173 protein-coding genes, 2 tRNA genes and 1 pseudogene (1 of these 176 running past the window's edge) are annotated in these 211,983 nt (G+C 58.2%); 74 read left to right on the forward strand and 102 right to left on the reverse strand.

The window, feature by feature from the left end:
- From fliR to fliF, 13 genes are all read right to left on the reverse strand, one after another.
- Positions 1-456 carry the 5' portion of a flagellar biosynthetic protein FliR gene (gene fliR, locus ABD720_RS03640; protein ID WP_344761861.1) on the reverse strand. It extends 321 nt beyond the left edge of the window, so only the first 456 of its 777 coding nucleotides appear in the window; its start codon is at positions 454-456; its stop codon lies off the left edge, out of view.
- 25 nt (positions 457-481) lie between these two features.
- Complete coding sequence (gene fliQ, locus ABD720_RS03645) at positions 482-751, reverse strand: flagellar biosynthesis protein FliQ (protein ID WP_344761862.1); 270 nt, start codon at positions 749-751, stop codon at positions 482-484.
- Positions 752-760: 9 nt separating this feature from the next.
- Positions 761-1,558: a flagellar type III secretion system pore protein FliP gene (gene fliP, locus ABD720_RS03650; protein WP_344761863.1), complete on the reverse strand. Its 798-nt coding sequence runs from the start codon at positions 1,556-1,558 to the stop codon at positions 761-763.
- On the reverse strand, positions 1,548-2,189 hold the full coding sequence (fliO, locus tag ABD720_RS03655) for a flagellar biosynthetic protein FliO (RefSeq protein ID WP_344761865.1): 642 nt from the start codon (positions 2,187-2,189) through the stop codon (positions 1,548-1,550). The genes fliP and fliO overlap by 11 nt, the downstream gene beginning before the upstream one ends.
- Positions 2,186-2,599 carry a flagellar motor switch protein FliN gene (gene fliN, locus ABD720_RS03660; RefSeq protein WP_344761866.1) on the reverse strand — a complete coding sequence of 138 codons (414 nt, stop codon included), beginning with the start codon at positions 2,597-2,599 and terminating at the stop codon, positions 2,186-2,188. Before fliN ends, fliO begins: the two co-directional genes overlap by 4 nt.
- Positions 2,592-3,593 (reverse strand): flagellar motor switch protein FliM, encoded by a 1,002-nt coding sequence (gene fliM / locus ABD720_RS03665; protein WP_344761867.1) that lies wholly within the window; start codon positions 3,591-3,593, stop codon positions 2,592-2,594. The genes fliN and fliM overlap by 8 nt, the downstream gene beginning before the upstream one ends.
- 6 nt (positions 3,594-3,599) lie before the next feature.
- On the reverse strand, positions 3,600-4,109 hold the full coding sequence (gene fliL, locus ABD720_RS03670) for a flagellar basal body-associated protein FliL (RefSeq protein ID WP_344761868.1): 510 nt from the start codon (positions 4,107-4,109) through the stop codon (positions 3,600-3,602).
- 213 nt (positions 4,110-4,322) lie between these two features.
- Positions 4,323-5,510: a flagellar hook-length control protein FliK gene (locus ABD720_RS03675; protein ID WP_344761869.1), complete on the reverse strand. Its 1,188-nt coding sequence runs from the start codon at positions 5,508-5,510 to the stop codon at positions 4,323-4,325.
- Positions 5,511-5,530: 20 nt separating this feature from the next.
- Positions 5,531-5,971 (reverse strand): flagellar export protein FliJ, encoded by a 441-nt coding sequence (gene fliJ / locus ABD720_RS03680; protein ID WP_344761870.1) that lies wholly within the window; start codon positions 5,969-5,971, stop codon positions 5,531-5,533.
- A gap of 29 nt (positions 5,972-6,000) precedes the next feature.
- Positions 6,001-7,407, reverse strand: coding sequence for a flagellar protein export ATPase FliI (gene fliI, locus ABD720_RS03685; protein WP_344761871.1), 1,407 nt, complete (start codon positions 7,405-7,407; stop codon positions 6,001-6,003).
- Entirely contained in the window at positions 7,404-8,060 is a 657-nt protein-coding gene (locus tag ABD720_RS03690; protein WP_344761872.1) for a flagellar assembly protein FliH, read from the reverse strand. The genes fliI and ABD720_RS03690 overlap by 4 nt, the downstream gene beginning before the upstream one ends.
- Entirely contained in the window at positions 8,053-9,048 is a 996-nt protein-coding gene (gene fliG, locus ABD720_RS03695; protein WP_344761873.1) for a flagellar motor switch protein FliG, read from the reverse strand. The genes ABD720_RS03690 and fliG overlap by 8 nt, the downstream gene beginning before the upstream one ends.
- Positions 9,041-10,708 (reverse strand): flagellar basal-body MS-ring/collar protein FliF, encoded by a 1,668-nt coding sequence (gene fliF / locus ABD720_RS03700; RefSeq protein ID WP_344761874.1) that lies wholly within the window; start codon positions 10,706-10,708, stop codon positions 9,041-9,043. The genes fliG and fliF overlap by 8 nt, the downstream gene beginning before the upstream one ends.
- A gap of 250 nt (positions 10,709-10,958) precedes the next feature.
- On the opposite strand from fliF, the gene fliE reads away from it, so the two are divergent.
- From fliE to ABD720_RS03735, 7 genes are all read left to right on the forward strand, one after another.
- On the forward strand, positions 10,959-11,303 hold the full coding sequence (gene fliE, locus ABD720_RS03705; protein WP_344761876.1) for a flagellar hook-basal body complex protein FliE: 345 nt from the start codon (positions 10,959-10,961) through the stop codon (positions 11,301-11,303).
- Between the two features lie 513 nt (positions 11,304-11,816).
- Positions 11,817-12,887 (forward strand): porin, encoded by a 1,071-nt coding sequence (locus ABD720_RS03710; protein WP_344761877.1) that lies wholly within the window; start codon positions 11,817-11,819, stop codon positions 12,885-12,887.
- Between the two features lie 256 nt (positions 12,888-13,143).
- The gene (locus ABD720_RS03715) at positions 13,144-13,422 is read left to right on the forward strand and encodes a DnaJ domain-containing protein (protein ID WP_344761878.1); all 279 of its coding nucleotides are present in this window, start codon (positions 13,144-13,146) and stop codon (positions 13,420-13,422) included.
- Positions 13,419-13,949 (forward strand): hypothetical protein, encoded by a 531-nt coding sequence (locus ABD720_RS03720; protein ID WP_344761879.1) that lies wholly within the window; start codon positions 13,419-13,421, stop codon positions 13,947-13,949. The genes ABD720_RS03715 and ABD720_RS03720 overlap by 4 nt, the downstream gene beginning before the upstream one ends.
- 100 nt (positions 13,950-14,049) lie before the next feature.
- On the forward strand, positions 14,050-14,760 hold the full coding sequence (locus ABD720_RS03725; protein WP_344761880.1) for a hypothetical protein: 711 nt from the start codon (positions 14,050-14,052) through the stop codon (positions 14,758-14,760).
- Positions 14,761-14,764: 4 nt separating this feature from the next.
- Positions 14,765-15,994 (forward strand): hypothetical protein, encoded by a 1,230-nt coding sequence (locus ABD720_RS03730; protein WP_344761881.1) that lies wholly within the window; start codon positions 14,765-14,767, stop codon positions 15,992-15,994.
- Positions 15,995-16,146: 152 nt separating this feature from the next.
- On the forward strand, positions 16,147-16,647 hold the full coding sequence (locus tag ABD720_RS03735; RefSeq protein ID WP_344761882.1) for a hypothetical protein: 501 nt from the start codon (positions 16,147-16,149) through the stop codon (positions 16,645-16,647).
- 62 nt (positions 16,648-16,709) lie between these two features.
- On the opposite strand, the gene ABD720_RS03740 is transcribed toward ABD720_RS03735, so the two are convergent.
- The 5 genes from ABD720_RS03740 to ABD720_RS03760 form a co-directional block, all read right to left on the reverse strand.
- Positions 16,710-18,269, reverse strand: coding sequence for a methyltransferase regulatory domain-containing protein (locus tag ABD720_RS03740; protein WP_344761883.1), 1,560 nt, complete (start codon positions 18,267-18,269; stop codon positions 16,710-16,712).
- A gap of 85 nt (positions 18,270-18,354) precedes the next feature.
- Complete coding sequence (locus ABD720_RS03745; RefSeq protein WP_344761884.1) at positions 18,355-20,640, reverse strand: ATP-dependent DNA helicase; 2,286 nt, start codon at positions 20,638-20,640, stop codon at positions 18,355-18,357.
- Between the two features lie 19 nt (positions 20,641-20,659).
- Complete coding sequence (locus ABD720_RS03750) at positions 20,660-21,169, reverse strand: hypothetical protein (RefSeq protein WP_344761885.1); 510 nt, start codon at positions 21,167-21,169, stop codon at positions 20,660-20,662.
- 462 nt (positions 21,170-21,631) lie between these two features.
- On the reverse strand, positions 21,632-22,057 hold the full coding sequence (locus tag ABD720_RS03755) for an OsmC family protein (protein WP_344761886.1): 426 nt from the start codon (positions 22,055-22,057) through the stop codon (positions 21,632-21,634).
- 83 nt (positions 22,058-22,140) lie between these two features.
- Complete coding sequence (locus ABD720_RS03760) at positions 22,141-24,792, reverse strand: bifunctional acetate--CoA ligase family protein/GNAT family N-acetyltransferase (protein WP_344761887.1); 2,652 nt, start codon at positions 24,790-24,792, stop codon at positions 22,141-22,143.
- A 132-nt stretch (positions 24,793-24,924) separates the two neighbouring features.
- Here ABD720_RS03760 and ABD720_RS03765 point away from each other — a divergent pair, with 132 nt between their 5' ends.
- Positions 24,925-25,548 (forward strand): class I SAM-dependent rRNA methyltransferase, encoded by a 624-nt coding sequence (locus ABD720_RS03765; protein ID WP_344761888.1) that lies wholly within the window; start codon positions 24,925-24,927, stop codon positions 25,546-25,548.
- 18 nt (positions 25,549-25,566) lie between these two features.
- Here ABD720_RS03765 and ABD720_RS03770 read toward each other — a convergent pair whose 3' ends face one another.
- Together ABD720_RS03770 and ABD720_RS03775 are read right to left on the reverse strand one after the other, a co-directional pair.
- Entirely contained in the window at positions 25,567-25,932 is a 366-nt protein-coding gene (locus tag ABD720_RS03770) for a hypothetical protein (protein ID WP_344761889.1), read from the reverse strand.
- 678 nt (positions 25,933-26,610) lie between these two features.
- On the reverse strand, positions 26,611-27,576 hold the full coding sequence (locus tag ABD720_RS03775; protein ID WP_344761890.1) for a sulfurtransferase: 966 nt from the start codon (positions 27,574-27,576) through the stop codon (positions 26,611-26,613).
- Between the two features lie 115 nt (positions 27,577-27,691).
- On the opposite strand from ABD720_RS03775, the gene ABD720_RS03780 reads away from it, so the two are divergent.
- Together ABD720_RS03780 and ABD720_RS03785 are read left to right on the forward strand one after the other, a co-directional pair.
- The gene (locus ABD720_RS03780) at positions 27,692-28,084 is read left to right on the forward strand and encodes a hypothetical protein (RefSeq protein WP_344761891.1); all 393 of its coding nucleotides are present in this window, start codon (positions 27,692-27,694) and stop codon (positions 28,082-28,084) included.
- Between the two features lie 24 nt (positions 28,085-28,108).
- The gene (locus tag ABD720_RS03785; protein ID WP_344761892.1) at positions 28,109-28,741 is read left to right on the forward strand and encodes a CDP-alcohol phosphatidyltransferase family protein; all 633 of its coding nucleotides are present in this window, start codon (positions 28,109-28,111) and stop codon (positions 28,739-28,741) included.
- A 150-nt stretch (positions 28,742-28,891) separates the two neighbouring features.
- Here ABD720_RS03785 and ABD720_RS03790 read toward each other — a convergent pair whose 3' ends face one another.
- The 8 genes from ABD720_RS03790 to ABD720_RS03825 form a co-directional block, all read right to left on the reverse strand.
- The gene (locus ABD720_RS03790) at positions 28,892-29,659 is read right to left on the reverse strand and encodes a flagellar brake protein (protein WP_344761893.1); all 768 of its coding nucleotides are present in this window, start codon (positions 29,657-29,659) and stop codon (positions 28,892-28,894) included.
- A gap of 69 nt (positions 29,660-29,728) precedes the next feature.
- Positions 29,729-30,016 (reverse strand): EscU/YscU/HrcU family type III secretion system export apparatus switch protein, encoded by a 288-nt coding sequence (locus ABD720_RS03795; protein WP_344761895.1) that lies wholly within the window; start codon positions 30,014-30,016, stop codon positions 29,729-29,731.
- Positions 30,013-31,002 (reverse strand): flagellar hook-length control protein FliK, encoded by a 990-nt coding sequence (gene fliK, locus ABD720_RS03800; RefSeq protein ID WP_344761897.1) that lies wholly within the window; start codon positions 31,000-31,002, stop codon positions 30,013-30,015. Before fliK ends, ABD720_RS03795 begins: the two co-directional genes overlap by 4 nt.
- 26 nt (positions 31,003-31,028) lie before the next feature.
- Entirely contained in the window at positions 31,029-31,352 is a 324-nt protein-coding gene (locus ABD720_RS03805; protein ID WP_344761898.1) for a flagellar protein FliT, read from the reverse strand.
- The gene (gene fliS, locus ABD720_RS03810; protein ID WP_344761899.1) at positions 31,349-31,825 is read right to left on the reverse strand and encodes a flagellar export chaperone FliS; all 477 of its coding nucleotides are present in this window, start codon (positions 31,823-31,825) and stop codon (positions 31,349-31,351) included. The genes ABD720_RS03805 and fliS overlap by 4 nt, the downstream gene beginning before the upstream one ends.
- A gap of 12 nt (positions 31,826-31,837) precedes the next feature.
- Positions 31,838-34,186, reverse strand: coding sequence for a flagellar filament capping protein FliD (fliD, locus tag ABD720_RS03815; protein ID WP_344761900.1), 2,349 nt, complete (start codon positions 34,184-34,186; stop codon positions 31,838-31,840).
- A 21-nt stretch (positions 34,187-34,207) separates the two neighbouring features.
- Positions 34,208-34,591 (reverse strand): flagellar protein FlaG, encoded by a 384-nt coding sequence (locus tag ABD720_RS03820; protein ID WP_344761901.1) that lies wholly within the window; start codon positions 34,589-34,591, stop codon positions 34,208-34,210.
- 100 nt (positions 34,592-34,691) lie between these two features.
- Complete coding sequence (locus tag ABD720_RS03825) at positions 34,692-36,134, reverse strand: flagellin N-terminal helical domain-containing protein (RefSeq protein WP_344761902.1); 1,443 nt, start codon at positions 36,132-36,134, stop codon at positions 34,692-34,694.
- 510 nt (positions 36,135-36,644) lie between these two features.
- Between ABD720_RS03825 and ABD720_RS03830 the strand changes: the two genes are divergently transcribed.
- Together ABD720_RS03830 and ABD720_RS03835 are read left to right on the forward strand one after the other, a co-directional pair.
- The gene (locus tag ABD720_RS03830; protein ID WP_344761903.1) at positions 36,645-38,723 is read left to right on the forward strand and encodes an O-linked N-acetylglucosamine transferase family protein; all 2,079 of its coding nucleotides are present in this window, start codon (positions 36,645-36,647) and stop codon (positions 38,721-38,723) included.
- A gap of 66 nt (positions 38,724-38,789) precedes the next feature.
- The gene (locus tag ABD720_RS03835) at positions 38,790-39,488 is read left to right on the forward strand and encodes a WbqC family protein (protein WP_344761904.1); all 699 of its coding nucleotides are present in this window, start codon (positions 38,790-38,792) and stop codon (positions 39,486-39,488) included.
- 484 nt (positions 39,489-39,972) lie between these two features.
- Here the strand turns inward: ABD720_RS03835 and ABD720_RS03840 are convergent, their stop codons facing one another.
- The 4 genes from ABD720_RS03840 to ABD720_RS03855 form a co-directional block, all read right to left on the reverse strand.
- Positions 39,973-40,695, reverse strand: a complete 723-nt coding sequence (locus ABD720_RS03840) for a class I SAM-dependent methyltransferase (protein WP_344761905.1) — start codon at positions 40,693-40,695, stop codon at positions 39,973-39,975.
- Between the two features lie 38 nt (positions 40,696-40,733).
- Positions 40,734-41,513, reverse strand: a complete 780-nt coding sequence (locus tag ABD720_RS03845; RefSeq protein ID WP_344761906.1) for a phytanoyl-CoA dioxygenase family protein — start codon at positions 41,511-41,513, stop codon at positions 40,734-40,736.
- A 39-nt stretch (positions 41,514-41,552) separates the two neighbouring features.
- On the reverse strand, positions 41,553-41,984 hold the full coding sequence (locus ABD720_RS03850; RefSeq protein ID WP_344761908.1) for a GNAT family N-acetyltransferase: 432 nt from the start codon (positions 41,982-41,984) through the stop codon (positions 41,553-41,555).
- 131 nt (positions 41,985-42,115) lie between these two features.
- A complete protein-coding gene (locus tag ABD720_RS03855; RefSeq protein ID WP_425547905.1) occupies positions 42,116-43,234 on the reverse strand; it encodes a DegT/DnrJ/EryC1/StrS family aminotransferase in 1,119 nt (372 codons plus the stop codon).
- Between the two features lie 290 nt (positions 43,235-43,524).
- On the opposite strand from ABD720_RS03855, the gene ABD720_RS03860 reads away from it, so the two are divergent.
- Together ABD720_RS03860 and ABD720_RS03865 are read left to right on the forward strand one after the other, a co-directional pair.
- Positions 43,525-44,283 (forward strand): 2-keto-4-pentenoate hydratase, encoded by a 759-nt coding sequence (locus ABD720_RS03860; RefSeq protein WP_344761911.1) that lies wholly within the window; start codon positions 43,525-43,527, stop codon positions 44,281-44,283.
- The gene (locus ABD720_RS03865; RefSeq protein WP_344761912.1) at positions 44,276-46,768 is read left to right on the forward strand and encodes a DEAD/DEAH box helicase; all 2,493 of its coding nucleotides are present in this window, start codon (positions 44,276-44,278) and stop codon (positions 46,766-46,768) included. Before ABD720_RS03860 ends, ABD720_RS03865 begins: the two co-directional genes overlap by 8 nt.
- A gap of 51 nt (positions 46,769-46,819) precedes the next feature.
- On the opposite strand, the gene ABD720_RS03870 is transcribed toward ABD720_RS03865, so the two are convergent.
- From ABD720_RS03870 to ABD720_RS03890, 5 genes are all read right to left on the reverse strand, one after another.
- Complete coding sequence (locus tag ABD720_RS03870; RefSeq protein WP_425547918.1) at positions 46,820-48,484, reverse strand: GGDEF domain-containing protein; 1,665 nt, start codon at positions 48,482-48,484, stop codon at positions 46,820-46,822.
- A 161-nt stretch (positions 48,485-48,645) separates the two neighbouring features.
- Positions 48,646-49,293, reverse strand: a complete 648-nt coding sequence (locus tag ABD720_RS03875; RefSeq protein ID WP_344761914.1) for a response regulator — start codon at positions 49,291-49,293, stop codon at positions 48,646-48,648.
- A complete protein-coding gene (locus tag ABD720_RS03880; RefSeq protein ID WP_344761915.1) occupies positions 49,290-50,732 on the reverse strand; it encodes a PAS domain-containing sensor histidine kinase in 1,443 nt (480 codons plus the stop codon). The genes ABD720_RS03875 and ABD720_RS03880 overlap by 4 nt, the downstream gene beginning before the upstream one ends.
- Before the next feature lie 59 nt (positions 50,733-50,791).
- On the reverse strand, positions 50,792-53,188 hold the full coding sequence (locus tag ABD720_RS03885; RefSeq protein WP_344761916.1) for a putative bifunctional diguanylate cyclase/phosphodiesterase: 2,397 nt from the start codon (positions 53,186-53,188) through the stop codon (positions 50,792-50,794).
- Positions 53,189-53,197: 9 nt separating this feature from the next.
- Positions 53,198-53,827, reverse strand: a complete 630-nt coding sequence (locus ABD720_RS03890; RefSeq protein ID WP_344761917.1) for a methylamine utilization protein — start codon at positions 53,825-53,827, stop codon at positions 53,198-53,200.
- Positions 53,828-54,394: 567 nt separating this feature from the next.
- On the opposite strand from ABD720_RS03890, the gene ABD720_RS03895 reads away from it, so the two are divergent.
- A tRNA-Arg gene (locus ABD720_RS03895) sits at positions 54,395-54,471 on the forward strand.
- A 254-nt stretch (positions 54,472-54,725) separates the two neighbouring features.
- Here ABD720_RS03895 and ABD720_RS03900 read toward each other — a convergent pair.
- Positions 54,726-55,820 carry a type II toxin-antitoxin system HipA family toxin gene (locus tag ABD720_RS03900; RefSeq protein ID WP_344761918.1) on the reverse strand — a complete coding sequence of 365 codons (1,095 nt, stop codon included), beginning with the start codon at positions 55,818-55,820 and terminating at the stop codon, positions 54,726-54,728.
- A 683-nt stretch (positions 55,821-56,503) separates the two neighbouring features.
- On the opposite strand from ABD720_RS03900, the gene ABD720_RS03905 reads away from it, so the two are divergent.
- From ABD720_RS03905 to ABD720_RS03945, 9 genes are all read left to right on the forward strand, one after another.
- Positions 56,504-57,982, forward strand: a complete 1,479-nt coding sequence (locus ABD720_RS03905) for an FAD-binding oxidoreductase (RefSeq protein ID WP_344761919.1) — start codon at positions 56,504-56,506, stop codon at positions 57,980-57,982.
- A gap of 9 nt (positions 57,983-57,991) precedes the next feature.
- Entirely contained in the window at positions 57,992-58,276 is a 285-nt protein-coding gene (locus ABD720_RS03910; RefSeq protein ID WP_344761920.1) for a hypothetical protein, read from the forward strand.
- On the forward strand, positions 58,269-59,807 hold the full coding sequence (xylB, locus tag ABD720_RS03915; protein ID WP_344761921.1) for a xylulokinase: 1,539 nt from the start codon (positions 58,269-58,271) through the stop codon (positions 59,805-59,807). The genes ABD720_RS03910 and xylB overlap by 8 nt, the downstream gene beginning before the upstream one ends.
- A gap of 5 nt (positions 59,808-59,812) precedes the next feature.
- Positions 59,813-60,925 carry an ABC transporter ATP-binding protein gene (locus ABD720_RS03920; protein ID WP_344761922.1) on the forward strand — a complete coding sequence of 371 codons (1,113 nt, stop codon included), beginning with the start codon at positions 59,813-59,815 and terminating at the stop codon, positions 60,923-60,925.
- A gap of 49 nt (positions 60,926-60,974) precedes the next feature.
- The gene (locus ABD720_RS03925; RefSeq protein ID WP_344761924.1) at positions 60,975-62,324 is read left to right on the forward strand and encodes an ABC transporter substrate-binding protein; all 1,350 of its coding nucleotides are present in this window, start codon (positions 60,975-60,977) and stop codon (positions 62,322-62,324) included.
- Between the two features lie 343 nt (positions 62,325-62,667).
- Complete coding sequence (locus ABD720_RS03930; RefSeq protein WP_344762318.1) at positions 62,668-63,300, forward strand: carbohydrate ABC transporter permease; 633 nt, start codon at positions 62,668-62,670, stop codon at positions 63,298-63,300.
- On the forward strand, positions 63,297-64,133 hold the full coding sequence (locus ABD720_RS03935; RefSeq protein ID WP_344761926.1) for a carbohydrate ABC transporter permease: 837 nt from the start codon (positions 63,297-63,299) through the stop codon (positions 64,131-64,133). The genes ABD720_RS03930 and ABD720_RS03935 overlap by 4 nt, the downstream gene beginning before the upstream one ends.
- Positions 64,134-64,136: 3 nt before the next feature.
- Positions 64,137-64,907, forward strand: a complete 771-nt coding sequence (locus tag ABD720_RS03940) for an SDR family NAD(P)-dependent oxidoreductase (protein ID WP_344761927.1) — start codon at positions 64,137-64,139, stop codon at positions 64,905-64,907.
- Between the two features lie 11 nt (positions 64,908-64,918).
- Positions 64,919-66,028 (forward strand): glycerol dehydrogenase, encoded by a 1,110-nt coding sequence (locus ABD720_RS03945; RefSeq protein WP_344761928.1) that lies wholly within the window; start codon positions 64,919-64,921, stop codon positions 66,026-66,028.
- A gap of 14 nt (positions 66,029-66,042) precedes the next feature.
- On the opposite strand, the gene ABD720_RS03950 is transcribed toward ABD720_RS03945, so the two are convergent.
- The 3 genes and pseudogenes from ABD720_RS03950 to ABD720_RS03960 all read right to left on the reverse strand — a co-directional run bounded on the left by ABD720_RS03950 (position 66,043) and on the right by ABD720_RS03960 (position 68,570).
- Positions 66,043-67,110, reverse strand: a complete 1,068-nt coding sequence (locus ABD720_RS03950; protein ID WP_344761929.1) for a LacI family DNA-binding transcriptional regulator — start codon at positions 67,108-67,110, stop codon at positions 66,043-66,045.
- A gap of 543 nt (positions 67,111-67,653) precedes the next feature.
- Positions 67,654-67,916: pseudogene (locus tag ABD720_RS03955) on the reverse strand (IS3 family transposase); the annotation flags it as partial.
- Between the two features lie 411 nt (positions 67,917-68,327).
- On the reverse strand, positions 68,328-68,570 hold the full coding sequence (locus ABD720_RS03960) for a hypothetical protein (protein ID WP_344761930.1): 243 nt from the start codon (positions 68,568-68,570) through the stop codon (positions 68,328-68,330).
- Positions 68,571-69,317: 747 nt separating this feature from the next.
- Between ABD720_RS03960 and ABD720_RS03965 the strand changes: the two genes are divergently transcribed.
- Entirely contained in the window at positions 69,318-70,073 is a 756-nt protein-coding gene (locus ABD720_RS03965; protein ID WP_344761931.1) for a hypothetical protein, read from the forward strand.
- Positions 70,074-70,467: 394 nt separating this feature from the next.
- On the opposite strand, the gene ABD720_RS03970 is transcribed toward ABD720_RS03965, so the two are convergent.
- The 5 genes from ABD720_RS03970 to ABD720_RS03990 all read right to left on the reverse strand — a co-directional run bounded on the left by ABD720_RS03970 (position 70,468) and on the right by ABD720_RS03990 (position 75,502).
- Complete coding sequence (locus ABD720_RS03970; protein WP_344761932.1) at positions 70,468-71,220, reverse strand: enoyl-CoA hydratase/isomerase family protein; 753 nt, start codon at positions 71,218-71,220, stop codon at positions 70,468-70,470.
- Between the two features lie 67 nt (positions 71,221-71,287).
- Positions 71,288-72,604 (reverse strand): TRAP transporter large permease, encoded by a 1,317-nt coding sequence (locus ABD720_RS03975; RefSeq protein WP_344761933.1) that lies wholly within the window; start codon positions 72,602-72,604, stop codon positions 71,288-71,290.
- On the reverse strand, positions 72,592-73,173 hold the full coding sequence (locus ABD720_RS03980; protein WP_344761934.1) for a TRAP transporter small permease: 582 nt from the start codon (positions 73,171-73,173) through the stop codon (positions 72,592-72,594). The genes ABD720_RS03975 and ABD720_RS03980 overlap by 13 nt, the downstream gene beginning before the upstream one ends.
- A 67-nt stretch (positions 73,174-73,240) precedes the next feature.
- Complete coding sequence (gene dctP, locus ABD720_RS03985) at positions 73,241-74,227, reverse strand: TRAP transporter substrate-binding protein DctP (protein WP_344761935.1); 987 nt, start codon at positions 74,225-74,227, stop codon at positions 73,241-73,243.
- A gap of 75 nt (positions 74,228-74,302) precedes the next feature.
- Entirely contained in the window at positions 74,303-75,502 is a 1,200-nt protein-coding gene (locus tag ABD720_RS03990; RefSeq protein ID WP_344761936.1) for a CaiB/BaiF CoA transferase family protein, read from the reverse strand.
- A 164-nt stretch (positions 75,503-75,666) separates the two neighbouring features.
- On the opposite strand from ABD720_RS03990, the gene ABD720_RS03995 reads away from it, so the two are divergent.
- From ABD720_RS03995 to ABD720_RS04005, 3 genes are all read left to right on the forward strand, one after another.
- Positions 75,667-76,746 carry a LysR substrate-binding domain-containing protein gene (locus ABD720_RS03995; protein ID WP_344761937.1) on the forward strand — a complete coding sequence of 360 codons (1,080 nt, stop codon included), beginning with the start codon at positions 75,667-75,669 and terminating at the stop codon, positions 76,744-76,746.
- 492 nt (positions 76,747-77,238) lie between these two features.
- On the forward strand, positions 77,239-78,336 hold the full coding sequence (locus tag ABD720_RS04000; RefSeq protein WP_344761938.1) for an alpha/beta fold hydrolase: 1,098 nt from the start codon (positions 77,239-77,241) through the stop codon (positions 78,334-78,336).
- A 398-nt stretch (positions 78,337-78,734) separates the two neighbouring features.
- Positions 78,735-79,784: an alpha/beta hydrolase gene (locus ABD720_RS04005; RefSeq protein ID WP_344761940.1), complete on the forward strand. Its 1,050-nt coding sequence runs from the start codon at positions 78,735-78,737 to the stop codon at positions 79,782-79,784.
- A 749-nt stretch (positions 79,785-80,533) separates the two neighbouring features.
- Here the strand turns inward: ABD720_RS04005 and ABD720_RS04010 are convergent.
- The 9 genes from ABD720_RS04010 to ABD720_RS04050 form a co-directional block, all read right to left on the reverse strand.
- Positions 80,534-81,292 carry a GntR family transcriptional regulator gene (locus tag ABD720_RS04010; RefSeq protein WP_344761941.1) on the reverse strand — a complete coding sequence of 253 codons (759 nt, stop codon included), beginning with the start codon at positions 81,290-81,292 and terminating at the stop codon, positions 80,534-80,536.
- Positions 81,261-82,787: an AMP-binding protein gene (locus ABD720_RS04015; protein ID WP_344761942.1), complete on the reverse strand. Its 1,527-nt coding sequence runs from the start codon at positions 82,785-82,787 to the stop codon at positions 81,261-81,263. The genes ABD720_RS04010 and ABD720_RS04015 overlap by 32 nt, the downstream gene beginning before the upstream one ends.
- A gap of 75 nt (positions 82,788-82,862) precedes the next feature.
- Positions 82,863-84,098 carry a thiolase family protein gene (locus ABD720_RS04020; RefSeq protein WP_344762319.1) on the reverse strand — a complete coding sequence of 412 codons (1,236 nt, stop codon included), beginning with the start codon at positions 84,096-84,098 and terminating at the stop codon, positions 82,863-82,865.
- Positions 84,094-84,807, reverse strand: a complete 714-nt coding sequence (locus ABD720_RS04025; protein ID WP_344761943.1) for an ABC transporter ATP-binding protein — start codon at positions 84,805-84,807, stop codon at positions 84,094-84,096. The genes ABD720_RS04020 and ABD720_RS04025 overlap by 5 nt, the downstream gene beginning before the upstream one ends.
- Complete coding sequence (locus ABD720_RS04030; protein WP_344761944.1) at positions 84,804-85,559, reverse strand: ABC transporter ATP-binding protein; 756 nt, start codon at positions 85,557-85,559, stop codon at positions 84,804-84,806. The genes ABD720_RS04025 and ABD720_RS04030 overlap by 4 nt, the downstream gene beginning before the upstream one ends.
- Positions 85,556-86,518 (reverse strand): branched-chain amino acid ABC transporter permease, encoded by a 963-nt coding sequence (locus ABD720_RS04035; protein WP_344761945.1) that lies wholly within the window; start codon positions 86,516-86,518, stop codon positions 85,556-85,558. Before ABD720_RS04035 ends, ABD720_RS04030 begins: the two co-directional genes overlap by 4 nt.
- A complete protein-coding gene (locus ABD720_RS04040; RefSeq protein ID WP_344761946.1) occupies positions 86,515-87,372 on the reverse strand; it encodes a branched-chain amino acid ABC transporter permease in 858 nt (285 codons plus the stop codon). Before ABD720_RS04040 ends, ABD720_RS04035 begins: the two co-directional genes overlap by 4 nt.
- A gap of 187 nt (positions 87,373-87,559) precedes the next feature.
- Positions 87,560-88,756 (reverse strand): ABC transporter substrate-binding protein, encoded by a 1,197-nt coding sequence (locus ABD720_RS04045; RefSeq protein WP_344761947.1) that lies wholly within the window; start codon positions 88,754-88,756, stop codon positions 87,560-87,562.
- A gap of 459 nt (positions 88,757-89,215) precedes the next feature.
- On the reverse strand, positions 89,216-90,397 hold the full coding sequence (locus tag ABD720_RS04050; protein WP_344761948.1) for an acyltransferase family protein: 1,182 nt from the start codon (positions 90,395-90,397) through the stop codon (positions 89,216-89,218).
- A 190-nt stretch (positions 90,398-90,587) separates the two neighbouring features.
- On the opposite strand from ABD720_RS04050, the gene ABD720_RS04055 reads away from it, so the two are divergent.
- Both ABD720_RS04055 and ABD720_RS04060 read left to right on the forward strand, forming a co-directional pair.
- Positions 90,588-91,424 (forward strand): alpha/beta fold hydrolase, encoded by an 837-nt coding sequence (locus tag ABD720_RS04055; RefSeq protein ID WP_344761949.1) that lies wholly within the window; start codon positions 90,588-90,590, stop codon positions 91,422-91,424.
- Positions 91,425-91,797: 373 nt separating this feature from the next.
- Positions 91,798-91,962 (forward strand): hypothetical protein, encoded by a 165-nt coding sequence (locus tag ABD720_RS04060; protein ID WP_344761950.1) that lies wholly within the window; start codon positions 91,798-91,800, stop codon positions 91,960-91,962.
- Positions 91,963-92,239: 277 nt separating this feature from the next.
- On the opposite strand, the gene ABD720_RS04065 is transcribed toward ABD720_RS04060, so the two are convergent.
- Positions 92,240-92,464: a transposase gene (locus tag ABD720_RS04065; RefSeq protein ID WP_344761952.1), complete on the reverse strand. Its 225-nt coding sequence runs from the start codon at positions 92,462-92,464 to the stop codon at positions 92,240-92,242.
- Between the two features lie 126 nt (positions 92,465-92,590).
- Between ABD720_RS04065 and ABD720_RS04070 the strand changes: the two genes are divergently transcribed.
- Positions 92,591-93,754: a flavin monoamine oxidase family protein gene (locus ABD720_RS04070; RefSeq protein ID WP_344761953.1), complete on the forward strand. Its 1,164-nt coding sequence runs from the start codon at positions 92,591-92,593 to the stop codon at positions 93,752-93,754.
- A 412-nt stretch (positions 93,755-94,166) separates the two neighbouring features.
- Here the strand turns inward: ABD720_RS04070 and ABD720_RS04075 are convergent, their stop codons facing one another.
- From ABD720_RS04075 to pdxR, 5 genes are all read right to left on the reverse strand, one after another.
- Positions 94,167-94,805 carry an NAD(P)H-dependent oxidoreductase gene (locus ABD720_RS04075; protein ID WP_344761954.1) on the reverse strand — a complete coding sequence of 213 codons (639 nt, stop codon included), beginning with the start codon at positions 94,803-94,805 and terminating at the stop codon, positions 94,167-94,169.
- A gap of 216 nt (positions 94,806-95,021) precedes the next feature.
- Positions 95,022-95,906: an ABC transporter permease subunit gene (locus tag ABD720_RS04080; RefSeq protein WP_344761955.1), complete on the reverse strand. Its 885-nt coding sequence runs from the start codon at positions 95,904-95,906 to the stop codon at positions 95,022-95,024.
- On the reverse strand, positions 95,903-96,694 hold the full coding sequence (locus ABD720_RS04085) for a taurine ABC transporter ATP-binding protein (protein WP_344761956.1): 792 nt from the start codon (positions 96,692-96,694) through the stop codon (positions 95,903-95,905). The genes ABD720_RS04080 and ABD720_RS04085 overlap by 4 nt, the downstream gene beginning before the upstream one ends.
- A 91-nt stretch (positions 96,695-96,785) precedes the next feature.
- The gene (gene tauA / locus ABD720_RS04090; protein WP_344761957.1) at positions 96,786-97,820 is read right to left on the reverse strand and encodes a taurine ABC transporter substrate-binding protein; all 1,035 of its coding nucleotides are present in this window, start codon (positions 97,818-97,820) and stop codon (positions 96,786-96,788) included.
- 222 nt (positions 97,821-98,042) lie between these two features.
- Complete coding sequence (gene pdxR / locus ABD720_RS04095) at positions 98,043-99,569, reverse strand: MocR-like pyridoxine biosynthesis transcription factor PdxR (RefSeq protein WP_344761958.1); 1,527 nt, start codon at positions 99,567-99,569, stop codon at positions 98,043-98,045.
- A gap of 165 nt (positions 99,570-99,734) precedes the next feature.
- Between pdxR and aptA the strand changes: the two genes are divergently transcribed.
- The 4 genes from aptA to ABD720_RS04115 all read left to right on the forward strand — a co-directional run bounded on the left by aptA (position 99,735) and on the right by ABD720_RS04115 (position 103,879).
- A complete protein-coding gene (aptA, locus tag ABD720_RS04100) occupies positions 99,735-101,033 on the forward strand; it encodes an omega-aminotransferase AptA (protein ID WP_344761959.1) in 1,299 nt (432 codons plus the stop codon).
- Positions 101,030-101,782 (forward strand): SDR family NAD(P)-dependent oxidoreductase, encoded by a 753-nt coding sequence (locus tag ABD720_RS04105; protein ID WP_344761960.1) that lies wholly within the window; start codon positions 101,030-101,032, stop codon positions 101,780-101,782. Before aptA ends, ABD720_RS04105 begins: the two co-directional genes overlap by 4 nt.
- 9 nt (positions 101,783-101,791) lie before the next feature.
- Positions 101,792-102,520: a sulfite exporter TauE/SafE family protein gene (locus ABD720_RS04110; protein WP_344761961.1), complete on the forward strand. Its 729-nt coding sequence runs from the start codon at positions 101,792-101,794 to the stop codon at positions 102,518-102,520.
- 306 nt (positions 102,521-102,826) lie between these two features.
- Entirely contained in the window at positions 102,827-103,879 is a 1,053-nt protein-coding gene (locus ABD720_RS04115) for an aldo/keto reductase (RefSeq protein WP_344761962.1), read from the forward strand.
- Positions 103,880-103,921: 42 nt separating this feature from the next.
- On the opposite strand, the gene ABD720_RS04120 is transcribed toward ABD720_RS04115, so the two are convergent.
- The 3 genes from ABD720_RS04120 to ABD720_RS04130 all read right to left on the reverse strand — a co-directional run bounded on the left by ABD720_RS04120 (position 103,922) and on the right by ABD720_RS04130 (position 107,277).
- Positions 103,922-104,146 (reverse strand): hypothetical protein, encoded by a 225-nt coding sequence (locus tag ABD720_RS04120; protein WP_344761963.1) that lies wholly within the window; start codon positions 104,144-104,146, stop codon positions 103,922-103,924.
- Positions 104,147-104,238: 92 nt separating this feature from the next.
- On the reverse strand, positions 104,239-105,618 hold the full coding sequence (locus ABD720_RS04125; protein WP_344761964.1) for a chloride channel protein: 1,380 nt from the start codon (positions 105,616-105,618) through the stop codon (positions 104,239-104,241).
- Between the two features lie 396 nt (positions 105,619-106,014).
- A complete protein-coding gene (locus tag ABD720_RS04130; RefSeq protein ID WP_425547919.1) occupies positions 106,015-107,277 on the reverse strand; it encodes a sigma-54 interaction domain-containing protein in 1,263 nt (420 codons plus the stop codon).
- A 405-nt stretch (positions 107,278-107,682) separates the two neighbouring features.
- Between ABD720_RS04130 and ABD720_RS04135 the strand changes: the two genes are divergently transcribed.
- Positions 107,683-107,877, forward strand: a complete 195-nt coding sequence (locus ABD720_RS04135; RefSeq protein ID WP_344761965.1) for a YgaP family membrane protein — start codon at positions 107,683-107,685, stop codon at positions 107,875-107,877.
- Positions 107,878-107,904: 27 nt separating this feature from the next.
- Here ABD720_RS04135 and ABD720_RS04140 read toward each other — a convergent pair whose 3' ends face one another.
- Genes ABD720_RS04140 through ABD720_RS04150 form a run of 3 tightly spaced genes read right to left on the reverse strand, consistent with a single transcriptional unit; the run spans position 107,905 to position 111,292 of the window.
- Positions 107,905-108,702 carry a sulfite exporter TauE/SafE family protein gene (locus ABD720_RS04140; protein ID WP_344761966.1) on the reverse strand — a complete coding sequence of 266 codons (798 nt, stop codon included), beginning with the start codon at positions 108,700-108,702 and terminating at the stop codon, positions 107,905-107,907.
- 1 nt (position 108,703) lies between these two features.
- On the reverse strand, positions 108,704-110,374 hold the full coding sequence (locus ABD720_RS04145; RefSeq protein WP_344761967.1) for a bifunctional protein tyrosine phosphatase family protein/NAD(P)/FAD-dependent oxidoreductase: 1,671 nt from the start codon (positions 110,372-110,374) through the stop codon (positions 108,704-108,706).
- Positions 110,375-110,401: 27 nt separating this feature from the next.
- On the reverse strand, positions 110,402-111,292 hold the full coding sequence (locus ABD720_RS04150; RefSeq protein ID WP_344761968.1) for an MBL fold metallo-hydrolase: 891 nt from the start codon (positions 111,290-111,292) through the stop codon (positions 110,402-110,404).
- Between the two features lie 426 nt (positions 111,293-111,718).
- Between ABD720_RS04150 and cydP the strand changes: the two genes are divergently transcribed.
- From cydP to ABD720_RS04190, 8 genes are all read left to right on the forward strand, one after another.
- Positions 111,719-111,895, forward strand: a complete 177-nt coding sequence (gene cydP, locus ABD720_RS04155; RefSeq protein ID WP_344761969.1) for a cytochrome oxidase putative small subunit CydP — start codon at positions 111,719-111,721, stop codon at positions 111,893-111,895.
- Positions 111,892-113,463 (forward strand): cytochrome ubiquinol oxidase subunit I, encoded by a 1,572-nt coding sequence (locus tag ABD720_RS04160; RefSeq protein WP_344761970.1) that lies wholly within the window; start codon positions 111,892-111,894, stop codon positions 113,461-113,463. Before cydP ends, ABD720_RS04160 begins: the two co-directional genes overlap by 4 nt.
- A 12-nt stretch (positions 113,464-113,475) precedes the next feature.
- Complete coding sequence (gene cydB / locus ABD720_RS04165; RefSeq protein ID WP_344761971.1) at positions 113,476-114,612, forward strand: cytochrome d ubiquinol oxidase subunit II; 1,137 nt, start codon at positions 113,476-113,478, stop codon at positions 114,610-114,612.
- Between the two features lie 25 nt (positions 114,613-114,637).
- The gene (cydX, locus tag ABD720_RS04170; protein WP_344761972.1) at positions 114,638-114,760 is read left to right on the forward strand and encodes a cytochrome bd-I oxidase subunit CydX; all 123 of its coding nucleotides are present in this window, start codon (positions 114,638-114,640) and stop codon (positions 114,758-114,760) included.
- The gene (locus ABD720_RS04175; RefSeq protein ID WP_344761973.1) at positions 114,757-115,062 is read left to right on the forward strand and encodes a cyd operon YbgE family protein; all 306 of its coding nucleotides are present in this window, start codon (positions 114,757-114,759) and stop codon (positions 115,060-115,062) included. Before cydX ends, ABD720_RS04175 begins: the two co-directional genes overlap by 4 nt.
- A 663-nt stretch (positions 115,063-115,725) precedes the next feature.
- A complete protein-coding gene (locus ABD720_RS04180; RefSeq protein ID WP_344761974.1) occupies positions 115,726-118,158 on the forward strand; it encodes an ATP-binding protein in 2,433 nt (810 codons plus the stop codon).
- The gene (locus ABD720_RS04185) at positions 118,148-118,612 is read left to right on the forward strand and encodes a response regulator (protein ID WP_344761975.1); all 465 of its coding nucleotides are present in this window, start codon (positions 118,148-118,150) and stop codon (positions 118,610-118,612) included. Before ABD720_RS04180 ends, ABD720_RS04185 begins: the two co-directional genes overlap by 11 nt.
- On the forward strand, positions 118,612-121,458 hold the full coding sequence (locus ABD720_RS04190; protein ID WP_344761976.1) for a response regulator: 2,847 nt from the start codon (positions 118,612-118,614) through the stop codon (positions 121,456-121,458). The genes ABD720_RS04185 and ABD720_RS04190 overlap by 1 nt, the downstream gene beginning before the upstream one ends.
- A 124-nt stretch (positions 121,459-121,582) precedes the next feature.
- Here the strand turns inward: ABD720_RS04190 and katG are convergent, their stop codons facing one another.
- The gene (gene katG, locus ABD720_RS04195; RefSeq protein WP_344761977.1) at positions 121,583-123,757 is read right to left on the reverse strand and encodes a catalase/peroxidase HPI; all 2,175 of its coding nucleotides are present in this window, start codon (positions 123,755-123,757) and stop codon (positions 121,583-121,585) included.
- Between the two features lie 253 nt (positions 123,758-124,010).
- Positions 124,011-124,391 carry a DoxX family protein gene (locus ABD720_RS04200; protein WP_344761978.1) on the reverse strand — a complete coding sequence of 127 codons (381 nt, stop codon included), beginning with the start codon at positions 124,389-124,391 and terminating at the stop codon, positions 124,011-124,013.
- A 506-nt stretch (positions 124,392-124,897) separates the two neighbouring features.
- On the opposite strand from ABD720_RS04200, the gene ABD720_RS04205 reads away from it, so the two are divergent.
- The gene (locus ABD720_RS04205; protein ID WP_344761979.1) at positions 124,898-126,478 is read left to right on the forward strand and encodes an isocitrate lyase; all 1,581 of its coding nucleotides are present in this window, start codon (positions 124,898-124,900) and stop codon (positions 126,476-126,478) included.
- A gap of 94 nt (positions 126,479-126,572) precedes the next feature.
- On the opposite strand, the gene ABD720_RS04210 is transcribed toward ABD720_RS04205, so the two are convergent.
- The 5 genes from ABD720_RS04210 to ABD720_RS04230 are packed head-to-tail and all read right to left on the reverse strand — an operon-like array spanning position 126,573 to position 131,730.
- A complete protein-coding gene (locus ABD720_RS04210) occupies positions 126,573-127,376 on the reverse strand; it encodes an alpha/beta fold hydrolase (protein ID WP_344761980.1) in 804 nt (267 codons plus the stop codon).
- Entirely contained in the window at positions 127,373-128,104 is a 732-nt protein-coding gene (locus ABD720_RS04215; protein ID WP_344761981.1) for a DUF2894 domain-containing protein, read from the reverse strand. Before ABD720_RS04215 ends, ABD720_RS04210 begins: the two co-directional genes overlap by 4 nt.
- Positions 128,101-128,760: an OmpA family protein gene (locus ABD720_RS04220; RefSeq protein ID WP_344761982.1), complete on the reverse strand. Its 660-nt coding sequence runs from the start codon at positions 128,758-128,760 to the stop codon at positions 128,101-128,103. The genes ABD720_RS04215 and ABD720_RS04220 overlap by 4 nt, the downstream gene beginning before the upstream one ends.
- Entirely contained in the window at positions 128,760-130,931 is a 2,172-nt protein-coding gene (locus ABD720_RS04225; RefSeq protein WP_344761983.1) for a DUF802 domain-containing protein, read from the reverse strand. The genes ABD720_RS04220 and ABD720_RS04225 overlap by 1 nt, the downstream gene beginning before the upstream one ends.
- Entirely contained in the window at positions 130,924-131,730 is an 807-nt protein-coding gene (locus ABD720_RS04230; RefSeq protein WP_344761984.1) for a DUF3348 domain-containing protein, read from the reverse strand. Before ABD720_RS04230 ends, ABD720_RS04225 begins: the two co-directional genes overlap by 8 nt.
- Positions 131,731-132,551: 821 nt before the next feature.
- Between ABD720_RS04230 and ABD720_RS04235 the strand changes: the two genes are divergently transcribed.
- The 3 genes from ABD720_RS04235 to ABD720_RS04245 all read left to right on the forward strand — a co-directional run bounded on the left by ABD720_RS04235 (position 132,552) and on the right by ABD720_RS04245 (position 136,500).
- Positions 132,552-134,591 (forward strand): diguanylate cyclase domain-containing protein, encoded by a 2,040-nt coding sequence (locus tag ABD720_RS04235; protein WP_344761985.1) that lies wholly within the window; start codon positions 132,552-132,554, stop codon positions 134,589-134,591.
- Positions 134,592-134,778: 187 nt separating this feature from the next.
- Entirely contained in the window at positions 134,779-135,951 is a 1,173-nt protein-coding gene (gene ampC, locus ABD720_RS04240) for a class C beta-lactamase (RefSeq protein WP_344761986.1), read from the forward strand.
- Between the two features lie 81 nt (positions 135,952-136,032).
- Positions 136,033-136,500: a DUF1499 domain-containing protein gene (locus ABD720_RS04245; RefSeq protein ID WP_344761987.1), complete on the forward strand. Its 468-nt coding sequence runs from the start codon at positions 136,033-136,035 to the stop codon at positions 136,498-136,500.
- Positions 136,501-136,604: 104 nt separating this feature from the next.
- Here ABD720_RS04245 and ABD720_RS04250 read toward each other — a convergent pair whose 3' ends face one another.
- The 5 genes from ABD720_RS04250 to ABD720_RS04270 all read right to left on the reverse strand — a co-directional run bounded on the left by ABD720_RS04250 (position 136,605) and on the right by ABD720_RS04270 (position 145,167).
- Entirely contained in the window at positions 136,605-137,792 is a 1,188-nt protein-coding gene (locus tag ABD720_RS04250; RefSeq protein WP_344761988.1) for an acetate/propionate family kinase, read from the reverse strand.
- 13 nt (positions 137,793-137,805) lie between these two features.
- Positions 137,806-139,215, reverse strand: coding sequence for a bifunctional enoyl-CoA hydratase/phosphate acetyltransferase (locus ABD720_RS04255; RefSeq protein WP_344761989.1), 1,410 nt, complete (start codon positions 139,213-139,215; stop codon positions 137,806-137,808).
- 63 nt (positions 139,216-139,278) lie between these two features.
- Positions 139,279-141,222 (reverse strand): PHA/PHB synthase family protein, encoded by a 1,944-nt coding sequence (locus ABD720_RS04260; RefSeq protein ID WP_344761990.1) that lies wholly within the window; start codon positions 141,220-141,222, stop codon positions 139,279-139,281.
- A 31-nt stretch (positions 141,223-141,253) separates the two neighbouring features.
- On the reverse strand, positions 141,254-142,093 hold the full coding sequence (gene fabI, locus ABD720_RS04265) for an enoyl-ACP reductase FabI (RefSeq protein ID WP_344761991.1): 840 nt from the start codon (positions 142,091-142,093) through the stop codon (positions 141,254-141,256).
- Between the two features lie 413 nt (positions 142,094-142,506).
- On the reverse strand, positions 142,507-145,167 hold the full coding sequence (locus tag ABD720_RS04270) for a M1 family metallopeptidase (protein WP_344761992.1): 2,661 nt from the start codon (positions 145,165-145,167) through the stop codon (positions 142,507-142,509).
- A 325-nt stretch (positions 145,168-145,492) separates the two neighbouring features.
- Here ABD720_RS04270 and ABD720_RS04275 point away from each other — a divergent pair, with 325 nt between their 5' ends.
- The 3 genes from ABD720_RS04275 to ABD720_RS04285 all read left to right on the forward strand — a co-directional run bounded on the left by ABD720_RS04275 (position 145,493) and on the right by ABD720_RS04285 (position 147,481).
- A complete protein-coding gene (locus ABD720_RS04275) occupies positions 145,493-146,317 on the forward strand; it encodes a ParB N-terminal domain-containing protein (RefSeq protein WP_344761993.1) in 825 nt (274 codons plus the stop codon).
- Positions 146,318-146,334: 17 nt separating this feature from the next.
- Positions 146,335-146,556, forward strand: a complete 222-nt coding sequence (locus ABD720_RS04280; RefSeq protein WP_344761994.1) for a hypothetical protein — start codon at positions 146,335-146,337, stop codon at positions 146,554-146,556.
- A gap of 226 nt (positions 146,557-146,782) precedes the next feature.
- Complete coding sequence (locus tag ABD720_RS04285; protein WP_344761995.1) at positions 146,783-147,481, forward strand: hypothetical protein; 699 nt, start codon at positions 146,783-146,785, stop codon at positions 147,479-147,481.
- 178 nt (positions 147,482-147,659) lie between these two features.
- Here the strand turns inward: ABD720_RS04285 and ABD720_RS04290 are convergent, their stop codons facing one another.
- A complete protein-coding gene (locus ABD720_RS04290; protein ID WP_344761996.1) occupies positions 147,660-147,944 on the reverse strand; it encodes a hypothetical protein in 285 nt (94 codons plus the stop codon).
- Between the two features lie 546 nt (positions 147,945-148,490).
- Here ABD720_RS04290 and ABD720_RS04295 point away from each other — a divergent pair.
- Positions 148,491-152,354: a DUF3427 domain-containing protein gene (locus ABD720_RS04295; RefSeq protein WP_344761997.1), complete on the forward strand. Its 3,864-nt coding sequence runs from the start codon at positions 148,491-148,493 to the stop codon at positions 152,352-152,354.
- A 194-nt stretch (positions 152,355-152,548) separates the two neighbouring features.
- On the opposite strand, the gene recD is transcribed toward ABD720_RS04295, so the two are convergent.
- Genes recD through recC form a run of 3 tightly spaced genes read right to left on the reverse strand, consistent with a single transcriptional unit; the run spans position 152,549 to position 161,402 of the window.
- On the reverse strand, positions 152,549-154,414 hold the full coding sequence (gene recD, locus ABD720_RS04300) for an exodeoxyribonuclease V subunit alpha (RefSeq protein WP_344761998.1): 1,866 nt from the start codon (positions 154,412-154,414) through the stop codon (positions 152,549-152,551).
- Positions 154,411-158,079 carry an exodeoxyribonuclease V subunit beta gene (gene recB, locus ABD720_RS04305; protein ID WP_344761999.1) on the reverse strand — a complete coding sequence of 1,223 codons (3,669 nt, stop codon included), beginning with the start codon at positions 158,077-158,079 and terminating at the stop codon, positions 154,411-154,413. Before recB ends, recD begins: the two co-directional genes overlap by 4 nt.
- Entirely contained in the window at positions 158,076-161,402 is a 3,327-nt protein-coding gene (gene recC, locus ABD720_RS04310; RefSeq protein WP_344762000.1) for an exodeoxyribonuclease V subunit gamma, read from the reverse strand. Before recC ends, recB begins: the two co-directional genes overlap by 4 nt.
- Positions 161,403-161,821: 419 nt before the next feature.
- On the opposite strand from recC, the gene ABD720_RS04315 reads away from it, so the two are divergent.
- Positions 161,822-163,108 carry an O-acetylhomoserine aminocarboxypropyltransferase/cysteine synthase family protein gene (locus ABD720_RS04315; RefSeq protein WP_344762001.1) on the forward strand — a complete coding sequence of 429 codons (1,287 nt, stop codon included), beginning with the start codon at positions 161,822-161,824 and terminating at the stop codon, positions 163,106-163,108.
- A 408-nt stretch (positions 163,109-163,516) separates the two neighbouring features.
- Here the strand turns inward: ABD720_RS04315 and ABD720_RS04320 are convergent, their stop codons facing one another.
- From ABD720_RS04320 to ABD720_RS04330, 3 genes are all read right to left on the reverse strand, one after another.
- Positions 163,517-163,714 carry a hypothetical protein gene (locus ABD720_RS04320; protein WP_344762002.1) on the reverse strand — a complete coding sequence of 66 codons (198 nt, stop codon included), beginning with the start codon at positions 163,712-163,714 and terminating at the stop codon, positions 163,517-163,519.
- Between the two features lie 627 nt (positions 163,715-164,341).
- On the reverse strand, positions 164,342-166,564 hold the full coding sequence (locus ABD720_RS04325) for a malate synthase G (RefSeq protein WP_344762003.1): 2,223 nt from the start codon (positions 166,562-166,564) through the stop codon (positions 164,342-164,344).
- A gap of 101 nt (positions 166,565-166,665) precedes the next feature.
- Positions 166,666-167,352: a haloacid dehalogenase type II gene (locus tag ABD720_RS04330; RefSeq protein WP_344762004.1), complete on the reverse strand. Its 687-nt coding sequence runs from the start codon at positions 167,350-167,352 to the stop codon at positions 166,666-166,668.
- 322 nt (positions 167,353-167,674) lie between these two features.
- Between ABD720_RS04330 and ABD720_RS04335 the strand changes: the two genes are divergently transcribed.
- Both ABD720_RS04335 and ABD720_RS04340 read left to right on the forward strand, forming a co-directional pair.
- Positions 167,675-168,532 carry a hypothetical protein gene (locus ABD720_RS04335; RefSeq protein WP_344762005.1) on the forward strand — a complete coding sequence of 286 codons (858 nt, stop codon included), beginning with the start codon at positions 167,675-167,677 and terminating at the stop codon, positions 168,530-168,532.
- Positions 168,533-168,675: 143 nt separating this feature from the next.
- A tRNA-Leu gene (locus ABD720_RS04340) sits at positions 168,676-168,761 on the forward strand.
- 123 nt (positions 168,762-168,884) lie between these two features.
- Here ABD720_RS04340 and ABD720_RS04345 read toward each other — a convergent pair.
- From ABD720_RS04345 to ABD720_RS04370, 6 genes are all read right to left on the reverse strand, one after another.
- Positions 168,885-169,343 carry a hemerythrin domain-containing protein gene (locus ABD720_RS04345; RefSeq protein WP_344762006.1) on the reverse strand — a complete coding sequence of 153 codons (459 nt, stop codon included), beginning with the start codon at positions 169,341-169,343 and terminating at the stop codon, positions 168,885-168,887.
- Between the two features lie 105 nt (positions 169,344-169,448).
- Positions 169,449-169,931: a DUF2062 domain-containing protein gene (locus ABD720_RS04350; RefSeq protein ID WP_344762007.1), complete on the reverse strand. Its 483-nt coding sequence runs from the start codon at positions 169,929-169,931 to the stop codon at positions 169,449-169,451.
- A gap of 327 nt (positions 169,932-170,258) precedes the next feature.
- Positions 170,259-170,618, reverse strand: a complete 360-nt coding sequence (locus tag ABD720_RS04355) for an HPF/RaiA family ribosome-associated protein (protein WP_344762008.1) — start codon at positions 170,616-170,618, stop codon at positions 170,259-170,261.
- Positions 170,619-170,773: 155 nt separating this feature from the next.
- Positions 170,774-175,888, reverse strand: a complete 5,115-nt coding sequence (locus ABD720_RS04360; RefSeq protein WP_344762009.1) for a diguanylate cyclase — start codon at positions 175,886-175,888, stop codon at positions 170,774-170,776.
- Positions 175,889-176,132: 244 nt separating this feature from the next.
- The gene (locus ABD720_RS04365) at positions 176,133-176,759 is read right to left on the reverse strand and encodes a class I SAM-dependent methyltransferase (protein ID WP_344762010.1); all 627 of its coding nucleotides are present in this window, start codon (positions 176,757-176,759) and stop codon (positions 176,133-176,135) included.
- 644 nt (positions 176,760-177,403) lie between these two features.
- On the reverse strand, positions 177,404-177,577 hold the full coding sequence (locus tag ABD720_RS04370; RefSeq protein ID WP_344762011.1) for a hypothetical protein: 174 nt from the start codon (positions 177,575-177,577) through the stop codon (positions 177,404-177,406).
- A 354-nt stretch (positions 177,578-177,931) separates the two neighbouring features.
- Between ABD720_RS04370 and ABD720_RS04375 the strand changes: the two genes are divergently transcribed.
- The 8 genes from ABD720_RS04375 (at position 177,932) to ABD720_RS04410 (ending at position 183,385) form a co-directional block, all read left to right on the forward strand.
- Complete coding sequence (locus ABD720_RS04375; RefSeq protein WP_344762012.1) at positions 177,932-178,180, forward strand: hypothetical protein; 249 nt, start codon at positions 177,932-177,934, stop codon at positions 178,178-178,180.
- Between the two features lie 72 nt (positions 178,181-178,252).
- A complete protein-coding gene (locus tag ABD720_RS04380) occupies positions 178,253-178,672 on the forward strand; it encodes a hypothetical protein (protein WP_344762013.1) in 420 nt (139 codons plus the stop codon).
- A 124-nt stretch (positions 178,673-178,796) separates the two neighbouring features.
- Positions 178,797-179,165, forward strand: coding sequence for a hypothetical protein (locus tag ABD720_RS04385; protein WP_344762014.1), 369 nt, complete (start codon positions 178,797-178,799; stop codon positions 179,163-179,165).
- Positions 179,162-180,574: a TolC family protein gene (locus tag ABD720_RS04390; RefSeq protein WP_344762015.1), complete on the forward strand. Its 1,413-nt coding sequence runs from the start codon at positions 179,162-179,164 to the stop codon at positions 180,572-180,574. Before ABD720_RS04385 ends, ABD720_RS04390 begins: the two co-directional genes overlap by 4 nt.
- Positions 180,575-180,587: 13 nt before the next feature.
- Entirely contained in the window at positions 180,588-181,985 is a 1,398-nt protein-coding gene (locus ABD720_RS04395) for a multicopper oxidase family protein (protein WP_344762016.1), read from the forward strand.
- 65 nt (positions 181,986-182,050) lie between these two features.
- The gene (locus ABD720_RS04400; protein WP_344762017.1) at positions 182,051-182,560 is read left to right on the forward strand and encodes a cupredoxin domain-containing protein; all 510 of its coding nucleotides are present in this window, start codon (positions 182,051-182,053) and stop codon (positions 182,558-182,560) included.
- Positions 182,561-182,563: 3 nt separating this feature from the next.
- Positions 182,564-183,013, forward strand: a complete 450-nt coding sequence (locus ABD720_RS04405) for a DUF411 domain-containing protein (RefSeq protein WP_344762018.1) — start codon at positions 182,564-182,566, stop codon at positions 183,011-183,013.
- A gap of 42 nt (positions 183,014-183,055) precedes the next feature.
- The gene (locus ABD720_RS04410) at positions 183,056-183,385 is read left to right on the forward strand and encodes a copper-binding protein (protein WP_344762019.1); all 330 of its coding nucleotides are present in this window, start codon (positions 183,056-183,058) and stop codon (positions 183,383-183,385) included.
- A 30-nt stretch (positions 183,386-183,415) separates the two neighbouring features.
- On the opposite strand, the gene ABD720_RS04415 is transcribed toward ABD720_RS04410, so the two are convergent.
- Both ABD720_RS04415 and ABD720_RS04420 read right to left on the reverse strand, forming a co-directional pair.
- Positions 183,416-184,150 (reverse strand): DNA/RNA non-specific endonuclease, encoded by a 735-nt coding sequence (locus ABD720_RS04415; RefSeq protein WP_425547906.1) that lies wholly within the window; start codon positions 184,148-184,150, stop codon positions 183,416-183,418.
- A 372-nt stretch (positions 184,151-184,522) separates the two neighbouring features.
- The gene (locus ABD720_RS04420) at positions 184,523-186,178 is read right to left on the reverse strand and encodes a SulP family inorganic anion transporter (protein ID WP_344762020.1); all 1,656 of its coding nucleotides are present in this window, start codon (positions 186,176-186,178) and stop codon (positions 184,523-184,525) included.
- A 755-nt stretch (positions 186,179-186,933) separates the two neighbouring features.
- On the opposite strand from ABD720_RS04420, the gene ABD720_RS04425 reads away from it, so the two are divergent.
- The 3 genes from ABD720_RS04425 to ABD720_RS04435 all read left to right on the forward strand — a co-directional run bounded on the left by ABD720_RS04425 (position 186,934) and on the right by ABD720_RS04435 (position 190,450).
- Positions 186,934-188,691, forward strand: a complete 1,758-nt coding sequence (locus ABD720_RS04425; RefSeq protein WP_344762021.1) for a methyl-accepting chemotaxis protein — start codon at positions 186,934-186,936, stop codon at positions 188,689-188,691.
- Positions 188,692-188,947: 256 nt separating this feature from the next.
- Positions 188,948-189,535 (forward strand): histidine phosphatase family protein, encoded by a 588-nt coding sequence (locus ABD720_RS04430; protein WP_344762022.1) that lies wholly within the window; start codon positions 188,948-188,950, stop codon positions 189,533-189,535.
- Positions 189,536-189,655: 120 nt separating this feature from the next.
- Complete coding sequence (locus ABD720_RS04435) at positions 189,656-190,450, forward strand: SDR family NAD(P)-dependent oxidoreductase (RefSeq protein ID WP_344762023.1); 795 nt, start codon at positions 189,656-189,658, stop codon at positions 190,448-190,450.
- Positions 190,451-190,479: 29 nt separating this feature from the next.
- Here the strand turns inward: ABD720_RS04435 and ABD720_RS04440 are convergent, their stop codons facing one another.
- Positions 190,480-190,869, reverse strand: coding sequence for a nucleotide pyrophosphohydrolase (locus tag ABD720_RS04440; protein WP_344762024.1), 390 nt, complete (start codon positions 190,867-190,869; stop codon positions 190,480-190,482).
- A 1,247-nt stretch (positions 190,870-192,116) separates the two neighbouring features.
- Between ABD720_RS04440 and ABD720_RS04445 the strand changes: the two genes are divergently transcribed.
- From ABD720_RS04445 to ABD720_RS04455, 3 genes are all read left to right on the forward strand, one after another.
- Positions 192,117-192,764, forward strand: coding sequence for a DUF1345 domain-containing protein (locus ABD720_RS04445; protein ID WP_344762025.1), 648 nt, complete (start codon positions 192,117-192,119; stop codon positions 192,762-192,764).
- A 74-nt stretch (positions 192,765-192,838) separates the two neighbouring features.
- Positions 192,839-193,915, forward strand: a complete 1,077-nt coding sequence (locus tag ABD720_RS04450; protein WP_344762026.1) for an AI-2E family transporter — start codon at positions 192,839-192,841, stop codon at positions 193,913-193,915.
- Positions 193,902-194,234 (forward strand): thioredoxin family protein, encoded by a 333-nt coding sequence (locus ABD720_RS04455; protein ID WP_344762027.1) that lies wholly within the window; start codon positions 193,902-193,904, stop codon positions 194,232-194,234. The genes ABD720_RS04450 and ABD720_RS04455 overlap by 14 nt, the downstream gene beginning before the upstream one ends.
- A 212-nt stretch (positions 194,235-194,446) precedes the next feature.
- Here the strand turns inward: ABD720_RS04455 and ABD720_RS04460 are convergent, their stop codons facing one another.
- From ABD720_RS04460 to bioA, 4 genes are all read right to left on the reverse strand, one after another.
- Complete coding sequence (locus ABD720_RS04460; protein ID WP_344762028.1) at positions 194,447-196,138, reverse strand: cation:proton antiporter domain-containing protein; 1,692 nt, start codon at positions 196,136-196,138, stop codon at positions 194,447-194,449.
- A 135-nt stretch (positions 196,139-196,273) separates the two neighbouring features.
- Positions 196,274-197,014, reverse strand: coding sequence for a dethiobiotin synthase (bioD, locus tag ABD720_RS04465; protein WP_344762029.1), 741 nt, complete (start codon positions 197,012-197,014; stop codon positions 196,274-196,276).
- Positions 197,011-198,192 carry an 8-amino-7-oxononanoate synthase gene (gene bioF / locus ABD720_RS04470; protein WP_344762030.1) on the reverse strand — a complete coding sequence of 394 codons (1,182 nt, stop codon included), beginning with the start codon at positions 198,190-198,192 and terminating at the stop codon, positions 197,011-197,013. The genes bioD and bioF overlap by 4 nt, the downstream gene beginning before the upstream one ends.
- Positions 198,189-199,526: an adenosylmethionine--8-amino-7-oxononanoate transaminase gene (gene bioA, locus ABD720_RS04475; protein ID WP_344762031.1), complete on the reverse strand. Its 1,338-nt coding sequence runs from the start codon at positions 199,524-199,526 to the stop codon at positions 198,189-198,191. Before bioA ends, bioF begins: the two co-directional genes overlap by 4 nt.
- Positions 199,527-199,810: 284 nt before the next feature.
- On the opposite strand from bioA, the gene ABD720_RS04480 reads away from it, so the two are divergent.
- Positions 199,811-202,588 carry a bifunctional diguanylate cyclase/phosphodiesterase gene (locus ABD720_RS04480; RefSeq protein WP_344762032.1) on the forward strand — a complete coding sequence of 926 codons (2,778 nt, stop codon included), beginning with the start codon at positions 199,811-199,813 and terminating at the stop codon, positions 202,586-202,588.
- Between the two features lie 14 nt (positions 202,589-202,602).
- Here the strand turns inward: ABD720_RS04480 and ABD720_RS04485 are convergent, their stop codons facing one another.
- Both ABD720_RS04485 and ABD720_RS04490 read right to left on the reverse strand, forming a co-directional pair.
- Positions 202,603-203,793: an HPP family protein gene (locus tag ABD720_RS04485; protein WP_344762033.1), complete on the reverse strand. Its 1,191-nt coding sequence runs from the start codon at positions 203,791-203,793 to the stop codon at positions 202,603-202,605.
- A gap of 22 nt (positions 203,794-203,815) precedes the next feature.
- Entirely contained in the window at positions 203,816-204,064 is a 249-nt protein-coding gene (locus ABD720_RS04490) for a hypothetical protein (protein WP_344762034.1), read from the reverse strand.
- A 45-nt stretch (positions 204,065-204,109) separates the two neighbouring features.
- Between ABD720_RS04490 and ABD720_RS04495 the strand changes: the two genes are divergently transcribed.
- Complete coding sequence (locus ABD720_RS04495; RefSeq protein WP_344762035.1) at positions 204,110-204,826, forward strand: glutathione S-transferase; 717 nt, start codon at positions 204,110-204,112, stop codon at positions 204,824-204,826.
- 85 nt (positions 204,827-204,911) lie between these two features.
- Here the strand turns inward: ABD720_RS04495 and ABD720_RS04500 are convergent, their stop codons facing one another.
- Positions 204,912-205,595 (reverse strand): FxDxF family PEP-CTERM protein, encoded by a 684-nt coding sequence (locus ABD720_RS04500; RefSeq protein WP_344762037.1) that lies wholly within the window; start codon positions 205,593-205,595, stop codon positions 204,912-204,914.
- 253 nt (positions 205,596-205,848) lie between these two features.
- Between ABD720_RS04500 and ABD720_RS04505 the strand changes: the two genes are divergently transcribed.
- Genes ABD720_RS04505 through ABD720_RS04515 form a run of 3 tightly spaced genes read left to right on the forward strand, consistent with a single transcriptional unit; the run spans position 205,849 to position 211,606 of the window.
- On the forward strand, positions 205,849-207,273 hold the full coding sequence (locus ABD720_RS04505) for a Wadjet anti-phage system protein JetA family protein (protein ID WP_344762038.1): 1,425 nt from the start codon (positions 205,849-205,851) through the stop codon (positions 207,271-207,273).
- Positions 207,270-207,980 (forward strand): DUF4194 domain-containing protein, encoded by a 711-nt coding sequence (locus ABD720_RS04510; protein ID WP_344762039.1) that lies wholly within the window; start codon positions 207,270-207,272, stop codon positions 207,978-207,980. Before ABD720_RS04505 ends, ABD720_RS04510 begins: the two co-directional genes overlap by 4 nt.
- Positions 207,977-211,606 (forward strand): ATP-binding protein, encoded by a 3,630-nt coding sequence (locus ABD720_RS04515; protein ID WP_344762040.1) that lies wholly within the window; start codon positions 207,977-207,979, stop codon positions 211,604-211,606. The genes ABD720_RS04510 and ABD720_RS04515 overlap by 4 nt, the downstream gene beginning before the upstream one ends.
- Positions 211,607-211,983 lie beyond the last annotated feature (377 nt).

The following is a 211,983-nucleotide window of genomic DNA, read 5'->3' on the forward strand; positions in this document are numbered from 1 at the left end:
GACCAGCGTGGCTAACAGTGCGAGATGGACATTGGCGGCCAGGTATACCAACAGCGTTATCAGCGAGAGAAGCTGGCTGATCGCCGTCGAGCGGCCCTGAGACTGCGGGTTGAAGAAGGTCGCAAAACCCAGTCCCATGGTCATGCTGGCAATTTCGCCGGCCAGCTCCACCGCCGAAAAAATGACGCGCATCGAGAATCCCATCGCGATCCCGATAATCAGTTGCTGTACCAGGATCAGCAAGCCCTGCATCGACATCGGCTCCAGCCCGGTCGGCGTTTGCACGGCCGGAGCGATGATGGTTGCCAGCAGGATGCCGAGCGCCACCTTGACACGACGCGGTACGGTGACGTTGCCGAAGACGGGCGCGACCGCGATCAATCCGAGAATGCGCGTTAGTGGCCACAGAAAGCTGGTGATCAGCGCGTTGAGTTCGTTCGATGAGAAGTTGAGCATGCAGTCTGGGGAAGGGCGGCTGCCATCAGCCGATCATCCCCGGAATCCCGGTGAATATCTGGCGCATGTAATCGAGCATGATCGACAGCATCCACGGACCGGCGACGACCAGCGTGACGAAGACCCCGACCAGTTTTGGAATGAACGACAGCGTTTGCTCATTGATCTGGGTCGCGGCCTGGAAAATACTGACGATCAGGCCGATGACCAGCGCGACCATGAGTAGCGGAGCGGCCACCATCAGCATGACTTCCATTGCCTGGCGGCCCATCGACATGACACTTTCGGGGGTCATTGAGCGCTCCTAATAAAAGCTCTGGGCCAGCGACCCGATCAGCAGCTGCCAGCCATCGACCAGCACGAACAGCATCAGCTTGAACGGGAGCGCCACGATCGACGGTGACACCATCATCATCCCCATCGACATCAGCACGCTGGCGACCACCATGTCGATGATCAGGAACGGGATGAAGATCGCAAAGCTGATCTGGAACGCGGTCTTGAGTTCACTGGTGATGAAGGCCGGGACCAGTACGCGTAGCGGCACATCATCCGGTCCCTGCAGGGCCGCGTTGTTCGACAATTTGACGTACAAAGCGAGATCGGTTTGCCGGGTCTGCTTCATCATGAAAACCTTCAGCGGCGCGATACCTTTGTCGATGGCCTGCGACATGTTGATTTTGTTTTCCTGCAGCGGCAGATAGGCATCGGCATAAATTTTATCGAATACCGGACCCATCACGAACAGCGTCAAAAACAGTGCCAGTCCGACCATGACCTGGTTCGGCGGCGATGACTGGGTACCGAGTGCTTGTCGTAGCAGCGACAGCACGATGATGATGCGAGTAAAACTGGTCATCATCAGCAAGGCCGCCGGCAGAAACGACAGGGCAGTCAGCAGCAGCAGCGTTTGCAGGCTTAGCGTGTAGTTCTGGCCACCACCGGCTGTCGGCGTACTGGTCAGTGCGGGCAGGCCGGCTTGCTGGGCATAGCCGGACAGCGGCAGGAGCAGTAGCGTCACCAATCCCAGCAAGGCCAGCAGCACCGGGAGGGGCAAGGCGCTGCCATGCCATGGCAGGCAGCGCGACAACTTAAGGCGCATTGTCCGGTCCTGGTCTGGCGTGGTTGATGGGTGCATTGTTGGCGGCAAGGTTTGTGGCGCTGCGTTTCTCGATGGTCTGCTTGAGCCAGTCGGAGAAATTCTTTGCCAGCGGTGCGATGGGTGACAATTCGACACCAGCCTGTCTGGGCATCGTCGATAGCGCACTGATGGTGGTGGGCGTGATACCCACCACAATCCACTGGTCGGCAACTTCCACTACCAGGATGCGCTCGCGGTTGCCCACGCTGATGCCGCCAACGATCTTGAGCGCGCCACCGACAGTCTGTTTGCCTGCGCCCATTTTTTTCATGAACCAGGTGATGCCGATCAGCAGACCCAGGACCAGCAGTAAACCGACCATCACTTGGAGCATGCTGCCGGGCGAGGCCGACGGGATGGATGGTGATGCGGGCGTTGATAGTGCAGTCAGCGGCTTGGACGCGGGTGTTGCCATGGTCGATGCTGGCGGGGTGTCAGTCGGCGTCGTGACTGGTGCCGATGTCGGATCTGCCGCCACTGACGGTGTGATGGCAGACTGCGCCTCCGGTGAACCTGGCGGCGCAGTCTGCGCGAAGCTCGCTGGCACTGCCAGCATCAGCAGTGCCGATAACAACCCTGCCGCCGATCTCATCGATTGAGCTTCTTGATGCGCTCGGCCGGAGAAATGATGTCGGTCAGCCGGATCCCGAACTTATCGTTCACGACCACGACTTCGCCTTGCGCGATCAGGCAGCCATTGACCAGTACATCCATCGGTTCGCCAGCCAATCCGTCCAGTTCGACGACCGATCCCTGCGCCAGTTGCAGCAGGTTCTTGATCGCGATCTTGGTGCGCCCCAGTTCCACGGTCAGCTGTACCGGAATATCGAGAATGAAGTCGATATCATTGTGGGTCGTCCCCTTGGTGCTGCCGGAAAAATCCTTGAACACGGTGGCGGTGGCGGCCTGCGCCTGCAGTGCTGCTTTTTCGGCCTGCTCCTGCTCGGCAATTGCTGCGCCCCAGTCGTCTTCGGCAGCCTGCTGTTCGTCGTTGTCAGCCATTTTCTCCCCCTTGCGGTACATCGTTTGAACTCTGGGCCAGCAACTTCTCGACCCGTAATGCGTACTGTCCGTTGAGCTTGCCGTATGAGCATTCCATCACTGGTACGCCGTCGACCTTGGCCAGCACGATATCCGGCACGCTCAATGGAATGATGTCGCCGGCTTTCATGTTCAGGATATCCCCGAAGTTGCTGCGGGCGACACCAAAATCGGCAACTATCTCGACCTCGGCAGTCTGAATCTGTTGCGTCATCAGCCGAATCCAGCGCTTGTCGATTTCGAGCGTCTCGCCCTGCAGGCTGCTGGTCAGGATGTCGCGGATCGGTTCGATCGTCGAATACGGAATGCAGAAGTGCATTTCGCCACTGACAGGGCCCAGTTCGATGGTGAACGTGGTGCAGATCACGACTTCATTGGGGGTGGCGATATTGGCAAACTGGGTATTCATCTCGGAGCGGATGTACTCGAACTCGACCGGATACACCGGCTCCCACGATTTAGCGTAATTTTCAAACACGATAGCCAGGATGCGCTGGATGATGCGTTGCTCGGTCTGCGTAAAATCGCGACCCTCGACACGGGTATGAAACCGGCCGTCGCCGCCAAACAGGTTATCGACGATCAGAAATACCAGATTCGGATCGAACACCATCAGCAGGGTGCCGCGCAAGGGCTTCATGTGCACCAGGTTCAGGTTCGTCGGTACCACCAGATTGCGGATAAATTCGCTGTACTTGGAGACCCGTACCGGACCGATCGATACCTCGGCGCTGCGCCGCAGGAAGTTGAACAGGCCGATCCGCAACAGTCGGGCAAAGCGTTCGTTGATGATCTCCAGCGTCGGCATCCGCCCGCGCACGATGCGCTCCTGCGTCGCCAGATTGTAGGGGCGCACACCGGACGTGTCTTCCGGTGCAAGTGCATCCTCCTGATCGCCGTTGACGCCTTTGAGCAGCGCGTCGACTTCTTCTTGCGAGAGGAAATTATCAGCCATGGCGGATTACTGGATCACGAACGAAGTAAAAAACACGTCATTGACTTCCTGTGGCTTGCCACCGGTCGAGAACGGCATGCTGATCTGGGCGACAATTTCCTTTGCGAGCAGTTTCTTGCCCTCTGCGGTATTGATCTCCGACGCTTTTTTAGCGGAAAGCAGCAACAGGACACGGCTGCGTACCTGCGGCATGTAGACCTTGATTTCTTCGACCTGCTTCGCATCCGCCACTTGCACGGTCATGGCGATTTGCAGGTACTGGTCGCCACCTTCCTGCTGCAGGTTGACGGTGAACGGGTCCATCGTGAAAAACACGGGTGCCTTGGCGGCTTCGTGCTTGACCTCTTTGGCGCCGTGCTCGTCCTTTTTACCCATCAGGAAAAATGCCGCTCCGCCACCCGCAATCAGCAATACGATCACCGCGATGATGATCAACTTCATTTTTGATTTTTTTTTGCCGGTCGGGGCGCCATCGGCCGCTTCCGCCTTTGGTGCTGATTTAGGTGCTGTTGCCATCTCGTGTCCTTGTGACCTGTGCTGCGTTCTCAGTAGCCATTATTGAAAAAAAAAGCGACAGCGGATGCGTGGAGAAGAGCGCGAAACCCGGCTCAGATCGGCGCATGTGGCGATCTCTTTTTGTCGTCGACATGGTACGCGAGAACGGCATGATTGGCGATGATGGCCTGCACGCATTTGTATCCCGCGCTCTGGAAATAGTACTGCAGCGGATCAGGCAAAAGTATCGACGATGCCATTGCCGCTGCTGCTGATGCGACGCGTTGGCAGGCTGGCCGATGTGTCGCTGCCTGACGCACCGGCGCCATTACGGCGTGATCCCGAGTCATTGCGCTGCGATCCGCGCGCCTGCTCCGGGTTACCGGAGCTGACGCTGGCCTGGCCGAGCGAAATGCCGGCATCACCGAGCATTTCCCGTAATTTGGGCAGCGCCGCTTCAAGCGCCTGCCGGACTTCCGGCTGGGCCGAAAAAAAGCTCGCGTCGGCCTGGCCATTCGAGACGTTGAGCACCACCTGCAGCGGTCCCAGGTCGGGCGGATTCAGGGTCAGTGACGCAGATTGCTCGGCACCCGCCACCATCCAGACCATGCGTTGTCCGAGGGTTTGATCCCAGCCGTTGCCGCCGACGGGTGGCTGCAGTGCATTACCGGGATGGGGCGTACCCGGGGCGACTGCCATGGCGACCATGTTTTGCTGTGCCTGCGGCAGAATGCTGCCGGCTGCGGGCAGGTCGGCCAATAGTGTGAGCGTCGGTGCCGGCACCAGTTTTGCATCGCCCTGTTCGGTCCCGGATTTTTGTAACGCGGCACCGAATTCGCCAGTCCCTTTGGCGACGAGGTCCTTGATAGCGGTGTCGTTCAACGCCACTTCCGGTGTGGCTCTGAGGTCGGTGCGGCTGGCGATGTCGCGCGGGCCGGTTGTCGGCGCAGCGGGTGCGATGTCCGGTTTGCGCACATCGGTTGGTCCGGCGTTGGCTACCATCGCCATGATCGCCGCCGAGGCATTCAGGGCCGCCTCGGTACTACTGATGGCGATCGTGGCAACGCCATCGACAGTCTTGTCAGCAGGCGTGCTCTTGTCCTTGGTTTCGACGGTGCTGGCGGTCGTGCCGGTGCCGGACTTCGTGTCATCAATCGGCGCTAGAGTGGCCGACGCAGCCGCGTCGCTGCGCTGGTCCGCTTCTTTCGGCGCAGGCGATGTTTTGGCGGCGGCCTGCTTCGGCGGCTCGGCTGCCTTTGCCGGTGGTTTTGCGGCACTACTTTGTGCGGTGTGCTGGTTCATCTGGCGCGACAGCATTTGCGTGAACTGCTGGTCTGCACCGTTATTACTGTCGGGTGAGCGTGCCTTGGCAGGTGTAGTGCCAAGTGGGCTGAGCGCATTCGGGATCGACGTGTTTTGCATGCTGGTTCCTGGTTTATCCGCTAGCGTTTGTAGAGTATGGCGCGGGCGGCATGTTCATCCATGGCTTTCTGATCGCGCTTTGCTTCTTTTGCTTGTTCGGCTTTCAAGGCCCGGCTGGCCAGCGTGCCGTAGGACATGCGCTTGCGTTCGTTTTCCTGCCATGCACTGCGGGCTTCTTCGATGCGTCGTTTGGCATCGAGAAGTACCAGTTCCTGACTGGCGATTGCACCATCGAGTTTGTCGATGAACAGCTGGAAGTTGCGATAGCCGGACGGGCTTAGTCCCACCGACAGGCTGTGCTGGAATCGCGTCGCGTAGTCGTCGCGGTATTGCATCAGCAGCGTCAGTTTTTGCTGCACTTCCTCGCAGGCACGGATCGCCAGGCCAAGGCGTTTGGCCGCCTCGTCGGTGTCCTTGACGGCGAGTTCTATCAGTGTGTCGATTGCAGAGGAAATGGCCATGGTTAATTATCGGTGAGCGTGCAGTCGATTCATCCGCCGAACAGGCCGGAAAGTTGGGTCATGCTTTCGGTTATGCTGGCGCGTTCATGGATGCCCTGCTGCAAAAAATCTTCGATGCGGGTGTTGAGGACGATCGCTTCGTCCAGCACCGGGTCCGAGCCTGCGCTGTAGGCGCCGACGCTGATCAGGTCACGGTTGCGCTGATAGCGCGAGTACAGTTGCTTGAGGCGGCGCGTGAGTTTCTGATGTTCGGGCGTGGTGATGCTGTGCATCGCCCGGCTGATCGATTGTTCGATATCGATGGCCGGATAGTGGCCGGCTTCCGCCAGTTGCCGGTTCAGCACGATGTGGCCATCCAGGATGGCGCGCGCGGCATCGGCGATCGGATCCTGCTGATCGTCGCCCTCGGTCAGTACGGTATAAAACGCGGTAATCGAGCCGCCACCTTCGCGGCCATTGCCGGCCCGTTCGACCAGCGCCGGCAGTTTGGCGAACACCGATGGCGGATAGCCTTTGGTGGCTGGCGGTTCGCCGATGGCCAGAGCGATTTCCCGCTGGGCCATTGCATAGCGCGTCAGCGAGTCCATGATCATCAGCACATGCTTGCCCTGATCCCGAAAATGCTCGGCAATCGCCGTGGTGTAGGCCGCACCCTGCAAGCGCATCAGTGGCGGCGTATCGGCTGGCGCGGCGACCACGACGGAGCGTGCCAGTCCCTCCGGACCCAGGATCTGCTCGATGAATTCCTTGACCTCGCGGCCCCGTTCGCCGATCAGGCCGACCACGATCACGTCGGCCGTAGTGTAGCGCGCCATCATGCCGAGCAAGACGCTTTTACCCACGCCCGACCCGGCAAACAACCCCATGCGCTGGCCACGGCCCACGGTGAGCATGCTGTTGATCGCGCGCACCCCGACATCGAGGATATCGACGATCGGTGCGCGCGTCAGCGGATTGGCGGCGCGCACGTTCAGTGGGGCAGCGTGGCTGGCATCGAGTGGTCCGAGGTTGTCGAGCGGGCGACCAGCACCATCGAGAACCCGGCCCAGCAGCTCGTCGCCGACCGGCAAATGGCGGCCCCGGTCGCTCGGGCGGCGGCGCGGATGGTTGAGCGAGCCCGGGCGCGGCAACGACTGCACGACCTCGACCGGAAATACCCGCGTGCCCGGCACCACCCCTTCGACATCGCTTTGCGGCATGAGGAACAGGCGGTCATCTTCAAAGCCAACTACCTCGGCTTCGATGCGCGCGCCGTTGGGCAAGGGCACCGTGCAGGCGCTGCCGACGGCGAGGCGCAGACCGACCGCTTCCATGACCAGGCCGGCGACGCGCGTGACGCGTCCCGAGACCTGCATCGGTTCGGCAATCTGAACCAGTTCGCCGCAGTCGCGCAGATACGCTTGCCAGCGCTGGCACCGTGTCTGCGCTGTGTTCATTCGGTGAGCCAGCCTTCGGTGTGACCGAGCGCTTCGGCCATGCGTTGCCAGCGTGTTTCCATGGTGGCGTCGATCTGGTTGGTGGCGGTCTCGATACGGCAGCCGCCGCGCTGCAGGTGTGGGTCCTCGGTGACGCGCCAGCCGGCTTTGTCGAGTTCGTCGTGCATCTGTTCTTTGACCAGCAGGGCATCGGCCGGATGCAGCAACAGGATCGCCGGCTGCTGTAATGTCGGCAAATACCGGATCGCCTCGGCGACGATCGGCAGTACCAGGGACGGTTGTACCACCAGGCCGGTTTTCATCATCGTTCTGGCCAGGTCGAGCGCCAGTTGCAACACATCGGTCGCAATCAGTTCATCGGCACGGGCGGCTTCGCTGCCAAGTGCCACGGCAATCTGTCGCAGGTGATCCATTTCGGCGCTGCCTTCGGCACGTCCTTGTTGCAGGCCTTCTGCGCGTCCTTCGGCCAAGCCATCGGCATAGCCTTTCGCATGTGCTGCTTCGCGGATGGCGGCCTGTTCTTCGATGGTGACACGGGGAATCGGCGGCGGCGCTGCTGGTGGTTTTGCGCTGGGACGGTTGTCACCAAACGAATCCATTTCCCAGCGCTGGTAAGCGGATTGCCGCTCCTTCGGGATGATGGCGTCAGACATACGCGTCGTCGCCTTTCGCCCCTAGCTGGATCTGGCCTTCATCGGAGAGGCGCCGTACCACCTGCAGGATTTCTTTTTGCTGGGCTTCGACTTCCGATAGACGCACCGGCCCTTTTGATTCGAGGTCTTCACGCATCATTTCGGCGGCGCGGCTGGACATGTTCTTGAAGATTTTTTCACGCAGGTCCACGTTGGCGCCTTTGAGCGCAACGATGAGCGACTCGGACTGTACTTCACGCAGGATGACCTGAATGCCACGGTCGTCGATGTCCATGATGTTATCGAAGACGAACATCTCGTCCATGATCTTTTGCGCCATGTCGCTGTCGTAGTTCTTCAGATTAGCGATCACCGATTGTTCGTTTTCGCCGGACAGGAAGTTGAGGATCTCGGCGGCTGCGCGGATGCCGCCCATCGGCTTTTTCTTCAGGCTTTCATTGCCGGTCAACAGCTTGGTCAGGACTTCGTTCAATTCTCTCAGCGCGGCTGGTTGCACACCGTCGAGAGTGGCAATGCGCAGCACCACGTCATTGCGCAGGCGTTCTGTAAAGTGGTCGAGCACTTCACAGGCGTGATAGCGCTCGAGGTGCACCAGGATGGTGGCGATGATTTGCGGATGCTCGTTGCGAATCAGTTCGGCGACCGATTGCGAGTCCATCCATTTCAGACCTTCGATTCCGCTCGCGTCGCGTGCACCGAGAATGCGGTTGAGCAGCGAGGAGGCCTTGTCGTCACCCAGTGCCTTGGTTAGCACGGTGCGAATGTATTCATCCGAATCGAGTCCGAGTGACGAGCTTGATTCGGTCTCTGACCGAAAACTTTTCAGGACCGCATCGAGGTCGTCATTGCTGACCGCTTTCATGCTCGACATCGCTGCACCGAGTTTTTGCACTTCGCGCGGGCTGAGGAATTTCATCACCTCAGCGGCTTCATCTTCGCCCAGTGCGAGCATCAGGATCGCGCCTTTTTGTACACCGTCGTCACTCATTGCCGTTCACCCAGTTCTTGACTACGTTGGCGACCACTTTCGGATCGTCTTTTGCCATCTGTTTCGCCATATCGAGATTCTGTTGGTAACTTGCTTCTGCGGGTTGCGCGGGCTGCTGTGCCTGGTTCATTTGCATTGCGCCGGTATCGTCCATCTCGTCGTTCGCACTATCGTCGTCATCAACGACGGCCTTGATTTTCGGCGCAGGTGGCGCATTGAATTTTTTCAGCATCGGCCGCAGCACACCGAAGAACAGGTATAGGAGAGCGATGCCGCCAACCAGGTATTTGCCGAGTTCCTTGGCGAGCTGGATGGATTCCGGCTTTTTCCATATCGGTTCTTCAGGGAAGACTTCTTTCGTGACTCCGGCGAAGACGCTATTGACCACATTGAGTGTATCGCCGCGATCCTTGTTGAAACCCATTGCTTCTTTCACCAGGTCGCTGATTTGCGTGCGCTCTGCCTCGCTTAGTGGCGTCGAAGTGACTTTACCAGCCTTGTCGGTGACCTGCTTGTAATTCACGACGACCGCCACGGAAATCCGCTTGACACCACCCATTGGTTGCTGAACGTAGCGGACCGTCTTGTCGACTTCAAAATTCGTGGTGGTTTCTTTTTGCGTTGGGTTGGCAGCCGTCCCCGGGGCTGGCGTGGCTCCGGCCGCTGGAGCCGTGATCGGTGCCGTCGCAGGCGCTGCCGGCTGGTTCGACAACGCGCCAGGGACACCACCATTGCTGGCGGCACTGCCTTGCGATTCGCTGCTTTGCTGGCTGCGCATCGTCGATTGGTTGGGCGGGCTGTTTGGCTTGTAAGTTTCGGCGGCCTGCTCGCTGTTCGAAAAGTCAATGTCAGCGGTCGCTTCGGCGCGCACGTTATTCGGCCCGACGATCGGTGTAATGATCGATTCGATACGTCGCACAATGTTTTGCTGAACTTCCTGCACATACTTCAGCTGGGACGGATCGAGACCGTTGGCTTTGGCTGGTTTGTTCGCATCCGACAGCAGGTTGCCGTTCTGGTCGACCACGCTGATGTTGCCAGGCGGCAGTTCCGGCACGCTGCTGGCCACCAGATGAATGATTGCACTGACTTGCTGTTCATTGAGCGTGCGACCCGGATGCAGGTTGAGCATCACGGATGCGGTAGGTTTTTGCTGGTCGCGAACGAATACCGATGCCTTCGGCAGGGCCAGGTGAATCCGTGCAGATTCGACCGCGGCGATGGACTGGATCGAACGTGCCAGCTCACCTTCCAGCGCGCGCTGAAAATTGACTTGTTCCAGAAATTGCGACACGCCCAGCTTTTGGTTTTCCATCAATTCAAAGCCGACATTGCCGCCTTTTGGCAGTCCCATCGCCGCGATGCGCAGGCGCGCATCGTGGACCTGGCCGGCTGGTACCAAAATTGCGCCACCGCCTTCGGCAAATTTGTAAGGCACGTTCATCTGCTGCAATTGCGTGACGATGGCGCCGCCATCACGGTCCGAATAATTCGAAAACAAGACCCGGTAGTCAGGTTGCTGACTCCACATCCAGACACCCGCCATCACCGCGATCACGATCGCCGCACCAAGCATCAGCAGCAGATTGCGACCGCCCTGGGATTCCGCAAAACTGATTAGCGGATTGGGCGTGATGGTGCCGTCGGCGGCTACAGCCATGATGAAACTCCCCGGGTACTGGCAATGGTGGATACGTGATTCATGATTTCCTTAGCGCAATTATTGCTCTGGTCACGATTGTCGTCTAGCTGCACAGATTCAATCCACCAAACAGACCCACCTTTTCCTAGTTGCTCCTGAACATGATTGTGGCATCGACTGCTACTGTGGGATGGTCAAAAAGCCGTATGGTCGTCAGCGACTCGTTCTGAGCACCCGCACGGAAAAGAAATGCCAATAAGGAATTTGCATGAAAACATCGATGATTGATACCGGCAGGATCGAAGCCATGATCAGCCAGTTAAAGGCTGCAGCCACACGTCCGCAGGGTGGCGTGAATGCGGTTGCTGCTGATCCGGTCAGTACCGGCAAGGTTGGCTTTGCCGATGCGCTCAAGGCGTCGCTGGACGGTGTCAACGCGTCACAAAAGGCGTCACAGGAGTTGGGTTCGCGATTTGCGCTTGGCGACGACAAGGTCAGTTTGTCGGATGTCATGATTTCATCGCAGAAGGCGAACATCGGCTTTCAAGCGACGGTGCAGGTAAGAAACAAGCTGGTGTCTGCGTATCAGGACATCATGAACATGCAAATATAGAAACGCCAACGAGCCACATTGCGAGCAGGTCAATTGTCCATAGTTACCGTATTTGCCATCTAGCGTCATACACGCAACCTTCCGCATTTACATGCGCGTCCCGTATTCCCTTGTCCCTGCAATGTTGGCAGGGAGATCTCTATTTTTACCCGAGTTACCTGGCCATTTTTCTCTCTGGATAGATTGTGGTTTTAATGTGACGCATCGTCGGCAACTTGTTGGTGTAAATCCGATAAATCATTGACGTTGCCAAATTGATCAGACAACAATGGCTACACGTCAGCAGGGGTGAAGCGGTACTCCCAAGACGCATTTTCAGTCCGGCACTGCGCGAATCCAAAAACAGAAAGACAGACTATTCAAAAAACTGTTGACGCGTTGGCATCAAGCATTTGCATCGTTTGTCTGTTGGGTGGTTTAACAAATGAATCCTGTCCGGATAGTTATTGAGAAGATAGTTATTGAGGCAAGGTTCGATCCTGATTCACTACTTCTATTTTTGAAGGAAATTCAATGAAACAATCAACACTATTATTTTTACTCCTGGGTTCCGCAGCAGGTACTGCGGCCGCACAAACTAATGTCACCATGTATGGAATCGCCGACGTTGGCGTCGTGGCCGAGCGTGGTGGTGCAGCCGGATCTGTGTCCAAATTAACCAGCGGCGTTGCATCAGGCTCACGGCTTGGCTTTCGCGGTACCGAAGATCTCGGTAGTGGGTTGGCCGCCAACTTCTTGCTGGAAACCGGCATCGCTATCGATACTGGCGGATTCAACCAGGGAAATACCGCATTTGGCCGTCAGGCATTCGTCGGTTTGTCGGGTGGATTTGGCGCAGTGACAATGGGCCGCCAATACACGCCGCAGTACGTGACGTTGGTGCTGGCTGATCCGTTCGGTACTGGAATGGCTGGCGACGCCGCCAACCTGATGCCCAATACGGGCGATGCCGCCAGCCGGATGAACAATGCAATCAAGTATGTCTCGCCAAATCTTTCAGGCTTTACCGGCGAACTGGCGTATGGATTCGGTGAAGTCGCCGGTGACACGAAAGCCGCGCGGCAGTATGGTGCGGCCCTCGGATACGCTAACGGACCGATCGCAGTACGACTCGGTTATCACAACCGGAATAACGATACCGCTACTGTAACGGGCACCTCGACTGCAAAAGACACTTTGCTGGCGATGACCTACGATTTCAACGTTGCGAAACTGCATCTCGGTTATGGTGTCAACAAAGGCACCAACAGCTCACCGCTGCGTAATACCGCCAATCCATACGGCAGTGCGGTTGCCCCAACGGCATCAACTGATAGCCGTGACATGCTGGTCGGCGTGACCGTGCCCTTCGGCGTGCATACGCTGCTTGGTTCGTATATCCGCAAGAATGATCGGACCGCATTGAACCAGGATGCCAACCAGTGGGCACTTGGTTACCGCTATGCGTTCTCCAAGCGCACCGAGCTGTACGCGGCTTACGCCCGTATTTCCAATGACAATGGTGCAGGCTACACAGTCGGCAGCGCCATCGAAGCCGGATCAGGTGACAAGGCGTTCAATTTGGGCGTTCGCCACACATTTTGAGTCGATAACATTCAGCACCCTCAAAGCGCCGCAAGGCGCTTTTTTATTGGGTAAGCAACTTGCCGGACTACTGTTGGCAAGCATCGCTGAATTGCCGATATTTGCCTTGGGCTCCCAGTGCTGTGCGTCGGGCGTAATCGACGTGGGCGGCGGCGTGGTGTATCCTTGCTAGAGCAATTGTCGCGCCACATCGCGATAAACACGTTTCGCCTCAGACCATTTCGCTGGTCTCCATGCTCCAGAGAAATCCTCACCCATGAAAAATTATTACGCCGTGCTCGGTCTGGACAGCGATGCATCGAGCGCCGCCATCAAGAATGCCTATCGCAAGAAGGCGTCGGAGTTTCATCCTGACAGAAACACGGCAGCCGATGCTGCTGACAAGTTTCGCGACGTACAGGAAGCCTACGATCTGCTGGCAGACGACGCCAAGCGCAGTGCTTACGACGAAAGCCGCCACCGCAGCCTGCTGGAGAACCCTCTGGAAGCCGCGGAAGAAATTTGGAAAACCTACATGAACAAAGTGCTGCAATGAGCCTCTCCTACTATTTCGAAGACCTGTCCAAGGCATACAAAGCCGAGCTCGAAGACCTGCAGAGCGATTCCGAGGGCAATGACGTCCTGACCAAACGGCTCAAGGACAAACGGGCCCAGTTCAAATCATTAATGCCGATGATCGAGATTGCACCTGAAATGGTGGCGGTGGCTTTTCACGGTGACATCACTTTTGTGAATCTGCAGGCGATGTACTTGTTATCGACCACCGACCCGGATGACTTCCCGGAGTGGAGCGAACTGATCGATGCAGTGCAGTTCTCCGCGACTACCCAAAAACTGGCTGACGATGTCTTGCTGGAACCCGGTGGCGAGCGCTTCCTGATCACGACGATCTGCCTCGAATACCTGCACGGAAAAGCCGGCAGTGGCAATCAGCGTGCGGCGTCGGATGACGAAGAACACGATGAAGGCGAAAACGGTCGCGACGATGATGACGACGAAGTTGATCTGGACGAAGCCGGTTCGGCATGGATGTCCGAGCAAGGTTTCGATCGCCGGGAATAAACCGTTGCCGTCCCTCGTCGCAATGGTCGCTGGTATGCGGATCGTCTGATTCACATAGCCGCTGGCCCCTGAATATCATTGTTTTTAAATTAGAGCCTCAATGTCCAATGCCCTCGTAGTAAAAGCCGCCAGCCTGATCCGGGCTGGCGACATCGCCGGCGCCGAATTTGCGCTGGTATCGATTGCCGAATCCGAAGGCGATCTTGCCCTCGTCGCCGTGCTGGAAGATATGCCGCCGAAGGACTTGCTGGCGGTGATTCGCGAGTTCGATGCCTCCCATGAATCAGTCGTCAATCTGCTGGTGACGCCGGAGCAGTTTGCCCGTGCGCTGGTGATGGAGCGCCTGTATGGCGACCATACCCACACCCATTTGCGTGGCATGGTCAACGCCGTGCTGTTCCGCGAAGACGCTGACACCGAAGAATTTCTGGATGCGATCGGCGAGCTCGATGGCGGTTGCGAAGCGCTGGTGGATTATTTGTCCGATCGTGATGAAATGGTGATTCACTTTGCCAACTACGGCACCTTCAATCATCTGCACACCGAAGAGAGCGACGAGATTGAAAAATCCGAAGCCACCGATCATGACTGGAAGCAGTTGACCTGGCTGCTCAAGCATGATCATCCGGACATGTTCGAGCAGGTCTTGCCGCAACTGAAAATCCGTCTCAAGCAACGCCTGCAAGCCGAAGCCGATCTGGAACAGATGGAACTCGATCCGACCGCGCCGCCACCACGCCGGGAGATGCCGACAGCGCCGCCAGCCTCCGGCAAACCTTCGTCCGGTCCGGCCGAAGAATCTGCGCTGTAAGCCGATGACAGCGATCAAGCAAGCTGTCGCGCTGGTCGACAAGCGTCCTTTTTTTGAAAAGGCACTCAGCCATGGTGTTCGCAAGGGCACCATCGACATGGCCCGCTGCAACGCCATGATCACGGATGGCGCAAAAGGAACGGTGCAGGTTGCTGCGCATTTTGGCACCAGCAGTCTGCAGAGTGAACTCGACAATGCGCGTACCCGGATCGTCAATCTGGTAAGCCTCTATCTCGAAGACAGTAGCGGTGGCGATCTTGACAAGGCCGCTCAATCTTTGCAGGACAACACTTTTTTATTCCATTCCCGCAGTGGTAACGAGATGCTCAAAAAGCTGTTTGCGATGCAGGCCATGGCAGACGGCGTTGGCATGGACAGTCAATCGCTGCTGGAATTTCAACAGTACCGCACCCTGAAAAATCCGTACTCGCTGGCGGCTTATCGCCGTGAATTCAAGCTGCGGCAAGACGCCATCGCGTTGATCGCTGCCGCGCACTGGTTTTGCGACGACCTGCATATTTCCCGTGCCACAGTCGATCCGGTCGCGGTGGACGCGGTTATTCGCAGTGCGATCCTGATGCGTCATGCGGGTACTAAAAAGGTGTTGGGTCGCGCTGAATTCGAACGCGTGATCGACGCGATCAGGTCACGTCCACCGGCCGATGGCAAGCTGAAGATCGCCAAGGCCATCCTTGATGACGTGCCGGAACCGCATCACGCGATTGCCGAAAAAATCCGGCGCGACATCATCAGGATGGATGGCCCGGTCATGCTGAGTCCGACACTAGCCTTGCATGATGTCCTGAACCGGCTCAAGGATCGCTATCACCTGGAGGATGTTTTCCTGGAAGACCTCGACAGCTTTGCTGCCTTCGCTTCCAAGGAGTGGACCTCGTTGACCAAGGGCAAGGACGATCCGTTTTCACAGAAGACACTGTTCATGTGCCTGGCGACTGCGGCCAAACCGAAGATCGCGATTACCCAGGCCGAGGCGCGCACGATGATCCGGCAGGTGCGCAAAAACGGACTCGACAGCGCCGCCGTGATTGACTTCATACACGCAACGGCACCGCATGAAATGCAGGAAAGCTTGCTGATGTACTGGGATGAGTTTCTACCGGAAGCCGAAGAGTGCATTCTCGATGATGCCGATATCAGCCTGCAACGCGCAATGATGTTCCTGGCCGATAACCTGAATGTGAAGGCCAAGGCCAAGGCAAAGTCGGCGACATGACGTAATTTTTTTGCGGTTGGAATCGTGTCCGGCGATAATACGGGTACACGGATTGCGCTATACCGATTACGGAACACATAGTCGCCTTGCGACCATGACTGTAACTGGCATGGCCTCATATTTATTACTCCACATTTTTGGAAATACGCACTTTGACTACGACAAGAAGCAAGCGCTGGAACGGTAAGATCGATACGCTGACCACGGATTTTCTCAATGATGTGATGGCCCAGATGGCAGCCTACGGTGATCGGGTGCAGTTTGCACTCAGCACGCCAGGTGCACGGCCAAATTATCAGGTCCTCAACAGCTCCGACAAGAAAATGGCCTTCGACAGCAATCATCATTTGCTGCACCCGAAAGACGATGAATTCGAAGGCAGCAATGCCACTGTCGTCTATTCGCTCGAAAAAATTCAGGCTGCCAGTGCGAATGTTGGCAAAACCAGTAACGTCAAGCGCACGGTTCGCAATACTGCAGCCACGATCAAGGCCACCGATCTGGTTGACGCCGCCAAGTATGCCTACTTCAAGGAAAATCGCCAGAAATTGCCAGCGGCAATTGGCGAGTATTCTGATGAAATCACGACACTGATGCGCGACGGGTTGTCGGCTGCCGATGCGTTCGACGAAGTGGTCAAACGACACTTCTGACCTGTCGGGCAGGGCTGACCAAGTCTTGCCCGACATACGACCTGGCACGAAGGGCTATCAGGTCACAGTATGCCGAGTTGACGCCACAGCGGGAGTTTAGCCTTTAGCGTAGCAGTTACATGACGCGTGATCTCGGCCATATTTTGTTTCTCGGACTCTATTGGTACACCGTTGACGCGTAATCGGCGACCACGATCGTCAAGGATTTTTTGTACTTCCAAGGCGATGGTGCCGACGTCTTGGCCGTTGGGTGGCGATGGCTTCCGGAGTATTCCGTACACCAATAATTCCACTGGATTTAGCGCAATGCCGCTCCCGACGGCTGGTGACGCCAGAGCTCCGTATTGATCGCTGTAGTGCAACTCATGCGCGATAGCAAGGTTCAGTCGCGCCGTCGCCGACACGTTGCGCGGACGGTCCGTGCACACCGTGGTCTGGTTTGCTGTCGTCAACATCATCGCCAGCTTGGCGATTTCGATCAGGGATTCTTTTTCCAGCGATGGCAAGGTGGCCAGTTCCGCGAGCGTGCGAGGACATATTGCCAGCGCCTCAATGGCAGGGAGAATAATGTCCTGGTGCACATTGAAGGTCATCGTGCCCGCGTTGAGGCCATTCAATTGCACTCCTTGTTTCGGCACCACAAGCGCCAGCGTGATTTTTTTCAGCAACGCTTTTTGTCTGGTGATTCCCATTTTTCTTGCGCCACGCACGAACACGTCCTTTCTGAAACGGGTGTTGAGCAAAAAGTCTTTTACTGTCTCGCGCAAGGGAGAGTTCGGAACCGCATTGATGAGAGCGAGTTTCTGTTCGTTAAAATACAAATCCGGATACGCTTGGCACAGATCGGCAGAGCCCACATAATCCATTTTCGCGGAGCCTAAATCGCGCACCAGATCCATGTGGTAAAGCGGCGCTGCATTCTGGTTCAGATATTCGTGCACCAGATAAGTCGGGTTATACCGATTCAGCACGCCCAGAAGATCTTTCAGGGCCGGCGTCGTACTGAAAAAACCGGCCTGTTCAATGTCGAATTGTTGAATGAAGGCGGCGGCGTGCTGTAGCTGGATCGTGCTTTGTGCCGGATGCAGATTCGCATGTGCGACCAACAGGCGTGACAGCGGCATTGCTGCATTCCAGCCCGGCAAGGCGTTGTAGCTGACATAGACAATTCCGCCGGGCTTCAGGTATTGGCGGATAAAACTGACGATATGCTGCTGATTGTCTGCACTGATCCAGCTGTACACGCCATGGAGGGTAATGAAATCGCACTGCGGAATATCGGCTACCTTGCCGCTGGCCAGGTCCGCAAAACTGCTGTCCAGCAAAGTCAGGTTGTCCAGTTTGGCAGCATCTGCCAGCGCACATCCAGCGGCGATGTGCGAGGGCATGAAATCGACGCCATAAAACTGGCCAAGAGGATTGCCGGCCGCGAGGATATTCAAGGTCAATGCGTGGCCGCACCCCAGTTCAAAATACGTAAATGGCTTATCGGTCGCCACGGGCTCGTAGCCATTGATGATGGCAACGCAATTGAGGAAGTCCGGTGCCTGTTCGCCAAAAAATTCGGTGGTGTAAGGGACGTCTGCGACATAGCCTTCTGACCATTCCATGGATGCATCCATTCACAGTGATTTGCTGTTGACGGGAAAGCGGCGTGCCAGATTTGCATCCGGCACGCCGATAAGTGGTCCGTCGAAGGTAATTAGTTCACTTTGGCAATAAAATTTCGGGTGTCCACCAGCGCGGCAACAAGGCCTGTACCGTGCTACGGCCAAAGCGGTCATCGATCAGGATCACCACGCCACGATCCGACTCGGTACGAATGACACGACCGGCGGCCTGCACGACTTTCTGCAATCCGGGAAACAGATAGGTGTAGTCATAGCCGCTACCAAAGCGCGCTTCCATCCGGCGCATGATGTGCTCGTTGACCGGATTCATCTGCGGTAGCCCGAGCGTGGCAATGAAGGCACCGATCAAGCGATCGCCCGGCAAGTCGATGCCTTCGGCGAACGAGCCACCGAGTACCGCAAACCCGATGCCGCGTCCGCCGGGTGCAAAGCGCGCCAGGAACGCATCGCGATCGGCTTCCTCCATCCTGCGTGACTGCGCCCACATCGGAATATCCGGATGCCGCGCAGCGAACAGCGTGGTGACTTTTTGCAGGTAGTCAAAGCTGCTGAAAAACGTCAGGTAGTTGCCGGGTTGTTGCCGGTACTGTTCGGCCATCAGCGCGACGATCGGGGCAATCGATGCATCGCGATGCTGGAAGCGCGTCGAGATCGTGTTCACCAGCCGCACCGATAGCTGGTCGGCCGTGAACGGCGACGCGACGTCGATCCAGGCCGTGGATGCGGGCAATCCCAGCGTATCGCTATAAAAATGCCACGGACTGAGCGTCGCAGAAAACAGTGTGGTCGAGCGACTTGCCGCAAACCGGGGCGCAAGGAAGGGCGCCGGAATCACATTGCGAATGCACAGCACGGTGTCGCCGGCCGCCTGCCGGGTGATATCGAACAGCGAGTTGGCATCGAACGACTCGGCCATCCGCATTACGTGCAGCGCATCGAAATAAAAGCGCTGCAGGTCGACATCGACCCGGGTCGGATTCTCGCTGAAAAAGTCGCCGAGACTGGTGATGGCCAGCTGCAGCGCCGTCATGAATTTCTCCGGTAACGCAGCCAGTACCTGATAGTCCAGTGCATTTTCTTTCACCAGTGCGGTCCAGCTGCGGCCGACCTTGTCCAGACTCTTGCGCAGTGGCGCCGGTGCCATCAGGCGCATGGCATTGAAACTGCGCTGGCCGAGCTGTGCCGAATACATCTTGCGGCCACGTTCGATCAGGTTGTGCGCTTCATCGACCAGCACTGCCACCTGCCACTGGTTGGCCATGGCCATGCTGTAGAGCATCGCGCTGCTGTCGAAATAATAGTTGTAGTCGCCGATGACCAGGTCGCTCCAGCGCACCAGATCCTGCGCCAGATAATACGGACAGACGTCATGCGCCAGCGCCACGCTACGCAGCGACTGGTGGCCTGTCATGCCGCTGTCATTGTGTATTGCCGCGGCCCGCGCCTGTGGCAGCCGGTCATAAAAGCCACGGGCCAGCGGGCACGAATCGCCATGGCAGGCCTTGTCGGGATGCTCACAGGCCTTGTCGCGCGCCACCAGTTCCAGCACCCGCAATGGCAGCACTGGTGCGTGCTGTTTCAGCAGCGCCACGGCCCCGAGCGCGAGGCTGCGTCCCGAGGTTTTTGCCGCCAGAAAATACAGCTTGTCGAGTCGCTGCGATGGCGCCGCCTTCAACAACGGAAACAGCGTGCCGATGGTCTTGCCGATGCCGGTCGGCGCCTGGGCCAGCAGGCAGCGCCCGCTGGTGACGCCCTGATAGACGGCTTGCGCCAGTTCGCGCTGCCCTGCACGAAAGGCAGGATGCGGAAAGTCCAGCGTAGTCCAGGCGGCGTCGCGGGCCGAGCGGTAGGCCAGTTCTTGCGTGGCCCACGCCAGGAAGCGCTCGCATTGAAGTTTGAAAAACTGCTTGAGTGTCGCCGCATCGGTCACTTCGGTCAGCACGGTTTCCTGCTGGCTGCCAATATCGAAATACACCAGCGCCAGCGTGAGCGCATCGAGTCCGCGCTCCTGGCACAGCAACCAGCCGTAGATCCTGACCTGCGCCCAGTGCAGATGACGATGGTTTTCGGGCATGCGCGTCAGGTCACCGCGAAAGGTCTTGATCTCCTCCAGTCGATTGAGCGATGGATCGTAACCATCGGCACGACCGCGCACCAGCAGCGGGCCATGATCGCCGCTCAAGCTGATTTCGGATTGGTAGTCTGCCGACCTGCGCGACGCCACCAGCGTATGACCGGCGATGCCTTCCTGTGCGGTTGGCGATGGCGTGAAACGCAGGTCGAGGTCGCCCTGCTTGGCCGTGAATTCGCACAGGGCACGCACCGCCACGGTATAGCGCGGTGCAACGGCTGGCTGATCCATCAGGCAGGGCTCAACCGAGTCACTGGTTCGGTTTGCGGAAGTCGTTCTCGATCCACGTACTGGCGGTGGCGCGCGTGAGCTTGAAATTCGGCGCTACCCGCACCTGCGCGAGTTGCTCGCCATCGCCATCACGGGCCGTGAGCATTGCATACGGATCATCTTCATCAGGCACGATATCGAGTGTGACCTCGAACTCCGCCGTGTCGGTGCTGACCATGACGCTCTTGTGCAGTTGCGCATGCAGTTGCTGCTCGTGGCGGCGCAATACTTCGGAGGCGGTCTTGACCAGCGTATTGAAGGCATTCACGTCGAGCGGCTTCGGGTCCTTCTTGTTGCGGCCCATGGTCCACGGCCCGATCAGCGCCGGTTCGGCCTCGCCATCCTTGATCATGGCCACCGCCCAGCCCTCGTCATCATCGTTCTTGATGACGCGTGCGGTCCAGCCTACGCTGCGCCACAGGCGCGGTTCATTGATGTCGGCATCAGGATCGATGTCGGGCAGGTCTTGCAGGTCGGGAGTGTCGGACATTGCGGTGGGTGTGATGAGTGGGATCGCGCTTCGGATCAAACCGGGATTTTACCTTGTGCGCGTGTGGTGCTGTCAGGCGTTGTGGCGATGGTGGTTCGGTTTTGGTTTGATTGCGCGGTAGCTTTGTGCGATAGATGCTGGTTGGGGATTTGGCAGATGGCACTGCAGGAGTGGCGCAGCCAATCTGGCGCCGCTTCCGCACAGTCACGTAGGCCGAATCCTGAAGTTGTTTGGTTCGCCGGACAGGCAGATGGTGCTTGAGTATCCTTGCAATCGTGGAGTTTCATTCCATGATTTGCAAGGTTAAATAGGCTTGAAGTTATCCTGTATCGGGCTTTGCAAGGAGATGGCAAAGCGTTTGCCTTGCCCAGGGCTACACCGTCAATTTGTTACACCCATTGCGCACCTCGGCCGTACTCGGCCGGGTGCCTGGTAGTGTGCCCATTCAAGCCGCGCTGTGCCTCACGCTTCCAGTCGCGCATCCATCGTGATCGCCGCCTTCAGCAGCTTCGACACCGGGCAACCCGCCTTCGCCTTCTCCGCAATCGCAGCAAACTTCGCCGGGTCCGCGCCCGGTATCTTCACGACCACGGTCAAATGGCTGGCGGTGATCTCGAAGCCATCGCCTACCTTGTCCAGCGTCACTGCCGCCTTCGTATCGATCCGTTCCGGCACCATGCCGGCGTCACCCAGCATCAGCGACAAGGCCATCGAAAAACAGCCTGCATGCGCCGCACCGATCAACTCCTCGGGATTGGTGCCCTTGCCCCCTTCAAAGCGTGCATTGAATCCGTACGGTGCTTCCTTGAGCACACCGCTTTCGGTCGAAATGGTACCGCCGCCATCCTTGATACCGCCTTGCCAGACTGCCGATGCGTTCTTGATCATGGTGACTCCTCGTCAATGAGTGAAGACCCAGTATGCGTTGTCAATCCGGCAAGGTCTGTGTGGATGCGCACAGACCGGGTCATTCAGCGTGGTTGCAGGTCCAGCCGCAGCGACATGATGCGTTCCTCGGGCACCGGCAGCGCGATGAAGCCGAGCTTTTGGGTCAGCGTCAGCAAGCCCTTGTTGTCGGACATGGTTTCGCCGACGATGAACTGGGTGCCACGACTGCGGCAATAATCGATCAGGCGTTGCATTAGCAGTCGGCCGAGCCCGCGGCCTTTCATGTCGGAGCGCACGATGATGGCGAATTCGGCTTCCTGGTTGTCGGCGTCGGCAATCCCGCGTGCCACGCCGAGGGTTTCGCGCTCGCCGTCGGGCCGTACGCGCGTGGCGATAAAAGCCATTTCCCGGTCGTAATCGATCTGGGTCAGGCGGGCGACTTGCGGCTCCTGTAATTGACGGATGCTGGAAAAGGTCCGGTAGCGCACGTCGTTCTGGTTCAACTGGTTAAAAAAGACCAAATGCGCCGCGCCATCCTCGGGCTTGATTGGCCGGATTGTCAGCGCCTCGCCGTGCCAGTCGATGACTTGCTCCAGCGCCTGCGGATACGGCCGTATTGCCTGCCGTGATTTGCCGGTTGGCAGCGCGACCCGCATCCGCGCATCAAGGGCGATGACGCCTTGACCGTCGGCCAGCAGCGGATTGATGTCGAGTTCGACCAGCTCCGGCAAATCCTCAACCAGGTTGGAAATCTGGATCAGCGTGTGATTGATGGCAGCCAGGTCGGCGGCAGGCCGATTGCGGTAACCGGCCAGCAGGCGCGACACCCGCGTGCGTGCAATCATGTCGGCGGCCAGCACCGAATTGAGCGGTGGCAGGCCGACTGCATGGTCATCCAGTACTTCGACGGCAACCCCGCCCTGACCGAACAGGATCACCGGGCCGAACACCGGATCGGTACTGACACCAACGATGAGTTCATGGGCCTGCGGCCGACGCGCCATCGCCTGTACCGCAAAGCCCTGCAGTTCGGCCTCCGGTTGCAGCTCGTTGAGGCGCTTGTGCATTGCGCTTGCAGCATGTCGCACGGCCTCGGCATCGTCCAAGTCGAGCGCGACGCCACCGACATCCGACTTGTGCCAGATTTGCGGCGACAGGATCTTGATCGCCACCGGAAAACCGATGTCCGCGGCGCAGCGCACGGCGTCGTCGACACTGGCAGCGGTCATGGTGGCGACGACCGGGATGCCATACGCAGCCAACACTGTCTTGGTCTCCGGCTCCGACAGCAGCGTGCGTCCATCCGCCAGCGCGGCGCGCACCAGCGCCTGCGCGCGCAGGCGTTCGGTCGTGCCATGGTCCGGCAAGGCGGGCGGCACCTGCATCAGCAATTGCTGGTTATGCCGGAAATCAATGATCTGCATGAAGCCGCGCACGGCTTCTTCGGGCGTGTCAAAGGTGGCAATACCCGCCGCCGAAAAGAGCTGACGCGCTTCGGCCACCGCTGCCCCACCGAGCCAACAGGCCAGCACATTGCGCGAGGATTGCTGCAACAGCGGTACCAGTGCCTGCGCAATCTCGGTGCTGGAGACAAGGGCACTCGGGGCATGGATGAACAGGATCGCGTCCGACTCCGGATCGGCGAGCAGGCTGGCGAGAGCAGCGCGATACCGTTCGACTGGTGCGTCGCCGCCGATGTCGACCGGGTTGTCCTGCGACCAGGTCGGTTGCAACACCGTTGCCAGTTGTGTGATGGTGGCGGGTGCCAGCGTAGCCAGTTTGCCGTGCAGGGTGACCAGCGCGTCGGTGGCCATCACGCCGGGTCCGCCGCCGTTAGTCAGAATGGCCAAGCGTTCGCCGTGCATCGGTTTTGCCCGCGCCAGGGTCTCGACCGCGCCGAACAGGGCCTCGGTCGAATACACCCGCAACATACCCGCGCGGCGGATCGCCGCGTCATAGACACTGTCGGTGCCTGCCAGTGCGCCGGTGTGCGACGCCGCCGCACGCGCGCTCTCGGCAGCGCGGCCGGCCTTGATGACCAGCACCGGTTTTCCGCGTGCCGCACTGCGCGCGGCCGACATAAATTTGCGCGCCAGCCGTACATCCTCAAGGAACAGCAGAATGCCGTGCGTTGCCGAATCGCCCGCCAGATAATCCAGCAGATCGCCAAAGTCGATATCAGCGCTGTCACCCAGCGACAGGAACTTCGAAAAGCCAATGCCGCGCGTGCTCGCCCAGTCCAGCACGCCATTCATCAGCGCGCCGGATTGCGAAACAAAGGCCAGCTTGCCAGGCAGTGCCTGGCCATGCGAGAAGCTGGCATTGAGGCCGATGCCCGGCACCAGCACACCGCCACTGGTCGCGCCAAGGATGCGCAACAAAAAAGGCTTGGCGGCGTTCAGCATGGCCTCGCGCTGCTTGCCCATGCCAGGCGTCATCACGATGGCCGCCTTGCAACCGCGTTCACCGAGCGCAGTGATGAGTCCCGGTACGGTGTGGGGCGGCGTGCAGATGATCGCGAGGTCGGGCGTGACCGGCAGCCTCGCGACGCTGTGCCAGACCTCCAGGTCGAGCAGGCTGCGGTACTTCGGATTAACCGGCAGGATCTTGCCGGCAAAGCCACCGGCGATCAGGTTGTGCAGGACCGCCGCGCCGATGCTGCCCGGCCGGCTCGATGCACCGATCAGAGCGACGGATTTCGGTTTGAACAGCAGCGGCAGGTTACGGATGCTCATGGGGACTTTCTCGACAAATAGCGGAACGGAGGACGGAATTGCGCAATGATTGCATGGATGTCGCTGCAAAACCTTATTACACTGCGCAGGTTCGTAGTCATCGTATTGCGCAATCTTTTCCGGAACTCCGTCATGCTCATCATCACCATCAAACAAGGCAAGGAAAAAAGCCTGCTCGAACGCCAGCCGTGGATCTATGCATCCGCCGTCGAACGCGTCGATGGCCGCCCGCAAGAAAAAATGACCGCCGGCATTACCGCGCTGGTGCATGCCTCCAACGGCCAGTTTCTGGCCCGCGCTGCCTACAATTCCAAATCACAAATTCGCGCCCGTGTCTGGAGCTTCGAGCCGGACGAGCCAGTCGATCATGCCCTCATCAAGCGGCGGGTAAAAGCGGCCGTCGCCAAACGCAGCGGCGCCAAAACGACGCCGGTCCAACTGGTGGTCGGTGAAGAAGACGGCCTGTCAGGTCTGGTGGCGGAATGGTACGGCGGCGTTAAGGGCTACCTGGTCTGCGAATTCCAGGCCGCCGGCGTGGATGCCTGGAAAGTCGCCATCGTCCAGTCGCTGATCGCCGAAACCGGCTGCAAGAATGTCTATGAACGTGCCGATGCGCTTTTGCGCAAGGGCGAGGGATTGCGGGTGCTGTCCGGCGTGCTGGCCGGCGAAGAGCCGCCGGATGCAATCGAAATGACCGAAAAAGGCGTGCGGTATTCGCTCAACATCAAGACCGGACGGAAGAACAAGTTCGCTTGAGAAAGCGACACTGATGGATTACGACTTGGCTGAGGTATCGATATCGGTCAGCGATTCCTGCCCGCGCTGGGTGATGGCATAGGTGCCGTCGTCGGCACGGGTGATGTGGCCTTTCTTGCCGAGGAACAGCGCGACATCGGCGGCCAGATTTGCCAGTGAGTCGGTCGAGACGGCGCGTAAACCTTCTATGCACTGACGCAGGAACAGGGTTTGCTGGCCTTTTTCGGTCAGCGCCAGGTGGCCATCTTTTGCATGGCTGATGAATTTCAGGCCATTGAGTTTTTTGGAATTGCGGGCGATGCAGGCGCTGGGCCGGTCACCGCGGGATGATTTGCCGATCTGGGTCAGGGCATCGTATTCATCGGTGGTCAAGCGGTCGTCCATGGTAATTCCTGTAAAAGTGGTGCGGATGATTGAAGTGCGCACATGGTACGCGCCGCATCGGATCGCAGCAAGGATGCGCGTGCGGTCGCGGCTTCACTGGAACCGACCGCAGTCGTCAACGCCATTCGCCTGTCCGATGGGCAGCACACGGTCCGCGGGTACTTTCGTGCCCTGGGTTCTGTGGCGATTGCATCAAGGTTCAGAGCCATCAGGCCGCGAAGCCAGGTATGTCAAGGTGGGTTCTGCGCTGCAAATTTCAGCATGCAAAGCACCTGGCGGTAGGTTGGGGCTGCAAAGCCCAACATGCGTCGCCATCGCAATACGCTGACAGGGCTTCGCGATCCACGCGACGGTGCTGAGTGATTTGCGGTGGTTGGCAAGAGCAGGCGGTGTGTGGATGTCATCGATCGAAACACCGGTGTGCCGATCGTGACGCATGTTGGGCTTCGCAGCCCAACCTACGAGATGAGATGGTTTTGAAGAGTTAAGTTTCAGTAGTCATGGTGCTGTTTTGGCTGGCGCAGTTCGTCTAACTGCGCCACTTTCGGGTTCAACTGCGCTAATCACCAAATGAATTTCAAGCCATTTCATTTTTTGGAATTACGGGCGATGCAGGCTCGGGACAGTCACGACGGGATGATTTGCCGACCCGGGGCAGCGCATCGTCGTCATCGGTGGTCAAGCGGTCGTATGCGCTGATTCGTGCAGAAGTGCTGCGGATCGTGGAGGTGTCCGTACGGTGCTTTCGGCACTGGATTGCAGCATCGACACGCGCGGATTAACGGGGTCGCTGCTCCATTCGAACCAGCCACCGTCATACACGCTGATACGCGGCCAGCCCATCGCCCGTGCATAAAAAAATGCCAGTGAGGCGCGCCAGCCGGTACCGCAATAAAACGCGGTTTGCCGTGTCGGGACGATGCCGTTCTCCGACCAGAATGCGCTGATGGCGGCGGGGCTTTTCATGCGACCGTCAGGGTGCTGAAAATCGCTCATGCTGTTGATGTCGCCAGAGACACCCGCCCGCCCCCAGCAGGCGCCGGGAATCTCGCCACAGACAGGGATGTAGCTGTAACCGGAGGTTGCACCGATGAATTCGGCATGGCTGCGGATACTGGCCAGCGTGCCGTCGGCCTGTGTCATCAAGGCCTTTGCCTGATACGTATCGATCAGATAATCGGGATGTGCCGGAAAGGGGCTGCCGAACGTGGCCACCGGCACGTGTCGCCGCGATGGGCCTGCAGTTAGCGGCAGGCCGGCCGTGCGCCAGGATGCCAGGTTGCCATCGAGCAGGCGTACATCTTTTACGCCGGCATACAGCAACAAATGCCCGACCCGTGCAGCAGCGGTCATGGTGCGGCTGTAAAGAATCACGCTGGAGGTACTACAGAGGCCATGCTCCAGCAGCACGTGCAGCAACTGCGCATCGGGTACCTTGTTCCACAGCGGCGCTTGCTCCAGGCGGGTGATATCCAGCCATGTCGCGCCAGGAATATGTGCCTGCCGGAATAGCGATTCATCACCCGAACCCACTTCGATGAGCTGCCATTGCGGCGCTGGCGCATCCGCCACCGAGCGACCGGCCAGCAACCCGGCCAGCCAGGGCAGGGCAATCTGCGGACAGGGACGAAGGGTGGCGTTCATGGTGGCGCGCATTGTCTCAGAAAGTCGCGCAGGCTTATCGTTTTCGCTATGTCCGATACCGAACAGACTGGTTTGTGGTAGCCGGCTACCTTGGATTTTTAAGGGGAATCTCATCATGCCAAATATCAATCCATTGATCGCTGCCATTGCACTGGCGGCCAGTTTTGCCGGCGCCGCACACGCCGCCGATACCGTCGCTGCAACCAACGTCGAAGCGCGCTACCAGCGTGAACGGGCAGTGTGCCTGAGCGGTAAATCGAACCAGAGCCAGGCGATTTGCCTGCAGGAAGCCGGTGCCGCCCGCGACGACGCGCGCCGACACCAGCTTGGAGACGGTAAAGTGTCGTACGAGCAGAATGCGATGGTCCGTTGTAACGCGTTGAACGCTGATGACAAGCGCGATTGCGAAAGCCGCATCCGGGGCGAGGGCGCTCTGAGTGGCAGCGTGCGCGACGGCGGCCTGATCCGCGAAACCACGACCATCGTACCGGCCGATCCGGCCAAATAATTTCACTGTAGTCAAGGAGTCGCAATGACCGAACCGCAATCGAAGCGCAAGCACTTTTCCATGCTGCGCGAATTCCATCTGGCTGATTTTTTTACCCTGGGGAATGCAGCTTGCGGCGTGGCTGCGGTGTTGCTGGCGATGTCGTTCATGGCCAGTCAGTCGCTGGTGCATTTTTACTGGGCAGCGGCGATGGCGCCGGCGGCGTTCATTTTCGATGTGCTGGATGGCCGGATCGCGCGCTCGCGTCAGCAGCACTCCGCGCTGGGCCGTGAGCTCGATTCACTGGCCGACGTCATTTCATTCGGACTGGCACCGGCCACGCTGGCCTTCGCTGCCGGGATGCGTGGCGGGCTCGATGCGCTCGTGCTGATTTACTTCGTATGTTGCGGGGTGAGCCGCTTGGCGCGCTACAACGTCACCGCGGAGGCGCTTTCCGAGGGGGCCGACAAGGTGCGCTACTTCGAGGGCACGCCGATCCCGACCAGCGTGTTGATCACGGCGGTGCTGACATGGATTGCGTGGCAGGGCCGCATCGGTGCCGAGCTGATGGGCGGCGTGTGGAATGCCGGGGCCTGGGCGTTGCATCCGCTGGCGCTGTTGTTCGTGCTGTCTGGCACGCTGATGATCAGCAAGACGGTGCGGATTCCGAAGCTTTGAGCTGGACGCTTCCGATTCAGCTTGGCGAAAGCGATTGGCGTGGGTACGCGGCACGTCGCCAGATTTTGTGACCCGTTTTATGTTGACCGCCGCAAGCGGATTGCGTACCCGACGCTCAATGATTGATTGCTACTGCCGTACAAGCTAGCCTTATCTGATTCCGTTTGATCTGGCATTCTGCTCGCGCTCAAGCCGGGTGATGTAACGCTGAATGACCGCCAGCATCGACTTCGGCAGGTCCATGAACAGGCAACCCAGCCGGCGGCTCACGTTGCCGTTGGCCAGTGTGACATCGACCGAATTGCGGATTTCCAGCGCAGTCGTGACGACGGTGCTGCCAGGCAGGTAAATCTGGCAGGCCTGATAGATGCGGCCGATGGTGTTGTCGAGCAGGTGCTGGTCGTCAATGATCGTGATTCCGCCACCGCTGACGTTGTGTAACGACAGCGCAACGGGCACCACGATGTCGCCGTCAAGAATCTGGATTGTGCAACGGAGCGGCGTCGACAGCGGTGTCGCTACCCGATAAAACTCGCGACGCTGCAAGCGAATCAGGCTGGGTGGTAGCAGTATGCGCAGCGCAGGTAGCCCGTTGAATTCGCATTCGTCGACTTTAGTGGCAAAGAACAGGATGCGGATCCGTTCCAGCACGGTCTCGAAAGAGATGTTTTCGCTACGTAGCAACCGCGCGTTCAGGTTCGTATCTTCCGGTACATCAAGGATGACTTCGCCAGTGCCTTCGTCAACATGCAGCACCATGGTCACGCAGGCTTCGCCAGTCCCTTCCATCAGCATGCGGATCGGCTGTTTCTGGTCGCACAGGGAGCGCATGAGCGCAGCAATTTCGCGGCGCGAACTGACCTTGAATGGGCTGAGGTCGAGGTTCTCGATGTCGTTTTCTTCGGGATGGTTTTGCATCGGTGGTCTTGAATTGATGAGCAATTGAGTAGTAACAAAGAGACGCCTAAGGCGTCACGGTCGCTGCAATCATACCCTGTCACCAGCCAATTTTGCCGCTTCAATGTGATAAAGCCACGCCAGCAGTTCGGCAATCGCGCGGTACAGCGCCGGTGGAATCTGGCCATCCAGATCGACCTGCATCAGCAACGCCACCAGTTCTTTGGATTCGTGTACGAACACGCCATGTTCTTTCGCCCGCGCGATAATCTCGGCGGCGATCAAACCGCGCCCCTTGGCGACGATCTTTGGCGCGGCATCCCCACTCTGGTAAGCCAGCGCGACGGCATTTTGCAGAGGCGTGTCGGGCTTGCTCATGCGACGTCATCCTCCGGTCTGACGTTCAGCACATCGAGCTTCGCGCCCGCTGCATCGATCGCATCGGCCAGACGGGTGCCATGTTCGCGCAGGGTCTCGGCGCTGGCGGGGTCGGCGGTACGTACCTGCATCTGCACATGGTCGCCGACCAGCGTGATGGTGGCCGAGATTTTTCCCAGCGTTGGCAAGTCAAAGCGCACCACGCTTTGCCAGCTGCGTTCGGGCTCTTCCCGTTCGGCGGATTGCTGTTGTGGCTGTTCACTGACTTCCCATTCCATCTGCTGGCCCGGCCAGACTTCGCCCTGCCATTGCAGGCGCGGCTGGTCGATCGTATTGAGCTGCAGATTGACAATGCGTGCCGTGTCGGGATTGAGCGCTGCGTCGGGCCGGAGGGCGACGTCGGTGCTGGTCACTGCCGTGGTGTCGGGGATGCGCGCATTGATATTTTGCGGTTCGCGCAGCAGGTCGGCCAGCGGCCGCTGACCGTTGGCCCATTGCTGAACGTGGGATTCGTAAAAAAGTCCGCTGTGGCCCAGCGCAGTTTGTAACGCCGTGGCGAGCTGCGCCGGCGGCGCTGCGCCGGAATTGACCAGGGGTGTTTTTCCCAGCAAGGTGGTGGCGGTGGAATTGTGCAGAATGCTGTCGATCAGTCGCGCGGTGGGGCTGAACGTGGCGGGTGCGGCAGCTGACTCACCGTCGAGTAAAAACGTGGCACGTGGTTCGGTGCCGACCAGCGTCATCTGCAACTGGTCGCCCACTTTGCTGCCGCTCGGCAGGTTGGTGCGCACCGCCGTGTCGGCCAGTTTCACGATGAACGAGCCATCATCCAGTAACGATGCCACAGTGCCTTGCAGCCGCTGACCGATGGTCAGCTGGGTTAGCCGTGCATTGGCTTCTTCCCGCGCATCGCCGATTGGCGCTGTCGGCAACAACCTGTCGATCTGCGCGATCGGGCGTTGTCCCTGAATATCAACCGGTGCAACCATCGTTGGTCAGCTTTCAAGTCAGCCTGTCAGCTGCCGTAAGCCTGTGACAGTTTGCGCTCGGTCCCGGCACTGTTCATCAGGATAGCCAGTTCGGCCATCCACGGTTCGGTGATGTCACGGATCAGGCGGTCGTGGGCCAGGATTTTCTGGATGATCTGGACTTTGCGGAGTCGGGTTTCGCCCGTCAGCGCAGCCGGTTGTTCACCGGATTTGAGCGAGCTGACGTGGCCAGCCACGCGTGATTCCAGCACGACCAGTTCTTCCCAGTCGCGCTTCCGGGCAGCGGCCAGCATCTGGTCGGTGATGACTGCGACGGTTTCATACACATCGAGGACTTCCTGGCTATTCATGCGCTGTACGCTTTCATCATGGGTGTGGCATTCGGCATGGCAGCTGCAGGGATTTCCGCGACGGCTGCCGGCGTCAAGTCGGCTTGCTGACCGATCGCGTCCCATGCCGTCTTCAAGTCCATCAGCAGCGTGTGGACTTCCTGCAGAATCTCGGGCTGGTTGTTCAGGTTGGCGATCAGCAGGCGATTGCTCATGTAGGTGTAGAGCGCATCGAGGCTGACGGCGATCTGGCCGCCGACTTTTTTATCGAGACTGGCGCGCAGGCCATTGTCGATGATCGAGATGGCTTTGGAGATCGACTTGCCCTTGGCTTCGATTTGTCCTGCCTGCATCTGCTGCTGCGCCATGGACACGGCAACCATCGCGCCGTCGAACAGCATCACGATCAGTTTGTGCGGCGAGGCGGCGATGACGCCGGTTTCGATGCTGACGGTGGCGTAGGCACTGGCACCTTTTCTGGTGGTTCCGAACATGCGATTTCTCCGTTAAGAATTCTTGGCAATGCTGGCCAGTTGCTGGGTCAGGTAGCTGCTGGTGGTATTCATTTTGCTGATGATGCTGTCGAGCGCGGTGTACTGGGCGCGATAGCGTTTTTCGTTTTGTGCAATGGTTGCGCTGAGATCGACCTTGCTCTTGGCAAGCGATTTCAGCGATGCGTTGATACCGTCGGTACGCGAGGTCATCGGGCCATTTGCGCCGAGCAATCCGGTAAGCAGCTTGTTGAGCTGGAACGCATAACCCTGCGAATAATTGATCGTGCCACGTGCGCCGAGCGTCGCGCCATCGGCGACCAGCGTCAGGCCTTCCGAGCCATCACCTGTGGCACCCGTGAGGAGCTGGCCCACGCCGACTGCCGACGCACCGTTGATGGTGCCAATCACATCCAGCCCGGCGGTGGCGGTCGGTGCCGTGCCGCCAAACAGCGCGGCAAGGGCCGTGCCGCTAGCGATGGTCACACTTGATTTTGCGCCATAGGTGTTCGACAGGATCGACAGCACACCGGCATTTTGCGTCACCTTGAGCGCAAGTCCGGGTGTCGAAAATTCCGTCGCACCGTTGATCTTGCCTTGCAATTCCGCCGCGATCGAGGCGAAGCTGTAATTGCCTGCTGCCAGCGTGATGCTTTTGGTAACGCCGTCGAGCTGCACGTCCAATGTGTCATTCACGCCGCTGGTGATGGCGGTGTCGTACGCTGCAGTGACCGTTGGATTGGCACCGAGGATATTCGTTTTGCCGTTGCCGCCCGTGACGCTGGCGGCCGAGTTCGAGGCAGAGCCGGTCTTGTTCGAGGTAATCGTCAGTACACCGGCGTTGTTGGTCACCGTTGCCGATGACCCTGCTGTCGAGAAGGCACTTGCAGCGTTGATCTGCGTCTGGATTTCGGTTGCCAGGCTGTCGGCGCTGGCATAGGTTTGCTGGGTCAGCGAAATACTGGTGCTAACGCCATCCAGCAAGACCGTCAGGCTGTCGTTCGTACCATCGACCGTCAAGCCTGCTGCTGCCGAGCCGGTGGTTTTGGCGCCGCCTGCGCCGGTGATTCCCGACGCACCGACCGCACTGCCCTGACGCGCCAGCTGGCTGATCGTGACGGGATAGGCACCCGGTTTGGTATTGGCGGTCGCGCCGGTGAATGTGACCTGGCTGTCGGTACTTTTTCCGACGGCGGCAAACAATCCTGCGATATCCGAAAAATTGCTATCGATGGCGGTCTGCAGCTTGGTGCTGTCGAGCGCCAGTGAACCGTTTTTTTGCAGCGAGACGCCGATTTCCGATAGCACCGAGTAGGCGCTGTTGCCGCCACTGACCGGGGCATTGAGGACATCACGGATCTGGTTCTGGACCGAACGGATCGATGAATCGCCATTCAGGACGGCAGCCGACTTGGTAGCAGCGTCATACGACGACACATTGGTCAGCGTTTGCGTGATCTGGTTATACGCGGTGACGAACTGCGTCACCGAATTGGCAATCGCCGCGGTATCGCGCGCCACGGTAACGCTGGTACTGACACCGGCGGCGGTCTTGCCGCGTAAATTCAGCGTGACGCCGGGCAGCACATCGGTGACGGTATTTGATGGCTTGGACACTGCGATGCCATCAATCTTGAATTCGGCGTTGGCAGCGGTCTGGTTTTCGGTCAAGGCCTGAACACCGGCCGGGTCTTGCCCGAGCAATGCTGACAAGCCTGCATCACCCGCGACAGAAATCTTGATGCTGTTGCTCACGCCCGTGCTGGCTTGGGTCAGCACCATCCGGTACGGCGTAGTGCCGCCATCGTTGAGGATGGTGGCGGTGACACCAATCTTGGCTGCATTGATCGCATCACGGATCCCGGCAAGCGTGTTGTTCGCAGGGTCGATGGTGACGGTCTTGACACCGGAGGCGTTGCTGGTGAAGCTCGCGCCTGCATATTGCCCATTGGTCGCGCTGCCACCGCTGATCGTACCGAAATCGAAGCTCAGGGTGCCGCTGCCAATGGCGGTGTTACTGGTGGTCTGGCCCGGAGCGACCAGTTTTTGCGCCTGCGCCAGACTGGTGACCTGCAGCGCATACGTTCCCGGCACCGCAATCGAACTACCGCTTGCAGTGGCGATGGTCGCATCTGCCGCACTGACGCTGGCGCCCTGAAATTTGCTGATGTCGGACAGTCCGCTGACAGCGGTCTGGAAGGAAGAAAGGGCGCTCTTGACGCTGCCGATGGCCGACAATTTTGCCTGGAAGCTGGTTTGCCGCTTGGTCAATACCGCCAGTGGCTGACTATCAATAGCAATCAGTTGGGTGACGATCGAGTTGACGTCAAGATTGGACCCGATCCCTGGTGATGAAATAGCCATGATGTCTGCCCTCGTCGGGAGTTATGCCTTGTCTTTGATGAGCAAGCCTTGCAGCTTGCCGATATCTTTTGAAATCTCGATCGCTTGCACGGTCGGGATCTGTCGAATTACTTTGCCGCTGGTCGTGTCGAGAATCTTTACCAAGGTCTGACCGGTCTCTTTGTCCTGGCTGAATTCGATGCCATTCAGCGTCTGCTTCAGGTAACTGTTGACCACGGCGATCGACTGTTTTACGTCGCTGTCGCTGGGTGCTGCGGTTTTTTCTGCCTTGCTTGCTGTCAGCTTAACCCCATTGTCGGCCACCAGAGACGGCGAAATGGCTGGCGGTTGTGGTGCTGCCGTACGGATCTGCTCGGCACTGACTGGCGCCGCGGGGCGCGCGCTGGATACTCCGGAAATGTCCATTCGATCTCACCTTGTCAGTTGGAAGACGGAAAGCGGTTCCCCGGTTTCCGTCCTGAAAAGCGATCCCGAAAGACCGCTGTTTTTACTCTGCCGGTGCGAATTAACGCAACAGCGAGAGTACACCGTTCGGCAGCGAATTCGCCTGAGCCAGAATCGCCGTACCAGCCTGTTGCAGAATCTGGCCACGGGTCAGTTTGGCAGTTTCCGAAGCGAAGTCGGTGTCCTGAATCCGGCTACGCGATGCACTCAGGTTTTCCGACGTGGTTTGCAGGCTGGTAACGACGGATGCAAACCGGTTTTGTACAGCACCGAGTGAAGCGCGGGAGCTGTTGATTGTTGCCAGTGCGCCATCGATGGCAGACAGGGCGTTGGTGGCGCCGGTTGCGGTTGACAGGTCGATCGATGCGATGCTGCTGATGGTCGATGTGCTTGAAGCAGTGACTGCACCAGCCGCCAGACCAGCATACGCTACGTTACCACCACTGATATTGATACCCACGCTGCTCGTCGAATCCAGTTTGACTGTGCCTTTTGTCGTTGCTCCGCCTGTCAATCCGGAGTTGGCAGCCGTAAAGCCGGCACCAAGTGCGATATCCCGGCCATCTGCTGCCGACAAGGTAACTTTGCCGGTCACTGCATCCGCCGTTGCACTAACACCTGACTGGCTCGATACCAGGTTAATTGCCGCTGCCGTGTTTGCGCCTTGGCCAGTTACTGTTCCGCCAGCTGCGATTGCTCCGACCTGTACGCCGTTGACCGTCAGAGTTGCACCAGATGTTGCTGTAAAAGCAGTCGCCGCGGTACCAGTAATCGATGTTGGCTGAGCCGTAGCGGTCACGCCAGACTGGGACGATACGGCATTAATAGCTGCAGCGATGGAAAACGCGCTACTGGCAGATTGGCCAGGCGCTGCACCGGTGCTCGATGCGCCTACCTGAAAGCCGTTCAATGTCAGATCGCCAGCGGCAAGCGCTGTGGTCGTTGCTGCGCCAGTGGTAGTGGTCGAGGTTGATGTACCGCTGCCACCCAATGCTGAAGTGCGTGCGCTGCTGATCGATGAAATGGTGACCTGGTCGTTGGCAGTACCGTTGGCGCCGATCTGGAAACTTTGCGCATTGAACGAGCCATCGAGCAGTTTGTTGCCGTTGAAGGAAGAGTTTTGTGCAACACGGTCGATTTCAGCAGCGAGCGATTTGGCTTCGTTGTTGATCGAAGCGCGGTCCGATGCCGAGTTCGAACCATTGGCTGATTGCACAGCCAGCTCACGAATACGCTGCAGGTTGTTACCGATCTGCGCCAGGTCGCCCTCAGCCGTTTGGGCCAGGGAGATACCGTCATTTGCATTGCGGCCAGCCTGATCCGAACCATTGATTTGCGACGTCAGACGCTCTGTAATTGCCAGGCCTGCGGCATCGTCTTTTGCGGAGTTGATCCGCAGACCGGACGACAAACGCTGCAAGGAAGTGGCCAGGCCGGTTTGTGAGGTTGTCAGGTTGCGCTGAGCGTTGAGGGAAGCAAGGTTGGTATTGATGAATGAGGCCATGATGTAGCTCCTAGTAAGTGGGTTCCGATGACTGATGGCTTTTGACAGCCTGGTCAACTTTGGTCTTCCTCGCTATGTGAGCGCTGCAGACCGCTGTTGTAATCTTTATCGGTAGGTCATCCAAAAAGTTTAGCTGGGGCAACGATGTTTTTTCTTATTGCCCGTGCGTGCCTTTGATTTCCTGTTTTCCCCTTCGGCCAGATTTGATAAAACTTTAGCGCAATTTTTACGTGTTCTATAGACATTTAATTTCAAGATTAACCAATAAAAACAATCACTTGAAAAATTTCTCAGCGATTTCGGATTAATTTTCAAAAATTAGTCTCTTTTTTTAGTGACGCCAGTTTATGCGATGCAAATCCTCCTCAAATCGACGCTGAACGGGGTTTCTGTGGCTCTCTTCCTCCTTTTGGCTGGAGCATTGCGGCAATATCTTCCTGTAAAGTTCATCGCATAGTTAGCTGTTACGGTCATTGCGGCAAGTCGCAGCACAGCCAAAGGTAAAGTTACATGAGTAAATCGAAAATTCAGCGCAATGCATCTTGTCCGTGTGGAAGCGGGAAAAAATACAAGCAGTGCTGTGCGCTGTTAACAGATACCGCCAGTGCCGCGTCAAGCGGGCCTTCGACAACCTTGACTGCCCAATTCGCGCTAGCGCTGCAGGCGTTCAACGACGGTCAACTCGATGCGTCGGCATCGCTGTGTCATCAGATTCTTGATGTAGACCCTGCGCATGCCGATGCGTTGCACTTAAGCGGCTTGATTAACTTTAGCCGTGGTGATCTGGCCTCGTGCGTGTCGTTGATCCGTGCTGCGATTGTTCAGCATCCGTCCGAACCGCGCTATTTCTATAATCTTGGCATCGCGCTACTTAAAATGGGCGAGCGTATCGATGCGGTGGCGCAGTTCCGTACTGTTATCCGGCTTGATCCTCTGCATGCGGATGCCCATGGCAATCTGGCCGTCGCCTTGCACGAGCTAGGCGATCTAGCGCCGGCGATAGAGAGCCATCTCAACGCGATCGCCTTGAAGCCCGGCGATGCCGTCGCGCTCACCAACTATGGCGCGACATTGAACGTGGATGGTCAGTTCCAGGAAGCAATCAAGGTTTTGGTACAGGCGCTGGCAATTGATCCCGATCATGTGGAAGCGTTCAATAACCTGGGCCTGGCATCCCAGCGCACCGGGTACGAAGCCCAGGCCGAGCTCTTTTTCCGGCGTGCGATCGAACTCGCCCCGGATAACGCAACGGCGCACTTCAATCTTGCCGATTCGATGCAAAAGCAGTCACGGCTGGAAGAGATTATTAGTAGTTGCCGTGCTGGCCTGGCGCTGCGGCCGAATAACGACGTCGCGCATAGCAATCTTCTGCTTTATCTTCAGTATTCCACGCTACACACGCCTGAGCAGGTATTCGCCGAGCATTTGCAGTTCGCGCGGCAGTTTGAAGAGCCATTAATGCGAGATTGGGCCGATCACCCGAATTCTCGCGATCCCGAACGGCGCTTAAAGATCGGGTATGTTTCTGCCGATTTTCGTAACCATGCTGTCGCCTACTTTATTGAGGCTATCCTGCAGAATCATGATCCGGAACAGGTTGATGTTTTCTGTTATCACAATCATCCGGAGCAGGATGTTGTGACTGAACGGTTCATGTCCATCGTTCCGCACTGGATTCCTTGTTTCGACATGAGCGACGAACAACTCGCAGCCAAAATACGCGCCGACGGTATCGATATTTTGGTTGACCTTTCTGGTCATACTAGTGGTAACAGACTCCTCACTTTTGCGCGTAAGCCTGCACCGATACAGATTACATGGATTGGATGTCCCAGTACCACTGGTTTGACCGCAATGAATTATCGCTTTACAGATAACGAAATGGATCCAATCGGAACTACTGAGATCTATCATTCCGAGAAACTTTGGCGCTTGCCTGTCTCAGCTCAATTTTCCCCAGCTGAGAATAGAGCTCCAATTAACGAGTTGCCGGCATTATCATCTAGCGATTTTGTGTTTGCTTGTTTGAATAACATTATCAAAATTACTCCTCATGCAATACGGCTGTGGGCAATGATTTTACAGTCTGTGCCTCACGCAAAGCTTATGCTGGGAAATTCTGATAATTCACAAATACAAGAGCGTTTGAAAATCGCATTTGAAAATGAGGGGATCAATAAAGAAAGATTGATTTTTTTGCCGAGGTTGTCTTTGTCGGATTATTTGCAAATCCATCAAGAGATTGATTTGGCTCTTGATACTTTTCCTTATAATGGTGGTACAACGACGCTCCATTCTCTATCGATGGGTGTGCCTGTCGTCACGTTGGCTGGAGTCATGCCAGTATCCCGGTGTGGATTAACTATTCTAAATAATATCGGATTGACTGATTTTATTGCAAATTCATCTGATGAATATATAAAGAAAGCGCAATATTTCTCACGTAATTTAATTGAGTTAGATTCAATTCGGCAATCTTTAAAAAAGACTTATGCTCCATCGAGCGAAACTAGATCTGATTTGTTAACCCGTTCGGTAGAGGCGGCTTATCGATCTATGTGGAAAAATTGGTGTATTGAAATTAAATAAAGGGTTCTATGACTATAATTTCAGTAAATATTAATTGTTGATTATTTGAAAAATTTGAGGTTGTCGATGAAATTAGCGATCATGCAGCCATATTTTTTGCCATATATTGGATATTTTCAATTGATAGCTTCCGTAGATCAGTTGATTCTTTATGATAATATAAAATATACAAAAAAAGGGTGGATTAACAGAAATCGAATCTTATCAAATGGTGTCGATGCAATATTCACTCTTCCGCTAGAAAAAAACTCCGACTTCTTACAAATCAGAGAGCGAAATCTAAGCGGGGATTTTAATCCAGATAAAATTTTAAATAAATTAAAATATTCATACGGAAAGGCGCCATTTTTCAATAGTGCTTTTCCATTGATTGAGCGTATCATAGAATACGAAAATTTTAATTTATTTAATTTCATATTTAATTCAATAAATATAATATGCCAGTATCTCAATATAAGCACTGAGCTAAAAATATCTTCAAGTATTGAAATAAATCATGATTTAAAAGGTCGGGATAAGGTGTTGGCTTTATGTGTCGAGTCGAAGTCTGATTTTTATGTAAATGCAATTGGAGGGGTGGATCTTTATTCAAAAAAAGATTTTTTGACTCAAGGTATTGATTTGAAATTTATTAAATCCAAGAATTTTGAATACCCCCAATTTGATGAGAAATTTATATCATCGCTATCGATAGTCGATGTTCTAATGTTTAATTCAGTTGATGTTATTAAAAAACACATTGACTATGGCTACGAATTGATATGATAAGTTTTGTAACGAGAGATTGGTAAATTTATTTTTAAAAAGTACCAATCTTTTACTATTAAGAATTGAAGGTTTTTATAATATTGTGCAAGATAATTAACGTTTATTATGAGCGGAAATACAATGTTGACCTGCCCGTATTCGACATGCAAACGGTGGCCTCGGAAAGGGCATGAGTTTTCATATGACCATAAGACAATCATCACCAGACCAGCCACGATGATAAAATAATTTGGCTGATTTTGATCTCTTATTGAGCCGCTCGATCAAGAAATCTCACAGGCGAATTGCGTCGCCTATTGACTATTATCCCAGGTCATCTCGTTTGTGGTGGCAACTTGCACTGGGCAAATGGCATAGCTGGATACCATGAACCAATGGCAAGGTTCATTGGTAGCGGGCGACTAGTTGTATTGCAAGATCCCCTTCTCCTACCTGTATTTATAAAAAAACATGCTTCAATAATCTGTCTAAATTTTAAAAACTATAAGGTGCAGATAGAATAAATACTTGAGCAAAAGCTTGGATAAATTTTACCTAGCTCATAAATGCCGTCTAAATATTTTTCATCGATAATATTGGCATGTAAAGCTTTATCCATTTGGAAATTAGCCAATCCCTTGAAAAGTAAACCGCCTCTGTGCAAGGTTTTTAAGTTTGCAGTTCTTATGTCAAAATTTAGTGTGTCAAATGAATATGTTCTACGATGGCCGTGCGCCCATTCAGATTTTGTGATTGAGTTCCTTGTCTCGATTAAGCCCATGAAAACGGCAATCTGACGAGATGGTGCATCTGCATTCGGCACTACTATAAACAAGCGTCCATTTTCTGATAGCAAGTGTTTGATTTTACTGAGGGCTAGCACTGCATCATCTAAATGCTCCAAGGTATTAATTAAAAATACAGAATTAAATTTCCTGGCTGTACTAAAATCTTCTATCGTCGAATTTATAAATTTAATATTTTTTCTTGTGCGTGATTGAGTCACAGCCATCGCGTCAGAAGATGCCTCTATAACAGTGAGATCAGAAAAATATTTCTCTAACTCTACTGTTGAGTCGCCTTTATAGCATCCGATTTCTAAAGCAGGGCCCTCCGCAAAAAAAGGTTTGAGCTCCACCATCATATACTTTCTTACTATTCCATCAAAGTCGTAGTTGTATTTTTTATTTTTTAAAGACGTCGCTTCTTTATTAAAATTCCGCATTCTTTACAGCCTTTCCTGATCAGCAAGTTGCTTTAAAACTACCCTTGATTGGAATGATATAAGCGATGTTCTGAAGTTTGATACCATTCTTTTAATGAAATAGGTACACGTGCGTTATAGCCTAAAACTTGTCTTGTAAGATCTGATAAATTTCGCCCATATTCTTCACCAAGTAATCTTGCATAATCCATTTGTGGTTTGATAAATGCCGGGCTAAAACTTAATGTAAGTGCTACTCTATTTTTATCGGTTATGTTAATTCCTCCTTTGTGCCATAAGTAAGAATTAAACAAAACTACGGTTCCAGCTTTTCCTAATAGTGAAACATGATTCTTGTTAAAAATTATTTCATCCGGACGTTCAGGCAGCAAATGTGACCCCAATAATACTTGGGTTGCTCCATTGTCTTTTTTGAAATCATCGAGCATGACAATTATATTCAATCTAAAATGATAATCTGGGATGAATGTTTTCGTATCTCGATGGATATTATGAACATAGTTCAATTTTTTTGGTTCGCCCTTTAGTGGATTGCATGCATGCAATATATATGGCTTCTGATTGAAATAAGTATCTATGTACTTATGTAAGATATGTTGAGCGATAAACCTGTCAATGCTGTCATTCGCACCGACAGAATGGTGTCCAGTGCCATCACCTGCGACATTGATGCCTGCCGAAATTTGATATTGTTCGCAAACATTTACCCACGATAGGCAGTCCCTATTAAGTTCTGCTACAAAGTCACTTGTTAGTAAATTTGGAATAATAAAAAAACCATCTTTATCTATTCTCTCTTTGAATATATTAATATCCATAAAAAGCCTATTGTAGTTAATTTTAGTTAATTTCTTTAATTAGCCCAATTTAAGTCGCATAATAAGGTGGGTATTATCTTCTTTTTCTTTTTCAAAATTAAATTTTTTATAAAAATTGATTGCTTTAAAATTAGTTTTTTTTACCTGTAAAATTATCAACTTTGACTCCTGAATATTTTTATGTTGAATGCAATTATTCATTAAGTGAAAAGAAATACCTTTACCTTGCCATTCTGGTAAAACACTCATATTTGTAATAAATGCGTACTCTAATTTATTGCAGTAAATCGCAAGAAGGCCGACTAATTGCTCGGAATTCCACGCTTCAATGCACAAAGCAAAATTTTTTATTTTGAATGAATATAATTCAATGTTCGTTTTACGCGTCAGTTCATGCAAGAAGTTTTTATCACAGGCTTCGAGATGTTTTTGTATATCTGATGCAGAGGACGTGTTTGTTAAAAAGTCCATTTTTGTAAAAATATTTTTTTATAATAATTTATTTTTATTAATATTAAAAGGAGGCCACACGAAATTAATTTAAAAAATCCTTGATTTTCGCAATTATGCTTGCGGTATCAGCTGAAATATATTTTGTGAATTTACTTATCAAAAAAGTTTATGCAATTAATGATTCTCAGAATGTCGTTACTACTTAGATTTGGCGAAATCGGCAAACAAAGTACTTTGCACGAAGCCTCGGTGGCCACCGGCAAATTCACCGGATTCGCCGATGCAAAGCCACGATACATCGGAAAATCCGAAATCAGCGGATAAAAGTACCGTCGCGCAAAAATATTGTTATCGCGCAGACGCTGGTAAAGCCCGTCGCGGCTCAGTGCATAGTCTGCTTCGACCATGATCGGAAAATACGCGTGGTTCGAGGTCGTTTCACCCGCGTCGCCGACCGGGCGTATTCCTCTGATTGCTGGCAATAATTGCCGGTAAAGCTGGTCGATTTCTGCCCGCCGGGCCAACGCGGCATCGATCCCTTTTAATTGCAGCAAGCCGAATGCAGCATTGATTTCGCTCATCTTGCCGTTGATGCCGGGAGCGACCACCGTGGTTTCATCGACAAACCCGAAATTTTTCAGATGATCAATACGGACCTTCGTTTTTGCGTCGGGACAAATGATCGCGCCGCCCTCGAAGGTGTTGAATACCTTGGTCGCATGAAAACTCAGCACCGACAAGTCGCCATGCGTGAGCACGCTGCCACAATGGCATTTGACGCCGAAGGCATGCGCGGCGTCGTAAATGACTTTGAGGTTGTAATTGTCGGCAATGCGCTGAATGGCATCGACATCACAAGGGTGTCCATAACAGTGGACCGGCATGATGGCAGTGGTCTGGGGCGTGATCGCGGCTTCGATTTTTGCCGGATCAAGGTTCAGGGTCTGCGGATGAATATCGACAAAGACCGGTTTGATGCCATTCCACAGCAGCGAGTGGGCAGTGGCGACAAACGAATAGGGGGTGGTGATGACTTCCCCGGTAATGCGTAATGCCTGCAGCGCCGTGATCAGGCCAATGGTGCCATTGGCAAACAGCGCCAGGTGTTCCACGCCGAGATAACTGCACAAGGCGGCTTCGAGTTGCTGATGAAAGGGGCCGCCATTGGTGAGGATTTTGCTGTCCCAGATTTTTTCGAGATAAGGGATGAATTCATCGAGTGGCGGCAGTTGTGGCTCGGTGACATAGATGGGTTTCGATATACTCACGGGCGACTTTCGTTGTTTTGTTTGCGGGTTCATTCAGCCCTGATGTTCGGGAGCCGCACAAACTGTCCGGATAGATGGCAAGTCGCCCGGGTCGCGCCGCAGCGCATTTCCGTTGGCAAGGGTTGTTTCCGGGAATTATTTTAGATCAGGATTGATTTTAGGTGATGCCAAATAATTTCAAACCACAGAAAAGTCGGCATTCAATACGCCATTTCTGCGCATGAATGTCCCATGACACGGCCGCGCCCATGCAATCGTTCGAATCAGCTTTCCTCAACAAGTACAACTCTATGCCCGTGCAACCCGACCGCATCATTTCCGCCGCAACCCAGCTTTTCACCCGTCGCCGCAGCCGTGAGCAAGGCCCTGTCTTGCAGGACGCCTGCCGCCCCACCGACATCGCCTCTGCACTCGCCATTCAGGCTGCCGTCACCCGACTGCTGGGCGCCGAAATCGGCGGCTGGAAATGCGCAACGCCCGCTGCCGGCCAAGTCGTACTGGCGCCGATTTACCAGACATCGATCCACGCCACTAATCCCTGTCCGCTGCTGGTGCGCGGGAGCATGGCGCAAGTAGAACCGGAGCTGGCCTTTGTCCTCGGCTGCGACCTGCCGCCACGCGAGCAACCCTACACGCCTGCCGACATCGATGCCGCTATCGTGCGGACCCATCTGTCGCTGGAATTGCTGGATAGCCGCTATCTAGACCATCGCGCTGTCAGCTTCCTCGACAATCTGGCCGACGGCCTGGTCAATCAGGGACTGTTCCTTGGGCCGCAGATCGACCCTGCCGGCGAGTGCGGCACGCTGGCGCTGCAGATCGGTAGCACCAACGAAACGCTGGCCGGCCATCATCCCGCCGGCAGCCCGCGTCTGCCGCTGTACTGGCTGGCCGAGTACCTGCGCAGCCAGGGCCAGGGCTTGCGCGCGGGGCAGGTCGTGATCACGGGTTCGTACGCCGGCTGCATTCCATTGCCGATCGGGCAGGACGTCGCGATTCGCTACGGCGAACTGGGTACGTTGACCGTGTGCTTCCAGTCCGATGCCTGATCCACGCGCCGTCGCCGGCACCTTTCACCCGCGCCTGACTCTACAAACCCTGACCCGCGGCGACGGCTTGCTCGGCATGCGCCCGACCGGGCTGTTCGGTCCGCGCGGCGGCAGCGTGACGGTGGCGCAGATCGATTGGACGTATGCAACCGACGCCGGTTTGCGCTGGCAGATAGCAGCACCAACCGCCTTGCTCAACCGGCGTCCGGCATCGATGGCACCCGTGCTGGACGAGACCGGCCAGCAGGTGCCACTGGTGCGCGATCTGGGTGCCGAAGCCGATGCACTCGACCGGATCTGGGAACTGGGGTTGCATCCGCTGCCGGCGAAGGCATTGCAATGGCGTAGCGCCAGCGTCTTGCCCGCTGGCCAGCCGCTCTGGAGTTTGCTGCAGGAAGATTTCTTCGGCGACTTCTGGGCCGAGCAGTTGCCCGGCTTGCAGCAGCAGGGCTGGCGGGTGGTGGTCAAGCCCGGTTTTGCGCATGAAAGCATGCCGGTCGATGCCTGGCATCTGGTGATCAATCCGGCCACTGGCGAGGTGCTCGGCAAGGAAGTCGCAGCGCCATTGCGACGGCGCGCCAATGGCGTCGTCGCGCTCGGCGGGCCGGCGCGCGAAGGGTCGTGGCTACTGTCATTGGGTGTCGAGATCGATGGCCAGTTGCTGGACCTGGTGCCGATGCTGGCGCATCTGCTGCAGCGCGATAAGCGCTGGCTCAATGCCGAACAGATTGCCGAAATCGATGACGCTGCGATGATCCTGTTGCGTGCCCCCGGCGGCAAACGGATCGAGGCACCGGCCGCGCCATTGAAATCCATCATCTCCGGCATGCTGGATTTGCTGACCGATCCGCACCGCAAGGAAGGACCGTTGTCGCTGTCGTCGTGGGATGCCGGTCGGCTGGAAGCATTACGGGCCAGTTTGCTGGCGTCCCAGGCCGAGCGTGCTGGCGAGTCCGGTGGCTGGCAGTTGCAGGGGGCGGTCGGGTTGCAGCAACTGGCGCAGCGCTTGCAGACAACCGGCGGTGTGCAACCAGTCGCGCCACCGGCAGGACTCGGAGTGACGCTGCGGCCGTATCAATTACACGGCGTCGCGTGGCTGCAGTATCTGCGTGAACACGATCTGGCCGGCATCCTCGCCGACGACATGGGTCTCGGTAAAACTGCGCAGGCGCTGGCGCATCTGATGATCGAAAAGCAGGCCGGCCGGCTCGATTGCCCGGCGCTGGTGGTGTTGCCGACGTCGCTGCTATTCAACTGGCAGGCCGAGGCGCGTCGCATGGCGCCGGACTTGCGGGTGCTGACGTTGCAGGGACCGCAACGCGAGATCGATTTCAAGCGGATGGCCGACCACGATATCGTGCTGACGACGTATCCGCTGGTCTGGCGCGATCTGGATGCACTGCGGGCGCAGCGCTTCCATCTGCTGATTCTGGATGAGGCGCAGAGCGTCAAGAATCCGGCCAGTCGCAGCGCACAGGCGATCCGCCGCCTGCGCGCACGGCATCGTCTGTGCATTACCGGCACGCCGCTGGAAAACCATCTGGGCGAGCTGTGGACCCAGTTCGATTTTCTGCTGCCGGGCTTCCTGGGTGACCAGCGCACTTTTCAACGCCTGTGGCGTAAGCCCATCGAAATCAATGGCGAAACGGTACGCGCCCAACTGCTCGCGCAGCGCGTGCGGCCGTTTATCCTGCGCCGTCGCAAGAGCGAGGTGGCCACCGAACTGCCGCCGCGCATCGACATCATCAAGCGCGTGCAATTGCAGGGGCAGCAGCGCGACCTGTACGAAAGCGTGCGAGTGGCCGCCGATGAACAGGTTCGGCGGATATTGGCGCGCAAGGGATTTCGCAGCGGGCAGATCACGATCCTCGATGCCTTGCTGAAGTTGCGCCAGGTGTGCTGCGATCCGTGGCTGTTAAAGCGTGGTCGTGACGGCAGCTGCACGCCGATGTCGCCGACGATGGAGCGCGCCAAGATCGCCTTGCTACGCGACCTGTTGCCCGGACTGGTGGCCGAGGGACGGCGCATGCTGGTGTTCTCGCAGTTCACGGAATTGCTGGGACTGGTGGAAGTCGAGCTCGATGCGCTGGCGTTGCCGTGGCTGTCGTTGACCGGAAACACACCGATCGCTGAGCGTGGCCCAGTGGTGGCCCGGTTCCAGACCAAACAGGTGCCGATTCTGCTGATCAGCCTGAAGGCGGGCGGGGTTGGCCTGAACCTGACGGCCGCCGATACGGTGATCCATCTCGATCCGTGGTGGAATCCGGCGGTCGAAGAACAGGCTACCGCACGCGCACACCGCATCGGTCAGGAGCAGACCGTGCTGGTCTACAAACTGGTGGTGGAGGGCAGTATCGAAGAACGCATCCTGGCGTTGCAGGCGCGCAAGGCAGCGCTGGCAGAGGGTGTTCTCGGGAGCGATGCGGCGTTCTCGGCGAAGTTTGATGCCGGGGATTTACAGGGGTTGCTTGCGCCGCTGGTTTGATCGGTAGTCATTGAGCCGGGCCGTCTGACGCTGTTCGCACCATCGACCCTTTTACTCGGCGCTCACCACCCGGTTCTTCCCCGCGCGCTTGGCCTTGTAAAGCGCCGCATCCGCACGCTTGATCATCGACCCCTGGTCTTCGGTGCCTGCGCGCAAGGCCACACCGGCGCTGAAGGTAATCAGTACCCGTTCGTCGTTGTGCATGAAAATCCGTTTCGTTAGCTCGCGTTGCAACCGGGTGACGGTTTGGGTCGCTTCTTCGATGGTGGTATCGGGTAGCAGGATCAGGAATTCCTCGCCGCCGAAACGCGCCAGTACATCCATCGTCCTCAGCGTGTCTTTGATCACACGCACCAGGTAGACCAGCGCTTCATCGCCGGCGACATGACCGTGTGTGTCATTGAGGCGCTTGAAATCATCGAGGTCCAGCATGGCAATGCACAGTGGCGAACTGCGCCGGTCGGCACGCGATAGCTCCCGATCGAACACGTCATCCAGCCCGCGCCGGTTCAGACTTCCCGTGAGCTGGTCTTCTCGTACCAGTTCGCTCATCTGCGCCAGCTTGGACTCCAGTTCATGGATGCGCTGCTCGGCGGACTCGACATCGCGTCGTACGACGATCATTTCATCCAGCGAGCGCAGAGCCTCGGATTGCGCGTTGCGCGTATCGCGCATCACATCCTCAAGAATCGCATTGAGGGCGGTGATGTCGCTGGCCTGTCTGATCTTGCCTGAATAGATATCGATTTTTTCGTGATAATCACCGGTGCTGGTGGCTAGCGCACCAAGGCGGTCAATGAAGGTGATCATCATGTTTTTGACCGTCACCTTGGCTTCGGTCAGGCTGTGCTTGAGGGTGCCCTGCTTGTAGATCACGTCCTTCATGTTGCGGGTGGCGTCCATCAGCGCATGGTGATTGATGGGGCCGGATAGCAGCGATTGCACGCTCTCGATCTGGCCGTGCAGCCAGCTATCCTCTTCGGTCAGTTCGCTCACGTTGTCGAGCAGCAGTTTGAACAGGCGCAGTAACAGCTCCTGTTCTTCAGCGGCGTCACCGGCGCGCATTTCAATCTTGAAGCACAGCTGTTTGAGCTGGATACTGATGTCATCGAGACTGTCTTCGGTGACGGCATCCTTGACCGCGCGACCTAGCGCTTCGGCTTCCTCGGCCAATTCGGGCGCGGTATTGAGCAGGGCAGCAACAGCCAGTAGCAGGGTGCGTGACAGCATGTCGCGTAGCAGGCGTGTGTGGCGGTCCTCAGCCGGAGTTCTGCTGGTCGGGGAGTTTGTTGTCGATACCGTTACCGATGCAGGCGGTGGTGCAGAGGTTGATACAGATGGTGACACAGGAGCCGCCGCTCCGGTCACCGCGACGCTACCTTTGAGATGTTCCGCCGTCAGCGCTGTCAGTGCCGTTGAATACGCGCGCCAGTCGCGCGCCTTGGCGGCTAGTTCAAAGCGTTTGCCGAAGTCGCTGATGTCGTCCGGTTCGCTGCTGAGTGTCAGCAGCGAATTGGCAAAGTCGAGCAGCACCTTTTCAGAATCAGGGATGTCGCTGATGCCGGCAAGTTCTTCATAGATCTGGCGATAGGCCTCGGGTGTCGGTGCGATCCTGCGTGTCGCAAGCTGGCGGAATGATTCACGTGCCAGTTCGGCTGGATTGAGGGCCATGAGTGGTGGTGTCTTTTCTTTCTTGGCTGCGTCTTTTGTTTTCATTGTCATAGGCTCTGCTTGAAATTCACTGCGCCGGAGCGCTTGATTCTACGCTGAGAAACAAGTGTAAAAAACGGGTAAGTGACTGCAAAGTTGTTTTTTGGCAAATCAAGGATGGCGGCTTTCCGACCTGTCCGTGATTACGGATTTTTCGCTTTGACGCCTTACTCCACCAGGTGGTTCCTGATCGCGTAATGGGTCAATTCGGCGTTGTGACGCAATTTCATTTTCTGGAGCAGGCGTGACCGGTACATGCTGATGGTCTTCACCGATAGCAGCAGTTCGTTGGCAATATCGGTGACGGTCTTGCCAGAGGCGATCATGGTCAGGGTCTGGTATTCACGGTCGGACAAGGTTTCGTGCGGGGCAATTTCGCGATCGTCACCGACCTGGTTGGCCAGTTCCTGTGCCAGTTCGGTACTGATGTATTTGCGCCCCGAGGCAACCTGGCGGATCGCGTTGACCAGTTCGGCCGGCGCGCTTTGCTTGTTCAGATAGCCGGAGGCGCCCGCCTTGAGCGAGCGAATTGCATACTGGTCTTCGCGATGCATCGACAGCATCAGCACTGCGATTGTCGGACACTCCTTGCGGATCTGTTTGAGTACCTCGATGCCGCTGCGGTCTGGCATCGAGATATCCAGTAGCAGGACGTCCGCATTGCCGGCGCGCGCCAATTTGATCGCGTCCAGTCCATTTTCGGCGGCGCCTGCCACCACGATATCTTTGGTATCGGCAAGAATCTGCTTCAAGCCTTCACGCACGATCGCGTGATCGTCGGCGATCAGTACACGTATCGCGTCTTTTTTATTCATGATCTTCTACCGTCGTCAGTCTTGTTTTTGCTGTGTGCCATTGCGGGTAGCGGAATACGAAGGGCCACCATACTGCCGCCGCCAGCGGGATTGCTGACAGACAGACTACCGCCGAATGCCTTGGCGCGTTCTACCATGCCGCGTATGCCAAATGACTTTGGCTTGACCCGGTCGCGTGCGGCGATGCCTGTTCCATTGTCGCTGATTTCCAGACGGATACCATGATTGCTGCAGGTCAGGCGCACGTTCACCAGACTGGCATTGGCGTGTTTGCTGATGTTGGTCAGTGATTCCTGAAAAATCCGGAACAGGGCGCTGGCCTGGTCCGGCGGCAAATCGATGTCCTTATGGTTGGTGACCACGGTGCACGGAATGCCCAGTTGTTTTTCAAATTCTTTGGCTTGCCATTCAATGGCCGCGACGATGCCGAAGTCCAGTATGCTCGGTCGCAGGTCCACCGAGATGCGGTGGATCGATTCAATGGTCCGATCAACCAGCAGGTCCACATAGGCGGTTTTTTCGGCCAGGCCTGCATCATCGGGCAGGCGTTTTTTTAGCAGCGCCAGTGCCATCTTGATGGCAGTGAGGTTGCCACCCAGGTCATCATGGATCTCGCGCGCAATACGCGTGCGTTCTTCTTCCTTGACCCGTTCGATATGCGCCGATAGCTCGGCAAGCTGCGCGCTCGATCGCTTGATCTCGTCTTCTTCGCGCTTGCTGGCAGTGATGTTGGTCATGATGCCTTCCCATTGCGTGCCGGACCCCGGCAGCGCACGCGGGGTGGCACGCAGATTGATCCACTTGATGTCTTTCCATGCCTCGATCCAGATGCGGCCTACCCAGTTCCAGCTAGTCGTTGCGGCCGCCGACGCGCGCATCGACTCCAGGTAGGCGGGCCGGTCCTCGGTCAGGATCAGTGACAGAAAGTGGCCGGGATTCTCAGTCAACTGCTCCGGCGTGACACCCAGCAACGCGTGGCACGCCTCGCTCAGGTACGGGAATGCGATGGACCCGTTCTGCATCAGGCGGAATTGGTAGACCAGCCCCGGGGTGTGCGAGACGATGGCACGAAAGCGTGCTTCTATCAGACCGAGCGCCGCTGCAGAGGCATTGCGCGAACTGGTATCTTTGCCCACGATGACTAGCACCGGGATGCTATTGTCGACGCACAGCAAGAGGCGCAATTCGGCCGGATAACTGCTGCCATTCTTACGGATCAGCGTCGCATCAATTGACGCTGATCCGGAATTGTCGGCGCGTAAAGATGCCAGTTCATGGAGTATTCGGTCCGCAGTCAGCTCAGGAACGATCGCGGGCAAACGCATCGCGTGCAATTCAATTGCACTGTATTGCAAATTTACCAGTGCTGCCGGATTCGCGTCGACAACCAGTAGCGTGTCGGCGGCCACGATGCAGATCTCGTCGGAAGTGCATTGCATGATGGTCCGCAACCAGGCTGGGTCCAAAGGCACGCTGTTGGGTGGTCGCCTGGGCAAGATCACCGCTCCTCGACAATTGCTGCACTCTGGACGGCGTGGAGAGCCGGCGGAGTCCACTGGCTAATCCAGTCGGCCAGTTTCGCGGCAGGCATCGGTCTGCTAATGAAGTAACCCTGGCCCTGGTCGCATCCCATTTCAGCCAGCAATTTCATGACCACGACACTTTCGATGCCTTCGGCGACCACACGCAAGCCCATGTTGTGGCCGAGATCGATGGTCGAGCGCACGATCTGCGCGTCGTCGGTGTCGTTCTCCATGTTCATGACGAAGGACTTGTCGATTTTCAGTTCATCGACAGGCAGGCGCTTGAGATAGGCAAGCGATGAGTATCCCGTGCCGAAATCATCGATTGACAGCTCGACTTGCATCGCATGCAGTCGTTCCAGCGTTTGCAGTGCCCTCACCGGATCGTCCATGATGGCGCTTTCGGTGATTTCGAGACAGAACGATGCGGCGGTCAGATCGTGGCGCAGCAGCAGGTCGCCAAACTTGTTCGGCAAATCCTGATCGAGCAGGTCACGGGTCGATAGATTGACGGACATTTTCAGATGAATGCCTTGCGCCAGCAATTGGCCGCATAGTGCGGCGGATTGCTCCAGCACCCAGCGCGTCATGACACGGATAAACCCGGTCTTTTCTGCAAACGGAATAAAGTTATCCGGAAAAATCATGCCACGTTCCGGATGCACCCAGCGAATCAAGGCTTCCATGCCGATCACCGTCGTGGACGACAGGGCGATTTTGGGCTGCACATACAGAACGAATTCATTGCGCTCGACGGCTTGTCGCAATTCGCTCAATAACGACAGGTTCTGGTCACTGGCCCTGTCGCTTGCCGGATCGTAGACCACCGCATCATGGCCACTCTTTTTTGCCGCATACATCGCGATTCCGGCCGCGCTTAGCAGCGAAGCGGCATCTTTTCCGTGTTCCGGGAATCCGGCAATACCGATGCCGACACTGGTATCGATGGCCTGATCGTCGATTACGAAAGGCCGCTCCATGGATTTCAGGATGCGATCAGCGACTAACTGCGTAGCGCGCAAACTGGCTTGCGGCAAAAGCACCACGAACTCATCGCCGCCCAATCGTGCCAGGACATCCGTACTGCCTTCAAGTTGCTGTTGCAGACGTTCGGCCACCTGGCGCAGCAAGGTATCGCCGACCTGAGAACCAAGCACGTCGTTGACGTTTTTGAAGCGATCCAGATTCATCATGAGGATGTGGCAACAGCCACCGGATTTGCTGGCCTGATCGATGTCGCTGACCAGCGTCTTGACTAGTTGCGCGCGATTGGGCAGATCGGTCAGCGTATCCCAGTAAGCTAGCCGGAGCGTCTCGGCTTCACGCCGCGAAATTTCGCCGCGCATGCTGTCAAATGCGCGCGCCAGTTTGCTGATCTCGTCGTCTCCACGAATGTCAACTCCGCTTGCATAGTCGCCTTCACCAAGGCGGCGTGCGGTGTCGGTCAGTTGCCGTAGTGGTTTGGTGATGCGTTTGGCGGTAATCACGCTGCCTGCGACCGCGACGAGAGCCCCGAAGGCAGTTAGCATCAGCAGGGTCGTTTGCAATGCTTCGTAGGGCGCAATCGCCTCGTTCAGCGAACGCAGTAGCACCACCATGGCAACGTGCTCCCCATCGTCGGCGAGTACCAGAGTGCGGTAACCATATTGACTACCGCCAATGTCGAGCGGCGCTTGAGAGGTTGAGGCCAATGGCAATTGCTGCAATTGCAATTGTGATGCCAGGCTGTCGGCGTTGGATTTGCCCAGCGTCGTGGCTTCGGTAATCCAGCTTGCAGTTCTGGTTCGCGTCAGTGCCGAAACTTGTAACGAAGACAGTTCAAGCATGTCGGAGACCAGTCTCTGGTCGATCGGAAAAGCCATCGCAACCCAGCCGATGGTTTGCGGCGCTTTGACTGGCACCACCACGACCTGATAAAGATGTCCATCGACTAACCGGATGCCTGCGCCGCTGCCGGTCTCCTCGGCGGCATCGATCAATGACACAGCAGCTTGCTGCAGAGTTTTGCCGACCGCGCCGGTCATCGAGGATTTGATCTGTCGGTCGGTTCCGATCAGTACGGTCAGGTTGGCACCTATTCGTGCGCCATGGTTATCGAGTACCGACACGATGGTCTCGTTGTCATTGGTGCCGATGGCCTGGCGAAAACCGTAGTCGAGTGCCAGCACACGGGCACCGGTAGCCAGATTATGCGCATTCTGGTCCAGAAGCCGGCGAAAAACGCGTTCCCCTATGACCAGTTCCTTGCCGATTTCGGAGCGCGCATTTTGATTGATGCCGGTCCGGATCACCATGAATCCAATCAGCTGTACTGCCAGGATCAGCAACAGGAAAAGTACGACGATCCGACTTTCGAGGCTGCGAAAACGCATGGGGAAATCCTATTTTTTGTCTGTTTTGATCGCCAGCGACAGCGGCATCGTGATGTCGCTATTTGATACGGTAACGAGCTGTTCGGGTATCGCTGCGCCCGGCGCGAAGGCGCGATGCCATACCTTGAGGACATATTTACCGGCCGGGAGATTTTCGATCACGGCCTTGCCGCTGGAGTCGGTTTTCCCGAACCACGGCGTATCGACAACCTGTATGTAAGCGACCATCTGGTCATGGATGTTGCAGCCGATGACCACCGTGCCGGGTTTGTCAAAGACCATTGGTTCCGAACTGGTGCCGGAGTACAACTTCAGCTCAAAGACCTTGGCGGGAGAGAATGAGTACACCTGATGACGTACCGTATCGTGATTCGGAAAAGAAACTGACGTACCTGTCTGTATCACCGTGACCGCTGGCAGGAACATGCGGCCCTTTTGTTCGATGGTGGCCGGATTGCCAGGTTTGATCGCGGGCTTGCCGGTCGCCGCCTCCGCGTACACCACGGCATCGGCTGCTGGAGCACCGGCAACATCCGCAACATGGATGGTAAGTTTGGCAGAATGGGCGTTGGCACTGAATGCGATAACGGCGAATAGCGCTACCGATCGGAACAACGGTGTCGCAAAAGGTGACTTCATGGAGTTCCTGCAAATTGGAAATGGGTGGGCGGTGTACGGTATCGCTCTTGCTCTTGCTCTGGAGAGAGTCTGGTCGCATGACATCATGTTCCTGATCAGATGAGCATCTCGGCAAATATTGCTGGCGCTTTTTACTGTTCGACGGGCCTTAGCGACGCGTCGGTGTATTCCGGATGCGATACGCGTTATTTGATAATCCTGATTTATCGTGATTTCACGTTACGCCAAGCAAATTTTCAACGACTTTAGCATAAGTCGTTTTGCAATCTCCGCGCCACTTTACAATTATTCAGCGGCTAATGCAGCCGACTGTCTGGTTCTTGACGAGATCAGAATCCTGCCCTTGACAGACCGATCTCAACGATAACTGCAATGAAGTGGCAGGAAGTTGCGATAAGGGCAATAAGGTCTGTCACTTATTTGTATATTTAACAGGCGCCGCAGACATTCAGGTCGCGGGCAGGTCGCTGGGATTTTCATGGATTTTCCCTGCCAAAAAAGAAAAACGGCGGGATTATGGTTTCAGACTTCCAAAATGAATGGCGGTCGGCTATACTTCGGTTCTTCGCGGCTGTAGCTCAGCTGGATAGAGTACTTGGCTACGAACCAAGGGGTCGTGGGTTCGATTCCTGCCAGCCGCACCATTATTCGTAATGACATCAACGGGTTAGCGCCAAAAGCGCTAACCCGTTTTTGTTTGTGCGTGACTTTTTCCGGCGGCTTTTCCGGCGGCTTCGTTACCTGGTTTGCCAGCCGCTACACTCCGGATCAATGATGGATGAGGTAGTGTCACGTTCGGCAGGTTGCCTGGTGATGACGTGGTTGGCTGATCGCTTACCCGTCGTCAGCCTGTGCACGATGGATCCGAGTCTGGGCCGTAATCGCGATCAGGTGGTTACTAGTGCCGGTGTGCAGGAAGCATGAGTGCGAGCATGGCACACTGGCATGCGCCACGGCACCGCTCGCCTTCCGCCTCCGCGCTCACGCTCATGTGCGCCTGTGCGATGGCATCAATCTGTTCTTGCGGAACCCCCGATTCCCTGGCAAAGCGTGGCCACATCGAGATCGCTTCCCGGACCTGTTTGACGATGTCCTTGCAAATCCCGAGCAACTCGTGGCGATCCGCGACCTCGCGGAAGTCCTGCACAGTGATGTTGTCGAACTTTCCGTTGACCGACATCAGGTGGTGCCGCAGCCATTTGTTTTGCGGATTGTAGGCAAAGGTCACGTCATAGGCCGGTGCCAACTCCCACTTGCCACCCTCTTTCAACAGGAAAGAAAAGTTCTTGCTGTGGTCGTCACGATTGGTCGCCAGTACATTGAAAATCATGCGCCTGAGCGTTTCTTCAAGCGCGCCGCGACCGAGTTTCAGATCAACGATCACCTGGAATAGCTGGTTGTAGCTGTGAACCCCGATCTGGTTAAAGTCGATGTGCGCCATGGCGCAAAGGGTCTGCATATGGTGACGCTGGTTTCCCGTGCGGTCAAAGCGCTTGGTCATGAAGTGGGCCCTGCCTTCTTCCTCCAGCAGGAAACAGTCCGTCATCCTGATGCCAGCCTCCTTGGCCATGAGCGAATAAGCGTATTCCACACGACCGAAGTGCGTGCCCTCGCCGAGCTGGGCATCGATACCGATGCCATCGAACTTCAGCAGCCAGGCGTCGAACTCGTCAGGAATGGTGAACTGGCCCGTCTTCACTTCATGGGTCTTCGGGTTCCAGGCGACCGCCGCTTTGGCCCGCGCGCCGCCAGCGGAGGTGCCGACCTGAATAATCTGGCGCAAGAGTTTGCCGGCGCGGTCGCTGCTTCGGAAGTCGCCCTGAATGACGCTACGCGCCTCCTTGATGAGATTCGACATCATCAGCGTCGTGGAGGAGGTCTGCACGGGACCACGATTGGGCTTGAATATCAGGGCACCCATGGAACGCTGACCCATGTAAGCCAAGCGGTTTAGCGCGGTGATGCGGGATTCGGAGATGCCGTTATTGGCCATCCAGGCGGTTATCAGTGCATTGCCGAACTTATCGGGTAGGCAAGCGATCAGTCAACGACGTCATAGTCGGCCCGGCCTAATTTTCCCACACTACCTCCCGGTTCAATCTCCAGGAGGTCCAATGAGCAAATCTACTCCAGCCACTCGGGCACAGCGTGAATCCACATGGCAGGACCGACTGGCGCGATACGTCGCCAGCGGGCGCAGCGTAGTGGCTGTTTGTTGCGATGAAAGCATCTCCGTGGCGTCCTTTTACGCACGGCGACATTCCCGGCACTGTCTTTCTGGTCGATCGATCCCGGCTCACTCACTGCTGCAAGATCCGTCAAACCTGCATCGCAGCTCTCATCGTCAATAGTTACTGGACGGCGTTGAACTGCGCATCGACCTCGGCCAAGGCATAGTAATCACCGTGGTGCGGCACTGATGTTCTCCCGTGAAAACCAAATTCGCGTTTTCCTGTCGGGCGAACGGTCAGAATGCGCCTGTCCTGCGATGGTCTGTATGTGCTGCCCCGGCACGGCAACGGCAGCACCGACGCCGCGGCCCTGTTTCATTGAAGTAATAACAGTGTTTGCCGGGCTGCTTGGGAAAGCGATTGACAGACTTAAATTTCTTGCGCAGACTATGAGCAATCGTTTGTTCATTCATGTTTTTCTGACAGGGAGACGCAAGGCGCAATTATGAATATGACAAATTCAAAAATTTTAAATGGAACTACGGTCGGTTTAAGCCCGGAATTGATCGCAGGATTCGCGGCAATAGTAGGTGTCGACAATGTGTTGACAGGCAACGCCGATCGATTTGCCTATTGCCGCGACCGCATGCCCTACGGCTTGTTCAAACTGCGCGCCAATAGTCTTCCGGCCACTTTGCCATCAGCAATCTTGTCACCGGAAACGGCGGAAGAGGTAAAGGCGATCGTCGACTATGCGCGGCAAAACAAATTGGCGTTAATTCCCTTCGGCGCTGGTTCGGGAGTTCTCGGCGGCACGGTACCGCTTATTAATGAAATCATGGTTGATCTGAAGCGTCTGAACCGCATCGTTAACCTCAACACTACCGATGGAACCGTGACCGTGCAGGCAGGCATGAATGGTCTGCAATTTGAACAAGAACTTGAGCGCAACGGGTTTACGGCAGGACATTTACCGCAATCCATCGCGATGTCGACCGTAGGTGGCTGGATCGCCTGCCGAGGCGCTGGTCAGTCATCGTCCCGTTACGGAAAAATCGAGGACATGGTTTTGGGTCTGAAAGCCATACTGCCAAATGGAAGGGAATTAGTGGTTCGTCCGGTTTCCCGGCGCGCGGTCGGCCCAAGCATTAAAGATTTACTCGTTGGCTCGGAAGGCGTACTCGGCTTTATTACAGAAGTAACACTGCGGATCTGGCGAAAGCCGGAATACTCAAGTGCACTCGTGCTTGCATTCAAGTCGATTGACTCTGGTTTTAATGCACTGCGCGAGGTTGTGCAAAGCGAGCTGCGTCCAGAGGTCATTCGGTTGTACGACCTTAACGAGAGCAAACAGCGCACCGAAAACATGGCTGAGTTCAGCGATCGGCCGATCCTTTGCATCCTGAAGTTTTCTGGCAAAAAAGAGCTGGCGACAGTCGAACGCGATCTTGCTCTTGCCATCTGCAGCAGTCATGACGCGGTCGTCGCGGGGCTTGAACCATACGATCACTGGGAGTCCACCCGCTATCACTCCTATTCGACGAAATGGCAAAGTGACGGCTACTACATGGATACGATCGAAGTGACTGGCACCTGGACGCATTTGCCAGCGATGTACCTGGCCATGCGCGACGCTGCGCATGCAATTCATCCCGAGATGCATTTTGGCGCCCATTGGTCACACGTTTATCCGGAAGGTGCCTGTCAATACATGACCATACGCCTGCCACCGATGCCGGAAAAAGAAGCGCTCCAGTTACACCGGCAGGCTTGGGAGCAGATCGAAAATATCTGTCTTGAAATGCAGGGGTCGGTCGCTCACCATCACGGCGCCGGCCTGTTCCGTAACGCGTGGGTACGGAAGGAACTGAACGAGGGGATGCATATGCTGCAAATCCTCAAAGATGGGCTCGATCCCGATAATCTGATTAATCCGGGGAAACTCGGTCTCAGGAGCCCAGTCGGCTCCAATTGGCAACTATAAGGATTCAGCATGAGCGAATTTCGTAAAGACCTGACCACCTGCGCATACTGTCCAAACACATGTCGTCCCAGTTATGCGGCGAACGCGTCACTACAAATCGAATCGCAGACGCCGTCGGCGTTGTCATTGATTACGCTTGCCGTCCTCAACAGGCAGCTGCCTCTCGACGCGGAAACACGGCAGGCACTGAGCCGGCGCGGGCCTCTTGAAGCAAGCGTTGGCCACTGCACCTACGGTTTGAACATGCCCGCGGTTATCGACGCGGCTCTAGTAACGTGGATTGACCATGACTGATCACACGCACATGACAGAGGCAACGAAGACGTGGCTGATGGGTATCGATATCGGGGCCGGCAGTCTGAAGACGATGATTATCGATAGCAGCGGCAAGGTATGCGGTAGTGCTGCGGTCGATATCCCGACACACTCGCCCAAGCCGCGCTGGAGCGAACAGAATCCACAGGATTGGTGGCAGGCAGTATGCGAAACCGTACCACTCGCGATCGCACAAGCCGGCATATCTGCAAGCGACATTGCCGCAATCTCGTTTAGTGCGGGCGCGCATACGCCCGTTCTGGAAGATGCGCAGGGCAATCTGGTGAGACCGGCGATTCTATGGAATGACCAGCGCAGTGGCGAAGAGTCACGCGAGTTGCAGGAAAAACACGGTGAGCGCATTTTGTCGCTGGGAATGAATCGGCCGGCACCGACGTGGACCATGCCACAATTTCTCTGGCTGGTTCGCAATGAACCCGAAGCAGTCAAAAAGACTGCGCGTGTCTACATCGCTAAAGACTGGCTGCGCTCGCGCCTGACCGGCACGTGGGAAACCGATCGTACTGAAGCGGTGGGCACCCTGTTGTTCGATGTTGCAAACGACGCGTGGTCGCAAGAGCTGTGTGATCTGGCGCAATGGGATGTCGGTACGCTGCCGCCGCTGGTCACACCTACCACCGTGGTCGGCAAGGTGACTGCCAAGGCCGCGCGGGAAAGCGGACTTGCCGAAGGAACTCCGGTGGTTTGCGGCACCTCGGATACCTCCATCGAAACCTTCGGTGCCGGCTCCGTGACTGCCGGCGACGGCACCATCAAACTGGCGACCGCAGGAACGGTCAGTGTGGTTAGCAAGAAACCGCACGTGCATCCGACGCTCATTAACTACCCTCTTGCGATACCAGGTCTTTGGTACGTCATTACTGGCACGAATAGCTGCGCATCTGCTCATCGCTGGTTCCGTGACCGGTTCCTGATGACAGCCGGCATGAGCGGAAGCGAGGCGTTCGCAGAAATGGATCGGCTTGCGGCCTCCATCGCCCCAGGCGCCGAAGGGCTGCTCTTTCATCCGTATTTACAAGGCGAGCGTGCGCCGTATTGGGACCCGATGCTGCGTGCTGATTTCGTCGGCATGACGTTCCGTCACGACAAAGCACACTTTTCGCGCGCGATCTACGAAGGCATCGCTTTTTCGTTGCGCGATGTGCTGGATCAGTTCCGTGCGCAGGACATGGATATCAAGACCGCGCGCATCATCGGTGGGGGATCCAAGAGCGCGACGTGGCGGCAGATCGTTGCAGACATCCTGAACGTCGAGATCCTCTTGCCTGAAACCACCGATGCATCCTTCGGCGCGGCCTTGCTCGCCGGTGTCGGCATTGGCGTCTTTTCAGATGAAATGTCCGCTGCCAAGAGTTGCGCGCGTATCGTCGGTCGATCGGTGCCAAACCCGACAGCGGTGGAATTCTACGACAAGCTATTTCGGATTTACAAGGACGCGCAGGCCGGTCTTGTGCAGGTCAATCACGCGCTATCGCGCATGGTGGGATAAACGAGATGACGAAAATTGTTTTGGCACAAGTTAGCAAACGTTATGGCGCTCAGGCCGTCGTTGACAATTTCGATCTGGAGATGGCGGATGGCGAGTTCATTGTTCTGGTGGGACCATCCGGCTGCGGAAAATCGACGACGCTGCGCATGATCGCCGGCCTGGAGGACGTCAGCGGCGGCACGATCCATATAGGCGGCAGGGACGTAACAAACTTGCAGCCGAGCGAACGCAACATCGCGATGGTCTTCCAAAACTATGCCTTGTATCCGCATAAATCGGTGTACGAAAATCTGGCTTTCGGCCTGCGTATGAGGAAGGTGCCTGCCGCTGAAATCGAAAAGAGGGTGCGCTGGGCAGCGGAGATGTTAAGTATCGAAAGCCTGCTCACCAGAAAGCCTCGTCAGTTATCGGGTGGACAGATGCAGCGCGTCTCGCTTGGACGGGCGCTGGTACGGTCGCCAGAAGCATTTTTACTCGATGAACCGCTGTCGAACCTGGATGCCAAACTCAGAATCAGGATGCGTGAAGAAATAGCGCAACTGCATAAACGGGTCGGCACCAATATGATTTATGTCACGCATGATCAGGTCGAGGCCATGACACTGGGCGACCGCATCGTCATCATGAATCAGGGCCGTATTCAACAGGTGGGAAAACCTCTGGAAGTCTATGACAATCCTGCAAACCTGTTTGTCGCGGGGTTTATCGGGGCGCCCGAAATGAACCTGATAGAAGGAACATTGAGCGAGGTACAGGGCCAGGTCATCTTTCAGGGGGCGGGAATGTCGACCCCGGTTTCTGCAGACAGATCGCATGCCGCCAAGCCAGGTGCGCAGGTGATGCTGGGCGTACGACCTGAGCACGCCACGATGACGAGCGATAGTGGCATCGGGATCGCCGCGACGGTATTGATGGTCGAGCAACTGGGACCGCACACGCTGACGATACTCGCACTCGATAGCGACACGACACCCAACTCTGCCACACCCCCTCGCTTTCGCGTACTTACGGCACGACGTGATGACCTGCGCGCGGGAGAGCGTTTCCGTTTGCATCTGGAACCGTCAAAGATGCATTTGTTCGACGCAGTAACAGGTGTCAATTTAGCGCTGCAGTAATCGCGGTGGAAATGTAGTCCTGATAAATCAAAAACTCGAGGAGACTGACATGAAACAGAACGACGAGAATGATATTTTGGCGCAGGAAGCTCACCTCGCACAGTTGCCATTGCCTGTCGGCAGGCGCGACGTGCTGAAGTCTGTCGCAGCAGGAATTGCATTGATGGGCATCGGCGTGCCGCCGGTCCTGGCGCAGCAGAAGACGTTGCGTTTCCTGAACGCCGAGCCAGGTCGCGATTCGGTACGTGCGCTGCGCGTCGCCGCAGCAGAATACGAAAAAAAATTCGGGATCAAGGTCGTGATCGACACCGTGCCCCCTGACGATGCGTACAACAAGATACAAACGGCGATTGCAGCCGGAGCGTCCTATGACATTGGGACTCTGGCATTTGCCGGTCATGTATTGCTGCTGGCGGAAGCCGGCAAGCTGGTTCCCCTGACCAAACTGGTCAACAGACATAAGTGGGGCCCTAACATCCTCTTCCCCATTAAAGGAGAAACCTACTGGTATCCGTACGACTATAACTTCTGCTGGATGTATTACAGGAAGGACCTTTACCAGCAAAAAGGGTTGAAAGTCCCGACCACTTGGGACCAGATGGCGGATAACTGCAAAGCGCTGACCGAGGGTGGGAAGTTCGGTGTCGGACACCCCGTCGGTTCAAATGCAGCAACGCAATGGATGTCCATCGGTTATATGTGGGCTGACGGTGTGCGCATGCTAGACAAGAACTTCAAGCTGATTATCGATAACGCGGAAATGAAGCCGAAGGTGATTCGTTATCTCGACTTCATGAAAAGGCTATCACCAAGTATGCCTTCGGGAATGACGCAGGCCTTGTTCGGTACCGTTCTCGGTCAGTATTCAGGCGGGCAGATTGCCCATGCGCCTTATGCGGGACGCTTGATGGAAGTGATCGAAGACAAAGCGCCTGACCTGGTCGCTAAGACCGGTTTCTTCATGTATCCCGACAGCGCCGGAAAAGCGTCGGCAGTCAATCATGGCTATGACGGCTGGATCTTGCTGAACACGCCGATGCGGGATGAATCGCTCAAATTCATGGAATGGTTCATCGACAACCACTACATTAACTTCCTGCATTCGGCGCCACTGCATTTCCAGCCACCGCGTCTGGACGTGTACGACGACATTCGCTGGCGCGCGCACCCACTGATCGAAAAACACGCAGATCTGGTCGAATTCATGAAGAGCATCCTGACGCGCAAGGACGTGATCATTCGGTCCATTGACACGGAAGGGCCGATCATCGATCTGCGGCCGCCAAAGATGTTTGAAACTTTCGCTATCTGTGAAGCCATCCAGAACGTCTTGTACAAGGACATGCCTTCGGCTGAGGCAGTTGACATCATGTCGGCAAAATATCGGACGGTTCTCTAAAAAAGGCCGACTGATGCACATGCTCCGCCTGGTCGGTAACGTCCAGGCGGAAAATACATGAAACCAATTTTCGGGGCCACCGAGGACCATGCTAACTTTTCGAACTACAAGCGATAAGCTTTTGCTCGCCGCATTTATTGCCAGCGTCGCCATTACCCTAATACTGATTTTGTTCCCGGTCCTGCATGCGATCCAACTCAGTTTTTATCGGTCGGAGTCATTCGTCACGGATCGTACGTGGGTTGGCTTCGGCAACTACTGGCGCGTCTTGCATGAACCGACATTTTGGCGCGCCTTCGGAATCGGGATCAATTTTGGTGTCATCACGATTGTGTTGCAGGTCGTGCTCGGAATTGCCTGTGCTTTGCTGCTTGATCAGCCATTTTTTGGTCGTCCTGTCATCCGCGGTCTTGCCATCCTTCCCTATCTGTTGCCCACGGTTGTCGTCGCAGTAGCATTTCAATGGCTTCTGGACGGCAGTCTTGGCTTGTTTACTATCTGGTCCGAGCAACTGGGATTCGGCCGTCCGGCATGGTACGAAAACTCGACAATGGCGATGATGATCGTCGTCGTCGCCAGTGTGTGGACCTGGACGCCGTTCGTTACCATCTCGTTTCTTGCTGCATTGCAGACCATACCAAAGTCGCTCTATGAGGCAGCGCGCGTCGACGGTGCCGGACCATGGAATCGGTTTTGGCACGTGACCATTCCAATGCTGATACCGATGCTGATGGTGATTGTTCTGTTGCGCAGTATCTGGATGTTCAACAAATTCGACATCATCTGGCTCATGACCAAAGGTGGCCCGTTGTCAGCTACCGAGCATCTGCCAGTACTGGCCTATCGGCGAGCTTTTCTGCAATACGACGTGGGCGGTGGTGCGGCCATTGCCACGTTGTCGTTCGCGGTGCTTTCGGTGCTGATTCTCGTGTACTTCTATTTCTATCCGCTGGACGGAAAGGACGACAACAAATGAAAGGACGCTCTCTTCCCTTGCGTGCAATGACGTTGGTTGCAGCGGCGATTCTGGGACTCTGGTCATTTTTCCCGATCTACTGGATGGTCGTGTCCAGCCTTCGTCCGGAACGTGATCTGTTTCAATCGCCAACATTGATTCCCAAATCGATAGACTGGAAATTTACCTCTTATCGCAATTTGCTCGAGTTAACTGATTATCCGGTGCAGTTCGCAAACAGCGTGCAGGTAGCGCTGAGCGTGGTGGTGATCACGCTGTTGATTTCGGTTGTTATTGCCTACGTTGTCACCCGTTATCGCGTGCCCGGAAAATCCATCATCATTGGCAGCATGCTGTATGCCTACATGTTTCCTCCACTGTTGCTGGCGATTCCTTTGCTGTCGATTTTTGCCCAACTCGGCATGGCAGACCATCTGATATCGGTTGTGCTGGCACATTGCACGTTGAGTATCCCGCTGGGGGTCTGGATGCTATGGGGTTTTTTCAAGGCAATGCCCTTTGACCTGGAGGAGGCCGCCATGGTGGACGGTTGTTCGCGGGCGGGTGCGTTTTTCCGGATGGTTCTGCCGCTTTCCATGCCCGGCATTATCACGGTCGCAATTTTTTCCTTCCTGCTGTCGTGGACCGATTATGTATTTTCCTTCGTGCTGGTCAACAGTGATGCCAATAAAACGCTTCCAGTTGGTTTGGCTTCGATCCTGGGTACGTTCGATGCGCGTTGGGGTGAACTGATGGCCGGAGCAACGCTGATCGCGCTACCGCTGTTCATCATGTTCATGTTCTTAAGCCGATACTTTATCAAAGGCCTGGCGGCCGGCGCATTGAAAGGATAAATGATGAATCTAGGTCTCGCAGGGAAGGTCGCTTTAATTACCGGCGCAGGGCGGGGCATCGGTTATGCCGATGCTCAAGCGCTCGGTGCTGAAGGCGCTACGATTGTCATTAATGAGATGGACGGCGAAGTTGCCGAGCAAGCCGTCGCCCATCTGAAAAAAACCGGGGTCAATGCGTTCTTCTATCTGGGAGACGCCGCAGACGAGACGGTCGCAAAACGGACGGTCGATGAGGTGGCAGGGCGTTTCGGCCGCATCGATATCATGATCAATAATGCGGGCATTGGCGTCAAGCCTGCCTATCAGGTCGAAGAGATGCCCGCCGATGCCTGGGACAAAATGATCCACGTCCACATGAAGAGCACGTTTCTCTGGTCGCGCGAGGTAATCCGCCATATGAAGGCAGGAAAATTTGGCCGAATCATCAATACCTCCTCCATGAATTTCACCGGCGGCGGGAGACCCGGCGTTGCCCACTACTCTGCAGCAAAGGCAGGCATCGTTGGTTTCACGCAGACATTGGCCAAGGAGGTCGGGCCGTTCGGAATTACTGCGAATGCGATCGCGCCGGGCTACGTCGAGACCGACCTGATCGCCCAGTTTTCAGATGAAATGCGCGAGCGGATCTGCAACCAAAATCCGGTCAGGCGTACCTGCATGCCGTCAGAAGTCGCCGCATTGGTAACGTTCCTGTGTTCGACCCAGGCCGCTTTTATCAATGGCGAGCACGTTTGCATGGATGGCGGCAGACGCGATTTTTATTGGGGCAATTGAAAGGCTAAAAAATGACGGTTAAAACAATCGGTTTTCCCGGACGATACCTGCAGGGGCCCGGCGCGATACAAGAGCTTGGAAGTTTGTTGAAAGAACTTGACAGCCGCTTCCCTGTGGTCGTGGCGGACGACGTCGTACGGCATGCGGCGGGCAAGGTGATGGACGAAGCGCTGGCTACTGCAGGCATCATTGCCAGACAATTGCGCTTTTCCGGCGAATGCACGGCAGGGGAAATCGGCAAACTCGTGGAGGCAGCCGGCAGCAGTCACGTCGACATGGTCATTGGTTTCGGCGGTGGTAAAACAATCGATACCGCCAAGGGAGTCGCCAAGGCATTGGGCTGTCGGCTCATCATCGTTCCATCCATCGCATCGAACGATTCGCCGACCAGCCGATTGATCGTTCTTTATGATGACCAGCATGGGGTAGCGGGTGTCGAAAAGATGGCACGCAATCCGGATGTAGTTCTGGTCGATACAGCGATTATTGCGCGTGCACCGGTACGATTTTTCATCGCCGGGCTGGGCGATGCCCTCAGCAAGAAATTCGAGGCAGCACAATGCCATCTGGCCGGTGGAAAGAATTTTTTCGGTACCGAATCACTGGCGACGGCACGTTTGCTGGCGGATCATTGTTACGAAACCATTCTCGAGTTTGGCCTGGACGCGGTTGCCCAGGTACGCGCCCACTCTGCACCCAACGACGCGGTGGAGCGCTGTATCGAGGCATCCGTCTTGCTGAGTGGGCTGGGTTTCGAAAGTGGCGGACTATCGCTTTCGCATGCATTGACGCGAGGGTTTACGGCACATCCGGAATTGAGCAAGTTTTTGCATGGAGAACTTGTCGGTTTCGGCACGATCGTTCAGCTCATTGCCGAAAACAGGCCCGTTGCCGAGATACAGAAACATACGAAATTTTGTCAGGCCCTGGGTTTGCCGGTCAGCTTTGCCGAGATGAACGTACAAAACATCAGCGATGCTGCATTGATTGATATTGCCGAAAAGACGCACGCTGCGCCGTACATCGGCAACTTGCATCCAGCCGCCGACGTTGATCGAATCGTTGACTGCCTGCAGCGGGCGGACTTGTTGGGTAACAGCTTGGTTCAGCGTCAGGACTGAGTTTCGAGGGACGGTTACCGGCGGTGCGGTGCTTTGGACGTAGAGCCTCGCAACACCAGCTGGAGAGGTTGCATCATGCAGTTGATTTTTGTTTGCCGTCCTTCGATCAGATCAATCAGGCCCATTGCGCCATCGAAGCCCATTTTTTCAACGGGCATCTGCACGGTCGTGAGCGGGGGGAAAATGGCCTCTGCAATTGGTCCGTCATGAACGGTCACTACCGACAAGTCTTCTGGTACACGTATGCCGTATTGCTGTATCGCCATGACCGCGCCGACCGCGGCAGAGAGGGTGATCGGAAAGACAGCTGACGGCAGCTCCTTTGCCTGCTGAAGCACAGCGCGCATTGCATCTGCTCCTCCCTTGATGGTATAGCCGGACACGGCTACCAAGCTCGGGTCGAAAGGGATATTGACTTCTTCCAGTGCATCACGATATCCGGCAAAGCGTCCGATGCCGGTGGAGGGATTGAGCTGGCCGGATAGATGGGCAATCCGTGTATGGCCAAGACTGATCAAATGTTGAACTGCAATTTTTGCTGCTTGGTTACTGTCAAAATAAATCGAATTGTCTACGCCTTGGCCGGTGCGGTTCAACAGAACGAATGGCACCCCAGCTTTTTTCGCCGCGTGCAAAACGACGCTGTTGTCGTCCAATGTCGTAATGAGAAGTCCGTCGACGCGATTAGTGCTGGCCAGACGTTCATAGGCATCGTCATCCGAAGATCCTTCTCCGATGTGTGCGATCAGTAGTGAATAGCCTCGCTCCCGAGCGCCTCGCTCTGCCCCCATGATTATCTGGGAAAACACCGGATTATCAAGTTGAGGAACCGCGATACCTATCGAAAACGTCTTTGCCGCTCGCAGACTTCGGGCAGTGATGTTGGCGCGATAATTGAGTTTTTTTGCGGTGTCCAGAATGCGCGTGCGCGTTTCTTCCCCGACACGCTGTTTCTGATCCCCTCTCAGGACACGGGACGCTGTTGAAACGTCAACACCAGCCTGCGAGGCAACATCGTTCAGGGTCGCGCGTGCGGTTAGTGCAGGGAACAACGAACCAGTGTCCAGTGATTTTTTTTGCATGGCGTTTTGTTTGTACCGTTTTCCACAGGAAGCGGATCATTACCACTTCAAATTAGCCTCGAGAAACTACCGGATTTTGCGTGTTACACGATTAGCAATACGCGCATTGTCTTCTCCCTCGGTAGGGCAAGGTGAAAGAAGATTGCCAAGGTCACTTCTTTTTTAGGGGATGCTCAACAGCATCGAACGACATATTCTGGGAATTGCGCAATTTTACGCATCTTTTAGCCTAAATATTGCCTTAAAAGGGCGCGAATGCTGAAAGTGATTGATGAGATGGCAGTTACGTCGAAACACAGTCATGGATAAAAAAGCACCTTGCCCGGCACGAACCCAACTTTATAACAACTCCGTCGCGTCTCAATTCCATGTCATAGAACTTGTGCCGCTTGTAACGGCGGGGCCTGTCGTCGCACCTTAGCCCCTCGCTCATGCGTAGCGTTGATAGCCAGATCGGCTTGACCGAGCGTATCAATGCCGCACTTGCCGATACCCGGCGCGCACGCTATTGAACCGGACCGGCATTCGTTAAGGCTGGTTGGGTTAAGTGAATACAGGTTCGGTAACGGCAGTTCCGAGTTGGTTGAAATAGTTTGCCTCACCTTTGGCAGGCGGGATATCTCCGAGCGGTTCGATGGGTCTGTGATGGTTGAACCCAACCACCCACTCCAAGGTTGTGACCTCGACGGATGCTTTGTTTTCCATGAGACACGGCGATGAATCAACTCGGCTTTGTACAAGCCATTGATCGTTCCAGCCACGATATTCTTGTAGCTGTTGCCCCGGCTGCCAACCGATGGCTGCATCTGTTACATTCCGGTCGATTATAAGGACACCTAGGAAACAACTACGCATGAGCCCGGCGGATCCGATAGGTTCCACCGTGTTGCTCGTGGCAAAGTTATTGATCACTTACGTGCGCAACGCCATTCGCGAGACCGCCAAATCTGGTGGTTTTTTGCCCGAACAATGCTGCGGTCCAAAGCACACACAGGGGGGGGGGGCGGCGTCAAACCCGTCCAGTTGATGGCGCATCCTTCCTGACGGGTAAAGACTCAGGTTGCAGCTCAGATTGGCGTGATGTCGAGTCATTGATTGCGTTGTGTTTGTGACTAGCAACATGCAGGTAGTTGTTGGTGTCAAAGTGCCTGATTTTCATGCCACTACCGCCTGGACCAGGCAGCTGATGCTGCGATACTTCCCTGTGCCGGAGAAGTTCACGACCAAGTGTCGTCACGGCTTCGGCCCATCCTGAATTTTTTCAGATTGGTACCGGCACTTTGCTCGATGAAATCGTTGTGTTGGGCAGTGAAGCGTAGTTCCACCGGCCTCGGAGTCAGGCATACTTTCAACCAGAATACGTTCATCTCGCCGTTGATCAGGCGTTCCATAAAAGCCTGTTTCGTTACGTTTAAACGATGCACCAGTCGCATCAACGCTTGACTGAGCAAGACGTTCATGGCATGACGACGGGTATAACTGGTGTCTGCGAATGGACTCGGCCACCAAGCTGTCTATTCAACAGAACGCAACGTCGCCTTAACAATACCCCCTTGAGAAGCGACGCCAACGGCACGGCAACAGCAACCACCTAGGCCATTTTCGACAAACTGCCGTCGAAAACTGCGCCGTCGTGCTGCGCATCGAGCCGGTCAACAAGTCGGGCGTCTTGCCCTTGGCGGGCTGCAATCCTCTGTCCCTGCCACTGTATTCCAGCGCTGCGCTCGGCAAAGTCCGCCCCGGCTCCTACCCCTTTAAAACCGGATCAGCGCCGATAAGCGGCGATCTCAAGAGCACGTGACCGTACCGGCCCCGCGCTGTGATGATATTGTTGCGGGATCACCGCCGTTGAGCTCCCTACTTTTCGTGTCATCCCGGACGCGTTGAATCTGCCCTGCGACGCCACCTCCTGACGACTGACAGCACTGGCCAGCGACTAGGTGTAGCGACCCTCGCCAGAAGGAGGCATCGACTGCTCCGTCCAGGCGCAAGGCAATGGTTGCCAGGTTGATTTCGATAACGCCAGGCTGGATGGCTTTCGCGTGTCACAGTATCGTAAGTGGCGCAATGGAAGCAACCTGGTCCTACAGCGGTACTGGAACGACTGGCATCACGTTGCTGACAGGCGTGATGTGGACTTCCACGAACGTTGATGGCGCAGTTTCACGCGTGGCGACCTCGCTGGCAAGATACGCACGCCACTATTTGTGCTGCATATTGGCGTTGATCCCGTTGTGCTGAGTCAGGCGGACGACGGACACGCCGGTCGCGCTTGCGGCGATCGACAGTTGCTTCTTGAAATCAATCGGGTAATTGAAACGGCTTTTGCGGCTGCCGGATTGGCTGGTTGTGTTCAAAGTGATCCCCACTACTATTTGGTAGCTCAATGGCGTGCTGGACAGACTTCGTTGGCGAGAGGCTTACATTCGGAGCGCTGTAAGGTCGGCGTCGACGCCCGCATCACCACCGGCGGCACGGCCTATCAGTTGCAGCCGGACATGGCCGGCGAGACCGTCGTTCTGCTATGGGGTCTGTTTAACGACGAAATGTATGCCGAGTTTGATGCCGAGAAATTTGGCCCCCACTTCCCGGTGTGCGGGCCGGTCCCGTTGCATCGCTACCCCGGGTTTGAGCGAGGCAAGGCGGACGAACGTGCCGACTGCATCCGCGCGCTCGCCGACCAGCTCGATTTGCCGATTAGCGCTTTGGCCGGAAGCGATATGCAACTTTCACCACCGCCTGCAGCGTTGTCGCTACGGCACCAAACGTTTGACGCCAACGCGCACGCTTACCACTTCGCTGGCGCGATGGCCAAGGATTTGGCTCGTCCGCTGGCCAAGCTCGCACTGGAGGACCGCGTGTTCGTCGACCGGATGCTGTCCGAAACGCTTATCCGCAGCATCGTTCTGGCACGTGTAAGAGATTGCTTGCGAAACAAAAAACCAGGAGAGCACCGCCACTGATTGGGCTTAAGGCGGTAGTACAAAGGCTACTGCAGCGATTGAAATACCTGGCCTGCGCCTTGAACTGGGCACTGTGACGCTTGCGCCGAGTGCGCGGAACATCGATATTTTCTTCCATGGTGTACCCGTGCTCATATGAGTTGATAACGGACACGATCGTTGCAGAATGCAGGATGTCATTTCACGATGGGATTACCGGATGCCCGCGGTCGGGGTGACTGATTGCAGGTTCATGCGCAATTGTCGTCGGTTCGAGGCGGGCGCTGGACGCAGTTAATTCCGGTTGAAAAAGCCGTTGAATGTCGGTCGCTAGAGTTATCGGAGGATTTCTAAAACCGTTCCGTTGTCCCCGCATCCCAATCTTGACTGTCACCGATCCACGCAAAAACCGGAATTAATTCTGACCGCGTTTATTCATCGCATCGAGCCGGGTCGCCAGTTCGGGCGACTTCAGGGATTCGGCATAATGCATGCGCAATATGACCTCGTCCGCAGAACCCTCCGCCATCGCCATCAGATCAACTTTCATGGTGGCGATCACCTTGCTTTCGCACGCCAGGATGCCGTCCACGTAAGCCCGCACGGTGGCGGCCAGTTCATCGACGGCTACAAGATCGTTCAGAAATCCGATCCGCAGCATTTCCTGGTCGCTAATGGTCTGCGCAGTCAGGAATAGTTTTTTGGCAGAAGCCAAACCGAGTACCGTGACGTAACGCCGCAGACCGCCAGGATAGTAATGCAGGCCGATACGGGATGCGGGCATCAGCATGCGGCTGCCGTGCACGCCGATACGAAAATCGCAGCAAAGCGCCAGATCGGTCGCGCCGCCATAGACGCTGCCGTTCAGTACGCACAAAGTCGGTAACGCAAACCGTTCGATATGGTCCAGCATGTCTTCAAAGCGGCTATCGAGCTGTTCCCGGATTGCGCTTAACGTGTAACCGGAGCTAAAGGTTTTTTCGCCGGTGCCAGTGAGGATGAGCAAGCGCAATCCGGGCGTCGTTTCCAACTGCGTCAGGTATTGGCGAATCACCGCGGAATCTTCCGGTGCGATGCGGTTATGCTGGCGCGGTCGGCGTAGCGTGATCGTCGCCACAGCACCCTCCAGAGTGAGACCGGGGGCCTGGTCTTGCATCAAGTCGGACATATTTTTCCTTGCTTGCGGGTTGCATCGCCGGCCCCGGCCGGCATCAGAGTGGTGTGGGCGCGCTGCTTCATGCCGGTCCCATCAAGGTTACGGGCAGCCAGGTGGCGATGCCGGGGAACACTGCCAGCAACACGATGAAAAACAGCATGAGGCCGACGAACGGCAGCGCCCCCATCATCACATCGCGTAATGGCACTTCGGGCGCGACGCCGCGGATCACGAACAGATTGAGCCCCAGCGGCGGATGGATCAGGCCGATTTCCAGGTTGATCGTCATCATCACCGCGAACCAGACCAGGTCGATGTTGCTATGCACCAGTACCGGAAGAATCACCGGCATGCTCATCAGGATGATCGAGACCGCAGGCAGAAAGAAGCCTGCAATCAGCAAGAATACATTCAGTATCAGGATCAGTTCCCAGTTACCGAGGTTCCAGCTGAACATCCATTCGGCCAGGCTTTGCGTGATGTACAGATAGGACATCATGTAGGCATACACGGCAGCGCCGGCCACGATCATCAGGATCATGCAGGATTCGCGCACAGCTTCGCGCATGATGAGCCAGAGTTCCGTCAGGCGCCAGGTCCGGTACACCACCACGACCATCACCAGTGCGAGGAAGGCGGCAATCGCAGCCACTTCGGACGGCGTCGCAAAGCCGCCGTACATGACGACAGTCACCGAAATGATGATGGCCAGAAATGGCAGGATGCGAATCAATCCCGACATTTTTTCGCTCAAGGTGTAGCTCTCGATAACCTGCGTCGGATTGTTGCGCAATTGACGATAGCTGCTGCCCCATGCATAGGCGGCGAATATCGCCACCAGCATGAGGCCGGGGACCACCCCGGCCAGGAACAGGCGCGCAATCGAGGTGTGCGTAACGATCCCGTAAATAATGAAGGTGAGCGAAGGTGGGATCAGAATTCCGAGCGTGCCACCGGCAGCTATGGCGCCGGTCGCCAGGCGCGGCGATACATTGCGCCGGATCATTTCGGGAATGCCGACGCGCCCGATGGCCGCGGCAGTGGCAGGACTGGAACCGCACATCGCGGCAAACAAACCGCAGCCCAAAATATTGGCAATGACCAGGCCACCCGGGATTTTGCACATCCAGCGATGCAGCGAATCGTACAAGTCCTTGCCGGCACGCGAAGCGCCGATCGTGCAGCCCAGCAGTACGAATAGCGGTATGGTCAGCAGCGCAAAATTGGACAGTTCGCCGACAAAGGTATTGGGGATCAATGACAAGCCGCCGGCATCGCCAAAAAAATACAGAAAGCCGATGGAGACCAGGATCAACCCGAACGAAATCGGGATGCCGGAAAACAGCACTGCAAACGTAACGGCGAACAGCAAGGCGCCAATCTCTAGTTCCGACATGCTGCTACCTCCTTGTGCTGTGCATCACAGCGCACGCAATACGGCGCGTCCTTGCTGCTGGCCGTTTCATCCTTGCTATTGACTTTGCCAGGTGCGCTGACGAGTTCCCGGTGCATGCTGGTCACATACTGCAAAGCGGTCATGAACATGCCGACCGGAATTGTCGCGTATTTCGGCCAGGATAGCGGCTGCCAGATTCCCAGCGCCCGCTCGCCTGTGACAAAGGCGTGCTGCGCCATGCGCAGCCCTTCCCATCCGAGGTACAGGCAAATCAGGCATCCGGCCAGCTTGGCGATAAACGCCAGTTTGTGTTTGATGCACTCGGGCAGGATAGCGTCCAGCAAATCCATCTTGACATGGCCACCGGTTGCCAGCGTGTAAGGCGAAGAAAGGAAAATCGCACCGATCATCAGTTCGATCGAGAGTTCCAGTTCCCAGGAATTCTGCATGCCGATACCGCGCTTGACCACCATCCAGGTGATGATCAGCGTCGCGGCCAGCAGCAGCCCGGCGGCGATCACGGCCAAAGCGGTGCTGGCGCGTGTTACCCAGCGATTAAAATACTGCATTTGTCGTCTCCGTATCCAGTCTGGTTAAAACGGACTCGCATGGTCCGTCCAGCTTATTTTGTGCGCTTTATTTGCTGAGCTTTTCCACTGCTTCCAGCAAGCCTTTGGCTTCCGGGCTGATGCTGGCGTAATCGACCCAGGCGGTTTTTTTGGCCAGATCCAGCCACTGCTTGTACTCCGCCTGCGTCATCTGATGCACATCGACCTTGGCTGCTTTGAATTTGGCGACGACCTCGGCCTTGAGCTTGTCCTGCTCGGCGTTAAAGTTGGCCAGGGTAGCGTCGGCAGCCCGTTCGAATATCTCCTTTTGAGCCGGTGTCAGCGCGTTCCACGCCTTGGTCGACATGACCAGCGGCTGGAACACCACGAAGATCGTGTAGTCGCCGCCCAGCGTCGCATACTTGACTTGCTCGTACAGACGCATGCTCATGAAGGTTTCGTACGAGGTCATCAGTCCATCGAGCACACCGGTCTGCATCGCGTTGTACAGCTCGGTGGACGGCATCGCGAACACTGATGCGCCAGCCTGTTTCAGCATGGTGTCGATGGTACGGTCGGCACCGCGAAATTTCAGGCCCTTGACCGTATCGGGCGTGGTGATCGGACGCACGCGATCGGCAATGCCGCCTTCGGTCCACCACCATGTCAGGATATGAAAGCCCTGTTTTTCAGCGACTGCCTGCAGACGTTTTTCGTAGTCGGTGCCCTTCAAGCGCATCGCATCCTGCACGCTATTGACCGCTCCCGGCAAAATCGTAATGGAAAACTCGGGAGCCTTGCCGACTCCGTAAATCAACGGAAAAATCGACAGGTCGACCGAGCCGCCGGCCAGCGCATCGATCTGCTTGAGTGGATTGCTGATGAGCGAGGCACCCGGGTAAATCCGGAACTTGAAGGAAGGATCGTGCTTGACCACTTCATCGACAAAGTGGCGCGCTCCTTTGTCGCGACCGTCGCCCTGCGGCCATTGATGCGTCAGTTTCAGCGTGTCGGCATGCACGCTGCCCAAGGTCAGGATAGCCGTTGCCAGTAGTACTAGGTTCTTGAATTTCATGTTTGTCTCCGTTCATGTTATTCATATCGCTCGCACGATCGACGGACACTTAATCCGTGGTCGCACTCGCGGCGTTCAAGTGCTTTGAAATACCACTTTATTTATGATCAATTCCCGTATCGCTTCCGGCGAAAGACCGTAAGCCGCCAATACCTCTTCGGTATGCTGACCAAACAAAGGAGGTGCGCTGCGTACCGAACCCTGTGCGGTTGCCGGCATCCTGATCGGCAAGGCGACTTGCTTGAGCATCCCCAGCAACGGATGCTCGACCGTCTCGACCAGATTGCAGGCGATGACCTGTTCGTCGACGAATACATCTTCGAGGGTATTGATCGGTCCGGCAGGGATGCCGGCCTTGATCATCAAGGGCGTCCATTCGCTACGGGTCTTCTTGCCCAGGCTGGTTTCCAGCAATTCTTTCAACGCCAAGCGGTTTTGCATGCGCTCGGCATTGGTCTTGAAGCGCGGATCTGTCGTCAACAACGGCAGTTCCAGCACTTCGCACAGGCGAACCCACATGTCCTGGGTGGCCGGCGCCAGATTGAGCGGGCCATCGGCGGTATCGAAGGTGCCGTACGGTGCGATGACCGGATGCACATTGCCGCAAGGCTGCGGGATGTCGCCGACGCTCAGATAACGCTGGCCCTGGACACTGAGCAAACCAAGCAGGCTGGCCAGCAACGAGGTTTCCACATGCTGACCGAGGCCGCTGCGCTGGCGCTCGATATACGCGGCCAGCACACCCATCGCCACCCACATGCCGGCGGTGAGGTCTCCGATCGCAGTACCGACGCGGGAAGGGCCGGATTCCGGTGTGCCTGTCAGGCTCATGAAACCCGAATAGCCTTGCGCAATCTGGTCAAAACCGGGCCAATCGCGCGCCGGCCCGGTGCTGCCGAAACCGGAGATGGAGCCGTAAATCAGTTCGGGGCGGACGACGCACATTTCTTCGTATCCCAAACCCATCGCCTCCATGGTGCCGACCTTGAAGTTTTCGACCACGATATCCGACTTCAACACCAGCTCTTTAATCAGCGCCAGTCCCTCCGGTTGACGGAAATCGACACCGATACCTTTTTTGTTGCGGTTCGCACTAAGATAATAAACGCTTATGTCGTGATCGAATGGTCCCCACTGACGGATCATGTCGCCGTTCGGCGTTGGCTCCACCTTGATGACTTCGGCTCCCAGATCTGCCAGGATCATGGTGCAAAACGGTCCGGACAATGCGCGGGTCAGGTCGAGTACCTTGATACCGGAAAGGGGTAGTTTCATGTCAGCTTGTCTCCTAGATAAGTCTTTTATGTCTTTTAAAGAATTCTAGGCAGTAATCTAAATAGATTGAAATACTGTTTTCTGACCATTGCATAAGATTATCTTATGGCACAAGCTTGAGACCCATCGGAAGGTGTCCCGTTGCGATAGCCCAGGAGATCCACTTGAACCTGAAACAGCTAAATTATTTCGTCAAGATCGTGGAAGCGCAAAATATGACGCGCGCCGCTGAAGGGCTGCACATTGCGCAGCCGGCCTTAAGCCAGCAGATCACGCTGCTGGAAGATGAGTTGGGAGTAAAGCTTCTGAGCCGCAGCTCGCGCGGCATTCAGACAACGCAACAAGGCGATTTGCTGTATCGGCACGCCAAGACCATCCTGCGCCAGGTCGACAATACGCGCATCCTGCTGTCGAAAAAAGAAGGCGATGTGACAGGCAACGTCTCTGTTGGCATGCCATCCAGTACCGCCAAACTGCTCGCATTGCGTTTGATGCGCCGTGTTAAAGAGCTCTATCCCTCCATCGTTTTGGAGATCGTAGACGTTCCCAGCGCCGATCTGATCTCGCTGGTGAGGCATGGGCGTGTGGATTTTTCGCTGGTGCCAGATCCTCAGAAACCCAAAGATATAAGTTTTTTCCCGTTGTTCCGTGAAGAGCTGTATTTAATGACCTATCCCGGTGTTGTCACCGGCACTCGGGCAGTTTCCTTTAAAAAAATCGCCGAATTTCCTCTGATTTTGCCGAGCGCACCAAATACCTTGCGCTCCAGGCTAGAGCACGCGTTCTTAAAGTCGAATCTCAACTTCAATTTATTTGGCGAAGCCAGCACGTCGGCCATCTTGATCCCAGCGGTCCGTGCCGGATTGGCAGCGACGATTCTGCCTTACTCGGCGGCCCATGAAGAAATTTTGAATCAGCAAATTGAAATGCATTCGATCGGAGCAGGCTTTACGCGGGATGTGTATCTATGTTCTAGCAATACCCTTCCTGTATCTCTGGCAACTACCACCGTCATCATGCTGTGTAAGCAGGTGTTGCAGGAACTCGTCAGTAGCGGCACATGGAAGGGTTGTAAACTTCCGTGGCCCTTGTCAGACGGTCTGTCGCCTGGCACCCGCGATTTTTCTGCAGCAAGACGACGATCCCCAGAAAGGGCAAAAGCGGGTGACGAGATGCCCCCCAGCAACGCGATACGCGGCGCAGAATTATCCGAAGAAGGAGCCACGGGCGGCGCGCCGCGCTGATCCTGTTTTCCCATCACTGTACCGGCAGGTCTTCGATAACGAGCAGCTTGGCGCGGCATCGCATCAAATCCCGTCGTCGCTAAAAAGTAGCACTGGTCAAAACGTTGCTCGTGAGGCGCTTACCAAAAAAGCGTCTCGATGGCACCGCCTCGAATGGGGGTACCGATACGATCGAGCAGCCTTGCCCGGAGGCTATCGGCCACCCGCACTCACTTGAACGCACTCCGTACTCCACATGATGACACTCGGCTGGTAACCAGCGGGTGCTTGCAAAAAAGGAAACCTATCGGTATCGTAGGGTATTGCATAAACGCAACTGATTGCGAATGCATGCAACAGCACTTGTACGAATCCAGCCGGCACTGAAAAGAATCGGATGCAACTGTTCCGGACGGCGCGGCAGTTTTTAAATAAGGAGTTCAGGCCGAACAGGCAAGACGTGCCGGACCCGTTTATCCGAACGTTAGTTATAACAATAATTAAGGGACACGCATGAACATCATTAATACACTGAGTGCCGCGTTTTTCATCGCGGTCGGTGCGGGCAATGTTCTGGCGCATACGCCGGCCGAGGCACCGCACCAAACTTACGCCGAAGGTGACTTCAAGCTTGAAAGCGGCGAAGTGATTCGCGATTTTTCGCTTTCCTATGTCACGCACGGAACGCTTAACGCGGAGAAGTCCAATGCCATTCTTGTGGTGACGGCAATCGGTGGCAACCATCACCGGCTTGACTACCTGATCGGCCCCGGCAAGGCGTTAGATCCGGCAAAGTATTTCATCATCTCGACAGACGCGATCGGCAACGGGCTGACCACCTCGCCCTCCAATAGTCGCCTTCAGCCTCGCATGCAGTTTCCTCGCTTTACGATGCGTGACATGGTGCAATCGCAATACCCTTTGGTGACGCAAAAATTGGGCATTCGGAAGTTGCATGCCGTCGTCGGTGCGTCGATGGGTGGAATGCAGGCATTGCAATGGGCGGTCAGTTACCCGGACGCGATGAAGGCAATTGTCCCGATCGTGCCATTGGGTCGCACGCCTGCCTGGACGACGGCTGTGCTGGAGATGCTCAGGCAGAGCATCATGGCGGATCCAAAATGGCAAGGTGGTAACTACGCAGCAGCGAGTCCACCCGAGCAGGGTATGCGTCTCTGGGCCGGTTGGCTAAGCGGGGTCGTCGTCCGTACGCCGAGCGCGCACAAGAACCAGTTCCCGAACCATGCCGACGTGATTCCGTTCCTCAAGACCGTCGAGGACGGTGGCTGGAAACGGATGGATGCTACCGACTGGGTCTACCAGAGCTGGGCTTACGACATGCATGACGTCGGTACGACACCCGGCGTTTCAGGTGGATACGAAGGCGCACTAAAGGCGATCAAGGTGCCGACGTTGGTCCTGGCAGGAGTCGGCGACCTGCTCAATCCAGAGCCCGAGGCAGTCGAAATTTCCCAGTTAATTCCCGGCGCGAAGTTCTACAGTATCAACCCGCCCAACGTGTTCGGCCATGCTTCAGCGGCAGGAATTACCGCCGGCGAGAATACGGATCAGAACCAGCACATCACCAGTTTTTTGAATGACTTGAAATAAGTTATTGCCGGCGACTCCGCAGGAGAAGGGGTGAATTGATTTCGCTCGACGGGGTAAGGCACCAATCCCGTTGTTTTCCGCTTCGGCCAAACTCGGTCAGGCTAAACGCGCAAGGTCGATTAGTGGCAACCGACCATCCGTGCGTTTTCCATTTGTCGGGTTTGGCGAACGGAGCACCGGATGGCTAAGCTGTGCAAATATTTTTTTATTATCGAACCATTCCCGCCTGCGGCGGCAGCAATTCCTCAAAAAAGCATCCGCGTACTCCGGCGGTGGGCGACACTGCTTTTGCACTGTGTGGGCTGCACTCCAGCGGCGTCAGCGCAGCGTTCGATTGCGACACCACGACATTAGCGCTATAAAAATTTGTTCAATAATAATTATTCAAGGAGACCAGCATGTACTTGCGATTCGTTATGTTGATAACGCTAATCCTGTCGATGGCTGCAGCCATCGCTGCACAGCAACAACGGGACGAATATATTGACGCGGCCGATCCCGGCATCAAGCTGTTTGTTCGTAGCAAGCAACCCGAGACACCGATACGCGCGACAGAGGATAACGTCGTCTTGTTCATTCACGGTGCGACCTACCCATCGACGCCTGACTTCGACCTCCAGTACAAAGATTATTCCTGGGCCGACTGGATGGTCAGCAAGGGCTATATCGTCTACATGTTCGACAAGCGTAACTATGGATTTTCAAGCCGCGAAAACGTCATGGATCAGCCCGCAGCAAACAACCGCCCCGCGACGCGGTCGTATCTTGCAATCCGCGACATCGGTGCGGTCGTTGACCATATTCGCAAGCGGCATAATATTAGCAAGGTCTCGTTGATTGGCTGGTCGTGGGGCGCTACCACAGCCGGTTTTTATACGTCACTGAACTCCGAAAAAGTCAAAAAGCTGGTGATGTACGCCCCAGCTTACGCGTATGCTCAGCACACCAATCTGGGTGCCGGTAGTGGCTCGCAGGACAAGCGCAAGCCGAATGAATTCAATTACGCGATGGGTGCGTATCGCCTCGGCACCAAGTCGGGCAACGATAATCGCTGGGATGGCGAAATACCGGTCGCGGACAAAAGCAGTTTTCGTGAAGAAGGGGTGCGTGATGCATTCGCACTCGAGGCGCTGAAGACCGACCCAACCAGCGAATCGCGCACGCCACCGAGCTTGCGCGCGCCGAACGGCGTGATGGAAGACAGCTTCATGCAGGCCACGGGGAGGCGCATCTGGAATGCCGGATCGATTTATGTCCCGACGCTGGTAATTGCAGGTGAATTTGATACCTGGTCATTCCCCGAAGATCGTGACTTGCTGATGCGCGACCTGACCAACGCACCGGTCAAGAAAAGTGTGCTGATCAAAAACGCAACGCACTTTGTGCTGTTCGAAAAGCCGCGCTTTGAGTTCTTTGAAGCGATTTCGGATTTCATCAAGACGCCCTGAACCTGTTCAGTCGCCGTGGCCGCATCGACTGTGATGCGGCCCGACAACCGGAGGCCGGCGTGAATCACGCGGAGAGGTTACGAACTCTGAAAGTCGACCGGCACTAGTGAGTCGAACGTAGGCTGTCATCCAGACGTGTTTTCAATTGCAGCTAATGTGAGCACGACGCCATGAAACGCGAGCTGCCCCCGGCGATGGCATGCTCGTTCGCACTTAGCATGAGCACGGGCTGTTGTCATTGGCCTTTAATTTGCGCCGAAAACTGCGTCGAATGCGAGCACGACCGTTTTCAAATGCGAGCCGCTACCCCTACGGAATCAGAAGAGCGCGCAAGCCCGGCTTCATGCTGGCTGATTGTGCTGTTTGCCGTTCGCGGTATCTGACGGCAGTGTCGACGCGGGCGGATGATGCGGCGTGCTACTACTGCAAATTACTGGTGAGATTTGGCATCAAGAACCGGATCGGAAAGCGTTTCCGGGATTGCTCACGCTTGCCGCAGAGCTCAGTGATCGCAAGTCAACTGGCGGCGATTTTTTCGTAGAGTCTGTAACTATTCCTCCTTGCTGTTTCATCAGCAGGGAAGTGGCCGCGAGGTATCGGTGCCTGGACTTTTCGTTCAGGCTTGTACGGCTTGCTGGTCAATTATCTGGCCGGTATCGATATCATTGAGCCTTTCGCGTGTCATGCGAATGCGCCGATAACCGGCGCAACGGGGGAAAGCCCTTCGGATGACCGCGGTCCTCGCCACATCAGGATTTCCGATTGCCAAACGTAATCGGTACGTCTGATGAGGCGATCAGCTCCAGCACGATATTGCGGGTCCGTTCTTCGGCATAGTCATTGCGCAGGACCGCAGCCTCAATGGCCGCAGCGGGGGTGCCGCTGATGATCGCATTGAGCTGATTAATGTGCAGGTCACAAATTTTTGCCAGGCTAGGGTAGCGATCCTGATGAAAATATAGAAAACGCCGGGCCAGCGTCTGCAGCATTGCATAAAATTCGGCTGCATAGCTATTGCGGGCTGCGTTACCCAGTGCTTTCGTCAGGTTGAAATGCACTCGCAAGTAAGCCCGCATGTCTTTCTGAATTTTCAATCGCTCCAGTTCGATAATGAGTTTACTCATTTCGGCGCGCTCTGCTTCGGTAGCAAAGAGTGTCGACTGGGTCACGATCAACCGCTCTATCTCGCGGCGACTCTGGATGATCTTCAGCTGGCCCGGATAATCAATTTCGGAAATGAAAATACCATGCCGCGGCGCAATATTGACCAGTCGTTGAAAGGCCAGTTTTTGCAATGCATCGCGAATGGGGGAGCGGCCAATCGCATAACGTTCGCTCAAGACATTCTCTGACCATTGGCTACCTGGAGGCAACTCCCCGGTGACAATCATCTCTTCAAGCAGAACGTACGCTTTTTCTGTCTGGCTGACGGCCTCGCGCTCGAAGAGGTTGACTGCCGGCTTGCCTTGGGTATCCTCAGAGTGAGGCAATATTTTTTTGGAGTTCACGTTTAAGTACTTTTCCGGTTCCGTTTTTAGGTAATTCCTGCACGAAGATATAACGTTTCGGACGCTTGAAGCGAGCGATGGTCGCAATGCACAGGGCATCGAGTTCTTGCTCCGAGGCGACTATCCCTTTGCAGCAGACCACGAAGGCAACGACCGACTCGCCCCATTTCGGATCGGGAATGCCGACCACGGAGACTTCCTCGACTGCTTCATGCGTCAATAACGCTTCTTCGACTTCTCGCGGATAGATATTCGAGCCACCGCTGATAATGACGTCTTTGGACCTGTCTTTGAGTTGCAACAGGCCCCGCGCATCCAGTAATCCGATATCGCCGGTACGCAACGCGCCATCGACGATGGTCTGGCCGGTTGCGTCGGCATTATTCCAGTATCCGCCCATGACCGTCGGGCCCCGCACGATCACTTCGCCCGGCGTACCCGCCGGGACAGGCTGGTTGTCGCTATCAACAATCATCACGTGCATCGCGGTCTGGACAAAACCGACCGAGGCCAGCATCGCCGTGTCGTTGTCAGCCACCGCGCGTGCCACCTGGTTTGCCTGCAACGCAGAGATCGTCATCGGCGATTCGCCCTGACCGTACATTTGCAGAATGCGCGGTCCGAAGCATTGAACCGCACTTTTTATATCTTCGATATAAAAAGGCGCACCGCCGACCAACAGCGCACGCAAGCCGGTCGATGTCGGCGTGTATTGCCGCGCATGATGCACCAGCCGTTGCACGATGGTCGGCGACGCAAAGACACTGACATTGTCGTAATGTGCGATCAGGGCGAACAACTCCGCCTCGTCGAGTCCGCCGGACTCCGGCAGCAGTTGCATCGCACCCTTGATGAAATACGGAATACTGTACAAACCGCTGCCGTGGGACATCGGCGCCACATGCATCAGCACGTCGTCGCTATCGACCGATTGTACGTCGGAGTAAAAATGCATGGCGGCACTGACGAGGTTGGCGTGCGACAGCATCACGCCTTTCGGGCGGCCGGTCGTGCCGCTGGTATAGAACAACCAGGCAAGGTCGCGGTCGTCATCCGTACCTATGGCGAGTGCGGGATTCCGGAGTGCCTCGTGATACTGGTCCGACGCAATATCGACAAGATGCAAGTTTGTAATGGCGGACGCGACGTGTTGCAGCGATTCATACGTTGCGCCCTGCGAGACGCAAACCCGTGCGCCGGAGTCGCGCAACATGTAATCAATTTCATTCGGATGCAGCTTGCTATTGACCGGCACCACGCACAAGCCGGCATGCCAGCTGGCGAGCATCAAGGCCATGTATTCGGGGCAATTTTTCATCACCAGCATGACGCGGTCACCAGGGTCAAGTGCCAGATCGTGACGCAGCCAATGTGCCAGCGCCCGCACCTGCTGATGGAGCTGTCGATAACTTGTGCTGGAAGCAGTGCCATGCGCCAGTGCCGGACGGTCCGGGTACAGTTGCACGCTGCGTTCGAAAAGGTGGCTGAGGTTCATGAAGGGCTCCCGATAGTTGTTTTGAAACTGGCATCTGTGCCGCGCAATGCGGCACCATCGATGCCGCCGTCCTTCCTATAGCTTGCCCAGGATGATGATGGAGGTGGATGCCTCCTCAACGCCACGAAAACCGCCGCCATTTTCTGCAATCGCAAAACGGGCATGGTCGACTTGACGGGAACCCGCCTCGCCGCGCAACTGCGTGACCATTTCAAAGACTTGTGCCAGGCCGGTCGCGCCGATCGGATGGCCGCGCGACAACAGGCCACCGGAAACATTGATCGGGATTTTTCCACCCAGTGATGTCGCACCGGATTCGGCCATCGGGCCGCCTTCGCCAAAGTCGCAAAAACCGAGCGCCTCGGTCTGCTGGATTTCTGCAAACGCCGTCGCATCGTGGACTTCGGCCAGCGACATGTCGGCCGGACCGACGCCGGCGATCTCGTATGCCTGCAACGCCGCCAGATGGCATAGATGCTGGTCGTACTGATTTGCCTTGCGATCCGTAGCGCTGCGCAGGACGCTGGCACACAGCGCGACCGCACGGTTCTGCTGCAGTTTTTTCAGCCCCGCTTCGTTACAAATGATGGCGGCTGCAGCACCATCGCTAATGGGCGCGCACATCGGCAGGGTCAGCGGCCACGATACCGGCCGTGCTGCCAGCACTTCGTCGATGGTCAGCGGATACTGAAATTGCGCCAGCGGGTTGCGTGTCGAGTGCACATGGTTTTTTGCCGCGACAGCAGCCAGTTGCCGCTGTGTCGTGCCAAACGTTTTCATGTGCAGGCGCGCAAGGCTGGCGTAGATATCCATGAAAACGCTGCGCTTGCCTGGGTCGACGAAGCCTGGTGGGGGCGTTACGTCTGCCGCGAGATGCATCAGCACTTGCATCTGCTCGCTGGCCTGATGCACATCCCAGGCACCATCGAAAACAGCGAAGCTTTTTTCCTTGTCACTTGAAAAAAGCTTGTCGACACCGACGGCCAGGCAAATGTCACCGGCGCCAGACGCAACAAACATTTGCGCGGCATTGAGCGCCGTGCTGGAACTGGCACACGCGTTCTCGACATTGACCACCGGGATGCCGGTAATGCCCATCGCACCGAGCGCGATCTGGCCGGCGACCATGAATTGCCCTTCAATTGCGCCTTGTCCTGCCGTGGCGAAATAGGCGCCCTGAAGCATGTTCGCATCACAACCAGCGTCTTTGAGGGCACCGTTGACTGCCTCACGGACCAGTTCCTTGACGCTGGTATCGAGCTGTTTGGAAAAACGGGTGATGCCAACACCTACGATATATGTACGGCTAATGGCCATGCGAGACTCCTGTCGTGATAATGGATTCAACAATGTCGCGTTGCGCTTCGAGCTGCGCGGTGGTGCCCGACCAGGCGACCGTGCCGTGGTCCAGCACATACTGACGATGGGCCAGACGCATCGATACCCGCAGGTTCTGTTCGACCAGGACAATGCCGGTACCTTGCTTGTGCACGAGGCCAAAGACCTCGATGAGATGGTTGACGATCAGCGGCGCCAGGCCTTCGGTCGGTTCGTCGAGCAGCAATATTTTAGGATTGCCTAGCAAGGCACGTCCGATGGACAGCATTTGCTGTTCGCCGCCCGACAACTGGTCGCCGCCGAACGCGATGCGCTCCTGCAATCGCGGAAAAATTTCCAGCACCCGCTTGATGGTCCAGTAACCTGGTTTGTGCGCCAGGGTTCCCATGCGAAGATTTTCCATGACGGACAAGTTTGGAAAAATGCGGCGGCTGTCAGGTACCAGGGCAACCCCGAGTCGGCTGATATGCTCGACCGACTTGTGCGAGATATCCTGTTGATTGAACAGGCGGCGGCCCTGCTGCAGCGGTAGCACGGCTATCATCGCTTTCAACGTCGTCGATTTGCCCGCGCCGTTGCGACCGATGATGGCAATGATTTCGCCTTGTGCCGCTTCAATTGTCACGTCACTCAGGACACGTGCCGCGCCGTAGTGAACGACACTATTTTCCAGTGCAATCATGATGATTCATCCTCTCCGAGGTAAACCGACCGTACCGTCGGATCGGCTTTGACTTGGTCTGGCGTCCCTTGCGCGATGATGCTGCCGTTACTCATGACCACGATTCGGTTTGACAGGGACATGATGACGTCCATGTTGTGCTCGATCAGCAGCACGGTACGACCGGCGGATGCCGTCTGGATCAGTCTTGTCGCCCCGTCGATTTCATGATGGCCGATCCCGGCCATCGGCTCGTCGAGCAGAAGGATGCGCGGACCCGGCAACAAGGTCACGCCGAGTTCCAGTGCCCGCTGCAGGCCATAGGACATGGTGCCGGCGATGTTGTCGCGGTACGCTGTCAAGCCGGTCAGTTCCAGCATGGCGTCAATGTCGGTCGCAAGCTGGCTGTCGTAACGCGGCGAAATCCAGAATGGGACGAAGCGCGAATGCTTGATTTGTGCTGCAATGCGCAGATTCTCCAGCACGCTCAACGCCGGATAAATTTGCGTTATCTGGAAACTGCGGCCTATCCCCTTCGTCGCACGCTGATAGGGCGCCAGGGACGACATGTCCTGCCCCTCACACAGCACCGACCCCTTGTGCTTCAATAGTCGACCTGCGAGTACGTTGAGCAATGTTGTTTTGCCGGCACCATTCGGGCCGATCAGTCCGTACACCAGACCCCGCGCAAAATCGTAACTGACGTCGTCGATCGCCCGCAGCGCACCAAATTCGACACTAACGTTGAGGCACTGCAATGCGATCGCGGTCATGGTTTTCTCCCGCGTGCGCGGACGCGCCCCGCATAGGCCTGAATTTCTCCTAACACCCCCTTGGGAAAATAGAGCGTCGCGAGGATGAAGAGGATGCCGAGTATCCCGTACCAGTAGGGAGTCCAGCCACTCAGCCACTCCTTGAGACTTTCGAACAAGATGACACCCGCAACCGGTCCCCACAACGTACCTGCGCCTCCCAGCAAGGTCATGATGATGACGTCACCTGAGGTGCTCCAGTGCAGCATCTGTGGGTTGACATACATCAGCAACGACGCCAGCAGGGCCCCGGCCAGTCCACTGATGGCGCCCGAGAGCAGAAAGGTAATTTGCTTGATGCGATGCGTGTTGTAGCCCAGTTGCTGAGTGCGGAGTTCGTTTTGCTGGATCGCCATGACCACGCGGCCAAATGGAGATGTACGAATGATGGCAATGACAACCATCACCATCGCAAAAATTGTCGCTACGTACCAATAGAAATTAACGGAATTAAAAAAGTCAATGCCGAAGGTCTCCGGCCGCGCCACGCCGGGCAAGCCATCGGCTCCCCCTGTCCAGTCGCGCAGCTTGCTGTCGGCAAGAATGTAGAGCAGTTGCGACAACGCCAGTGTCACCAGAGAGAAAAATATACCGGCTACGCGCAGCGCAAAAAAACTGTATATCCAGGCGCACGTTGCAGCGGCAACGATCGCCAGCGCGACGCCGGCTTCGAACGGCAAACCGAAACGCTGCGTGACGATGGCGACAGCGTACCCACCGATGCCCAGGAAGCTGGCATGCCCGAACGACACCATCCCCAACGATCCAAAGACAAAATCGAAGCCCACCGCAAAGATCGACCAGATCATGATCAAGGTCGCCAGATTCAGATAGAAATCATTTTGTGTAGCAAGCGGCAGCACCAGCACCAGTGGTGTCATCAACAAGCCAATCACTATGTCAAAGCGTGACAGGTTCATGCTGACCTCACTTGTCTGGAGAAGAGTCCTTGTGGACGGGTCAGGAGTGTCACGATCAAGAGCGCAAACGTCAGGACGTCTACCCAGCTCGGCATGAAGGTATATCCGACTGCGCGCACCATGCCGATCAACAAGGCAGCAGCGACCACGCCGCGAATATTGCCCAACCCGCCAAGAATGATGACGACAAAACAGTCGATGATCGTGGTCGTGGCCATGCCCAGTTCAATCGGGAACAGGGGCGTCGAGATTGCACCGGCCAACCCCGCCAGGGCAGCACCAAAGCCGAATACCGAAGTACGAATCCTTGATGCAGGCAAGCCGAGTAGTTGCACCATTTCCCCATCGCTGCTGGCGGCACGGACCAGCATGCCGAAGGTGCTGCGCTCCAGTACAAGAAACAGTCCCAGCGACACCGTCGCGCCAAAACCAATAATGAAGAGCCGGTAGATCGGAATCGTGCTGTCGAACATATCAACGGTGCCGGAAAGCATTTCTGGCATCGTGACCTCCTTGTAACCCAGGCCCCAGAATATTTTGACGGCTTCGGTGATGACCAGAATAAAACCGAAGGTCAGAATCAGCTGATAAAAATGTGGACGGTTGTAAAGAGGACGCAGGGTAAAGCGTTCCATGGCCATGCCAACCAGGCCGACGGTCGCCGTAGCGACGAGGACACCGAGCGTGAATGAACCGGACCGGTGACTGACGTCAAAGCAAAGGTAGGCGCCAAGCATGTATAACGCACCATGGGCAAAATTAATGACGCCCAGCATGCCGAAAATAAGTGTCAGTCCGGACGCCAGGAGAAACAGCAGCATGCCGAGACTGAGTCCGATAATAATCGTTGACATAGGTACTCTCGTGAGAAATGAAGCGCTACCAAATAGGGCGTGGGTAGCCTGTGCGAACTGCGGAGAGGCCAGTATTTGCAACGGGCAGCCGGTAAAATGGGCAACCGGCCATGGCTGGTAATCCAGTTACCAGCCCTGGCCGGTTGCAATATTCATTCGCCGGATTGCTCAGCGCACATCGGCTTTATTACTTGCATTCTTCGAAAACTTCATTGGGCGGATACACCTTGACGATCTTCATGACATAGGCGGGATAGGGCGGTTTTCCTGCAACAACTTCACCCCACAATCCGTCCTGCCTGGCTTGGTGGTCGCACGCCCTCATTTCCTTGAGGCCTTCCACCGAGTTGGGACGGACACTGCTGGCAAAGGCATCGATCCATTTTTCTTTGTCCCATGAACCGGTTTTTTCGACCGTATCGAGCCACCACGACATGCCGTCAAATGCTTCACCGGCAGCACTGGACGGGAACTCGTTGTATTTCTTGCGGAAGGCTTCCACGAATTTCTTGTTGGCGGCGTTGTCGGTGGAGTAGTGGTAGCGCACCCCGGAATTGACACCAATCGAACTTGGCCCGACACCAGCGGCCATCGTTTCATCGGCAATGACCGGACCAAATATCTTGCGCGTTTCACCGAGGTTCACCTGGCCGGCCTGCTTGACCATCGTGATGGAATCCGAACCGGTCATGAACAAGGCGACACCATCTGCGTTTGAACGGGCAATTTTGTCGACAATCGACGAGAAATCACGATTTCCGAATGGCGGGAAGTCCGCGCCAACGATTTCAATACCGGCTTTTTCCGCTTCCTTGCGATACCACTCCCAGCTGTCACGAGTGGCCTGGTAATCCGCCGTCACGCCATAGACGCGCTTGATTTTTTGTTCCTTGCTGTAGGCAAGCGCCATGCGTTGCTCCATGCCCAGCGTATTGGAAGTTCGGAAGGTATAGCGGGAACCACCGGGCAGCGTGATTTTGTCGTCCGCCGACATGGTCACCAGGTGCGGAATCTTGCGCTGTTTGGCGATGCTCATTATCGCAATCGAGGAAGACGAACTGACCGCGCCGAAAATCATTTGTGCGCCCTCCGAAATCAGGCGCGTCGTTTTCTGGACGGCGGGTTGGGGCTTCGTCTCGTCGTCTTCCCAGCTCACCTGAATTGGCTTGCCGAGCACCTTGCCTCCGCGCTGCTCGATCGCGACTTCAACCCCTTTGCGCATGTCATCGCCAAACACACCGTAGGTACCAGACAGGGAAACGACGCCGCCGATCTTGAAGACGTCCGGGTCGGCGCTATGGGCAAGGCTGGTAAAGGCGAATGCGGCGATCAGTCCAACACCTAGTTTCAGGCCGTGAACTCGCGAGTGAATACGAAATTTCATCTTGTCTCCTCAGGTTAGAAAATTCTTCAATGACATTTCAAATGTTCTAGCTGATATATTACGAATATGCAATTAAGATACTATCAGCGTGAATATTTAATGCAAGCGAGAATGATTCATGATCGGTAAATGCTGCGTCGCGATGAGATCATTGAAAATGACTTAGAAAAAATTGAGGAAGGAAAAGGAAACGAGCGCTGTAGAGGAGTATTTACGGTGTAAAGCAGGCATAAATTATGACAAATACTGCCGGTGAGAAATATTCGGTTGGCAGAATATATTTTTTATATTGCGCTGCACTAAATTGTTCCTGTATTTGATACAGCACAGCCTGCCGGTCGCGGGTGCCACCGTGAGTCTGGGATAAATACTTTTTTCTCGCCGTTCTTCGTTAGGTCGACGCTTTGCTGCGAGCATGGCAGCGTTAGCCGCTGCCGCTAACTGCGCGCAAAGATCCGCTCAGGTGCGCCCGGTCATCCAGCGTCTCGCCGGCTGTTCGACCAGCCGATGCAGCGCCAGTGCCAGCAACAAGATGCCGCCTCCATAGGCGAAAAAGGTTGACCAGTCACCATGCAGTCCGTGCTGTTGCGCCACCCTAAGCACAATTTGATGTACTAGATACAGCGCAAAGCTGAGCTCGCCGAGCAGCACCAGCCAGCGCTGCGACAAGGCGTGCGAAAGCGCGCCGCGCTGGTGGGCAAATACGATCACCAGCAGCATCACGAATGGAGTCAGGCCAACGTGATTGGCCCACTCATCGATGAGCATTGCGGCAAATGGATTTAGCTGTCCGAGCAAGGCCGATTCATTGGCGACGGCGGTCAGCGCAACGTGCGTGGCGCCGGCGGCGAGCATGACTTCGTGCACGACTGGCGCAAAACTGATGAGGACATAGCGGTAGCCCAGCAGCAGTAATGCAACGCTGGCCAGTTCCAGCACGGTCCAGCGCAGTCGTGACGCGCCGTACTCGTGCCGGCTGTGGATGAAGACCAGGCTAACCACCATCCCGCACAGGAATTCTGCAAATCGTGCCAGCGGATTTGTGTAGAGCAGGCCGGTCGATGACATGTGATCGTGCGCAATTTGCCACGACGGCAAGCCGAGCTTCCAACTCGCCAGCCCTAGCAGCAGTACAGTCGTCAGCGCCAGCAACACAGCCAGCAGCAAGGTGCGATTGCGCCAGCGCAGGGCGAATCGGATCACTAACGGAAACAGCAGGTAAAAAAACAACTCGGTCGAAATGGTCCAGGACACATAGTTGTAGGAAAAGAAATACCGATCGAATGGAATCCACGCGTGCAGCAGCAATGCATTCGCTGTCAGCACGCGGACATTGAATGGCTCGGGCACCGCCACCAGCAGTAGCGTCAGCAACAGGCAGGTCAGATGCAGTGGCCAGATCCGCGCCAGTCGAGCTCGGTAGAATCTGCGCCATTGTCCCGGTAGTGCCAGTTGATCGTGGTAGACCCAGGTCAGAATGAAACCTGACAGTACAAAGAAAAACGACACGCCCACATCGAGGGGGCCCAGCGCCGCCACTGGCCAAAACACCCCGTTACAATGGTGTACAACGATCGCCAGCGCGGCAAAGAACCGCAATGAGGTCAACGCAGCCAGCGGTTGTTTTTTCGGGATGGACATGTCACTAATTCAGTTGCTAAACAGGGAATGTCGGCTCAGGCATCGTACGCGAGTATTGCCGCTGTCGCGTTGTTGCCGAGGACTGTCCCTCGTCGCACTAATGGCGTGCGCAGCGGGTCAGGCGTCAGGCGCCGATGACCTCGTCTGGACTACCGCGCAGCGCCGCGTCAGCATCGGTCACGCCCGCGCAATGAATCTGACTTGCAGCGGCAGCGGCAGGCCGACCGTGATTTTTGACAGCGGCATGGCCGATTGGGGCTTTACCTGGGCACTTGTGCAACCGCGCATCGCCACCACCACGCGCGCCTGCACCTACGATCGCGCCGGGCTGGGTTACAGCGATGCAAGCCACCGGACGGGCGACAGCACGAATATGGTCGATGATCTGCATCGACTGTTGCAACAGGCGGCCATCCCCCCGCCCTACGTCCTGGTCGGGCATTCGCTGGGCGGATTGAACGTGCGTTTGTTCGCCGATCGCTATCGCACTGAAGTCAGCGGCATGGTCCTGGTCGACGCCTCCCATGAAGACGGCATGGCGCGGATCGACCGCCACCCCGATGGCCACGAAACCGACCGCTACCGCGCCAACCTGCAGCGCTGGTCGTACTGCATTGCACATCCTGCCGCAGCCGATTTTGCGACTCGCTGCATCGAGCCTGCCGACCCGCGTTACAGCGCGCAGCTTAATGCTGAACGGGCACGCCTGCAGGCGCTGCCGCGTTATCAGCAAGCCCAGTACAGCGAAACAAAACACTATCTTGACGGCAGCAGCTTCGCCGCGGTCCGCGCCGCACGGCGCTACTACGGCGACATGCCATTGGAGGTCCTCACCGCTGGCCAGACTATTGCTTCAGTCGGCCCGGAGTGGCTGCGCCTGCAGCGCGAGCTGGCGGCCTTGTCAAGGCGTGGCGTACAGATCACGGTCGCCGGAGCGGGTCACTATATACAACTGGATCGGCCAGCCACCGTCAGCGCGTCAATCGAGCGCGTGGTTGCTGCCGCCAGAAGCGAAATGGCGCACTAAAAAGCATCATGAGGAAAAACATGCCGAATCGCGCTGCTCAATCCTGATTCGGCGGCAACTGGCACTCACCATCAAAGTCCGACTTTCTTCTGATGATGCACGGCGAGGATTTTGATGGCATTGGCATCGAGGCGGTAGCGCGCGACATGGAGATTGTCGCCAAAGTCGATCACCCACGCGCGAAATGCACCGCACCGGATTTTATAGCGGCACCGATATTTGAGAGAACTGTGCCATTAACGAGAAACTGCGCAAGCTTTCGCCAGAAGTCGGGGAAGGTGCAGTACGCCTTGTGCGCGAGCGGCATAGTGAACACCCGTCGATCTGGACGGCAATCGAAACGATTACACCGATCATTCGCTGCGTAGTGCAGATGCTTTGGAAATGGACCAAGCGTGATGGAGTCGACCGTTGCATCCGTGACGGGCTCAGCACCGACGAACGGGCGGTCAGCGGCAAGCCGCTGCGCGGTATGAGTATGACCGCCCACTTGATCGTCATGATCAAGGAAGGCCAGATCTATGTTGGTGCGAAATAACGCGGGCGTACTGTGTTTGAATGGACGGATGGACGAACCGGAGCATATTCGTGCACCCGTTCATTGATAGCGCCAACCTGACCACGATCGGCACCGGCCACCTTGGTTGCGATTGGATCGGATACTGGATCAGGGCGAGGCAGCGTGCCGACACTTTGGCACCGTAGCCGATCTGGCCGGGCATGAAGTCGAGCGTGGCCGGCGTCTCGATCAGGATTGAGGAGCAACGCATCCTGAATGTACTGGCAGCGTACCGCGATGCGCAGACGCTGGATGTCTACCAACTGCACCTGACCAGAAAAACCATCTTCCTGGATTGTCCGGCATCATGTTGCTTCAGCCAACGGCGCAATCCAGTCTCGCCGATGTCGGTAATATCACTGACCTGCTTGACGCTCAACCCTTGCTCACGAGCCATCCGTACGACTTCAAGCTTGAGGGTGGTATCAAACTTCCTGCGCTGCTTTTTTTCGTGAAATTCTGCTTTTAGTGGATGATCCACTTATCGAGATGTCCGATTTTATTCGGTCATTACATCGGCACGCGCGGGTGATGCGACGGAAATTCGGGGCCTATCTGAAAGACATGCTGGCAGTAAAATGGCGGCGCGCGCAGGCAGGCCATCCGGTTGTCTGCGCATTACCATTTGCAGACCAAGGGGACATCCATTACTACGACCACGCAAGACACGCACGTTCTCATTGTGGGCGGCGGACTGGCCGGACTGGCCGCCGCTCTTGAGTTGGAGCAGGCGGGGATTCCTTATCTGTTGCTGGAGGCGCAAGCACGGTTCGGCGGCCGCATTCTTTCGCAGCCGGTTGCCGCAGATGCGGGATTTGGCGTCGATTTGGGACCGACATGGTTCTGGCCGCACCAGCAGCGCATGCAACGGTTGTGTTCCCAGCTGGGACTTAGGATTTTTACGCAGCATATCGCCGGAGACGTGCTGTACCAGCAGAGCGGCGGACGGCCAGTGCAACGCAACGGCGCCGGGCAAGGCATGCTGTCGTACCGGGTCGAAGGTGGCACGCAATCGTTGATCGCGGCGCTCGTGGCGCGGCTCGATCCGGCTCGCTTGCATCACGGTTGTGCGATCGTGCGCATCACGCACGGAAATGAGGGGTGGTGTGTGACCGCAGGTGCGACAACGCACGAAACGCCCGCCGCTGCAGATGCGCCGCAGCTGGTCCGGGCGCGGCATCTGGTGCTGGCTGCGCCACCTCGCAAATTAATGCAAATCGCCGGGCTGTCGCAGTGCCTGCCGACGGGCCTGCCCGCTGCGCTGACTGCGACGCCAACCTGGATGGCGGCGCAGGCCAAGTTCGTGGCGGTCTATCCGACACCGTTCTGGCGGCAGGACGGCTTGTCAGGGCAGGCATTTAGCCGCGTTGGCCCGATGGTGGAAATCCATGATGCATCCGCCACTGCCGACAGCGGCTTCGCACTGTTCGGGTTTATTGGCGTGCCAGCTGGCGTACGTATCCGGCATACAGCCGGGGTGCTGCATGAGGCTTGTTTGAACCAGCTGGTCAGCGTGTTCGGTGCACGCGCAGCTACACCTGACGTGTCCTACCTGAAGGACTGGGCCCGGGAAGCATGGATCGTCAGTGACAACGATGTCGACGAGTCGCCGATGCATCCTGAGCTCGACCTGTCGGCGTGGTTACCACAGTTGCACCGCATGAAAATGCATTTCGTCGGAAGTGAAATCGCAGCAGAAGAAGGTGGCTATCTCGAAGGTGCACTGGGGTCGGTCGAGTCCTTCAAGCGGACCTCCGAGCTGTTTGCCTAATGCAAACAGCTCGAACAAAATGCCGGTCAGGTTCTCAGGGCACGGTTGCCAAGTGCTGACGCGTGCTCATGTACGTGGACAGCGTAGGTACACACCATATGGCAAAAAAGGTAGGAGTCAATGCCACTTGGGCAGTGCCTCATTTGTGACGCGTTATTGTTGGAAAAGCCTTCGGGTACAGCGTTTGCTGTTGAAAATCCAAAGTCGCCTGCCTTGCTTATTCGGCGAACGGAGATTCGCCTGTAGCGTTTTGTGCCAATTCATTCGTATCTGATTCGCGCAGAAAAGTGCGTCTCTGACGGGCTGTCGCATCGGTTGATCAGTCTCCGCCCGGTCAACGACCGCTCGTGAAAGTGATATGTGCTGTGATTTCCCGTGTCGCACCCAGGCAGATGCGGCACGGGCAAAAAATTCACTGCATTTCAGTGACAAAGGCATCGTGTGAACGGCGAATTTTTTTCAGGTTAACGAGCCAGTCCTTATCCTCTTCACGGTAGCCCAGAGGCAAGAGGATGACGCTGCGCAGGCCTAGCGTTTTCAATCCCAGAATCTCGTCGACTGCCTCGGGACTGAAGCCCTCCATCGGCGTACTGTCGACCTCTTCGTACGCAGCGGCGATCAGTGCTGAACCAAGACCGATATAGGCTTGTCTCGCTGCATGCTGATAATTGACTTCTGCGTCACGTTGCGGATACGTGTTCAGCAGCGACTGCCGATAGTTTTCCCATCCTTCGTTCTTCAAGTTGCGCACTTCATTGGTCAGGTCAAACATCATGTTGATGCGCTCTGCCGTGTAGTTATCCCATGCCGCAAACACCAACAGATGAGAACCATCGGCGACCTGCCCCTGGTTCCAGGCGACAGCCTTGATTTTCTCAAGCAATTCCGGATTCGTGACAACGAAAACTTGATACGGCTGCAGACCGCTTGAGCTTGCTGTGAGGCGTATTGCTTCAAGAATGCGATTTATTTTTTCCGGCGGGACGACTTTTGCTGGATTAAGTTTTTTTGCGGCGTAACGCCACTGAAGCTTTTGAATCAAATCGGACATGTCTTACTTTCTGCTTATTGCGGATCAAATGAATCGGAAGCGAACACGATGGTGCTGCTCGTGACAGTGTAGCTGCGATACGCTGCACGGGTCAGGAGCACACAGTCTGTGCGCGCTGTCGTCAATACGCGTCCAGCAATTTCTGCTGGCAAGGACGTCGTGGTGACCGTGAACGAGCGTCACGGCCACCACGACTTGCCGCCCGGTCTTGCCGATCTACATCTTGCCTTTCCATGGCGTCAGCGCCGTTTCTGCGCGGCGCATCAGCAGGTCGAACAGATAGGCCAGTATGCCGATCAGGATGATGCCCATGATGACGATGTCGGTGCGCAGGAAGTTCGACGCATTGAGCACCATCTGGCCCACGCCTTTGGTCGCTGCGACCATCTCGGCGGCGACCAGCGTGGTCCAGCCAAAGCCAATGGCAATACGCATGCCGGTAAGGATTTCAGGCAACGACGCCGGCAGCACCACCAGCCGCACGACCTGCCAACGGCTCGCGCCCAGCGAAAAGGCGGCGTTGATTTGTTCGGCAGGTACCGAGCGCACGCCGGCTTTGGCCGCCATCGCGAGTGGGGCGAGGCAGGCCAGGAAAATCAGCGCAATCTTGGCGCTTTCATCAATGCCTAGCCAGATCACGATCAGCGGCAGGTAAGCCAGCGGTGGCAACGGGCGATAAAACTCGATCAGCGGATCTGCAATCCCGCGGACCAGCCTTGATGTCCCCATTGCGATGCCCAGCGGCACGCCAATGACTACGGCCAGCACAAAGGCCACCAGCACCCGCGTGACGCTGGTGAGTATGTGTTCGTACAACGCGATATCGCCCTGGGTCTCGCCCTGCATGGCCGCGACAAAGGCCTGGATGGTTTTCTCTGGCGAGGGCAGGAAGAGCGGCTTGATCCAGCCGAAATGCGTCGCCGCCCACCACAGTGCGCACAGGCAGATCGCCGCGCACAGGCTGATGCGCCACGTGTCGCCGGAGCCCAGTGCGCGATAGTGCGCAATGCGCCGCGGCACGGCAGGCACAGTCCGGCTTGCCACCGGGATGGCCGGTCCAACAGCCAGCGGCGTCTTGGTGTCCAGGTCGATCGTAGTCATTGCACCACCTCTGCAGAAACGTCATGAACCAGTGACAGTACTTTTTCGCGCGCGGCAATGAAGTCCGGGCTGGCCTTGATGGCGCGGGCATCGCCCGATTCGGCGTAGCGCCTTGAAAACGGCAGCGCAATGTCATGCACCACGCGTCCCGGTTGCGGCGCCATGACAACCAGCCGCGTTGCAAGAAACAGCGCTTCCTCGACATCATGGGTAATGAAAAAGAACATCCGCTGCGAGCCGTGCCACAACTGCAGCAGCAGCTCCTGGATGGATTCCCGCGTGAAGGCATCGAGTGCGCCCAGCGGTTCGTCGAGCAGCATCACCTCCGGCGAGGAGGCAATCGCCCGCGCCACGCCCACCCGTTGCTGCATGCCGCCGGAGAGTTGATAAACCGGTTCGTGCGCGACTTTCGACAGGCCGACCTGGCGCAATTTTTCCATCGCAATGGCGCGACGTTCATGCAGCGGCATGCCTTGCAGCCGCAGTCCAAATTCGACGTTTTCCACCACGCTCATCCATGGCATCAGCGCATGCTTCTGGAAGACGACACCGCGATCCTTGCCTGGGCCCTCGATTACCGCGCCATTCAAGAAAATCTGCCCGATAGATGGTTCAATAAAACCGGCAATGGCATTGAGCAGCGTGGTCTTGCCGCAGCCTGACGCGCCGAGCGCCACCACGAATTCGCCAGGTGCGATCGATAACGAGACATCCTGCAGCGCCATGGTCGTGGTTGCGCCTTTCCTGCTGCTTTGGTACTGGACCGACACGTTGCGTATTTCGAGCATGCTGACTCCTGATGAATCACCACGGCCACCGGGTTGCGGCGGCCTTGGTGACCCGGTTGATGGAAGCGCTTGAGGGGCGCTTCCCGGATGCTTATTTGGCGGCAGCCTTGACCCACATATCGGTCACGCCGACGGAATAATCCGGCAGGACGGTCTGGATCGACTTCTGGGTTTTCAGGAATTCAGCGGTCGCGGTCAGTGACTTCGCCACGCCACTCGTCTTGCCGCCGGACAGCCAGCGTACCGATCCCTGTTCGGCGACTGTCGGGTACTGATACAGCGCCAGCGATGGTGCGACTTCTTCTTTGGTGGCGCCCGAAATCTTTGCCACGGCGGCTCCCTTGGCGGTATCACCCGTCCAGCCGGCTGGATTAGCGCGATAGTCGGCATCGGTTTTTGCCAGGATCTTGACCATCGCGGTCATGAACGGGCCGTGGTCCTTGACCCAGTCGGTATTGACCACCATCGCGTCGAAGGTGGCGTAGCCGGTTTGCTCTTCAATCTTGCCGGAGCTGGTGAGCACCTTGCCGCTGGTCTTCAGTTTCGACAAAACCGGATTCCAGATGAACGCCGCATCGATATCGCCGCGATCCCAGGCCGCCGCGATTTCTGGCGGGCGCATGTTCAGGACCTTGACGTCCTTGTCGCTCAGGCCGGCCTGCTTGAGCGCGAGCAGCGCGTGGAAGTGGCTGGTCGAGACAAACGGCACGCCAAGGCGCTTGCCCTTGAGCGACGCCATGTCGATCGCGCCCGAACCGGTCCGGCCAACGAGGGCTTCGGCATCATTGATGTTATCCAGAATCCAGAAAATCTGGATCGGCAAGCCTTGGCTCAGGCCTGCTGCGACCGGGCTGGAACCCGCTTCGCCGATCTGCACGTTGCCCGATGCCATTGCGCGGATCACATCGCCACCGCCGCCGAATTTACGATAGTTGATCTTGTAGCCGGTGGCCTTCGCCAGTTCGTCCATGTCTTGCGCATGACGCCACGGCACCACCATGTCCTGATAGGCGATGGTGACTTCCTTGTCCGCGGCATGCACGGTAACGGCAGCGCCGAGCGACAGACCAATTGCAATCAGTGAGCGGATAACCGAGGCCGTGACGGATGGGTAACTGTGGTTCATGGTGATCCCTTTTTCAATGATGAGAGTGAAGTGCCCGCATCCGGTAATGCAGCTTCTTTGCCAGCGAGTAAGTCCAGAACGTCCTATCTTTCAGGCCAGATGGCGCCAGCCAGTGCTGGCCACGCTTTGTCCGTCGAATGCCTGCGCGGGTTGGCGTGCCCGATACGTCAATCCAGCCAGGCGTTGCGGTGCGTGCGCGCTAAATGAGTGCGCCGCGGGCCATCAACTTGCGCTGTGCTGATGCGTTAATCGTGATCGCAACAACTCGGCCAGCACACGGATGCCCGGTTTGATCCGGTCCGCCGCGATCGAGGAATACCCCAGCCGCAGATAGCAAAGCGGCGGCGTCTCGTCCAGGAAAAATGTCTCGCCGGATTCGATCAGCAGTCCATGCGCCATCGCTGCCTGGCGCAGCACCGCTGTGTTGATGCCGTCCGGAAGCCGGGCCCAGAGCGCGGAGCCGCCATGCGGCGTGATCACCTGCATCGCCGGCAAATGTTCCCGGCAGGCGGCGGACAGTACCTGTGCCCGATCGGCCAGCGCGCTGCGCAGGTTGTGCAGCAGGTGGTCGTAATGACCATGCTCGATGAAGAGCGCCAGGGTCAGCTGGTTATTGGTTGGCGGATGGCGAATCATCAGCCTGCGTAGCACGCGCAATTGCGCAATCACGGGTGCCGGCGCCACCACATAGCCCAGGCGCAATCCCGGCGACAGGCTTTTCGAGAGGCTGCCGATATAGATCACCCGGCCATCCTGATCGATCGCCTTGAGCGCCGGCAGGGGCTGGCCGGTGTACTGGGTTTCGGCGTCGTAATCGTCCTCGATCAGGATGCCATCTTCGCGTCGGGCCCAGTCCAGCAGTGCCAAGCGGCGCTCGGTGGTCAGGGTGACGCCGGTCGGGCACTGGTGGCTCGGCGTGCAGTACAGATACTGGACTCCTTGCAGGACGGCCGCGTCGGGAACCACGCCGTCGGCGTCTACCGCCAGGCCCGCCAGCACGGCACCGCGCCGGGCAAAGATATTGCGCGCATCCATGTAGCCAGGATCTTCGACGGCGATGCGCGTGCCTGGCTCGATGAATAATTCGGCGAGCAGGTACAGCGCCTGCTGCGCACCCACGGTCAACAGGACTTCGTCGCGTGATGCAGCAATGCCGCGGCGTGGCAGCACGCGCCGGATCAGCTGGTCCAGCAAGGCGTCATCGTCGCTGTCGATCGCATCCGGCGCCCAGCCGCGGATGGCCGTCACGTCCAGTGCCTGGCGGCTGCTCTCGCGCCAGTCGGCAATCGGAAACAGGCCGGGATCGAACTGGCCATACAGGAACGGATAGCGATAGCGCTGCCAGTCGTGCGGCTTGTTGAGCCATTTTGCACCGGCATGGGTAGCGTTGAAGCGGCTGTGCCACTGTACCGAGGTGTCCTGGTCGGTAGCTTTCTTCGCGCTGTGGCGTGTCGGCTTGGCGCTGAGCAGGTATCGGCTGCTGACGAAGTAACCGCTGCGCGGGCGGTTTTCGACGTAGCCATCCTCGGCCAGTTTCTCATAGGCCAGTACCACCGTATTGCGTGAGATACCGAGCATGGCTGCCAGGTCGCGGCTGGAGGGCAGGCGCATGCCGGTGGCCAGGCGGCCGTCGAGCAGGGCGCTCACCAGGCGCGTGCGCAACTGGCTTTGCAAGGTCGGACCATCCCGTTCCGGTGCCGGAAAAAGCTGGTGCCACAAAAGTTGATGGTCGGCGCTGTAGCGTGTCATGGGGTTTCTGCTGGACTGATCGAAACCTGTTACTGGCATGATGCGTGCCAGCACCAGATGGCGCATCGTGGCACCACGTTCACTTTTCCGGGGTCTGACATGCTGCACGCCGTTTCCACATCCGCACCTTCCAATACATCCCAACCCACTTTTGCACTGCCTGCCATGGAACATCAGTGGCTGCCATTCACCCCGAACCGCGAATTCATCGCCGACCCGAAGATGTTCGGCTCGGCGAAAGACGCGTGGTTTTACGATCTGGACGGTCGTCCGATCCTGGATGCGGGTTCCGGCTTGTTCACCACACCGGCCGGCCACTGCCGCCGTGAAATCGCCGATGCGGTGTATGCGCAGTTGCAGGAACTGGATTTCACGCCGAGTTTTCTGCGCTCGCATCCCAAGTCATTCATGCTGGCCAATCGCCTCGCCGAGCTGCTGCCGGCGGGCCTGGACAAACTGTTCTTTGTCAGTTCCGGGTCCGAAGCCATCGATACCGCCATGAAGATTTGCCTGACCTATCACCGTGCCCGCAAGGATGCGTCGCGCACCATGTTCGTGTCGCGGGAGCGCGCCTATCACGGCGTCAATTTCGGGGGTGTCGCGCTGGCCGGGATGATCAATAACCGCCGGCACTTCGGTGGCATCGTCACGGGTGCCGTCCACATGCGCCACACCTGGTTGCCGGACAATCTCAACGTCACCGGCCAGGGCCTGCATGGCGGCCGGGAACTGGCCGACGATCTGTTGCGCCTGATTCAATTGCACGGCGCCGAAAATATAGCTGCCTGCGTGGTCGAGCCGGTGGCCGGCTCCACCGGCGTGCTGGTGCCGCCGGTCGGTTACCTGGAACGCCTGCGCGAACTCTGTACCGCGCACGGCATCCTGCTGGTGTTCGACGAAGTCATCTGCGGCTTTGGCCGTACCGGCGAAAACTTCGCCTCGCAAACCTTCGGCGTGACACCCGACATCATCACCATGGCCAAGGCCATCACGAACGGCGCGATCCCGATGGCGGCGGTGGCGGTGTCGCGCACCGTGCATGACACCATCGTCAATGCGGCAGCCGATGGCGCGATCGAATTTTTCCATGGCTATACCTGGTCGGCCCATCCGGCTGCCTGCGCTGCGGCACTGGCCACGCTCGACATTTATCGTGATGACGATCTGTTTGCGCGGGGCCGTGCAATGTCGCCCATCCTGCTCGATGCGCTGGGTTCGCTGCGCGAGCTGCCGCTGGTGGCCGAGGTGCGCGGTATCGGCATGCTGGCGTGCGTGGAACTCAAGTCCGACGGTGCGCCCGGCCGTCGTGGCCACCTGTTCCAGAAGCGCTTGTACGACGCCGGCCTGCACCTCAAAACCACCGGCGACAACGCCATCGTCTCGCCACCGTTCATCTTTACGGCCGAGCAGGTGGCGCAGACGGTGCAGATCCTGAAGCAAACCATCCTGGAATTGCCGCAATGATCGTCCTGATCACTGGTGCCTCCGCCGGCTTCGGCGAAGTCATCGCGCAACGCTTGTGCGCCGACGGCCACACGGTCGTCGCCACGGCCCGTCGCGCCGACAAGTTGCGCACGCTGGCGGCACGCAGCGGACCCGGACTGGTCCCGATGGCGCTGGATGTGTGTGCCCGCCAGGATGTATTCGCGCTGGTCGAGCAGGTCACGCGCGAGGTCGGGCCGATCGATGTCCTGATCAATAACGCCGGGCTTGCGCTCGGCCTGGGGCCGGCGCACGAAGCCGATCTCGATGAATGGGAAACCATGGTCGATACCAATATCAAGGGTGTCCTGTATTGCACCCGCGCTGCGCTGCCCGGGATGGTTGCGCGTAACAGCGGCACCATCATCAATATGGGATCGGTGGCCGGCACGTATCCGTATCCCGGTGCAAATGTCTACGGCAGCACCAAAGCGTTCGTGCATCAGTTCAGCCTGAACCTGCGTGCGGACCTGGTAGGCAAAAATATCCGCGTTACCTCGATCGAGCCGGGCCTGTGCAGCGGTACCGAGTTTTCGGTGACGCGCTTGCACGGCGATGTCGAACGTGCTGCCGGCATCTATGCGGGAACTCAGGCGCTGACGGCAACCGATATCGCCGACACGGTCAGCTGGCTGGTATCGCGCCCTGCGCATGTCAACATCAACACGATCGAGATGATGCCAACCTGCCAGGCATCCGGCAATTTCGCGATCGTGCGTCACGCCACCTGAGCTGCCGGCATGGACCCGGCGGTACTTGTACTGGCGGCGCTCGCTGCGATCTGTTTTGTGGCGGGGGTGGCCAAGGGCCTGACCGGATTTGGCGCGGCCCTGATCATGGCGCCCCTGCTGTCGATGCTGATCCCGCCGACCCAGGCCGCGGCGCTGATCGTGCTGCTGCATGCGATGACGGGGTGGCAAGGAGCGCGAACCTGGTGGCCCCACGTGCAATGGCCACGCGTGATCGGCATCGCCGTCGTGGCCCTGATGTGTCATCAACTGACGTTGCCTGTGCTAGCCCAGGTGGATGACGTGCTGGTGCGCCGCGCGACCGGCACTCTCGTGCTGTTGCTGAGTTTGTCCAGCCTGTGCGGGGCGCAGTTGCGCAACTCCGGGGGCTACCCGGCCACATTGGCGGCTGCCGTGGCGAGCGGTATCTTTACCGCATTCGGTGGCCTTGGCGGACCGCCGGTGGCGTACTATTTTGCCGGACAAGCCAGCGCCGCCACGCACATGCGCGCCAATCTGCTGGGCTATTTCATGGTCCTGTTTTCCGGCGCCGCCATCGGACTGGCGGTGCGCGGCGCGGTGGGCATCGAGAGCCTCCGGCACAGCGCGTTGCTGGCGCCATTCTTCGTCCTCGGGATGATGGCCGGTTCGCGCCTGTATGGCCGCTTGTCGCCACGCTGCTACCACTATGTCGTCCAACTGGGACTGGTAGGCATCGGATTGTTTGCGATGGTGCGTTGAGGCGGCGCCATTGGTTACGACAGAAACCGCTGACGGTCTCCTGCGCAGCGGTTGCAGGTTTCCTGACAAGCCAGGGCACGAGCCCGTGTCTGATGCCCGGCGTCAAATCACGAGTTCGATCATGCGGGTGACCTGTTCTTGTGCCGCGGCCGGACCGCGCCGATTTCTGCAGTGAGTGCCTGACAGAGCGCTCGATGCAGATGCATCCATTGTCCGGTTAGCGCTTCGGCACGCCGAGGTGAGAGGAGGGGTATAGTCAGAACAACATCTTTACGACACCACGTCCCCTCACCAAGGAGTATCAACATGCGCATGAAAACACTAGGTCGCACCGGTTTGTTCGTCTCGGAACTCTGTCTCGGTACCATGACATTTGGCGGCACCGGCGGTGACATGTGGAGCAAAATCGGCCAGTTGCAGCAAGTCGATGCGGACAAGATGGTACGCACCGCCATCGATGGCGGCATCAATTTCATCGATACCGCCGACGTCTACGCCGGCGGGCTATCGGAACAGATTACTGGCCAGGCGCTGCGCAATCTCGGCATCGCGCGCAACGACATTGTTATCGCGACGAAGGCATTTGGCCCGATGGGGACAGGACCGAATCAGGGTGGCACCTCGCGTGTGCATTTGATCGATGCCTGCAAAGCCAGTCTGCGTCGGCTCCAGGTCGAGCATATCGACCTGTACCAGATTCACGGCTTCGATGCGGTCACGCCGATGGACGAGCAATTGCATGCGCTCGACAATCTGGTCCAGCACGGCCATGTCCGCTATGTCGGGGTATCGAACTGGGCCGCCTGGCAGATCACCAAAGCGCTCGGTATCGCCGAGCGCGATCGCCTTGCGCGCTTCGTCTCGCTGCAGGCGCATTACACGGTAGCCAGCCGGGATCTGGAACGCGAACTCGTGCCGATGATGGTCTCGGAAGGCGTCGGGCTGATGGTATGGAGTCCGCTGGCCGGTGGCCTGTTGTCAGGCAAATATGACCGGTCGAACGAAAGTGCCGGCGACGGTCGGCGTGCCAGTTTTGATTTCCCGCCAGTCGACCGTGATCGTGCCTATGCGGTCATCGATGTGATGCGCGTGATAGCGGATGAGAAGGGTGTTTCCGTGGCACAGATTGCACTGGCCTGGCTGCTCCATCAGCCGGTCGTGACCAGCGTCATCATCGGAGCCAATCGACCAGAACAGCTGAGTGACAATATCGCCGCAACGCGGGTTGCCCTGTCGACGACGCAATTGGACATGCTGGAAAAAGTCAGTGCGTTACCGCCCGAATATCCTGGCTGGATGATCGTGCGGCAAGGTGCCACACGCCTGGCCTTGCTGGATCAACCGTCGCGGGATGACTGACCGGTTGGTGCCGTAATGTCGTGGTCTGCCTTGCACGCACACCTACTGTTGAAACCGGCAACGCGGCTGCCTGATCGAAACTGGTCTGAATTCGCTTCCGAACAGCGTCCGGATGCTCTCCGGCTGCGCGATGCGGTGCAAAGCCGAAGCGCAATATTGATCGAGCGTCAGGTTGCCGGGTGCATCGCGCATTTCTCCGGCGTCTGAATGGGAAGTCGCGTCAATTTTTGATTGCTTTGTTGTGGTGATCATTGCAAGCGTGGTCACCAAGGGTGCCGATACTGCCCGCTCGGAACAAACCAGCCGTCTAAAAGTGACACCGGCACTGCTGCAAAGTCAGCGACTCGCGCTGGCTAGTTTTAAGGAGAACTGCTTCGGTTGTCGGTCGGCGCGGCTTGCGGCGATGTCGCCGGAACATGCGCGTCTACCGATCCCAGACGCTGCAGTTGCAGCTTCGCCAGGGTTGGATACAGCGGAGCGCTGAGCAGGCGGGCGATGCTGGCGGCCACCAGCGCGCAGGCCATCAGGCTGAGCACCATCGCGTGGCCGTCGACCATTTCCATCACGATGATAAAGGCGGTCAACGGAGCCTGCGTGGCTGCTGCCAGAAAGCCAACCATGCCCAACGCGATCAATTCGGGGGCGTGCGGATAAGCCGTCAATTGCGAGATGTCATTGCCGAGCGCGGCGCCGATGGCCAGCGCCGGCGCAAAGATTCCGGCTGGAACGCCAGACCAGGCCGTCAGCCAGGTCGCAACAAACTTGAACAGGACGTACACAGCCGGTGTGCTCTCGGTACCGGCCAGCATATCGCGCGTGTTCACGTAGCCACTGCCGAATATGGCACCGCTGGTTAAAATTCCGAGTCCCGCTACGGCCAGACCGCACAGGGCGGCGAACAGTACAGGGTGGGCGTGCCGCAGTCGACTCGGCGCGTCGCGTGTCTGGTCGCCAAGCGAGGCGATCAGCAAGCGCGAAAACAGGCCACCAGCCAGCCCGCTTCCCAGCGCCACCATCAATCCAGGCAGTAGCAGCGCCAGACCGATCTGGCCAGCATGAATAATCCCGAAATAGGTGGCGTTGCCACCGATCGAGACAGCAATAACGCCTGACAGCACAATCGCCGCCATCAGCAAACCGCTGTTGCGCTCTTCCGGATTGCGCGACAACTCTTCAATCGCAAACATCACCCCGGCCAGCGGCGTGTTGAATGCAGCCGCAATACCGGCCGCGCCACCGGCTACCAGCAAACCGTGCGCCGTAACGGAAGTTCGTTTGGGCAGGAAACGGCGTGCCGCCAGCATCACCCCGGCAGCGATTTGAACGCAAGGACCTTCACGCCCCAGCGACAGGCCGGCCAGCATGCCGGCGCCCGTCAGGCCAATCTTGGCAGCGCTCAGTCGGAGCGACACGAACAAACCGCGTCGGCCCGGATCGACAGCAGGATCGAGCGCCGCCATCACTTGCGGAATACCGGAACCGCCCGCACCTGGCACGTAGCGCAGTGTTACGGCGAGGATCGCGGCTGCACACAGCGGTGTCCATATCAGCGGTGCCCACCAGAACCGCTCATACAACTGAAAAAATAGGTTCACTGCATGGTCGGATAGCCAGGAAAAGGCCACCACCGTCAAGCCGGCCACCGATGCGGCACCGACCACGACGGCACGCGACCACCATAGCTGCCAATCACCAAATTCTTTTTTGACGGCCCTGCCAACGTGGTGATTGAGTTTCATCGCATTTCTTCCTGGTGGTTTCAGTCGGTGTCAGTACACGCGCAGCCACGCGCGTCTTCCGTCAGTTTCGCGTTGTCTTGACTGCCGTGAGATCCCACCTTCGTCAAGTCGGGAAAAATGCCCGAGTAGGCGGATCCCGACTAGTGGGCCAGAGTGTAAGGCAAGACGCGGCCGGAATTGGCAGAAATGAACTGGCGCGCTCGCCCGAGCGCCACCAATCAGACCTCAGCTATCTGGTAAAGCACTTGCTGGGGCGCGGCTTGATCGGCGCCAGTCTTGCCGACCCCGACCCCGACCCCGACCCCGACCCCGACCCCGACCCCGCCAGTGGTGAGCTTGCGCGTACACCGGGATGGGGCGCGGGATTTGCAATTGGCCCAATGCACCAACGCCAACTCACGCCAGACCGAGACTTTTAAGTCGTCGATACAGCGTACGTTCACTCAGGCCGAACCGGACGGCCAGCTCCCGTCGTGTCAGTGTGTTGTCGCTTGCAAGGCGCCGAAGCTCGGCATCGTCGCCATTTTTCCGGTCAATCGGCGTCATGGGTAACGACGAGGCTGGCGTGAATGCGACCCCATTGCTCGCGATGAAGTCTGGCAAGTGCTCGGGTCGAATAATGTGATCGTCGGCAAACAGCCTGGCCCGGTCGAGGACATTGCGCAGTTCGCGCAGGTTGCCGGGCCAGGCGTATGCCTGCAGCTGCAGCATCGCACTGGCATGCACGGACACCCGTTGCTGGTCCGTGCTGTCACGCCGAAGGAACGAGTCGACCAGCATCGGAATGTCTGATGAGCGTTCGCGCAAAGGCGGCAGCGTGATCGGAAAAGCGGCGATCCGGTAGTACAGGTCCTGCCGAAACCGCCCGTCACCGACCATTTGTCCGAGTGGCTTGTGTGTCGCGGTAATCAGTCTGAAATTGGCTTGCAGTGTTTCGATGCCGCCAACACGGCGGAACGTACCCGACTCGATCAGCCGCAACAGCTTGACTTGCATCGCCAGCGGCACGTCACCGATCTCGTCGAGAAACAAGGTGCCGCCATCCACTGTTTCGACCAGGCCCTTTTTGCGCACATTGGCTCCGGTAAAGGCACCTTTCTCGTAGCCGAACAGTTCACTCTCGAACAGCGTCTCGGTCAGACCAGAGCAATCCACCACGACAAAAGGACCGCGGGCGCGTCCGCTGGCCTCGTGGACCGCACGTGCGAACAGCTCCTTGCCGGTGCCGGATTCACCGAGCAACATGACCGGCAGCATCGACGGTGCCACCCTCTGTACCGCGGATAGTGCCGCGTTAAATTTGGGAGCCTGGCCAACCAGTCCCTCCGCGCTCGGACGCGCCGAGGCAGTGCGTACCGTCACCAGACGCTCGACATAGGCGACGACTTGCATGTCCGTATCCATGATCGGGCGCAGCTCGACATCCACATGTTCCGGGCCGCGCGGGGTGTGGTGTATGTGCAGAATACGATCGGGGCCCTTGAGTTCGAACGCTTTTTTCATGGGACAGTGTTCACCAGCCTGGTCGCAGGGAACCTCGTAATGGTGCGACACGCGGTAGCATTTTTGGCCAATCACCGACCTGTTGGCGGCGCCGAACTGGCGTCGGTACGCCGTGTTTGCTGCGAGAATGTTGTACTCCGGATCCAGTACGATCATCGGCTGCGCTTCGTGTTCGAGAAATGAAATCAGGGCGTCCACCTGCGGCTTGGCGGGCAGGATGCTGTGTGGCGCCGCCGCGGTTGTCGAGCCGTCGGCTTTATCAGCGTCGTCAGCGTTGTCGGCGCTCGGGTTGTGCGGCATCTGCGGCATGTGCGTCCTCATGATTGGTTTGGCGTCTGTCGCATCCTACCGCCAAAACTGCCAACATGGCAGTCTGTACTGCCAATTACAGGTGCCATTGACTTATGCGGAATGCGGTACTGGTTAAACAAAAGTCCTTCGAATCAACTGGTTATGAATTTGTTTGGTGGCGCGATACGCTGGCACGAATCTTGATATGTTGATGACGTAATTACAGGTAGTACGTCATGTATCAATTTCAAACAACCCGGGAGACTCACCATGAAAATCAATGAAGGTACTTTGGATCGCGTGCTGCGTGTCGGCGGCGGGCTTGCGCTGATCGCACTTGCCGCCACGAATACGGTTGGCGTGTGGGGCTACATCGGCATCGTGCCCCTGGTCACCGGAGCGATCGGCACCTGTCCGGTCTACACAATTTTAGGATTCAATACCTGCCCGCTGCGCCGTCGCTGACGGCGCGCTGCCGGCCAGGGCGATGCACTACCGCATCGCCCTGATCAGTAGTGCCACTGCAACCAGCGCCGATACGACCGCAAATCCCTTTTGCAGATGCGGACCTGACAGGCGCGTGGCGACCAGACGTCCGGCGACCATGCCCGCAAGTGCGCCGCCCGAAAACGGCAGGGCAACCGCCCATTGCAAGTGACCGGACAACGTGCTGGCAACCACACCGGACATCGATACCAGCGCGATGACTGCCAGCGAGGTTGCCAGAATCGACTGGGTCGCCAGATCGGTATACCGCTGCAGCGCGGGCACCATCACAAAACCGCCACCGACCCCAAGCAGGCCCGACAGACCACCTGCTGCCACACCTGCCACGGCCAGCGCCCGCGCGCAAGGAACGGTCCAGATCAGTTTGCCCCTGACGGTATCGATCTGGCAGGGCGGTATCCGCTGGTCATTGGCAGCCCGCTCCCCGGAAGTCCTGGATTTACGAAACACGCGCCAGGCGACAAACAGCAGCACGCAGGCAAACAGGATCGTCAGCGGACGATTGGGAGTGCGCTGGGCCAGCCACAGGCCGATTGGCGAGCACACGATGCCGGTTACCGAGATCAACAGCGCGGCCTTGTAACGTACCGTGCCGTTTCTCAACCCCATGACGGCACCCAGTGTCGCCGCCAGGCCGACCGCCAGCAGGCCAATCGGTCCGGCTTCGGCCATGCTCAAGCCGGCACCGAATACCAGTAACGGCACGGCAAGAATGCCGCCGCCGGCACCGGTGAGCGCCAGGATGATGCCGACAGTAAAGCCGAGCAGCAGGATCGTCACCATGTTACAGATCCGCCAGTTCCGGCTTCGCCATCCATTCGCGCCCCTTCAGCATGCCTTTCCAGTACAGCGGCGGCAGGATGCGCTCTTTCAGCAGCCAGGCCAGGCGCGACGGCCGGGTGCCGTCGATCAGCCATGCGGGAAAGCTGGGTGCGACCTTGCCGCCATAAGTGAATTCGGCCAGCACGATCTTGCCGCGCTCCACCGTCAGCGGACACGAGCCGTAGCCGTCGTACCGCGCGCTGCCAGTCAATTTGCCGAGTGCAGCCAGCACATTGTGCGCAACGACCGGCGCCTGCACGCGCGCTGCAGCCGCAGTTTTTGCATTGCCGGAGTTCCCGGCGTCGCCCAGTGCATGGATATTTTCGATGGTATTGTGGCGCATCGTGGCCGGATCGATGTCGATCCAGCCATTGGTGTCAGCCAGCGGACTTACGCGGATAAAATCCGGCGCGACCTGGGGCGGCACCACATGCAGCATGTCGAACTCGCGCGTGACAACATCCTTGCTGCCATCGGGATTGGTGCGGCTGAAGGTCGCGCTCTTGTGCTGACCATCGACCGCAATCAGGTTGTGGCCGAAATCGAGCGCGATGTCATAGCGGCGCACGTAGTCCATCAGCGCCGGTACATAGTCGGCCACGCCGAAGAGCACCGAGCCGGCGTTGCAGAATTCGATATCGATAGCGTCAAGCACACCGGTGCGCTGCCAGTGGTCGGCTGACAGGTACATCGCCTTTTGCGGTGCACCGGCGCATTTGATCGGCATCGGCGGCTGCGTGAAGATGGCACGGCCGCTGCGCAATTGCTGCACCAGTTGCCAGGTGTATGGCGCCAGGTGATACAGATAGTTCGAGGTGACGCCATTGCGGCCCAGCGTTTCAGGCAGGCCCTCGATTGCGTTCCAGTTCAGCTTCAGTCCGGGGCAGACGATCAGTTGGGCGTATTTGACGACACGGCAACCGTCAAGAATGACCGCATTGCGTTCCGGCTCGAATGCCGCCACCGCAGACTTGATCCAGTGCACCCCTTCGGGAATCAGTGATGCCATCGTGCGCGCCGTACTCGGCGCATCGAACACGCCGGCACCAACCAGCGTCCAGCCGGGCTGGTAATAATGCACATCGGCCGGATCGATGATCGCGATGTCCAGCCCGGGGCAACGTGCCAGCAGGCTCGCGGCAGTGGCGATGCCTGCGGCGCCACCTCCGATGATCACCACCGTATGCTCCGCTTCGGCGATCTCGACCGGGGTGCGGCCCTGATTGACAATGCGCCGGATAACCCCTTTCAGGTCGAAGCCGGCTTTGGTGGCCGCAGCCAGGATGGCGGGCAGTGGCTGCAATTTTGCCTGTGACAGCGCCCACATCGTGGTCGAACGCATGCCGGTGCGGCAATACGCCAGTACCGGTTTGGGCAGGCTGTCGAACAAGACGCCGAATGCGATGCCTTGCTCGTCGCTGACCTTGCCGGATTCGGCGGGCAGATAGTGCACCGCCATGCCGGCCTCCTGCGCGGCGCGGGCGATTTCGGCAAAGAGCGGCTGATCGGCGCCTTCGCCATCGGGTCGATTGCAGATGATGGCGCGGTAACCGTGCTGTTTCAGGAGGGCGATGTCGGCTGCCAGCAATTGCGGCGCAACCGATAGTCCTGACGTGAGGTGGCGAATGTCCATGTTGTCTCCGAATTTTTATTGGGTGAATCAGGCCGCGTTGAGCGGTATTTTCAAGTAACGCACGCCGTTATCTTCGGGCTCGGGCAAGTGACCCGCACGCATGTTGACCTGGACCGAAGGCAGGATCAGTGTCGGCATCTCCAGCGTGGCGTCGCGCTTGTTGCGCATCGCCACGAACTCGGCCTCGCTGACGCCGTTATGCACATGAATGTTATGGGCGCGCTGATCAGCCACGCTGCTGACGAATTGCACATCGCGCCCGCCGGGCAGGTAGTCATGGCACATGTACAGCAGGGTGTCGGCCGGCAGGCTGAGCACCTTATTGATCGATTGAAACAGCGTACGGGCATCGCCGCCGGGGAAGTCGCAGCGGGCGCTGCCGTAGTCGGGCATGAACAGCGTGTCGCCGACAAACGCCATGGTCTGGTCCTGATCCCGGATGACATAAGTCATGCAGGCCGGCGTATGGCCGGGCGTATGCATGGTGCTGCAGGCCAGCGAGCCGATGGCAAAGGCTTCGTCATCCTGAAACAGGTGATCGAACTGACTGCCATCACGTGCCATGCCGGCATCGGCATTGAACAGCTTGCCGAAGACCTGCTGCACCTGGGTGATCTGGCTGCCGATGCCGATCTTGCCACCCAGTTGCTGCTGCAAATACGGTGCGGCGGACAGGTGGTCTGCATGGACGTGGGTTTCGAGTATCCACTGCACGCTGGCACCGAGCTCGCGTACGCGGGCGATCAGCTTGTCGGCCGAGCGGGTGGTGGTGTGGCCGGACTTCGGATCGTAGTCGAGCACGCTGTCAATCAACGCGCAGTGTCCGGTGGTCGGGTCGAGCACCAGATAGCTGACAGTCCAGGTGTTCTGGTCAAAAAAGCCTTCAATCCGGGCGTGGGTGGGTGTGGTGAGCGCCATGCGGGTATGTCTCCTGTAAAAGCTGGTCTGTAGCGCCAGGCATCTTTACGCTTCGCAATAAGCGTACCAACCCAGCGATTCAAATTAAATCCGCACAAGCTATTGATTTAATGATGATTTATTTTTATTGCTGTCCGAGCAGGGAAGCTTGCGTACTGCCAGTGGCAGCAGCACTCAGCCAAATGGCAGCTAAGTGGCAGTTCGGGGCAGTCATGTGGCAATAACAGTGTGTTGTGTAAATGCTGGCCGCGCGGCGCCGGTCCGCTGGCATGTCATGCGACTGCCATCGTGACAGTGCATGTCAGCATGGCAGTGAATGGCGCTGCCATCTGGTTGGCGTGTCATTCGTAAAAATCCCAAGTCCCTGTTTTCAAAAGCATTCTTTTTAAGAAATGTTTTGGCACGAAACCTGCTGTATCGGGTGTCATGACCCCTGCCGACCGCCGCCTGCTGCGCCAACTGATCATCGCCGTGCTGATCAAGTTCATTGTCTTGACCGCACTGTGGTGGCTGTTCGTGCGTGACGCGAGCGTCACCGTCGATGCAGAGCGCATCGCCGACAGGATCACTGCAACAACATCTACTCAAGGAGCAGGAAAGTGATTTCAGAACAACTGGTGGACCTGTCACGGCTGCAATTTGCGGCAACGGCGATGTACCACTTTCTATTTGTGCCGCTGACCGTGGGCATGGTGTGGTTGCTGGTCATCATGGAAAGCGTGTATGTGATGACCGGCAATGTGATCTGGAAAGACATGACGCGCTTCTGGGGCAAGCTGTTCGGCATTAACTTTGCGCTGGGCGTGACCACTGGCATCACGCTGGAATTCCAGTTCGGTACCAACTGGGCGTATTACTCGCACTATGTCGGCGACATCTTCGGTGCGCCGCTGGCGATCGAGGGAATGATGGCGTTTTTCCTGGAATCGACAATGATCGGCCTGTTCTTTTTTGGCTGGAACCGGTTGAGCCGGCCGCAGCATCTGCTGGTGACGATGCTCATGGCAATCGGCACCAACCTGTCGGCACTATGGATTCTGATTGCCAACGGCTGGATGCAGAATCCGGTCGGCGCCGAATTCAGCTATCTGACCATGCGCATGGAAATGGTGGACTTCTGGGCCGTCGTATTCAACCCGGTGGCGCAGGCAAAGTTCGTGCATACCGTGTCGGCCGGCTATGTGACCGGATCGATGTTCGTGTTGTCCATTTCCAGCTGGTACCTGTTGAAAGGGCGCAATGTCGAGTTCGCCAAACGCAGTTTTCGGGTGGCGGCAGCGTTTGGTCTGGCATCGGTGCTGAGCGTGATCGTGCTGGGTGACGAATCCGGCTACACGGTAGGCGAAGCGCAGCAGACCAAGATGGCGGCCATCGAAGCGATGTGGGAAACCAAACCGGCACCGGCCGGCCTGACGCTGGTGGCCAGCATCAATGAAGCCGAATCAAAAAACAACTGGGAAATCGAAGTCCCGTGGGTCATGGGCTTGATCGGGACCCGCTCGGTCAGCAAGCAGATTCCCGGCATCCACGATATCAAGGCCAACAACCGGGAGCGCATCGTGCGCGGCATCGTGGCGGTCAAGGCACTTGAGACCTTGCGTACCCATCGCACCGATACCGTGGCATTGCAGGCATTTGACAGGCACAAAGCCGATCTGGGTTTTGGTCTGTTACTGAAAAAATATGTCGTCGACGTCAATCAGGCAACGCCCGCGATGATCGATCGTGCCGTCAATGACACGATGCCGCGCGTGACACCGATGTTCTGGGCATTTCGCATCATGGTGGGTCTGGGCTTTGCGATGCTGCTGCTGTTCGGGCTGGCGTTCCTGAGCACGATCAAGTCGACCTGCTCGCAGCGGCCGTGGCTGCTGCGATGGGCGCTGTGGATGCTGCCTGCGCCGTGGATCTCCTGTGAACTGGGCTGGTTCGTGGCGGAGTACGGTCGCCAGCCGTGGACCATTTACGGCGTGCTGCCGACCCACATGAGCGTCTCTACTCTCAGCGTCAACAACCTGTATGGCTCGCTGGCCGGCTTCATCGTGTTCTACACCGTGCTGTTGATCGTCGAGATGTTCTTGATGGTCAAGTTTGCGCGACAAGGGCCCGGCAGTCTTGGCACTGGCCGCTATCAGCAAGAAGTTGTGCGCCACGCACCCGTACTGGCTTGAAGGAGAACAATGATGCTTGATTATCCAACCCTGAAAATCATCTGGTGGCTGCTGGTGGGCGTGCTCCTGATCGGCTTTGCGATCATGGACGGTCACGACATGGGCGTCGCAACGCTGCTGCCATTCGTCGGACGCAGCGACATCGAACGTCGCGTCGTCATCAATACGGTCGGCCCGCACTGGGACGGCAATCAGGTCTGGTTCATCACTGCCGGAGGTGCCTTGTTTGCAGCATGGCCGGTCGTGTATGCAACCGCGTTCAGCGGCTTTTACTGGGCAATGATGCTGGTGCTATGGGCCTTGTTTTTTCGCCCGGTCGGCTTTGATTACCGCAGCAAGATTCACAATGCGGCCTGGCGCAGCACATGGGACTGGGGCCTGTTCATCGGCGGTGCGGTACCGCCATTGGTCTTCGGGATCGCCTTCGGCAACCTGCTGCAAGGCGTGCCGTTCCGGTTCGACGATTACCTCGTCTCGACCTACACCGGCAGCTTCTGGCAATTGCTCAATCCGTTTGCCTTGCTGGCCGGCCTGGTCAGCAGTGCCATGATCACGCTGCAGGGAGGCGCGTATCTGGCACACCGTACCGAGGGCACGATCCAGGCGCGCGCCGTCAAAGGCGGCGTGGCGGCGGCGCTGATACTGGTATTCGCCTTCATCGCCGCCGGCATCTGGCTGCAAAGCATCGAGGGTTTTCGCATCACCTCGGTGATCGACATGGCGGCCTTGCCTGATCCGCTAGCCAAAACCGTGGTGCGTCAAGCGGGTGCGTGGATGGACAACTATGGCAGGCAACCGCTGCTGTGGTTACTGCCCTTCCTGGCAATGGCAGGTGCGCTGCTGGCGGCCGGATTGCTGCTGGCACGGCGGACCCTGAGCGCTTTCGTCGCCTCGTCATTGGCAGTGATCGGCGTGATCGGTACGGCGGGTGCCTCGATGTTCCCGTTCATCATGCCATCGTCATTGATGCCGGCTGCCAGTCTGACGGTCTGGGACAGCGTTGCCAGTCACCTGAGCCTCGCCATCATGTTCTGGGCGACGCTGCTCTTCATGCCGCTGATCGTGCTTTACACCGCGTGGGCTTATCGCGTGATGCGCGGCAAGGTCACGGCTGCGCACATCGTCGCCAACGACCATTCGGCCTATTGATTCGACTAACTGAGGAGTACAAATTATGTGGTATTTCGCATGGATACTGGGCGTCGGCTTTGCCCTGCTGCTGGCCATCATGAACGCGATGTGGGGAGAAAATGAAGCCGCCCGGATACGGGACGACAGCGACGACCCGGCATCATGAACGTCATTCCGGAGAAGGCTGCTGCTGTTGCTACTGCGGCTGCGGGGTCATCGGTGCATTTCCCCAGCCTGGCGGTGGCGCTGGTCATCATGCTGGCCGGCAGCCTGTACCCGTTATTGATGACCGACGCCGGCGGCCATGCCGACCATCGCCTCGCGCTGGTTCTGTTTCTGGCCATGAGTGCCGGCTTTGTCCGTGGCGTCGGGTTCGTGCCGCAGGCACTGGTCTGGCGCTGGATGTTCTCGGGATGGGCCTGCCTGGCAGCGCTGGCCGCAGCGATCGGGATCCGATTTCTGTGGTGATTGCCAGGCGATGGCGGAGGCGAGCGCAAAACAGCATCGGCATGAGCGACATGGACGACGCGCGGTGGTGCACGTGATCAACAGTTGACGTTGCTCACCGTTAGTCGGGTCCTTGATTTGATTACCTCCTCACTTGCCCGCCAAGACTATCGCCAGGGATGGAGACAATCCCACGGTTGTGACGCACAGCTAAAAAAATCTACCAAAAATTCATCCGGCAAATCCTGAACACGCTGGCGAGTTTTTCCCTGCGCTGCAAAAGTACTTCCGACGCGCGCAATGCGTCTGATTGACACCCCCGATCATCGACAAGCCCTGCCTCACTGTCAGTGAAATAAAGCGCTCGTTTCTGCACCGTGACCTTTCCTGCCGGTTATCCCGGCCGTAGTCGCGGACTGTCTCTGTGTGATACAACGTGTCACGCTGGGCGCGCAGATGGATACCGCGCACAGTCTGACGGCGTCAGGTATCACGCCGGCGGCACCTGGATTTTTTAGGGCCGCGACGGCGATCCCTGTACGATGCACCATCGTATAGGGCGTTTGATCTCTAGCGCATCACCGGACGCAAAAATGACCAAGCTGCCCGTACAATTGGTACCTCCGTCTGCCTGTTCGTATGGTGTCAGCCATTTTAAAAAGTAGGAAATAAAAACCAACCGTCATGGATAAAAACTTCACCGAAGTCGTTCAAAGCACGTTTGCAGAACCACTCGCAGCAGCCACGCCAGAGGTGGATGGTGCAATGCCTTGGGGTCAGGAAACCTATAGCACCAAGCGCCACGGCTTTAGCATTAACAACTGCGAATCCGAACCAATCCGGACGCCCGGTTGCATTCAGGCCCATGGGGCGTTGCTGGTGTTGCGCTGTTCGGATCTCTCGGTATTGCAGGCGAGCGAAAATACGCTGGCTATTCTTGGTCACAAGCCTCTCGACTTGCTTGGTCACAGCGTCGCGGCAGTCGTCAACGAAGAGGGCGCAATTCGGCTACGCAGTATGTTGGCGACCGAGCAAACCGACCGAAATCCGATTTACGCCTTTACGCTGCCAGCCAATGACGAAGTTGCTGCACTGGATGTGACGTTGCATACCATAGACGGCGCGGCGATCCTGGAATTCGAAGCCGCCGTACGAAGCCAGCGTGCTGCAGGAACGATGCCACATTCTCTGAGCCAAAACGCAAATCCCGACTATTACTCGTTCATCAAGAAATCGGTCACGCGCATTCAAACCGCGGATACCGTGCAAGAATTTTGCCAGGCGCTTGCTGAAGAAGTACGTGTGCTGTCGAGCCTCGACCGGGTGATGATTTATAAGTTTCATCCGGATAATCACGGAGAGGTCGTTGCGGAAAGTCGCCTGAGCCATCTTGTGCCATGGGTCGGCCTGCATTACCCGGCGGCCGATATTCCGAAATCGGCGCGTGATATTTTCGCCAAAACCTGGATTCGACCGGTGCCTGACATGCATTGCGAGCTGGCCGAGATGATCCCAAGGGCCAACCCCGATACCGGGCAGCCAATCGACATGATCCACTGCGCGCTGCGCGGCGTCTCGGCCATGTACACCGAATACTCGAAAAACATGGGCGTGGCTGCCAGCCTGACGATGTCGCTCCGACGTGAAAGCGTTTTGTGGGGTCTGATCATTTGCCATCGCTATAGTGGCCCGTCGCACGTACCGTATGAGTTGCGCGCAGCCTGCGAATTTTTAGCGCAGGTGGCCTCGTTGCAGTACCGGGCAGTGGAAGATCGAGAGAATGCCACGTACCGCCTGCGGTTGGAAGAAGTCAACCAGAAGCTTCTCAGTATCGCGGCGCAAGAAGGTGGACTCGCGTCCATGACGGACGGTGAACCCTCGCTGCTGAGCGCAATGCATGCAAGTGGTGCAGCGCTGTTTCATCGTGACCGCTGGTGGCGGGTTGGTTCAACGCCCACCGAATCGCAACTCGAGGCGCTCGGTCAGTGGGTGGTTGGTCGGTTGGACGTCGGAGCGATCGTTAGCTCCGTGTACGTCACGCACTCGCTGGCGACCGATTACCCTGCTGGCGCCGAATTTGCCGACGTCGCCAGCGGCGTGCTGGCAGCACCGTTGTCACGCAGCGGCCAGAACTTGATGATGTGGTTTCGGCCCGAGGTCGAAAAGACGGTTAATTGGGGCGGCAACCCGCACGACGATACACCGGCTGCCGACCCGGGTGATACTCTCGTCAGGCCGCGCCACAGTTTCGAGCCATTCAGCGAATCGGTTTTTCGTCATGCAACGCCCTGGCTGGAAGTTGAAATCGATGCCGTCTCGCGATTGCGGGCGCTGATCATGGAACTGGTTATCGTGCGTGCCGAACGACTGGCCGGACTGAATGCCGATCTGGCGCGCAGCAATGAAGAGCTCGATGCGTTTGCTTACGTTGCCAGCCACGACCTGAAAGAACCATTGCGTGGGATTTCCAAATACGCCCACCAGTTGATGGAGGCAGGATCGCCTGACGAGGATGACAAGCGCAAGCTCGAAGGGCTGCTGCGCCTGACGTTGCGCATGGACAGCCTGCTCGATTCGCTGCTGCATTTCTCGCGCGTCGGCCGGGAGGAACTGACGCTCGAAAATGTCGATATGAACGATGTGCTCGGTGATGCGATGGAAATGATCGGCTCCAGAACCAGCGATGGCCGGACGCAGATCGTTGCGCCCCGGCGGCTGCCGCCGGCCATGTGTGATCGTGTGCGGGTTCGCGAAGTGCTGGTTAACCTGTTGTCGAACGCCGTCAAATACAACGACAAGGCCGATAAACGTGTGGAGGTCAATTATGTCGGTGCGCACGAAGCATCGCTGCGCCGCACGTTTCCGCCAGGTTCCGAGGGACAAACGGTGTACTACGTGCGCGACAACGGTATTGGCATCGCCTCTCGCCATTTCGAGCAGGTATTTAAAATGTTCAAGCGCCTGCATGGTCGGGAAGAATTCGGTGGCGGCACTGGTGCCGGCCTGACGATCGTGCGCAAGCTGGTGGAGCGACACCGCGGGCAGGTATGGATCGACTCCATTGCTGGTGAGGGGAGCACATTTTTCTTTACGACGAGCAGGTCGGATGAAACCTAGGCATCCATCGTCCTCCATTGCCTCAATCGTCGTGGTGGAAGATTCAGACGAAGATTTCGACACGCTGCGCGAAGTGGCTGCCAAGGCAGGCATCGCGCGCGTGATCCACCGCGTAGCTTCAGGAGGTGACTGCCTTGCATTGCTGCGTGGCGAAGGCAAGGTGAATTTGTCGCTGTTGCCGGCGTTGATCGTGATGGACCTCAATTCGCACGGTGTCGATGGCCGAGAGGCCCTGATGACAATCAAGAACGATGTACTGCTGAAGGCAATTCCGGTGGTGGTGCTGACGACTTCGGCCAATCCCAAAGATATGGCGTTCTGTTACCACGCAGGTGCCAACGCGTACCACGTCAAACCAGTGCACTACAATCAGTATCTATTACTGCTGCGCTCCTTGATGCACTACTGGCTTGACAGCGTCACGCTGCATGCCGAATCGGTGAAAGTCAGTTGATGCCCCGACACGAAAAAGAAAATTTGCAGTCCTGGTGCGTCGCAATCATCGACGAAAGTCCAGACAACCGTGCTGATATCCGCAGCATGCTGCTCAATGGTTGCGACAAGCGTCTGACCTTTTTGGAAGCTGGAACGGCAGAAGCAGGTATCCAGATGGTGTTGGGTGCGACTTCTCTTCCTGACTGTATCGTGCTTGATTATGATCTGCCCGAAATGGAGGCGCCCGAGTTGCTGGCAGCGCTGGCAGGACCAGACGGCATGCCGGTGTGTCCGGTGGTCGTGGTGACCGGCAGCGCCAGTCCGCAAGAAGGGCGGCGCGTGTTGCGCGCGGGTGCGCAAGACTACATCGGCAAAGACTGGACTACCGGCCCTGCGCTGGTGCGCGCGCTTGAAAACGCCTGTGAAAGCTGGGCCATGGCACGCGAACTTCATCAGCGCAAAACTGCGCTGCAGCTGTTGAATGACCGGGAGACATTTCGCAGCCTGTTTCTCGACTCGACGCGCGAGCTGGGCGAAGAACAGGCACTCAAGCGCGTCGCTGCCCGTCTGTTAGGCCAGTACCTGAAAGCCAATCGGGTCCTGTACGGGGAGGCCGACGAGACAGGCACCGTCGTGGTCGGGCCGAGCTACGTGAGCGGCGTGCAGCAAATGGCCGGTATCTACAATCTGCATGACTATGGCCCGACGCTGCTGCGCAGGCTGATGTCTGGTGAAAGCATTGTCGTGTCCGACGTGCAGACAGACAGTACTCGGTCGGACCGTGAAAAGTCGGCATACGCCAAATTGGAAATCGTGGCCTATCTGATTGCGCCAATCTTGAAAAACGGCCAGCTGGTCGGTGTTCTCGCCATTCATCAGACCAGCCCACGCGACTGGAGCGCTGACGACATATCGATCGTGCGAGAAATTGCCCAGCGCACCTGGGCTGCCGTGGAGCACGCCCGGGCAGAAAGCAGTCTGCTCGCCAAGGAGTTACAGCTGTCACAGATGATGGAAATCATGCCGTCATTTTCAGCCGTGTTGACGGGCCCCGACTTTGTTGTTCAGTTAGCCAACCAGTCCTTTTTTGATCTGGTCGGACGCGGATCGGAAATCATCGGAAAGCCCGTGCTGGAAGCGCTGGACGAGATCGCCGATCAGCCTTTTCCTGCGTTACTGGAACAGGTCTACCGCACGGGCACGGCCTTTGAAGCGAAGGCCATGATTGCCAGGCTGGCGCGCGGACCTGGTAAAAGCCTGATCGATATTTTTGTCGATTTTTCATTTCTGCCGTTGTACGAGTCCGATGGACGGATATCGGGCATCTTTGTCCATGGGCTGGATCGCACCGCCGAAGTGAGCGCAAATCTGGCCGTCGCACAGGGCACGCGCGAGCTGCGTAGCGTGACTGAAAACACACCTGACTTGCTGGCACGTTATGACCGCGAATTCCGCCATGTATTCGTCAATTCCATCGTCGAAAAAATCACCGGTTGTCCCGTATCCGGCATTATTGGCAAAACCAATCGTGAACTGGATATGCCGCGCGATGTATGTGACGAACTCGAAAAAGCGATTCGTCACGTGTTCGACCATCAGCAGCACAGATCGCTCGATTTTTCCTTGCCCACGTTGCAGGGGCCGCGACATTTTTCCTGCCGGCTGGTGCCCGAATTCAACGAACTGCGACAGGTTGCATCGGTGCTGAGCGTGACGCATGACATCACCGAGCGGCGTGCTTATGAACAGCAGCTCCTGGAGCAGGACTTGCGTAAAAACGAGTTTCTGGCGACGCTGGCGCATGAACTGCGCAACCCTCTGGCACCCATACGCACCGGCTTGCAACTGCTCAAGCGATCGCCGCAAACCGACGCTGCGGCGCACACCCTTCCGGTGATGGAGCGTCAGGTCGGGCATCTGGTGCGTCTGATCGACGATTTGCTGGATATCTCGCGCATCAGCAGTGGCAAGATCGTTCTGAAATGCGAGCGCGTCGCCTTTCAGGAGGTCGCCGTCGCGGCAGTCGAAGCGTCGCAGCCATTCATCGATGCAGCAGGCCACGCGCTGGAAATCGTCTGGCCGGATCAGCCGCTATGGCTGGATGCCGATCCGACCAGGCTGATGCAAATTTTCAGCAACTTGCTGACCAATGCGGCCAAGTATTCGTACCCGGGTGGCCGGATTACATTCGCTGCGCAGCGCGATGGTGAGCATGTGCTGATTTCGGTGCAGGACACAGGCATGGGTATACCGGCCGACATGCTGGGTACGGTGTTCGATGTATTTACCCAGGTAAATCGCACGCTTGATCGTTCGCAGGGCGGTCTCGGTATCGGCCTGTCGCTGGTCAGGACGCTGGTGCAAATGCATGGTGGGTCGGTGCAGGCAGCAAGCGGCGGTATCGATCTGGGCAGTGAATTCACGGTGATTCTGCCTCTGGCGTCGGCGCCGGCAGAGCCACAGTCATCCGTCGCACCTGTTCTCACGACCATCATCGCAAGTCGGCGGATATTGGTGGTCGACGATAACGTGGATGCCGCAGAAACCATGGTGATGCTGCTGGAGTTGTACGGCTACGATACCTGCGCTGCATTCAGCGGCGAGGATTGCCTCGAAAAAGTACTTTGGTTTCACCCTGACATCGTGTTTCTCGACATCGGTTTGCCGGGTATGAATGGTCATGAAGTGGCGCAAAAGCTGCTGGCTCACCCGGTCACTGCTGCAACCAAGTTGATCGCGTTGACTGGCTGGGGTACCGAAGAAGACGTCAGAAAGTCCACCAGGGCCGGCTTCCATGCCCACCTCACCAAACCGGTGGACCCGGAGGTCGTTGAAGCCTTGCTTGCCACATTACTTCCGGCTTAGGTGGCGTATGACACGGGTAACCGTAACGGTTGATCCAGCACCGCGTATGTTCTGGCGCGACAGCAAAAAAAATCCCCGCGTTGCAACGTAGCGCAACGCGGGGATTAGCGATTTGACCTGACGGTCAGTTCAAATCAAAACGGTCAGCATTCATGATTTTCGTCCATGCCGCGACGAAGTCATGGACAAACTTTTCCTTGCTGTCATCCTGCGCATACACCTCAGCGTAGGCGCGAAGGACCGAATTGGAACCGAACACAAGATCAACCCGGGTTGCCGTCCACTTGACAGCATCTGTCTTGCGGTCGCGGATCTCGTATAGATTCTTGCCCGTAGGCTTCCAGGTGTTCGCCATGTCGGTCAGGTTGACGAAGAAGTCATTGCTCAGGACGCCCACACGGGTGGTCAGAACGCCGTGCATGGTGCCACCGTGGTTGGTACCCAGAACCCGCATGCCGCCAACCAGTACGGTCATCTCGTGGGCACTCAGCCCCATCAACTGTGAACGGTCGAGCATCAGCTCTTCGGCGCTGACGACATAGTCGTTTTTCAGCCAGTTGCGATACGCGTCATGGACCGGTTCCAGCACATCGAAGGAATCGGTATCCGTCATCTCGGGGCTTGCATCGCCGCGACCTGCTGAGAACGGAACCGTGACGTTCACGCCAGCTGCCTTGGCCGCCTGCGTAACACCGACGTTCCCTGCCAGCACAATGACATCGGCAAAGCTGGCACCGGTGTCTGCTGCGATCACGCCCAGGACTGCCAGCACCTTTGCCAGACGGGCAGGCTCGTTGCCTTCCCAGTCTTTTTGCGGAGCCAGGCGGATGCGTGCACCGTTGGCACCGCCGCGCTTGTCCGAACCCCGGAAAGTACGGGCGCTATCCCAGGCCGTCGTGATCATGTCGCTGATACTCAACCCGCTGGCGACGATCTTCGCCGTTACCGCGGCTACGTCAAAGTCGGTGCGACCTTCCGGTACCGGGTCCTGCCAGATCAGTTCTTCTGCTGGTACGTCCGGGCCAAAGTAGCGCGCTTTTGGTCCCATGTCGCGGTGCGTCAGCTTGTACCAGGCACGGGCAAAGGTCTCGGAAAAGTACGCAGGGTCCTTATAGAAACGCTCGGAAATTGCGCGGTAAGCCGGGTCCATTTTCATGGCCATGTCCGCATCGGTCATGATCGGCGTGCGCAGGATCGACGGATCTTCGACATCAACCGGCCGGTCTTCATCCTTGATGTTGATCGGCTCATACTGCCAGGCTCCGGCCGGACTCTTCTTGAGTTCCCAGTCATAGGTGAACAGCAAGTAAAAATAGCCGTTGTCCCACTTGGTCGGATGCGTGGTCCATGCGCCTTCGATGCCGCTGGTTACCGTATCGCGACCAATACCGCGTGTGGTGTGGTTAATCCAGCCCAGTCCCTGTTCGTCGATGCTAGCGGCCTCTGGCTCAGGGCCGAGCAGCTTCGCATCGCCATTGCCGTGACATTTGCCGACCGTGTGGCCGCCAGCAGTCAGGGCAACGGTTTCTTCGTCGTTCATGGCCATGCGCTCGAACGTCACGCGAATGTCGGCGGCAGTCTTGAGCGGATCAGGGTTGCCGTCCACGCCTTCCGGATTGACGTAGACCAGTCCCATCATCACTGCAGCCAGCGGATTTTCGAGGTCACGCATGCCGGAGTAGCGGCTGTTGGTGCTGCCGCTCGGTGCCAGCCACTCTTTTTCTGCGCCCCAGTAAGTATCGAGTTCTGGCTGCCAGATATCTTCGCGACCAAACGCGAAACCGAAGGTTTTCAGCCCCATCGATTCATACGACATCGTTCCTGCCAGCAGGATCAGGTCAGCCCAGCTGAGCTTGCTGCCGTATTTTTTCTTGATCGGCCAGAGCAGGCGACGTGCCTTGTCCAGGTTGGTGTTATCCGGCCAAGAGTTGATCGGTGCAAAGCGCTGATTACCCTTGCCACCGCCGCCGCGACCGTCAGCAATGCGGTAGGTGCCGGCAGAGTGCCACGCACCACGGATCATCAGTCCGCCGTAGTGGCCCCAATCGGCTGGCCACCAGTCCTGACTGTCCGTCATGAAGGCGAGCATGTCTTTCTTGAGCGCCGCGATGTCAAGTTGCTTGACCTGTTCGCGGTAGCTGAAGCCTTCTCCCATCGGATTGGTTTTTGTATCGTGCTGATGCAGGATGTCGAGGTTCAGGGCCTTCGGCCACCATTCCATCTTTGACGCATTCGGTGGCGTGGCTCCGCCATGCATGACCGGGCATTTGCCGGCGGTATTCTGGTTCAATGTATCCATGATTGTCTTGTTTCCTGACTGGAGTGACTGAGGTTTGAGTGCGGGTGCTACAAGTCCATGAAAGCGCAGGGTGCAGGAGCGATCCGGTTTGGAACTACGGCCTGACACTTCCTCAAACGAAACTTGACTATACCTAGCGAGGCGGGTTTCACCTAAGTCAATATTCCAATGACAGTGATAGGCAGAGCGGAGTGGTAACCGAAATAGCCGGAAGCTGCAGCCATCAGCACCGTACCGTGACTACGGGAAGAACTCAGGCAGTGGGGCGCGTGGTCCGCGTGGTCCGCCATATCCAGATGATCAGCAGCGCCTGCAAGGGCAAGCGCAACCAGAGCAATGTGATCAACCACGCCGCTTTTTCTGCGTGCTGCGCGTCGATCAGCATCTGCACGTTGGCCGGCAAAACTGCCAGCGACAGCAAGATCAGGCCGATACCTGCCACACATCGGGTTCGTGCCAACAGCACTCCGATTCCGCCGGCAATTTCGCACAGGCCACTGATACTGACAAGCGCGTCGTGCCACGGTATCCACGACGGCATGGTGCGCGCGTACTGGTCGGGAAAAATAAAATGCAGAATGCCTGCCGTAATGAAGAACAAGGCAAGAAGCCAGCGTAGCCAAGGTGATTTCATCAATGTTTCAATCAGAGAAAAGGGTGGAACCGTGGTGACTGTTCGGACTGGTGGTTTGTCGATGGCGTGCGTTGCGATGGTCTTCAGTCCGTTTTCATGCAGCCACACTGCAGGTTACCGTTGATCCAGGATGCCTGCTGCGCAGATGGCCCGGATGCAGGCGAATCCATGAAGAAATTTCAGTCGTGCAAAAGCCCAGTTTCTCACGATGCAAAAAACACTTTTCACATAGTGCAATACAAGCGATGAAAAATGCACGCGGTTTGTTTCGCCTCATGAAAAGCTTTTTCGCATGAAGAAAAATAATGGTTAAGTCATTGTAAATAATCAGAATAATTTAAGTCATATGTCTTATATAAGACATAGCTCATCGGCGAAAAAATGGCTATTATTCTTCCATGCAGTTCTGCTTCGGTTTCACCAGCCTGTTTTGCGTCCAAGCGTGATCAGGTGTGCCGTCTCTGACTACGTTTTTCCCCATCTCAGTTCATCATTTAGGAGTTGCCATGTCCCAGTACCAAGACGATATCAAAGCCCTTACCGGTCTGAAAGACAAAGAAGGTAGTGCCTGGAACGCGATCAATCCGGAGTCCGCGGCCCGCATGCGCGCCCAGAACAAATTCAAAACCGGTCTGGATATCGCCCGGTACACCGCCAAGATCATGCGCACTGACATGGCGAACTACGACGCTGATCCATCCAAGTACACCCAGTCGCTGGGTTGCTGGCACGGTTTTATCGGCCAGCAAAAAATGATCTCGATCAAGAAGCACTTCAACAGCACCGAGCGTCGTTACCTGTACCTGTCGGGCTGGATGATCGCCGCCTTGCGTTCGGAATTCGGTCCGCTGCCTGACCAGTCGATGCACGAGAAGACCGCCGTCGCCGACCTGATCCGTGAGCTGTACACGTTCCTGCGTCAAGCCGATGCCCGTGAGCTCGGTGGCTTGTTCCGCCAGCTCGACGGTGCCGAAGGCGCTGCCAAGCAAGCGATCCAGAGCCAGATCGATAACCACATCACCCACGTCGTGCCTATCATTGCCGACATCGATGCCGGTTTCGGTAACGCTGAAGCGACCTACCTGATGGCCAAACAATTGATCGAAGCCGGTGCCTGCTGCATCCAGATCGAAAATCAGGTCTCCGACGAAAAGCAGTGCGGCCATCAAGACGGTAAAGTCACCGTCCCGCACGAAGACTTCCTCGCCAAGATCCGCGCCGTCCGTTACGCGTTCCTTGAGCTGGGTATCGAAGACGGCGTGATCGTCTCGCGTACCGACTCGCTGGGTGCCGGCCTGACCAAGCAGATCGCGGTTACGCGTGAGCCAGGCGATCTTGGCGATCAGTACAACTCGTTCCTCGATGTCGAAGAAGTCTCGCTCGATTCGATGGGCAACGGCGACCTGGTCATCAAGCGTGATGGCAAGCTGGTGCGTCCAAAGCGGTTGCCAAGCAACCTGTTCCAGTTCCGTGAAGGTACGGGCGAAGAGCGTTGCGTACTCGATTGCATCACCTCGCTGCAAAACGGTGCCGACCTGCTCTGGATCGAAACCGAAAAGCCGCATATCGCCCAGATCGGCGGCATGGTCGACGCGATCCGCAAAGTCATTCCGAATGCCAAGCTGGTCTACAACAACAGCCCGTCATTCAACTGGACACTGAACTTCCGTCAGCAAATGTTTGACAGCATGAAGAGCGAAGGCAAAGACGTGTCAGCCTACGATCGCGCCAAACTGATGAGTGTTGACTACGACACCACCGAACTGGGCCTCGCTGCCGATGAAAAAATCCGCACCTTCCAGGCTGACTCAGCCCGCCAGGCCGGTATTTTCCATCACCTGATCACGCTGCCGACGTACCACACGGCGGCACTGTCGACCGACAATCTGGCCAAAGACTACTTCGGCGACCAGGGCATGCTGGGTTATGTCGCTGGCGTTCAGCGCAAGGAAATCCGTCAGGGTATCGCTTGCGTGAAGCATCAGAACATGTCCGGTTCGGACATCGGCGATGACCACAAAGAGTATTTCAGCGGCGAAGCGGCGTTGAAAGCATCGGGTAAAGACAACACGATGAACCAGTTCTAAGCTGTTTCAACAAACAGGTCGTTGTTAAAAAGCTCGCTTCGGCGAGCTTTTTTTCGTGCCTCGAATGCTGGTCGGATCAGGCGCGCTGATGCAGTCAGTCGTGCGACCGCAAAAAGCGAGCGACCAGGTCAACAACGCAGGCCTCGCGCTCGCGATGCGGTACGTGCCGCGTATCGTCGATGATGACGACCTCGGTCGTGCCTCCCGCAAGTTGCCCGAGCAGTTCCGGATGCCGTGTCGATCCATACTCGTCATCCCGCCCGTGAAGCACCAGCAGCGGGCTGGTCAATTGCGGCAGGACGGACCTTAGCGACCAGGATGCAAACGCGGGGCTCAGCCAGGTGCCGATCCACGCGTCGAGTATCCATGCCGCTTTTTCGCCGTGATATTTACGCAGGCGACTGACCTGCTCGGGGTCTGTGAACAATGCACGCGCGGCTTCGATACCCTGCACGGTTTTGTCTTCGACGAAGGCCTGGGCAGACTCGGTAATGACTGCCACGCAATCGTCGCCAAAAGTGGCCGCACAGTGGATCGCCATGCCACCGCCAACGCTATGGCCAAACACAATGAAACTTCCGATGCCGAGCTGCTGTCGCACCGCTGCGAAGTCGCCTTCGGCTTCTCGTGCGACAAAATCTATCGGCAGCTTTTCATGGCGGGCGTCGGATTTGCCAAAGCCCAGTCGGTCGTACGCGATGACCTGGCGTCCGGTATGGGCGCAGAGCTGTTCGGGGAAATCGCGCCACAATTCAACGCTGCCCAGCGAGTCATGCAGCAGGCAGATGGGAGTCGTCGAGTCTGGTAGTTCGGGCGACCAGACGCGCACGAACAGACGGCCGCCGGTGCCGTGTATCCAGCTATCCTGCGACGAGATTTTTTGCAGCTGACCAGTCATTTTTTCGTCGCCTTCACCGCAGGGGATTTTTTTAGTGTGGCCGGCTTTTCCTTCTCGCCCGGATCCAGACAGAGCAGGGTATCCGCATACGACAAAAACCGGTGGAGATACTCCGGCGAGATAGTGCGCATCAGTGCCAGCGAACGCAGCACCAGCATGTGCGAGTTGATCGGGCCGGCATTTTTCGGCGCTTGCTCCAGTGCCTGCGTGACTTGCTTGTTCGCACTCAGTGTGGACCAGGTGTTCCTGAATTTGCGTAGGGTTTTCAGCTCGGTGCGGGCGCCGGTTTTGTCGTCCGCATGCACCTCGGCGCTGTCGGGCGCCGCCTGCCCGAGCAGGCGCACCAGCGCGCCCAGCGATGCCGGCTGCCCGCGCTTGTTCAGCGACTCTGCGCAGCGTTGCACTCCTCTGAAATCATGTGCGGCGAAGTAGCGCAGCAACTGGTCGGCCGCTTGCGGCGTGTGCAGCACTGTCCGGTCCATGGTGGTTCGGGCATCGGATTGGGCTTGCTCGAAGCGTTGAGTCAGTTCTGCCAGTGCTTGCGCAAGTCGTGCGTCGAGCAGGTGTTTGACCGTGCCCTGATGGGCCATTGCGCGTGCGGCCAGTACCTCGGCGTAGTGCAGGCGTACCGGATCAAACCGGTTGACGCCCGCCGCATGCAGCGAGGCGATCAGCGCACCGAAATCTGCGGGCGCGTCGGTACTGTCACTGTGTTGCGCTTCATTCATTGGGGGGGAGTTTTGGCGTTGGGCGTTTTTGGCACGGGCGCCATTTCGACCCGCCGGTTTTGCGCGCGGGCGGCGTCATCGGTGTTGGGTCCGACCGGCTGCTCGGCACCGAAGGCGGCGGCAAACACCATCGACGACGGCATGCCTTCATCGATCAAGGTCCGGGTGACGGTCAAGGCACGCTGGGCCGATAGCTCCCAGTTGTCGGCAAAGCGGCCGCGTCGAATCGTGGTGTCGTCGGTAAATCCGCTCACCATCAGCAGTTCGCCACGCGACATCAGGTACGCCCGCAAGGGCGTGACCAGGCTGGTCAGCAGTTGCCTGCCATCGGGCTGCAGCTGGTCCGAGTTGAGCGCAAACAGCACCTGCCCGCTGATGCCGATACGTCCGTTGTTGAGGGTGATGCGGCCTGTCGCGAGCGGAATCGCCAGCGCTTTTTCGAGCGTCATGCGGCGCTGCTCTTCGACCTGGCGTTTTTTGACTTCGTCCTGCAGGTGCGAGGTCAATTCCATCTGCACACCCACCACGCCCACCAGCAACAGCACGAACGCACCCAGCAAGCCCGACATCAGGTCGCCAAAGACCGCCCAGACCGGCGCGGTACTTTCCATGCCGGCGTCGCTGTCGTCGACGTTGTTGCTTACTCCGTCGCTCATCAATTTGCTCTTTCGGACAACTGCGCCGGCAGCTGCCGCAGTTCTTCGACCATCTCTTTTTGCGACATCAGGCTCAGGTCGATGATGTCGCGCGCCTGCGCCACGTAATAGGCCAGTTGCTCGTCGCTGCGCAGCATCGATTTGTCCATCGCGCCTTCGATGCGCTGCAGGTTGGCGATCAGCTTGTCATTGGCGTCGCCAAACGTCTGCACCGCAACACCGAAGGACGCGCTCAGACTGGAGACGTCAATCGCGCTGCTGGTGACGTGGGCGGCGATGTCGGAGAGCTTCGCGGCTTCGCTGGCAATCGTATCCGAGAACGCGCCGCCGGCCGCAGTGAGCGCCACCGCCGACGACGCCACCAGCGCATCAATCACGGCGCGCTGTTCGACGGAGGCGTGATTGATCGCCGTGAGCAGGGTGTCGAGCGTTGCCATGATGCGGCTGCGTTCTTCCAGCAAGGCGTTATCGCGCGCGACATTGCCGGAAATTTCCTGGCGTAGCTGGCCGATGACGGCGGCCGCAGCACGCGGTGCTTCGGAGGCTGTTTCGATGAGGCGCGTGATCGGTGCTTCCAGCCCCGAGCCCAGCGTGGTCAGATGGCTGGTCAGCGCGGTTTGCAATTGCGCCAGCCGTTCGACGGCGGCATTGCCACGCAGCGCTTCGTCGTCCCGGAGTGCGCCCAGTTCCGAACGCAGCAGGCTGGTCAGTTGATCCATGCGCGCACGGTGCTGTTCGACCCAGTCAGCTTCAGCGGCAATGCGGGAGCGCATCAGTTCTTCGGCGCTCGCCAGCAGGCGGCTGGTCTCGTCGAGCGATGTGCTGGCGCTGCTGTGCGCCTGCGCGGTGATGTCCTGCACGGTCCGGGTCAGCGTGTCGCAGAGTTGCTGCTGTTGCGCCAGCGTTTGTGCGCCGGTGTGTTGCAGTTCCTGCGTGAGTGCGGCGGCCACGACTTCCAGCGATTGCGTCCATGCCTGCTGCTGCTGATTTTCGCGCGTTGCCTGGGCGGTTTGCAGGCTGGCGTAGGTCTCGCCGACAGTGGCCACAAGCGCGCCTGAACGCTGCTCGAAGGTGGTGCTGAAGGCCGCCAGCGCCTGGCCGATGCCGGCGACCAGATTGCTGTTGGCCTGCTCGTGGCTGGTCAGTGACGCCGTCCAGGTATCGGCAACGGTGGCCGCGGTATCGGTGAAGCGTGCCGACAGGCCGTCGAGCTGCAACTGCACGGTATCGGCCATGCGCCCGTGCATCAATGTCGCTTCCCGCGCGATCCCGCTCATCGCTGCTTCGACTATGGGTTTGATGCTTTCGCCGGCCACGTGAGCGCTCTGGCTCAGGCTGTCGCGCAGGGACTGATCGACAGCGCTGGCCAGATCGGTGTAGACGCCTTTGATGGCGCTGTGGAAGTTTTCCTGGTTGCCGAGCAGGCGCTGGCTCAATTGCTGGCCCAGCTGCTGGTTCATGTCGTTCATCTGCCCCATCATTGCCTGCAATTGATCGACCACGGCAGGTAGTGCCAGCGATTGCAACTGCAGTGCCTTGAAGGTTTCCTGCCGCTGATGAGTCAATGAAAAGCGCCGCAATACCGTGGCAATGCTGGTGTCGAGTCGCTGTGCTGCCAGCACCCGTTCGCGCCGGCTGAGTGCCGACATCAGGCCCAGCATCGCCGAGGCCGCGACCCCGGCCACCGACGTGCCAAACGCCAGCCCCAATCCCTTGACCGGCACGGCAAGCGCCGAGCGCATTGCCTGCAGGTCGGTGGTATTTTCCAGTGCGAAGACGGCGCCCTTGAGGGTCACCACCATGCCCAGAAATGTCCCCAGCATGCCCAGCATCACCAGCAACCCGACCAGATAGGGCGTCAGGGCAGGGCCGGGCAAGCCGACGCGCTCGCCTTCGATGCGCAAGCGCACGGAATTCTGCAATGACGCCGGCACGCCGGCCAGCCAGTCGCCCAGGTCGGCCAGGTTCGCGGGAATCGCTGCGAGCGCGGCAGCCAGTGTCGCGGTCGCCTGACGAAACCGGCGCAGTTCGAGCGCGCCAAACGCATACACGGCACCTATGATGGTCGTCATCGCCAGCGCCAGAAAACTGCTGTCGATGAAGCCGATGCCGATCCAGATGATCCCGATTGCGCCGAGGAAAAAGGCGACGGTAAATGCATGTCTATTCATTGCGTGCTTTGTGAATGTTGTGTGTGGTGTGTGTGCGGAGCAGGTGTTCATTGAATGCTTCGATCAGCCCCAGCGCCGGTTGCAGCCGCAGCGCCAGTTCCGCCAGCAGCAGCATGCGCAGGTCATCGCAAAAGCGCACCAGCCAGCCGCCGGCGTTGGTCCAGCCGGCGGGATTGTCTGGCAGTTGCCGTTCGGCCAGCCACTGCTGATGTGCCGTGAACAAATGCGCAAAACGCTGTTTCAGAAGGAGCGGCACTGTCGCCAGTAATTGCTTCTCGCGATCGCGCAGTATCTGCTCGAACACGGCGTCCAGGTCGGCCAGTTGCGTGAGCTGCGGTGACGCCTTTTCAAGCGCCTCCCGAACGTTGACCCGCAGCGGTTGCAGGCGCAATTCCATCTCGCGCTGGTGGGCCTCATAGAACCGGCGGTAGGGCGCATAGGCCGTCGCCAGGTCGAGCGGCAGATCGCGTGCTGGCGCGGGTAATTTGATGTGGGTGTTGCTGGTGCCGGACGCCGATGAGCAGCTCCTGGTGATCGACTCGATCAGACCAGCCTGTACTCGGGTGAATTCGCTGTCGATGGACGTCGGGTCCGACACTGTTTCCGATGACGCCGGCACGCCGGTCCTGCTGTCGTTGAGTACGGCAGACAGCGTGATGGCGTCGGTAAAGTGTATCCACAAGCCCAGTTTTTCTGCAAACGTGCTCGTCGGCGCGGCTGCATCGACGATGGCCAGGTCCGCGAGACAACGCATCAGGGTTGAGCTGTGAAAATTTGTACGCGGTAACGCTCGCGTCATAAGCAGGGGCAATCAGGAACAGGTGCAATCAATATCGGAAAAAGCAGGGCGGCTGTGAGTTCACGCTGCGCAGGGATATGCGTCTCGGAGATATTTCGATGCTGCAATGTCAGCGCTGCTGCATCGAATCTGTCCGGGCGCGATTATATCGCGCAGGGACGGTAAGCCCAAACGCGCAGCGGGTCAGGTCGCGGCTATCGATAATGCGGAACTCGGAATTGTTGTGCAACTTTGCGCTTGGTCATGTTTTTCGTTGTAGGCGGCGGTCTCCTGCCAAATGACCGATTACACAAAATTATTATCCCCCCGGACTACCCGGTAACCGACACACAAACGCTTTGGTGGCGTGCGCCGCCTGACCGCAGCAGCGACGTGGTCCCACACCACATTCAAATGCGGTGCGGATGCCAAAGCAAGAGCTATTTTGCCCCATCAATTTGGAATGACTCGTAACCCACCCGTGTGCCATGTCATTTGCTCCCCATGGCCTGCCCCTGCACCATTCGACGCTCTGTCAACGTTTTATCCATGTTTGCTCCGGTTCATCGACCAAAAGCGAAATGTGGCGGCGGCTGCTGCTGATTGTTATCAAGTCGCTTGGTAACCGATAGTAATTGTTGATAATTACAGACTAAAATTCCATCACGCATTTTGTAAAGAACGTTAAAATTCCGGCCATTTATTTTGTTGGCCAGACGGACAGCGCCCTTGCGCTCAACTTGGGGATTGCACAATCCAATCCCGTGCAAACAGCAACCATGCGACTACTTTCCTTAAAAAATTGGGTTTTGCCACGCGCTACTGCAATCACAGGTGTCGGGGTGATCATCGCCGGAATTCTGGTTTGTATCGGATGGGCTACCGGAAACGCCAGTGCGACGCGTCTGTTTTTCGAGGGTGAGGCGATCTCTGTGGTGGTCGCCATCGAATTCATCCTCGCAGGAACGGTGTTTGTTGTCGCTGGCTTGCGACACCCACTTGCGCTCAGGCTTATGCAACGCGGTGTCGCTGCCGGTTTATTGGCGCTGAGTACCGTTGGCGCGATCGGCCTGTTGACTGATGGTTTGGCCAGGAGTTTGTATTTTTCCACGGCGACATTGGCCATGAGCCCCGGTGCTGTGGCGGTGTTCGTACTGAGCGGCGTGCTGCTCCTGATGCTCGCGCCGACCCAGTCACGGACCAATCGGTTGGTGATCCAGCTCGGCACGGCGGGTATTGCCGCAATCGGCGTGATCCTGATCCTTAACGAATACGTCAATACGGACTACATTTTCACGACCGGCAAGGTCAAACAGGCAGCTCTCGGCACCGCGATCCTGTTTCTGGCGCTCGCCGTAGGTATGTGGGGACTCTGGCGCGATGCGGCATGGAACAATCACCCGAGAAAGGATGTAAAACCGTCCAGTATCTATCTGGCAGTAGATGTCCTGGTTACCGTCATTGTTGCCACTGTTGCGCTGATCGCGTTTGGCTTGTCGCAGGGCCGGTCGCAAGAAATCATGCTCGATCAGATGGATGTTGTCGCAAAAGACAAGCGGCTCTTTTTTGATACGCTCCTGAATTCGCATTTTGACAAGGCGCTACTCTCCAGCGAGCGCCCCGCCATCATAAAAGCGCTGGTCGAGATTGCCGAAGATCGTACCTCGAATGGCGAGCGAGTCGAGCTGATGACAGCGGCGGCGCACTCGTTTGTGAAGAGGGACTTCAGTGCTTTTTCAATCCGCACCAACGACGGCAAGCTCGTTGCGTCAGCCGGTTCGGTTGTCGTCAAGGCTGAGCAGCGTATCCGGCTATGGGGTAATACCGGCGTCGAATTGCTCTGGGATAAAGGCTATGTCTTGCGTACCCACCTTCCGGTGCACCGCAACGACGAGGTGGTTGGCTTTGTCGACGCCGAACAGCGTATGGACGACTTGACGCTGCTGCATAAAAAAGCCATCAGCGGCGCGCAGACCAGCGATATGGTGGTCTGCGCAGCCGACGGTGACAAGCAACAATGCTTTCCTTTTCGGTGGAGCAAAGTCGCAGCGCAATTTCCGAGCTACCTTGATGGACGTGCATTGCCGTTGACGCGTGCATCCAACGGTGAGACAGCGACCGAAATCACAACCGACTTTCGTCGCGAACGGGTCATGGCGGCATTCGGGCCTATCGGAAGTACCGGGCTGGGTATGGCAATCAAGCGAGACATGACCGACCTTTACGCACCAATTCGCAAGCAGTTCTTCAGTACATTTCCGTTTTTTCTGTGTCTCATTCTGGTGAGTATCGGCGTTGCGCGCGCCATGCTGAACCCGCTCATCAACGCACTCGAACTGACCGGCGAAAAAATGCGCGTGGTTGCTCTGACGGATGCGCTGACCGGTCTGGCAAACCGTGCTCTGTTCGACGACCGGTTGCAGCTGTCGATGGGGCGTTCAAGACGAACAAAAAGCACGATGGCGCTCATGTTCGTCGATCTCGATAAATTCAAGTCCGTCAATGACAGGTTCGGTCACAACACAGGGGACGAGTTATTACAATGGTGTGCGGCCCAGATGGCATTGGTCACCAGAGAGACAGATACGGTAGCGCGGTTGGGTGGTGACGAATTCACGTTGATCCTGGACGCGATTCCCAACGACGACGTAGCGAAACGGATTGCCGGCGACCTTGTTGATGCGATCGGACGCTACAAGACCGTATTTCCGGCACTGGATGTCGAGGGCTTCGGCGCCAGTATCGGCATTGCGTTTTACCGTGGCGACAGTCGAACGCCCAAGCAGCTCGTCGCTTGCGCAGACGCCGCCTTGTATGAATGCAAAAAGAGCGGGCGTGCGTCATTCAATATTGCCGAGTACGAGGAGAGTAAGGCGCTTTGACATTCGCGATTGGCGTTCGGATGAACACGCTTGCACTGGTCGGCCATGTCAACAGCGTCATCAGAGAACGCACTCCGCATCCTATCGCTGCGCTGCGTGCACGGGAGTCTGCACCGCAAGCTCGCAACAATGGCGCGGTTAAATCTCCGCAAGGAACAACCCGTCACACTCTGCCGAAAGACGCCAGATGACCCACCACAAAAAATTAATCGCCATCATGGTGGCTGCCTTCACGATGGCTACCTTCATGGCGACTGCGTCACCTGCATTCGCCATCGAAGACACGTTCCAATTGCAAGCCCGTGCTGCCTATGCCAAGGTGATCGGGGACTACAACATTCCCGGTCTGGTAGTAGGCATCACAAGAAACGGTGAACACAGTTTTTACACCACCGGGCTGGCCTCGCGTGCCGATCATCGCCCCGTTACTGCGGACACGCTGTTCGAACTGGGGTCGGTCAGCAAGGTCTTCAGTGTCACGCTGGCAGCGCTGGCCGAACAACGGGGTCAACTATCTCTTGACGACAAAGTGGCGCATTTTTTGTGCGCCGATGCCTGTTCGATCGGTAACGACATGACACTGATGGACCTGGCGACCCACCATTCCGGCGGACTGCCGTTGCAGGTGCCGGATCACATCACCAGCACCAGCGAACTCGTGACGTGGTTGAAAGACTGGACGCCGCCTCAGCCCGGGTCCCGCAGTTACTCCAACATCAGCATGGGTCTGCTTGGCAGCATCACGGCTGAGGCGATGGGTATGAGCTACCGACAGGCGATACAGACGGTACTGCTCCCCGAGCTGGGTTTGACGAATACCTGGATCGATGTTCCGGCGAACCGCCTGACAACGTATGCGTTCGGCTATGACCGAAAGACTGACCAGCCTATTCGGGTCATGCCCGGAGTGCTCGCTGCTGAAGCTTACGGAATCAAGTCGAGCGCGCGTGACATGCTGCGGCTTCTGGATGTGGAACTCGGGCTGGTGAAGGTGTCGCCTCACATCCGGGCGTCCATACGTCGCACCCAGGAAGGCCAGTTTGACACGGCCCGATTTACGCAGGATATGGTCTGGGAGCAGTACCCATGGCCCGCTGATCCGGACACGATGAAGCAGGCCAACAGTAACGACTTCATCCTGAATCCGCAGAGAGCAGACAGGATCGTGCCTGCGCTGCCGCCGCAGAAAGATGTGATCCTCAATAAAACCGGATCGACGAATGGTTTCGGTAGCTACGTTGCCGTGCTGCCTGGCGAGAACCTTGGTATTGTGGTTCTCGCGAATCGCAATTATCCGAATCAAGCGCGGATTGGCGCGACCTACTCGCTGATCAGGATGCTGCTGTCGAGAAAGCCCTGATGCAACGGCATACGCCGGTCGGTGTGCCGATCATCTGCGGCATTCAACAGATGTCTCCCTCTTAACGGAAAAGAAAAACCAATGCGTCATTTCAGCAAAAACAAGTTAATCACTGTGCTCGCAGTGGCGGCATGGCTATCGGGATGCACGACCGCCGCGCCCGGATTGAAGACCACCGCGGGCATGAGCGGCGACGATCTCGGTTGCACAATCCCGACCAATTGCGTCACGACGGTGGGCAGCAATGCGATGTTGCCATTGCGATTTGACGGTACCGTCGCAGCAGGACTCAGCCAGTTGCGCGCAACGCTGGCGACCTTCCCCGAGGCGGTAGTCACGCGGGCCGACGACCAGCTTGTCGAAGTCGTGTTCGCTACGCGCGCGGGGTTCAAAGATACCGTGCTCTTTCGGGCGGATGCGGCCGACAGCAAAATCGATTTCCGTTCGCGCTCGGATTTCGGACTCTATGACTTCGGAAAAAACCGCGACCGCATGACCGACTTCACGGCGCGCTTTGCACAGCAGGCGCGCGAGCGATCATCGAAGTAAGCGGCGCGTTTTCTGAACATCAGCGCACATGGTCTGCCCGCACAAAGCCATCTGCCTGCCGCTGCTGATCGGCCGTTGAGTCTATCAACCGCGCATCGACCATCTCATTGACGCAGCAGATCCGCGGCGATTTGCGCCGCCATGCGTGCTTCATCGGTGGGGATGACCCACACCTCGGCCTGGCTGGATTTGCTGTGTACGGGCACGACTTGCGTACCGTCGGCGGTGCTGTTTTTATCGTGATCGAGCGCGACGCCAAGAAATGCCAGCCGGTCGCACACGTCGGCGCGCAGCAGCTGATCATGTTCGCCGATTCCGCCGGTAAAGACGAGCGCGTCCAGTCCACCGATGCACGCTGCGACAGCCGCGGTTTCACGGACCACGCGATATCCGAATAGGCGGATCGCCAGTTGCGCGTTCGGGTCATCGCTGGCGCGCAGTTGCCGCATGTCGGCAGAAATACCGGATACACCCAGCAAGCCACTTTGCCGATACAGCAACGCCTCCAGCCGCGCATGGTCCCAGCCTTGCGCCAGCAGGTGCAGAAGCACACCGGCATCGATCGCGCCGCAACGCGTGCCCATCATCAGGCCGTCAAGTGCCGAAAACCCCATCGTCGTGGCACGGCTTTTACCGTCCAGCATGCCGCACAGACTGGCGCCGTTGCCGAGGTGTGCCATGACCACGCGACCGGCAGCGCGCTGCGAAAAACGCGCCAATGTCTGGCTCACCGATTGATATGACAATCCATGAAATCCATAGCGCCGAATGCCTTGCTGCCCTAGCGCCTGCGGCAATGCAAACAGATATTCTTCCTCGGGCAGGTCGGCGTGGAATGCCGTATCGAAGCAGGCAATCTGGGGCACATCCGGAAACGCCCGTCCCAGTGCCAGGATGCCGTCGATATTGTGCGGCTGGTGCAGCGGTGCCAGCGGCGCCAGGTCACTCAGGGTGTGCAGAATCGCAGCATCGACTTTTACGGCCTGCCGAAAGCTTGCGCCGCCGTGGACCACACGATGGGCAATCGCTTGCAGCGTGCGCCCGGCACGTTGCTCCTGCAGTAGTCGCTGCAGTGTCTGCAGCGCCACGTGAAATGGCTCGGCGTGACCGTCGACGTCGGGTTGCTCGCGATGGACTTGCCCGCCGCTACGCCACGACAACGACAGATGCCCGCCGGGTTCCAGTCCTTCAATTGATCCGGTCAGCGCGGCGGGTTGGGCGATGCCATGCTCGATGTCGTGCACGCCGAACTTGAGCGTGGACGATCCGGCATTGATCGACAGAATTACCATTCGCCACTCCTGTTCATGGTGTGACCTGCCGGTTGTGGTGGGCCAGCACCTTGGCCAGCAAGGCCGAAGCCACGCGTGCAGTCACGCCGTCGGCGCGACTGGTCAGGGCGATCGGTATGCGGGCACCCAGCACGATGCCTGAGGCGGTTGCGCCGGCCAGATATTCCAGTTGCTTGCCCAGCATGTTGCCGGACTCCAGATCAGGCACCACCAGGATATCGGCATCGCCGGCGACGTCCGATTCGATCCCCTTGATGTGCGCCGCATGCAGTGAAATCGCATTGTCGAACGCCAGCGGTCCATCCACCAGGCCGCCGGTAATTTGCCGCCGTTGCGCCATCTTGCACAGCGCCGCGGCGTCGACCGTCGAGGGAATGTTGGGGTTGATGGTTTCGACCGCCGACAGGATCGCGACTTTTGGCAGCGGTATGCCCATGACCTGCGCGAAAAGGATGGCGTTTTGAATGATGTCGGCTTTGTCGCTCAGGCCAGGACGGATGTGCAATGCGGCGTCCGTCAGCAACAGCGGCTTGTGATACGCCGGCACATCGAACCGGAACAAATGCGACATGCGCCGCGCGGTGCGCAGGGCCGGCGTGGCGGTGATCGCACGGATCAATTCATCGGTGTGCAGGCTGCCTTTCATCAGGCTTTCCAGCTCCCCGGCGGCGGCCATTTCTGCGGCTTTCTCGGCGGCGGCGTGGCTATGGGCAACGGCGACGATCTCGATGCCCTGCACATCGATGCCAGCCTGTTGCGCCAGTTCTCTGATCCTGTTTTCGGGGCCAATCAAGACCGGCTCGATCAAGCCTCTGCGCGCCGACTCCAGTGCGCTGCGCAGCGAATCCTCGTCGCATGGATGGACGATGCCACAGCGGATCGCGGCCAGGCCGTCGCCCATGGCCAGCAGCGCATTGAGCCGGGCCTCGGGATCGAACAGTTGAATGTGCGGCGCGGCGGTGCGCGCAATGCGTACTTTTTGGGTCGGCGCCAGCACCCGTGCCAGACCGTGCAGCACGGTGTCGCCTTTCTGGTTGACGACCTGGCAGTCCATGTCGAGGCGCTTTTTTTCGTCGTCCTTGCTGGTGACGGTGACTGTCACGGTCAGCGTATCGCCCACGCGCACCGGTTTGCTGAAGTGCAGAACCTGCTCAAGATAGATCGTGCCGGGCCCGGGAAACACGGTGCCTAGCAACGCTGAAATCAGTGCGCCGCCCCACATGCCGTGAGCGATGATGCCGTGAAACAGCGTGGCGTTGGCATACGTCGGATCGACGTGGGCCGGATTGATGTCGCCGGAGACGGCCGCGAAGGCGCGAATGTCATCCAGCGTCAGGGTGCGGGTGGTGTGTGCGCTCTGGCCCAGACGGATATCGTCGTACAGAAAATTTTCCAGATAGTCCTGTGGCGCAAGCTGGTTCATGCGATTTTCCTGGTGATGTTGCGGGCTAGCGTGACGACGGTATGGCCGTCAGTAACAGGGCGTTCAGTCTTCATAGCGCACCATCGCATACCCGCCCGGTGCATTCCCCAGATCGGCTTCCGGCGCGATGACTCGCGCCGGCACGGGTTTGCCCGAACGCTCGTGCAGCCAGCCTTGCATCGCTTCCCACCACGATCCTTCATGGAGCGGGGCAGCGGCGGCCCAGTCGTCGGGCGCAATCCAGTCCTGGCCCTGACCTTGTACCTGCGCCGGGCTGTCCATTTGATAGCTGCGATCGGGGTGGCCCGGCTCGGACACGATGCCGGCATTGTGGCCGCCTGCCGCCAGAATGAAAGTCGATTCGGCGTCGGTCAGCAGGCGAATCTTGTAGACCGAACGCCATGGCGAGACGTGATCGCGCGCGGTGCCGACGATCAGCATCGGTGCTTTGATATCCTTCAATGCCACGCCGACGCCGCCAACGCGGTAATGACCGGACGCCAGGTCATTATTCAGAAAGAGCGAGCTCAGGTACTCGTTGTGCATGCGTTCGGGCAGGCGGGTGACGTCGGCGTTCCAGCTCATCATGTCGCTGCCGACTTCGTCCTGGCCGAGCAGATAGCGGCGCGTATTGCGCGACCAGATCAGGTCACGCGAATTCAAAAACTGGAACGACCCTGCCATCTGCCGTCCCGATAAAAAGCCGGTGCGGGCCATCATTTCGCGCAGGTTGTTGAGCTGGTCGTCATCGATGAAAATGCCGAGCTCACCCGGTTCGCTGAAGTCGGTCTGCGCCGCCAGCAGCGTGACGGTGGCCAGTTCCGGCAATCGATCCGGTTTCTCGTCGGGAGCTTGCGGATGGCGGCCGCGCAAAAGAGATTCCTCTTGTGCGTTCGCGCCGCCCAGCGCCGCTGCGACGATCGCCAGGTAGGTGCCGCCCAGGCAATAGCCCAATGCATTGATACGCGCCGCGCCGGTCTGCGTTTTCACTGCCGCCATGGCGTCCATGATGCCCATGCGCAGATAATCCTGCACACCCAGGTCGCGGTCCGACGCATCCGGATTACGCCACGAAACCATGAACACCGTGTGCCCCTGTGCCACCAGATACCGCACCATCGAGTTGGCCAGCGACAGATCGAGAATGTAGTACTTCATGATGCAGGAAGGCACGATCAGCAACGGCTCGGGATAGACCTTGGCGGTGGTGGCGGTGTACTGAATCAGTTCGATCAGATGGTTGCGAAACACCACTTTGCCGGGAGTCAGTGCGACGTCCTTGCCCACTTCGAACTCCAGCGCCTTCGGCATGGCCGCACCACCGAGGCTGTGCGCCTGCTGATACTCCAGCACATCGCTGGCATAGCTCTGGTAGCCCTTGATCCAGCTCTGACCCGATGACTGTTCACCCTTGCGCAGGACTTCCGGGCTGTTGGGCCAGTTCGATGGCGACAACGCATCGAGCTTCTGGCGCGTAAAAAACTTCACCAGATCGCCGTGGTGCCTGGACATGCCTTCGATCCGCACGGCATCGTCCCACCACGTGTTGCCGGCCTTGAAGCTGTCCTTCATGACGCTGAACGGCCAGGTGTTCCAGGCGGGATCGCTAAACCGGCGGTCCTTTTCCACCGTCGATTGTATTCCGGAGGGTGCTTGCGGCGCGCCGCTCAGGACGCCCCGGGTCAGGTCGATTGCCTGCTGCGCCAGATACATCTGATGACCGGGCGACAGCGCCAGATGCATGGCCCAGTCGGCATACGCCAGGCTCAGGGAGATCGGCGAAAACCCCATGCTGAATTTGGCCAGCTGGGTATGAAATGCGCGGTCGATGGCCTTCGCCATATCGCGTTGTCCGGTGGCGGCATCATCGGCGGGGCGATTGACCATATTCAGCTGTGCATCAGGTCGTGCCGCAGCGACGACGTGCGGACCGGACTTGACGTCGGATTGATTACCGGAGGTACTGCGCGGTGCATCCATGCGTTCCTGCAAAGCGGTTGGCTTCATGATTCAGTCCCTTGAAAAATCCTGGAAAATCTCAGGCGACGGCATGGCAGCCGGCGTCGACGTAAATGGTTTGTCCGGTCATGCCGGAGGAGGCATCGCTGCATAAAAACGCATTGAGGCGTCCGATTTCTTCCAGCGTCACCAATCGCCCCAACGGCGCGGTGCGCCGGGCTTGCTCCATCAAGGCATCGAAGTTCGCGATGCCCGATGCAGCGCGGGTCAGGATCGGTCCGGGCGACACGGCATGGACGCGCAGTCCCCTGGGGCCCAGTTCCACCGCCATGTAGCGCACCAGCGATTCCAGCGCAGCCTTGACCGGACCCATCATGCCGTAGTGCGGCACTGCGGCGTCTGCGCCCAGATAAGTCATGGTGACGAAACTGCCGCCGTGCGGCATGTGCGGCGCGCAGAGTTTGGCGAGCTCGGCGAAGGAGTGGCACGAGATCTGCATTGCGCGCGCGAAGCCGCTGGCGGAGCTGTCGATCACCGCGCCATGCAAATCGTCCAGCGGCGCCCAGGCGATCGAATGCACCACAAAATCCAGATGCCCGAGGTGCGCCACGGCCTGATCGACCAGCGCCTGCAAGGCGCCCGGTTGTTCCACATCACACGGGATCAACGGGATGCCCAGTTGCTGCGACAGGGGTTGCGCCCACTTGAGGGCTTTTTCATTCACGCAGGAAGCCACCAGGTCGGCGCCTTGCCGTTGCGCTTCGCGAGCGCAGCCGTAGGCAATGCTGTGTTCATTGGCGAAGCCGAGGATCAGGCCTTTTTTGCCGGACAGGGAAAAGGTTGGTGATGTTTCCGGCGATATTCCTAACGATGCAGCCAACGATGTTGCCAACGATGCGGTTGGGGCAGTGGCAGTCATTTGTGGTGCTTTCCATGATGTTTGTTGTGGTACGAAGACCCGGACTCTGCCGTGCCGCGCAAGACGCGCAGCCATTCAAGCAGTGCCATATCGACGATCATAACCGCCGCTGCGGTGCCGGCGTAGATAGTGCCCTCGTCGCCATCGAGCGTGATGACAGGACCTTTGCTACCTTAGCGACGCAATGTGGCGGGCTGATGACACGCGCCGGGGAGGTGCGGGCAAGCCACCGGAAATGACCATTGCGGCGAGTTGATGCCAGCAATTTTCGAAAAAATTGACACGGCTTGCGGCGCATTGCGCCGCGCACCCAACGGGTACGGTGTACGGCCGTGCAAGAGCAGGTGCCACGCCGGATTCCGCAAAGTCCGACCTGGCGCACGGGGGCGCTGGCAGGTTGCTGGTCAGCCCGCTCAGTTCACCCTGGTGCCACCCGCTGCGTCAGCCAGCCACCGATCAATCTCCGGCAACCTCTCTGCCACGATCCGCATCCGATCCTTGATCCGCGCTACTGCCGTGTCAGCGTCGCGCCGCGAGCCCGCTGCCAGATGCGCGTCGGCATACGCCTTGACCTTGACGATCATGTCGGGCGAGGCCGACTTGCTGGCCAGTGACGGAAAGAACCGGCTGAGCGAGGACGCATCGACCCGCTCATTGACCCTGGCCATATTGGCCAGTGCGAAGTCGAATGCCAGATCCGGATACTTGACCGAGACGCCGGCCAGCATGCCCGCACTGGTGGTCACGCCCGGCTCATCGGTCAATGCCAGTGCCATCGCCTGCGCGGCCAGCGACGGGTTCTTGCTGGTCGATAGCAGCTGGTACAGGTCGCCCTTGATCATGGGCGATTTTTCGGCGCTGGCCAGCTGGCGCATTGCTTCCCAGGTAGGGGCATCGGCATGCTCGATCACGACTGCCATGATGGTCTTGCGGATCGCTGCCGGCACCGCTGTCGGGTCACGGTCCTGCGCGGCAAAGCGCCGGCGTGCTTCGGCAATGGTGACGGGATCGTCGAGCTCGCTGAGCACGTCGATCAACTGTTCGCGCAGTGACGGTACGGTATCGGCTTCACCCGCCCGCGCTGTCCAGCCCAGCTGCGTCAGCATCGGCGTGAGCCGTGCGATGGCAAACGTGCTGAAGGTCTTTTGCCGTGCCGGATCGGACTTGTAATAGTCGTTGATCTGCTGAAATGCGCTGGCGATGGTCTTCCAGACGCGCGGTTCGGCTGAGAGTGGCGCGGCGGCGGCCAGATTCAGGAAGTCGCGCATCGGCTGCAGCCCGGTGACGCCCAGTGCCCAGCTGTCTGCCATCACTCCCAATTGATCGATCGGCGCCATCACCGGAAATTGCGCAGCCAGCGTGTTGAATACCGGTGCCGAGTACGCAGTGCGGTAGTACCCGCTCTGGCCGGCGTTGACCAGCACCGCGCCGCAGCCCGGCACCGTCAGCGTGGCCTTGCCGCCAACCACCAGCGTGCTGATGCGGTCGCTACTTCCCACCAGCTGCACGCTGACCGGAACACGCCATGCACGCGGTGCCTTGCCGGGCTGGTCGCGGCTGAATTCGGACTGCGACAGCGTGATGGTCGATGTGCCTGCTTTGCACTGCACATCATCGACCCGGATCATCGGCACGCCAGGCTGCAACGTGAAGTCGTGTGCGATCGCCATGATCGGTTTGCCGACACCGGCAGTCTTTTCGACGGCGCGCCACAGGTCGTCGCTGGTGGTATTGCCGTAGGCGTGGGTTTTCATGTAAGCCCGCACGCCATCGCGCCAGGCGGTTTCGCCGACGTAGTTTTCCAGCATGCCGATGACCGATTCGCCTTTTTTGTAGGTGATGGCATCGAATGCCTGGCTGGCCTGTTCGACGGTGTCGACGTGCTGCACCACCGGATGGGTCGTGATGAACGCATCGAGGTTCATCGCGTCGTCACGCATCGCCACCGCATCGAGCGCGGTCTGCCATTCGGGATGCAGGCGCGTGGTTGTGCGACTCTCCATCCACGACGCAAATCCCTCATTGAGCCAGAGGTCATCCCACCACTGCATCGTCACCAGATTGCCGAACCACTGATGCGCAATCTCGTGGGCGGCGATGCTGAACGCGCGCTCTTTGTCGGTTTGCGTCGAGATGGTCGGGTCCAGCAGCATCACGCGTTCGAACGTAAAAATCGCCCCCCAGTTTTCCATCGCACCAAAGAACTGGCTGCGTCCGGGTGCGGCGATGTTGTCGAGCTTGGGCAGCGGATAGCGCACCCCAAAATAGTTGTTGTATTCGCGCAGGACCGCGGCCGAGGAGTCCAGCGCGAACTGCGCCTGCGGCAGTGCGCCGCGCTGCGTGATCACGCCCAGCTCGGTGCCCTCTGCTTGCAGCGTGGCGCGTTCGAAGTCGCCCAGCCCGAAGAACAGCAGGTAGGTCGACATCGTCGGCGACCTGCCGAACGTCACCTGCTGGCGGCCATCGGCCAGCGTTGTCGTTGTTGCGATCGGCATGTTGCTGACCGCCAGCTGGCCGGCCGGCACCGTCGCCTGCAAGGCAAACGTGGCCTTGTAGTTCGGCTCGTCCCAGGACGGAATCATGCGCCGCGCCGAGGCGTTTTCGAACTGCGTGTACAACGCGCGCCGGGGACCGTCGGCGTTGGCATAGTCGAGGGAAAACAGCCCGACCGCCTGTGACCCGATCAGGCCGGTGTATGCCATGTCCAGCCGGTATTTGCCCGGCTTGATGGTCTTGCCAAACGTGAAAATGGCGGTCTCGTTGTCGGCATCGATGCGCACCGTGGCATTGGCCGGTGCTGCCTTGTTGCCAGCATTGGCGCTATGCAGTTGCACCTGCCCGAACACCAGGTCGGCCGCATTGAGCGTGATGCTGGCGGTCGGTTGCAGCACTTGCACGTCGATCGTCACATGGCCTGCAAACGTGGCCGCCTTCGCATCCGGTGTAATCGACACGGCATAGTGCGTCGGTCGCACCGAGCGCGGTAGCTGGGTCGTGATCTGGCTGTTGGCGGCGCCGGATTTGGCGCGCAGTGTTGTTGCGTGGACGGGCAGGGCGGAGAGTGCAAGCGACATGAGAACTGCGGTTGCCGGCAAAGTAAGACGCATCGGAAATCCTTTGAAACAAGCTGTCAATGTAGAGTGCCGCACCGGCGCTATTTGCCTGCGGAATACAGGACTGCGCCAGCGGGTCAGGGCAGGAGTGTGGCACAACTTGCATGACCAATGTTCCTCCCTGAAATGCGCGGATGTCGGGTTATCCGGCAACCCGCATCATGCCGATTCTGCGCTGTCAGCAGCATGGCCTGGTTGCCCGATCCATCAGCCTGGGGACCGGAAAAGCCTGCGCAAACCCGCTGCGATGTGTACCCTTGCGGTCTTCCATTTTATTTTGCCCGCCATGACCACGACCATCACCATCAACGACGACCTGCGCGCCTATATCGATCCATTGACCCAGGACGAGCTGGCCGCGCTGGAGCGCAGCCTGCTGGCCGAAGGGTGTCGCGACGCGCTGGTGTTGTGGGGCGATTTGCTGGTGGACGGCCACAACCGTTACGCTCTTTGCCAGAAGCACGGCCTGCCGTTCAACACCCTGCAGAACACTACCTTCCGCTCGATCGACGATGTGCATCTGTGGATGATCGACAATCATCTGGGGCGGCGCAGCGTGTCGGATTTTCAGCGCGGTGTGCTGGCATTGCGGAAGAAGGAAATCGTCATGGCGCGACAAGGGCAGGTACAGGCGCCGGCAGACTCCGGCGGTACGCAGCCCGCCGCATCCGCGCAGGCCACTGCGCCATTGTCACGCGACGCGATAGCCCGCTCGGCCCGCGTCAGCAGCGCCACCCTCGGCCAGATCGAAAAAATCCGCAACACCGCTGCGCCCGAACTCGTCAGCGCCGTCAAATCCGGCGTCATCTCGATTAACGCTGCCGCCGCAGTGGCGTCGTTGCCGAGCGCAGCGCAGGTCGCCGCAGTCGCTGGCGGAAAAAAGGAATTGCAGCAGGCTGCGCGGCAGGTCCGCGAATCGCGCCTGCCACCGAAGCCGGAAGTGCCGGCACCACCGGATGACGCGACCCCCGATCAACTTGAAATCCATCGCCTGACGGTGCTGGTCGACGAGCTCACGGCTGAGCGCGATCAACTGAAAAAGAAGACGCAGCACTTGACGATTGCGCTGGCCGAAGCGCGTGGCGGACAGAAACGCGACGAGGTCGGATAATCAGACAGGTCGGCAATTTGGCGGTGGGAAGCTGTGTCGAACGCGGTGTCGAACCTGGCGTCAACCGGCTCTCGACCGGCAACCTGATGCTGGCAACACTACTGGCGCTGCCGTTCGCGGTTACGGAGTTGATGACGGCCGTGTCGGTGACGCGTGCGACCCACCAGGATGGACAGGCCGAGCAGGAGCGTAAAAAATCCCTGCGCAGGAAAGTGCGGGCGATGGTCAGGGACGCATAACACCGCAGACTGCATCGGTCTGCTGTACTAAAAACGGGAGCGCGCCAGGAATGGGGCGCTCCCGTTTTTACATCTGGAAATAACCAATGCAGGGTCACGCCATGAGCCCTTCGCCGACGACCATAGTCCTACTGCACAGCGCGCAGCCTCGTTCAACACCTGAGCGAGCACACCGCCGATGAAGCCAGCGACATCGGCACTCCACGCATAAAAAAGGACATTCCAGATGAACGCCACACACCTCAAGATCGCCACCACCGTCCTGTTCTCCACTCTCCTGGCCGCTTGCGGTGGCGGCGGTGGCAGTAGCAATCCAACGGTTGCCGTCGCGGCGGACGTCACCTTTCCGGCGGATGCAGCGGTACAGAATTTTCTGACCTCGTCACATACCTTCAACGCCAGCTACACCGATCCCGCCAATAACGACCTGTACGCGCTGAACTACAGTTACGTCCCCGGTGCCGATTCGGCTTTCGAAGGACAGGCCGCAAAAACCGCCAGCTTCACGCTCAACCTGAAAAAGAACGGCGTCACGCAATCGACCTCCACCGAAGTTACCTATTTCAGGATCGGTCCGGTCAAGTCTCTCGGCGCGATCCTGGGCACCGGCGAGTACATCGTCGCAGCGAATCAGGGTGCGTTCCCGGTCAACGCGAAGGTCGGCGATGTCGGTAGCCTGGGTGGCAGCACGTCGTACACCAGCAGCGCAAAGACCAGTATCTATGCCACGTCGGTGAATACCTGGGAGCTACAGGCGGATACGGCCACGACGGCGTATCTGTGCGTGAATTCCTCGGTCAGGTACACCAACGGAGCGGCTACGCTGACTGGCTCGGAGTGCTACAGGATTAATACGAGTGGGGCGGTGCTGGGGAACAAGCTGACGTTAAGCATTAACGGGAAGTCGGTGACGTTTTTGAATTAAGGGGAATGACGCAGGGTGACGTAGGTTTTTCTGCGTCGGCCTGGATGAGTCCGTCTCGGTGGTTGACCTGACGGGCTTTTCGTACGTGCCCGAATTATTTGGAAACTTCTGTGCTCGAAGCCAATTCGCCAGCGCAGTGTTTGCATGGAAGATGCGCTTTTTCGGGAGTGTGAAACTCTCAAGAAAGCCGTCGAATCAGTCTGTCACGCAAGCGCGGCAAGCCCACAATCCAGCCGTTTCTGACAATCGCACCGGACGTCAATTTTGCATTCGGATGTGCGACGAAATACTCGTCGCTCGCCAGCTTCAGGCTGTTCGCTTCATGCGGAAACTGCGACTGAATAAGCATTGAGGCAAGGCGGAACACGTTGGCCTCTCGCTGGTCCTGGGCTGGCGGTGCGACTTCCCGTGCAACGGCTGCGCATCGGGCAAGCAGTGCAGACTCAATGTCTCTGGCACTCATCGGTTTTTCTCCGTTCACATCGTAGTAATACTCTTTCCCATAACGTCAATTTAACTCTAAAAAATCTGGGTGTGACGCTGTCGGGCTACTTTAAAACTACGACGGTGTATCTGCGTGTGAATTCGTCGATCAAGTTCTCCAACGGCGCGGTCCCGCTGCCGACTTATAGGGTTGCCGGGTTACTACGAATGGTACGGCTATGGGGGAATACGCTGACGATCAATACAAATGGGACGTAGGTGAGTTTTTCGAGCTAAGAGGGATCGCATCAGACGATCGGAGTAGGCCGAAGTTGATCGTCCGAATCGGCAAGTCCGCTATCGTGATCTATGTCTGGTTCCGACTGTGCCGCCACTAAAAGTAATTAATATTACGACGATTAGTTACTCCATGAAGTGCACTTAACCGGTACTATAAGTTACACCGATCTGAGAAAATATTTCATTACTTTTTTGTTTTAATTTATCAGTGGAAAATATATTTTGATTTCAGTTTTATGTGCAGTAGAAATTAAAATTTAAATTTTAAAGAAACTTCAAGAATCAAATGACGCAAACGACTCGTTACTATAATCAAAATGCGGCAGTTTTTTTTGCCAATACAGTCGAGGTCGATATGTCCGTGATACGTGATCGGTTTCTGGTAAATATCAAGCCAGGTGGAATCATTCTCGATGCTGGTTGTGGATCAGGTCGCGACACCAAAGTATTTCTTGATAAAGGCTTTCGTGTAAGTGCTTTTGACGCATCAACGGAACTTGCGTCAAGGGCGACCGCTCATGTAGGAATCCAGGTCAGGGTGCGTAATTTTGATGAGGTCAATGAAGTGTCGTGCTACGACGGCATTTGGGCCTGTGCCAGCCTGCTTCATCTTCCAATAATCGAAATTCCCGCCACATTGCAATTGCTATGGGCAGCTCTTAAACCCGGTGGCGTTTTCTATTTCAGCTTCAAAATTGGTGTAGGTGAACGCGTCCAGGATGGTCGACACTTCACTGATATAAGCGAACCGCAATTACATAAATGGGTAAATGATTTGCCAGATATGTTTTCGGTCGAATGTTGGATCTCATTCGACCAGCGTCCTGGCCGATCTGAACAATGGTTAAACGCCATTGTTTCGCGTTCTAACCCTAAGCCAAATCGATTGATTACTGGCGGTCTCGATCCATTTTTACCCCATCTTTATCGTGCCATGAACAATGCGTCGGAAATCGATCTGGCCGTTGCCTTTGTTAAAACAACCGGATTGCGTTTGTTATTACCTGATCTGCAAGATGCACTTTCAAGCGCGGATCACTCAACTAATCAGCTAGTTCGCTTACGGATTTTGACTAGTGATTACCTGGGTGTAACCGACCCAGAAGCGCTTCGCCTTTTGATGCTAATTCAAGCACAGGGAGCGCAAGTCCGTGTCTACGAATCGGCCGGTAGCAGCTTTCATTTGAAAGCCTATTTGTTTTCATCTCTGGACATCGAAGAAGGATTAAAGGGCACCGCCTTTGTTGGCTCAAGCAATATAAGCCGGCAAGCCTTAAAAGAGGGACTGGAGTGGAACTATCGAATTGACTACCCAGGTGACGATGGGTTTCTTGAAACGCGGTCGCAATTTGAAGTGCTTTTTGCAAACAAACGATGTGTGCCGCTAACCGATAGTTGGATTGATCGGTATGAAGAGCGTCGAGTGCAACTACCTCGCGCGGTAGCGCCCGGTAGCCTTGAGCAAGACCCGCTGCCCTCGCCGACAAATGTTCAACTGTTTGCATTGTCAGCGCTAGCAGAATCACGAGAGTCCGGATTCGGTCGCGGTTTAGTAGTTTTGGCGACTGGTTTGGGAAAAACTTGGCTGGCTGCATTCGACGCAGACCAAATAGGCGCGCGACGAGTGCTATTCGTTGCGCATCGTGAAGAAATATTAAAGCAGGCGGCAGAGACATTTGTACGCATTCGCCCCCATTCAAAAGTTGGTTTTTTTATGGGACAAACGCGTGATATCGAAGTTGACGTACTCTGTGCCTCGATTCAAACCTTGGGGCGGACTACTCATTTAGATCGATTTTTACCAACCCATTTTGATTACGTCGTCATCGACGAGTTTCATCATGCAGCTGCGCCAATCTACCGTCGGTTACTTAATCACTTCAGACCGCATTTTTTGCTTGGATTGACTGCGACACCTGACCGTTCGGATCAATCCGATATTTTGTCATTGTGTGATGATAATCTTGTATTTACGTACGGATTATTCGAAGGAATTCAATCGGGCTTACTTGTCCCTTTTCATTATTTCGGTATCTTTGACGATACCGTGAATTACGAGGATTTGCCTTGGCGAAACGGCCATTTTGATCCTGAACTGTTGACTAATAAGCTCGCAACATTAGCCCGTGCGAGGCATGCATTAAGGGCTTGGGGGAAATACAAACAACAACGCACTTTGGCTTTCTGTTCATCCGTAAGACACGCGCAATTCATGGCGGAGCAGTTCACTAAGGCCGGTATCTCTTGTGCTGCGGTCTATGCTGGATCGGCAATGAGTCGCACGGATGCATTGGACCAGTTGCGCGAGGGCAGTCTTGCAGTGATTTTTTCTGTTGATCTGTTTAATGAAGGTGTTGACCTGCCAGCAATTGACACCGTCATGATGTTGCGCCCGACTGAATCGAAAATCCTGTTTCTTCAACAACTTGGCCGTGGCCTACGTCGGCATGAGGAAAAAGAACGTTTGATTGTTCTAGATTTCATCGGTAACCATCAAAGTTTTTTACATAAGCCTCAAGCACTTTTTAATGCCGGTGCAAGTTACAAGCAACTGGCAAAATTTGCTCGCGATGTTGAACATGGTCGTATCCAAATACCAGACGGATGCTTCGTTAATTACGATTTGCAATTACTCGAATTTCTTAAGTCGTTGGATAGCGAAGGAATCAAAAATGAATATGATGCCTTGAGAAGCGTCCTCGGGCGGCGGCCCACCCTGACCGAGTTTTATCGAAGTGGTGCAAGTATGCCAGCGATGAGAAACCAGTACGGAAGTTGGTATGAAATGGTTCATGCCATGGACGATTTGGTAGATTCCAAAAAAACTATTGCAGCTTCGCACCGTCCGTTCTTGGCTGAAATCGAAACAACCCGAATGGTGAAGAGTTTCAAGATGGTGCTTTTGGAGGCGATGCAGGAACTTGATGGATGGGGTGGTGCGCCGACTGTTGAGGCACTCGCATCACAGTCGTGGCACGTAATGCAACGTCGCCGAGTACTACTAGGTGACCTACCAACCGCTCTGCGGCAATTGTCAAATGGTGAAAGTTCGGCTTGGTTACGCTACTGGTCTGACAATCCAGTCAACGCATGGATTGGCGGTAATCGACCTGATAATTTGTCCGTATTTTTCAAATTGACTGATGGCAAATTCACTCCGACCTTTCAACTGATGATTGAAGATCGTGAAAGTTTCGAGTCGATGGTGCAGGAGCTAGTCGATTACCGATTCGCTACCTATGACACCCGTCAAGTCAGTGTTACTCCATCTGATAATGTCATTCCTTTAAACCGTACTGCGGACGCAGTTATACCTAAGCTCGAATTACCTTATTTTCCAAACTTGAAAATCGCGTGTGGTCATTTTAAAAACGGATCTGCAGCCGAAGTAGAGCATCGTGTAATTGGATCAGGTCACGGGCGTTTATACCCTGAGCGACATTTCATTGCTCGCGCGTCGGGAAACTCAATGAACGGTGGGAAGCGACCGATTCGTGATGGTGATTATTTATTACTAGAACATATATCGCCTACGAACGCTGGTTCTATCACAGGTTCAGTCATGGCGATTGAGCGTCCTGATGAAGCTGGGGATGGAAATCAATATTTGCTACGTGTTGTGGTAAAAGATAAAGATGGAAAATATGTACTTCATGCGAATAACCCGGACTATGCAGATATGCTGGCAACTGACGATATGCGTACTTTGGCACGACTGAAAGCGGTGATTGACCCGCTCGAAATGGAAGTCGGGAAGTCGTTCATGCGTGAAAATATTCCTTCTTTGTTTGGAAAAGAATTTAATGCCGGAAGTTGGAATAACGGACATGTGGTTTTCGCAGATATCAAAACACAAATCTTGTTGGTAACTTTAAATAAGCAAGGAAAGGCAAAAGATCATCGCTTTCTTGATTATTGGATTGACGGAAAAACCTTTCATTGGCAAAGCCAGTCAGCAACTACGCCGCATAGTTCCAAGGGAAAGCAGATCATTGGGCATGAAGCGCTTGGGATAAGTATTCACCTATTCATACGTGAAAATAAACTTGAAAATGGTAAGGCTGCGCGGTTCGTTTATTACGGATTAGTGCGGTATTCGAGTCATTTGGGTAGCAGTCCTATGAGTGTGATTTTTGATGTCGATAAATAGATGGTTTGTGTCTATAAATTTAGAAAAAATGACATTAAATTATTTGTGAAAAAAATATTGGGCGATAAAATAAAAACGGAGCAAGTTAAGCCGACTGTTCCGCCGTGTTGCGATTCATATTTTGTCGCAACACGAATTCCAGCCTGATAAAGTCGCACGAAAAAACCTTTATCCGATAGCCTGTGAATGCATTCCTAAACATGCGCCCCCAACCCCGCCCCCAACCCCGCCCCCAACCGCGCCACCAACCCCGACTCCCTTACCACCCCCACCCGCACAGCCCCCCCAATCACCGCACTCCCGCCCACCACCACCACATCCCGCCGCGACCGCGTCACCCCCGTATAAACCAGCTCCCGCGCCAGCACCCGGTTCATTTCCGCCGGCAGCATCAGCATCACTTCATCAAACTCCGACCCCTGCGACTTGTGCACCGTCATCGCAAACGCCGTGTCGTGCTCCGGCAAGCGTACCGGTGCAATCGCCCGCAGCCCCTCCGCGCCATCCGGAAAATACACCATCATCACGCCATCCTGATCCGGGAACGCGATCCCGATATCGCCATTGAACAGGCGCATCACATGGTCATTGCGCAGCACCATCACCGGCCGTCCCGGGTACCAGGCGGACTGGCTGCCGGGGTCGTGCGGGTGATTTAATTGGGCGCGCACGTGGCTGCTGATCTGGCTGTTAAGCGCGATCACGCCACGCGGGGTTTCGCGGATTGCACACAGCACGCGGAAGCGGTTGAAGGCCGTGAACAGGGTGTCCGGCGAGCCGGTGCAGGACCGGACCGCGTCGATATAGCCGGTATAGCCGGCAAAGATCGCCTGCATCGCGGACGCGCCCGGCGCTGCCGTGTCACTGTCGATCCAGCGGATGGCCGGGTCGTCGCCGGCGCGTAGCAGCGCCAGTGTGGTGTCGGCATCGCCTGCATTGATGGCGGCCGAGAGGCGGCCGATGCCGGAACTTTTGCTGAAGCGGAAATTTTCCGTGAACCAGATCACGCTGTTGTGCAGCGCGGTCGGGATCAGCGGTGCGGCTGGCCTGATCAGGTCGGCGGCGGTGTCGGTCAGTGCGGCCAGCGCGTCGCGATAGTCGGGGTCCAGCGTGGGGTCGGCGCTGAGTTCGGCAAACACCGCGCCGGACTCGACTGCGGCCAGCTGGTCCTTGTCGCCCAGCAGGATGATGCGGGCGGTGGTCGGGATGGCTTCGAACAGTTTGGTGGCCAGCGCCAGGTCGAGCATCGATGCCTCGTCGACGATCAGCACATCCAGCGCCAGCAGGTTGCCGGCATGGTGGCGGAATTCTCCCGCCGAGGGCGTGACGCCGAGCAGGCGGTGGATCGTGAATGATTCGGCGGGCAGGCGCGACTGGATGGCGGGCGGCAAATGTTCGGCGCGCAGGCGCAGCGCTTCGAGCATGCGCGCGGCGGCTTTGCCGGTGGGGGCGGCGAGGGCGACGCGGCAGTCGGGGTTCTGTTCCAGCAGGCAGGCCAGCAGGTTGACGACGGTGGTGGTTTTGCCGGTGCCGGGGCCGCCGCTGATGATGGTCAGCGGACTCAGCAGGCTGAGGCCGGCGCCGATTTTTTGCCAGTCGGGGCGGCCGGCGAGGCTGGCCTGATTGGGTGCGAACAGGTTGTTGAGGCGGGTCTTCAGCGCCGGGTCGATCTGTGGCAGCGCGGCGCGTGGCTGCATCAGGCGGCGCGCCAGGCGTTGTTCGTAATCGTAGTAACGGTGCAGATAGAGCCGGTCGTCGTCATCCAGTATCAGCGGTTGCGCACCCGGCGCGGCCGGGCTGCCGGTGACGCCGGAATCAGTCAGGCAGGCACGCAGCGTGGCGCTGTTCCAGCCGGTGTTCTTGCTGGCGCTGGCAATATCGGCCAGTCGGGCGCAGACGTGGCCGTCGGAGCTGGCCAGACTCAGCTGGCTGGCGATGTGGTGCAGCATGGCGCTGGCAGCGTCGTCGAGCGGGCCGTGCTGTCTGGCCCATTGCACGACATGGCTGGCGAAGCCGCGTGCCAGCAGGTCGGCGGGTTGGGGCAGGTCGTTCGGATTCATGCAGCACTCCGTTGGATGGGGGCGTGGAACAGCGCGTCGAGTGCGTTGATGATGCTGATCGGCGGTCGATGAAAATACACGCCGGCCGGCTGGTCGTCGGCAGTGCGCCAGTCTGGTCGCACGCCACGCACGAACAGGTACAGCACGCCGCCGAAGTGGGTGTCGTAGTCGTAGTCCGGCAAGCGATGGCCGAGGTAGCGGTGCAGTGCCAGCGCATACAGCAGGTATTGCAGGTGGTAGCCGTGTTCGGCCATGGCGGCGGCGATGCCGTTGGCGTTGTAGTCCTCGGGCCGGTAGCCGAGGTGGTTGGATTTCCAGTCGAGCAGATAGTAGCGGCCGTTGGCTTCGAAAACCAGATCGATGAATCCTTTCAGATAGCCTTCCATGCGCCGGAATGCCAGCGGCGCGACGGTATAGCCGGCCTCGGCCAGCAGCGTATTGAGGGCGTCGGCTTGCAGGCGCGGTGCGGGCAGGTTGAACTCCAGTTCCGACAACCAGCTGCCGGGCTGCAGTGCCGACAGGGTCACGCCTTCAGTCAGTTCGGTGGCAGTCATCTGGTCGATCAGCTTGCGCACGATCTGCGTCTGCAACGGCAGTTGCTGGTCATCGCTGACGTTGTCGAGCTGTTGCGGATGGGCGGTCAGGCCTTGGCGGATGGTGCGGTCCCAGCTGGCGGGGTCGGCGAAGTCGAGCTGCTCCAGAACCGCATGCAGCGTGTCGCCGGCGCTGGCGCCACGCACGAAGCGCAGGATGTCATCGGCGGGCAACTCGGCGGGCGCCTGATCGATACGGGCGGCTGTCCAGTTGCTGCGCACGTCATGGTCGGTGCTGGCGTTTTCATTGGCGGTAGCGTGCTGTAGCGCAGAAAAGCTGGTCATGCGCCAGCCGTCGCGCAGCATTGGCGGATGCCCTTGCGCGTGCAGGCTGTCGGCGGCCGGACGCACAAAATGCACCGGTTTGCCGGCGACCTGGGGCAGCGCGGTGAGGCCGATGTGCGGCGCGTTGCTGGCCGCCAGCGTGGCCCAGGCCGCGCTGGTTTCCGCGGGCGACAGTTTGGCTGCGGACCAGTTTGCCGGTGTGCTACCGGCGCCAGCGACCAGCCAGTTCAGCTGGCTATGGCTGCTTTCGGTCGTACTGGTCTTGACCGCATAACTGCCCACGATCAGATAACAGCGGTGCGCGGCACGGGTCAGGGCGACGTAGATCAGGCGCAGGAATTCGGCCGAGCTGTCCTGCTTGATGGCGGCCTTGATGTCCTTGATGTCGTCGGGTTCGTCACGAAAGTCGATCACCGGGTTGCCGTCGCTGTCGTGGTATTCGCGCCCTTCGAGCTTGTTGCCGGCAGCCAGCCGTCCGGGCCACAGGAACGGGCAGAACACGACTGGATACTCCAGTCCCTTCGATCGGTGGATGGTGACGATCTGCACCAGATTCTGGTCGGATTCGAGGCGCAGCTGCGCGGCTTCGTCGGCGCTGGCGTGGCGGCGCTGGGCATTGAGCCAGCGCAGCAGCGCGTCGGGCGCGGGATGTTCGTGGCCGGCCTGATGCAGGTATTCGCCGAGGTGCAGCAGGTTGGTCATACGGCGTTCGCCATCGGCGCGGGCCAGCATGCGTTTGCTGACGCCTTCCGCCGAAAACAGCCGGCGCACCATGAAGCCCACGCCGCGTTCACGCCACAGCGTGCGGTAGCCATCGAACTGTTCGATGCGCAATTGCAGCGCGGCTTCGTCGGTGGCCATCAGTGCGATGGCGGCGGCGTCGACACCGAGTAGTTCGGTCGATAGCGCCGTCAGCAGCATGTCGGTACGGGTCGGTGTCAGGATGGCTTGCAGCAGGCGTTCGAGTTCTTCGGCGTCGATGCTGTCGAAGATGCTGGCCTGCGACAGTTCGACACTGCCGATGCCGAGCGCGGCCAGCGCGTTGCGGATCGCGCTGCCCTGGGCGTGGCTCTTGACCAGCACGGCGATGTCGCCGGCCTGCAGCGGGTGCGCGTCCAGCGTGACCTGGCCATCCTGCGCGGCTTGCAGCAGGCGGGCAATTTCGGCGGCGGTGGCACGGCAGGCGGCGGCTTTTGCCGCACTACTGCTTAGCCATTTGTCGTCATCGGTTTGCGGCAACTCCCACAGCTGCAGGTCGGCAGTAGCGGCGCTGGTGTCGATAAATCTGGCGCGCGGTTTTTTGCCGGGACGCACCGCCTGATAGGTCAGGCCGGGCAGCAGAAACGCCGCCGGATTGGCCGAAAACAGCGCGTTCTGCGCCGTGATCAAACCGGCGCTGGAACGCTGGTTCTCGCCCAGCGAATAGTGCGCGGTGGCTTTGTCGCGGGCGCGCAGATAGGTCTGCAGGTCGGCGTTGCGAAAGCTGTAGATGGCCTGCTTCGGGTCGCCTACAAAAAACAGCGGGTTGGTCCCCGCGCCATAGATCGCATCGAAGATGGCGAACTGCAGCGGATCGGTATCCTGGAATTCATCGATCAGCGCGGCCGGATAGCGCGCCAGCAGCGCATCGGCTAGCCATGGCGTTGCCGGGCTTTTCAGGGCGGCGAAAACGTTGTAGAGGATGTCGTCGTAGGACTGGATGCGCTGTTCGCGCTTGAGCGCAGCGAGGTTGTCGGCACCTTCGTCGAACAGCACGCGCAGCAGCTGCAGGCGCGCCAGGTCGAGCTCCTTGCCGGCCTGCAAGCGCAGCGTCAGCAAGGTTTCGGCGAGATCGAAGAAGGGGTGTTGCGGCGTGGTCTGTTTTTGCTTGGTGCCCTTTTGCAGGCGGGATGCGGAGAGCAGTGCGAGCTTCGATTTGGCCGGGTCAGGCATGGCCATGCAATTGCCGAGCCGGAAATGGGCGCGCCAATGCTTGCACGCCAGGTCAATCGACTCCGCCGTGTAGCTCTTGCCATTGAGGGCCGTGAGGCTGTCGTGCAGCAGTGCGCGGATAGCGTCGGCCGAGGCTGCCCAGCATGCGGCGGCAGCGCGGAAGGCTGCCGCAATCTCTGGCTGCTGCGACGTGAACGGGTCGTCGATGTTGTCCGGCCAGATGACGCGGGACTGGCTTTTTGCCAGCTGACGTTTCAGCAGTTTGGCAAACGACTCTGGCGAATCGCGCTGTTCCAGCAGATAGTCGGTCAGGTCGGTCGGCAGCGCACCGCTGCTGACGTGGCGGCGCCAGACATCCTGCACGGCGCTCAGAACGAATTCCTCGTCGCCCGGTTGCAGGTCGGTGGAGAACGGCATGCCGGCAGCGAACGGTGCATCGGCCAGTGCGCGCTGGCAGAAACCGTGGATCGTGAAAATCGCGGCTTCGTCAAAGCTCTGCAATGCCAGGTCGAGCAGGGCGCTCATGCTGGGCGCAGCCATGCCGCGTGCTTGCAGCGTACTGACCAGCGTGGTGATGAACGGGTCGGGCGCATGGGCGGCGACCTGCGCATCGTCCTGCGCCAGGAAGCGCAGCGTATCGGCGATGCGGCTGCGGATACGTTCGCGCAGTTCAGCCGTGGCGGCCTTGGTGAAGGTGACCACCAGGATCTGCTGGACCGGCAACTGGCGCTCCAGCAGCAGGCGCAGATACAGGCCGCACATGTTCCAGGTCTTGCCGGTACCGGCCGAGGCTTCGATCTGGTTGATGCCGTCGAGCGGACAGTCAAACACATTCAGTTCGATGGGAGTAGTCACAGTCGGTCATCCTCAAGGTGTTGCATGATCGGTCCGAAGACGGCGTGAGTGGCGTCTTCGAAGGCACTGTCGAGCGGGTCGGCGACACCGCGCAGCGCCAGCCGATAGGCGACGTGGCGGTCTTCGCCGAACTCATGGAACGAGGTGCTGAACCATTTTTTGACCGCACCGGCGATGGCATCATCGAGCGTGTACGCCCAGGCCGATTTCGGAAAAAAGTGCAGCGGTGCCGACAGGCCCTGCCGGTACAGGCGAACCATGTTGGCGAGGGTGTCGGCGGCCGTACCGCAGGGTGTGAGCTGGTACTGGCCATCGAGCGAAATCCAGGTGGTGGTGCCGCTGACCCCTGCCGGCAATCGGGCATTCAGCACCAGATGATCGATCCAGCCCGCCAGGTAATCGGTGGCGCGCACGGCATCGCAGCGGGAGCGTACCAGCCCGCCCGGGCGCAGGTCGCTGAAGGCGCCGGTCAGCTGCCAGTCTTCGCCGTCGATGGCGAAATCCAGCCGCACCTGATGCGGTGGCAGGCAGGTTTCGGTACTGGCCATGGCGACGTTGTCGGCAAATTGCTGCAGGCTGCCGAGGGCGTCCTGCAGCGCCTTGTCGCCCATCGGACCGGGTGGCAACTCGATGCCGGCGCGGGCCATGGCGGTGATGTCCGGCAGCGCCATGCCTTGCTCGAACAGCGGCAACATGCGACTGGCCAGTTCCTGATTGCCTAGCCAGTCCGGCAGGAAGGGTTCGTCGTCCTTGAGGGTGGCGTCGTCTTCGCGCAGGCGCAGGCCGAGGCGGTTTTGCAGCAGGTAGCGGCAGGGGTTGTTGAAGAAATTCTTCAGCTGGTCGACGCTGACGGTACGCCATTCTTCGCCGGGTGGCGGCAGTGCGGTGTCGAAGAACGGCAGTGAGGTCGATGGGGCGTCGTCGTCTGATTCGTCGTTTGATTCATGGTCGGATTCATCGGCGGATTCGCCGGCCTGATCGGTCACGGTGGCAGTCGAGACCGGTGTTGCCAATGCGTGCTGGAGCGCAGCGCAATAGTCCTCGTTGGCGCTGGTCAGGCGCGCATCCTTGTCCTTGTCATCGACAAAATACTTGGTCGAAAACGGCTGCAGCGGATGCGTCACCAGCAGGCGCTTGCGTGCTGCTGCCAGCGCGGCAGTGCTGTTGGCATCGGTGGCGATGGCCGGGATCAGATAGTCGAGCAGATCGGCCACCAGTACCGATGGCGGCAGCGCGGCATTGTCGCGAATGCCGCGGCCGGTGAAGCTGAGGTAGAGCCGGCTGCGGGCGCACAGGATCAGGTCGAGGAACAGGTTGCGGTCATCGCTGCCGCGCTGGCGGTCGCCCCGGCGCGGTGCCAGCGGCATCAGGTCGAATTCGGCCGGCCGGTTGGTGGTCGGGAAAGCGCCGTCATTCAGGCCAATCGCGCAGACGATGCGAAACGGCAGATTGCGCAGGCTAGACATGCCGGCAAACGTGACGCTGCCGGTCGGCACGCCACCGCGGGCCGACTCATCCAGCAGCGCAGTCAGGGCAGCGCGCAGCACATCTTCGGAAATGCTGCCGGCCACCTCGGCATGGCGCAGCTGGTCGTTCAGCACGCGCAGGCTGGCGCGCACCTGATCGAGGTCGTCGAGCTGGGCATTGTCGGGCGCGAGGAAGGTGTCGAGCACGCCGCCGAGCAGCGGCAGCCAGTCGGCCGCTGCTCGCGGCTGGCCGAGCTCGCGCTGCAGCGTGCGGATGTCTTGCATGCAGAGCCAGAAGCGACCGAGGATCTCGGCATCGCCACCTTCGATATTGGCACCCGGCACGCGCCCGCCGAACGGCTGCGCCACGGTGGACGGCAAGGCGTAGCCGAGGAACAGACGATGCAGGCCTTCATCGAACGAACAGCGTGCCGCGCCCGGCAGCGCGGTCGCGTCCAGCCCCCAGCGGATGCCGGACTGGTCGAGCCAGGTGTGGATGACGTCCAGCTCGTCCGGACCGAAATCGAAACGGCGGCCGATGATGGGTTGCTGCAGCAGCGCGAAGACGGCACTGGCGGTGATGCGCGACGTGGTCAGCGCCAGCAATCCCAGCAGCGCGCCGGCGGCCGGGTTGGTGGTGCTGGCGGCGCGCCCGGTGATGGTGTACGGGATACGGCGCGCAAACGGCACGCTGCCGAACACCGTATCGATCAGCGCAGCGGCGTCTTCGATGTTGGGCGTGACGACCAGGATGTCGCAGGGGAGTGGCGGCTGCTGGCCGGCGAACAGCGCCAGCAACTGGTCCTGCAGAACTTCCAGCTCGCGGGTCAGCGAATGGCAGGCATGGAATTCGATGCTGCGGTCGGTCTCGGCGAGCTCGATGGCCGGCAGTTCGGTCAGGTCGAGGACCGCGTTCTGGACGTGCGCCAGCAGCGTATCACCGGGTGCCGTGACGAAGCGGGCGTCGTCGATGATGGCGTGGATATCGGCATCGAACAGCAGGTCGATCTGTGCCTGGGTTTGCTTGCCCCACGCGCCGAGCAGGCGGTTGCCGCTGTCGTGGTGCTGGGTGTCGCCCTGCACGGCCAGATAGGTCAGGCGCTTCTGGTCGACGATATCGAACCAGTATTCGCGGCAGGGATTGAGTACGTACAGATGCAGGTTGGTGGCGCGGCCGAGCTCACGCAGTGCATCGAGATAGATCGGCGCAATCGTCGGCAGGCACAGCAGGTGGATGGTGGCGCTTGCGTTGTGTTCCGTCGTGATGGCGGCTTTCAGGTCGCGCAGCAGGGCCGGTGTCAGGTGTTGCTGCTGCGCGCCCAGATCGTGTAGCACGCGCTGCCAGAGTGCGGCCTGCCAGGCCTGGTCCTGTATCTGGGCGGGGCTGGCGTCGGGCAGGGCGACCAGCGTTCCTTGCGACCATTGTTCGATCCAGTCGGCGCGATAGGTCGTGTACTGGTCCAGCAGTGCAGCGGTGCGGGTGGCCAGGTCGAAGCGCATCACCGGATCGGCCACCGCCAGCCAGCCGGACAGGCGCGGATGCTGGTCGGTGAAGCTGCTGTCATTGAAGATCGCCAGCAAGCGCCAGGCCAGCACCGGCGGGGTCATTTGCGCCGAGCGGTCGATCGGTAGCACGGCACCGATCTGTTCCCAGATCCACTGGGCCAGGAATGAAAAACGGATATTGGCCGAAATGCCGTAGCGGTCGGTCATCGCCAGATCGACTTTGCGCTGCATGGCGGCGCTGGGAATGATGATCTGGTCGGTGCGAAATACGGATGGCGGGGTGGCCTGCAGCGCGGTCAGCAAGGTGTCCAGCAGGGACTCAAGCCGGTTCGAAAAGGTGATCTGCAGCATGGGCGGTTTTCTGGTGGTGGGTTTGCTGGCCGGGGTGGGCTCCGGGGTTGCTGGTTGAGCGTGGCAATTATGGCAGGCGGCAGGCTCATGGCGCGAGCCCGTGCGAATTTTTCGGAACGACTTTCGATCGCCTTGCCGGGCAGATGTTCATCCCGTGCTTTGGTCCCGTTTTGATCCAGGCCGGTGGCGGCTTCGGCACGATGTTTTTGCTCGCGACGGTATTGTGAAACGCATGCGCCGACGTGATGGCGGCACCGTTTGGCACCGTTCGGCACTGGGCCACGCGCAACCTGCATTGCCGTCAAGATCATTGATTTCCGCATAAGGATATGCCGCAGACTTTGCTGCTGCGCAGACGCTTACGGCGTACTATTGGCAGCGTTTTGCAGCACCAGTCGCCCACCTTCGTCAGGAAAAAAATGAAACTAGAAACCCTCGCCGTCCACGCCGGCTATTCGCCCGACCCGACCACCAAATCGGCTGCCGTACCGATCTACCAGACCGTGGCCTATGCGTTCGATAACGCCCAGCACGGTGCCGATCTGTTCGATCTGAAAGTGCCCGGCAATATCTACACCCGCATCATGAATCCGACCCAGGATGTGCTGGAAAAGCGGGTTGCGGCGCTCGAAGGTGGCATTGCCGCGCTGGCAGTGGCCTCCGGCATGGCCGCCATCACGTATGCCATCCAGACCATCACCGAAGCCGGAGACAATTTCATTTCGGCCAGCCAGTTGTACGGCGGCACCTACAACCTGTTCGCGCATACGCTGCCGCAAATGGGCATCGAAGTCCGCTTCGCCGATGCGCGCCAGCCCGAGTCGTTTGCGGCGCTGATCGATGACCGGACCAAGGCGATTTTTTGCGAGTCGATCGGTAACCCGCTCGGCAACGTCACCGACTTCGCGCGCCTGGCCGAGATCGCCCATGCCCACGGGATTCCGCTGATCGTCGATAACACGGTGCCAAGTCCGTACCTGTGCCGACCGATCGAACATGGTGCCGACATCGTGGTGCATTCGCTGACCAAATACCTCGGCGGCCACGGCACCAGCGTGGGTGGGGCGATTGTCGATAGCGGTACGTTTCCGTGGGCGCAGCACAAGGCACGGTTCAAGCGGCTCAATGAACCCGATGTGTCGTATCACGGCGTGGTCTACACGGAAGCCCTCGGTGCCGCAGCGTTCATCGGCCGCGCCCGCGTGGTCCCGCTGCGCAACATGGGTGCGGCGATTTCGCCGATGAATGCCTTCCTGATCCTGCAGGGGATCGAAACACTGGCCTTGCGGATGGACCGGATCTGCGACAACGCGCTGGCGATTGCCCGTCACCTGAAGCAGCACCCGACAGTGGCATGGGTCAATTACGCCGGGCTGGAAGATCATCCGGACCATGCGCTGGCCTGCAAATACATGAACGGCAGAGCCTCCGGCATCCTGTCGTTCGGCTTGCGTTCGGCGGATCAGGGTGCGCCGCGTGAAGCCGGTGCGCGGGTGCTGGATGCGCTGCAATTGTTCACCCGGCTGGTCAATATCGGCGATGCGAAATCACTGGCGACGCATCCGGCATCGACCACGCACCGGCAATTGAATCCTGCCGAACTGCTCAAGGCGGGGGTGTCGGAAGACATGCTGCGGTTGTCGGTGGGGATCGAGCATATTGACGATTTGCTGGCGGATCTGGATCAGGCGCTGGCGATGGCGTGACCGGGGTGCGGGGTGGTTGATGCCGGGACCTGCGCCAGTGGAGTGTGCGGCGCAATGGGCTGCATGCCGTGCCGTTTGCCGGTAGGCTGGGCTGCAAAGCCCAGCCTGCGTCAAGCTTCCGACGAGATTGGCGGCTCGCAGTCCGCTGTCAGCCGTCCGCTGTCTGTGGCTTGCGGTAGCTAAAAAAGTTTCTACTCCGTCGCGATCAAGCCGGGAGCGGCCCGGCAGCCGGTCACTTCTTTTTGCTTCGCCAAAATGAAGTAACCAAGAAAAAGGCGACCGCAAGACCGCTGCCCTGCGGGTTCCCAAAAACCGGGTACGGCAAGAGGGAAGCCCGCAAACTCGCTTCGCTCAGACAGTGCGGGCCTCTTATCCTCTTGCCGTACCCCGTTTTTGGCAGCGATCTTTTTACGCGGAATTCAACGTCAAAACCAATCCCAGCCTTGGAGATTGATTGATGGTCGTGCTCGCTTTGCGCGAGAAAACTTCCTCGTCGTGAGCGACATCGAGTTCAAAACCAACGTCCAAACCAACGTCAAAACCAGTTTCAAATTCAGTATCAAAACCAATGCCAAACTCAAAACCTACAAGGCTTTTACAAACCATCGCTCTCGCGCAAAGCGAGCCTGGCCATCAACCAATCACCAAGGCTGGGCTTGGTCTTGACCTTGAATTCCGCATAAAAGGCCGCTGCCAAATACCGTGACTGGGCAGGGGATAAGAGGCCCGCACTGTCTGAGCGTAGCGAGTTTGCGGGTCTCCCCCTGACCGGGCACGGTATTTGGGAACCCGCAGGGCAGCGGTCTAGCGGTCGCCTTTTTCTTGGTTACTTCATTTTGGCGAAGCAAAAAGAAGTGACCGGCTGCCGGGCCGCACCCGGCTTGCCTCCACGGAGCGCAACCCGTTTTAGCTACCGCAGACCGCAGACCGCGCGCTGTGGCGACCCGCAACGCAACTTGACGCATGTTGGGCTTCGCAGCCCAACCTACGACCCAAATCCGCAACGCCGCCGCGTAAAGGACCGACTGCCGGGCCGCCCCCGGCGTGATCGCGACGGAGCGCAAACCGTTTTAGCCACCGCAGACCGCGCGTCGTGGCGACCCGCAAAGCAACCTGACGCATGTTGGGCTTCGCAGCCCAACCTCCGAGCTGCGGGTGGGGTTGCGCACCTGTCACCCATAAAAAAACGCCTCGAATGTCGAGGCGTTTTTCATTCGGCACAACCGATGCGAATTACTTCGCAGCAGCCTTGGCCTTGACCTTCAAGCGCCATGCATGCAGCAACGGCTCGGTGTAACCACTAGGCTGTTCCAGCCCCTTCATGACCAGATCCCGCGCCGCGCAATAAGCATCGGAACCATCAAAGTGCGGTGCCATCGGCTGGTACAGCGGATCGCCGGCGTTCTGGGCATCAACCACGGCCGCCATGCGTTGCAGGGTTTCCTGCACTTGCGCTTCGGTGACGATGCCGTGCAGCAGCCAGTTGGCGATGTGCTGGCTGGAGATGCGCAGCGTGGCGCGGTCTTCCATCAGGCCGACGTTGTGGATGTCCGGCACTTTCGAGCAACCGACACCCTGGTCGATCCAGCGCACCACGTATCCGAGGATGCCCTGGGCATTGTTGTCGAGTTCCTGCTGGATATCGCTGGCGGACCAGGTCGGATTGGTGGCGACCGGGATGTGCAGCAAGCCGTTCAGCAACTTGTCGATTTCCGGGTTGGCGTCGATCTTCTCCAGCTCTTTCTGGACTTCGGCAACATTGACCTGGTGGTAATGCAGCGCGTGCAGCGTGGCGGCGGTCGGCGACGGGACCCATGCGGTGTTGGCGCCGGCTTTCGGATGCCCGATTTTCTGTTCCAGCATGGCGGCCATCAGGTCCGGCATGGCCCACATGCCTTTGCCGATCTGGGCACGTCCGCGCAGGCCGCATGACAGACCAACCAGCACGTTGCTGCGCTCGTACGAGGTCAACCAGGTACTGGTTTTCATGTCGCCCTTGCGCAGCATCGGACCGGCTTGCATCGCGGTGTGCATTTCGTCGCCGGTGCGATCCAGGAAGCCGGTATTGATGAAGGCCACGCGTGCGCCGGCTTCGTTGATACAGGCTTTCAGGTTGACGCTGGTGCGACGCTCTTCGTCCATGATGCCTAGCTTGACGGTATTGGCGGGCAGGCCGAGCAGGGCTTCGACACGGCCGAACACTTCGCTGGCGAAGGCGACTTCAGCCGGACCATGCATTTTTGGTTTGACGATGTAGACCGAGCCGGTGCGCGAGTTGCCGATTTCCTGGCCAGCCTTGCGCTTGATGTCGTGCAGTGCAATCGTCACGGTGACGACGGCGTCGAGGATGCCTTCCGGGATTTCCTGGCCATTGCCCAGCAGGATGGCCGGGTTGGTCATCAGGTGACCGACATTGCGCAGGAACAGCAGCGAGCGGCCATGCAGGGTGACGATGCCGTCTTTGGCATCAGTGGTGCCGGCGGCTGCGGTGTACTTGCGGTCCGGGTTCAGCGTACGGGTGAAGGTCTTGCCGCCCTTGCTGACCTCTTCGACCAGCGTGGCTTTCAGAATGCCGAGCCAGTTGTCATACGCGACGACCTTGTCATCCGCATCGACCACGGCAACCGAATCTTCCAGGTCGAGAATGGTCGACAGGGCCGACTCGATCACCAGGTCGGACACACCGGCCGCGTCTTCCTTGCCGATGGCGGTGCTGGTATCGATCTGGATGTCGATGTGCATGCCATTGTTCTTGAGCAGGATCGCTGTCGGCGTGGCTGGCTGGCCTTGATAACCGACGAACTTGGCGGCGTCGGCGAGGGCGCTGATGCTGCCGTCTTTCAGGGTCACGGACAATTTGCCGTCGACGATCTGGTACGCGGTCGAATCACGATGCGAACCCGTAGCCAGCGGCGCTGCCTGGTCGAGGAAGTTGCGCGCGAACTCGATGACTTTGGCGCCACGAATCGGGTTGTAACCTTTGCCGCCACGGGTGGCGCCGTCGGTTTCCGGCAAGGCGTCGGTACCGTACAGCGCGTCATACAGCGAACCCCAGCGCGCGTTGGCGGCGTTGAGTGCATAGCGAGCGTTCAGGATAGGCACCACCAGTTGCGGCCCGGCTTGCAGCGCGAGTTCGGCATCGACATTGCTGGTGGTGATGGTGACGTTGTCCGGACGCGGGACCAGGTAGCCGATCGATTCCAGCTTGGCGCGGTAGGCCGGCATGTCGGTGATCGGGCCCGGATTGGCACGGTGCCATTGGTCCAGTTCGGTCTGCAGACGGTCACGCTCGGCCAGCAGCGCGGCGTTCTTGGGCGCAAGGTCGTGGACGAGTGTGTCGAAGCCTTGCCAGAATTTGGCGCTGTCGAGGCCGGTGCCCGGCAGGACTTTGTCTTCGATGAAACGGTACAGTACGGTGGCGACTTGAAGCTGGTTGCAGGTGGTGCGTGCAGTCATGGTGAAACCTCGTTGGTTGTCGTAATTAAAAAGAAATGGATGCCATCCCAAACCTTGTTGGCCGGCATCCCTGATATGTCTTGTACTAAATCAAATACACCTCAAGCCGGCTCGCGATGCTGCAATGCAAACGCCAGAACATCCTTCAGCGAGCTGCCCTGTCCGTGCGGCGTGACGCCCAGTTCTTCCAGTGGCGCCCCGGCGCGGTTGACCCAGAACGTGGTGTAGCCGAACCAGCTGGCACCACAGACATCCCAGCAATTACTCGACACGAACAGGATGTTTTTTGCGGGAATGCCAAACAGGTCGGTGCCCAGCTGGTAGGTTTCCGGCGCCGTCTTGAACTTGCGCACGCTGTCGGCGGACAGCAAATGCGTGAACAGCGATTGCATCCCGGCAGCCTTGACCGCGACTTCCAGCATCTCGGTATTGGCGTTCGACAGGATCGCCAGTTTAAAACCTTGTTGCTGCAATTGTTGTGCGACTTCCAGGTTTTCCGGAAAGGGTTGCAGTATCGCGTATTGCGCCATCAGCGCATGCTGTGCATCCAGGTTCAGTTCCAGTCCCAGCTTCTTGCAGGAAAACACCAGCGCATCCTGCGTGACTTCCCAGAACGGCTTGTACATCGAACACATGGTGCGCAAGCGCGTGTATTCAATCTGCTTGTCGCGCCATAGCGCGGCCAGTGCGTCGCCCTTGCCCGGGAAAAGTTGTTCTGCTGCCGCGCCGATCGAATACACATCGAACAAGGTGCCGTACGCATCAAAGACGATTGCCTGGAGTGTCATGGGGGGAATTTTGTTGGTATGGGTGGCCTGCAGTATAAGCAAACAAAAACGTTGCAGGTAATCCGTTTGGTCACTTGATTTGTGATTTTTTGACATAGATGGCGGTAGGGCCAGACGCTTCTGCCAGAAGGATGTGGTTTTGGACGCCGTTGTTTGCGGACGTGATCGAACTGCATGTCGTGATCGACGCGATTGCTGACGACGCTCAATTCAACCAGAGAAACTTCAGAAATGGCAACAGGTCTTCTTTAAAGATGACGCTGGCGTTATCGCTGCTGTGCCGGTTGCACAGTCGAATCCCCTTCGCGATCAAGGAGCCTGCGTGCGACTACCCCCAACTTTTTCAGTGACATTTTCCGGACTGTTTTTTTACATGACGCTCGCTGCACATGCTGCCGACACGCCACCCGGCTTAGCGGATGGACTCGCGGCAGAACTGCCGACGGGACCATCGGACGGCATGATGAATTCATCGCCTTCAGCCCAACCCGCTGGCGCGCCAGTCGCCAGGTCGCTGAATATGCCAGCCAGCAAACCGACTGGCAAGGCAATCAGCCTGCTGGTCGGCACGACCGGGTTGGCCATACACGGAGTCGGTGCCATCAATTCCGAGATGAACGCACGGATCGGCGTCAATTACTTTAATAATGTCGATTTTTCGACCAACACAAAATATGTCGACTGGAATCTGCACCTGAAGCTGCGTACCTTCGATTTCTTGCTGGACTGGTTTCCGTGGGATAGCAATTTCCGGTTTACGTCAGGCGTGGTTTTCAACCGCAACCAGATCGAGGCGCAAGGAACGTATGCCAACGTCGATGGCATCGGCATCGGCGGATTGCCATTCACGTCATTCACTTATCAAGGTGTGGATTACAACGTGTCGCAGGTCGGCGGTCTGAAAGGGAAGATCGATTTCCAGCCGGTTTCGCCGTATCTGGGCATGGGCTGGGGAAATGCGCTGAAAGACGGCAAGGGTTGGGGCCTTTCCAGTGATGTCGGTATTTTGTTCCAGGGTTCGCCGACGTCGCGCACCAGTGCCGAAAACTGTACCTTGCCCAGCCGCGCCTGCGAGATGATTTCCATCTTGCTGGCATCCGAAGACCAGCGTCTCAACGACAAGCTCAAGCGTTTTCGTGCTTACCCGGTCATCAGGGTGGGAGTCAATTACCGGTTTTGACGTGACCTGCACGCAGGCGTGTGGCGGATGGCGCAAACCTCGTTGCAGAAGCGCTTACGCGGGATCGGTTGTGATACCATCGGGCGCTTCGCTTGGCGATGACGCGGTATCAAACATTGATGCTGTCGTTGCAATTCAGCGCTGCCCGGGTGGTGAAATCGGTAGACACAAGAGACTTAAAATCTCTCGACTTATGGTCGTGCCGGTTCAAGTCCGGCCCCGGGCACCAACGTAGCTGACCGTCCTGGCTACAAAAAACGCAAAACCCGCACTGCACACAGCGCTGCGGGTTTTTTGTTGTCTTGTGCGGTTGCCGGTCCGGATGAATGGGGCAGGCTGTTTTAAACGATGATCAGGAACTCGCCGTGACCAGCCTTGTCTTGAAGGCCTGCATCTCCTCGCCCAGCGCAACCAGATCGACCTTTGCCTTGCGTACTTTCGGGAACATCTCTCCCTCTTCCTCGCCAACATGGTGCTTGATCTGCTCGGAGAGCACCTTGACTTTGGCATCGTAGAGATCGTCGCCCGGATCCATTTCCATCAACTGCGCGATCAGCTCCTTGGCGCTGGCGTGCTCGACCAGCGCCTCGTCCATCAGATCGCCGTCCTTGACCGGGCCACGGACCGCAGGATAAAAGACTTGCTCCTCGACCTCGGCGTGGATCTCGAGCTCCGAGCAAATCTGGTCGGCGATCTTCTTTTTGGAGGCGGTCGAGCGGTCGCTGAGCGCTTCGAACTGTTCGAATAATGCGGTGACCTTTTCGTGGTCGGCGGTGAGCATGGCTATCGCGTCTTTTGACTGTGCCTTCATGGTGACTCCTCGGTTGGATGGAGCCTGAATTATCGAGCGCTCTTTTGTGGTTGTATGTGTGGTTTCAAACATAGGCAGCAGTGTTTGGCCGACTGTTGAGGTATATCAATTGGGCCGCAAGGGGCCCTCGGACAGTACCCGCGCAGCGCGCCGGCCATGCCATTGACGCACTACGGCAAGCCGCCATCCCATGTGCGTCAACCCGAAAAACGCTATCCCCAGCAGTGCCGCAAGCAATGGCATGCCCAGCAGCAGTGGCCGTCCCGTTCCCTGCAGCCAGCTCAGCCATTCGGCGCCACTGGTCGAGAAGGACAGTGCCGGCCAGCCAACAGGATGTCCCAGACATAACGCGCCCAGCATCCACGCCAGGCCCCAGAGTGGCAAGGCGGTCAGGGGATTGCTGAGGAATGTCACTACGACGGCGGTCGGCAAATGCGCCTTGAAGCGCACTGCGAGCAGGGCCGCAATCAGTGTCTGTGCGGGTAGTGGAACGATGCTGACCACTGCGCCGATGGCCGCGCCGAGGGCGACCGAGCGTCGTCTTGGTATCCATAATTGAGGCGTGTTGTTGCCGAGAAATCGCGCCATCTGAGGGTGGTTCCGGATCATGTCCGAATTGCGCAACCTGTCACGCCATGTTGTTGCCATCGGCTTACTCCATTTCGGGTTGTGGCACGGCGGGTGCTGCGGGGGCGCCGGTCACCATGTGTTTTGCAGGCAGGCATGCTGTCATGTGGTCGTGCGGAGCGGGCTGGTCGAAGGGCTACGCGATGCGCTCCTTCGACGCGTCCGTTCATGGCAAGGAGTGGACTTTGGCGCAAGGGGGCAGACAGTATTCAATGCAGAAGCGATCAGTCGAATCAGACCGATAGCCCTGACACTTGGCACCATGTACCGACAGGTCCGCCGCCGCCATTATTGCTCTGATTGCTGATCGGCCGGTTCATCTGGTGCCGTCATGCGATGCCGTGAGCCAGGACTGCGGCGGGTCACCATACGCGCACGGTAGGCGGCACGCCTTACTGCGCCGTCGATCGCCTGATACATGTTGTCGTTGACTTCGCGGATCACCATGCCCGGACGGCCTGGCATCGTCACGCTGATCTGGCAGACCATGTCGCGGCCGCCACGCGGACCGTTCAGGTCACGCAGTCGGACCACGATGCGCATCACGTGGCGGCTCGCATGAGAGAACGCAAACGCCAGTCTGCGTTCGAGATGCTGGCGCAATGAGGGGGTGAGGGAGAATTCCTGGGCAACCATCTGTACGTCCATGAGGTGTTCCTTTCATCGTTCACTGAGGAGTCCCTAGTGTTGCCGATTTTTATGGTTTGAAAACCTGATGAAACCTTATGATTGCTTCGGTAAAACGGTTTTGGTTCGGTGCTGCCAGATTGATCGGGTCGAGCCGTCATGACGCGCTCCGAGGCTCAGACGTACGCCATCACCACGCAATTGCGGCCGCTGTCCTTGGCCCGGTAAAGCGCATCATCGGCCACCCGCAGCAGACTGCTGGCGTCACTGTGGGCGCCACTGCTGCGATCGGGCGACCTGACAGCGACACCGGCGCTGATCGTGACCTTGCCGATCCCGGAGCGTTCGTGCGGTATGGCGAGTTCTTCGATCGCCATGCGCATGGCGTCGGCCAGTTGCAGCGCAGCGGTCGCATCCGTGTTGGCCATGACGATTGAAAACTCCTCACCGCCATAACGTGCCGCGAGATCGCTGGTGCGCCGTGTTGCTGCCTGCAGTACGCGGGCGATTATTTTCAGGGACTCGTCGCCGGCCTGATGGCCGTAACAGTCGTTGTATTGCTTGAAATGATCGACGTCGATCATCATGACGACCAGTGTTTCTCCGGTACGTCGGGCACGCGCCAGTTCGCTGTCGAGGATGACGTCGAACTGACGGCGGTTGGCCAGACCGGTGAGGCCATCGGTGGCCGATAGCGTGGCCAGTTTGCGGTTGGCGTCTTCCAGTTCGGCGGTGCGTTCGGCGACCCGCTGTTCGAGGCTGTCGTACAGCCGCGCGTGGGCAATCGAGATCATCGCCTGTGCGCCCAGCAAGCGCAGGAACTCGACGCGCTCCGACGTGAAGGTCGCGTCCGCCAGATTGTTTTCGAGGTACAGCATGCCGACCACTTGGTCTGACTGTTTGATCGGCAAGCAGAGTACGGAACGTGGACGATGCGCCCGCACATACGGGTCCGTGGCAAAGCGCGGCGAGATCGCGATGTCGTCATCGATGACCACATCGCCGGTACGTACCGCATAGCGCAACAGCGACAACGGAAACTGCGGGTCATGTTCGGCATCCAGCGAGAGCGGTCGCGCCTGCAGTACCGAGACGATATCGCTGGTGATGTCGGCCTCCAGATACCAGGCGCCTTCGCTGTGCAACAGCAGTCGCGCGACTTGCGCACCGGAGTTTTCGCGCACGATCCCGATCAGTCGCTGCAAGACATTGCGCAATCCGGTTTCATGGGTCAGGGCAAGTGCGGCTTTGAGAATCGAGGCCAGATCGAGTGCTGCATTGATCGCACCGCCGCCGATTGACCCGGCCAGGCTAATGCTTGTCGGCCGTTCGGATGCGGTCTCCTGCAGGTCGGCATGGAGTGCTATCAACTGCGCCGCCTTGCCGTCGGCACCCCATTGACGATACAGCGCGACGGCGTCCTGCAGGAACACGCCGGCCAATCGATGCTGGCCCTGATCGCGCCAGAATTCGCCATAGTGTTCGCTGGCGAGTGCCTGAATGTTGATGTACCCGGTCGCGCGCGCCGTGTCGATGGCCTCGCGGTAATGGCGCATCGCCAGCGGCACATCGTGTTCATGGCGTGCCAGTTCCGCTAGCGTCAGCAGATGCCGGGCGGCGAGGTCGTGGTTGCCCTGACCGACCCATCCGGCAAGCCCGGCCTGCAAGGTATCGAAGCGGGCGCGCAGGCCGTGGGCATCCGCGCGCTGCGGATTGCGGCGCAAAAGGCGCATCCAGATCAGTGCGGCATAAAACGTGGTGTCGGGTGTCTTGGCCTGGCCACGCAGGATCTGGATGACGGTGCCGTGATGGTCGGCCAGCGCCTCGGCATCGGCACTGTCGAACAGATACGCGTTGCGGATTTTGCCCTGGTAAAAATAGGCCTGATAGAGACGGGAGCTGCCGTAGGTTGCCAGGAAGCGGGCTTCGTTGAAAGCGTCATCGTCGTAGCTGCTGCTGCTGTTGCTGCTATTGCTGCTGGTCAGCCCCATCAGGCATTTGATCGGCTGTACTGCGCCGGCGATGATGCAGTCGACCATGTCGATCTGGCCATTGCTGCGCATCTGCACCAGATCGCGTTCGGTGGATTCCAGCAGGTCGGGCAAGTAGTGGCCCATGATCAGCCGGTCGGTCGCGCGCACTGCGGCCACAACACCCACCTGAACGAAGTCGCCGCCATCGAGCGCCCACTGAAATGCCTCGTCATACAGCGAGTCGCAACTGCGCAGCGGACGGTTCCAGTGGTTGATCATGGCGCCGAACATCAGGCAGGTCTGGGAGCGCGCATGCAAATCGGTGCGGCGATTGGCCAGCTCAAGCGCCATCGCGCCGATGTCGTGACTATGTGGATCGTGATCGGAGTAGGCGATAAAAAATGCGTACGCCACATAGGCCATTGCGCTGAAATCGCCGGTGCCTTTTTGCAGCGACAAGCGCGTCATCGACAGCACCATCAACACGCTCAAGTCCTGCTGGCCGGCGTAATAACTGGCCAGCCACAGGCCCCGCATCATTTGCATCGTGGCCAGCGCGGTCGGGTCCTGCATGTCGTCGGCCAGCAGCAGATCATCCATGCTGCGGCCTGCGCGCAGCTGCCTGGTTTCGGCAAGGATGACGGGGATACCGGTTTTCAGTATGTCGGGATCATCCGAGATATCGATCTGCAACAGATGCAATCCGTTGCGCAGAATGGCGATCGCGTCGGGCAGGCGTCCCTGCAATTGATACTGCTGGGCCTGAATCGTGATGCAGCGGATCTGTTGCAGCGGTGTCGTGCAGTGCGCCAGTACGGTCGGATACATGGCGTCGGCTGCGGCAAATTCGCCGCACAGATAGGCCGCCTCTGCTGCGCCCAAGTGCAGGGCTAGCGACAGTTCGGCATGCTGTTGCCAGGCGTCGTCCGGTAGCAAGTCGATCCCGATGCGCATGTGGTGCAGCGCTGCCTGAAAGGCTGCCGAACTGCGTGCCTTGATGCCGGCGCACAGGTTCATTCGTGCCAGTTGCAGCCGTTCTGCGGGCAGGCTGATCAGGGCGCGGCCTGCGTTGAGCTGCTCGGCAATGGCAAACAGCTGCAGCTCGCGTGTCTCTGGTGTCGCGTGTTGAACCAGCAGGCGACCGATGTGCAGATGGTTTGCCTGGCGCTGGCTGGCGCTCTCCACGGCATACGCGGCTTGCTGCACGCGGTCGTGCAGGAAGCGATAGGCGATGCGTGACGTGGCCTGTGCTTCTGTCGGCCGGTCGATCGCGTCGGCTTCGTCCTCGGCCAGATATTTATAGTGTTGATCCAGCGGATGAATCAGCCCTGCCTGCAGCGCCGGCCACAGCGCCTGCTGGGTCTGATACGGCGTCATGGCGGTGGCGATGGCCAGTGTTTCCAGCGCGACGCGGTTGCCGACGCAGGCCGCCAGTTGCAGCAGATGCCTGGTCTGCGGTGGCAGGCGCTGGATTTTTGCCAGCATCAGGTGCACCACATTGTCCGTGTAGTCGGCGTTGTTCAGTGCCACCAGGTCCCATTGCCAGTCGTTCTGTGCATGGCGATACTGCAAGTGGCCTGCGTCATGGATGGCCGACAGGAACTGGCCCAGAAAAAAAGGATTGCCGCGGGTTTTCTGATAACACAGGCGGGTCAGCGGCGCGCATGCGTCGGTCGTCACATGCAAGGTCTCCGCCAGCAGTTGCGCGACCTGCTGTTCGGTCAACTCCGCCAGCGTGATCGTCGACAGTCGCACCTCCGCTTTGCGCAACTGCTCGCACAGCGCCATCAGCGGATGCCCGGCAGCGACTTCGTTATCGCGGTAGGCGCCGATGACCAGCAGATAGCGGTCGTCCGGTTCGCGCACGAACAGGTCGATCATTTTCAGTGTCGGCGCATCGGCCCATTGCAGGTCGTCGAGGAACAGCACCAGCGGATGCGCTGCCGACGAAAATACCTGAACAAACTGCTGGAACACCCGATGCAGCCGGTTGCGCGATTCGACCGGCGGCAGTTCTGCCACGGACTCGGTGGGGCCGACGATCAGGGCCAGTTCCGGTAGCAGTTCGACCATCGCCCCAATGCTGGCACCCAAGCTAGCGCGCAACTTGTCGGCCCACTGCCGCACCTGCTGATCGGGTTCACCGAGCAACTGACGGATCAATTCGCGGAATGCCTCGATCAGCGATGCATAGGGCACATCGCGCCGGTACTGGTCAAACTTTCCCGCCACAAAACAGCCGCGCCGCGCCGCCATCGGCTTGTGCACTTCATTGACGACAGCCGATTTGCCGATGCCCGAGTAGCCAGCGACGAGCAGCATTTCACTGGGGCCGTTGCTGGTCCGCTCGAACGCGGCCATCAGTGCGTCGACCTCGGATTCGCGGCCAACCAGCTTTTGCGGAATGACGAATTTGCCGCGATGGTCCGATAAGCCTGCCGATGGCGCACGGCGTCGATCCGGTTCCAGCGATATCGCACGACACAATGCCAGATCACTCTTCAGGCCATGCAGACTTTGATAGCGCTGCTCGGCGTTTTTTTCCAGCAGGCGTTGCACGATCGCCAGCAGCGGTCCCGGCAGATTGGCCAGCGCCGGCACTGACCAGTCGGGTATACGCGCAATATGGCAATGCACCAGTTCCATGGCGTCGGCGACGGGGAAGGGCGGCTGTCCGGTCAATAGCTCATAGAAGGTCGCACCGAGGGCATAGAAATCGGCGCGATAATCGACGATGCGGTTCATGCGTCCGGTCTGCTCCGGTGCCATGTAATGCAGCGAGCCTTCCAGCGTTGCCGGATTGATGAGGCCCTGGGTTTCCTGGCCCAGCTCGCAAGAGATACCGAAGTCGATCAGCTGCAGCCGGGCTACCTTGCCGTTCCAGACCAGATTGGCGGGATTGATGTCTTTGTGAATGACGTTATGACCGTGCACGACGTCCAGCACATCACACAATTGCAGCGCAATCTCGAAAAAATCGACCAGTGGCAAGGCGGTTCTGGTATCCGACGGGTGACTGGCTTTGTAGCCGAGCAAGACCTTGTCCAGTGACTGGCCGCCGATGTCTTCGTGCAGCATGGTCCAGTAGCCGGCCTGCTGCTGCAGTGCCAGCGGACGGACAATGCCGGCAGTCGTGAAGCCGCGCGCAATGGCGTATTCACGCTTGAAGCGAGCGATTTCCTGGGGGGAGGGGCATTGCTTGTTGAGGATTTTGACAATGACCGGCGCGCTGTTCTGACTGGAGATGGCGCGATATACCCGTGAGCGCGCGCTGTTGTGCAATTGCTCCGTCGTTTCATAGTCGTGAAGTTCGCCCACGTCTTTTCCTGTTACTGACTTGCGTGTGTTGACACCTGGAGAGATATCGATTGCACACAATTTAATCTGCGTTCACGGCATCGTGAACAACGGCGGGGACGACTCTCCAAATAGAATGTTGCCATTCTACATCTAGCGTTTGATGCGCCCACAAAGACCTTCCGAAAAGGAATAAATAATAACGAAGCAGGAGGCCGATTTTCTGATGCCGGCCTCTGTCATCGCGGAATTCTGGCCGCTGTAATCACTTCACGCAGGTCGCGATGATCTGGTGGCGTATCGGTACCAGCAGCGTCGGCAAAATGATGGGCTGTACGTCGACATGACTGAATCCCGCAGAGCGCAACACCGCGCCGGTATCCCGGCACAAATTGCATCCTTCGAATAGCCAGTGCCACGGCTGTCGAATGGTCTGCTGCAGCACCCGCTCACCTGAACCTGCCGGCGCCGCAACATGCTCGATGCAGACAAAGCGACCGCCCGGGCGCAGTACGCGCAGCACCTCGGCGATGACGCGTTGCGGCTGGTCAACGGTGCACAGCACCAGCGTAGCGAAGACCAGATCGACGCTGTCAGACGGCATATCAAGCGACTCGGCCATCAGGTCGTGCAGCTGCAGGTCGATGCCGTGGTTGGTGGCTTGTGCCCGCAGCGCGGCGTGCATTTGCCGGTTCGGTTCGATGGCGATCAGGCGGGTGCCGGCTGGCAGGTAGCGCATGTTGGCGCCGGTGCCGGAACCGAGTTCAACCACGACGGCCGGGACGTCAGCCAGCAGCCCGGATTTGATCGCGGCGTATTTTTGATGCATGTAGCCATCGAGGGTCTGCAAGAGCCAGGCGTTCAGGCGGCCTCGGACTGGATTGTCGGACATGGGGTGGGGTTTTCTGTGGATGGGGACGGGTGCACTGTACCTTGTGTGGGGTTTACTGCGCAGGGTTGTTGCATGAAGGGGGGCAGTTGCGGGAATGTCGTCGGTAATTGAAATCGACGGTGCTCCGTCCCTGCCAAGCCGGGGGCGGTTCGGCAGCCGGTCACTTCTTTTTGCTTCGCTGTTTTGTAGGTTGGGCTGCGAAGCCCAACATGCGTCAAGCTGCCTTCTAGGACGCCACGGCGTGCGGTCGTCGGTAGCTAAAATGGTTTGATCTCCGTCGCGATCAAGCCGGGTGCGGCCCGGCAGCCGGTCACTTCTTTTTGCTTCGCCAAAAAGCAGTTTTGTAGGTTGGGCTGCGAAGCCCAACATGCGTCAAGCTGCCTTGTAGGTCGCTACGGCGTGCGGTCGTCGGTAGCTAAAATGGTTTGTGCTCCGTCATGACCAAGCCGGGGGCGGCCCGGCAGCCGGTCACTTCTTTTTGCTTCGCCAAAATGAAGTAACCAAGAAAAAGGCGACCGCAAGACCGCTGCCCTGCGGGTTCCCAAAAACCGGGTACGGCAAGAGGGAAGCCCGCAAACTCGCTACGCTCAGACAGTGCGGGCTTCTGATCCTCTTGCCGTACCCAGTTTTTGGCAGCGATCTTTTTATGCGGAATTCAAGGTCAAGACCAAGCCCAGCCTTGGTAATTGGTTGATGGTCAGGCTCGCTTTGCGCGAGAAGGCCGGCTCATCGATATCCACATCGACTTCAAAACCAACGTCAAAACCGGCGTCAAAACCAATGCCAAACTCAAAATCTACAAGGCTTTTACAAGCCATCTTTCTCGCGCAAAGCGAGCCCGGCCATCAATCAATCATCAAGGCTGGGCTTGGTCTTGACGTTGAATTCCGCATAAAAGGCCGCTGCCAAATACCGTGTCCGGGCAGGGGATAAGAGGGCCGCACTGTCTGAGCGTAGCGAGTTTGCGGCCCTCCCCCTGACCGGGCACGGTATTTGGGAACCCGCAGGGCAGCGGTCTAGCGGTCGCCTTTTTTTGCTTACTTTATTTGGCGAAGCAAAAAAAGTGAGCGGCTGCCGGGCCGCACCCGGCTTGGCTCCACGGAGCGCAACCCGTTTTAGCTACCGCAGGCTGCAGACCGCGTGTCGTGGCGACCCGCAAAGCAACCTGACGCATGTTGGGCTTCGCAGCTATGCCTTTCAAGGTCGGCCTATTTAACTCATTGATTTATATAGGCTTTCATTTTGAAAAATTAAAACCGCAGGCCTGTAACTCATTGAAAATAAATACAAAAATTCTTCACCTTGAGACGCATAGCTTCGCAGCCCAAGCTACGAAACTGATCCTCTTGCCGTACCCGATTTTTGGCAGCGGCCTTTTTACGCGGAATTCAACACCAAGCCCAGCCTTGGTAAATGGTTGATAGTCTGACTCGCCTTGCGCGAGCCTGCCCAAGCCTGAAATAAAAATCGACGCGCGCTGCTATACTCCGCACATGCGTTTACACCTCAAGACATTCCTGCTCTGGCTAATGATCGCCACGCTCCCTTTGCAGGGGCTGGCTGCTGCCATGAAATTGTCTTGTGATCCGGCGCATCATGCCATCGCCATGGTTAGCGTCATGACGCAGGATCAGCATCATTCCGATTCCTCCAGCGATCAACATGACCACGCGGGCATGCATCTCGCCGCCGCCGATACCGGTCAGTCAGATCAGCCCGGCGTCAACGACCACCACTACAAAACGTCTTCCTGCAGTGCCTGTGCCGCCTGCTGTGTCGGCGCTACCGCACCACCGCCAGTCGTGCTGCCGCTGCCCGTTCGCATCAGTTCGGAGCTGGTCATCGTTGCTCCCGCCACATTCGCCACCGGCATCACGCCGGACGGCCTCGAACGTCCCCCCAAACGCAGTTAATTTCATTAACGTATCGCACCGGATACGACGGCTGATGGCCGTCCGTCACTCTTGCGCGATCGTTCGCACCCGGTGCGATGTCGCGTGTTGAAACACGCATTGATGAATGATTTTGGGGGAAACCATGCCGGCACCTTGCCACTTCCTGTTAGCCATGTGCGTCGTATTGCCATGTGCCGCGTCTGCGCAATCGCAGCAATCTTCCGATCCCGCCAGTGCCGATGCCGCCGTGCCGGCAGTGACTTACACATCGGCATTTTCCAATTACCGCGCCGTCTCCGCGGAACAGGTCTCTCCGGCCAAAGTATGGCGTCAGGCCAATGACGAATTGGCAAACACCGGTGGTCACATGGGTGGTGGCTCCAGCCAGCCAGAGTCGGCCAAGCCAATGACGCCAATGAAGCCAATGAAGCCAATGAAGCCAATGACGCCAATGAAGCCAATGCCGCAATCGCACGCAGGCCACGGTGCCCATTCCATGGGAGAAAAATGATGCGTCAATTACGCAAACTGAAACCACTCTCGCTGGCAGTGATGACGCTGGTCCTGTCCGGTTGTGCGACGTTCTCGCAGGATGGCGGGCTCGATTCCGTGGCATCCCTGACGAAAGAACGTACCGGCCAAACCGTCCAGCGCGAGAAATCCGCTGACGATATCGCCGCGACACAGGCTACCGTGTCGGAACTCCTTGCCAAGCCACTCACAGCCGATTCGGCGGTGCAACTGGCGCTGCGCAATAACAAGGGTTTGCAGGCATCGCTTGCCGATCTGGGCGTGGCCGAAGCCGATCTGGTCCAGTCTGGCAGACTGCGTAATCCGGGGTTCAGTTTCGGTCGGCAACGCAGCGGTGACGATGTCGAAATCGACCGCAGCATCATGTTCGACCTGGCAGGATTGCTGACCATGCCGATGCGCACGAAGATCGAAGGACGGCGCTTCGAGCAGGCAAAACTGCAGGCGGCATCCAGCGCAGTCGAACTGGCCGCAGACACCCGCAAGGCCTATTTCAATGCAGTCGCCGCAGCCCAGTCGGTGACCTTTGCAGAGCAGGTGCGTACCGCCGCAGAAGCCGGTGCCGATATGGCGCAACGGCTTGCCAGGGTCGGCAATTTCAGCAAGCTGGACCAGGCCCGGGAGCAGGTTTTTTATGCCGAGGCCACCACCCAGCTGGCACGGGCGCTGCACAACGCCACCGCGACTCGGGAAGAGCTGACCCGCTTGATGGGCATCTGGGGCAACGATATCGGGTTCAAGTTGCCGGACCGGTTGCCTGACCTGCCCAAGACGGCCAACGAAGCCGGTGACATCGAAGCGCAGGCAATGACCCGGCGCCTCGATGTGCTGATGGCAAAACGCGATACCGAAGCCACCGCCAGCGCACTCGGCCTGACGCGGGCAACTGCTTTCGTCAATGTGCTGGACGCTGGCTACACCAGCAAGAGCGTCAGCGGCAGTCCACGTGCCAACGGTTATCAGATCGAACTGGTATTGCCGATCTTTGACTGGGGTACCGCGCGTTCCGCGAAGGCCGAATCGCTGTACATGCAAGCGGTCCATCGCACCGCCGACACGGCCGTGCGGGCGCGTTCGCAGGTGCGCGAAGCGTACTCCGCGTATCGCACTTCCTACGACATTGCCAGACACTATCGCGATGACGTGGTGCCGCTGCGGAAGATGATTTCCGACGAGGTCATGCTGCGCTACAACGGCATGCTGGCCAGCGTGTTCGAGCTGCTGTCGGACGCCCGCGACCAGGTCAACAGCGTCAATGGCGCGATCGAGGCGCAACGCGATTTCTGGATCAGCGAAACCGAGTTGCAGGCCGTCATCCATGGCAGCGGCGCAGCGCCATCGCGCAGCAGCGTACGGAACACACCGAGCGCGTCTGCGCCGTCACACTAATCAGGAGTTGAACATGGTCACACGCAGAAATTTTTTTACGGGTGCTGCCGCCCTGGTCGGTGCCGGCGTTGTTAGTCGGATTGGTGCTGCCTCATTGCCGGAGGCGCCGATGATGTCCAGCGCCGCCACGCAATCCCCGTTGATGCCGCCCAACGGCCGGCCCTACAACCCGGTGGTGACCCTGAATGGCTGGTCGCTGCCATGGCGCATGAACAACGGCGTCAAGGAATTTCATTTGATCGCCGAGCCGGTCGTGCGCGAGCTGGCACCCGGCATGAAGGCCAATCTGTGGGGTTACAACGGCCAGTCCCCCGGCCCGACCATCGAGGTAGTCGAAGGCGATCGGGTGCGCATTTTCGTGACCAACCATTTGCCGGAACACACCAGCATTCACTGGCACGGACAGCGCCTGCCGAACGGCATGGACGGCGTGACGGGGCTGACGCAGCCGGGTATCCCGGTGGGCAAGACCTTCGTCTACGAGTTCATCGCCAAACGTCCCGGTACCTTCATGTACCACCCGCATGCGGACGAGATGACGCAAATGGCGATGGGCATGATGGGCTTCTGGGTCACGCATCCGAAGAATCCGGCCTTCATGCCGGTCGACCGCGATTTCGTTTTTTTGCTCAACAATTACGACATCGAACCGGGCAGCTTCACGCCCAAGGTCAACACGATGCTGGAATTCAATCTGTTCACGTTCAACAGCAGGGTGTTTCCGGGTATCGACTCGATGAACGTGCGTCAGGGCGACCGGGTCCGTATCCGCACCGGCAACCTGACCATGACGAATCACCCGATTCACATGCACGGCCACGAATTCGAAGTTACCGGTACCGACGGCGGCTGGACCCGGCCCGAATCCCGCTGGCCCGAAGTCACCACCGATATCGCTGTTGGCCAGATGCGGGCGATTGAATTTGTTGCCACCGATCCGGGTGACTGGGCCTTCCATTGCCATAAATCGCATCACACGATGAATGCCATGGGTCACAGCGTACCGACCATGATCGGTGCCGACCATCGCGGCGTTGCGCAAAAAATCAACAAGCTGGTGCCCGACTACATGGTCATGGGCGAGCGTGGCATGGCCGACATGGGACAGATGGAAATGCCGCTGCCAGACAACACCTTGCCGATGATGAGCGGGCAGGGGCCATTCGGCGGCATCGAGATGGGTGGCATGTTCACGGTCGTCAAAGTTCGCAAGGACCAGAAGCCGGGCGACTACAAGGATCCGGGCTGGTACAAGCATCCGGTCGGTACTCTGGCCTACGAATGGAAAGGCGCCATGCCCGAGGCGAAGCGCAGCAGTTCTGGTGGTGGGCAATCAATGCCGTCGGTCGCGCCGGAACAAGAAATTGAAATGACCGTGCGCAAGCCAACCGGGCATGGTGGTCATCACTGATACAGGGCGCAGGAACGGACCTTTCAGTCCGCAGCATCTGTCTGAAAAACTGAATGAAAGCACCCATGAAAAACACGATATCCCGACGACTCTGCCAGAGTGCTGTTCTGATCCTCGCACTCGGTGTGGCCTCCACGGTGGCATTCGCGCACGGTGACGGCAAGCCCAAAGTCGCCGCGCCGATCTCCGCCGAGGAGCATGCCTTCGGCAAACAGGGCGAGCCTGCCAAGGCCTCCCGTACCGTCACCATCGACATGAACGACATGATGCGGTTCGGTCCGTCGGCCATCACGGTCAGGCAGGGCGAGACCATCCGCTTCGTGGTTCGCAACAAGGGAAAAATGCTCCATGAAATGGTCATCGGCACTCTCGACGAACTCAAGGTGCATGGCGAACTGATGAAGAAGTTTCCCGGCATGGAGCACGACGCACCGTACATGGCCCACGTCAAACCCGGCAAGAAAGAAGACATCGTCTGGCAATTCGACCAGCCCGGCGAATTCCATTACGCCTGCCTGATGCCCGGCCATTTTGAAGCCGGCATGGTCGGAAAAATCATCGTCACGAAAGGATAAATCATGCAACGTCGCACTCTGCTGCAAGCCCTGCTGGTGAGCGCATTCGCCGCGCCCATGCTGGCCCACGCCGCCCGACCGCTGATCGAGGTCTACAAGACCGAAGGCTGCGGTTGCTGCGAAAGCTGGATCGATCATCTGAAAGCCAGCGGCTTCGAGGTCAGCGCCCGCAATGTCGGCGACACCGGCGTCTATCGCAAAAAATTCGGCATCCCGCAGGCACTGGGTGCCTGCCATACCGGGTTCATCAACGGCTATGCGCTGGAAGGGCATGTGCCCGCAGCCGAGATCAAACGCCTGCTGGCCGAACGTCCGAAGGCAATCGGCCTGGCAGTGCCTGCGATGCCGCTGGGCTCGCCCGGCATGGAGGGTCCGCGCAAGGATCCGTACGACGTGTTTCTGGTGCAGGCCGATGGCAGGCACTCGGTGTTCAAACACTATAACGGTGGCTGATCTGGCTGCTGTCGAATCAACTTTCATCGAAAGGAATGACACATGAAATCAATGACAACTCTCGTGGCGGCTGTGGCCATTGCGCTGTCGTCTCTTGCCGTTGTCCCGGTGGCCATTGCCGCTGATACCGAAACGGTCGCTCCGGCAACGTCAATAAGTACCGGTGAGATCCGGAAAGTGGACAAGGACGCCGGCAAGATCACCATTCGCCACGGCGAGCTCAAGAACCTGGGCATGCCGGCGATGACGATGGTATTTCGTGCCAGCGATCCGGCGCTGCTGGAGCGCCTGAAAACCGGTGACAAGGTGAACTTCGTGGCGGATAAGGTCAACGGTCAATTTGTTGCCAAACAGGTTGAGGTGCAGAAGTAGCTGGCAACGGGTTGTCCTGCGCTGCGGGAATCAACCCCTGATTCCCGGCATGAAATCTATCCCGGTCCGGCGCACCAGTTCCTCGTAACTGATCGGTTTTCCTACCCGGGCATCATCAGTATTGTCGAGCCAGTGGACCCAGGCGCGCCGCGTTGCCGGATCGTAGACCAGCTTGAACAGCGACTGCGGTACCCATACCCGATTCGCACCGATGGTGGCCGGGCGTATGTCAAAGACCGGACCGGTAATGACATACACGTCGCCGCTGGCGCGCAGTACATAGTTGCGCGTAGCCTTTTCGATGGCAGCCCACGGCTTGCGATTGTTGATGGTCGCTTGCGGCACCATGTTTGCCAGCGAAAAACTCTGCGCCATGGCGGCATCGGTTGCCATGTCACCGGCCGGTGCCATGTGACCGCGATCAAAACCCGACTGCTTGTAATCGGCAAGCTCTGCACGTTCGCCCGAGGGCAGACGTGCGTCGGCAAAGAAGCGTGTTCCTCGGGTGATTTTATTGTCGAGGTTGTCTTTGTTCAGGCGTTCCGCAACATAGATGGGCGTGCGGCTTCGGCCGGAATGCAGGACTGCAAAATTGTCGTAGCACAGCGCGCGCGGCGCCATCGACGCGTTTTTCAATACGGGTAACGCACCTCCGGCAAACAACTGGCGACATTTGGAAAAGTCGGCACTGGTTGCCGCAGAGGAGGTGGCAGCAGCCATCAACAGGATTGCCGTGGCAACGGTTTTTTTCAGGGAAATCAACATGACGCAATCAGGACGGGTGGAGCGGTCGTCGCCCCAGCGGTCGGTGCGTTGTCTCAGGCTGGCGCGGTCACTTGCCGGTGATGGCAAGGGCGCGGGCAGCGCTGTTCAAACGGGTGCGCGCTGGCTTGACTTTTCGCAAGGTCGGTAGATTGCGCGCAATTTAAAATTACGGGAAGTCGATCTTGAAAATAAAAATTTTCACGGGCTAGTGCGCGGGTGGATGTCGAAGGCGCGAATGCCCTGTTTCGCTCCCCGCAAGACGCGTCTTGCATTCTCTGACCGCACCGACCGCCCACGCTCCCGCTATCTCGGGCTGTCGATCAAATCAGCGATTGATCCGGCTGGCCTTGCATGACGCCGGGCACGTCCGGATTATCGCGCTGCATCGTTCCCGGTCAACGGCTGCAAAGTCAGCGCGGCATTGACCGCATCATCCACACTCAGATCACACAGCGTCACTTCATTCAAGCCGTCGATGGCAGCGCGGAGCAGGACTTCGCGGGCCGGATTTTTCAGGCGTGCAAACAGCAAGTGCGTCTGCTGGTTGCGCAAGGCCCGATGAAAATCGCCGATCGCTTCGACGGTCGAGCTATCCAGATCCGGTGATGCTTCCAGGCTCAGAATCAGCGTTCGGGTTTGTTTGCCGGACGCGGCGAGTGCGTGTCGCGCCTGCGTCAGGATGCGTTCTGCATTGGCAAAGAACAGGGCCGTGTCGGGACGCACGATCAGGATGCCGGGCACTGGTTGCGCGGCCGGATGCAGGATCGTGCTGACAAAATCATGGCCATGATCCAGACGCCCAAGTACCGTCACCGACGACTCTGACAGTCGCCGCAACAGCATCAGCAGACTCACGGCAACGGCGGCGAGCAAGCCATCGACCACGCCCAGCAACAGCACCGCCAGTACCGCTGCCAGAATCACGAAGCGATCACGATGCAACCTGAAATACGGCTGGAACACGCTCGGGCGCAAGGTATGACTGACAGCGTGGATCACGATCGCCGCCAGCACGGGTTGCGGTATCAGTGCAATGGCAGGCAGGCAGGCAAGCACGATCAGCAGCAGCGTCAGCGCGGCAATCCCGCCGGCCAGGCGTGACACCGCACCGCTGGCTTCGTTGGCGGAGGTGGCCGAATACCCGGCACCGGCCGGCATTCCCTGACATAGTCCAGACACGAGATTGGCCGCACCCAGTGCCAGCAAGTCGCGGTTCGGTACCACGCGGTCGCCATGCTGCATCGCAAAGGTCCGGATCGAGCTGGTCGATTCCGCATACAGGATCAGCACCATCGCCATGCCGAGTTCGGCCATGCGCAACCATCCCGCGTAGCTCAGTTGCGGTAGCGCTGGTGCCGGCAGGTCCAGCGTCAGCGATCCGACCAGGCTTATGCCTTGCTGCGCCAATGGCAGCCATCGACCAGCCGCAATCCCGATCAGGATCACCAGCAAGCCACCGGGCAAACGCGGAATGCGGGCACACAGGAACAGGAGCGCCAGCGCCACCATTCCGACCAGCACCGAAGCCCAGTTCCAGCTGGCGGCCAGGCTGCCGAGTTCGCCGAGGTAGCGAATCATGTCGGTATGGCGCGGCGCTACCCCGGCCATGGCGGCGAACTGCTTGACGATGATGACGATCGCCAGCCCGAACGCAAAACCGCGCAAGACCGGTTTGGCAATGAAGTCCGACACGCTGCCGATGCGGGCCATGCCGGCCGCCAGGAAAAACACCCCCGTCAGCAGGACCAGTCCGGCGCCAAAGGCCAGTTGCAAGGTCGGGTTGCCGCCAGCTGCCGCCGTGGTGGCTGCGGCCAGTACCGCGGCCGATGACGAGGTCGCCGAGACGATCGCAAAGCGGCTGGTGCCAATCAGGCCGTAGCACACCAGTCCGGCAAACATGGCGACCACCCCGGCCTGCGGCGGCAGATTGGCCATGCCGGCGTAAGCCACGGCCTCGGGTAGCAACAGCCCTGCCAGCGACATGCCGGCGATCAGATCCCGCCACGACATGCGCGGTGCGTCGTTCATGAAAAGCGCCAGGCGCAAGCGGTTCTGAAACCAGGAGATCACATCGCTATCCGTAAAAAGTGGCGACCAGGTTCTGGTCAAAAAAATGCTGTAACGGCGTGCCGTATCGCTGCAGGCATGAAACTCCGCGCCGCAGTATGCGCCCGAGAGCACCCGGGCGGGGAGGCGATTGCGGCTGGTGGGGTCCTCAACGGCACGCTGTGGTGGCAGTCACGGAGCCCCGCCGGCATGAACAAAAGTTGTGCACCGAATCTGTGGGTAACTGTGGGGACAACTGCGATCGGGGTGCGTCGACGTCGCACGGGTTCTGGCTTGCCGGCGCTGCCTCATTTTTCATCATCGGGCACATTCGTCGCGGGTGTGACTGCACTGGCGTCGCATTAGACTGGCTGGTTGCCTGGGTAAACAGCGTGTTGTCCGAAAATGTTGTCCCGATATGTCTTGTGCTGGCAAGGCATAGACCTTTTTTCAGCTGTTTTTCTCAGGCACGTCGAGTCATAAAAAAACGATTTCGAGGGATTTAAAACTTTTACGAGAAGTCTATATAATTGGCTTTAGGAAACTAATTGTAGGTTTTTGATCTGGGTTACTCGTATTCATTTTTGTCGATAGTTCTGGTGCAAGCTGCGTTGCGCAGTGTCGTCGACCCGCCTGAACATTGACCGAACCGTATCCCGGAGCAGCTTTCTGATCAGTCCCCCTGACGATCGACGGCACACCGTCGCGAATTTCTCTCCACATCCCACAGGAATCAAATGACCCCATCCAGTGCCGTTGGCCTCAGTATCCGAGCGCGAATCATGCTCGGATTTGCATCCATGTTGTTGTTGATCGCGGTGGTATCGGTCATTGGCGTGTTTCGCGTCAATACTATCTCGACCACGCTCGCGACGATCAGCGACGTCAATAGCGTCAAACAGCGTTATGCGATCAACTTTCGCGGCAGTGTCCACGACCGTGCGATCGCCGTGCGCGATGTCATCCTCGTGACTAACCCCGAGGAACTGCAAACCGCCCTGGCAAGAATCGCGCAGCTGTCAGCGGACTACGACAAGTCGGCACTCGCGATGGATGCGATGTTCAGCCAGCGTACCGACATTGGCCAGGACGAGCGGCAAATCCTCGCCAGCATCAAGGAAATCGAAACACGTACCTTGCCACTCATTAAACAGGTCGTCGCACTGCGGCAGGCCGGTACCGACGACGAAGCAAAACAGTTGATGCTGAAAGAAGCCCGGCCTGCCTTCGTCGAATGGCTGGCACGCATCAATAAATTCATCGACCTGCAAGAGCAATTGAATCAGGTCGAATCGGCCAAGGCACGCGGCATTGCCAACGGCTTCCAGACCCTGATGTTGTTGATGTGTCTCGGTGCGCTGGTCATCGGTGCGGTGCTTGCCACGATCATCACGCGCGGTATTTTGTACGCCCTCGGTGGTGAGCCGGGCAAGGCCAAATCGATCGCTCTCAGCATCGCCAACGGTAACCTCGCGGTGGCGATTCCGGTGCATGCCAATGACAGTTCCAGTGTGCTGTTTACGATGCGTGAAATGCGCGACAGCCTGGCCCGCATCGTCGGCCAGGTGCGCGCCAGCACCGACACCATCGCAACCGGCTCGGCTGAAATCGCCGCCGGCAATCAGGATTTGTCATCCCGCACCGAACAACAGGCTTCGTCGCTGGCAGAGACTGCCACCTCGATGGAGCAACTGACCGCGGCCGTGAAACAGAATGCCGACAATGCCCGCCAGGCCAATCAGCTGGCGGTATCGGCATCGTCGGTGGCGGTCAAGGGCGGTGGCGTGGTGGCGCAGGTGGTGGATACGATGGCATCGATCAACACCTCGTCCCGAAAAATCGTCGACATCATCGGCGTGATCGACGGTATTGCGTTCCAGACCAACATTCTTGCGTTGAATGCCGCAGTCGAAGCGGCCCGTGCCGGCGAACAGGGCCGCGGTTTTGCGGTCGTTGCCACGGAAGTGCGCAACCTCGCACAGCGCTCGGCCGCTGCCGCCAAGGAAATCAAGACACTGATCGGTGACTCGGTCGACAAAGTCGATGCCGGCAGCAAGCTCGTCGTCGAAGCTGGTTCGACGATGGATGAAATCGTCAGCAGCGTGCGTCGCGTCACCGACATCATGGCCGACATTCTTGCCGCCAGCGATGAGCAAAGCGCCGGTATCGAACAGGTCACGCTGGCAATCGGCCAGGCCGATCAGGTCACCCAGCAAAACGCCGCACTGGTCGAACAGTCCGCTGCTGCTGCCGAGTCGTTGCAGGAACAGGCTGCGGAGTTGGCACGAACCGTGTCGATCTTTGAGTTGGATGGCAGCCATGCATCGCTGGTGATGGCCCGTCCGGTCCGCATGGTTGCCAAAACACCGTCGGTGCCGGTAATAAAGAAACCGGCGATTGCCCGCCCGGTCGCCCGTGCTCTCACCGCCGCACCTGCGCGTCTGGCACCCGCGAAAAAGCTGGTGACATCGGAAGGTGACTGGGAAGAATTCTGACCCGGACTGCAGGGATGCTGCCGCGAGGAGCAGGCCGGAGAAACCTCTGCCTGCGGCGGACCAGGCACTTCAGTTCGGGCATGACCTGATGCCGTATCAGTAGCGTGTGCGGTACCAGGTTCCCGAATGCCAGATTACCGTCGCGCCTCGGTCATGACTGGCGGGCGTGGGCAATAGGACTTCTTCTGCAGGGTCGCGCATGGATGGTTATCATGCACTCCAGTTCACGCCTCTCATTCACTGAAGAAGACCCGTCATGTCCCTCTCGCGATTTCAGTTGTGCCAGTTTCTGCTACTGCTTTGTGCCACGTCCATCCTGCCTGCGGCGCACGCCGATGAGGCTGCTACCTGGGCGGCCCTCGACAGCGGCAATCAGGTGGTACTGATCCGCCACGCAAGCACCGAGCCGGGGGTCGGAGACCCGGCCGGCTTCACACTCGATGACTGCACTTCCCAGCGCAAGCTGTCGGCCGAGGGCCGGGCGCAAGCGCAACGCCTCGGCGAGCAATTCCGCCAGCGCCGGATTCCAGTGGGACAGGTGTGGTCGAGTAGCTGGTGTCGCTGCACCGATACCGCGACGCTGGCATTTGGCCAGGTCAAGACCATGGCGATGCTGGACTCCAGCTTTGATGACAGCGCTGCCGCCGTGCGACAAAAACGCCTGGCCGTGGCCGCTGCCGTCCGTGCAAAACCGGCGGGCGTCAATCTGGTGATGGTGACGCATCAGGTCAACATTACCGAGCTGACTGGCGTGGTGCCACGCATGGGCGAGGTCGTGGTGGTCTCGTCCACGCCGAAACCCGACGGCACATTTGCGGTCGTTGGCCGGCTGCAAATTCCCTGACCTCGGCAGGCACGTTGGGGAGGGTCTCCGTGATACTTTTCGACTCCCTGCTATCTCCTTCTTTTCATCCTCCGGCAGACTGCCATCGCAGCCTGCCCCTGCCCGGAAAAACTGATCATCATGCACATCGACCTCACCCATAAAATTGCTCTGGTATCGGGCTCCACCACCGGTATCGGTTTCGCCATCGCCGAGGGTCTGGCCGAATCGGGCGCGACCGTCATTCTGAATGGCCGCACCCAAGCTGCTGTCGATCACGCCATCGCTACCCTGATCGCCAGGTTTCCTGCCGCCAGCGTGCGTGGTGTTGCGGCCGACCTCGGTACCGCTGCAGGTTGCGAAGCGCTGTTTGCAGCCGAGCCGCAGGTCGACATTCTGGTGAACAATCTGGGCATCTACGGGACGCAGGATTTTTTCGAGATACCGGATGCGCAGTGGTCGAATTTTTTCGAAGTCAATGTGATGTCCGGCGTGCGTTTGTCACGTGCTTATGCACCGGCGATGGTGCAACAGGGGTGGGGACGGATCGTCTTCATTTCGTCGGAATCGGGACTGAATATTCCGACTGAGATGATTCATTACGGCTTCACCAAGACCGCCAACCTGTCGGTCTCGCGTGGTCTGGCAAAGCGTCTTGCCGGCACCGGCGTGACCGTGAATGCAGTTCTGCCGGGGCCGACGCTGTCGGCCGGGCTGGAGGCGGCGTTTGCCGACAGCGCCAAAAAAGCCGGCAAGACAATCGAGGAGGCGGCCACCGCATTCGTACTGGCAAAGCGCCCATCATCCATCATCCGGCGCGCAGCAACCGTCGAGGAAGTCGCCAACATGGTGGTCTATGTGTGTTCGCAACAGGCGTCGGCCACAACTGGCGCGGCGCTGCGGGTGGATGGCGGGGTGGTTGACACGATAGCGTGATCGGGCGGCGCCGGCACTCGTCGATCCGATCAGTGATCAGGCTGGTCGGGTGCGATGGTGGCCTGCGTCGGTGCCGCATGTTTTTTTGCCGATCCGTAGGCCGTGCCTATCGGGTATCGGTCGGCGTTCTTCTCCATCTTCCGTGCGGTCGCCGCCATCAGGTCGAAGCCGGCATGCTCGGCGATCATCAGCAGATACATCAGGACATCGGCACATTCGTCACGCAGTGCTTCGGATGACTGCGGATCGCTCTGCGACGCGTCCATTTGCGCGTCGGTTTTCCATTGCGTCAGCTCCAGCAGTTCTCCCGATTCGAGATGCAGCGACACGATCAGGTTGCGCAGCGTATGGAATTGTTTCCAGTTGCGATCGTCGCGAAAGCGGATCAGGTGGTTGGTGAGGTCCTGGAGAGTGGGCATGAGATTGGCTGGTCTATTGGGTGTGCGTTGCTGCGGAGGACGCGCGTTGTTGGCGGAGGGAAGCGGGTTGGGCGGGGTGTATTTTTTCATGGTTTTGTGGGGATGGTTGGATATTGTTAGGCGTTTCATTGACTCTGACCGTAATTAATCCGCTGTGGCGCGCCGGCAGCGGCGGGCGCGATCAACGTGCTCCGGAATCCGCAAGCAGGGTCAGAGTAATTTTCGCGATGAAGCGTTGCGAAAAAAAACTCTGACCCTGGTTGCTGACGCGGTGGAGTGCGGCGGTTGCGGGCGGTTCGCGGCGGCTGGCAAGAGTGGGGTGCTGCGGTGGCACGCTGAAGAGGCCAGTTTCCGGGGTCAGAGTTTTTTTTCGCAGGGGTATCGCGAAAATTACTCTGACCCCGCAAACGGATTACGGAGAGCCGACGTGGCGCGCCGACGCTTCGTGTTCAATTGACTCTGATCGTCATTAATCCACCGGAACTGCGCGACTAATTGACTCTGACCCTAATTAATCCTCATTGACTCTGACCGTAATTAATCCGCTGTGGCGCGCCGGCAGCGGCGGTCGCGATCAACGGGCTCCGGAATCCGCAAGCAGGGTCAGAGTAATTTTCGCGATGAAGCGTTGCGAAAAAAAACTCTGACCCTGGTTGCTGACGCGGTGGAGTGCTGCACTTGCCGGCGGTTCGCGGCGGCTGTCAAGAGTGGGGTGCTGCGGTGGCACGCTGAAGAGGCCAGTTTCCGGGGTCAGAGTTTTTTTTCGCAGGGGTATCGCGAAAATTACTCTGACCCCGTAAACGGATTGCGGAGAGCCAACGTGGCGCACCGACGCTTCGTGTTCAATTGACTCTGATCGTCATTAATCCACCGGAACTGCGCGATTAATTGACTCTGACCCTAACGATTAATTGACTCTGACCCTAATTAATTCCCTCCGCGACTAATTGACTCTGACCCTAATTAATTCCTGACCCTAATTAATTCCACCGAAACTCCGTGATTAATTGACTCTGACCCTATTTAATTCTTGCAAAAAAAACGCTGACCCCTGGTCGCTGCCGAAGTGGATTGCGACGCCATGAAAGCACACCGGTAAATTACCGCCAACAACAGCACAACGACGTGCCCGTTTCAAAAACAACGCGTGCTGTTCATCCGGCATCAAGAATGCAAGACGCTCGCCTGACAGGCATGTAATGATGCTGCGCTGAACCCTGTTGCTGCCACTTACATTCCTATTTCTCATGCGCCATTTCTTTCATTCCCATCCACACCTCGCCGCGGCCGTGATTGCCGGTACGGGTATCGGTATCGCCACGCCGGATTCGTGGCAATTGATGTCGCGGTTGCTGACCGGGTGGGACGTCACCGTCTGGCTGTATCTGGTGCAGATGGCGTGGCTGATGGTGACGGCGGATCGGGCGCGGGTGCGCGAAATCGCCGAGCGCGAGGACAATAATGCGGTGGTGGTGCTGGTGATTCTGTCGATTGCGGCGGCGTTGAGTCTGGTGGCGATCGTGCTGGAACTGTCGGCGGTGAAGGGCGGGTCCGAGTCGCAGAAACTGGCACGTTCCGTGTTCACCGGCGTGACCGTGCTGGGGTCCTGGTTGCTGGTGGCGACGACCTATACGGTGCATTACGCGCGACTGTTTTATATGTCGCCGATCAAACAGCGGGCATTGAAATTTCCCGACGATGAGTTGCATCCGACGTACTGGGATTTTTTGTATTTTTCTTTTACGATTTCGGTGGCTGCGCAGACCTCGGACGTGCTGGTGATGTCGGCGTCGATGCGCAAGGTGGTGCTGGCGCAGTCGGTACTGAGCTTTCTGTTTAATGCGGCCATCATTGGCCTGTCGATTAATATTGCCGCCGGTCTCGTGGGTGGCTGATTTGCGGTTGCACGACGACTGGGGCAGATCACCGATTCCGGGCCATCGTGCTGCTAAGAAAAGGAAATGTAGTCATGTTCGGATTTGATGTACGTATCGCCAGGATCGTCTGGACCGCGCTGCTGGTGGCCTTTTTTCTGTTCATTGTGTATGCGCTGCGGTCGACCTTGCTGGTCGTGGTCTTTGCGATTTTCTTCAGTTATCTGCTGTATCCGCTGGTCGAACTGGTGGAACGCATCAAGCCTGCACGCATGCCGCGTACGGTGTCGATCGGCATCGTGTTCGTGGTGGCAGTCCTGTTGTTCGGCATGGCGGGATTGCTATTCGGATCGACCATTACCGATGAGGCGGTTCGGCTCAGCCAGCAACTGCCGACCTTGCTCGATCCTGCCAATATTTCTGCGCGCTTGCCGTTGCCGGAATTTCTGAAGCCACAGCGGGCAAAGATACTCGGCTTCCTGACCGAACAGCTGCAGAACGGGACCGGTCAGGCGCTGCCATTCGCGCAGCGTCTTGGCATGGAGGTGATGCACGTGGCCACCAACCTGATTTATCTGATCCTGATTCCGGTCCTGAGCTTCCTGCTGATCAAGGAGGCGCCACTAATGCGCGCAGAGTTCCTCAATGCACTGGGGACGGCGCGCGAATCGCTCTGGAGCGGCATCACCGAAGATCTTGACGGGCTGCTGTCGAAATATGTGCGCGCACTGTTGTTGCTGTCGATGGCGACGTTCGTGATCTACAGCCTGGTGTTCTCGGCATTGGGCGTGCCGTATGCGCTGCTGCTTTCGGGCATCGCCGGATTGCTGGAATTCATCCCCTTTGTCGGACCGCTGTCGGCCGTGGTCGTCGTGCTGGCAGTGGCGGCGTTCAGTGGCTTTCCGCATTTGCTGTGGGTACTCGTGTTTATTCTTGCTTACCGGATGTTTCAGGATTACGTGCTCAATCCCTATCTGATGAGCGAAGGGGTGGAAGTGTCACCGTTGCTGATCATTGTGGGGTTGCTGGCAGGCGATGAACTGGCTGGCGTGGTCGGTATTTTCTTGTCGGTGCCCGTACTGGCGGCGCTGAAAATCATCTTTGTCAGACTGCGTGCCAGAGCGCGCGTAGTGCAGTCTCCACCTGATCGGAATCCCCATGTTGCCAACTGAAAATTACCGCAGTGACGCGCCATCGCGCGACGAAGTCGATCGTGTCGCGGGGGCAGTGGTTCTTGATTTTGGTACGGACTGGTGCGGCCACTGCCAGGCGGCGCAACCGCTGGTTGATGCCGCATGCGCTGGCTTCCCGCAAGTACGTCACCTGAAAATCGAAGATGGCAAAGGACGTCCTTTAGGCCGCTCATTCAAGGTGACCTTGTGGCCGACCCTGATTTTTCTGGATGCCGGTGTCGAGGTGGCACGGCTGGTGCGGCCTGCCGATGCGGATGTGATACGCCAGGCGCTGGCGCGGATCGATCACGGTAACTAGGAGCCTCTCGGACTTAGGGATCGTCGGCTGCAAAATCTGCTGGCCGGTCCATATTTCACCGTTTTTTTGGTCAATATCTCGATATTGACGCTGCAAAAGCGGCAAAATCTGCCCTCGCCCAGCAAATTTTTCGCTTCGACGACCTAAGTCCGGCAGGCTCCTAGCCTGGCCAGTACCAGATAATGGCAGTCAGCCCGGTATCGATGCGCAGGCTAGTGTTTTTTTCCCAGCGACGCCATCACACACCGCGTCATTCCCGATGCCAGCTCCTCTTCGCCGATTAGTATCTGGCCTGCCTGCTCACTGTGCAAAAGATCCGCCTCGGCGGCGCTGTGGGTGCGCACGATACATGCGATACCGGGATTGAGCATGCGCGCAGTCTCGATCATTTTGCGGACATGGAAGGTGTCCGGTGTGGCGATCACCAGGCAACGTGCCCGCGCAATGTGGGCCTGGATCAGCACCGCCGGATCGGCGGCATTGCCGGCCACCGCGGAAAAACCACGTTCACGCAATTGCTCGACGGTTTCCCGGTTTTGTTCGGCGACGACGAAATCGATCTTGTTCGCTAGCAGCTGACTGGCGATGTGGCGGCCGACACGACCGTAGCCGACCAGCACGACCTGTCCGGTCAGCGTGTGCTGCGCCACTGTCGAGGGCAGTTCGGCAAGCGGATCAGGAGTGCGGTCGAGCCTGCGCGCGAGCGCAGGTTGCGCATGGACCCAGCGTTGCACCGGCTTGATCAATGCAAACAGCAACGGATTGAGTGCAATCGATATCATCGCCCCGGCCAGGATCAGGCTCTGCCCTTGGGCGGGCAACAGGCCGAGTGAGAGTCCCATCGCCGCCAGGATGAAGGAAAACTCGCCGATCTGCGCGAGGCTGGCCGAGACGGTCAATGCCGTATTAAGGGGGTAACGCAACGCCAATACCAGCAGCAATGCGGCGAGCGATTTGCCGAACATGATGATCACCACCACGACGGCGACACGCAACGGGCTTTCCAGCAGCACCGCCGGTTCGAACAGCATGCCAACCGAGACAAAAAACAGCACCGAAAACGCATCGCGCAGAGGCAGGGTTTCGGTGGCGGCGCGGTGGCTAAGCTCCGATTCACGCAGCACCATCCCGGCAAAAAAAGCACCCAGTGCAAACGACACACCGAACAATCTGGTCGAGCCATACGCAATGCCGACGGCCGCGGCAATGACGCACAAGGTGAACAGTTCGCGCGAGCCGGTCCGCGCCACTTGCCACAAAATCCACGGAAACACCTTGCGGCCAACCACCAGCATCAACGCGATGAACGCCACGACGAGGCCCAGGGTTTTTGCCAGCGTCGCCCAGAGACTGCCGGCGGTCGGATCAACCGTGCCACCGAGCGGACCGGACAGGGCCGGCAACAGCACCAGCGCCAGTACCATCACCAGGTCTTCGACTACCAGCCAACCTACCGCAATACGGCCATTGAAGGAGTCCAGTGCACCGGTGTCTTCGAGTGCGCGCAGCAGCACCACGGTACTGGCGACCGAGAGGGCCAGCCCGAACACCAGCCCGCTGCCGAGACTCCAGCCCCACAAATACGCCACGCCCATGCCCAGGGCCGTCGCTGCAGCGATTTGCATCAGCGCACCCGGAATGGCGATGCCCCGCACCTCCAGCAAGTCATCCAGCGAAAAATGCAATCCGACGCCAAACATCAGCAGCATCACGCCGATCTCGGCGAGCTGTCCGGCCAGTGCGACATCGGCGACAAAACCCGGTGTCGCCGGACCGATCATGATGCCGGCGACCAGATAACCGACCAGTGCCGGCAATTTCAGCCGGACGGCGATGACGCCAAACACCAGGCCCATGACGAGCGCGGCAGCGATGGTGGTGATCAGACTGATGTCGTGAGGCATAGGGGAATGTCTTTCTTTCCGGGATGCCGGTGAGTGAACCAAGGGGTGAACGTAATGGAACGCAGCGGCGGCGAAGAGATCGACACGTCGATCCGCACCGGGGATCGACGCTGTGACCGCTATAGCGGCCTGACCTTATGGCAAGCCGGTTTGTCGAACGCGATAGTACCGCGTCAGCAGTTGGTCCAGCGCCGGTCCGTCCAGATGCACCGACGCCGTCGCGGCGGAAATGCCAGCCAGATTCGGCACGATGCCCAGTAACGGCGCCGCCAGCCGGTCTGTCAGTGCGGCGATATTGTCGGTGGCGTGTTCCATGGCGGGGTCGATCATGTTGGCGACCCAGCCAACCAGGGTCAAGCCGCGTGCCGTGATGGCTTGCGCCGTCAGCAGTGCATGGCTGAGGCAACCCAGGCGCATGCCCACCACCAGTATCACCGGCAGATTCAGGCGCTGCGCCAGATCGGCCGTATCGGTCGATACGCATAGCGGTACGCAAAATCCGCCGACACCCTCGACCACCACGGCATCGGCCATCTCGACCAGTTGCGCATGGCACGCCAGAATATGCTCGATGGAAATCGTCACGTCGTCGAGGCGCGCCGCGATGTGTGGTGCGGCAGCTTCGCGCAGCAAATAGGGTGTGGTGAGCGCAATCGGTGGCGCGAGGTTGCTGGCCATGCCAAGCAACTCTGCGTCGTCGTTGATCAGGCGGCCGTCGATCATCGCCGCGCCGGCCGCGATGGGCTTCATGCCGACCGCACGCAGCCCGCGTCGTGCCAGCAAATGCAGCAAGGCCGCGCTGATGATGGTTTTGCCAATACCGGTGTCGGTGCCGGTCACGAAACACGAAAACCGCAATACAGACGGCGCGCTCATGCCGCCAGTCCATTGAGCGCGGCAACCAGTTGCGTCACCTCGTCCTGCGTATGCGCCGCCGACAAGGTAATGCGCAAGCGCCCGGTACCGACCGGCACCGTCGGTGGCCGGATTGCCCCCACCCACAGGCCGGCTGCATACAGGCTGCCGGCGGCAGACATGGTGGCGTCGTTGGTGCCGATGATGACCGGCTGGATCGGCGTGTGCGATGGCATCAACTGCCATTGCTGCAACCGCAGCCCGGCCCGAAAATCAGCGATCAGTCGTGTCAGGTGCGCGCGCCGGCGTTGGCCCTCGGGCCCGGCGATGATCGCCAGACTGGTCAGCAGTGCATGCGCCAGTGCCGGGGGCGCGGCGGTGCTGTAAATGTAGGGGCGGGCGCGCTGCACCAGCCATTCGATGACGCTCTCATGGGCCGCGATGAAGGCCCCGGCGACACCGGCGGCCTTGCCCAGCGTACCCATGTAGATCACCCGTTGCGAGCGGACCGCGCAGTGTTCGAGCGCACCGCGACCGTGTTCGCCCAGCACGCCAAACCCGTGCGCATCATCCACCAGCAGCCAGGCATCATGCTGTTCGCACAGCGCCAGCAACGCCGCCAATGGCGCCACGTCACCATCCATGCTGAAGACACTGTCGGTCACGACGATCTTGTTGCTCGCCTTGCTGGTCGCCAGTTGCAACGCCAGTTGATCGACATCGCCATGCGGATAAATCTGCACACTGGCCCGCGACAGGCGCGCGCCGTCGATCAGTGACGCGTGATTGAATTGTTCGCAAAACAGATCGGTATCGCGGTCGGCCATGGCCGACAGTACGGCCAGATTCGCCATGTATCCGGTACAGAAATACAGCGCCCGCGCAGCCGCGATGTCCGGCTGCATGAATGCCGCCAACAGGTCTTCGAGCTGTGCATGCGCGTGCGCGTGGCCGCTGATCAGATGGGACGCACCGCTGCCCGCACCATACCGACTGGCACCTTCGCGCAGCGCTTCGATGACCTGCGGATGGGCTGCCAGTCCCAGGTAATCATTGCTGCAAAATGCCAGCATGGTGCGGCCATCGACCTGTACTTGCGGCGCACAGGGCGATTCGGTGGTGCGGCGTCGACGCTGCAGGCCGCGTGCGGCAAGCTGGTCCAGTTTGGTGTCGAGTCTGGCAATGAGGGGAAGTGTCATGCGGAGATCACCTGGTTGAAGACCGCTTGCGTGCGCGCTGCCAGCAGGTCGATTTCGTCGTTGTCGAGGATGTAGGGCGGCATCAGATAGACCGTGTGTCCGATCGGCCGCAATAACAATTCCTGCTCCAGCGCCGCGACAAAAAAGCGTCGTGCAAAATCACTCGCCGGCAGGTCGGTCACGGCGTCGAAGGCCCAGATCATTCCGCGCTGGCGCAAGTGCCGCACCTGCGGATGGGCGGCCAGCGGAGCGAGTGCGGCGCTCATGCGTGCCGTCTTGATCCGGTTGGTCGCCAGCACGTCGTCCTCGGCAAAGATCGCCAGCGTCGCCAGTGCCGCGCGGCAGGCCAGCGGATTGCCGCTGTACGAATGCGAATGCAGGAAGCCGCGTGCCACGTCACGGTCATAAAACGCATCAAAAATCGCGTCGCGCGTCATCACCAGCGAAAGCGGCAGGTAACCACCACTGATGCCTTTGGACAGGCACAGAAAATCGGGCCAGATGCCCGCCTGTTCGCAGGCAAAGAAGGTGCCACTGCGTCCGCAGCCAACCGCGATTTCATCGGCCACCAGATGGACGTCGTAGCGGTCGCACAGCGCCCGTACCGTCGCCAGATAGGACGGGTCGTACATGCCCATGCCATTGGCGCATTGCACCAGTGGTTCGACGATCAGCGCCGCGATATGGTCGCCGCGCTCTGCCAGCAGGCGCTCCAGGGCAGCCGCTGCGCGTGCCGCGACATCGGCAGCGCACTGGCCCGGTTCGGCATGGCGTGCATCGGGACTCGGCACCACATGAACTTTTTGCAGCATCGGCCCGTAGGCGGTGCGAAACAGCGGCACATCCGTAACGGCCAGCGCACCGATGGTTTCACCGTGATAGCCACCTTGCAGGCACACGAATTCGCGTTTGTCGCTGCGGCCCATGTTGCGCCAGTAATGGAACGACATCTTCAACGCGATTTCCACTGCCGAAGCGCCATCGGAGGCATAAAAACAATGCCCGAGCTGGTCGCCGGTCAATGCCGCCAGTTGTTCGGAAAGTTCGACCACCGGCTCATGGGTGAACCCGGCCAGCATCGCGTGTTCGAGTTGGTCGAGCTGCAATTTTAGTGCGGCATTGATGCGCGGGTTGGCGTGGCCGAACAGATTGACCCACCATGAACTGATGCCATCCAGATAGCGTTTGCCGTCCTGGTCGAACAGCCATGCACCACGACCATGGCTGATCGGAATCAGGGGCATTGTGTCGTGATGCTGCATTTGGGTACAGGGATGCCAGACGCTGCGGCGGCTACGGCTCACCCAGTCGCGGGTTTGGTCGGAGGTCTTCATCGATCCTCGGGTAGGAATATAAGAGCGCGTGATTATAGCGTCCGAGACGACCAAAAATTTCGCTGTGCCGGAACAATACCGACGAGGTTTGATATGGCCACGTACGCACAATCCGCGTTATCTCCAGGTCAACTTTCGTTATCGAAATAATATTAAAAGGTCATTTCGATAACTCTTCTTTTCTCTCGCTTCAAGCCATGCCACAATGCCTCGCCGGAGGCCCGCAGCACTACTTCATTGCGTGTGCGTCATGCAGACGCTGGCTCCTGTTTGCCGGAGATGTCATGGAAATGCCTGAAAGTAGCGACGAGGTAATAGCGCCTTTGAATAACTTGCCGAATTCTCTGGATCCGGAGCGAGATTCGGCGCAGCGCGCCATGCGCTTGTTGTCCGGTTGCGTTGACCTGATTGCACAGGCGTCGACCGAGATGCAGTTGCTTAATGCGTTTTGTGCGTTGATGACCGTCAGTGGCGGCTATGTGTTTTGCTGGATCGGGCAAGCGCTCGAGGATGACTCGTTCAAGATTCGTCCGATTGCCCAGGCTGGCGGCGAACGCAGTCTGGAAGGCATTGAAATAAGCTGGTCGTCGAGCCTGCCATTCGGAGGCGGACCGTGCGGTGAAGCAGTACGCACCGGTCAGGTAGTCGAGTGTAGCGACATGGTCGGCAGCGATCGTTTCAATCCCTGGCAGGAGCGCATCGTACGGGATGGCCTGCGCTCGATGATCTGTTTTCCCCTGAATGACGTGTCCCGTACCTTTGGCGTGCTTGCGCTGTATCGCGACGTCATTGGCGCGCTGCCTGCGCAAGAAGTGCATTTGCTGACGCAGCTCGAAAAACAGATCGCGCAGGCCCTGCTCGGATTGCGGGCCCGTGCCGATCACAGCCAGACCGAATCGATCATGATCCGGACGGCCACTGCGCTATCGGCCAGCCACGGCAGTGAATTCCTGTGGCGTCTTGTGGCCAGCATGACCGAAGCACTGGGTGCCGACGGCGGTTTCATTGCTCGATGTCTGTCTGAAAACCCCGGGCATGCGCGCCTGATTGCCGGGGTCATCGATGGCGAGCGTGCCACGCCTTCCGACTTTGCGCTGGCCGGAACGCCCAGCGAAGACTTGCTGACGCAGCGCGAATGGCTGGTCTGCGACGACGTGGCAAGCCGCTATCCTGCCTATCCGTTGTTCGAAAAAATGAAAGCGCAAGCCTACGTCGCTGTACGCCTGGAAGATTTCGATGGCACGCCGATCGGTATTATTGGCGTGATTTTCCGCGAGCCATTGCTGCGCTCCGCCGTGATCCGTTCAACGCTGCAGATTTACGCGATTCGTGTGGCTGGCGAAATCGAGCGCCAGGACGCCGACACCAAACTCGCCGAGCACGTGGCGTTGCTGGACAAGGCGCAAGACGCCATCATCGTGCGCGGCATCGATCAGCGCGTGCAATTCTGGAACGCTGGTGCGCAACGACTCTACGGCTGGAGTGCCAACGAGGCGATCGGCAATGCGCTGCCAGAGTCGATGCTGTCCGTCGAGGATCAGCAACACATACAGCAGCAGCTGCTGGATACCGGAGAATGGACCGGTATTTTGCGGCAGCGCTGCAAAAATGGCAGGCTGGTTCTGGTGGAGGGGCATTGGACGCTGGCGCGCGGCGACGACAAGCAACCACGTTCCATTCTCATGATCGATACCGACATCACCGAGCGCACCGCCGCTGAAGCGGAAATCCAGCAACTGGCGTTCTACGATAGTCTGACCGGATTGCCGAACCGGCGCTTGTTACTCGATCGCCTGCAACAGGTGCAATCCAGCCGAAGCCGGTCCCATCACAACAGTGCTTTACTGTTCATTGACCTGGACAATTTCAAGACGCTCAACGATACGCTCGGGCATGACATGGGCGACGCTTTACTGCAGCAGGTCGCGCAACGCCTGAGCAGCTGCGTGCGTTCTGACGACACGGTGGGCCGCCTCGGTGGCGACGAGTTTGTCGTCATGCTGGTCGATCTCGAGGATGCGCCGGGTGCTGCCGCCAGTCACGCGGCCCAGGTCGGCGAAAAAATATTGCAGGCGCTGCGCCAGCCGTACCAGATCTCTGATTGCTCGTATCACAGCACCGCCAGCATCGGCATCACGCTGTTCGGTCACGAAGACATGTCGGTGACCGAATTGCTCAAGCGCGCCGACATGGCGATGTACCAGGCCAAAGCGGCCGGGCGCGATACCTTGCGGTTTTTTGCCTCGGCGATGCAGGTCAGCGTGACGGCCCGTGCACTACTCGAAAATCAACTACGCAATGCGGCCGGAAAAAACCAGTTCGAATTGCATTATCAGGCCCAGGTCAAGGGCGATGGCACCCTGATCGGCGCCGAGGCGCTGGTGCGCTGGCATCATCCGACGCGAGGCATGTTGTTGCCAGCCGCTTTCATCGGACTGGCCGAAGAGAGTGGCCAGATTCTGGCACTGGGGCGCTGGATTCTGGAGGCTGGGTGTGCCCAGCTGGCGCGGTGGCAGAACAAGCCGCTGACCGCCAGCGTGCGGCTGGCGATCAACGTCAGTGCCCGTCAGTTCCGCCATCCGCGATTTGTCGACGACGTCTACAGGGCCATCCGGGAGTCGGGCGCCGACCCGCATCAGCTCAAACTGGAGATGACCGAAAGCGTCCTGTTCGACGATATCTACGACACCAGCGCGCGCATGTCCGAAATCAGAAAGCTCGGCGTGGGTTTCTCGCTGGACGATTTCGGCACCGGCTATTCATCACTGTCCTACCTGAAAATATTGCCGATCGACCAGCTCAAGATCGACCAGTCGTTCGTGCGCGATGTGCAGACCAACAAGGGCGATGCTGCGATCGCCCGCACCATCGTCAGCCTGGCCGACAGTTTCGGGCTGGAGGTGATCGCCGAAGGGGTCGAAAACCGTGGCCAGCGCGATCATCTGGCGGCGCTCGGCTGCCACTCGTACCAGGGTTTTCTGTTCAACCGGCCGATGCCTGCCTCGCAGTTCGAACAGCGACTGGGGCAGCCGTTTGTCTCGGAAAACATGCGCATGCACTGAGTTAGTGGTGGCAATCATGCTGCCGCCAATGGCTGATCAAGGCGCCCTCGGTACAGCGCCGCAACCAGGTCCGATTGCGTGACCATGCCGCACAGACGTCGTTCTTCGTCGATCACCGGAATATGGTGCAGACCGGAATCCGAGAACAACGGCACCAGTTCGACGATAGCCTGGTCCATCGTGGCGGTTCGGACTGCTTTGGTCATGATCTGACCGACTACCTCGGGTTTGTCGGAGTGGGATGCCGGGCTGCGTCGCAACAAGGCGCGCAGCTTGTCGCTAATGGCAACCGGGCCGTCAAGGTTTGCATGCTGAAAAAAATCCGCCAGCGTGACAATCCCGATAACGCGTCGGGCCCGGTCGAGTACCGGCAATGCCTTGATCCGGTGTGCGTGCAGTTGTGTCCAGGCTTCGTTCAGCGTGCTGCCAAATTCAACCGTAATGAGGTCGCGTGACATGATGTCGGCGCAGCTGACTTCACCGAAGCGGCGCCGGTAAGCCTGCATTTCGGTTTGTCGCAACAGATCGGCGAGGTCGTCGCGGTTGATGTCCAGTACCTCATTGAACTGGCGCAGCACATGGTCGAGGTCGGCCGAGGTAAAGCCGACCCGGCTCATCGGTGACGCATCCCTCGTGTCGTGGGTGCTGGCAGCGTCGGGGTGCGCCAGGTGCGGATAGCGACGCCGCGTGGCGTTGTTGTAGGCGATCGCTACCAGCAGGATCAGCAGGGAATTGAGACCCACCGGCGCCAGCACGAACGCAAAACCCTGAGCATGAATGGCGGGTCCGCCAAGCACGGCCGTCAGCGCAATCGCTCCGCTGGGCGGATGCAGGCAACCGAGCAGAAGCATGGCAGCAATGGCTAGCGCGATCGCCGCAGTCGCGGCCCAGACCGGATCTGCAATCCATACCGCACAGGCGACGCCGATCGTTGCCGATACCAGATTGCCGCCCATGATCGACCACGGTTGGGCCAGCGGACTGGAGGGCAGCGCGAACAGCAGGACGGCGGACGCGCCCATGGGTGCGATCAGCAGCGATACCGGTATATCGGGACCCAGAGTCCAGCGCATCACCAGGCCGGTAATGAGGATGCCCAGTAGCGCGCCGCCACACGCGCGCAAGCGCTCGGTGCCATTGACGCCGACCCTGACCGGGATAAAACTGCGCAACCAGTTCCGCAAGGCGTGCCGTGGCGGGTTCATACCGACACCGTCATTGCTGCGTTCACTGGCCTTTGCAGATGATCGTGGTCACGTACTCGCCGGCGCGGGTCTTGCGCGCCTCGGTCCAGTCGATGACCTGCTGCGCCAGTGCCAGCGTCATCACCGACGCCTTGTCCTTGTTGCGGATGAACGAAACACCTTCAAACTGACCGGTCTTGCCGATCATGGCCTTGGCGTAGACCGGCACGTCCTTCTCTTCCGGGTTAGCCTTGCGCTGGCGGACTTGATAGCGCTGATCGAGTTCTTCCATGGAATTATGCGGGGTAAATTTTAAAAGACGACAAGGATACTAGACATGCCGATCGAACTCTACTACTGGCCCGATATTCAGGGGCGCGGCGAATTCATCCGGCTCGCGCTCGAAGCCGCCGATGCTGATTACATCGACGTTGCCCGCAGCAAGCCGGGCCTGCCGGCGCTGTTCGACCTGTTGCAAAGCACCGCCATTGACCAGCCGCCCTTTGCCCCGCCCATCGTCAAGGTGGATGGACTGGTGCTGGCGCAGGTCGCCAACATCCTGCTCTACCTCGGGCCGCAACTGGGCCTGGCGCCGACCGACGAAGCCGGGAAATTCTGGGCACATCAATGTCAGTTGACGATCGCCGACCTGGTCAGCGAAGTGCATGACACGCATCATCCGGTGGGCGGCGGCTTGTATTACGGGGAGCAGAAAGCGGAAGCCTTGCGGTACGCAGTCGCCTTCCGGAGCGAGCGCCTGCCAAAATTCCTGAATTATTTTGAAAGCATCCTGGAGCGCAATCCGGCCGGAGACACCTGCCTGATTGGCGATCGCCTGAGCTACGTGGACCTGTCAATGTTCCAGATGATTGCCGGACTCATCTATGCGTTTCCGAAGGCAATGGCACGGGTGGGTGTGCAAGTGCCGCGACTGCTGGCCTTGCATGATCGGGTAGCACTAGTACCGAATGTGACGCGCTACTTGCGCTCGACAAGACGGCTGGCGCCGAATAATGACGATATCTGGCGGCATTACCCGGAGCTCGATGATTGACTGTGGGCGGGTGATGCAAGGCACCAGCTACCCATGATCGATTACGGCTGTCGTGAAGTCAGCGGCACTCCATGCCGCCTGCTTTTCAGGCTGACTTGCGTCGACGCGCCACGACACCCAGCAGACCGAGGCCCGCGAGCAGCATGCCATAGGTCTCTGGCTCAGGGACTGCCGGGATTGGCAATAGTTCTACCGTTGAACTGAAAGCGCGATAGTTGCTGATGCCACGGGGCAAGCCCTCGATGGTGAATGATGTATTTGCTGCGATCGGGTCAGTCCAGTGGAACAGTAACTCGCCTTTGCCATAATGAATTGCCAGATAATCGTAGCTGGAGGCAATAGTGAATGTGCCTGTCGAGATATCACCGAAAGCCGATGACGCTAACAATGAGCCCACGCCTGTCGATGGCAGACCGAATTGCGTGGAAACCATGGTGCGGATTGCGGCCGGACTTTGATTGCCCGGAGGGTTTGCGCCATCGTAGCTAAAGACGGATTGCGCCATCGTCGGGCCGTAAGTAACGGTGCTCGAACCAACCGAAAAGCCCGTTGTTGCCGGACCTAATGTTTGAATCCAGCTTGGTGAGGGTGCGGGCGTCGCTTGCGCGGTGGACAGCATCATTGACGACGACACCATAAGGGATAGCCCGAGTGCGATTCTAGTGAATTTGGTCATGATGTATTCCTTGACGGTTGTTGTAGTTGGATTTGCTGTCTGATCCCACAAGCAATTAAATTGCTTGGAAGAAGTATCAAATAGATATGTCATTTAGTAAAGATAATTGCATTTTATTTAACATTACCTTGCAATTCAGGCGAATTTGTCTTCGAACGTGCGGTTGACTTTGTTGCCGCATTCGACCGGGTGAAGATCATTTCGCTGCAAATTGCTTGAGTCGGAAACCGCCAGCAAATCGGCTGTGTCACTGCGTTTTGTCCCGCCGGCTACTCCCATGCATTGTTCCCGCGACCCCCGCTCCGTTATAGTTCGCCCTCGAACCTATTTCCGCGAATCAGCCCTGATGTTCTTTCAACCCGACCGCCTGCATTTCTTCCGCCCGCTGGCCAGCAAGCATCGCGGCATCATCGTCGGTTGCGTTCACGCGCTGTATGAACGCCTGCACGGACCGAGCGCCGACCATGCGCAGAACCTCACCCGTGACATGTTGCGCGACCTGCTGTTGCCGGTCGTGCAGGAGGCACGCCTCGGTCTGACCGCCGCCGACGACGCGCCACCCGACCTCGAATTCAGCCCGGTCACCGACACGGACGATGCCCAAAGTACCGGCGCCGTGATCCGTGCGCTGGAACGCGATGGCTGGCTGGAAAAATTCGGCGACCGCGCCGGACTGGTCTCGGCCTATCGCTTTACCCGTGCCGGCAAGCTGTTTGCCGAGGCCTGCTGGACCCTCGATCGGCGCAGCGCCCGCACCCGCCAGCGCAATGTGCGCAGTTGCCGCAACGCGCTTGATGCGGCGCTGCGCAACCTCGATGCGTACGATCTGGTGGATGCGTATGACTACGCCGAAAAAGTCATCAGCGACCTGTCCGAGAACGTCGATTATTTTCAGGAACTGGTGCGACGCCTGATGCAGGAAGCGACGGAAACGCCGTGGGACGGTTTCATGGAATTTCTGGAACGCTTCGAAAACGAATTCAAGAAGCAGCTCACCGCCGACAGCGTGGAACGCCATCGTCAGGTCATCCGCGACCAGATCCTGCGCCTGCACCAGCTGGCACCCGAACAGCATCGGCAACTCGAAGCGCAATTGAACGACATCGCCCGCTGGGCGCGGCAGGAACGTGTCGGCAACTCGACGCTGGACTGGCTACTTGATCGCATCGAAGACATCGTCGAAGCCGCCTGCACCACCAAACACCCCGAACTGATCAAGGCCATGAGCGTCTACATGCAGCGCGCGGCTGCCATCGTGCAGCAGGCGCTGATGCTGCGTGGCGGGCAGCGGTCGCATGCCTACAGTATCGCGATCAGCCAGAGCGCTGCGCTGGCACCGGCGGCACAGAACGCCTTTCTCGACAAACTCGGCCACGCGATTGCACCTGCCGCATTGCGCCTGCTGGACCCGGCCACGTTCAAATTGCGCAGCGCCTCGGAACGCCGCCGCGCCCTGACCGTGACGGCGCAACCGCGCGTCAGTCGCGAGGCCCGGCTGGCGGCAGCGATGAGCCGCGCCGAAGCCGATGCCTTCGCGATCTCGAACGACAATGTGGTGCAGCGCATCCGTGACGAACTGCAGTTGCGCGACCGGCCGATCCGCCTGTCGACGCTACCCGCCGAAACCGCTGCCGATATCCTCAACAACATGCAGCTGGTCGAAGCCGTGCGCGCCGCGCGTGATCCGCACCTGCGCGTGACCAGGCTGCCGGCCAAATTATGGAATGCCTTTTATACCGGCGATGATTACCAAGTCGAGATCACCAAATGACGTTTAGCGAGACCCAAAGCGAGACCCCGAACGCGATCCTGACCAAGACGTTAGGCCAGACCCTCAACGACGCACTCGCGTTGCACAACCTCGACGCCGAACGCTTTCGCGACATGGTCGGACGGCTGTTCGCCGCCGGCATCATCGTGCGCGACGAAGATGGCGTCGAGCAGCGCCTGTACGACGACATGCGCCGCATCGAACTGCTGCTGCACGATTACTTCGGGCTGGCCGGATTCCGGCTGGTGCACGATGTGCAGGGCGAATTTTTCCGGTTGTACGCACCGGGTGCCGAAGTACCCGGCATGCCCACCGATGAATTGGAACCGGTGGCGGGACTGCGGGCACGCCTGAGCGCCGACTTTGTGGCCGCCGCGCTGGCGCTGCGGTTTTTGTATCAGCAAGGGTTGGCCGAAGCCGGCCGCCGCCTGAGCGACGATGGCGAAGTGCTGGTCACGTTCGAGGAATTGTCGGCCACCCTGCAGACCCAACTCAAACGCGCGCTGCCGGCCACGACGGTCGACCGCTTGCGTTTGCTGGCGGACTTGCGACGGCACCGGCTGATCCGGATGGCGCCGACCTTTTCGACCGACGACGAAGATGCGCTGCTGGCGATTCGCCCCACCATCCTCGGCATCATCAGCGACGACATGCTGGCCGCGGCGCTGGAAGCCGATGGCACCGATACCCAGGAGGATGCGCAATGAAGCTCGACAAACTGATCCTCGTGAACTGGGGCGCGTTGCGCTCGCAGGAATACCCGATGGGCAACATGACGCTGCTGACCGGGCCGACCGGCTCCGGCAAATCGACCATGCTCGATGCCCTGCAAACCGTGATGACGGCGGTGTACACCAACATCTTCAACTACAACCCCGGCCAGGATGAAACCACGCAGGGCGCGCGCAACGGCAAGACCAAGCGCACGCTGTGGTCCTACATCGTCGGCGCCGAAGACAACCTGTATGCGCGGCCCGATGGCGCGCATGGCTACATCGCTGCGGTGTTCAAGCCCAGCGAAGGCGAAGACGGCCGCGAGTTCACTGCGCTGATCGCGGCTTCGGCGCGGCTTGATGGCGCAGGCGAGCGTCGCCAGGCGGTGGCCGAGCGGCTGGTCTTGCTGATCATCGATGATGCCGCTTTGAAGCTGGGCGACCTGACCACGCTGGATGGCGACGGCGCAATGACCGTGATTGCCGCCGAAAAAATCGAGCATCACCTGGCTGCGCGGTATCGCGGCGTGATGACTTTCCGGGACAGCAAACGCGAATATCTCTGCCAGCTGTATGGCCGCTTTCGCGGTCAGAAAACCGTACCGTTCGCCGAGGCCGAAAGTGCCGCCAAAGCCTGGAGCCAGTCGATTGCCCACAAGCCCATCGGCAGCGTCGATGAGCTGGTGCGACACCAGATTCTGGAACTCGATGCAACGCAGCTGTCGCAACGGATCGGCCAGATCAGCAAACTGATGCGCCAGGTCAGCGACCTGCGCCACGAAGGCGAACGGCTGGCCGGCAATGTGCAGCGACTGGCTGCGCTGGGCAATGCCGCCAGCGCCACCAGTCAGGTGCACGAGGCGGCGGTGCAAACCCGCTTGTTGTTGGCAGCACTGGAAGTGCGCGATGACCAGCAGCAGCTGGAAGCGGCCGAACAGACCGTGCAGCAGACGCAGGCTGCGATCGATGCCGAGAGCGCCAGCATCGACAGGCTGGAACAGGATAGGCTAGGCAAGCAGCGCAGCCTGACGCAATTGCAGGCGCAGATGATGGGGATTCCGGCGGCCGAACAGAAGCGCCGCCTGCAACAGGATCTGCAAGCCTGCGCTGCGCGTATCCACACCGCACTGAGCGCGCTGAAACACAATGTGCAGACCGCGCAGCAGCTGCAGCGTGCCGCCGAACTGGTCACCGACATGCAGATTCCGCGCACGTATCTGGCGCTGTCGCAGGCAGCGCGACAGGTTGGCACGGCGCTGGTAGCTGTGACTGCTGCGGACTTTGGCAAGCAGTTGCAGGTGATTGCCGGACTCGCTGCAGTCGACCAGATCGATGTGCTGAAGGTGCTGTTGCTGCTGCAGGAACTCGATGGGCTGGAGCTGCCGTTACTCGGATTGCATGCCGCACTGGTCGGGCCCGGACAGAGTTTTTCGGCGGCGCTGCATACGCAGATCGCGCAACTGCGTGCGGTCGAGGCAGACGCGCTCAAACGCGAAAAGGACGCGGCTTCGCGCAAGGCCAATCTGGCCGAAGGCGGCGCCGATTATCCGGCCTCGACGCGACACGCGCTCAAGGCATTTCGCGAGGAACTCGGCGCGGCGCGGGCGCAGGTGTTGTGTGACCTGATCGAGCCGCTGTCGCCGCAATGGCAACCGGCGATCGAAGGCTATCTGGGCGGCGCGCGCTTCAATCTGGTGGTCGATCAGGAATGGGAAGCCCGGGCCATCGAGTTCGTGCGTCACCGCAAGCTGCGCGCCAGCGTGATCCAGGGCAGCTTGTGCCTGAAGCATCTGAAGCCCGAACGCACGCCTGCCGATTCGATCGTCCACGAACTGCGCGCCGAGCACCCGATTGCTGACGCCTATCTGCATGAACAGTTTGGCCAGGTCGTCAAGGTCGCCGATGCGCAGGCGTTGCGTCAGGTTGCGCGTGGCCTGACGCAAGACGGCAAAGGCAGTGGCGGGCGCACCATGTTTGCCGCAGATGCCGAGCAGCTGGTGTTCGGCCAGGAGGCCAAACGCCTGGCCCGCGCCCGTGCCGAACAGGATCATGCCGATGCCGAGCTGGGGCTGGTGCAGGTGCGTGCGGAGTTGCGTGATTTTCAGGGCGCGCTGGCATTGATGGTGCCGTTGCAGCGCGCCTCGCTGACCGCACAGACCGACCTCGACAGCGCTGTGCGCAGTACCGACACGCTACGTCAGGATCTGGCACGGATCGACCTCAGCGAAGTCAGCAAACTGGAAGACGAAGCCGAGGTCCTGCAGCTGGAATTGCGCCAGCTCGACGAGCGCAAGAGCGCCTGCGACAAGCAGATCGGCGGGCTGGAAAAAACCCGCCAGACCCACGAGTCGGCGATCGCCCGCTTGACCCTCGGCATGCTGCCCAAACAGGAGCGGGTCGAGCAGGAGCGCGATGCGTTGCGCAGCCTGTGCATGGCCAATGGCAGCTTGTCGCTGACGGCGCTGGCCGATGCAGTCGATCAGGAAGTCGCTGCTGCCGTGGTCACGCAGAGCGATGCCACCGCACGCCTGAAACAGCACGAGCTGCGCACCTGGCGCGTGCACGGTGACCTGCGCGACGCGCTCGGCGACTACCACGCCCATGCGCGCCCGGATGAACGGTTCGATCTGAGCGAGCAGGCCGATGAACGCGACGGCGACTTCGGTCGCTTGTATGTGCACATCGTGGCACTGGCTGCGCAGGTGCGCGAGCAATTGCTGCGGCAGCAGGAAATCGGACTGGTCCGCAACCTCGACCAGTTGCGTACCGCCGAAGCGTCGTTCAACGATGTCTTCACCAAGCAGTTCTGCTACGAGATTCGCAATGCAGTCGATACCGGCGTGCGTACCCTCAAGACGCTCAACACCGAACTCGACAAGCTCAAGTTCGGGACCGACAAGTTCCGTATCGACTGGTCGGAATGGGTGCCGGAATTCAAGGAGTACTACGATTTTTTCAGTGCCACGGCGGAGCTGTCGGAGTTACAGGAATCACTGGGCTTGTTCGACAGTGCACAACTGAGCGCCGCCAACTGCGCGGTGCGCGACCGCCTGCTGGCCTTGCTGCTGTCGGACGAAGGCGACCGCGCGCTCAAGGAACTGCAGCGCGTGGCGGACTACCGCAATTACCGCCGCTATGACATTTTCAAGGACTCCGACACCGGCTCGCAGGTGCGTCTGTCCGAATGGGGCACCGGCTCCGGCGGTCAGCTGGAAACCCCGGCCTACATCATTCACGCGGCGGTGGTGACGAACCGGCTCAAGCATTTTGACAAGGGCATGAACCTGCAATTGCTGGTCAACGACGAATCGTTTTCGAAGATGGACGAGGGCAGAGCGCGCGACGTCCTGAAATTCTTGCGTGACAACCTCGGCATGCAATTGATCTGTGCGATGCCCACCAAACACGCTGGCGCGATCAAGCCGGAGTTTTCGCGCGAATGGAGTTTCAGTCGGACCGAAGCCGAAGGCAATGGCGAGGTGATGTTTGTCTCGGAAGCGGATGAGCGCGAGTTGCGTCCGGATCAGTTGCGCGCCTTGTGGGAAGCGCGGCGTACGCAGGTGCGGGAGCAGGCGCTGCTGGTGTTCGAGAGCGTGGAACAGCAGCAATCCGACAGCTGATCCACCGACCGTACGGGTTGCCACGCCCAACATAGCTAACCCACCTTGAAAGGGCTGCGAAGCCAGCCCTTTCAAGGTGGGTTTGGGCTGCGAAGCGCGATATGCGGCAAGCTTCCTGTGTGGGCTGCGGTAGCTAAAACGGTTGCTGCTCCGTGGGGCCAGGCCGGGTGCGGCCCGGCAGCCGGTCAAGCTGGCTTGTAGGTCGCCACGGCGTGCGATCTGCGGTCTGCGGTAGCTAAAACGGGTTGTGCTCCGTCATGACCAAGCCGGGGGCGGCCCGGCAGCCGGTCACTTCTTTTTGCTTCGCCAAAAAGCAGTAACCAAGAAAAAGGCGACCGCAAGACCGCTGCCCTGCGGGTTCCCAAAAACCGGGTACG

It is taken from the genome of Actimicrobium antarcticum, assembly GCF_039536745.1.
In the GTDB taxonomy this organism is placed as follows: domain Bacteria; phylum Pseudomonadota; class Gammaproteobacteria; order Burkholderiales; family Burkholderiaceae_D; genus Actimicrobium; species Actimicrobium antarcticum.

Coding starts and splice junctions, on each gene's coding strand:
- ABD720_RS04500 (WP_344762037.1), bottom strand. CDS start 205,595: ATGACATATCTATTTGATACTTCTTCCAAGCAATTTAATTGCTTGTGG.
- ABD720_RS04345 (WP_344762006.1), bottom strand. CDS start 169,343: ATGAAGGCACAGTCAAAAGACGCGATAGCCATGCTCACCGCCGACCAC.
- ABD720_RS03765 (WP_344761888.1), top strand. CDS start 24,925: ATGCTCATCATCACCATCAAACAAGGCAAGGAAAAAAGCCTGCTCGAA.
- ABD720_RS04245 (WP_344761987.1), top strand. CDS start 136,033: ATGCGTCATTTCAGCAAAAACAAGTTAATCACTGTGCTCGCAGTGGCG.
- ABD720_RS03960 (WP_344761930.1), bottom strand. CDS start 68,570: ATGAACGTCTTGCTCAGTCAAGCGTTGATGCGACTGGTGCATCGTTTA.
- ABD720_RS04435 (WP_344762023.1), top strand. CDS start 189,656: ATGCACATCGACCTCACCCATAAAATTGCTCTGGTATCGGGCTCCACC.
- ABD720_RS04255 (WP_344761989.1), bottom strand. CDS start 139,215: ATGAACCAGCTTGCGCCACAGGACTATCTGGAAAATTTTCTGTACGAC.
- bioD (WP_344762029.1), bottom strand. CDS start 197,014: ATGAGCGCGCCGTCTGTATTGCGGTTTTCGTGTTTCGTGACCGGCACC.
- ABD720_RS04125 (WP_344761964.1), bottom strand. CDS start 105,618: ATGAAACTCAATCACCACGTTGGCAGGGCCGTCAAAAAAGAATTTGGT.
- ABD720_RS03940 (WP_344761927.1), top strand. CDS start 64,137: ATGAATCTAGGTCTCGCAGGGAAGGTCGCTTTAATTACCGGCGCAGGG.
- ABD720_RS04315 (WP_344762001.1), top strand. CDS start 161,822: ATGAAACTAGAAACCCTCGCCGTCCACGCCGGCTATTCGCCCGACCCG.
- ABD720_RS04325 (WP_344762003.1), bottom strand. CDS start 166,564: ATGACTGCACGCACCACCTGCAACCAGCTTCAAGTCGCCACCGTACTG.
- fliQ (WP_344761862.1), bottom strand. CDS start 751: ATGACCCCCGAAAGTGTCATGTCGATGGGCCGCCAGGCAATGGAAGTC.
- ABD720_RS04505 (WP_344762038.1), top strand. CDS start 205,849: ATGTTCTTTCAACCCGACCGCCTGCATTTCTTCCGCCCGCTGGCCAGC.
- ABD720_RS04150 (WP_344761968.1), bottom strand. CDS start 111,292: ATGGCGCTCACCACACCCACCCACGCCCGGATTGAAGGCTTTTTTGAC.
- ABD720_RS03775 (WP_344761890.1), bottom strand. CDS start 27,576: ATGAACGCCACCCTTCGTCCCTGTCCGCAGATTGCCCTGCCCTGGCTG.
- ABD720_RS03920 (WP_344761922.1), top strand. CDS start 59,813: ATGACGAAAATTGTTTTGGCACAAGTTAGCAAACGTTATGGCGCTCAG.
- ABD720_RS04410 (WP_344762019.1), top strand. CDS start 183,056: ATGAAATCAATGACAACTCTCGTGGCGGCTGTGGCCATTGCGCTGTCG.
- ABD720_RS04105 (WP_344761960.1), top strand. CDS start 101,030: ATGATCGTCCTGATCACTGGTGCCTCCGCCGGCTTCGGCGAAGTCATC.
- ABD720_RS03745 (WP_344761884.1), bottom strand. CDS start 20,640: ATGGATCAGCCAGCCGTTGCACCGCGCTATACCGTGGCGGTGCGTGCC.
- ABD720_RS04085 (WP_344761956.1), bottom strand. CDS start 96,694: ATGCTCGAAATACGCAACGTGTCGGTCCAGTACCAAAGCAGCAGGAAA.
- ABD720_RS04140 (WP_344761966.1), bottom strand. CDS start 108,702: ATGGTGACGATCCTGCTGCTCGGCTTTACTGTCGGCATCATCCTGGCG.
- ABD720_RS03715 (WP_344761878.1), top strand. CDS start 13,144: ATGAAAAATTATTACGCCGTGCTCGGTCTGGACAGCGATGCATCGAGC.
- dctP (WP_344761935.1), bottom strand. CDS start 74,227: ATGAAATTCAAGAACCTAGTACTACTGGCAACGGCTATCCTGACCTTG.
- fliJ (WP_344761870.1), bottom strand. CDS start 5,971: ATGGCCATTTCCTCTGCAATCGACACACTGATAGAACTCGCCGTCAAG.
- ABD720_RS03865 (WP_344761912.1), top strand. CDS start 44,276: ATGCCTGATCCACGCGCCGTCGCCGGCACCTTTCACCCGCGCCTGACT.
- ABD720_RS04330 (WP_344762004.1), bottom strand. CDS start 167,352: ATGACACTCCAGGCAATCGTCTTTGATGCGTACGGCACCTTGTTCGAT.
- ABD720_RS04145 (WP_344761967.1), bottom strand. CDS start 110,374: ATGGACATTCGCCACCTCACGTCAGGACTATCGGTTGCGCCGCAATTG.
- ABD720_RS04050 (WP_344761948.1), bottom strand. CDS start 90,397: ATGTCCATCCCGAAAAAACAACCGCTGGCTGCGTTGACCTCATTGCGG.
- ABD720_RS03910 (WP_344761920.1), top strand. CDS start 57,992: ATGAGCGAATTTCGTAAAGACCTGACCACCTGCGCATACTGTCCAAAC.
- ABD720_RS04190 (WP_344761976.1), top strand. CDS start 118,612: ATGCCCCGACACGAAAAAGAAAATTTGCAGTCCTGGTGCGTCGCAATC.
- ABD720_RS04405 (WP_344762018.1), top strand. CDS start 182,564: ATGCAACGTCGCACTCTGCTGCAAGCCCTGCTGGTGAGCGCATTCGCC.
- ABD720_RS03690 (WP_344761872.1), bottom strand. CDS start 8,060: ATGTCTGACGCCATCATCCCGAAGGAGCGGCAATCCGCTTACCAGCGC.
- ABD720_RS04385 (WP_344762014.1), top strand. CDS start 178,797: ATGCCGGCACCTTGCCACTTCCTGTTAGCCATGTGCGTCGTATTGCCA.
- ABD720_RS04130 (WP_425547919.1), bottom strand. CDS start 107,277: ATGATCGTACTGGATCCGGAGTACAACATTCTCGCAGCAAACACGGCG.
- ABD720_RS03760 (WP_344761887.1), bottom strand. CDS start 24,792: ATGAGCATCCGTAACCTGCCGCTGCTGTTCAAACCGAAATCCGTCGCT.
- ABD720_RS04075 (WP_344761954.1), bottom strand. CDS start 94,805: ATGTCCGATTTGATTCAAAAGCTTCAGTGGCGTTACGCCGCAAAAAAA.
- ABD720_RS03905 (WP_344761919.1), top strand. CDS start 56,504: ATGAATATGACAAATTCAAAAATTTTAAATGGAACTACGGTCGGTTTA.
- ABD720_RS04430 (WP_344762022.1), top strand. CDS start 188,948: ATGTCCCTCTCGCGATTTCAGTTGTGCCAGTTTCTGCTACTGCTTTGT.
- fliE (WP_344761876.1), top strand. CDS start 10,959: ATGAAAACATCGATGATTGATACCGGCAGGATCGAAGCCATGATCAGC.
- ABD720_RS04025 (WP_344761943.1), bottom strand. CDS start 84,807: ATGATTGCACTGGAAAATAGTGTCGTTCACTACGGCGCGGCACGTGTC.
- ABD720_RS04110 (WP_344761961.1), top strand. CDS start 101,792: ATGGACCCGGCGGTACTTGTACTGGCGGCGCTCGCTGCGATCTGTTTT.
- xylB (WP_344761921.1), top strand. CDS start 58,269: ATGACTGATCACACGCACATGACAGAGGCAACGAAGACGTGGCTGATG.
- ABD720_RS03975 (WP_344761933.1), bottom strand. CDS start 72,604: ATGTCGGAACTAGAGATTGGCGCCTTGCTGTTCGCCGTTACGTTTGCA.
- ABD720_RS03780 (WP_344761891.1), top strand. CDS start 27,692: ATGCCAAATATCAATCCATTGATCGCTGCCATTGCACTGGCGGCCAGT.
- fliG (WP_344761873.1), bottom strand. CDS start 9,048: ATGAGTGACGACGGTGTACAAAAAGGCGCGATCCTGATGCTCGCACTG.
- ABD720_RS03935 (WP_344761926.1), top strand. CDS start 63,297: ATGAAAGGACGCTCTCTTCCCTTGCGTGCAATGACGTTGGTTGCAGCG.
- ABD720_RS04080 (WP_344761955.1), bottom strand. CDS start 95,906: ATGACTACGATCGACCTGGACACCAAGACGCCGCTGGCTGTTGGACCG.
- ABD720_RS04480 (WP_344762032.1), top strand. CDS start 199,811: ATGGAAATGCCTGAAAGTAGCGACGAGGTAATAGCGCCTTTGAATAAC.
- ABD720_RS03870 (WP_425547918.1), bottom strand. CDS start 48,484: ATGAAAACAAAAGACGCAGCCAAGAAAGAAAAGACACCACCACTCATG.
- ABD720_RS04250 (WP_344761988.1), bottom strand. CDS start 137,792: ATGGTAATTCTGTCGATCAATGCCGGATCGTCCACGCTCAAGTTCGGC.
- ABD720_RS04495 (WP_344762035.1), top strand. CDS start 204,110: ATGCCGATCGAACTCTACTACTGGCCCGATATTCAGGGGCGCGGCGAA.
- ABD720_RS04375 (WP_344762012.1), top strand. CDS start 177,932: ATGTTGGGCTTCGCAGCTATGCCTTTCAAGGTCGGCCTATTTAACTCA.
- ABD720_RS04380 (WP_344762013.1), top strand. CDS start 178,253: ATGCGTTTACACCTCAAGACATTCCTGCTCTGGCTAATGATCGCCACG.
- fliS (WP_344761899.1), bottom strand. CDS start 31,825: ATGTTCGGAACCACCAGAAAAGGTGCCAGTGCCTACGCCACCGTCAGC.
- ABD720_RS03845 (WP_344761906.1), bottom strand. CDS start 41,513: ATGGATATTAATATATTCAAAGAGAGAATAGATAAAGATGGTTTTTTT.
- fliP (WP_344761863.1), bottom strand. CDS start 1,558: ATGCGCCTTAAGTTGTCGCGCTGCCTGCCATGGCATGGCAGCGCCTTG.
- recC (WP_344762000.1), bottom strand. CDS start 161,402: ATGCTGCAGATCACCTTTTCGAACCGGCTTGAGTCCCTGCTGGACACC.
- ABD720_RS04115 (WP_344761962.1), top strand. CDS start 102,827: ATGCGCATGAAAACACTAGGTCGCACCGGTTTGTTCGTCTCGGAACTC.
- ABD720_RS04270 (WP_344761992.1), bottom strand. CDS start 145,167: ATGTCGCTTGCACTCTCCGCCCTGCCCGTCCACGCAACAACACTGCGC.
- ABD720_RS04370 (WP_344762011.1), bottom strand. CDS start 177,577: ATGGCTTGTAAAAGCCTTGTAGATTTTGAGTTTGGCATTGGTTTTGAC.
- ampC (WP_344761986.1), top strand. CDS start 134,779: ATGACCCACCACAAAAAATTAATCGCCATCATGGTGGCTGCCTTCACG.
- fabI (WP_344761991.1), bottom strand. CDS start 142,093: ATGACTGCCACTGCCCCAACCGCATCGTTGGCAACATCGTTGGCTGCA.
- ABD720_RS03860 (WP_344761911.1), top strand. CDS start 43,525: ATGCCCGTGCAACCCGACCGCATCATTTCCGCCGCAACCCAGCTTTTC.
- ABD720_RS03720 (WP_344761879.1), top strand. CDS start 13,419: ATGAGCCTCTCCTACTATTTCGAAGACCTGTCCAAGGCATACAAAGCC.
- recD (WP_344761998.1), bottom strand. CDS start 154,414: ATGAATCCGAACGACCTGCCCCAACCCGCCGACCTGCTGGCACGCGGC.
- ABD720_RS03945 (WP_344761928.1), top strand. CDS start 64,919: ATGACGGTTAAAACAATCGGTTTTCCCGGACGATACCTGCAGGGGCCC.
- fliK (WP_344761897.1), bottom strand. CDS start 31,002: ATGGTTGCACCGGTTGATATTCAGGGACAACGCCCGATCGCGCAGATC.
- ABD720_RS04055 (WP_344761949.1), top strand. CDS start 90,588: ATGAATCTGACTTGCAGCGGCAGCGGCAGGCCGACCGTGATTTTTGAC.
- fliF (WP_344761874.1), bottom strand. CDS start 10,708: ATGGCTGTAGCCGCCGACGGCACCATCACGCCCAATCCGCTAATCAGT.
- ABD720_RS04515 (WP_344762040.1), top strand. CDS start 207,977: ATGAAGCTCGACAAACTGATCCTCGTGAACTGGGGCGCGTTGCGCTCG.
- ABD720_RS03805 (WP_344761898.1), bottom strand. CDS start 31,352: ATGAATAGCCAGGAAGTCCTCGATGTGTATGAAACCGTCGCAGTCATC.
- pdxR (WP_344761958.1), bottom strand. CDS start 99,569: ATGACACGCTACAGCGCCGACCATCAACTTTTGTGGCACCAGCTTTTT.
- ABD720_RS03880 (WP_344761915.1), bottom strand. CDS start 50,732: ATGCAATGCACTTCCGACGAGATCTGCATCGTGGCCGCCGACACGCTA.
- ABD720_RS04510 (WP_344762039.1), top strand. CDS start 207,270: ATGACGTTTAGCGAGACCCAAAGCGAGACCCCGAACGCGATCCTGACC.
- ABD720_RS04365 (WP_344762010.1), bottom strand. CDS start 176,759: ATGTCCGACAATCCAGTCCGAGGCCGCCTGAACGCCTGGCTCTTGCAG.
- ABD720_RS03675 (WP_344761869.1), bottom strand. CDS start 5,510: ATGCAAAACACGTCGATCCCGAATGCGCTCAGCCCACTTGGCACTACA.
- fliI (WP_344761871.1), bottom strand. CDS start 7,407: ATGAACACAGCGCAGACACGGTGCCAGCGCTGGCAAGCGTATCTGCGC.
- ABD720_RS04205 (WP_344761979.1), top strand. CDS start 124,898: ATGTCCCAGTACCAAGACGATATCAAAGCCCTTACCGGTCTGAAAGAC.
- fliD (WP_344761900.1), bottom strand. CDS start 34,186: ATGGCTATTTCATCACCAGGGATCGGGTCCAATCTTGACGTCAACTCG.
- ABD720_RS04215 (WP_344761981.1), bottom strand. CDS start 128,104: ATGAATGAAGCGCAACACAGTGACAGTACCGACGCGCCCGCAGATTTC.
- ABD720_RS03890 (WP_344761917.1), bottom strand. CDS start 53,827: ATGAAGTCACCTTTTGCGACACCGTTGTTCCGATCGGTAGCGCTATTC.
- ABD720_RS04040 (WP_344761946.1), bottom strand. CDS start 87,372: ATGTCAACGATTATTATCGGACTCAGTCTCGGCATGCTGCTGTTTCTC.
- ABD720_RS04260 (WP_344761990.1), bottom strand. CDS start 141,222: ATGAAGCCAACCGCTTTGCAGGAACGCATGGATGCACCGCGCAGTACC.
- ABD720_RS04350 (WP_344762007.1), bottom strand. CDS start 169,931: ATGGCGCGATTTCTCGGCAACAACACGCCTCAATTATGGATACCAAGA.
- ABD720_RS03840 (WP_344761905.1), bottom strand. CDS start 40,695: ATGCGGAATTTTAATAAAGAAGCGACGTCTTTAAAAAATAAAAAATAC.
- ABD720_RS03750 (WP_344761885.1), bottom strand. CDS start 21,169: ATGTCCGACACTCCCGACCTGCAAGACCTGCCCGACATCGATCCTGAT.
- ABD720_RS04420 (WP_344762020.1), bottom strand. CDS start 186,178: ATGAACGACGCACCGCGCATGTCGTGGCGGGATCTGATCGCCGGCATG.
- fliO (WP_344761865.1), bottom strand. CDS start 2,189: ATGAGATCGGCGGCAGGGTTGTTATCGGCACTGCTGATGCTGGCAGTG.
- fliL (WP_344761868.1), bottom strand. CDS start 4,109: ATGGCAACAGCACCTAAATCAGCACCAAAGGCGGAAGCGGCCGATGGC.
- ABD720_RS03950 (WP_344761929.1), bottom strand. CDS start 67,110: ATGCAAAAAAAATCACTGGACACTGGTTCGTTGTTCCCTGCACTAACC.
- katG (WP_344761977.1), bottom strand. CDS start 123,757: ATGGATACATTGAACCAGAATACCGCCGGCAAATGCCCGGTCATGCAT.
- ABD720_RS03885 (WP_344761916.1), bottom strand. CDS start 53,188: ATGCGTTTTCGCAGCCTCGAAAGTCGGATCGTCGTACTTTTCCTGTTG.
- ABD720_RS04135 (WP_344761965.1), top strand. CDS start 107,683: ATGAAAATCAATGAAGGTACTTTGGATCGCGTGCTGCGTGTCGGCGGC.
- cydB (WP_344761971.1), top strand. CDS start 113,476: ATGCTTGATTATCCAACCCTGAAAATCATCTGGTGGCTGCTGGTGGGC.
- ABD720_RS04225 (WP_344761983.1), bottom strand. CDS start 130,931: ATGAATAGACATGCATTTACCGTCGCCTTTTTCCTCGGCGCAATCGGG.
- ABD720_RS03755 (WP_344761886.1), bottom strand. CDS start 22,057: ATGATCAAGAACGCATCGGCAGTCTGGCAAGGCGGTATCAAGGATGGC.
- ABD720_RS03730 (WP_344761881.1), top strand. CDS start 14,765: ATGACAGCGATCAAGCAAGCTGTCGCGCTGGTCGACAAGCGTCCTTTT.
- ABD720_RS04035 (WP_344761945.1), bottom strand. CDS start 86,518: ATGAACCTGTCACGCTTTGACATAGTGATTGGCTTGTTGATGACACCA.
- bioF (WP_344762030.1), bottom strand. CDS start 198,192: ATGACACTTCCCCTCATTGCCAGACTCGACACCAAACTGGACCAGCTT.
- ABD720_RS03790 (WP_344761893.1), bottom strand. CDS start 29,659: ATGCAAAACCATCCCGAAGAAAACGACATCGAGAACCTCGACCTCAGC.
- ABD720_RS03830 (WP_344761903.1), top strand. CDS start 36,645: ATGAGTAAATCGAAAATTCAGCGCAATGCATCTTGTCCGTGTGGAAGC.
- ABD720_RS03825 (WP_344761902.1), bottom strand. CDS start 36,134: ATGGCCTCATTCATCAATACCAACCTTGCTTCCCTCAACGCTCAGCGC.
- ABD720_RS03785 (WP_344761892.1), top strand. CDS start 28,109: ATGACCGAACCGCAATCGAAGCGCAAGCACTTTTCCATGCTGCGCGAA.
- ABD720_RS03925 (WP_344761924.1), top strand. CDS start 60,975: ATGAAACAGAACGACGAGAATGATATTTTGGCGCAGGAAGCTCACCTC.
- ABD720_RS04455 (WP_344762027.1), top strand. CDS start 193,902: ATGTTGCCAACTGAAAATTACCGCAGTGACGCGCCATCGCGCGACGAA.
- ABD720_RS04000 (WP_344761938.1), top strand. CDS start 77,239: ATGAACATCATTAATACACTGAGTGCCGCGTTTTTCATCGCGGTCGGT.
- ABD720_RS04415 (WP_425547906.1), bottom strand. CDS start 184,150: ATGTTGATTTCCCTGAAAAAAACCGTTGCCACGGCAATCCTGTTGATG.
- ABD720_RS04460 (WP_344762028.1), bottom strand. CDS start 196,138: ATGCCTCACGACATCAGTCTGATCACCACCATCGCTGCCGCGCTCGTC.
- aptA (WP_344761959.1), top strand. CDS start 99,735: ATGGAACATCAGTGGCTGCCATTCACCCCGAACCGCGAATTCATCGCC.
- ABD720_RS04060 (WP_344761950.1), top strand. CDS start 91,798: ATGCTTTGGAAATGGACCAAGCGTGATGGAGTCGACCGTTGCATCCGT.
- ABD720_RS03900 (WP_344761918.1), bottom strand. CDS start 55,820: ATGGCCAATAACGGCATCTCCGAATCCCGCATCACCGCGCTAAACCGC.
- ABD720_RS03740 (WP_344761883.1), bottom strand. CDS start 18,269: ATGGATGCATCCATGGAATGGTCAGAAGGCTATGTCGCAGACGTCCCT.
- ABD720_RS04400 (WP_344762017.1), top strand. CDS start 182,051: ATGAAAAACACGATATCCCGACGACTCTGCCAGAGTGCTGTTCTGATC.
- ABD720_RS04295 (WP_344761997.1), top strand. CDS start 148,491: ATGACGCAAACGACTCGTTACTATAATCAAAATGCGGCAGTTTTTTTT.
- bioA (WP_344762031.1), bottom strand. CDS start 199,526: ATGAAGACCTCCGACCAAACCCGCGACTGGGTGAGCCGTAGCCGCCGC.
- ABD720_RS04445 (WP_344762025.1), top strand. CDS start 192,117: ATGCGCCATTTCTTTCATTCCCATCCACACCTCGCCGCGGCCGTGATT.
- fliM (WP_344761867.1), bottom strand. CDS start 3,593: ATGGCTGATAATTTCCTCTCGCAAGAAGAAGTCGACGCGCTGCTCAAA.
- ABD720_RS03990 (WP_344761936.1), bottom strand. CDS start 75,502: ATGAAACTACCCCTTTCCGGTATCAAGGTACTCGACCTGACCCGCGCA.
- ABD720_RS04485 (WP_344762033.1), bottom strand. CDS start 203,793: ATGAACCCGCCACGGCACGCCTTGCGGAACTGGTTGCGCAGTTTTATC.
- ABD720_RS04045 (WP_344761947.1), bottom strand. CDS start 88,756: ATGAAATTTCGTATTCACTCGCGAGTTCACGGCCTGAAACTAGGTGTT.
- ABD720_RS03795 (WP_344761895.1), bottom strand. CDS start 30,016: ATGAGCAAGCCCGACACGCCTCTGCAAAATGCCGTCGCGCTGGCTTAC.
- ABD720_RS04030 (WP_344761944.1), bottom strand. CDS start 85,559: ATGACCGCGATCGCATTGCAGTGCCTCAACGTTAGTGTCGAATTTGGT.
- fliN (WP_344761866.1), bottom strand. CDS start 2,599: ATGGCTGACAACGACGAACAGCAGGCTGCCGAAGACGACTGGGGCGCA.
- ABD720_RS03980 (WP_344761934.1), bottom strand. CDS start 73,173: ATGCAGTATTTTAATCGCTGGGTAACACGCGCCAGCACCGCTTTGGCC.
- ABD720_RS04185 (WP_344761975.1), top strand. CDS start 118,148: ATGAAACCTAGGCATCCATCGTCCTCCATTGCCTCAATCGTCGTGGTG.
- ABD720_RS03710 (WP_344761877.1), top strand. CDS start 11,817: ATGAAACAATCAACACTATTATTTTTACTCCTGGGTTCCGCAGCAGGT.
- ABD720_RS04285 (WP_344761995.1), top strand. CDS start 146,783: ATGAACGCCACACACCTCAAGATCGCCACCACCGTCCTGTTCTCCACT.
- ABD720_RS04290 (WP_344761996.1), bottom strand. CDS start 147,944: ATGAGTGCCAGAGACATTGAGTCTGCACTGCTTGCCCGATGCGCAGCC.
- ABD720_RS04175 (WP_344761973.1), top strand. CDS start 114,757: ATGAACGTCATTCCGGAGAAGGCTGCTGCTGTTGCTACTGCGGCTGCG.
- ABD720_RS04355 (WP_344762008.1), bottom strand. CDS start 170,618: ATGGACGTACAGATGGTTGCCCAGGAATTCTCCCTCACCCCCTCATTG.
- ABD720_RS04180 (WP_344761974.1), top strand. CDS start 115,726: ATGGATAAAAACTTCACCGAAGTCGTTCAAAGCACGTTTGCAGAACCA.
- ABD720_RS04425 (WP_344762021.1), top strand. CDS start 186,934: ATGACCCCATCCAGTGCCGTTGGCCTCAGTATCCGAGCGCGAATCATG.
- ABD720_RS04200 (WP_344761978.1), bottom strand. CDS start 124,391: ATGAAATCACCTTGGCTACGCTGGCTTCTTGCCTTGTTCTTCATTACG.
- ABD720_RS04275 (WP_344761993.1), top strand. CDS start 145,493: ATGACCACGACCATCACCATCAACGACGACCTGCGCGCCTATATCGAT.
- ABD720_RS04440 (WP_344762024.1), bottom strand. CDS start 190,869: ATGCCCACTCTCCAGGACCTCACCAACCACCTGATCCGCTTTCGCGAC.
- ABD720_RS03770 (WP_344761889.1), bottom strand. CDS start 25,932: ATGGACGACCGCTTGACCACCGATGAATACGATGCCCTGACCCAGATC.
- ABD720_RS03820 (WP_344761901.1), bottom strand. CDS start 34,591: ATGGACATTTCCGGAGTATCCAGCGCGCGCCCCGCGGCGCCAGTCAGT.
- ABD720_RS04005 (WP_344761940.1), top strand. CDS start 78,735: ATGTACTTGCGATTCGTTATGTTGATAACGCTAATCCTGTCGATGGCT.
- cydP (WP_344761969.1), top strand. CDS start 111,719: ATGACCCCTGCCGACCGCCGCCTGCTGCGCCAACTGATCATCGCCGTG.
- ABD720_RS04490 (WP_344762034.1), bottom strand. CDS start 204,064: ATGGAAGAACTCGATCAGCGCTATCAAGTCCGCCAGCGCAAGGCTAAC.
- cydX (WP_344761972.1), top strand. CDS start 114,638: ATGTGGTATTTCGCATGGATACTGGGCGTCGGCTTTGCCCTGCTGCTG.
- ABD720_RS04320 (WP_344762002.1), bottom strand. CDS start 163,714: ATGGTTTGTAAAAGCCTTGTAGGTTTTGAGTTTGGCATTGGTTTTGAT.
- ABD720_RS03970 (WP_344761932.1), bottom strand. CDS start 71,220: ATGTCCGACTTGATGCAAGACCAGGCCCCCGGTCTCACTCTGGAGGGT.
- ABD720_RS04390 (WP_344762015.1), top strand. CDS start 179,162: ATGATGCGTCAATTACGCAAACTGAAACCACTCTCGCTGGCAGTGATG.
- ABD720_RS03875 (WP_344761914.1), bottom strand. CDS start 49,293: ATGAATAAAAAAGACGCGATACGTGTACTGATCGCCGACGATCACGCG.
- ABD720_RS04395 (WP_344762016.1), top strand. CDS start 180,588: ATGGTCACACGCAGAAATTTTTTTACGGGTGCTGCCGCCCTGGTCGGT.
- ABD720_RS04230 (WP_344761984.1), bottom strand. CDS start 131,730: ATGACGCGAGCGTTACCGCGTACAAATTTTCACAGCTCAACCCTGATG.
- ABD720_RS04450 (WP_344762026.1), top strand. CDS start 192,839: ATGTTCGGATTTGATGTACGTATCGCCAGGATCGTCTGGACCGCGCTG.
- ABD720_RS04210 (WP_344761980.1), bottom strand. CDS start 127,376: ATGACTGGTCAGCTGCAAAAAATCTCGTCGCAGGATAGCTGGATACAC.
- ABD720_RS04015 (WP_344761942.1), bottom strand. CDS start 82,787: ATGAACCTCAGCCACCTTTTCGAACGCAGCGTGCAACTGTACCCGGAC.
- ABD720_RS03725 (WP_344761880.1), top strand. CDS start 14,050: ATGTCCAATGCCCTCGTAGTAAAAGCCGCCAGCCTGATCCGGGCTGGC.
- tauA (WP_344761957.1), bottom strand. CDS start 97,820: ATGAACCACAGTTACCCATCCGTCACGGCCTCGGTTATCCGCTCACTG.
- ABD720_RS03835 (WP_344761904.1), top strand. CDS start 38,790: ATGAAATTAGCGATCATGCAGCCATATTTTTTGCCATATATTGGATAT.
- ABD720_RS03850 (WP_344761908.1), bottom strand. CDS start 41,984: ATGGACTTTTTAACAAACACGTCCTCTGCATCAGATATACAAAAACAT.
- ABD720_RS04220 (WP_344761982.1), bottom strand. CDS start 128,760: ATGAGCGACGGAGTAAGCAACAACGTCGACGACAGCGACGCCGGCATG.